The sequence below is a fragment of the Bacillus sp. Marseille-Q1617 genome, assembly GCF_903645295.1.
Taxonomy (GTDB): domain Bacteria; phylum Bacillota; class Bacilli; order Bacillales; family Bacillaceae_B; genus Rossellomorea.
In genome coordinates, this window is sequence record NZ_CAHJXM010000001.1 from 689,998 (window position 1) to 920,683 (window position 230,686).

The window sequence follows — 230,686 nt, forward strand, 5'->3', positions numbered from 1 at the left end:
GCCGCTTTCAGGAAAATGGATGCACGGTGCTGCCACGGCATGTTGGCCCATGATTCTTTTGCAGCCATTGCAGCCTCTACAGCATCACGCAGCTCTTTTTCACCAGCAAGCGAAAAGTTTGCAAGGACATGTTGATGATCATGCGGCATGACGACTTGCTTCACTGAATCCGTCTTAATGTTTTCCCCATTGATGATGACAGGGATATCGACTACTGTTTCCGATTGGCGCTTTAATTCTGCCTTTAATGTTTCTCTTTCTTTTGTACCTGGGGCATATGTATTGCCAGGCTCATTTTTAGGTGTTGGGATATTGAAAACTCCGTTACTCATTTTCTTCACGTTCCTTCCTTAAATTATTATCTGCAATGAACATTACTTGCTGAAGATTCCCTTCAATGCAAACGCGATGTTTGCAGGCCTTTCAGCCAGCCGTCTCATGAAGTACCCGTACCAATCTTCCCCGTAAGGCAGGTAAATACGGACTGTATACCCTTTTTTAACGAGATCGGACTGCAATTGATTCCTCATTCCATAAAGCATTTGAAACTCGAAGCGGTCGTTCGGGATATTGTGTTCTTTCACTAACCCGATGGTGTAATCGATCATCGCTTCATCATGGCTAGCCACGGCAGTATAATGACCGTTTAAAAGCTGCTTTTTGATGAGATGTTTCAGATTCTCATCCACTTTTTGCTTTTCAGGGAAAGCCACCTTACCTGATTCTTTATATGCACCCTTCACCAGCCTTAAATAGGGTGAGAACTGCTTGAGATCATCTACATCCTGATCTGACCGATACAGATAGGACTGGATGACCGTCCCCACATTTTCGTACTTCTGCCGAAGGGTTTTGTAAATATCGAGGATGGCAGGGCACCTGGATGAATCCTCCATATCGAGGGTGACCGTGATTCCATATTCTTTTGCCTTGGATAAAATCAACTCCATATGTTCGAGCACCAGGTCACGACTGATATCCAATCCAAGCGATGTCAGTTTTACAGACATTTCAGTGTCCAACTGATGGTAAGCAATTGCCTTTATACTCTCGATACACTCCCGGACATGTTCCCGTGCATCATCCACGGAATCAACAAATTCACCTAGGTGATCGACTGTAACCTGGAATCCTTCCTGGTTCAATTGAGTAATCAATGGAATGGCCTGCGAAAAGGTTTGGCCCCCAATGATCTTGTTGGCCCCAAATTTGGATCCCCATCGCTTGGCCATTCGGTCCAATGCCTTATTGTAAGACAGATACAAGAAAAAGCGCTTACTTATGGCTTCCAAAATCACCACACCTCCTTGTATTGACACTGTTTCCCCTCAGTGCAGGGTGATTAAACGAAATTCGTTAAACTATTTCCTCTGTTAAGAAAATTATAACGACAATGGCCGATACGAAACAACGTGCCCCAACCACAATAATGTTAGTGCTTATTTATGGTTTAGCCACAAAAGGGGGGATCGAAAGTAGAGAGTGGGGACTATTAGTAGGATGGGAACCTTCCCCAGTTAACCAGCGGTTCATAAACTGAAGTAAAAAAATCCCGGCTATCAAATAAAAGAGTTCAAACTCTGTTCCATGGACTGGAGTGTTCATGTGTTCTTTTTTGCGTGGTGTCCCTCTAAATTAGGCTTTTACATCAGTAACAATACCCACCAAAATGACATAAATTGTTTGGGAGTGTTCACATTTATAGTGAATGTACCTATTATAGGAATTTTTCTTAGTAGCTGTTTCTTGATTGAGAGTCAATGGCTAATTTATTTGGGAGGTAATGAAGATGATGAATAATTTTCACCATGAACTTCAAGGTCTGAATGTAGGTGATTTCCAGGCAACACAGCCTGTGTCCTGGGATCAACATATGTATGATCCAAATGACGAGCGGCTGTTCCTGGGATTTGGAGGCTGTTTTGGATTTGGATTCTCATGTTTCTTTAGCTGTTTTGGCTGCGGTGGATGTTTCCGTTGCGGTGGCTGCGGCAGATGTGGACGATGTGGCGGATGCGGCCGTTGCGGAGGCTGCGGCAGATGCGGACGCTGCGGGCGTTAATCCGCTTTTAGAATATATGTTTCAAAAGGACCCCTGTGATTCAGTGCAGGGGTCTTTATTTATACATATGGGACAAATTGAGATTCATAAGATGATAATGACGGTTACAAAACAATTAGGATTTAGCGGGGGAAGGAGGAGCGATATGGGGAAATTGGAGCCTTCTATGCGCTTAAAAGTAAAGAGGGATACGTTTTACCTCCCTGAACCAAACAGCGGTGTTTATTTCAGGAATAACCAGTGTTCTTTCCGGATGGAAGGAAGCGGGATCGATCAGTGGGTGGAGAAGCTGCTGCCGATGTTCAATGGGGAGTATTCGCTTGAGTATTTGACGAACGGACTGCCTGGTCCTTATAAAAGCAGGGTGATGGAAATCGCGGAGGTTTTGCACACAAATGGATTTGTTCGGGATGTAAGCAGGGACCTTCCGCACCAGCTGCCCCGGCATGCAGTGGAAAAATTCGCATCACAGATCGAATTTGTGGATAGTTTGGCAGATTCGGGGGCATCAAGGTTTGAAACCTACCGCCATTCAAATGTCCTGGCAGTGGGGTCTGGTCCTTTTCTGGCTTCATTGGTTTCATCGCTGATTGAATCTGGAATATCAAACCTGCAGGTGCTCGTGACCGATGAAGTGCCCACGAACAGAAGGCGGCTGCTGGAGCTTGTGGATCATGCCCGTCAAACAGATCCGGAGCTTGAGCTTCTCGAAGTCGGATTCAGTGAAGATGGATGGAGGGAGACCCTGAAGCCGTTCGATTCGGTTTTATATGTGACTCAAAACGAAAACCTTGAGAAATTGGAGCTCCTTCAAGACATTTGCAGGAAGGATAAGAAGTTGTTTGTTCCTGCAATTTGCCACAAGCAGAAAGGAATCGCAGGTCCGATCATCCATCCCGAATCAGAGGCTGGCTGGGAATCTGCATGGAGACGGATACACGCTGCGGCATTAAGAAAAGAAAATCAGGGTCCTGCCGAATCTGCGGTCCCTGGGGCGATGCTTGCGAACATGATCGTTTTTGAATTATTTAAAGAGATGACAGGAGTGTCGAAATCGAATCAGAGAAATAGAATCTTTCTGCTGGATACAGAAACACTTGAAGGAAGCTGGCATTCCTTTTTACCGCATCCACAGGAAATCGGAAATGCAGGAGCTGAAGCTGTTCAAAGTCTGGAAGCGAGGCTGGAGCAGGGCTCAGAAAGAATTGACAGGGAAAAAATGCTGTATTTCTTCAGTCTGTTGACGTCAAAAGAGACCGGGGTTTTTCATGTATGGGAGGAAGGAGATACAAAGCAGCTGCCACTTGCTCAATGCCGTGTGCACCCGGTTGATGTACTGTCTGAAGGTCCGGCAGAACTGCTGGATGAGGTGATCTGCAGCGGTTTGACCCATGAGGAGGCACGACGGGAAGCCGGGTTGCAAGGGGTAGAAGTGTATGCTTCCAGATTGGGCCGTTCGATGGTTCCTCATCGTAACGGTGAATATGTTGCGACCTGCGCAGGGGCGACATTTGCGGAATGTGTTGGACGCGGGCTTCAGAAGTGCTTGACGGATGAGCTGAGAAAAAGGGAATGTGTTCAACAGAGTACGATTTCACGTCTTGAATTAGCTGAGATTAAGGATGAGAGATGTCATTTTTATATTAAGGCACTGACCACCATGCAAGGGAAGCCTGAAATCGGGATCGGTGAGGATGTGGCCCGATTTCCTGTCGTCTATGTCCGAGGGAAAAATGGCTGGTATGGAAATGCAGGATTAACCCTTACCAATGCACTGAGAAACTCTCTGCAGCACGCTCTTTTTTATGCTCAGAACGGTACGGATGCTTTTGACGCAAAACCTGTTTCCGATGTGGTAGAGGAACAGAGTGCGGAGAGAATAGACATTGCCGCCGCTGAAGACGGGATCGTGGCTGAAACCGTGAAAGATGCAATTGAAACTTTGAAGAGGAATCAGAAGCAGTTAGCGGTTTATGAACTGGATATGGAACCCGTTTTCAAACAGGAGCTGGAAGGCGTGTTTGCTGTGCTGCTGCGAGAGGAGGAAATGCAATGAGTTCTTTCGTGGTGATTGTCGGGGATGGGATGCTTGCGGACCGGGTATGTGCGCAAATTTCAGCACGGTATCCCGTGTTCCGGCAGGGCAGTTTTGAAAAAAGACTCCCTGTACGTGCGGATTTGGTGCTTGCCTTGGATGATACGTGGAATCCGGCTGTTCATCAGCAGGCAGAAGAAGTGATGAGGGGAGCTCAGGTCCCGTGGCTGAGAGGCTTTGTTTCGTTTGGGGAGGGGGTCGTTGGACCACTTGTTCGGCCCTGCACACCGGGATGCTCCCAATGCGCCGATCTGCGGCGTCTCCTCGGAGGGAAGGAACGCCATGAGATGCGGGAGGTACAGGGGAAACTCGCTGAAGTCGGCGGACTAACGAGGGACCCATGGGCGTCGAATTCCGGATTGATGCACATGGCTCACATCATCGCGGCGGAAGCTCGCAGGTTCCTAGAGGGTGAAAAGCCGCATTCGGAAGGCCGGATATGTTTAACCGAACTGAAAACATTGAACAGCTCGTGGCATTCCTTCATTCCTGATTCTTTATGTGGTGTTTGCAGCAGGATTCCGGACGATTCGCCGGAATTAGCCCGGGTTTCCCTTCGGCCGAGCCGGAAAATCAGCAGGGGAAGTTTCCGCTGTACTTCCCTCGATGAACTGAAAAACGTGCTTGTAAAAGACTATCTGGATAATCGGACGGGACTTTTTAACTCGAAGATGTATGACCTGGTGACGCCGTTTGCGGATGCAAGTGTCAATATGCCGATGTTTTCCGGGGATGAAGGGACGGCAGGCCGGACTCAAGCTTACTCGGACAGCGAGCTCACTGCCATTCTTGAAGGATTGGAACGTCATTGCGGACTGCAGCCGCGCGGTAAACGGACAGTCGTACATGACAGCTATCGGAATGTGAAGGAACAAGCGCTCGACCCTTTGAAGGTCGGCGTGCATACTGATGAACAATATGCCATGCCAGGATTTCCATTTGCGAAGTTCGATCCGGAGAGGGCGATTGACTGGGTGTGGGGCTATTCACTCATCGAAGAGCGTCCGATACTTGTCCCTGAGCTTCTTAGTTACTACAGCCTGGGCTGCGGCTCAGCCGGTTTTGTGTATGAGACGTCCAATGGCTGTGCGCTTGGCGGAAGCCGTGAGGAAGCGATTTTTTACGGAATCATGGAGGTCGTCGAACGGGATTCATTCCTGTTGACCTGGTATGCAGAGCTCAACCTGCCGCGGCTTGATCCTTCTACAGCTGGTGACGAGGAGCTCCAGTTGATGATCGAGCGGATGCAGGCGGTCGCAGGGTATGATCTCTATTTGTATAACGCCACCATGGAGCACAGGATCCCGAGCGTCTTTGCAATCGCCAAAAACAGGAAGGATTCAGGCTTGAATCTGATCCTCGCGGCAGGTGCCCATCTGGATCCTGTAAAGGCGGCAAAAAGCGCGATCCAGGAACTCGCCGGGATGATGCTGAATCTTGATGAAAAACTGGAAAAGAACAGGGAGAAATTTGAAAAAATGCTTCACGATGATTCCCTCGTGACGCAGATGGATGATCATGGCATGCTGTATGGATTGCCGCAGGCGGAAGAACGGTTAGGGTTTTTACTGAATGACAGCAGGCCATTGAGAAGTTTCCAGGAAGAGTTCAAATGGACGTCTGATCATACCGATCTTACGGATGACCTGAAGGATATTTTGGAATCATTCCGAAGCGAGAACCTTGATGTCATTGTCGTTGACCAAACCGCTCCGGAACTTGAGAAGAACGGTCTGCACTGTGTGAAAGTCTTGATCCCCGGCATGCTTCCGATGACATTCGGGCAGCATCTTACCCGTCTGACAGGACTTGAGCGGGTCCTGAACGTCCCGGCGGAACTGGGATACGACGACCGGCCGTTGACATTTGAAGAACTTAATCAAAAACCGCATCCGTTTCCTTAGGATACCCAGGAGGTGAGGAGGATGACGCTGGAAGAATTCCTGCACAATCTGCAATTTAATATCGAGCGTGCCAATCAGCCGAACTGGGAAGCGGACTGGGAGGATGCGCCCCTTTCTTATAAGCTTTACCGGGGACTGCAGTCGATGCCATTGTCTCTAGAAGTACCGCTGTCACTCACCGGGAGCCAGTTGCCGGCCAAACCCGATGTAGAAAGGATCGGTCATTTTCTCTGGTATGTCTATGGCATCACAGGGGTAAGCCAGTCGGTGGATGGGGGTGATTCCGGGGAAGAGGAGTCTTACCCCATCCAATCTTACCGGCGGTTTGCACCATCCGGCGGGGCGCTGTATCCGAATGAACTCTATATCTATCTGAAGTTGGATGATCTGCCCCATGGAGTCTACCATTATGATGCCGCCCGTCATCGCCTCGACTTACTTCGGGAAGGGAATTTCGATTCGTACGTGGAACGGGCACTCGGCAATCGCTGTGACATCTCATCCTGTTTCGGCACAGTCTTTGTCTCCACACGATTCTGGAAAAACTTTTTCAAATACAATAACTTTTCCTACAGGCTGCAGGCACTGGATGCCGGCGTCCTGATGGGACAGCTGCTGGAAACCTCTAAAAGATTTGGGTTTCAGTCGGGGGTGTATGTTCAATTTCTGGATTCAGGGGTCAACCATTTGCTTGGACTGGATGAGGAAGAGGAGAATGTCTATAGCGTCATCCTGCTTTCGGCTGATGTTACGAATTGGGCTGGATCGGGGATGGGCCGGGAATTAACCGGTGAGGAATTATGCCGGGAGCTGCCCGCTATTTCGGTAGAAAACTATGAACGGTCTGACAGGATTAGGGAGTTTCCGATGTTACTAGAGGTGAATGAAGCTTCTAAGATAGATTGTATAGGTGATTTCCGGAGGCTTGGGAGACAACCGCGGGTTAGGGGCGGTGAAAAAGAAATCCTGCTCCCTGAGGTCGAGGCACTGGCGTTTGATTTTGCTTCCGCATGCAAAAATAGACATTCACCGGAAATGGATTTTGCCATGGATAAGGTCAGTCAGGAGGCGCTGGGGTCTTTATTGAAGGCTGCAACTCAGTCATACTCTTTTCGAAGTGACATAGACGATGTTTTTAGCGACAGAGAACCCCGTGTTTCAATTTGGGGCTGCTTTTATAACGTAGAAGGCATTCCGGATGGCGCATACGCATATGACAGCGGCCGCCATTCATTGCGGGAAGTCGGCACAGGGGATTATCGGCTTCAGCTGCAGTCAGGGCTGTCACTGGATAACGTAAACTTGCTTCAGGTGCCGATGTGCCTCCATATCATTGGGAATAAAGATTACGATAAAGACACCCTGGGATACAGGGGCTACAGGATCATGCAGATGGAAGCCGGCATGCTTGTACAGCGGCTGCTTTTGGCAGCTTCTGCTTATGGATTTGGCGGACACCCGCTTCTTGGATTTGATACGACGTTGACGGATGGGATTTATAATCTGGATTCAGAGGGGAAGACTACCTTGATCCAAGTCCCGGTCGGACCTTTTCGGGAGCGGGGATGGATGAGGGGAAGTTTGTTGAGTTAGGTTAGAGTATGGGTGGAGAGGTAGTGGCTTTTGGAGATGGGGTACCTGTCCCAAAGGGTTTCGGAGGTAGAGCGGGGGCGGGTCCCGTTCTACCTTTTTGTTTTACACTGGCAGAATCCTTACCGGCTGACGCTTAGGCAAATTATGTAGATGAGTAAAATGGGGACTACCACTGTCCAGAATTGGCTATTTCTGTAAAAGTCAGCATAAAGTGAAATAATTCAGCATAAATCTCTAAAAGTCAGCATAAACTCATTTTTTTCAGCATAAATCAAAATATTTCAGCATAAATCCTGAAAATTCAGCATAAATCGTAACAGAGCCAGTCAAAGGGGGATTTGAGGACCGATGAACCGGTTCTTATTGCTGCAAATCAAGCAATTCATCCACTTTAAACCTTTTTCAAGCAACATTTTAAAAATACATGCTACTTTCTAGATTTACGTGCAACATTTTGATTTTTCAAACCACTTTTCTCGATATTCATGCAACTTGTCGAAAAATCTTTAAAGAATAGCTTAGCCTAAGGAGGGATTCTCTTACATCGGGAGTAAGAGAACCGTCCCTGGTCACCTCGGTAGACCTGTAACAAGCAGTATAAAAAACGTCCATTTGGGAAGAACTGATAAGAAAATTCTCTTCATAAAGGTGAAAAATGGACAATTATACGAATGACAACACGGCTAGGAGGTACAGGGCTCACGTAAGCCTTCTTGGAACCACACAGATTCATCTTAGAAACCCCTACATCATTGCTTGGTGGAGTGCGGCATTCCCCGGCTTCGGCCACCTTCTGTTATCGAAATATCTCAGGGGATTTGTCTTATTCATTTGGGAGGTTCTCGTAAATTTACAAGCAAATGTGAATACTGCAATGATTTATTCTTTTCAAGGAGAAATTGAATTGGCGAAAGAAGTCCTGGATACACGCTGGCTGCTGATATACATACCAGTATATATATTCGCTATTTGGGATAGTTATCGTACTACAGTTGATCTGAATAAAATCTATGTGTTAGCTGATCGTGAAGAACATAAGATTAATTCTTTTAGTATAGGGGCACTTGAAATTAATTACTTGGATAAGAGAAATCCAGTCATGGCTGTCCTTTGGTCAGCATTTATACCAGGATTGGGACAGCTTTACATACACAGGATCGTTACGGCCTTTTTCGTCATTATTTGGACGGTGCTCTTCTTTTATTATTCTCATGGATTGGAAGCCATTTCGCTATTGTTTTTAGGGGAGATAAAGCTGGCAACAGCAGTAGTTAAATCTGATTGGTTATTATTTTTCCCTTCTCTGTATGGGTTTGCTGTTTTTGATTCATATAGTAATACCATTGAAAACAATAAATTATATGACAAAGTACAACGTAAATATTTTGTGGAGAGGTACCAATCTCCATCATTTAAGATTCGTAAGGGGCAGAAGGTGGAGTAGACCATGCAACTCTTCTCAACATTTGAACATACGGTTCATATAGAAATGGCTGTGGCGACGCTGGAGAAAAAGGGAATTGCTCAGCAAGATATATTTATCGTCCCTTTGGATAACATGACGGAGGAACGTAAGGTATTCGATGATATCCATCGCTCTGATGGAACTTCTTTAATTGATGTAGGAGCCGCACTTGCGACTGCATTTGCCGTCATCGGGGCAAGTATTGGATTTGAGTTGGAGTGGGGGCCGATCTATTGGGGACTGATTGGTGCAGCCTCCGGATTTTTGAGTGGCTTTGCTATTCGCCTCTTTACGGAAAAAGTGTTGAAAAAGAAAAGAAGATTGTTGAAAGGCTTTCATTCTGAAATCATCATGATCGTCGACTGTGAAGAGTCAAAGGGAGAGTTGGTAGAAAATATATTGTTCAAGCATTATGCGTTGGGAGTGGCAAAAGTGAAGTGATGACGTTAACCAGAGAATGGTAGGCACGGTTGACTTTACTATATACAGAACAAGAGACTCGTCAATTGACGAGTCTCTTTTGTATTATCGCTGTCAACAAAAGTGCCAATAAGCATGAAATTTTAGCTTTTGAAAAAATACCTTTTTAGCTATTTCCTTCTTTTTTTAATAGTACCTTTTCAAGCAGGAACTTAATAACCATTGCTTTGAGAATATAGATTGGTACGGAATAAGTGTATTTCCAATTGGTTAACTCATAAATTTTTATTTTCACGAAGAAAGGTTCGGCTATGTAGGAGTTGAAAAGAGCGACCACAATGTTTGCGATAATAAAGGGTTTCCACTTTGTGCTGGAGACCCCGGGGTGAGGTATGGTGCCTGCTTGTCCCCAAATATTACTTTCGATGGAACGGAAATGGTTCCCTGCTCTACCCTTCCGTTTTTTTTAAGATAACAAGAGTCCTCCCCCACGCTCCTCATACAAGAACTCACCCAAAATTAGATTGGAACCGTCCCTCAGTTTTCATGTGAGCCCAAAATAATAGTAATATTATACTCTTTTATATTGGTTTGCCAATTTTTGTTTTATTAGCTGTTTAGAGGGAAAACGCCGAATAGAATGCCAAAACACTTCAAGGAGAGTTTTGATTAGCCATCAGCAAGAACTCCAGTACGAAGGTAAGGTGGAAAGTTCGGATTCTGCATACGTAAGTCATATCCATAGAGGAATAACATCTGATGAAACGGAGGTTATAATATGAGTGAAAAAAAGGACAAGGACTCAGTTGAACAGCAAAAAAAGAAAGAGGAAGGCCAGGATATTGATCCCCAGCGTGATACGGACAAGCCTGCACACAGCAAGAATGAAAAGACCGACAAATAACTTTCCGGATTTGAACGATAGTACGAATCACTAAATCCCTCCTGATAGGTAACATCATCTGATCAGGAGGGATTTGTCTAACTCAGAGAATTCCCCAGGTTGTAAATCCTTGAAAAGGAGGAATGGACAATGGACAAGAAGATCCCTGTCACGTCAGTAAAATCAGGCCAACTGATTGAACCGGCACCCGGGATTCATCAATACACCAATCAGGTAGTCAATCTTTTTTTTATTGGTGATTACAACCGATGGGTGCTGATTGATGCGGGCATGCCAAAGTCCGCAGACGAGATCATGGAACAGGCAGAGAAGCTTTACGGAAAGGGTGCGCGACCGGAAGCCATCTACCTGACACACGGTCACTTTGACCATATCGGCAGCCTTGAAAAGCTGATCAGCGTTTGGGATGTGCCTGTCTATGCTCATAGGGAAGAGTTTCCGTATTTAACAGGTGAGCTTGATTATCCTACACCTGACCCGAAGGCAGGCAGAGGCATGGTTGTGAAGCTGTCTCCTATGCTTTTCCCACATGAGGGGATTGACATAACTGGGAAGATTCATTCCTATTCAGATGATCATCAACTGCCCCACCTGCCTGGATGGCAATGGATCCATACGCCGGGGCACACACCGGGACACGTCTCGTTTTATCATCACGACAGCAGGGTCCTTATCGCAGGCGATGCACTAATTACTGTAAAACAGGAATCAATAGCCCATGTACTCACTCAAAAAAAGGAACTTGACGGTCCACCGGATTATCTGACCCAAGATGAGGATTTAGCTGTCCAGTCTATGAAAATCATCTTGAACATGAAGCCGGATCTTCTTCTCAGCGGCCATGGCATGCCGATGACGGCGGATGAATTGAATAAGAGTATCGAGGGTTTGATTTAAGTTCGCGCGTCCTCAACAGTTGTTTTTTTATAAAAGGTGAAGCTCTTCTGAATCAGGGAGGGGCTTCACCTTTTTAGGCGACTCATACACCGTGCTTCTTGATTGAAGAGAAGAAATAGCATAATAATATCAGGCTTCAGGTCCACCTTCCCGCCAACTTATGATACTATCTCAATAAGAAGAACAGTGCAGGACAGGAGGCAACCATGCCAAAAACGAAATACATAGAAATCTATGAAGACCTAAAACATAAAATTGAACAGAATATGTATGAATATCAGCAGCTGCTGCCTTCGGAGAATACGCTGGTAAAGGAGTATGAGTGCTCGCGGAATACGGTGCGGCGCGCGATCGGGAATCTGGTGAGCGACGGGTATGTCCAGACGAAACACGGCCAGGGTGTGCGTGTCATTTATCAGGATTTCAAGCAGAATGAGTATATGTTCGGGGAGACGGAGTCGTTCAAGGAGTTTGCCCGGCGGAATCATAAAAAACATGAGACGAAGGTGATAGTGTTTGAGGAGCTGACGGTGGATGACGAGCTTCATGCGCTTACCCTGATTCCGGCCGGGGTTGAGGTGTATCATCTGAAGCGTGTCCGTTACCTTGAAGGAAATCCTGTCATCATGGACCACAACTATTTCAGGAAAGATGTGGTGAAGGGGCTGACGGTCGAGATCGCGGAGGATTCGATTTATGAGTATCTGGACCGGGAACTTGATCAGCGTGCGGTCACCGCCAAGCGGAAGATGGTGGTGGAACGTACGACGGAAGCTGATGAGACGTATTTGAATCTGGATGGTTTCAACAGCGTGGTGGTGGTGACGAGCCATATCTTCAATTCGGATGGTGTCATGTTCGAGCGTACCCAGTCGCGTCATACGCCTGGGAATTTTGTTTTCTTTGATCAGACACAGCGGAAGTAAGAAAAGCGAAGGCGCTTTAGCCCCAAATAGTAATTTCATCATTGAATTTGACTTGCCAATTTATTCATTGTAAAATATTCTTAATTTTCTATATGAAACAATTGGCTATGAAGAGAAGAGTAATTTTGATTCATTATTTTCAGAGAGCTCCGGCTGGTGAAAAGGAGTAATAATAATCTTAATGAAAAAAGACTTGGAGCTTCGTGCGGATTTAAGAATTTTCTTAATGATGCGGCGACGGGATCTCCCGTTATAGAGATAGGGTATAATCAAACATAAAATTGCCGTACCCGAAGAGGTTGATATGGTGACATATCAATAAACTGAGGTGGTACCACGGAGATATAACTCCCGTCCTCAAGATGAATAATCTTGGGGGTGGGAGTTTTTTTGTTGTTTAAAAGGAACAATCCAATGATTTATAAAAAACTAAAAGAATGGAGTGATATGTATGAGTAATGAACAAACAGAGGGCAGAATGGAGAAGTTAGAGACATTAAGATCTAATGGAATTTCAGTATACCCAGAAAGGTTTTCCACTAATTATGAACTTTTTGAAGCCTCTCAGCTTGAAGACGGTACTTCTGGTGTCCGAGTGGCGGGTAGGATCATGAGTATTAGAAACTTCAACAAATTAATTTTCATAACCATTTCAAACATTCAAGGCAGTTTACAACTACTTTTAAAAAGGGATGAGGTTGGTCAGCTGCTGTTTAAGCAATTTAATGATGTAGTAGATATAGGAGATTTTATTGGCGTGACAGGTCGAATGTATACTACCAGGACGCAAGAAAAAACATTACGAATCGAAAGCTATGTTTTTCTTGGGAAAGCATTGCGGAGCCTTCCAGAAAAATGGCACGGCTTAAGCAATATTGAACTTCGATATAGACAGCGTTACTTAGATTTAATGATGACAAAAGAGACACAAAATCGATTACTGTCCAGGAGCAAAATGGTCCGGGCGATTCGCAGGTTTTTTGAAGACCAAGAATTCCTGGAAGTAGAAACGCCAGTGTTGCAGCATACTTCATCAGGTGCCATTGCGAAACCTTTCAGGACCTATCATCATTCATTAGATACTGAATTAAACTTACGGATTGCTCCGGAAACTTATTTGAAAAGGTTAATCGTAGGTGGTTTTACGAAAGTATTTGAATTGGCAAAATGCTTTAGGAATGAAGGGATAAGCCCTCAACATCTTCAAGAATTTACAATGGTCGAAGGTTACGCAGCATACTGGAATTATGAAGATACAATGAAATTAATGCGCGAGATGGTATTGTTTATTTTAAGGGAAACTTTTCATACCACAACGATTACATTAAAAGGACAAACGATTGATTTTTCACTTGAATGGGAAGTGATCTCCTTCAGGGATATAATTCACAAAGAAACAGGAATAGATATAAACCTTTATCCTGATGTAAAAGATCTATACCAGGAAACGAAAAGAAGAAATATTGAACTGGATCATACTGAAATTAATTCTTTAGGGAGAGGTAACTTCATTGATTTACTGTATAAAAAAACGTGCCGGCCTCAACTTGTAAAACCAACATTTTTAATTCAGCACCCTATTGATTTATCCCCACTCGCCAGAGCGAATGATGAGGATCAAACTCTTACCGATCGTTTCCAATTAGTCGTAAATGGTGCCGAAATTATTAATGCTTATTCTGAACTTGTTGATCCGGTTGAACAAAGAAAAAGGCTGGAAGCTCAAGCCATTCTAAAAAGTAATGGGGATTCAGAAGCTATGGAGATGGATGAAGATTATTTAACAGCTATGGAATATGGGATGCCTCCTATTTCCGGATGGGGATTTGGAATTGAAAGGTTATTAATGGTACTAACGGACAGCGATACAATTAAAGAATGTACATTATTCCCTTTGACTAAAAAGTTATAACGGCACTGTATATAAGCGAATATGCCTCTGAATAATACTAGCTAATTGATCATACAATACTTCACTCCGTTAAAGGGGGATAGAATGGAATAAGACAAAGAAAACCCCAGAACCAAAAGATTCTGGGGTTTTCTTTGTCTAAATAACGTTCAAAATAGACCTTAACTATCCAGCCAGCTTCCCAGCCAAATGAATAAACACACTCGAGGTCCATGTGTGCGCAAGATCTCGTAATCCTTCGCCTGTCTCAGCATGGAAGTTCTCCGCAAATCCGCCATGCTTGCAAAGGTCAAGGAATTTCCAGGCTACCTCTTTCGCCAGTTCATGTTCCCCGCATTCTTCAAATGCTTCCACGAACAGAAGGGTGGTCGGGGCCCATATTGGACCGCGCCAGTAGGCATCCTCTTCATAGAGAGGACTGTCGATGGCTTCCGAAGCAATTCCCCATTTGGTAAGATAGCGGTCGCTCTTCAGTGTGTCGATCATTTTTCTGCGGGCGGCTTCCGGCAGTTTATCGGAAAGGATGATGGAAACCAGCGGCAGATATCCTTCGCTTTCAATCGCTTTGCCGTCCCTTGTGAAGCGGGCGACGGGCAGGTCGTCGACTAGGAAGTATTCGCAGAATTTCTCTGTGTATCTGTCCGTTTCTTTTTCCCAGTGAGCTTGGTCTTCTGACCGGCCCAGTTTTCCTGCTACGACTGCGAGCATGTCCATCGACTTGATCAGGAACGCTGTCAGGTCGGGTGAATCGATGATGTCGGCATCCCTGAACACGGTGCTGTTGTCCTGGCCGGAGTCATTGCCGTGATGGTATTCGCAGATGCCGTCGCGGTTGAAGTCTTTGTAGTGAAGATAGAATTCTACGTGTCTCTTAATCTGTGAAAAAATGGTCTCCAGCTGTTCGGTGGAGAGGGTCATCTTTTCCATCATCTTCAGGACGAACAAACCTTGCACCGGCGGCTTGGAGAAGTTCCATCGGATGGTCGAGTCGCTGACGGACCCCGGGATCTGGCCTTTGTCGTCCTGGTGGTCGAATAACAGCTGGATTTGATCCCAAGCGAGCTGATCGTCGACACCGGCAAGGGCCAGTCCGTTGAAGGCGTTGTCCCAGCTCCATACACCAGGGAAGTTGGCATTCGACATATACATCGCTTTTCGTTTTAACAGGCCTTGCTCATTGACGATGCAGGTCCAGTTCAGATACGCGGCTTCTCTCAGTGTTTGTTCATATCCCTCAGGGACAGCCGGCTGTTTTTCCAAGAATGATAGAAAATGATTCGTGCTTTTATCGAGTGCGGCCTCGAATGAGTATTCTCTTTCTTCAGGGAAACCGCCATTGGTCGGCACGTCTTCGATGACACATAGGAAGTCCCCAGCGCCTTCAAGTTGGGTAATATGAATAGAGGACAGATTATCCGCCTCGACCGTGCTCCCGGTTGTGTCCATGAAGACATTCTGCTGAAGGGAGACGTTGCCGTCCGGGGCAAAGATCATGTACTTGGTGAGATTCTTGTAGCTGTTGATCAGGCAGAATTCTTCACCCGGGTTTCCTAATAGATAGTTATATTCGAAGTTGAAGACGGGCTGGGTGTCGAGGATGAGCCCGACGTTGTCACCGCTCCCTTTTACAAAAATACGCTCGGAATCTTCGAAGCAGAGATGAAGTTCCCCGCCGTCGAATGAAAGGGAGATCCGGAATTCGTCTGCTTCATATGTGTATGGTACGGGGGTGCCGTTCACGGCCGGGATAATCTTTAGGGCATTTTGATGCTGCTTGGATTTCCCCCGAACCGAGTTCAGGTACAATCCGTTTTTCTCAGGCGTTTCGCTTTCCTGGAAGGTGAGGGCCATATAGGAACCGAAATGGCTCATCGGTGTAATTGTGATATCCATGTTGAACTCTCCTTTTTTTCAAAATTGTCTTGACAATAATTGATAACAATTTATACTGTACTATAACGAACTTGTTTAAACAAGTTGAAAATTTTATGAAAGCGATTAATCGAGGAGGTCAAGGTGATGGGCTTTAAGGAAAATGTTTCTGACATTATAAAGAATATAGGCGGCGCCGGGAACGTTAGCAGTGCTTCGCATTGTGTGACAAGGCTGCGCCTGGTGCTTGTGGATGAGAGTTTGGTAGATTTAGAGGCCCTTGAGGCAAATGAACTTGTGAAGGGGACGTTCTCAGCGAGCGGACAATTCCAGGTGATCATTGGTCCGGGCATGATTGAAAGGGTTTACAGCGAATTTGTCACGCAAACCGGTGCGGAGGCCGTGACGAAGGACGATATGAAGAAGGAAGTGGCCGAGAAGGGGAATGTCATCCAGAAAGGTGTCAGGGTGCTTGCGGATATCTTCATCCCGATCCTGCCGGCGATCGTTGCGGCCGGTCTATTGCTCGGGCTGAATAATATGCTCGCCAATCCAGGCATCTTCTATGATAAAAAATCACTGCTTGACGTTCACACTGGCTGGACAGGTTTTGCCGAATTTATCAATGTGATTGCGAATACAGCGTTTACATTCCTGCCGGTGCTCATCGCCTGGTCGGCTGCGAAGAAGTTCGGCGGAAGCCCGCTGCTTGGGATCGTACTTGGTTTGTTACTAGTTCACCCATCACTTATGTCCGCTTATGCGTATGCGGAGAATCCGGGGGACGTTGAATACTGGAGCCTGTTCGGATGGGATATTGCGAAGATCGGGTATCAGGGTCAGGTACTGCCGGTCATTTTTGCCACATGGATCTTGACCTGGTCTGAAAAGCAATTGAAGAGGGTCATCACGGATAATTTACAGATGATTTTTGTGGCACCGCTTGCATTGGTGTTCGCGGGGCTGTTGACGTTCGGAGTCATCGGACCGATCACGATGACAGGTTCGAACTGGATCACGGACGGCATCCTGTATCTCTTTGAAGTATCGCCTGTCATTGCCGGGGCCGTGTATGGATTCATCTCCGGTCCGCTTGTGATCACAGGGATGCATCACATCTTCTTGGGTGTCAACTTACAAATGGCCGGAACGCTTGGCTACGTTACACTATGGCCGATCGGGGAAACGGTCACACTTGCACAGGGTGCTGCAGCATTAACAATGTTCTTCATCATTAAGCAAAACAAGAAGCTGAAAGGTGTGTCCCTGACAGCAACCCTTTCAGCATGGCTCGGTGTAACGGAACCGGCCATCTACGGAATCAACCTCCGATTCCGCTACCCGTTCATCGCAGTGATGATCGGAAGCGCCGTTGGAAGTGCGTACCTGGCAGCCCAGGGAGTGAAAGCGACATCCGTCGGAGTGGGCGGCGTGCTATCGTTCCTGTCCGTTTATCCTGAACACTGGGCATTCTACTTTACCGGAATGGCCATCACGTTTGTCATCACGGTTGGATTGACGTTTGGGTTCTTTAAGAGTAATTTCTTTAAGGCAGGAATGACGGCTGATGGAAAAGCTGGTGCTAAGAGCAGTGCTGGTGTGAAAGGTGAGAAGTTGAAGGCTGAGAATGCATCGGTTTGATAGAAGGAGAACGGGGTGCCCGGATGGGTGCCCCGTTTTTTGTGCATTATTTTAAGGCCCGTCCCAGCGCGCGTTAATGCGTTAATGTATGTTGGGACGGGCTTTAAAGTTTTGCAGGGGCATAGGATTATGTTAGTTATGACACTTCTAGATATATTAGGGATTTTTCCTGCTCTCCCTCTCTTTCAGTCTTTTTACCCACCTGATTCTATGGTAACTTTAATAAAATAATAGTTTTATTTTTCAAACAATAAAATTACGCAGTTACCATGGAGGCGCTATGTTTTTCTCACTTCGCAACCGATTATTTATGATTTTCACTTTGCTGCTGACCTTTCCATTTCTAGTTCTATCAATCTTAATTCCCAACTGGTTTACGTCTATCATGGAAGAACGCACGACAAGTTCGACGATTGAAATGATGGAGCAGTATTCGTTGTATATTGATTCGATCACGTCACAGGCAGAGGATTTAGGAAAGCAAGTACTGGTGAACCCTACCACTCAGGAATGGATTAAGTCTGAGGAGAATGACAGGGAGGCAGGGAGTGCCGAACGTCTCCTGATGAAGAACCAGTTGAAGGCAGAATTATCTTCCATGATGATCAACAATTCCAAATCGATGTCTGTATCGGTTTTTCTCAACGATGGGACGGGGACTGCGGGAAATCTTCCTCCGCTAGAAAAAACGATATGGTTCGATGATTTCTATAAAAACGATCAGCGCTGGCTCCGGTCACATAATGATTTGATGGCTGATCACGTGAACAGTTACCTTCTTCCCCTCTTTGATATCAACACGCTTGATTTATCCGGGGTCATCAAAGTGAACTTTCCATCGTCCCTCCTTGAGAAAGCATTAAGCAAGATCAAGCTGGGGGAGAAAGGGAGAGTCTATCTCCTGGACAGGCACGGCAGAAATGTGCTGACCGGGAGTATTGATACACCTGAGAAGGTATTAAAAGAAAGTTTAAACACCATAAAGACAGAGCCCAAAAAGTCAGGATTAATAGAGGTCCCTTTCGAGAAGGAAGAGTATATGCTTTTCTATCAGAAGGCAAGGGTCGGGGAATGGATACTGGTCAGCGAAATTACCAAGTCCGAATTGTTCTCCCGGATCAATGAGCTTCAGAAGAACCTTCTTTTGACAAGCGGCTGGATATTCTTATTGACGATTATGGCGTCTTATCTGCTTTCTTCAACGATTGTAAAACCTTTAGGGAAATTGACCGGTGCCATGAAGCTGGTTGAAACGGGAGATTTTAAGAAAGCCAAGCAATTGATCCCTTTCATTAAGACAGCAAATGATGAAATTGGCTATGTGGTGGATGTGTTCGGCCAGACGACCAACCGTTTGGACACCCTGATTGAAACGGAATATGAAGCCAATATACGCAGGAGGGATGCGGAGTACAAAGCGCTGCTGCTGCAGATCAACCCTCATTTCCTCAATAATACCCTGGAGACCATCGGCGGGCTTGCAGCTCAAGGGAAGAACAAAGAGGTGATCGATGTGACGATTCATTTAGGGAGAATCATGAGATATTCCCTTAACACGGAATCGGATACGGTAACCCTCGGTGAAGAGATGACCTATATACGGAGGTTTTTGGAAATTCTGAAGCTGCGATATGAAGAGGCCCTTTCAGTTTCCATTGAGGAAGATCCAAAAGCTTCTGCGCTCCCAATCATAAAGTTTGTCATCCAGCCTCTCGTGGAGAATTCTGTGAAATACAGCTTCATAGAAAAGACGGAGGCAGTTCTTCGTATCTCGACCAAGAAAGTGGATGACTGGGTGGAGATAAAGATCGAGGACAATGGAATTGGAATTCCTGAGTCCATTGTGAAGGAATTGAAGCGAGACCTGGGCGGTCACGAATCGCGGGCTGTATGGGTAAGCAAAGGACGCAGCATCGGACTTAAAAATGTCCTGGGGCGTTTGAAGCTGTATTACGGAGAGAATTTTACCTATCACATTACATCTGAAGAGAATCAAGGCACAACCATTTCCTTGTGCATAAAAAGTGGAGAGGGGGATCATCATGCTGAAGGTGATTCTGGTCGATGATGAAATTCAAATTCGAAAAGGGCTGAAGTGGAAAGTGGATTGGGAAGAGGAGGGCTTTGTTATTGCCGGTGAAGCTGCGAATGGCAATGAAGCGCTGCAGGTCATTGAAGAGGTGAAGCCCGATCTGGTCCTGACCGATGTTAGAATGCCGGTAATGGACGGGATGCAGCTTGTGAAAGTGTTATCGGCTAAGTACACGGATATCAAGGTGATTGTCCTGTCTGGATACGCGGATTTCGAGTATGTACGTTCCTCTTTAGTCGGAGGAGTGAAGGATTATCTGCTTAAGCCTGTTGATCCCGTTGAACTGACGGCAGCACTTAGGAAAAGCAGTGGCGAAATTAAGGCGGAAAGGCAGAAAATGATGGAAACGGACAGAATGAACCAGGCTCATGCAGAAGAAATGAGGGAACAATACCTGCTTCATTTGGTGAAGGATGAATGGGCCGGGATGAATATTGCCAAAGAGAGACTCAGTCAGCTGCAGCTTGATATGCTGGCAGGTGAGAACGCTGACGTACAATTCATTACCGTAGAAATACGAAGCAGTGAACGAGAACAGGTCAGGGAGTTGTTTCTTCCATTCAAGATGCTTTGCAGGGAATTATCCTATGAGTATGAAGGAATCACGTCCTTCTACGACGCGAGCTACCCGACCATGATTCATTTCCTTTGCCATCATAACCCAGGAGAAAATCAAGTCCCTGGCTTTGTCCAGAAGCTTCAAAAGAGTGTCAGCGCCTATTTGAACCTGGAAACAGTCATCGGGCTGGGGAAAATGGTCAGGGGTTTATCACAATTAAAGACTGGTTACATTTCTGCGCTTCTCTCCTGGAGCCAAAGTTCAGCTGATGCCACATCCCAGCTAATAGATGGAACCATGAGTAAACAAACCATCGAATTCACCGAGGATGTAGAATGGAAGCTATCCAACAGTTTGGAGCAAGGGGAATTCACCTCCTTCAAAAACCATCTTTTGGCTGCCTTTGACAAATGCCACCGGCAATCGGTGATGTCTTATTCCTTTGCAGCAAGCCGTGTGCTCTTCATGCTGGGGGCAGCAGCAAGAAAGTATGATCTTTATTCGGATGATATGAAGAAAAAGATGTGGAATTGTCAACTTGGCATATGGGAGTTAACCTCCCGTGAACGGGTCAAGGGAGAATTGCTGGAGCTGGCTGGGGTCATTACGGAGAAGGTGACTGAAACCCGTCATTCCCCAAATGGAACGGCCATCGTGGAAAATGTAAGACAATATATGGACAGGCATTACGCAAATGAAATTTCATTAACGTCCCTAGCTGAACAATTTCATATCAACTCGGCCTATTTATCTGAGATGTTCAAAGAACTGGTCGGGCAGAATTTCAGTGATTACCTCGTGAATCTCAGGATGGACAAAGCACGTGCCTTGTTGAAGGATGAACAGCTGAAGATCATCGAAATCGCCCACCTTGTCGGGTATTCCAATTCAGGTTATTTCAGCACGGTGTTTAAGAGGCGCTTTGGGCAAAAGCCGCTTGATTACCGGAAATCCATGACTGCGGATGAGGGGGGAGTGCGATGAAGTATAAATTAACCCTCCTCTATGTAATAGCATCGTTACTCGTATTGACAGCAGGGATCTACAGTATCTTCTATTTCACTTCCTTCCAGGAAACCAGCAGGGAGAAGGCTGGCGGGGAAATGGATGAACAAGCAAAAATCCGCCTGACATTCTGGAGAAATAGTGGGACAAAACTTGAAAATCAGGCGTATGAAGAGCTGGTGGCTGACTTCAATGAAGAGCATCCCACAATCGAAGTGGAGATGGTCCCTGTACCTTACGGGGATTATGAGTTGAAGCTGAGAACTGAGATGGCAGCTGGAGACCCCCCTGATGTTTTGACAATCGATACGCCGACCCTCGCCCTTTATGCCAGTGCGGGCAGTCTTATGTCCCTCGACGATTATATGAGGGAAGAAGGCAACATAGAGGATCTGGCAGCCCCTACGCTAAAGGGGATCACATATGAGGACGAAATCTACTTATCTCCTATTGCAGAATCTAGTGTCGCCCTTTTTTACAATATTCATTTGTTTGAAAAAGCAGGGGTGCCCCTCCCTTCCAGAAATCCACATGATCCAATGACGTGGGACGAGGTTCTGGAAGCAGCTAAGAAAATTTCTGCTTTATCCCCTGAGATCACAGGAATCGACCCAGCTCAGGGATTCCCGGATGGGGAGTCGCCTTCTTACTTCAAGATGCCTATCCTTTGGCAATTTGGAGGAGGTGTATTAGATCAAAGCAATCAGACAGCGAGTGGGTATTTGAATTCTCCTGCGTCACTGCGAGCTCTACAGTTTTATCAGGATCTATACCAGAAATACCGGGTGGCCAAGGTCGAACTTCCCCAGGAAGCATTGGAGACCAATAAGCTCGGTATGACCGTCCTGGGTTCCTGGATGCTGGAGAGTCTCAGTACGATGAATCCTGATTTTCGGCTGGGTGAGGATTTCGGGATTACCGCCCTGCCAAAAGGGAGCCAGCAGGCGGTCCCAAACGGAGGATGGGCCCTCGGTATTTCCTCTGAAACCGACTATCCCGATGAAGCCTGGGAGTTCGTCCGATATATCACAAGCTTTGAAGGAGCAAAGAAATATGTAGAGATTACCGGGGATGTTCCAGCACGCTATTCTGTTGCAGAAGCCTTTCCCGAGTTCAGTGAGTATCCAAAAAATATTTTTGTGGAACAGGCACAAAAGTACTCCAGGAATAGACCGATTACCCCTGCTTATCCAGTCGTAAGTGATGCAGTCAAAACTCTTTTTGAAGACGTGGGAATTGGAGGAAAGGATGTTCGAACATCGGCGGAAGAGGCGGTTAAAAAGATTAATGATGAACTGAATGATCTGGAATAGGAACCTTTGGCAGATGCCAGAGGTTTTTTTGTGCGGTAAACTCCCAAAAAAATTAAACTGTCTTACCCAAAAAAAGTAAACGTTTTCATCCTGTTATTCTTGTAAAGTGAAATCAACAGACAGCCTCACCTTAGTGGACAGGGTAGTTCTTCTAAACAACTTGATTTTATAAAGGGGGTCAAAAGATTGCAAGAGCTTGCCAAAGCAGATACACAAGTCATATCTGAAACAAAGAAAAATACGAAACTCAAAACCAAGCTCCACTACATGAAGAAAAACTATATTCTCTATTTGTTTCTTGCACCGGCTATCATTCTTACAATCATCTTCAAGTATGTTCCTATGTACGGTGCATCTATTGCCTTTAAGGATTTCAGTCCCATCAGGGGCATCAATGGCAGTGAGTGGGTTGGACTCAAGCACTTTACCGACTTTTTATCGTCTCCAAATTTCATGGATATCCTGATCAATACTCTTAAATTGAGTTCCTTCGAGCTCCTGATCGGGTTTCCCATACCGATCATACTCGCACTCATGTTGAATCAGCTCCGAAAAGCAGGGGTGAAGAAGAATATTCAACTCATCCTTTATGCACCACACTTTATTTCAGTCGTCGTCATCTCAGGAATGATTTTTCTGTTTCTGTCACCTACGGGTCCTATTAACGCGATGTTGTCGGTTTTTACGGATAAACCAATTTCATTTATGTCGGATCCCGATGCTTTCAGAAGCATCTATATCTGGTCAGGGGTTTGGCAGGGCGCAGGATGGGCCTCCATCATTTATGTTGCGGCACTCGCCAATGTGGATCCCCAGCTTCATGATGCTGCAACCGTGGATGGTGCGTCACTTCTGCAGCGCATTTGGCATATCGACCTTCCGACGCTGAAGCCTGTGATGGCAGTATTATTCATCCTGGCTGCCGGGGGCATCATGGCCATTGGTTTTGAGAAAGCCTACCTGTTACAAACGTCTATGAACCTGCCAACCTCGGAAATTATTTCGACTTATGTATACAAGCGGGGATTACAGGCTGGAGACTATTCATTCGCTACGGCAGTGGGATTGTTCAATGCTGTCATCAATGTCATCTTGCTGGTTTTCGTCAACCGGGTGGTAAAGAAATTAAACGAAGGCGAAGGTCTTTTATAGAAAGGAGGAGACGAAGTGTATCAATACACCAGGTCAGATAAAATCATTCTATTCATCAACAAAATCCTGCTTGGGGGAATTGTCGTCATTGTTCTTTTTCCGTTGATCTATGTCCTTCTATCCTCGGTTCTTGAGCCGAATGTGCTGGTCAAAAAAGGTTTATTCATAAGCGGCTCGGATTGGACTTTTGAAGGGTATAAACGGATCTTTGAGGATGGGACCATTGTCAAAGGATTCATTAATTCTATTCTCTACTCTGTCGGGTTCACACTCGTCACCGTGCTTGTTTGCGTCTTTGCAGGGTATTCACTCTCCGCTGAAGGACTTGTAGGCCGGAAATTCATCATGGTGTTTTTTCTTATCACAATGTTTTTCAACGGGGGCTTAATCCCTACGTATATGGTAGTGAAGGACTTAGGCATGCTGAACACGATTTGGGCGATCATCATTCCTAATGCCATCAATGTGTGGTTCATCATCCTTGCGAGAACCTATTTCAAGTCGATTCCGAATGAGTTGAAGGAAGCTGCCAGGATTGACGGAGCATCGGAATTCAGGATATTCCTAAACATTGTGTTTCCTTTGTCAAAGCCGATTATCTTTGTCATCGCGCTGTATGCGTTCATCGGGCAGTGGAATTCATATTTCGATGCGATGATCTATCTTGAGGACCGGGACTTGTACCCGTTACAGCTCGTCATGCGCTCGATCCTCATCCAGAATGAGGTACAGCCGGGAATGATCGCGGATCAGCAGGCGGCCGCGGAACTTCAAAGAATATCAGAAATGATCAAGTATTCATCTATCGTCTTAGCTAGCCTGCCACTGATCATTATGTATCCATTCTTCCAGAAATACTTTGAAAAAGGTGTTATGGTGGGATCTTTAAAATAATCTACTTTAAAACAATGGGGGTTTGAAAATGGGTAAAAAGATCAATAAAATGTCGGCGCTTCTGATGTCAGGTATGCTGCTTGCAGCAGGCTGCAGCAACAATAGTGAAAGTGCTTCTTCTGAGAATTATGAATTAGAAAATGTGAAATTCCCTTTGGAAGAACAGGTGACTCTTAAGATGATGACATCTAGTTCACCGCTTGCTCCTGACGATCCAAATGAAAAGCTGATCTTCAAAAGACTCCAGGAAGAAACGGGTGTGAAAATCGACTGGACCAATTATACAGCAGGAGAAACCTTCAATGAAAAACGGAACCTGGCCGTCGCCAGCGGAGAACTTCCAGACGCAATCATGAATGCGGGCTACAGTGATTATGAGCTGTTAAAGCTTGCAAAGGATGGAGCGATTGTCCCTGTTGAGGATTTGATTGATGAGCATATGCCCAATCTGAAAAAAGTCTTGGAAGACGCGCCTGAATATCGTGCGATGATGACAGCTCCCGATGGACATATTTACTCCTTCCCTTGGATTGAAGAACTTGGTTCAGGAAAAGAGAGCATCCACTCCGTCGATGACTTCCCTTGGATAAATGTAGAGTGGCTAAATAAATTGGGCCTTGAAATGCCTAAAACAACAGATGATCTGAAAGAAGTCCTTAAGGCATTCAAGACACAGGATCCAAACGGAAACGGAGAGGCGGATGAAATCCCGATGTCCTTCATCATTAATCATGGAGGGGAAGATGTCTCCTTCTTGTTCGGATCATTCGGACTGGGGGAAAACTGGGATCACACCGTCGTTACAAATGATGGGGAGGTAAAACTGACGGCAGCCGATGAAGGGTATAAGGATGCCATCAATTATTTGAATGAGTTATACAAGGAAGATTTAATCGATGTAGAAGCCTTTGAACAAGATTGGAACACCTACCTGTCGAAAGGAAAAGAAGGACGTTACGGCTTGTACTTCACGTGGGATAAAGCAAACATCACGGGTATGAACGATAAATACGATCTGATGCCTGCGCTTGAGGGACCTGATGGAACGAAGAATGTAACAAGAACGAACGGAATGGGATTTGACCGGAACCGAATGGTCATCACGAGTGCTAACAAGAACCTTGAATTGACGGCGAAATGGATTGATCAATTTTATAGTCCGCTTCAATCGGTTCAAAATAACTGGGGAACCTACGGCGATGACAAGCAGCAAAATATCTTTGAGATGGATACTGCAAGCAATTCATTAAAGCACCTTCCATTAAAAGGAACGGCGCCTGTAGAGCTTAGGGAAAAAACATCGGTCGGCGGTCCGCTGGCAATCCTGGACGAATATTATGGAACCGTGACGACGAAACCGGATGATGCTGCCTGGAGACTGGGGCTTATGAAGGATGTCATGGTACCGGATATGAAGGCGGAAAACATCTACCCGCGAGTATTTTTCTCTCTTGAAGAATTAGATAAGCTTTCAAAGATCGAAACCGATTTGCTTGCTTATGTGAAGCGTAAAAAAGCAGAATGGATCACAAATGGGAAAGCAGATGAAGAATGGGCAGATTATTTAAAAGAACTTGATCGTCTCGGATTGCAGGAATGGCTGAAAATCAAACAGGATGGATATGATCGAAACCAATAACATATTCAGGCTGTACCTTGCTTAGGCAATCGTACAGCCTTTTGAATGAAAAGGAGGATTCATATGACAAACGATTATCAAGAAAAAACTACTTTATATTCAGAAACCCATCGTCCACAATTTCATTTTTCCCCAAAGGAAAAGTGGCTGAATGATCCCAATGGGATGGTCTATTTTGAAGGGGAATATCATCTCTTCTTTCAATATCATCCTCATGGGACTACGTGGGGTCCGATGCACTGGGGGCATGCGGTGAGTCGCGATCTGATTCATTGGGAGGAGCTGCCGGTCGCCCTGTATCCTGATGAGCATGGTGCTATTTTCTCCGGTAGTGCGGTGGTCGATTGGAAGAATACCTCAGGTTTCTTTGAAGAAGGGAACGGGGGGCTGGTAGCCATTTATACAAATGCGGACACCTATCCGGATTCCGATCGACCGAGACAGAGACAAAGCCTTGCGTTTAGCCGTGATAAGGGCAGGACGTGGGAAACATACAAAGGTAATCCTGTCCTCTCAGATGAAGACATTACCGATTACCGGGATCCAAAGGTATTCTGGCACGAAGAATCTGAACGTTGGGTAATGGTGCTGGCGACGGGTCAAACGATTACGATTTATACGTCCCCTAACTTGATTGACTGGGAGTTCGCGAGTGAATTTGGTCAGGGCGAAGGGGCCCATACAGGGGTATGGGAATGCCCCGACCTGTTTCCACTTATGGTCGACGGAAATCCCGATCATGTGAGATGGGTGATGCTGGTGAGTATCGGTGATAACCCTCATCATAAGGAAGGTTCAAGGACCCAGTACTTTGTTGGAGATTTTGACGGCAAGACGTTTATCAATAGCTATGATGGGGACACCATTTTCTGGCTTGATCACGGAAGGGACAATTATGCCGGAGTGAGCTGGTCCGATATCCCTGAAAAGGACGGCAGACGCATTTACCTTGGATGGATGAACAACTGGAGATATGCAAACCATGTCCCGACTGAGTCATGGAGAGGAGCCATGACGCTGCCTCGAGAGCTGAACTTGATCTCAACTGCAGAGGGTATTCAGCTTTTACAAAAACCTGTATCCGAGATAAATGAAATCAGAAAAGAACCGCAGATCTTCAAGGTAATTGGATTGACAGAAAAAGGGTACTCGATCGATGTAAATCATGAATTAGTGGAAGTGAATCTTTCTGTAACGTTTGAAGATGCACAAGAGTTCGAGCTGGTTATCAATCATTCAACAGATGAATTAACCAGTGTGAATTATAATCGATTCACCGGCATGTTATCGGTCGATCGGACTCAATCAGGGAAAAGCGGGTTTTCGGATTCCTTTTCTGGAATCTCCGAGGTCTCTGTGGATTTACTGGACGATACACTCATCCTTCAGCTATTCCTGGACGCTTCTTCCCTGGAGGTATTCGCACAAGGGGGCAGGAAGGCATTGACCAACTTGATTTTCCCGAAGCAAACAAAGTGCACCCTTTCCCTTTCTGCACTTGGGGGCGGGGCCATGGTTGAAGAGATCTCGATTACCAAACTATCCTCTATATGGGGAAAGGGAGTTTGATAACATGAATGAACCATCGATCCTGTGCATTGGTGAATTGCTCATCGATTTCTTTTGTACCGATATCGATACCGACCTGGTTCAGGGACAATCCTTTTCAAAGCAAGCAGGAGGGGCTCCAGCCAATGTGTGCGCCGCCATTTCCACACTTGGGGGGAGCGCCAGATTCCTGAGTAAGGTTGGAAATGATCCGTTCGGCCATTTCTTGATACAGACCATGAAAGATCTTGCCATCGATGAATCATCCATTCTTCTAGATGATGATCATCCTACGACATTGGCGTTTGTGTCATTGAAAGGGGATGGGGAAAGAGATTTTGTGTTTAATAGGGGGGCTGATGCCCAGCTGAGCCTCAAAGAGCTTCATGAAAGCGACTGGAGGGAATCTTCGATCATTCACTTCGGTTCCGCAACTGCCTTACTGGAAGATCCCTTCAAGTCGGCATACGTATCCTTCATTCAAACGGTCAAAGAAGCAGGCAAATTCATCTCCTTTGATCCGAACTTTCGAAAGGATCTGTGGAAAGGGAGAGAAGGGGACTTTGTGGCGCTGGCCGAACATTGCATAAGTCAAGCTGACTTCGTCAAAGTAAGCGAAGAGGAATGTAAGATTATATCTGGATTCACACAGCTATCAGATGGAGTTGAATGTCTTCATACGCTGGGAGCGAGTACCGTAGCCGTCACCTTGGGGAAAGATGGAACCCTGATTTCAAACGGAAAAGAGTCGTGTATTGTCCCAAGCATCCCCGTTCATTCCGTCGATTCGACAGGGGCAGGGGATGCATTTGTTGGAGCGGCTCTGTATCAATTCAATCACTCTCAGGATCCGAAAGTACTCGTGGAGAATTTCACTGAATTAAAGAGCATCATTTCCATCAGTAATCGCGTGGGGGCAGCTGTTTGTACAAAAATGGGGGCAATCAACGCAATCAGAGAAATAAAGTGATGGGATTCTTATAGGTTACTTTATGGAAGCTCATTGGAGAGCTTTTCTCTGCAATTGGTTTTAGGCCAGGATATTTCCTGGCCATATTTGTTCCTAATGATATGTTCTACCCCAACCAATGCCGTGGCTTATCCAAGTAATCCGGAAGTTTAGTATGAATATCGCCGATTGCTGAATTGACTTGTGATTGTGTCAGGAAGAGCGTATCTGTTAGGTCAGCACCGCGTAAATCGGCATCTCTAAGGTCGGCACCGATAAAGTCAGCCTTCTTTACATCACTATTTCTTAAGTTTGCACCAATCATTAATTTTCCGCGAAAATCTTCACCTTGAAGGTTTAATCCTTTTAGATTCGCTCCCAATAAGTCTCTATCTTTCTTGATTCTAATCCTCTTAACTTTATGATTCAGGTCGCTTCTATATAGTTTGCTAGTCTCTATTAATAGTGCATTGACTTTGCTTCTATGTGCAGGAACATCTATTTCTATCATTTCCTTTGGATTTTTTATGGTTAGCTCCATCGTTTCTTCGTAACTTATTTGAAGGCTGGATTGAATCGATTGAGTTTCTTTTAGATTTAAGGCTTGCTGGAGATACCAGAGCATTTCATGCAGCTGCTGGACAATAGGATAAACAGCAAGCATTTCTTCTGCTTGTTCAGCATCTTCACGCCAATCCCTTCCGTTATAAATAGACTGGGAAACATGCTGGCCAGCACCGAAACACTCATAAGATACACAACCACGGAAGCCTTTTTCCCTCAATTGGCCGTGTATAGCACACAAGTTGTCTGAACATAAATTTCTGCAAGGCTCTCCACCATCTTTGTTCAAAGGGAAATCAGCAGATTTTCCATAAGGTAACGCCACGCAGCATAACCCAAAGCAATTTTTACAATCCGACTTTAATTCATGTAACATCTTCAGCACTTCCTATATTTTATATATTGAAATTGTTAGTCATTCAGTAGTTTTTTTGAGTTTATATCCTTACACACTACGAATAAATTGAATATTATTATATTCCATATATTAACATAGGGCAGCGGGAAGAGGGGACAGGTGATGTGGCCCATTTTTAGAGGGGGGTTGCCGGTCACATTCTCCCGTTTAAAAAGCTTTAAAAAAAGAGTTGGTTTATCAGTTATCCGTCATACTGCTAAGCCGGCTCTTTTTGTATTACATAAAACATAACTGAAAAACATGTCGTAATTTGTATATTGAAAATAGTATGAAAATTTTAAATAAACTGTTTACATATAACGTCATATGACGTATTATAATTATCAATATGATGTCACATAACATCATAAAATCTCGGAGGTGCTTTTCATGACACATTCATTATCTCAATCAGCAATCAAAAACAATGGAAAGGAGGGAATGAAACAAGAGCATGTAAATCAAATTCAAAATGCCATTAACGCAATTGAGAAGAAAAATATTCAAAATGTATTTTTCGTAGCCTGCGGCGGATCCATGGCGTCCTTATCGTTTGGCGACTACTTCGTTACGAAAGATACTGGAAAACCAAGCTTCGTTTATACTTCTAACGAATTTGTCCATTCCGAACCTAAAGGGTTAAATGAAAACAGTCTGGTTATCTTGCGTTCTCACTCTGGAACAACACCGGAAACAGTTAAAGCAGCTACATATGCTAGAAATATAGGTGCCTTGACTGTTGCCATCTCGATGGATACAGAATCCCCGCTTTGCAAAGAAGCAGAATATGTCCTTCACTATAATTACAAAGATGGATCAGATGCCATTGATGGTGAAATCGGTATTTATTACACATTTATTTTCAAATTGTTAAAAACCCTTACAGGTGACGAAAAGTATGATAGAGGAATTGATCAGTTAAGCAATCTTGAAGGATTAATCGAAACGAATCAGGAGAAGCATAAAGATGCGGCTTTTGAATTCGGTAAGCGGAATAAGAGAGAGAAAACCATTTATACGATGGCAAGCGGCGCGTATATCCATCATGCATACTCGTTCACCAGCTGCCTGTTGATGGAAATGTTATGGATCAATTCAAATGCGATTCATTCAGGTGAATACTTCCACGGTCCGTTTGAAATCACGGATTATGATGTTCCATTCCTGCTGATTGTCGGTGAGGGTCCTAGTAAGCCTTTGGATCAGCGTGCGCTGGATTTCGTCACAAAATACAGTGAGAAAGTAGAAGTGGTAGACGTCAGCAAATTCGATTACAGCGGTGTGGATGATGATTTGAAAGAGTATTTTGGTCCAGCCTTGGCAGGTCCTGTCATGCGCCTGTATGCAGATGGTTTGGCAGAGCACACAGGTCACCCGCTGTCTGTTAGAAGATACATGTGGAAAATGGAGTATTAATTGTCATTCACTTGGTGTAAAATCTATTAAAAAAATAACGGTATGGATGAGGGGATATTAGTGAAAAAAATGTTGAGCTTTCTTCTAGCAGGCTTTACCGCTGCCAGTCTTCTGGCAGGGTGTAACTCATCTGACTCAAGTTCCGCATCTAAAGAAGGGGAAGTCGTTATTGATTTCTTTCACCGTTGGCCAAATGAGCCCAGAAAATCATTCTATGATGAGAAAATCAAAGAGTTTGAAGAATCGCATCCTGGTGTCACCATAAATGTCGATTCTGTTTTGAATGACTCTTATAAAGAAAAGGTAAGAGTTTTAGTATCAAACGATGGCCTGCCTGATATTTTCTCTTCATGGTCAGACTCCTTTGCTGAAAATCTGGTCAGCTCCGGCCGGATAAAAGAGCTGGATGACATCATTAGTGAAGACCAAGAATGGAGCGGAAATATTCTTGAATCCCAGTATCAAGGGTTTACCTTTGATGATAAAACATATGGAATTCCTTTCACAGTAGATGGAAAAGCCTTCTTCTATAACAAACAGATCTTTGAAAAACATAATATTGAGGTTCCAAAGACTTACGATGAGATGCTTAAAGCATTGGATCAATTAAAGTCAGCTGGCTATGAAACTCCTCTTGTCGAAGGGTTAACAAATGCCTGGGCAATTTCTCACTATATGGGTACGATCTTTGACCGCGTTGTGGATCCTGAAGTCCGCGAGGCAGACTATAAGCTGGAGAGTACTTCCCCTTTTACAGATGAAGGATATATTAAAGGGTTGGAGATGTTCCAAGAGCTGACGGGTTATATGGGAGAAGTCTCTACCGCCATTGATCACGAAGCAGCACGAAATATGTTTGCCGCTGGAGAAGTGCCTGTTCTTTATATGCAGTTTGCTGAAGTAGGGTTGGTTCAAGAGATTGGGGATGTAGAAATTGGTTTCTTCAACTTCCCTGAAGTAACGGATGGAGAAGGACGGGCGGATTCCCTGACCGGTGCTCCTGAAGGCTGGATGCTTAGCAAGGATGCTCCTGAAGAAGCGGTTGAATTCCTGAAATTCTTGACTTCCGAGGAAACAGCTCAGGAATTCACGAAAGCAGACGGCCAATTAAATGCCGTGAAAAATGGCGTCACTGAAGAAAACACGAGTCCTACCAGCTATGAAGCGTATCAAATTGTGTTAGATGCATCCAATACAGCACCATGGTTTGATAATGCGGTTGATATTACGATTGCAGATATCTTCATGCGTGGCGGTCAGGAACTGGCAACGAAACAAAAAACACCAGAAGATATTATGAAAGAGGTTCAAAAAGAAGCAGCGAAAATGAGTGAGTAAAAGGGAGGGCCCTGACATTCGGGTGTCGGGGCTTTCTCATTAACATGAAAGTGGGTGACACGCTTGAATTTTAAAAAAATGTCTTTAACGCCAATTTTGTTCCTTCTGCCAACCGTCCTATTTTTAGGTATTTTCATTTACATACCACTCATTCAAAACTTTTATAACAGCTTCTTTGATTTCAATGTGTTTTCAGATTCAAAAGAGTTTGTAGGTTTAAGCAATATAAAAGAATTATTTCGGGATGAAGTGATCGGGATAGCATTCTTAAATAACCTGAAATATGGAGCGATATCGGTGATCTTTCAGATATTCTTTGCCTTGATACTGGCTAGTATTCTAGAAGATAAGTTGTTTCGGAGAGTCGCTCCAGCACTGAGGGTCATTTATTTTATCCCTGTCATGATCTCCATTTCGGTCATCGCTCTGTTATTTGGCTTTGTATACAACCCGCAAATCGGTTTGTTAAACAGCTTTCTGGAGTTAATCGGACTCGGTGATCTTGCAAAACCCTGGCTTGGTAATTCGACGACTGCGATCTACAGTGTCATTGCCATGTCACAATGGCAGAGTATCGGCTTAATCACGATGCTGTTCATTGTCGCTATTCAAAAAATCCCTGCTGAATTGTATGAAGCCTCCCACATAGATGGTGCCGGGAAGATCCGTCAGTTCTTTCATATTACACTACCCCAAGTAAAGGAAACCATGTTTGTCAATCTGTTGATTACAGTCACTGGTTCCATCCTGGTCTTTAATGAACCCTATATTTTAACCAATGGCGGACCTGGCAACGGTTCGATGACACTAGCCGTCCATATGTATCAAAATGGATTTTTCAAGGACAATATGGGTTATGCTTCTTCAATCGCAACACTGATGTTTTTATTGTCAGCAATCTTTGCATTAGTCCAAATCAAAGTGTCTAAAACTGGAAAGGAGGATTGAAGAAGGTGAAACTGGAAAATCTTACAACCGAAAAAACACTTTTACCTGCTCCTCAAAGAAACTACATGCCGCTCAAAACGCGTATATCGAGAAATATCGTTTTTCTTGGATTATTGATTTTCGCCTTGATGATTCTATACCCGCTTTTTTGGATGTTTATCTCTTCTTTTAAAAGTTATCAGGAAATTTATTCAAACGTTTGGGCACTTCCGAGTGAATGGCATTTTGAAAATTATGCATTGGCCTGGGAAAAAGGGATTCAAAACTATTTCTTGAATAGTGCTTACGTTACTGGCTTTTCAATCCTCCTTACGGTGATGTCAGGGACGATGGCTGCCTTTGTCCTGGCCCGGCACCGTAATCGCTGGATTGATGCGGCTCTTCTATTCATCATTGGCGGTTTAATGATGAATCCAGAGGTTGCTCTCATTCCTTTGTTTGAAATTCTAACATTCTTTAACTTAATCGATACGAGATGGGCGTTAATCTTAACGTATGTGGCTTATAGACTTCCTCTTACGATTATCCTCATCCGCGCTTTCTTTATCACAGTACCAAAAGAGCTATCAGAATCTGCTTTAATCGATGGATGCAGTGAGTTTGGGATCTATTGGAGAATCTACTTGCCTATGTCCATCCCGATCGTCATTACTTCCGTTATTATCAACGCATTTTATGCATGGAATGAATTTCTGTTTGCGACGGTATTTATCAATTCCAGTGAATTGAAAACGATCCCATCCGGATTGATGGTCTTCAGAGATGCTTTGAGAACCGATTGGGGTGTCTTATTATCTGGAATGGTGATTGCATCAGTACCGATGGTGATTCTATTGATTGTTCTACAAAAATATTTAGTACGAGGCTTATCTGAAGGCTCGGTGAAAGGATAGAAACCTATGAACCTAATTACGATTGGTGACAATGTTGTAGACTGCTATTTGGATCGTAACGAATATTTTCCTGGGGGGAATTGTGTGAATGTGGCTGTAAATGCCAAACGCAATGGCGCAAGCACGGTTGCTTACATTGGTATCTTTGCTACGGATGGACCTGCTGACCATATAAAGGCGGCCCTGCAAGAAGAGGGAGTAGACTTCCGGTTCTCACGGGATGCTATCGGCATTACCGGCCAGCCGAAAGTGGCGCTTACAGAAGAGAACGACAGAGTATTTATTGGCGGTCCTAAAGACACTGTCCAACATCGCTTTAAAATCCAACTTATTCAGGAAGAAGTGGACTACCTTAAACAATTCGACCTATGTCATGTGAGCTGCTATTCCTCCATGGAAAGTGAGCTGGCTAAGATTGCGAAAGAAATTAAGGTTTCGTATGATTTTTCAAATCGGAAAGATCTGGAATACATCGCATCCATTGCTCCATATGTGTCCTATGCTTTCTTCTCGGCTGCAGAACTATCCCAAGCAGAACTGAATGAATTTGTTGAAAGCCTGGCCCCGTTTAACTTTGATATTATAGGGTTGACACGTGGAGGAGAGCCTGCTGTATTTGTTCATAACCAGACCATTTACAAACAAACATTACGAAGCATAGAAGTGGTCGATACGATGGGTGCAGGAGACAGTTTGATTGCCGGCTTTCTAACTGAATATGTGAAAAACAACGACATCGAAAAGGCAATTGAAAAAGGGACCTTCTCAGCAGAAAAGACATGTCAGGTGTACGGCGGATTCGGCTACCCTGCAAAGATGTAATTCATTTTATTTCAACAGAGGTTCATGTATAATTATTGTAAAATTGAGATATTGAGGCGTTGACAATGGAAAAAGATAATCTAAATCGAGATCAGCTTTATTTATATGAAGAAATCATGACTGGCCTTAAACAATATATTGATAACCATGGATTAAAAGAAGGGGATCGGATCCCTACTGAAAAAGAGCTGGGAGATTTGTTTAATGCCAGCCGGATATCCATCAGACGTGCCATCAAGGAATTAGTGGAGGAAGGCACGCTGAAAATTGTCAGAGGTAAAGGAACATTTGTAAGTGCTCCAAGAAAAGAAATTCATTTGTTGGATTTGCAAGGTTTTTCAGAAGGACTGACCACCGATAATGATATCATCACGAAAGATATCATTTCTATCCAGAGAGTGGAAAGTAATGAGGAATTAGACAGGATCTTCGAAAATCAATACGATGAATATATTGAACTGGTTAGAAAAGTTTATCGCAATGACCAGGAGTTAAGTCTGGACTTTGCGTATTTACCGACAGACCTTTATCCTGGCATCGAAGAAAAAATTACTCCTGAAAGTTCAACCTTCGCCATCATCCATGATGATTATGGAATAAAGTTTAAAAGAGTAAATAAGAACTTGGAGTTTGTTCATCCTGATGAAGAACTGCAAAGACACTTAAAGGTGAATAGCTTACAGTTGCTCGTGTCGGTTGATAAAGTGATCTTTGGTGAAAATGATGCCCCCGTCCATTACTCGAAATACTATTTAATTGCGGAACGGGTGAAATTGAGTTTGGAGCATATTATAGACCAAAATGAATGAAAGAGGGTGAAGGGAATGTATAAAGCAGTTATTTTTGATTTTGATGGATTGATCTTAGATACGGAAACCCTTCATGTGGAAATTTTTGAGGAAATGTTTAATGACCATGGTATCGAATTTCCTTTTGGAGATTGGATTGAACATATCGGAACAAAGAGCAACTTCACCATCTTTGATCTATTAGAAAGGGAGCTTGCCTCGGTGAAAGTAGACCGTGAGCTTTTAAAAGCCCAAAACCACAAGAAATTTTCAGAACGGGTACGCGTACTCGAGGCACGGCCGGGGGTTCTTGAATACTTGAAGGACGCGAAAGCCGAAGGACTAAGGATTGGACTGGCATCAAGCTCTAACAGAAAGTGGGTTTCGGAACATTTAACGAACCTTGATCTGATTGATTATTTTGAAACCATACGAACGGCAGACGATGTGGAATTCGTAAAGCCGGATCCTGCTTTATATCAGTTGGCTGCAGAAGACTTAGGTGTTACGCCGTCAGAGTGCATTGCCTTTGAAGATTCTGCAAATGGAGCATTGGCTGCTGTTGAGGCTGGTTTAACATGTATCATTGTCCCCAATCATACGACCCGGCATTTGAAGTTTCCAAATGTGAAACAAAGATTGAACTCCATGAGTGACGTATCTTTCTATCAACTGCTGGAAGAAATGAATATCCATTTTGGTAAGGAAAATAGGTAATTCATTTTGTACAATTATTCCCCGTAAACTTCATGAATTTCTACAATAAACTGTATGCGGTCTACATGTAAATCCCGGTACATGTAGACAAGTATCCCCTCTAAATAAAATAGGATTGCCACTTTATATACTTCTATTAATTTATTGTTCCTGCCCCCCTGCATGGTGGAGATTTAGTATGGAGGGAGGCAGGAACCGTTTTCTAAACCTTCATAAATGCTGTTATGTTTAGTCTTTCACAAACCAGGATAAACCCTCTATATGACTAACCATATAGGAGGCTTTTCAAAAATGGGAAGACTGAATCAGAAAATTACCGTGATCACAGGGGCGGCAACCGGAATCGGGGAAGCCACTGCCAATGTTTTTGCAGAAGAAGGGGCTGTCGTCATCTGCGCAGATGTGGATGAAGTGCAGGTGAGGAAGACGGCTGAACATATCAAGTCTGAGGGCGGAACGGCAGAAGCGTATCACCTCGATGTATCCAGCGAAGAGAGCGTGAAGAATTTTGCCGGGTATTTGAAGGACACGTACGGTAAAATCGATGTTCTGTTCAATAATGCAGGTGTGGATGAACAGGGAGGGAAGGTCCATGAATACCCTGTGGAGCTCTTTGATAAAATCATCGCGGTCGATCTGAGGGGGACTTTCCTCGTCAGTAAATATCTTATCCCATTGATGCTCGATAACGGGGGTTCCATCATCAATAACGCCTCGATGTCCGGCCATGCAGCCGACCTTGACCGCTCGGGTTATAATGCGGCAAAAGGCGGCATCATCAACTTTACGAAGGCGATGGCCATCGATTATGCACGCCACGGCATCCGGGTGAACTCCTTGTCTCCGGGTACGATTGAAACCCCGCTCATTGATAAACTCGTAGGCAGCAAACAGGACGAAATGGGCCAGAAATTCAGGGATGCCAACAGATGGATCACCCCGATGGGCCGCCTCGGCAGCCCGCGCGACATGGCAGCCGTCGCCCTGTTCCTGGCCTCGGATGACAGCGCGTATGTGACCGGTGAAGACATCAAGGCGGACGGCGGTATCATGGCATATACATGGCCTGGAAAAATGTTGATTGAAGAGGATGAGTGGAAGAAGGGGACGGAATAAATAAGGAAGTCATGGGATTGTCATTTGGATTCCGGTGCTTTTTTAATACAAGAAATATTCATATTCAAAATGAAGAAACTCGCCAATTTCTATGGCGGGTTTTTCTTATGGTAGGGATTTTCTCTACTCCTACGTTAATAAATACTTGTAACAAGGCGGAGAGGGAATAAGAAGAGATCCATAAGCATATGGCCAAACCGATGGTGTTTTTCCTGAATTTTTGGTAGAGCGGGGACGAGCCCCGTTCTACCTTTATATTTTACACAGGCAAAATCCTTACTGGACGCTTAGGGAAATTAAGTAAAATTGGCACCACCGCTGGTCTGGATTGGTTATTTTTGTAAAACTCAGCATAAAGTGAAATAATTCAGCATAAATCTCTAAAAGTCAGCATAAACTCATTTTTTTCAGCATAAATCAAAATATTTCAGCATAAATCCTGAAAAGTCAGCATAAATCGTAATAGAGCCAGTCAAAGAGGGGATTTGAGGACCGCTGAACCGGTTCTTATTGCTGCCAATCAAGCAATTCATTCCACTTTGAACCTTTTTCAAGCAACATTTTAAAAATACAAACCACTTTCTAGATTTACGTGCAACATTTTGATTTCAATCCACTTTTCTCGATATTCCTGCAACTTGTCGAAAAATCTTTAATTAATTGCTGGAGAATGGCGGATTCTCTTACTTCTGAAGCACCCTATGCTTTTCGCGAGACCATTGGGACAGGTGCGTTGGTTCATTTTTTTGGACCGTGGTACCTGTCCCTCTGGTTTGTTAATACGTTAACCAGGGGGGGATAAAAGCGACGCCAGATGCATATGTCCCAACCGATGGCACTTTTCCTTCGTTTCTTGTATGATTTTAATTGTATATGTAATTTGTAGTTTTAGAGAAACGAGTGGTCATCATGGAACAAATCAGAAGTTTAAAAGTCATCAATCCTGCTGCAGGTGCCATTGTCATGGCATTGGGGATTTTTTTATATTCGACAGTTGATGTCATCCCTTGGCTAGAGGAAATCGCCAATGTTCTGGTCATCCCGTACTTGCTCTTATCACTTATCATATTTCTGGCTATATTATTTCAGGTGTTTCAGCCGGGATTCATCACGCCTTTCATTCATAATCCCGTAAACTCTTTTGTCATGGGATCCTGGGTTGCCGGTTTTTCCATCGTATGTAATGTGATTCATAAATTTATACCTGGAACCGATACATTGATTTTTGGGATGGCAATTCTGAACTCGATTATTTTTGTCATTTTTCTAGGTTTTTATATTCGTAATTTCAAGGAACTGGTCAGCACACCGGCTAAATATACGATTCACGGAGTTGTGTTACTATCAACTGTTTCAACCCAGTCCATAGTGATTCTGTGGATTAAACTGGTCCCTTCGTTGTCGAACATCATTTTTATCATTGGTATCTCGCTTGGTCTTTGCTTTTACCTCTGCGGTGTCGCTTTAATAGCTAAAAGATATTTCTTTTCCAAAGACTGGTCGCTTTCCGAGGATTGGGCGAATACCAATTGCATCTTGCATGGCGCATTATCCATTTCCGGTTTAGCCCTGGTGTTATCACACTGGATCTCGCCTTCCGGGTTAACGCTTTACTGGCTTGCAGTATTTATTCTTTTAATCATAATAGAAACAATTGAAATCCTGAGAGCAGTGGTGAGGGTGAAGGGACTTGGTTGGAGAAAAGGGGTCTTTACCTATCAAATCAGTCAATGGTCAAGAAACTTTACGTTCGGTATGTTTTTCGCTTTTACGAATACGATGGCTGCGGATCCTATGTATGCAAATATAGACCTTCCATTTCAACGCCTTGTCCTGAGCAGCCTTCCTTGGATTATTCTTGTCCTGCTGATTGTGGAGATTTATTTGTGGATCGACTCTAAGGTAATGGGAAAGAGGATAGTGCGGGGACAATTCTATTTCTAATACTGGTTTTCGGATAAATAGTTTGATGCCTGACCCCCTTCATAGTTTATCCGGGGACCGGGCATTCTTTTGTCCTGATCCCCGGCACGGTGAAGCTTTGGTGTACCGGGGGTCAGGCAACATTTACATCTAGAATCTAGTATTGCTTTCTCTTTTTACTTTATTGGATTGCTCCATTAACAATAAGAACAGGCGACAGTTCACCACTTCCTCCTCCATAAAACTCGATTTGGTTCGTGGAAAAGCCTGGCGTGGTCACGGCTTTCAATCTGAATTGCGTTTTTCCATTTTTATTGATTTGCGCCAATGCGCTGGCAGGCAGCTCGAGATCGATATAACCGGAGGCAGGAGGAGACTGGATGCCTGTAACGTTACTCAAGCTGGCAAGCGCTGAGTAATCGCTTTGTTCAATCCCCGCGGTCCCGAAGGTTCCATTTTTTATATCTGCAGAAATTGATGATACCGTGCCCGTGAGTGACTTAATGTAAAGACGGACGGTGGCCGACTCAACAGTGGTTTGCGCCAGGCTGCTTGTATCGAAAGAAAGAATTCCTCTGAACGTGTCTGTGTTATACATTCCTTTATCCCCAACTTTGATGTCCCCGGTACCTTTGCCATCCGCCGTGAACTGGCCGGCGAATCCATCTTCCAAGGAGATGGAAGGGGTGGTGATGCCTTCACCTGGCGGGACCGATTCATCGATCACATAGATTTCTTGTTTGATGGATTCCGTGTTTCCTGAAGTGTCCCTGCTGAAGAAACGGAGGGTGGTATCCCCGTTGATTTGGATCGGACCTGTGTATAAAGCGGAGTGAGTGGTCGGGTCCGAGCCGTCTGTTGTGTAGTAGGTGGATGCCTCTTCATTTGCCTGCAGGGATACTTCTACCGGTTCGTTGTAGGTGCCTCCTTTTGGAGAGGCAGCGGTGACCGGTGCGGTGGTGTCGTTTTCACCGCCGTTATCATTGAAAGAATCAAAGAAATCAAACATCATCCGGCTCGCATCAGGACCTTGCGGATCGGTATAGCTGCCCTGTGAACTGCCGCCAGACCAGGCATGGCCCATGCCCTGTACCTTCACTTTCCTCATCCACACCTGTCCGTCCCCGCCTTCGAAAGCACTGACGCTGTAACTTCTGCCTCCAGAAACAGTGGAGTTCTCGGTCCGTTCAGGCTGGTCATCAATCCAGCCGTCAGCCGTCCCGTTATGAGCTAAATCATTGGTGACGGCCCACTGAGAAATGACCTGATCCCCGTTAACCGGATAGACCGTGTAATCGGAGGTTCCATGAAAGACCATGACGGGCATTACCTTAGCACGGCTTCCCATTGCCTGATAAGCCAGATTTCCTTGCTGTGCCGGGTTCGGTCCGCCGCTGGACATTGCTGTAAATGCACCTGTCATATTGGTCGCTGCCTTATACTCAAGGCCGGCCCCGACGCCAATCCCGGAAAAGATGTCAGGATAAGTGGCCCCCATGATCACACTCATGGCAGCCCCTGCTGACAGTCCAGCTGCGTAAACGTGATCACCCTGGATTGAATAGGAATTCTTAATGGTGTTCACCATACCGGCAATTACAGCCGGTTCCCCGCTTCCGCGTGACTGATGGGCAGGTTCAAACCAGTTCCAGCATTTATTTGAATTCGCGCTGCTCGTTTGCTCCGGATAGAGAACAAGGAACCCTTTTTCATCAGCAAGTGCATTCATCTTCGTACCGGTGGCAAATTGACCCGCATCCTGTGTGCAGCCATGGAGCATGACATACAAAGGGTAGCTGATGCTTGAATCGTACCCGTTTGGAACATAGAGCTTATATGGCTTGCCGCCATAAGAACCGTCCAGGAACTGACCTGCAGCCGAGGAGGAAACTGGAAACAGTGTTCCTGCAAAAATCAACATCAAAGCAACCGTCATCATCCACATCCGTTTACCTGTCATAAAATGAAATCAACCCCTTCCACTTGGTAACCAAATTGTATAAGGGGGGAGTTACAAACGAGTTACAATGCTTATCTATCAAGTAACTCTAAAAGTTGCATTTTGGGTTGTTTCACCAACCTTGTTATATTAAAAAATAAATATCTCTTTGGAGAAGAGCTGAGGAATATAAAGGAATATATATTTCTATTATTTTACAAATCTTGTGTTAAACTAATTAAAAATAGAATGTGCGAAAAGGGTTGAACTAAATGGAGTATAGAGGAGCAAGTGCATATGATCAGGAGGATTTCTTTTCAACTTATATGAAACGCAGGGATCGGAAGGACAGCCCCAATAACGCAATCGAGGGTCCGATCATCAAGGAGCTTCTTGGAGACGTTCATCACAAAGACATCCTGGACTTAGGCTGCGGGGACGCTTCGTTTGGTAAGGAATTATTGGACCGGGGTGCAGCCTCATATACCGGGTTAGAGGGTTCGAAACAAATGGCGGCAGCCGCCCAGCGGAATGTGGCTGATAAAAATGGGACGATCATCCGCGAGAGTATGGAATCATATCAATATCCAGCGGCAGCCTTTGATATCGTCACTTCCCGTTTTGCCATCCACTATGTATCTGATTTCCAATCTTTGTGTCAACACGTACATAAAGCGCTAAATGAGAATGGAAAGTTTATATTCAGTGTGCAGAATCCGCTCACCACTTCCTCGTTTGCAAGCAAGAAAACCGGGGACAGGCGCGGGGACTGGATCGTGGACGACTATTTTCTAGAAGGGGAAAGAAAGGAACCCTGGATCGATCAGGTGGTGGTGAAATATCACCGGACGATTGAGCAGTATTTTCGCACGCTTCCCACTTGCGGTTTTAAAGTGGAAGATCTGCGTGAAGGTACCCCAAAGCGCGTGCATTTCAGCAGTGACGAAGAGTTTGGGAGGAGACAGAGGATTCCGATTGTGCTTATTTTTTCCTGCAGGAAGTGAAAGGTTTGGGAATATAATTGAGTGATCCAGATGAGAGTGTATATGCCTTATTTCAAAGGGGCTGAAACCAATGTTTCTAAGAAAAAAGATAAAGTCAGAAAAGAGCCCAATTAAAAAATCAGTCTTCCTGACTACGGACCTGATTTTATGGATAATCATTCTTTCTAGCCTTTTCCTGATGGGAAATCTGCTTCTTAAGATAAGTACATATGGCGTGAAGATAGTAGTGAAGAGTACGGCCCTTACACTGAAAATGCTCACAAAACCGCTGTTTTCTCCATTTATATGGTCGTCGGATCCAGAAAGCAGTGTTCTTCATTTCGTGATGAACATGGGGATTTTTTTTGTGGTATTTACCTTTGGGTTCTGGGTGAGGCAGTATAAAAAAGTGATGGGCGTGATCTTATTGCTGGTCTTTTTCATCGCAACAGGTATTTGGTATTATGTTTATATTTTAAGTGAGGCAGTGATGTAAATCAGCATATCGTTTCTCGCTTAATGTAACGTGAAAACAAGGTAATTCCATTTAAAAGGAATGGTGAAGATGGTAGTTAAGATTAGTGAATTACCTGAAAAGCTGGCATTTACAATAGGGTTATCATTGATCCTAGTCAGTCCAATCGTCTTATTTGTCATACCATTTGGTAAATGGATGGGCATGATCGTGCAAGCGGTTATTTGGTTTATTGCTGTCTTATTTATTCTAAGTGCTGCTGATAAAAGACATTCAAGAACCGGGAAAGGTAAATGAGATACTAGTGCAGTGAGGAGGGGTCCGCATGATTCTACGAAAAATCCTGGCCACTCTGGTGTCCACCCTCATTTGTTCATTGATCTTAAGCCTGTTCGCAACGTTCGACGGGAACGATCCCGGGTCCAATTCAGGCAGCCAGCTGATCGGCTGGTCGGTGGTTTATTTTATGTATATCGGAGCGATCATCCTCCTATACGGAAATATCGTGTCAATAGCCGTTGAGTATCTTCAGAGGAAATGGTTTGAAGACCGGGACTGGCTGTACGTGCTGATCCTCGGGATGTTCGGTTTAGCAAACGGGCTGCTGTTCAATGAAATCCTGATGGCTGTCAGCGGTATGGTCGCGGCTGTGATGTATGGCGTGGTGGACAAATGGATCGCTGCGAAAATGAAGAGAAACCGGAGCATCAAGATGTTCGTGATTGCCCCGGCCTGTATGTATCTCCTTGCGTGGGGTCTGGGGCAGGCGCTTTCACCGCCTATGCCGCCTTTCACGAAAGAAGATGCGGTTGAGTTCGCCACATCCGGCAGGGGGACTTCCATCGAGCATTTCCCTGATGAAATCGGCACCTGGGCAGGCAGCGTCAACGGATATCGGGTGAAAAGGGAAACCCTTGTAAAAGAAACAAGAAGCGAAACATATATTGTCACGTTCAAAGAGGACTGGGATTCAGGAACGGATAAAGGTACTTATTCCATTTCGTATAAAGTGAAGCGGGGGAGTTCGACTTTAAGCGGGCAGACAGGGGAAATGCCGCCTTATTATCAAACTGTCATTATTCAGTAAGAATGTGAAACAGAGCCCTTCGATAAAAAAGTGGGCAGGCAGGATAACTCAACACTGGAACCAGCACATATGATAAAATCAGAATTGTATAAAAAATCCCCTAATAGGAGAGATAGGATGTCAAAACCTGTATTAAATCAAATCGGAACGACCTTTATTCCTGTTCGTGATATTGAAAAAGCGCGCGATTGGTATTGTGACATATTGGGACTACCATCAGATGGTGAGATTTTATTTGGGCATCTCTACATACTGCCTATGAACGGAACAGGTATCGTATTGGACAGCAAAATTTTTTCGGAAGAAACAGTATATAAAGTTCCGCCTTTTCACTTAAACACCCATAATATCGAACAAGCTTTTCAATACATGAAAAGTAAAAACGTAGAAATCACCACAAACATTGAAGATAATCATTGGTTTAATTTTAAAGACCTGGACGGTAATCATTTAATGATTTGTCAATGTTAATTGTTTTATAAAGGGTACTGTTGTTCACTGCTTGTAGTGGGGCGGATCATTCATCGACCGTCTAAAAAAACAAATTCTTCATATTTATTCCCATCCCTGCGCACGATATAAACAAAATGCAAAGGGTGGTGAAAGAATGTCTAAACAGAAGAATAAGGACCGTCAGAATAATAAAGCGATGCCGAAGACCGATGTGGAATTTGCACAAAATGGTCTTGAGAAGCTGGCACTGAAGACGGAGGAAAGAGAGAATAAGTAAGAGTGGTTGAGGGTTACTTCCAATAAGCAGTAAGAAGAGCGATGAGTTTAAAACGATAAACTGCATCGTTCTTTTTTTATTCCTGTAGGTATTTCGTAGGGTTTCGTTTTTTGTAAAAGGAGTTCCTGGTTCGGATGTAGAAAAAACTAGAAGGATAAGCCTATATGTATGGTTTTTTTAGAAAGCGTTTTCTTTTTGAAAGAAGAAACGTTTACCTTTTTGTTCTAAAACGAAACCGGTTCCGTAATTTAGGGGAATTTTACACTGGAATAAAAGTAGGTGATCACCCCGATTGGACCAATCTTTTTTTAAATTAAAACGAAAGCGGTTTCGTAATCTGAAAAACGGTGCTAAGAGGGACTCCAATCCTTCTTCACATATACAAACAAAGGGAGGAAACAAGGAATGCGAAACAAAGTGGTGATGGTGATGCTTGTGTTGGTGCTGGCGTTGTCGGTTGTACTGCCTGCCGGAGCGAAGGGGCCAGTCGGCGGTGCGGATGAGGCGATGTTGAAGCGCTGGGAGGAACGGGGGATCTTCAAGGGGAAAGGAAAACTGAAGAAAGATCCTCATGAGGCGTTGTCTAGGCTGGATTTTGCTGCACTTATTCATAGGTTGGTTGGTAGCGGTAAGGAAGGAATGCCTTCAAATAAGGAGAGTGTCTTGAAGTATGCCAAGGAGCTTGGATACTGGGATGAAGTGTTCGGTGAAGGGGCGGATGAAAATTCTGTTGTGAAGAAGGAAGAAGCCCATGAGGTTATGGAGTTTTTGCTTCCGGGAAGCGGTTCCGTACCTGGTGAGGAAGGCAGTCAGCCGCTGAAGTTGTTAGACGTGATCCAGCTGTTCAATGAAAAGGCAGATGGTTTTTATCATAAGGCTGGTGTGTATTCCGGAGAGACTATTAAAGGGAATGTGCTTGTGAATCATGGGAATGTGACCCTCACGGATGTGAAGATCAATGGTAATCTTTACATAACTGCGGGCGCTCAGACGGGGAATGTCCTGTTGAAAAATGTTCGTGTCGATGGGAAGGTTTATATGGATGAGAAGGTGCAGAACCAGGTGCGTTCGGAAGGGTCGAAGCTTGGACAGGTCACGGTGTACCAGCCAGGGGCAGTCGAGTCGGACTGGACGCTGGTGTGGTCTGACGAATTCATTTCAAATGAGATCGATCCTGAGAAGTGGACATATGATATCGGGAACTGGATCGTGGGTGAGGATGGGAGTCCAATTTCTCCAGGCTGGGGAAATAACGAGCTTGAATATTACACGGATTCCCCTGAGAATTCCTTCATCCGCGACGGAAATCTTGTAATCAAGGCAAAGAAGGAAAGAAGACCGATCACCGATGAGTTTGGATCGTATGATTATACTTCCGCCAAGCTGAAGACGAAGGGCTTGTTTTCAAAAAAATATGGGAAGTTCGAGGCGAGGATGAAGCTTCCGGAAGGAAAGGGATTCTGGCCGGCATTCTGGATGATGCCTGAAGATAGTGTGTATGGCAACTGGCCGACTTCCGGGGAGATCGACATCATGGAATCAGCCGGAGGTGATACGAGCAAGATCGGCGGCACGATCCATTATGGAGCGGAGTATCCGAATAACACATATACGGGTGCTGAGTATCATTTTCCAGAAGGAGAGGATGCGACCGGCTACCATACCTATGCGATTGAATGGGAGCCCGGTGAAATCCGCTGGTACGTAGACGGGCAGCTGTATCAGACGCTGAATGACTGGTTCAGCCAGGGAACGAATCAGGCTGATAAATATGCTTACCCGGCGCCATTCGATCAGGAGTTTTATCTGATCCTGAATCTGGCGGTCGGGGGCTGGTATGGCGGTGATCCTGACCGGACTACTCCTTTCCCGGGTGAGATGGAAGTGGATTATGTCCGGGTGTATGAGCTGACGGGCCGTGACTATATGGAGCCCGTGGAGCCTGAACAGGTGAAGGAAGAGCTTCCGGAAGGGGCAAAGTTCCCGCTTGAGGATGGCAATTATATTTATGATGCAGGTTATACGGAGCCGTTCACGGTGGTGGATGCTTCCGGCGAAACGCTGGACGGGACGTACTGGAATTTCGTGACGCTTCCGGACTTCGGGGGAAGCGGAACAATCACGAAGGAAGAGGCAGACGGCGTTTCTTTTGCCAAAACAGCGGTGACGAATCCTGGAAATGCGTTATGGGCGCTGCAATTAATTCAAAACGTGTCGATCGCGGAAGGCGGTATGTATAAGGTTAGCTTTGATGCGAAGTCGGATACGAACCGTGCGATGATGTCCAAGGTGTCGGGCGGTGCCGAAAGAGGTTACGCTAATTATTCTGGCGAGCAGACGATTCAGCTGACGAGTGACGTGCAGTCGTATGAGTATACGTTCACACACCGCCAGGATACGGATATCGCGGCAAGGCTCGAGTTCAACATGGGTGCGAACGGGAATGCGCCGGTGTGGATCGGGAATGTCCGCGTGGAGGGAGCGGAGCCGGTCGATTCCGGTCAAGCTTCGAAAACCCCGCTGCCGGACGGGAACCACGTTTATAACGGCACCTTTGATCAAGGCGATATGACGCGGATGAATTATTGGGATGTTGTAGTGAATGAGACTGCAGCGGCAACGGCCAATGTGTCAGAAGAAGCAAGGGAGCTGCATGTCGGGATTACGGACGGAGGTTCGGCTGCCGGTGATGTTCAGGTGAAGCAGACAGGCTTGCAACTTGATGCGGGTGCGGATTATGAGTTGACGTTCGATGCTCGTGCCTCTGCTGACCGGGCAATCGAGGTTGAGTTCGTGAGTGAGGACGGTACGGTGAGTTATATGGATTCGGTACCAGTTGAGTTGAATGGAGAAATGGAATCACATACGGTTGCGTTTACGATGCCGGAGGGACAGAGTGAGGAGTTTGGTCAGCTGGTGGTTAAGCTTGGCGGTGTGAGCGGGGATGTGTATATGGATAATGTGAAGCTGTTGAAGACGTCGATTGATGTGGAGTTGGAGCCTTTGCAGAATGGGGATTTTGTTGCCGGGCTGGATTCTTGGAGTCACTATATTCATTTTGATGCTGTGGCTGGAGTGACTGGTGAGAATGAGCAGATGAATGTTCGAATCGATAATGCCGGAAACGAAGCGTGGAGTGTGCTGGCGGAGCAGCCGGGTCTGGAACTCGGGCAGGGGCTGACGTATGAATTGTCGTTTGATGCACGTTCGACGGTTGCGCGTGATATGGAAGTGACTCTTGAGAATGTGGGTTACTATCGTTATTTCGCCGACCAGATTTTCATAGATGATCAAATGAAAAACTATACCTTTGAGTTTGTAATGGGTGCGAATGATACAGTGTCGCTGAAATTTTTAATGGGGAAATTTAAAGGGGCACATGAAATCACAATCGATAATGTGGTGCTCCGGGTGAAGGAATAAGATTTATGAGAGATAGGGACTGCCTGCTGCGGCAGTCCCTGTTTTTTTGTGATGGGCGGATTTAATCTGCATTCTGCCGCTTTTTCCTATTCAACCAATACATAAGGAAAAAACCGAGTGTGAGTCCAACACTATATGTGACGATATAAGACATATCAAATTTGCCGATCAGTGATAATACCAGGAAGATGATGGTGCCGACAAGGAAGGGAAAGTACCAGCGGTTCATTGAAAAACTTCCTTTCTAATAAAAGTAGATATATAGAACTATACCCAGTTTTTGGGTGTTCAACCTTTAAGTAACATTTTCGTTTTGGGCTGCTTAGGGAAAAGAGTATGGATAATTTTGATAAAGTCAGCATTAAACGAAAAAATTCAGCATAAATTCATATTTTTCAGCATAAATCCAAATTAGTCAGCATAAATAGCCAAAAGTCCGCATAAAAAATCCAGCCAGCCCCGTATGTTTAAACTTTTGTAACATGGAGGTGGTTTTTGTTTATATTTACCAAAAATATGAGAGAGGATTAGCAACAAGAGAATAATAGTCCTGAAAAATAACTAGATTAATCAATTCAATCAATTAAAATTAATTAAAATCGTAATCATAGGCCCTATTACCTCTTTTTCAGAATTTTACAAATAAATGACATTCTATTAATATATTTCCTTTATGATAAAGATGTCATTTATTGATGGATTTAATCAAAATATGGAAATGGCTATAGGAGGCTGAGTGATGAGAAAGTGCTTGAAAAGATTAGTGCCTGTTGTCCTGTCACTTGCAGTTGCCGGCAGTATGGTGTTGCCCAATGTTGCAGGGGCCCTGGGTGATTTCGATTTAGATTCCAGCGTTGTACATACACCGATTAATGAATACCGGGCCGATCTTGCACCGGGTGTTATGGAGAAGCATTACAGCTTTGAAGGGACGGATGGAAAGAAGATTGAAAGTTTTGTAGTGGAAGTAGACGTTCAGAATCCGAGTGTATCGATTGAAGCGGGAACCCCGAATGACGGCGAGGAGTATGGCCTGCAGCCTGTCAGACAGCAAGCAAGTGCCGCCGATGGAGAAAACCATAAGGTGGTGGCTGCTGTGAACGCCGATTTTTATAATATGGCGACAGGCGAACCCAATGGAATTGTATTTAAAGATGGAGTAGGGATAAAAGATCAACTACGGCAAGGGTGGGGTTTCTTTGGTATGAAGAAGTCCGGTGAAGCAGTCATTGGAAGTACAGCCGAGTATGATGTGGTCAAGGATCAGCTCCAAGAAGCCCTAGGTGGAAATGCGATTCTTGTAAAGGACAGTGAAGTCTATCAAACTCCTAAAACCGGAGCTGATAGAGAGCCTCGTACGGCTGTCGGGATCAAAGCGGATGGGACTGTATTCTTTACTGTGATTGACGGCAGGCAGGAACCTTATTCAAGCGGAATTTCCATGCCTGATTTAGCGCAATTGATGATTGATTTAGGAGCGGTGACGGCTCTTAACCTGGATGGCGGCGGTTCATCCACTTTTACCACGCGTACACTTGGAGGGGATGATCTCGAGATTGATAATATGCCTTCTGACCGCGGAGAGCGAAGTGTGGCCAACTCATGGCTTGTAGTCTCAGAAGAGCCTTCCGATCATACTTTTCACTCTGCGTACGTCTATCCTTATGATCAATCCTTCACTCCGGGATCTACGATTGATTTCGGTGCTAAAGGCAGAGATAAGGCCATGGCTTCAGCCCCTCTTCCAGAAGCTGACCTGACATGGGAATTATCCGATACGTCATTTGGTACTATAGATGAAAATGGATTGTTTCAATCCAATGGAAAAACAGGTCAATTTTACGTGCTGTTGAACCATCAGGGAGTAGAGGTTGGCAAAAGCATCATTGAAATTGCTGCTCCAGATCAAATTTCTTTCTCTTCACCTGAACTGACGGCAGCCAGAAACAGTGAAATCCCGTTAGGTTTTCAAACGAAATTTGAAAAACGGATTGTCGATTGGAAGCTCGGAGACGTTGAGTTTGATATACCGGAAGGATTAGGCACGATTGATGAGGAAGGTGTGCTCCACACGGGTGAGCAGAGTGTTAGCGGCACCATCACTGCCCGCCTGAAGGGTACAGATCTGGCGGCTCAGTTAAAAATCTCTGTAGGAATACTTCCCCAAGTGTTATTTGACTTCGAAGACGATTTGGGTACATGGAAGACGGCAACAGCGAATCGGGGAGAAAAAGGATTCCTGAGCCTGGCGGAATATCCAGAACCCGTTCGATTCGGGGATCAATCACTTAAGCTAGATTACGATTTCACCGATGCACAAACCGGGACGACCCTCGGAGTGTATGCGGGTCCCGGTGTGAATGCCGAGATTGAAGGGGATCCGCAAAGCATCGGCATGTGGGTATATGCAACCCCGGAAGCACAGGGGTACTGGCTCCGTATGTTAGTTGTGGATGGGAATAATAAGAATCAGTCCATTAACCTGACCGCTGAGAAGCCGGGTATTGACTGGGTTGGATGGAAATACATCGAAGCCGAAATCCCATCGTCCTTCACAGGACCATTCAAAATATCCGGGACACAGGCCTTCAGAATGATGTCCACGAAATCCGGCATCACTGGTCCTATGACAAAAGGGTCTCTTTATATTGATAATATACGTGCGGTGTACGGAGAAAAAGTTGATGACTTATATCCTCCTGTCATTGAATCCATTAATGTAGATGAGAAAGAATATACAACTAGTTCAGTGAATGTAAAGGCTGACGTTCATGAGTATGAAGACGATCCTTTCAAAACGGGTATTGACTGGGGAAAAATCAAATTGTATGTGGACGGCAAGGAATATTCCAAGCGTGAAGGACATTTCTCCTATGATATGGATGGCTCTGTCTCGCTGAGCGGATTAGAGTGGGCAGATGGGACACATCAAATTACGTTGATGGTGCCTGATAAATTTGGTAATCAGGCGGTTAAAACAGCATATTTTACAGTCAATACAGGGACTGCAAAGGTCGAAATCATTCAAGCTGAGGAGAATGCATATTTAGGTGATTCATTTGAACTGGCTGTGAAAGCGACAAATCCAGCTGAAATCTCTGAATCTGCCTTGTCATTGAAAGTGGATCGAAATTTTCCAGTGGAAGACCTCATCTTTTCACCGGGCTTCACTGACAGTACTTCGAGCTATGACGATGAAACGGGGATTCTTACGCTACATCTTGTGAACAATGACGAGACTGGCCAAACAGCTGAAGCAGCCATCATTCCAATAAGGGTGCCGGCATCTGTAAAAGAAGGCAGCAAAGTGAATGTGGAGTTGATCAATGGAGAAGTCACCTATGTTCAACCTCGAAAGGAAACATTCATCCCGACCTATTCGATGAAACCGCTGAAGGTGGCAGTAGAGGCTGCACTTAAAGTAGAAGCGGAACCACTGTTAATAGGAGAGCCTGCCCTTATCAAAGTAATGGATCAGGAAGGTAAGCCTGTCAGTGGAGCGGACGTTTTTGCCTTAATTGATGGAAATGAAGAACTTCTTGGGAAGACAAAAGAGGACGGTTCACTCCTCGTGGATTCGCTCACAAATGAGATTAAAAACATCAGCTTGTTTTCAGTGAAAGACGGAAGATATTCATTCAAGATGGATACGCAGACGTACCCGGCTTTAGTGGAGGAGGGTGAAATAAAAAATATTATTTCACCGACCACCGATGACCCTTATAAATCGAAAAGGTTTACCTGGATGTCCAGCCCGTTAGGAAAAGATGAGACTCCGATCATTCAGTATGCAAGAAAAAAGGATTATGATAAGAATGGTGATAAGAGCCTTATCAGCGCAGAGGGATCATGGAGCAATCAAGTCTTCTCCGGTGAATTGGATATTACCAAGAATGGCATCGCACGCGTGAATCAGGTCACAGTAAAGAAGTTGAAGCAGGACACGACTTACGTATACCGGGTTGGTAATGGCGAGTCGTGGAGCGATATGCAGGAATTCACTACGTTAAAACGACAAAACCAATTCGAGTTCGCGGTATTGGGTGACACTCAATCACCGTCCGACTTAAGCCTGTTTGATCAGATTCTTTCCGCTATCAACGGACAGAATCCGGCATTCATGATCCATGTCGGTGATCTCGTCGATGAATCTTCTAAATTCAATCAATGGGATGATGTATTGGCAGTGATGAGTCAATATGATAACATTCGCACGACTAATCTGGTAACAGCCCTAGGAAATCATGAATATATGGGAGACAGTGATGCCAGTACGGCAAAAGCCATTATGGGAGCACCCGGGAATGGTCCAGATGTGGATAAAGGCGGTACGTATTCCGTTGATTATCACAACATGCACATTAGTGTGCTGGGCTTTACAAGTGATGAAGATGTGCTTAATCAGCAATTGGAATGGCTGAAACAAGACATGGACAGTTCGGATAAACCATGGAAAATACTCGTGACCCATAAGCCTCCGTACTATACCAATCCGTTCGGCGGCAATGAAATCATGAAGGAAAAGCTGCCTCCGGTCGCAGATGAACTGGGAATCGATATCGTTTTCTCTGGTCACGATCATGCTTACGGCAGAACAATGAAACTGAAAGAAGGTACAGAACACGACAACGGCACAGTTTACGTAGTCGCAGGAACTACCGGTAAGAAGCACTACGATGCAGTGGCAGATGATAAATTTGAATACGTCAACATGGAGAACATTGCAGTCTATATGAGTGCTAAGGTGGATAAGGATACCATCACATTCATCACCAGAACATCAGACGGAGATGTGATTGATGAGTTCAGTGTGGTGAATGAAGAGTACGATTCGGAAGAACCTGAAAAAGAGTAGATCAAAAGGTGCGAAGTCCCTTGCAATTTAGAAAGGGCTTTGCACCTTTTTAATCTTGGAAATCTGGAGCAAATGTTGAATCGGGCAGACAGCTGAAGTCTTTTATTGCTGTAACAGAGAGAAAAAATATAAGAAGTACTTTGAAAGGAAAATCCTTGTATTTTATAGAATAGATGAAAAGATAGATATTGGTTTTCATAAGACGAGTTTCTTTTAAAGAAGGAGGTTATTCTATGCTATTTATGCTTATCGTTAAAGCCTCGAAAAATTCTGAAGCCGGAAATCTCCCGAGCCCTGAACTGATGGATGCCATGACGAAGTATAATGAAGAATTAATTGAAGCTGGCGTTCGGGTCATGGCTAAGGGACTTCATCCAAGTTCACATGGAATTCGCATTTCGTATCTAAATCCTGATGAAAAGCCGATAGTTACGGAAGGACCTTTTCCGGAATCGAACGACTTGACCGCCGGATTCATTCTGATTGATGTAAAGTCTAAGGAAGAAGCGCTCAAATGGGTGATGCGTATGCCGGACCCCCAGGGACATGGAGAGGGCCAGATTGAATTACGGCAGGTTTTTTAGTGTCTTGACTGAAGACAAGGGGGAAATAATATGGACAAAAAAATAACACTCATCCGTTCTAGTACATTAGCATCCGTCGATTATGCACACGCAAGCAGTATACCGGCGGGAATGGAGGTCCTATTTTTAGCAGGCGCCTGCCCTCTGGATAAGAAGCGGAAGGTTCCTCATCCAAGTACTTACGAGCAGCAGGCAAAATTGTGTGTGGAGAATTTAAAGGAAGTATTGAAAGAGGCTGATGCTTCTCTGACTGATATTGTGTATACGAGAGTTCTTGTGGCGTCCGGGAACCGTTCAGATTTAGTAGCCTCTTGGAGGGCGATACGGGAGGAGTTTGATGATCATGATGTCCCCAGTACCTTGTCCGGCGTCACAGTGTTGGGATATGAACATCAATTGGTGGAAATTGAAGCGGTGGCGGCTGTGGATAGGGGAACGGAGTAGATAGAAAGATAGATGTTTGGGCTGCATATTCGGCGAAGGGTATACCTTTAGGGACAGGCATTTGTACAAAATGACGGATTGGGTATTTTTATTAAAGTCAGCATAAAACGAATTAATTCAGCATAAATCAGAAAAAGTCAGCAAAAATGGTCTGAAAGTCCGCATAAAAGAAAAACAGCCAGGCCCCCTGCCTTGTAACAGGGGACCTGGCTTGGAAGGGTAGAGGTATTGAGCTGTAAAGAAAACTCGACAAGTGGCTCGATTATCTTACAAAGTGGCGCAATAATCAGGATTCCGGTGCAATTATCCGGAAAGCGGCTCAATTATTCTGTTTTCGGCGCAATTATCCAGAAACCGGCGCAATAAATATTCGTATATTAATATTCTAGGTTTTAAAACCGTTAGCGTTTCGTTTGATACGATTATTTTGATGAAATACGATTAAAATAAAGTAAATTTCTAAGGAAATCCTCATTTAACCGCAATAACAGCCACCGTCTGATACCCCCGCGAGACCGGCCCGCACACTAAGCTGACCTCTGAAAATTTCAATATCTCCATCACCGGCATCAGTTTCCTATGAATCATATGTTTAACCGAATCCCAGTCCTCCCCGTCTTTCCCATCGCAAAGTGTAATCATGACGGTGCCTCCAGGTGTCAGCACCCTGTGTATTTCCTCAAAAGATCTGAATAGATTCTCCCAAAAATAAACCGAATGGATGCTGAACACGGCTGAAAACTGTTCATCCGGAAAAGGCAGTTCTTCAACACTGCCGGGAACTAACTCCATCCGCTTCTGTTTAAGTGCTTTTCTGTTCCGGATTGCAGCAGAGTGGAGGAGAGTCTTGGATAAATCCAACCCGGTTACATGCTGACCGCCATTCATAGAGGAGATCTGTTTGAATGCAAACCCTGCTCCGCAGCCAACCTCAAGGATATGTTGATTCTTCTGAAGTTGAAGATTGTGAAGGGTCCATAGAGTTTCCAGTTTATGCTGCCTGATCATTTTCTCCCCAATCAGCCATCCGAGCACCCCTCTGGGCCGGCCATACTGGTTATCCATGATTTGCTGCAATGTCGTTTTCAGATCCATATAAAAGCACTCCTTTTGTTCATCGTGTATTTACACTATAATTTTCATATATCTATTAAACAATCGTATATAACTTATAGTTACTATTAAATATTTTTATAGTAAGGAGGGGTTAAAATGGAACTTAATCAGCTAAAAGCATTTGATCTTGTGGCAAGGCTGGGGTCATACAGCAAGGCCTCGAGATACCTGGATGTGTCTCAGCCGACAATCAGTCTACGGATAAAAGAGTTAGAGAAAGATGTGGGCGGATATCTTTTTGTTAGGTCAGGTAAACAGATGGTGATGACCGATTTAGGAAAAGGATTCCTTCCATATGCCAGGCAGGCGCTCGAAATTCTGACTAAAGGGAAAGAAAGGGCACTGGCGATAAAAGAAGGCACAAGAGGGGAAATCACGATTGCAACGCTCCCGACTTTTACAACCGGACCTTTCACCTCCATCGTTATGAACATGCAACATCGTTTTGCTGAGATCGATTTGACCATCCATACCGGTCATAACCAACAAATCATCGACATGCTATATGACGGGTTCGTCAAACTGGGGTTGATCACCTCCCCGTTTTTTAATAAGGATCTGAAGAAGCTTCATACGATAAAAGAACAACTGGTCTTCGTTGTCCATCCTGATCACCCGTTAAGTGGAATAAAGCATTATGGGGTAGAGGATATTTTTACAAGCAGCAAGCCATACATCATGACGGATTGGAGCGAGGAAAGTAAACATTGGCAGAGAACGAACATGTCCTTCGGAGCGGACTCCATCGAATTGCCACCGGCCACAGCCTTGGAATTCGTCCTTCAGGGGAGGGGAACAGCGCTCCTCATAGAGTCAATGGTGTCTGACCTCATTGAAAAAGGAAAATTGGTTCAGCTCAAACCAAATGATATGCCTGCTTTATATCGGGAAATCGCTTTGGTGAGTCTCGATCGTGAACAGTCAATGTCTCCAGCTGCAAGATTTTTCGTAAAAACAGTGAAGGGCGGGTCATGGGGACAGGTACGTTAACCCGTTTTTGCGTCTGCCTTCTTTTTTTGGAAAACGTTAATATTTTTATTGACATTTCATTCCAATCACATATAATTTAAGTAATTAAGTAAACACTTAATTAATAAAAAGGAGGGACGGACTTGTCGATCAACGAACTGTTTAAGGCCCTGTCAGATGAGAATAGAAGAAAGATCCTGGATTTGCTGCGGATGGGGGACTTGACGGCAGGGGAGATCGCGGAGCATTTTGACATCAGCAAACCGGGGATCTCGCAACATTTATCGGTACTGAAAAATGCCGGGTTGGTATTTGCCTTCAAGAAGGGACAATATGTGTATTATTCCCTGAATTCATCGGTTTTTCAGGATGTCATGAAATGGATTGTCCAATTTAACGCTAAGGGGGAAAACGAGTGAACAGTAAACTCTTTATTAGTTTCTTGACGATTTTAACGTTTGGGGTAAGTATATATCTTTATGTCACCAACTTCGGAATGATAAATTCTGAGTATGGATCGGGGGAGGTCATCCTGTTTGCAGTTCCGTGCACCATGATGTTAGTGGCCATCCAGCTCTTCACCATGCCGATCCTCATGAAACATGGAGACTTTTTTTCCAGGTTAAAAAAGGGGATCGACCACATCTTTGTATCCCTCTCTGTGATCTTATTCATTCTGCACATCGGGTTACTGCTCCTTGCATCCGGGACAGAGTTCAACATTTTAAGGCTGCTCCCGATTCTCGTCGGGACCGTCCTGATCACCACTGCCAACACACTTCCAAGATTCCAACTGACCACTACAGAACGTACTGCACCTTTAGAAAATTCAACCCATCAAATATGGAACGCTACACTAAGGCCATTCGCATACCCGCTGTTTTGGGGCGGCATCCTTATGTGCCTTTGTGTATTCCTTCAGGGAAAATTTATGCTGATCAGTTTCTTCTCCATCCTGGTCATTACGCTGTTGACGGCAGCTTCACGTGCATACAAAGCCTATCAGCTTCATTTATCGGAATAGTAAAGGGGGATTTTAATGAAAGAAGGAAGAACGTGTCAGGAGTGTCAGTCCCGTAGAAATGCCACAGGGGAATTTAAGGGGTACGGTGCACTGTTTGGAAAGAAATCCGTATTGAAAAACTCTCCAGTCGATGCTAGTTTTTGTTTGGATTGCGGAACGATTTTGCTTCTTAAGGTAAGGAATACCGAGAAGTTCCGTTAATGGGAAAGGCCCGTCCCAACGTACGTTAACGCGTCACCGCGGTCTGGGACGGGCTTCAAATTAGAAGTTAACAGTGTCTCCGTCTTCTGGAACGATTACTTTTGCGGAGATTCCTTTTTCATCAGCAAATTTCCTCAGCTCTTCTCTCGATAGGGTCCAATGGTTGACGGCTTCCATGTGGACGGCCATGATGGTGGCTTTGGGCGCTGCTTTGGCTGTTTCAAGTACATCATCTTTTCCCATGACGAGGGAGCCGCCTTCAAGAAATTGATTGTCACCGGCGTTGACGACGATGATATCAGGCTTGTGGGATTCGATTTCTTCGCGGACACCTTCATACCAGACCGTATCTCCTGCTACATATAGTGTCTTCTCATCTTTGTGTTTGAAGACGATGCCGCATACCGGACCGGCAAATTTGAGAATTTCGCCTCGTCCGTGCTCGCCTTTGGTTTTTGTTAGTTGGATCTCTTCGAAGAAAGATTGTTCCCCGAGAACTTCGACATGTTGAAAACCGTCGTTTTTTACGGAGATAGCGTCTTCTTCACTTTGAACAAACATCTTGATGTCCTTCGGAAGGACATCTTTGGCTGCCTCGTCATAGTGATCCGGGTGCAGATGCGTGACGACTACGGCATCTATATCTTGGATGATTTCCCCTATTGAAACCGGCAGACCGACCAAAGGGTTTTGCTGGTCCTGCCGCACTGAATTCGGGAATGGCGGGTAGCTGCCTTTTTCAGCCAGGAAGGGATCAATCAAGAATTTCTTTCCGGCATACTGAACCACCAAGGTTGCATTTCTGATCAGTTGAATTTTCATGGGTCATTCGCTCCTTTTCTTTATAAAATCCTGTGTACAAGGTATATTTTATATGAGGAGACTCATTCAATACATAACATAACGAAAGTGTTTTGCCCGTTTTACTTTATTAATGAAAGGAGTTGGGCGGATGATCGATCAAACGGATTTAAAAATTATTGAGGAACTGTCCAAGAACAGCCGGATCACGATGAAAGAATTGGGCGGGATGGTCCACTTGACCGCGCCTGCTGCCTCAGCCAGGGTGGCAAAATTAGAAGACAGCGGGATCATTGAGGGTTATACCATCAGCATCAATCAAATGAAGATGGGCTTTGCGGTCCATGCCATCCTCCATATCTACTTGAGGAGCGTAAACCACCAACCTTATTTGTCTTTCGTCAGGGCCAACACCGAACACGTCATACACAATTATAAAGTCAGCGGAGAGAGCTGCTACCTCCTCGAATGCAGATTCCAGTCCAACGAAGTATTGGATGAATTTTTAACAAAGCTGAGTGAGTTTGTGAGTTATAAATTGTCTATTGTGATTAATAGTTAGGCAGGTCGTGGGAAAGGTCCGGGGTCCCAGGCCTTTTTTGACTTTCTTCCTGATGTAAAGTAAACTTTACGTAAAGCAACCTTTACATAAAGAGGGTGAATGGATGAAAAATAAAATAAAAGAACTGCGGGCTGAGAGAAAAATGACCCAGGATCAGCTGGCGGCCCGACTGGATGTGTCGAGACAAACCATCATCTCACTGGAAAGAGAACGGTATAATCCATCCATCAATCTGGCCTTCAAGATTGCGCGTGTTTTTCAATGCAGCATCGAAGATATCTTTATTTATGAGGAGGATAATGAATGAAGAACAATAAATTGGTCTTTTTGATTCTTGGTGTCATCATGCTGTTCAATGCACTTTTTGTCAACTCTGCTTACATATCCGCCGGAAAGTTCCCGGAAGGTCTCATGACCGTTGCGATAACCATCATGAGCTTTTGTATGGCCTATTTAACAGATCATTTTGCCACAAAAGATGAACGCGCGCAGAAAATCAGGGAACGAGGCGTGTTCGTCAGTTACTTCTGGATGCTTGGTATTATCATCATCCTCTTGGCCCTGGTGAATCCTTATGTGGGACCTGTTCATCTTTCTGCATATCACTTATTGCTCCTGATCGCTTCACTCTATATTTCAGTCGTGTTTTTGAACATGGTTTATTATGCGAGGAAATATTGAGTGAAGGTGCCTCTTATGCAAGAAAGGATGAGGAAGTTTGTCTGAATCAAGAGACTGATGCGACTCCTGCTGTGGAGTCTTTGAGTACTTACATATTTTCGTAAAGGGTCTTACCGTAGAAGGGTAAGTCCTTTTTTATTGGAAAATTTTCCTTGAGTAAGTAGTGGGGTTTTGAAATAATTGGTATTATATGAAACTACTATTATCTATGCAGCGGTTAATAGGGGGGATTTGGTGTTTTGGATAAAATTCAGCATCATTGTCATGATTGTTTTTATACTTATATCAATCGTTAAATTGGTCTTAAGAAAATCATTTAGAATAGAGAAAGTTAAAAAAGACTGGTTTTCCTATAATTATATAAATGATCTGCATGGCAAAATTGATAAGTGGATAAGGATTACTACAACAATCACTCTGCTTGGTTTAAGTTGGTTTCTGTTGTTCTACAATGAAGATCTCATGTACTTCTACTTATTCGCAGTAGTCTTTTTTATGGTAGTGGATTATGGAGTAAGAGCATTTTTTGAATGGAAACAAAGTGATCATCCAAAACAAGCTATATTAACGTTGGCTGAGATGTTGATCATTGTAACAGCAATATTTGTGGTGTTTCAAATTGGGTTGCTGGGTACTTGAATAGGGGAATTCAAGAAGACAGGTACAGTGGCCCTATTTATTAATGAGCTGCGGCTATTAGGTTAAAAAAACGTATCGCCAAAATCTGTGACATCTATGAAAGCACATGAGCAAAGCGAGGGATTCCCTGGAAGGGAGTAAGGGGAAAGGGTGTTTTTGTGAAAAGATTTATACCTATATTCATTTTTATAAATGTTCTTGGTTTATTAGCCCTTGTATTCATACCTGATGTTATAGATAAATATCAATCCAGAAGTGCTGCTGAAGGTGTACTGGAAAATGTAATAAACCAAAACTATAATGAAGCTTTTGATCATGTATATTTTTTTGATAGGGCATCGGATTTAGAACCTGAAATATCATTTGAAAATGCCAAAAAGGAATGGACCGACCGGTTAACCGGTTTAAGGGAACGGGGTATTTACCTTGTGGATTATAAGCGGTTGCGAATTTATTTAGATGATCAATATCCAGAAGGAAAAGTTGACCTGGTTTTTATGGAAAACGGGGAGAAGAAAGTGAAAAAAGATGTTGGTTTGTGGTTTGCTTCAAGAGAAGACAAGTGGAAATTGGGGGATTTTTATTATCACCAAAACACTGTTAAAGAAGAGTGGGAAGATGCTTTAAGCGGGAATTTTAACTGAAAAGTGAGTTGAATATATGGTAGAAAGATATAAAACCAGAAAGGAATTAACTCAAATGAACTATCTATGGGCTGCTGTAAATTTATTGATTCCAGCTTTACTATTGTTACTGATTTTTGCTACTTGGATCGGGTACATAGCTGAAGATCTCAGGGACTACTATGACTATAAGTGGGCTGCCATTGGTCTCATAATTCTGGGTTATATGCTGAACTTTAAAAAACGAATGGCCGGGCTGATCATGGTTGCGGTTGGTGTAGTTGCTTGGTTCTTGATTTAGTGGTCTATGAAAAAATAAAGTGAGAAGTTCTTAAACTCCTAAAAAGAAAACCTCCTCAGCCTCGATATGATTCTTGACGGAAAGCCGTTTTTACATTCGAAATCAGGCTTTTTTGTTTGTGCATCATACTCCGCTGTCACCAGATAAATAAGAATAATTTTCCTCAAAACAATGCTGTTTGCCTCATACAATTCATGCCTTAATAGTCTGAAAGAATCCTTTCTTTGTTAATCTTATGAAATGCGACAAAAATGAACTAATTATGTCGAATGCTGTCTATGGAAGTATTTCCACTCTGCTATTTGAAAGGGGGTGAACTCATGCGCATCCGGCATTGTATATTGATGGGGGTATTGGGGGCGGCTATTTTCCTTCCAACTTATGCGTTTGCAGAGAAAAACGAGGGAGCAGGACAGACCGAAAATGCTCGCATCACTGAGGTACATACAAATACGGTTGGAAAAGCCGAAAAGATCGGATCCCCGGTAAAAGCCGCACCTGCAGCTCCTGAACTGAAACGGAAGGAGCAAAAAGAAGAGGTCCCGAAACCTGTAGAAAGCACGGACCGCAAGGCAGTCCCAGCTGAAAAAACCGTTCCTGATCCGCCTGGGAAAAATCGTCAGAGTGACAAATCTGCACATCCTCAAACTCATGGGAAAAATATTCACGCTTCAACACCTTCAGGGGATGTAGAAGAAAAACGGCGGGCAGATAAAGAAAAACAGCCAGCAGGTCTCCTCAAAAAGAAACGATCCGAAGTCTCTGAATCTACCGAGAAGAGAATCACTGATCCGATAAAATCCAAAAGGGAGAAAGAAATCGTCTCCCAAAAACAGCAGGTAAAGCCAAACGTAATATTGAATGAGGAACAAAACTCCCACTCACTCAAGGAAGAGCTCCAGGTTAAACGAAAACCAGTCAATGAGGCAGGGAAGAACGCCCCTTTTGAAAAGAGGGAAATCCCCGGTGAAGTCGAGGGGATGAACAGTGCTCCACAGCGGCTGCCATCTTCAGGAGGACCATCCCAGGAAACGTTCAGTCATGGAACAGGCATGGTAAGCTTCATTCACTATCCGGACGATTGGGAGATTGGGTTGAAGCTTCGCACCATCTACCATTCACGTGAAGATATATATTGTTATCAATGGATGAATGCTCCACCATCACCGCCGCCCAAGGCAGCTCCTTTTATCTACTAAAATATAAATCTAACTAAAATCACAAAGGTAAAAGGAGTAAATAAAACATGAAACATTATCTAAACACTAAGAAATTAGTAAAATCTATCGTTGTTCCTGCCGTATTGTCTTTCGGACTGATCACAGGGGGTAGTGTAACAGCTGCTTCGGGATTCGAGAAAGGTCAGACGGACAGTGCCGGCACCCTTAAAACTGTCAGTGTCAAAATGAATCAGTCAGACAAGAAAGCTGAAGCGGCAGACCGAGACGTTTCTGCTCAGTCCAAAGCAGAAGAAAAAGCTCAATCCCATACTAAAGAAAAAGAGGACGCTCAGCAGAAGGAAGAAAATAAGGGTCAATCACAGGCAGAATCCAAGGCAGCAGACCCGGTCAAACCTGCACAACCTGACACTCCTTCCAAGGCAGATGCAAACACAAGTGCTGAATTTAAGCAAAAGGCAGAAGACAGAAAACTTGAAGCCCAGTCTAATGCCAAAGATGGTAATAAACCTGAGCAGGCAGCACAGCCTTCAGGATCCGATGCAGAAGAAAAAGCGCAAAATCAGGGTAAGGGCGAAAAAGCGGTAATATCGCAGGCAAGCACACATGCAAGCGAAACAGCTTTGGAGAACGCGAACGAAAACGCAGCGATTTTCTCTCATACTGAAGTATTGGAAGAATACCTTTTCGGATCCGACTCTGCTACATCAGCGAATCCTGAAGGGACGGACTTTTACATCGGGAAACTGGGCTATGGCAGTCTGGATCAATTCGAAGAAAGTACAGGCAGCGGGATTTATTTCAGCAGCGACAGAGCGGAAGAGGCAAGCTATGTGTATGGGTACTGGTTCTTATCTGGCATGCAGATCGCGCCAGATGGAGTGTCACCGACTGAGTGGGGAGAAGAGCAGGCGAAACTGGCTCTTGAAACCTATGAAGAAATGAAACGTGTATATGGATCAAAAGTCAGACCGGTCATCTTTATCGATGTCGAACCTGCCCTTACCGGTATGGGGGAGTATGACTACATTAATAATCAATTGATTTACAGTGCGTTCATCAACTACCTCAATGAATATGGAGAAGGCGTCACACCGGGTACCTATTCTTCTACATGGAGCTGGGACGTGACGATGGGCAGCTATTCACCTGATACACCGGGTGCCTACTGGCTCGCTTATTACACTGGCGACCTTCCATCCGAGTCTGAATTGACAACAAGCAATCCCTATTGGATCACGTTCCCTGGAACAGACGAGCAGGCACAAATCTGGCAGTATTATGGCGGCTATGATGATTACAATGTAGCGACTATGCTTCCGTAAGTTTGCAGGACATACATGAAGGATGAATGATGAACTGCTCGGCATGTGCCGATTTTGTTCATTGGCCCCGCCTTTTTTAAAGAGCGGGGTTTCTTTTTTGGTTTATAAGGACAAGTGCTTGGGCTCACATTCTGAAAGAAGGATATGATTCTGGGATGGGGTTTTTTGTTAAACTCAGCATAAAATAATTCATTCAGCATATATCGGGAAAAGTCAGCATAAACTCATTTTTTTCAGCATAAATCGGAAAAAGTCAGCATATATCTCCAAAATGTCAGCATAAATTCATGAATCCAGCTTCTGGCGGGGCAAAGGACTCTCCGGGAAGGGTTTCAGATGCTCCCAAACGAACGATTCAAGCCACTTTGGACCATATTCAAGCCACTTTCCAAATTTACGTGCCACTTTTTTATTATTCAAGCCACTTGTCGAAAAATCTTTAAGCGTTTGCAAGCCAATCGGAAAGGGTCACGATTGAAGAATAAAAAAACCGGCACGCCCAATGCGTACCGGTTCTTCTCATGACAGTAACTTAAATCCCTGCCCAAACATCCTTACCGAACCGGCCATCCTGCTCTAGCTGATCGAGCCAGTTCTTCGATTCTTCATCAGAAGCACCGTGAACTTCCCGGTAGGCTTCACGCAGGGTGTCTTCGACTTCAGGAGCCATCCTGCTGCCGTCACCGCAAATATAGAGATGTGCGCCGCGGTCCAAGAGCTCTATCAGGTGGTTGGCGTCCTCATTCATCAGATGCTGTACATACGTTTTCGGCTGTCCTTCCATTCGTGAGAACGCAGTATGGAGTGTGACGATGCTACTCTGTTCATCCCGCTCGAGTTCATCGCGGTAGATGAAATCATGGTCACAATGACGGCATCCGAAATAAAGATGGGCCTCGGCAACCGGCATTCCTTGTTCTTTAAGAATGCGGCGAGCCTGCAGGAAGCCTCTGAACGGAGCCACGCCGGTACCCGGACCAACCATGATGATTGGTGTTTCAGGGTCAACCGGCAGCTCGAAATTCGACTGAGGCGTGCGAATGAAACAAGCGATGTTTTCACCCGGTTCAAGACCAGCAAGGTAATTAGAAGCGACACCTTCATATTCACCCATTCCGCTCCAGGCAGCGTCCCTGACAACACCGACCGTAATGCTCAGTTTTCCAGCATCGACAGAAGGGGAAGACGAGATGGAATAATATCTCGGTTTAAGAGCAGGGAGCAGTTCCATGAACCGTTCAAACGGAAGCTCGCATGCTTCGTATTTTTCCATAAAATCGAGCATGGAGACGCGTTTTTTTAATACCTGCTCCTGATAGACTCCTTCTTCAAGCAAGGCTTCAAGTTCTTTCTTATGAGGCGGACACACCGTATAGGCCGCCAGTTCCCTGATTTGGGCGCGGGTGGCCGCTTCCTGTAATTCCACGCAGTGAGAAAGGATATCCGATAAGGAAACCGGGCGGTCGAGCGGCAGATGTGCCGCGCTCCGTCCGCTTGCAGACAGAACTACCTGGTCATTTCCTTTCAGGCCGAAACGCTTCAATACGCGATTCACATTTTTCACACTGTTCTTCGGAAGTACCCCGAGGTGATCCCCTTCCTTATAGGTCAGCCCTGACGGCAGGGCAACCTCGATGTGACGGGTGCTTCTTCCGCTGTCAGATGACTGAAGCTCACGATTATCAAGGATATTTGTATTTACTGCTTCATAAGACAGCGCAAGCGGTGAACCGCCGATGCCGCTGACAAATTCCATACTGAGACTGTTTCGTTCCTTGCCGCCCTTATTTTCGACTTTCAGACCGAATGTCTCTACAGCATCAGCCCACATATTGTCTTTCCACTGTTCGAGCTGCTCCTCGAAGTCGCCGCTCGCATCACCTTCGCCGCGTCCCGAAAATCTTACGGCACCTTTTTCTGAAAGCTTTTCGTCAATCAGTCTTGGGACGTTCTGATATGTGCTGGCCCAATTGTGATCCCCGCAGCCGAATACGGCGTAATGGACGCCTTCGAGTTCGCCCGGCTTTACTTCTTCAAGCCATTGGACAAATTGTCCGGCATTGCTTGGCGGCTTACCGTTGTAGGAGGAAGTGACGATCAAAACGGCCCCCTCTGATGGAAGACTGCCTACGCGGTCGTTAAGAGGCGAGACCTCCGTGCGCACTCCGTGGAAGCTGGCCGTATCGGCAAGCTCCTTCGCCACACCTTCAGCCGTACCGGCATCAGAACCGTAAAGGACAAGAAGGGGACGGTCATTGAGCCCTGATACGACAGGTACCTCGTGAGCACCAGTTTCTTCTTTCTCCTGTGCTATTTCACTTGAACCTGAAGCATAAAGAGAGAAGTCGACAGCCATCTGCTCACGCTGTTTGACTTTTATTTTAAAATCACCCGGTTTCAGCGTCAGGGTTTGTTTGACATTGAGCTGGTAGTCCTTATCATCAATGAACTCGAAATGCTTCAGGAGCATGCCGAGGACGATGGTTGCTTCGTGTAGGGCGAACTGCATCCCTATGCACGCGCGCTGCCCGTTGCCGAACGGCTTGTATGCATGATGAGGTACTTTTTCCGGGTTCTCGAAGCGCTCAGGGCGGAATTCCTCCGCATCGGCTCCCCATGCGTCTTTATCACGGTGGAGCTCAGGAATCAGCACGGTGATCCGTTCCTCTTCTTTCTTGACCGGGTACTTGCCGGCAAGGACGGTATCCTCTTTGGCATAGAGGCTGAAGGCAGGGGCCGTCGGCCATAGCCGAAGTGATTCGTTCAGGATCATCTTTATATATTTCAGATCGTTGACCTGTTTATAGGTTGGTGCAGGTCCTGAGAATACTTGATCCACTTCCTCGTAGGCTTTTTTAAATTTATCAGGATTTTTCATCAGGAAGTAGAGGGCGAATGACAAGAGCCCGCTTGTTGTTTCATGACCGGCGATCAGGAAGGTGATGATCTGGTACCGGATATTCTCATCATCAAGCTTCTCTCCGGTTTCAGGATCCTTCACATTCAACATCCGGGATAATAAATCGTTCTCTTCCTGAGATCCATTTGCCTTCCGTTCAGCGATGATGTTGTCGACCATCGAGAACATCGTCTGTATATCATGCTTGTATTGACGCTTCGTCCGCACCATCAGCTTATCCTGTATGTCCAGTCTCTGCAACTGGTGCATCGCTTCATCCATTGCCCGGACCATACTTATGATGAACGGATGGGGGCTTTCACGGTAGAAACTGTTGAACCGGTAATTGAACCCGCACAGCCCGATCGTATCGAGTGTGAGGCGAGTCATATCTTCTGGAACATCGACTTCTTCATTCGGATTCAGCCGGGCCCACTTCTGAACAAGCTGGACGGCGATATCTACCATCATTCCGTGATAATCCTTCATCGCACGCTGGCTGAAGGTAGGCATGAGGATATTGTGTGCCTTGCTCCAATTTTCTTCATCGGTCCGGCTTGTGAACAGCCCGTCCCCGCCGAAGGCACGTACCTTTTCGAGTGCGCCCTCGATGCTTTTATCAAACCTTGCCTGATCACATACCTCTTTAACGAGCTCATGCCCCGACACGAGGATTGTCGAAGAAGAAGGTGTTTGAAGGCGGAAGATGGGTCCTTGTTCTTCTGCCAGTTTCATGAAGGACAAAGTCGGATTATCCTTGTCAATCAGCGGGAGATGTCCAAGTGGACCGTATGTCTTTGGCTGTGGGATCGCTTCATATTTTTCCATTGAAAACACCCTTTCAAATCATGTAGGTATACTAATGATCACTTTATAAAGTTTGCCCGCAGGCTGTGCTTGATCACTTCTTTCCATTGTGCTTCGTCGTTCGTAACCGGCGTGAAATTCGCCAAGATATGTGGGGCAGCCTGCTGATAGGAAACGGATGACAGAAGCATCACGATGAGCTCTTCTGGATCCTGGTCAGCAAGTACGCCCAATTCAATTCCTTTTATAATAAACGGATAACTTTGTTCATGAAACGGTGTAATCAACCTCTCAAATAAGTGGTCAAACCGTTCGCCTTTTTGAATGCTTTCGTTCATCACAAATAAACTGAACTCCGGATGCTCAAACGTCATATCGACCATCCTGTCGAAAAGATCACCCAGCATCTGCCGCATATCCGAATAATTCCGGACCTCTTCCAAATCGAAATCATTGAATTCGAGAACTTCTTCCGAGAGCTTCAGGATCACCGCTTTCCACAGGTCCATTTTAGAACCGAAATGATACTTGATCAGTGCCATATTCACATCCGCATCCGAAGCAATTTCCCGAAGGCTCGTTTCCTCGAACCCTTTGGTTGAAAACAACTTTGTGGCAGAACGCAAGAGTTCACCCTTGGCCACTTCTTTATTCAAACGGGGTCTTCCAGGCGCTTTTTTTTGCTGGTCAGATTGAGTCATAATAAGAGTTCCTTTCTTTAATTAATCAATTGATTAATTAATATGCGTATAGTATCGGACATCTGTCTCTTAAAGTCAAATGATAACAGAATGGAGTGTGGAAGACAGGTACATGGACCTTGTTTTGGAGCAGATTTATGTAAGGCGATAGGCGAAGGTGAACTTCCCGGTATGCAGTCTATTAAGTGAAGTTTTCATTCATGCAAAAAGGACATGACATATTCGGCATATGTCATGTCCTTGCGTCTATTTATCTATTAAACTTTGTCGTCCGATCTTAAGGATTCACAGTCGGGAATCCGAATCCTGAGGCATAGTCATCTCCCGCTGCTGCACCTGAGCCGCCGAGAATATCGTTGCCTGTCGCACGGTTTTGAATTTCTGCACGAAGCTGCGCTGCAGATAAACTAGGGTTTGCCGCCCAGATTTTTGCAGCAAGCCCTGATACGTGTGGAGTAGCCATCGACGTACCGCTGATAGTGTGGTACGTACCATCGTACCAAGTGGACTCGATTGCACGACCCGGTGCAGACACTTCCACGTCACGCACTCCGATTACGTAATCACCATCAGTATTCGGGTTTCCACGGGAAGAGAAGTCAGCTACGCGGTATGTCCCGTTTTCCTGAACATCTTCAAGTGCTGCCACTGCCACCGCATTTTCCACCGCACCCGGGTATCCGATCGTGTTGGCGCTAGGTCCTGAGTTACCAGCTGCTGCCACGACAAGTACACCTTTGTTATAGGCATAGTTGACAGCGTCTGTGATCAAAGAACTTTCTGAACTGGATCCTAGTGACATCGAAATCACCGTATTGACATTTAAACGGTCAGCTTCATCCGCAGCATAACGGATAGCGGCTGCAATGTCGTCAGAGTAACCGGATCCGCGGTCATTCAATACTTTGTAGGCCCACAATTTGGCATCCGGTGCTACACCATAGATTCCGTCCCCAGCACCGCCGTCAGCAAGGACTGTTCCTGCAACATGGGTCCCGTGGCCGTTTTTATCTTCACAGAAGTTTGTGACGAGGCTTGATTTTCGTTGGGTGAAATCGTTACATTGCTCAACGTTGTTTACAAGATCCGAGTGATTCCTGTTAGCTCCGGTATCAAGGACCGCCACTTTCACTCCGCTTCCGCCGGATGTTGCGCTGATATTGGCATCCTCATACATCGCTTCAATTCCCCAAGGGGTCTGATCACTTGGTGCGGCTGTTGCATTTGAACCAGGCTTAGCATTCAATGATACTTCATCAACAAGTTCGACAGATAGATTTTTATTCTTCTGCAAAGCTTTGTACTGCGCTTCCGTTACTTCCGTAGAAAAACTGTTCTGGTCGAAGTCCCAACGGACACCATAATTTTGCTTAGCATTGTTTTCTGCCTTGTCAGTGGTGGATGAAATAAGAACACGGACTTTTTCTGCATTCTCTGTGGCATCAACCGGACTCGTATAAGCCGGGCTGACCAGAAGTGCACTCATCACGACAGTTCCAAGAATCTTTCCTACTTTCATTTACAACATCCTCTCCTTTTTGTGTAACGAACCATTTAACGTCTCCCCTTGAAAAGCTCGCCTCCTTACTCATGCGTGTTGACAAGAATCATCTGGGTGCAAAGCTATGTAGTGATTCTTACTAAATGGATTGTAACAGAATTCGTTTATTTGCAGAATAGGTTAAATATTCAGTCTTATGGAAATAAATAGTCGATGCTTGAAGAGAATTCAATAATCATTGGCGCGTGAGGAAAATTTTCATAAAAGATAGGGATAAACCCTATTTTCCCTAGTGGTAAAGTCCTGGTTTTTCCCAACCTGTTTTTGAAACTTTTTCTGAGAGTGGGTGCAAGGACTGATTTTATTTTTAAAGCAGGTGATTATTAAAGGGTAATGGTATATGGGCGGTTGCTGGGAATAGTAAAGTATTGGATAATGATTGTTAGGGAAATAGTGGAAAGTGTAATTTGTAATAGAAGACTAAGTCTTACATTAGAACGTCTAAAAAAGTGATATTAAAAATATGATACTAGCATGAAATTGTTCGACGGCATGAGGATTAATTTGAGCTTGTTTCAATGAAGAATATATTAGAGAAAAGATGTAATGCTTTCATACCCAGAGTTAAGGTACGTGTATTTTTATCATAAAGGAGAATGACAATGGAAAACTTAATCCATATTGTTCGTCAACTGGATGAAGAGTTTAAGATTAATAGCTTTGGAAAGGATCCTGCTTTTAGCAGATTCATTCCTCAGGCTTATGAAGGTGAATTTGATTGGAGAGAGAAATTCGAGCCTGAGTTTAACGAACTATTCAATGGACTAATGATAAAGGGACATCCAGAGGTGAAAAGAGTATTTTTGGCCGTTTTCCCTACGGAGGAAGTTTTAGAGGAATTCATTCATAACGGGAAGTCTGGGGACCTGCTTTTCATGCATCATCCTTTATTGATGGAGTGCGGTGATCCAAATGGAAAGTGGGGCAGGGGATTCGTTCCGATCGAAGAAACGCTGTTGGATCAAGTGAGAAGTAAGGGACTTTCCATTTATACATGTCACGCTCCCATGGATTATCACGGGACTTTAGGGACAAGCCAGGCGATTGCAGAAGCACTGAATGTTGATATCACGGAGAGGTTCATACAAGACGAAAAAGATGGCTGCATTGGAATAATCGGAAATGTGCAAGCAGTAAACACGGAAGACTTAATAGAAAACCTCAAACGTATTTTCGACATACCTTATGTGGATTTTGAAGGACAGATAAAAGAAATTAAAAAAGTAGCAATTGTCGCTGGCTGCGGAGATAAAACCCATTGGATGCAACTGGCTGAAAAAAGAGGGGCAGACGCGTACATATCAGGTGAAATTCACTGTCATATCGATAATGATTATGGAAGAAAAAGATTTGCTGAAGTAATAGAGTACGCAAGTCAGACAAATATGTCTTTGATTGGTGTTTCACATTCTGCATCTGAATATTTAGTGAAGAAATCTTTGATAGCGCCATGGTTTGAGAAGAATTTTGACATTGGCACTATTCATCTGATTCCACAGAAAGATTGGTGGCTGTAATCAAAAAATTCCAAGCGGCGACATAAATCTCTAAGTAACATCATTATAGGTAGTGATAGTATACAAGCCTACAAGGTTACAGACTGAATAGCTATTTAATGACTGACTTGGTCATTTTAATTAGAGGAGAATCAATATGAAAGGACTTATCATCAAATCACCCTGGATCGATATGATTTTAGAAGGAAAGAAGACGGGGGAAATCAGGGGATCCAACACGAAAACACGCGGGACGATTGCGCTCATAAAGAGTGGTTCCGGCATGGTGTATGGAGAAATAAACCTCATTGATAGCAAAGAATTAAGTTTACCAGATTACCAGGAAAGCATAGGCTTCCACGGTGTGGAAAGTGAAACTGCTGCAGTTCTGCCTTATAGAAGAACCTACGCCTGGGTATTAGAAAAACCGCGAATCTATAAAGAGCCTGTTCCTTATAAGCATCCGATGGGCGCGGTTATTTGGGTAAGGCTCTCTGAATAGGAGGATCAATATGAATCAAAACACTCTTGTGCTACTTGGAAAAAGAGAATTGAAGTGGATTCAAAAAGAACTTCGGCCACTTGAAAACGATGAAGTCCTGGTGAAAACAATCGCAGGAGCCATCAGCATAGGAGCGGAACTGCCGCAGTATCTGGAAATGGATATAACGGAGAGGCAGCCGCGCTACCCCAAGGAAACCGGGTATGAAAACTACGGTGAAATCGTTGAGGTCGGTGAAGGGGTTGCCTCGCTGAAAAAAGGTGACAGAGTCATTGCGTCTTTCGGGCATAAAGACTACGGGATCATTGGGGAGCAAAAAGCCATACAGGTCCCAAAAGATATTCACTACGCAGATGCACTACTTACAATACTTTCATGTGATGCGGCAAAAGGTGTACTAAAACTGAATCCAGGCAAAGAAGATAAAGTATTGGTGACCGGCATGGGGACGATGGGGCTATTGACGCTTTATTTTCTCAGGGAGTATATGGATGTCCGTCACGTTGATGTTGTGGAACCTAATGCTTCAAGGGGAGGGCTTGCGCATCAATTAGGCGCAAGTTGTGTTTTTAAAGACACATCAGAATGTCCAAGAGATTTTTATCATTACGGACTGGAGTGTTCAGGAAACAATGCTGCCTTTCATTGTCTGCAATCTTCCCTTTTGCCGGAGGCTGAGTTGTGTATCCTGTCAGATGGAAATAAGGACGTCTTTAATCTGCAGCCGGAGTTTTATGAGAAGGAATTAAAGATCGTTGGCTCGAGTGATGGCTGGGATTATCGGAAGCATTCGCAATGGTATTTTGAAAATGTAAGGTGCAAAGGCTCGGTTCTGAATCGTTTGTTTGAATTGACAATTGGGAAGAAAGGTTTAGTCCGTTGTTTTGAGGATTTGGGGGAAGGTCGGGTGGACCCTTTGAAAGTCTTGGTCGAGTATGAATAAAGAAAGTGCAGCATGAACTAGTGTTTTATCAGGTTCAAGTGTAATGGAGTCAATGATCATATCAAGGCGACTCCTTAAAATGGGTGATGTTGTCGGTATACAACTGAATATCTCAATTTTATGATAAGGCTATTCCAGGTTGAATAGCCTTTTTTATAATAAATATGCTTTATATTGAGGGCTGCTCACCCTAATTTACACCAAAAGGGGTAATGTCCTTCAGCCTTCTTATATCTTGTTTAATAGGATCAAAGGGTAATTCTGAGACTAAAGTTGCAGCCGCCCTCATCTGAATGAACGATGAGTAACTCAGGAAATTTCTGTAAGATAAAGATACTCAAAACTTTTGGAGGGCGAATGATGAAAAAGTATATCTGTACGACTTGTGGAGTCCAATACGCTGAGAGTAACAGCACACCTGAGCATTGCGCAATTTGTGAAGAAGAAAGGCAGTATGTCAATCCTGATGGTCAGTCATGGACTACCCACGATGAATTGGTGTATTGCGGAAACTATAAAAATATCATTACTAAGGAAGAAGAAGGGCTGTACAGTATCACGACGACACCGAAAGTAGGAATCGGGCAGACGGCCTATTTAATCGTAAAAGAAGGTTTCAATATTCTTTGGGACTGTATCACGTTTTTAGATGACGAAACGATTGCATTCATCCGTTCATTGGGCGGAATCGATGCCATTGCCCTTTCTCATCCCCATTACTATTCAAGACAAGCGGATTGGGCCAAAGTGTTCGCTGCACCGATTTACATTCATCATGATGATCGCAAATGGATCATGGAACCCAGTGAGTATATTCGTTTGTGGGAAGATGAGGAAAAAGAGTTGATTGATGGCGTCAACCTGCATCGTCTTGGCGGCCATTTTAAAGGCGGTGCAGTGCTGCATTGGGGAAATGGGGATAGAGGGAAAGGAGTCCTTCTGACCGGGGATATCATTCAAGTTGTGGCCGATACCGAGTGGGTAAGCTTTATGTACAGCTACCCGAATTTGATTCCTCTGCCTGCAGGCAAAGTTGAGGAGATGGCGAAGAAAGCAGGGGAGCTTCTGTTTAATAGGTTATATAACGCTTTTCACAGAGTGGTAAAAGAGAACGCCTATCATGCAGTTCAACGATCGGCGGATCGTTATATAAAGGCGGTAAATGGTCAATTGTTCGATACGTGAAAATTAGTCTCCCAGCGCGTTTCTTTTTATCAACGATAAGTAAACATAATCGCTCACTATTTATTTTTTGTATTATCCGTAGTGATACCTATTGCATTAATATGGAGATTAAGGAGGCTTGTCCATACTGAAAAGCCTCAAACTATAAATCTTTCAATTGGGGGAACCACCATGAAAGCTGTTATACAAAATGAATTTGGGGAAGCCGATGTACTGCATTTTACAAAGGTTGATAGACCGGTTCTGGGGGAACGCGAAGTACTGATCAGAACTGCTTACACAAGCGTCAATTACGCGGATATCAAGAAACGGAGAGGAGCGAAAGGTAAGGGGTCATTCCCTATGATTCTCGGGTTGGATGTATCGGGGACGATTGAAGAAGTGGGCCCTGCCTCCTCGTTTTCGGTGGGAGAACGCGTCATGGCTTTTCCCATGAATGGCTCTTATTCTGAGTTTGTAAAAGCGAACGAATTATTGGTTTTCAAGATACCTGAAAATGTATCGTTTGAACAAGCTGCAGCGATGCCGACTGTTTCGATTTTGTCTTATCTTTTGATACATGAAATCGGAGAAGTTGGAGGGGGAGACATGGTTGTGGTACACAGTGCTGCCGGCGGTGTCGGTTCCATGCTTGTGCAATTAGTGAAATTGGCAGGGGCGGAAAAAGTGATTGCAACGGTCGGCGATCTTAAAAAAGAAGGCTATGTGAAGACTTTAGGAGCTGACGTTGTTTGTACATACGATACTTTTATAGAGACCGTTTTAGAGCATACAGATGGACGAGGGGCAGACGTGATTTTCGATTCGGTTGCGGGAGAAGTGACGAGCAAGAGTTTGGACTGTCTTGCACTCTATGGCACGCTTGTGCAATTTGGCAACAGCAGTGGTCAATCAGGTGTCGTTAAGACGAGCGACGTTCACAGCAGCTGCAGGAATGTAAAGGGGTTCAGCTTAGGGACCACCAGGATACATAAGCCGGAACGGTTGAGGCCCGTGGCTGAGAAAGTGTTGGAACTCTTTTCTGCAGGGAAAGTGACGCTTCCGATTGCACGGATATTTGACTTGAGCGAAGCCGCCCTTGCGCATAAATTGGTAGAGAGCCGGGAGTATGAGGGGAAGATTTTGTTGAAGATTTGAATATACAGTGTTAACGATACTTCGCCATATAACGGTGCAGCCGCTGTGTTACGGTAGTATAGAATAAAACATTGAAGGGAGGAGAGGGACAGAGGGACAGGTACCCTGACCAATAGAACCGCAGATCTGTTTGGTATTTTTTGTTAAATTCAGCATAAAACAAAATAAGTCAGCATATATGATTAAAATTCAGCATAAATCCAAGTTTGTCAGCATAAATGGAGAAAAGTCAGCATAAATCGAACGGGGCCTCTGTTCTAAGTGGAGAAACCTGGGGGAGGGAGCGGTTATGAAGCTCCCTGCCAAACGATTCATTCCACTTTGCACGCTTTTCATTCCGCTTTTCTAAAATACATGCCACATTCCCAATTTACGTGCCACTTTTTCATTATTCATTCCACTTTCACCGATATTCGTTCCACTTGTCAAATAATCGTTAACGAGAGCCAAGCGGATCAAAAGGATAGGGACTACATGCTCCTCCAGAGAGAATTGCGTCTTGCCCCTTCGGCCAGGGAGAATGTCACATTCTCCGGTTACCACCAAGTAAAATACAAACACCTACTCAACCAAAAAAAGCCCCGCACCCCCCAAAAAGGGAATCACGGGACTCCATCAAATCAAGAATCAAGCGGCTTCCGATCCATCCGTTCCATTCTTGTCCTCACCAGCTTTAGATCTAAAGCCGATAAAGAACAACACCGCCAAAATCACAATGACAGCTGCAAACAGAACACCAGCAGAATCAAATAGTTTAACTAGATTACCAAGCACGATTCCGACAACACCGAAGTCAGCATCCCCGAATGTTGTTCCCTGGAACCCAAGTGAGCCCAAGACTGGCAGCAGTAGAGCCGGCAGGAAGCTGATCATGACGCCGTTTGCCATCGAGCCGATGATTGCGCCTCTGCGGCCGCCGGTTGCGTTTCCGAAGACCCCTGCCGCTGCACCTGTGAAGAAGTGAGGGACGAGTCCTGGGACGATAACCTTCAAGCCAAGCAATGGCAGGAAGAGCATGCTGACAAGTCCTGCAATGAAACTGAACAGGAAGCCGATGATGACGGCATTTCCCGCGAATGGGAAGATGGCCGGGCAATCAAGGGCAGGTTTTGCTTTCGGGACGATTTTGTCCGCAATCCCTTTGAAGGCAGGGACGATTTCACCAAGGAGCATGCGCACACCGGCCAGGATGATGTAGACACCAGCAGCGAAAGTGATACCCTGCATGAAAGCAAACACTAGGAAGTTCTGTCCTTCGCTCAGTTCACTTTCAACGAATGCGGGACCCGCCGCACCTGCGACGATGAAGAACAGGATGACCATGGTCAAGGATACGGAAACGGATGTATCCCTGAGGAAACCGAGTGATTTCGGCACTTTGATTTCCTCTGTTGATTTGGAACCTTTACCTACGACTTTCCCGACTGCGGCAGAGGCCAGATATCCGACAGAACCGAAATGTCCGATGGCAAAGTCGTCGGAACCCGTGACTTTGCGTGTGAATGGCTGTAGCATCGCCGGTGAAAGGACCATCAATGAACCGAGGATGATTGAACCGAGGATGATCAACGGCACACCGGAGAATCCTCCTGTCGTCAGGATGACCGCGATCAGGCAGGCCATGAACATCGTATGGTGACCGGTTAAAAAGATATATTTAAAAGGACTAAAACGTGCAATCAGAATGTTCACGACCATACCGAACAGCATAATCATCGCTGTCTCCGTACCGAAGCTTTCCTGGGCAAGTGCTACGATCGCTTCGTTGTTGGGGATGACCCCGTCGACCGCGAAGGCTTCGTTGAACATGCTGCTGAATTGGCCAAGTGACTGGACAAGCACGTTTGCTCCCGCTCCAAGGATGACGAAGCCCATCACAGTTTTCAATGTTCCGGACACGACATCCCCGGAATTTTTCCGTTGTGCAAGGAGTCCGACGAGGGCAAAGAGCCCGACAAGGATTGCAGGTGTACCCAAGATGTCATTCATAATGATATCAACCATTTATATCGCTCCTTCGTTTGAAAATGTGACTAGATATTTTGTTCCAACGCAGACTTTAGTTCGTTTTTATCCATCAGGTTCTTCAGTTTCACGACATTTTTGCGGCCGTCTTCAAGGCTTCCGACAATATCTTCGGAGCCGATGAACAGGTCAGCCTGTTCCGTCTTCGCCGTTGTCAGATCCGTATGGGAAACCTCTGCTTCTTTGCCCATGTCCTTAAGGGCTGCTTTAATATTCATCTCCACGATCATGCTGCTTCCTAATCCATTTCCACATACCACTAATACTTTTTTCATGTTAAGTTCCTCCTCTAATTTACACTTCAATTGTTTGGTTTATTAAGTCGATTACGGTGTTTGCGTCTTCTGCTGAAATTAACTTGTCTACATTCGATTCATCCGATAAGAGTTCTGTGAGCTGAGCCAATGCTTTTAAGTGGGTTTGATTATCGATTGCCGCCAGCACAATGATCAGCTGGGCACGATGCTTTTCTTTTTCGGAAAAATAAACAGGTTCTTTGAGCCTCAGAAAACTCATCCCCAGCTCTTCAACCCCTGTTTCAGGCCGCGCGTGGGGGATGGCGATACCCGGGGCAATGACGATGTAAGGGCCTAATTCCTTTACGTTTTCGATCATTGCCTCCACGTATGATGATCTGATTGAATGCTGGTCGATCAGCGGCTGGGCTGCCACCTCGATGGCTTCTTCCCAACCCTTTACTCCGTCTTTCAGCTGTATTGTTTCTTCTGTCAGTAATTCATTGAGCATAGGTTTTCTTAGCTCCTTTATCTGGGGAGTTTTTTGTTCCAGGAAGCGGACCAGTTCATGCTTCAGCTCTTCTTCTTGATGGACGTCCGCATGGCGCTTGATGAGGTCCATGAGGTGATCGGTCATCGCTTTCCCTGGTGCATTCGGATCGAACAGCTCATTCATCCGCTGCATGACTCGTTCCTTTTCAATATTCGTCAGGATGGCGGGAACATGGATGACGGGAATGTCCTTTGTTTTTATATAATTGGTTGAAAAAATAACGTCCGCTGCATGATGCTTCGTCTGGTATTCCCTCATCGAAATGGTGGCGGTCACGTTCAGGCCTGCGATCAGATTCTCCAACTGGGTCCTGAGCATATTGGATGTCCCGATCCCGTTCTCACAAACGATGATGGCCCTGTACTTTGTCTCGACCGTCTTTTTTTCTTTTGACAGCCAGCCGCCGAAGTGAAGGGTGATATAGGCTGCTTCCTCTTCCGGGACTCTTTTGCCGAGATATAGTTCCAAATGTCTGATCACCCGCTTGGTCAAGTGAAAAATGTCTGGGTAGGTCTTCTGGATGCTGCCGGCCAGATCATTAACGATATGGAGCCCGTATTTTAGCCGGTAATAAGTCGGCTTGATATGGGAAATCAGGTTTTCTTCCAACCCGCGCCGGTCATCGAACACAACGCAGGAATACAGCTGGAAATCATCAATCATATTACGGACGACTTCCCGGAGTCCTGATAATTCCTGCTCGGTGTAGTGATCAAAATTATCATGCTGGACTTTCGAGCCGAGCAGATTCATTGTGATGAAGCAGATTTCATCTACAGGGAACGCAACCCCCTTGTACGATTCAAGTTTATGGGTGATAAGGGTGGCGGCCTTGAAGGCGTCCGTTTGCTTGAGCACCTCTTTTTCCTCCTGGGGCACCTGGATGAATTCATCAAGTTCGATCCGCTTCATGATCATGAGGATCTGCAGCGAGAGAATCTCGATCATTTCATCCGTCAGCGTTAATCCGAGATCACTTTCCGCTTCGAAAAGAATTTCCCTCACCACGCGTCTCTGATCGGTTTCACTCGACCAGGTGGCAGCTTCCGGATGAATCATCTTGTATACCTCATTCCGGACATTCTGCCAATCTTCATTCGAGAAGATGGTTGCGAGAATGGTGGAGAGCATCGTTCTCTTTGCCTCCTCGGAACCCCGCAGACGGTAACCGGAACCTTTCTGATAATACAGCTCCAACCCTGCGTCCTTGAACTCCTGCTTGATTTCCTTGATTTCCTTCGCAATCGTCCCGCGGCTCATGCTGGTCAAGTCCATGAAGCTTTTCATCGTTGCGTCCTGCTCTTCCAGTAAAATCTTCGCCTTGATCAGGACTTCGCGTTCCTGCTTCGACAACTGATACTGCCAATCTTCAAAACTCTCATCCTGCTTCAGCATCAGTTTCGATTTCGACTCAGGGGGCAGGAACAAACCCTGTCCATGCTTACTGTCAATAGGTTCTATCTTCTGAGTCCGAAGCCAGCTGTTGATCTGATCGAGATCATAATAGATGGTCCGCTGGGACAAATTCATCCTTTCGACCAAAACCTTCGTCGGAACGGGCTCAGCCGATTGTTGAATGATGGATAATAAGTGTGCACGTCTTTTATCCAATACCATGAGGATCCTCCTTGCTAGTTGTCTTCTGGTATCATTTTTGCATTTTTATATTCTTGAATTGTTTGATGATCATCTTATGAATCTAGTATATAGGCTATTTAAAAGGGATGAAAGGGGTTTCAGTGTGCAGAGTTTGTTTGTTTGTTTTTGCAAAATTGAACAGTTAGTTCGGTTTGGCCATAAAACAAGGCATAATGTTGATTAAATGATTGTGAAAGAGTCAGCATTTTGAAATAATTGGTATATAAAATCAACCAAGGGAGTAGAGATATGACCAGCGACTTTTATTGTGATGAAGTACTAAGCGGAAAAACCGAAGTAAATAGAGTAGTAGAGACAGACAATGTACTGGCCTATCATCATACCCGGCCATTTTATCCAGTACACATAGTAACCATCCCGAAGAGACATATTTCCTCTTTAATCACGCTGGAGGACTGTGATAACGAACTGCTGCTCGAACTGATGGGAGTGATCAGAAAGGTTGCGGCCTGGGTTACCGAGGAACACGGTGCATGCAGGGTGATTACCAATTTGGGGAACTATCAGGACTCCAAACACCTGCATTGGCATATTGTTTCCGGGAAGGCGGTAGGATGATGAAGATATTTAAGAGAAGGTAATGAAAAAGGGAATGGAGTTAACGGATCAATGATAATAAAAATGATACCAACCCACTGGAAAACAAGCAGACTTACCATCAAAGACATGACCAAAGATGAAATCCTGCGCGTCCAAGAACTATACGAACAAGGAAGCTACACCCACCAATGGGACGGCGGCAACCTGGATCACGAGTATGCTTCCCGCTGTTTTACCGATGGTGACTTGCCGCCTAACGGGACGAAAGCTCAATTTAATATTCAGGTGATCCGGCTGAAGGATAATGGGCACCTTGCGGGATTGCTGACCACCTATCACGGATACCCGTCACCTGAATCCTTTTACATCAACTATCTGTATATCGATAAGGAGTATCATAGACAAGGGCTGGGGCAAGAAGTCGTCCGTGAACTCATACGAATCGTGAAGCAGGCTGAATATCATGAGGTACGGGCTAATGTTGCAGTGAAAAATTGGCCAGCTCTCAGGTTTTGGACGGGGCAGGGACTTGATACCATACAGGGGATTTATGGAGATAAAGAATACGGGGTGGATCAGTACGCTGATATAGAGCTGGTAAAGTTTTTGTGAAAATTATGACCAAATAAAAGATGAAGGGACCAACAGTATAGTGATACATAGTAAAAATATAAATCCTTCTTTCCTGCCCGTATTAGATCACGTCAACAATACGTACAGGAGTGTGATCTGTTCAGGCGCATCTGCTTTTATCATTCATAAAGATTCCCTCGTTTTAGAACAGTATATTGGGGAACAATCCGCTGCAAAAAATGCTAGAAACGTGCAAGAGGATACACAGTTCCATGTAGCTTCAGTAAGGAAAAGTTATATCGGTTTTGCAGTGGCATGGGCATTGTATTATGGATACATAGACAGCATTGATGATTCGGTTAGAACCTATTTACCCGAACTTGATGAGACTCTTTGGAGAGATATCAACATCAGACATTTACTGACCCATACACATGGGTTGAAAGAACAGAGAGGTAAAACATATCAAGAGTTTGCTCCTGGCTCAAACTGGTCATATAAACAAATTGGCATCGAAGCGCTGACTAAAATAGTGAAAAGAACAACGACTAAATCAGTTTCTGAGATTATCCATGAATCGGTCTTCATCCCTTTGTGCTTTATCGAGTCCAATTGGTATTCAGAAAAAAGCAACAAGCTGGTTGATGTGATCTTGCGATATGAAGGGGATGAAGATTGGTATACAAGTGAAAGCACGGAAGGAGACAAAATGAACATGTATGTATCGGCCAGGGAACTGGCCTACTGGGGGTACTTACATTTAAAGAAAGGAAAAATAAATGACAAACAAATCGTGCCCAGAAAAATGATAGAAATGGCCACGGCTCTCCAAAGCCCGAGCAGCCTTCCGAAAGACCTGCCGCAAAATGGGTTCTTATGGTTCGTGAAAGGTTTACCTGCCCAAAAGACAGAAATCGGCCACCTTGTTCCGGAAGGTTCTTTTCAAATTCTCGGATTTACAAATGTCACTTTATTAGTCATTCCGGAAGAAGACCTGGTAGCAGTCCGGATGTTTAATAGTTTTGGTTCTCCGGAGGGGTATGATTACTTGGCGGATGTACGGTCGTTTGGTGATGAGGTGATGAGGTGTGTGACTGAAGCCAAGGTGAAGTCGAACGTTTAGTTATTCAGGAACAATCAAATTTACATCTGATTTTACGTATAGTTCAAATTTTTCTTGGAGGGGAAATATGAAAACCTGCATCTACATGGTAAGACACGGGGATTCACCGAAAGAAGGAAATGAAAGAACACGAATTTTATCCGATAAAGGATTACAGGACGCTCATCGAATTACCGAGATACTAAAAAGAGAAGGAATCAACACGGTTGTTTCAAGTCCATATATCCGTTCGGTGTTGACGGTTGAACCTTTGGCTAAAGAGTTGGGGCAGGATGTAATCGAGATTGAAAACCTGAAAGAGAAGATTACATCTGCTGAAGACATCCGGATATCAGATCAAGAGCTGATGCCTTTACTTACAAAATCTTTCTCGGAACCCCATTTTGCTTTAGAGGGGGCGGAATCCAATGCTGCATGCCAAAAGCGGGCCGTTGAAGCCTTAAAAAGTCTATTAACTACTTATTCAGGTCAAAAAATAGCAGTGGGTACTCATGGAATCGTTATGACTCTGATGATGAATTTTTATGATGAAAAGTATGACTTGGACTTTTTACACAGCACGTCTAAACCGGATATTTATAAAATGACGTTTGATGGAGAAGAATTAGTTGACGTTCAAAGATTATGGAAGGACGTTGAGGATGCTTCTAAAGCAGGATATGGAGGAGATCACCATGATCGTTAAAGAAAGAGAATACACTGTATCTGGTTTGCGTTACATAATAAGGTCCGCCACACTCAGGGACGCGAAGGCACTGTCTGAAGTAAGGCTCCAGATCGATGGAGAGACGGAAAACATGGATAGGGAAAAAGGGGAAGCCTTTATAGATGAAGAGGGATTTAAGGAAGTCCTAAAAGCAGATTCGGATTCTTCTGCCAATCTATTTCTTGTAGCAGAAGCAAACGGCAGGATTGCAGGGTTTTCAAGGTGTGAAGGGAACAACTTGAAAAGAACGTCTCACAGAGTGGAGTTCGGAGTTGGGGTATTAAAGGAATACTGGGGACATGGGATAGGAAAGAACCTCCTACAGGAGTCCATCCTCTGGGCTGACTCGAATCACATCAGAAAGATCTCGCTGAGTGTACTGGAGACAAATGAAAAAGCGATAAAACTTTATAAGAAACTTGGTTTTGAAGTGGAAGGTATTTTAAAAGATGACAAGCGGTTATCCGACGGAAACTACTATCATACCATTGTGATGGGAAGGATCCATCAGTAGACAAACCAATCGGGAGGTTCCAATGAAAATCTATCAATTTACCAAAGATGCAGGAAAGAAGATCACGCAATTTGATTCTGACTTTATCATGTCGCGCATTACAATTACCGAGAAACCAGCCCATATAGGATGCATGCATCTCGATGAAAATGGGGTGATTGGTTATCACCACGCAGTCGTGCCGCAGCTTCTGCTGATTGTTAACGGAGCAGGATTGGTTCGAGGGGAATCAGAAGAATTCATCAAGGTCCAGAGCGGGGATGCGGTGTACTGGGAAAAAGGCGAATGGCATGAAACAAAAACCGAAAATGGTCTGACTGCGATTGTGATAGAAAGTGAAAAGCTGGATACTTCGTTTTTGAAGGTTTTATAGAAAAACAGTTTCACAAAGGGAGGGAAAGAAGTGGAGAAACTTTTAGTGAAAACAGGGATTTATTCATTTATTATTTCGTTTTCCTTGTTTGTCGTCTTTTTAAAAAGAGAAAGAAACATTGGTTTTGAAGAGGAGACAATATATGAAATCACGCCATTTCCTGAGTTCTTCTTTCGAATCTTCAGGTATTCTGTCATCATTTCAATCATTGCGGCCGTTGTTGCCTTTTTATATGTATATTATCTAAAGGATGAAATTTCTGAAAATAAGGCCGAGGATTAAATCCAAAATCGTGATGCAATAAAAAAACACAGGGACGAATCTCCTGTGTTTTTTACATTATTGATAATTAACAACTGCAGGACTCGGGTCCATCTTCAATACGTCTTCGGGCGTCAGTACCGGCTGGTCTTTATCATAAAAGATCTTGAATCCGCCATACTGATTCGGTTCATCCCGTATGTACTTCTTGTACAGGGTCTGTTTGTCCGCAGCGGGTCCCCAGCCGTCAAAGTTGATGGCGACCTCGGTATTTTCTGTCGGTTGAATCGCGTCTTTATGCGTCAGTACGTGACCGGTGAACTGGTGGACGAGTACGAGTTTGTCGGGCAGGTTGTTCTTCTCGGTCAGCTCCGATACATACTCGACTGCCTCCTGGATTTCCCTTCCGTCCACCTGCCCGAGATCCTCGCCGGGTTTCTCGCCTTCAGCGACGTGGAATTCCGTATCGATCGCCAGGTGAACCTGCGGGTGCTTCAGCCATTTCTCGACCATTTTCACCTGATTCATGACGGTGTCGGTTCCGAGCTGGATATCTAGGATCACCAGTGCGTCATGCTTTTCGGCTAGCTTCACATACGTTTCGATATTCTCTTCAGACGTCATCCTGACATAATCTCCGGCTGGTCCCGGCTCATTTTGAGCCATGGTCGTGATCAGCTCAATCGTCGGAACCGCCGGGCGGTCGGGATCGGCGTCTGAGTAGGCCTGTGTCTGTTCCTTCAGTTTCTTCATGAATTCTTCAGGCTCCATTGTGCCCAGAATTCCCATGTTTTCGGACTGCGGCGTACCGTAGTAAGTGACGAGCCGATGATCCTTTAATGGTCCGTTTGAGGGATCTTTCACTCCGTTAGCCAGCGTTTCACCTACTGGTGTTTTCCGTTCGGATTTATCATCCTTCTCTTCCTCTTTTGTCAGTCGTTCCTTCAGTGGGACAGCCTCTTCAGACGGCTCCAGCGGTTTGAAAGGCTGTTTAGGTTCTTCTTTTTTCTTCTGTTCCGTTTCTTCATCCTGTTCTTTTTTCTTTTCCGTCTTTGATTTGTCCTCTTCTGAAGACGTTACTTCCTTCCCGGTCTTCTCTGAAGGAGAAGGATTTGTGCACGCCCCCAGTATCAGTAACGCAGACGCAAGGGCCAGCGATATTTTCTTCATTCCCACACACCCTTTCGCAATAGAAGAATATGGAGGACTTTAACACATTTTCCTTAACATGAAACCTATGTTAACAGATTGATAGGAACTTTTAATCTTACCGTTACTGCTACTCGTTGATACGTTCGGAAGTAGCGTAAAACTAGAAACGAGGATCTATACCATTCGTTAATACACGTAAAAAATGAAGATCTGGCAGCGACTTAGAAATCGGATGTGAACATTTTCAGGGCCAGGTCCAAGCCACGTTATAGTTTAGAATCATTCTCAAAAGATCATATATTTTGATTTAGGATCGTATTTTTCTGATTAGGATCATAAATTTTGAATCAGGATCGTATTTTCAAGAAATGGATCATAAATCTTTAAATAGGATCGTATATCACCCAAGCCCCTGGATCGGGGACATAAAAGCTACACTTTTTACGGGTAACTGCTGCAATTAAAGCAATAGAATCTAATTTTAATGACAAAACAAAGGGAAGCACCCAATTTTGGGTGCTTCCCTTTGTTTAACCGCTTCTTCCCTATACTTTTATTATACCAAATAAACCCAAAAATGTTCAGTCTATTTATTCGACTATTTATTCATTATAGTGAAAAAGAACAAAAGAGGAGGGTGTATGGATGATTTCTGGTTATGCCACGTTGAAGGGAACAAGTGAGTATCTGATTAAGTCCGGAATGCCTTATCGAAAATCGCCTGGGTTCTGCGCTCCGCCGATTGCGATGGGCACTCATCTTGGCGAGATGAATGAGGAAGACTCGGCACTTTACCGTGAAGGGATCGAGTACGGTCTGCTGAATGGATTGAACTTCATCGATACAGCCATCAATTACCGGGGGATGCGATCTGAACGGGATGTCGGCCATGTGTTAAAGTCGTTGATCCAAAGAGGCACTATCAAGAGGGAAGAGGTGATCGTCTCCACAAAAGCGGGCATCATACCCGGGGATATTGAAGCAAACCTGGTCCCGGCTGATTATCTGAAAAAAGTCCTGCTGGATGGCGGCATCATCAGAGAGTCTGACCTGAACATTGTCGACACCCACCGCCACGTACTGGAACCTGATTATTACCGGTTTGCCATTGAAAGAAGCAAGAAGCATCTTCATCTTGAAACCATTGATCTTTATTATATCCACAACCCTGAGATATCCTTGATGACACTGGGATCGGCACGTTTTTATCAGCAACTCGAATTGCTTTTTTCCTTCTTTGAAGAGCAAGTCCAGACAGGCAACCTCAACTATTACGGCTTTGCTACGTGGTCCGGACTCCTCAACGCTCCAAATGAAGACGGCTATATTTCAATCGAGGAAACCGTGAACACGGCAAAAAGAGTGGCAGGTGAGGCGCATCACTTCAAATTCATTCAGTTTCCTCTGAATAAACAGATGAATAAGGCCATTAAAAATCAGAACCAACGCGTACATGGAAAGTGGCTGACGATTATCGAAGCAGCACAAGAGCTCGGGATCCATTCAACCACCAGTGCCCCATTCAATTTGGGCAAAGTGTTCGACGATGGAAGTGACCCTCAATCCTCGTTAATTGACGTTGCTCGGACCAACGGCGTTTTCTCAACGATGGTGGGAATGAAGAAGGTTGAGCATATCAAAGAAAACATTGGGGTCTTCAAACATAACCCCGTTGTCAAAAGACGCTAATCATGCAAAAAAGCTCAGTTCAAAATACCTGAGCTTTTTGATTATTCTTGAGGTTTCAGATTAAACGTTTCCCTCTTTCCATCCCACTCTACAGTCACCGTGACCTCTGTATCTTCACTGATTTTACGTCCGGACGGGTCCGTTTTCTGGTTGTGTCTGATTGAGCCGTTCTCATCCAGCCTCAAATCAGAACCGCCAAACCCACCGACACTCTCGACGGAATAACCGACATCACCGATAGACTCAACATCTTCCCCTGTATATTTCAGTACAAAATCCTGCTTTTCAAAATCACTTGACTGATTCACTTTAAGCTCTCCCTGCCAATGATCGGAATCCCCGAAAAAACTGAAATCCTTGGCGCCGCAAGCCGTTAATAACAATAAAGCCGAGAACAGAAGCATGGTCACAATCTTTCTCCTCAAACGCATCCCCCTCTTTCTTTATAAAAAATAAAGGCTTACTGTACACTATGTCGTCATTGCTGGTAAAAGAAGGGTCATCTCTGCCGTTCAGCCGCCTCCAGAATCTCCTGATAAACCCCGTTCCACCCCTCATAGTAATGAGACACTTCCAGCGGAATAATAAACTTTCTCTCAGCAGACTCATACTGCCCCTCAAACTCATGCAATTGATCAATATCCATCCGGTAAAAAACTTGATACCCTACTTTAGGGTAGGGACCATCTTCATCCCAGACGGGGTTATCACTGTGGTCGACGGTGATATGACCTAAAAGGAAGAGGCTTCCAGACACATAGCCTTCTTCATAGGCTTCGCGTTTAATACACTCTTCAGGGGTTTCGCCTGCCTCGATGTGACCACCGGGAAAATCCCAGCCCCGGTGATTTAAATTGACCAACATCAGGCGGTCATTCTCAAAACAAAATCCATGAACGCTGGTGATCTGTTCTATGGGAGGGAGCTGCGAGCGTCCCGCCAACCGGCTTGGAGGGAATCAACGAATAAGTGATCTCCAAAGAAATTACCTCCCGTCCTTATCCTTGAAAAATATGTATCTAGCATTAATGAAAAACAATGTGCCAAAGAAAAACAATGCCACCGAGATTCAGCTTGAAATGGCTGAATACTCCCCTTTCAAGACAAATTCACTGATCAAATTTACAAAAACCATCAACGCCATCACGGCATACATTCCTTTTACATATTTCACTCTGTTCCCACCTTGTCGATAAACATTAAATTAAAAAATCGTATGAAACGACCAGACAACAAGAAAGATGCTGGCGATTCCCCAGGCAGTGGTCCCCATGATCCACCATATAATTGATTGCACCGTTTTTATCTTTCTTTTTATAAAAATAAGACCGGCAAATCCGATGAAAAAGAAACCAACTGTAAACCAAAGCAAGAAGTCCATTCGACATCCATCCTTTCTTCGGAGTCATGTATCATGCAGCAGATGCAGAAAACTGCCAGCACAGAGGGAGATTGTCCCTTGGTGATAAGTGATTGGAGAGATGAGATGAGGTCTGTTCGTTCTTGTTTTTTGAAATGAAGGAAGTAAAAGTTAGAGCAGAGGAGAGCGCTGAAGCGGAAATATGGAATGAATCGTCCAAAGAATCATTTCCTTTCACATATATATTCTACCATAAGATTCCATATTTTTTATTCTGTTCCCCTTACTAAATAAACAGTATGGTTCCTTTGATGGAATATAAAAACCGAACGCATGTGCTATAATGAGGATACACAACATAAAAAGTTGACGGGGACAGGGCTCATACTCCCAGGAGAAGGGAGGTGATTCGCTATATGATTGCTGTCGGAGAGGCGCTGCAAATCATGATAGGATTTGGAACACTGATCGTAGCCATAATCGCGGTTACACAAAAAAAGAAGTAACCATCGTCCCCAACGCTCATGAGGTTCATTGATGATTACTTCGATTCTGTTGACTCATTGTGAGCCGCTGCACGTCAGGTGCAGTTTATGTTGTGGAGGAGTCCTGATGGCAGTCAGGGCTCCTTTTTTTAGTTTACTTTACTATCTTTATTATATACATAATCCGGCGAGTGAGTAAAGAAACGAGTTTTAACGCAGGTGTTGGATTTATCGATGGGATGGCCAGGATCCCTGCATTTTTCTCAGCTGGATGATTTGCCCGGTATGATAAGCATCGTGCAGCATTATGTCCAGTAACTTTCTTTCAAGCCGTTCAATGTCGCTTTCAGACAGTGTACTTACGGCCTGCCTTAATAGTTGTTGTGCATTTTCGGCACGTTCCACGACCTTTATCCATTCTTGATCTTGCTCCTTTTGATCGGTGAGAGTAAATGTTTCATCACCATCCAAGTGATGGGCCCATTCGCGTCCTTCAAGCGTTGCAGCCATTCTTTCCTTGTAATACACGAGATGATTTACATTCTCCCAAATGCTTTTCGCTGCTTCTCCTGACGGTTTCCACATCGCCTGCCCCGCAGTCAGTCCTGTGACAGCTTCCTTCAACGGTGCATACCAGCTCTCTTTATCGTAAGTGGAATCCAGTCCATATAACAGAAAGTCCCTTTGTTTCAAACCCATCTCCTCCTTAATATGATACTCATAACTATTTCAAGATTTATGGAAGAAACCCTTTTCTTTTTTATTGAGGATGTGAGGATAGTTTGAAATAATTGGAATAAGAATGTTGTGATGGCCTGCCCCCGCATGCAGGGAGCAGGCACGAGTCCGAGCACACCGGGAAAAATAAGACAAGAAGGCTTTGTGCAGAAATGATGGCGGCTGATGAAATAAATCATAAACGGGGGATGTCCAGATGTTTGAAGCGTTTGATTTTGACGTGATTCTTCGCGAACGAAGCGATGTGGCCCCTTTGGTGGTCATGATGTGCGGTGTGGCTGGCTCAGGGAAGACCACGTTTTCAAAGCGGTTGGAGAAGGAAGGTTTTGTAAGACTCTCCATTGATGAAGAAATATGGGCGACCAGGGGCCGGTATGGGGTTGATTTCCCCATTGAGACAATCGAAGAATACAAGAAAGAGGCAGAAAGGACATTACGCACCCGTTTAATAGAGTTGATTCAAGAAAAACAACAGGTGGTCATCGACTTCAGTTTCTGGGACCGGGTAAGGCGGGAGAGATATAAGAAACGTATAGAGGATTGCGGCGGTAAATGGAAACTCATTTATTTGAAGGTGCATCCTGATGATTTACGTAAACGGCTTACTCTGCGTAATCAACGTTTTGACGCCAATTCGTTTCCGATTTCAGAAGAGTTATTGACTTCATATCTTGAAGGGTTTGAAATTCCCGAGGGAGAAGAGGAAATAGTTGTAGAGAATTAGAGAGGCTGGTCCCGGAAAAGCCCCATCGTTTAATTTTTATCAGATTAATAATGGGGACCCTGTGTTAAGGGACAGTCCCGAATTTTTAAAGGATTTTCAGACATATGATTCCTGGCAATAATGTCTAAACAATAAGGTTACAATTGGTTGGAGGAAGGTGCCAGCATGTATCAAACAAGATGGATTACTAAAGAAGAAACCGCTATAGTGGCAGACTTCTGGTTCAAGATGGCTTGTGAGATGGGAGAAATTGATGGAGTCCCGAAGCCGGATTTGGAGAGGCTGGAAGAAGTGAAAAGCCTGTTTTACAATGAATTTGAATCAGGCAGATTAATGTTCAGGGTTGCTGCAGACCGCAGTGGAAAGATTGTTGCTTGTGCAGGGGGGCTCGTCAGAAACGAATATTCATTTCCGCTGGCGAAAGAGCAGACTCTATTTGGCTGGGTGATTGCTGTATATACGGAAAAAGACCACCGTCGTAATGGCCTGGCTTACACGTTAGTGGAGGACATCTGCTTGTGGCTCAAACAAAAAGGGGCTGACCGCGCAAGGTTGTGGTCGAGTTCCGCTGGGAGAAGGGTGTATGAGAATATGGGTTTTGAAAAGATGATGGATATGGTAAAGCCGCTTACTTAGAACTAGTGGGTCTGAAATTTACCGTGGCAGGGGTCAGATACCGATTTAGATTTGTATTGAAATCTTAATTGTAATATAAGAGGTGAGTAACAATGGTTAATGTCATACCGAAATCATTTTTACAATTACATCATCATATCGAGTAACCTTGCTATCCGATTTTTAATGAATCGTTAATAGGAAGGTTATTTCTCATGAACCGCATTTGATTAAGTTATCACTTATATCAGGTGCGGTTTTTTATTTTACCAAAAAGGAGAGAAAAAGAGATGAAGAAGATGGATTATCAGAATGTGAAAGGGACACAGGATTACCTGCCGGGTGCGGAAGTGGTGAGGAGGAAGATCAGGCGCACACTAGAGGATGTGTTCATCCAATACGGATGCAAGCCGCTTGAGACGCCGATCTTGAATTACACGGAGCTGCTCGCTTCGAAGTACGGGGGTGGAGCCGAAATCTTGGAGGAAATGTACACACTGTCTGACAGAGGCGAAAGAGACCTGGCGCTCCGGTATGACCTGACGATCCCTTTTGCAAAAGTAGTGGCGATGAACCCCGGACTCAAGATGCCTTTTAAACGCTATGAAATCGGCAAGGTGTTCAGGGACGGCCCCATCAAGGCAGGGAGGTTCCGCGAATTTACCCAGTGTGACGTGGATATCGTCGGGGTGGACTCTCAGCTGGCGGAAGCAGAATTGATGACGATGGCATTGGATGCTTTCAGAAGGCTCAATTTGAACGTCGTGATTCAATATAATAACCGGAAGCTTTTGACGGGAATCCTTGAAGTGTTCGGTATACCGGCGTACAGGATCAATAAAGCTGTGTTGATCCTTGATAAGCTTGAAAAAGTCGGAGTCAAGGCTGTAGTTGCTGAATTAAGGGAGCTGGAGGTGCCAGAAACAGCACAGCGTTCCATCGAACGGTTCCTGACGGATGAAGCCAACAGAAGCCTCGATTATTTCGAGCCTTACGCGAGCCGGAATGAACTCGTGAAAAAGGGACTGGAGGAATTGCGGGAGATGATGAAAATCATCAATTATCTGGGCATTAACGGACAATGTATTTTCAATCCGTTCCTTGCCAGGGGACTGGAACTCTATACAGGAACCATTTATGAGTTGTTCCTGACCGACGGTTCGATCAAATCAAGTATCGGGAGCGGCGGGAGATATGACAATGCCATCGGAGGGCTCCTGGGGACGGATGAAACTTTTTCGACTGTCGGCATCTCTTTCGGACTGGACGTGATCTATGCAGCGGTCAGCGGAAACCAGACAGCCCCTGAATCAGAGCTGGATTACTATGTGATTCCAGTTGGTATGCAAAAGGAAGCCTTGCTCTTGGCGAATGATCTGAGAGCCGATGGTTACAAAGTGGAATGTGAAATGAGCAAAAAGAAGCTGGGGAAACTCCTCGATAGGGCAAATAAAGAAGGGATGAAGAACGTCATTATTATTGGAGAGGATGAGGTAAAAGAAAACCGGTATAAGGTGAAGGATATGGTGACGGGGGGAGAGAAGGTTTATTCATATAAATTTGAATGAAATTTTGGGACAGGGGACCTGTCCCCGTGGTTATAAAAGGATTAATAGTGAACATTGTCGAATGTTGTTAATAGCCATAAATTGGAGTGATCGACAAATGGAATTTATCATAGAGAATGAATATTTTAATAGAGCCATATCCGATGTTCATAGAGCAGTATCCATGAAAACACCTTTTCCTATTTTGACGGGGATTAAGATTACTGCTGATCAAGATTGCGTGACCCTTATAGGGAGCAATTCGGATCTTATTATTGAAAAAGTGATTCCTTTGAGTATAGATGGCGTCAAAGTATTGGATGTTATTCAACCTGGCAGTGTTGTACTGACGGCAAGGTATTTAAGTGAAATCGTGAAGAAATTACCGGGTGACATCCATGTGGAAGCGAATGAGAAACAAACCGTTACCCTGAGATCCGATGAAATAGTTACCAGCCTTAACGGTATTCATGCTGAAGAATATCCGAGTCTTCCGGAAATGGATGAATCCAATCAAATGAGAATCCCCGGTGTTGATTTAATCGAAATGATTAAGCAGACCGTGTTTGCCGTAGCAAAGAGTGAAACAAGACCAGTATTGACTGGAGTCAATCTGTCATTCGATAAAAACCATCTTACTTGTGCGGCAACGAACTCCCATCGTTTAGCATTAAAAGAGCTTACAATCGATTCAACCATTACCGGTTCATTCATTGTCCCCAGTGCCAGCCTGAATGAGTTTGTGAAACTGTTTCAGAATGAATCTGGATACATAGATCTATTCGCTACGGCCAGCTACATGGTCTTTAAATCCAGCAAAGCAACTCTTTTCACACGGTTGATTGAGGGGAACTATCCTAACGTATCAGTGCTGATACCCAAAGATTCGAAGACAATTGTCACGAGCGACACGAAGCGATTATTAAAAGGAATCGACCGGGCTTGTCTTTTTGCAAGTGAATGGAAAAATAACAATATATTCTTAGAAATAAAAGATGGCATGAAAATGAAGATTTCATCTAACTCTTCAGAAATAGGGAGAATCGAAGAAACTCAAATGATCAAGAGTATGGAGGGAGAGGGGGAATTAAGCATCTCCCTGGATGGAGATTTTCTGATGGATGCTTTAAAAGCGGTAAAGGAGGAAGAGATACGATTAAGTTTCGGAGGGTCCATGAAACCTGTGCTGATTGAACCTGTTGGAAATCCTTCTTATCTGCATCTCATTTCTCCGGTTCGGTCTTATTAAAGACTAGATTGATATGGTTATAACCCGGGGTTGGTGGATGGGCACCCTGGCAAATAGCGGGTCAAGGAACTGGTCCCTTGACCTGTTTAAGTTTTCCTGAAGGTCTATTGCTGGAAGGAAACATAACTCTATATGCTGGTTTTTCGGGAAATTTCAAGTTATCAGGTAATATTTGGTACAATCAATCATGAGGTGATGAAAATGGAACCCAAATGGCTCCAATGGGCAAAAGAGCTACAATCTCTCTCTCAGGCAGGACTGATGTATTCCAAGGATGTGTATGACTTGGAAAGATTTGAACGCATACGAGAGATCAGCACAGAAATTTTGTCACAGCAGACAGAAATGGATACGTCAGTGATAAAGGATTTGTTCGCCAACGAAACGGGATATGCCACGCCTAAAGTGGACATCCGGGCTGTTGTGTTCAAGGATGATAAATTATTGATGGTAAAAGAAACGATGGATGGTGACTGGTCGCTGCCAGGAGGCTGGGGGGATATTGGACTGACCCCAAGGGAAGTCGCGGTGAAGGAAGTAAAGGAAGAATCAGGGTTTGAAGTCAAGGCCGTGAAACTATTAGGTGTTTTAGATAAGAAATGCCATCCGCACCCGCCATCTCCGTATCATGTCTATAAAATGTTCATCCTGTGTGAAATCGTCGGCGGGCAGGCGGAGGAAGGGATTGAAACAAGCGGGGTTGAATTTTTTGGTGAAGATCGACTGCCGGCATTATCGGTCGAGAGGAATACGGAGTCGCAGATTCGGATGATGTTTAGGCATTTACATCATCCGGGGGAAGATGTGTACTTAGACTAGCGGGAGTTAATTTTATTCTCGGCTCATATATTAGGGATAACCATGGGGGGATTGCCTCCAGATCTTAAAAGGGGTTTTACATATGGATTACGTAAAAGATCTACGAAAAATAGTCGGCAGCAGGCCATTGATCCTGACCGGCTCCGTGGTCCTGATTCTTAATGAATCCAACGAATTGCTGCTGCAGCACAGGAAGGACGGCGGTTGGGGGCTCCCCGGCGGACTGATGGAACTGGGGGAAAGCCTGGAGGATACTGCGAGGAGAGAAGTAAAGGAAGAAACAGGACTGGAACTGGGGGAACTCAAATTATTGGGGATATTTTCAGGCCCGGACTATTATTTTAAAGTAGCGAATGGTGATGAGTTGTATTCGGTCACTGCTGTTTATGTGTCAACAGATGTTAGAGGGCATCTCGTTGTGGATGAGGAAGAATCATTAGATATCCAGTATTTTAGTTTAAATGAATTGCCGGAGGGGTTAACGGAGGAATATAGGAGTTATATTGTGCCTTTTATAAATCAATTGATGGCATGAAAGTTGTAGAAACGAAATCTTTAAGTGAGATATGGGACGGGGGCGTACGGGAATGAAACGTTTTACGATTGCACTCATTTCTTATCTAACGGCTGGAATTGGGTTTTATTTTACGTTTTTTGGAGGTTCCGGCATTTATGGGGTAATCATTCTAACGCTTGGTTTACTTGGGGCTTTATTTGATATTTTTTATAAAAAAAATGAAGGAACTGTTTTTTGAAGACTGAAGAGAAGTAGTAGGCACATTACAAAATGAAAGGCTGTGAAGCAAGTGGTGAAACAACTCATTACTTTAGGCGGCGGAGGGTTCTCCATGGAACCTGAGAATCCTTTGCTCGATCGGTATATTCTTAAGCAGTCGGGTAAGGCAAATCCGAAAATCTGCTTTATTCCTACGGCAAGTGGCGACTCGGATACATACACCTCGAGATTTTATGACTTCTTTGAAAAAGAAAATTGCCAGCCTTCCCACCTGTCCTTGTTCAAACCGCCGACAAGAGATATCGAGGGCTTTTTACTAGATAAAGATATTCTGTATGTTGGCGGCGGGAATACGAAGAATCTGCTGGTTTTATGGAAAGAGTGGGGTCTGGACCTTATTTTGAAAAAAGCTTGGGAGCAGGGAATCGTGCTTGCGGGAATCAGTGCAGGTTCCATTTGCTGGTTTGAAGAGGGAGTGACGGATTCATACGGTGACAGGCTGGAGCCTTTAAATTGTCTCGGTTTCTTAGGGGGCAGTAATTGCCCGCACTACGATGGGGAAGCCGAGAGGAGACCCTCCTATCATAGATTCATTGAATCCGGGGAAGTTCAATCCGGCATTGCGGCTGATGATGGGGCGGCTGTTCATTTCATTGACCGTGACATCCATAAGATTGTCAGTTCGAGACCGGATGCGAAGGCGTATAAGGTTTATTTTGAAGAAAAGGTTCATGAGGAAGAGCTTGAGACGACCTTCTTGGGGAGTAAATAAAAAGAAGCATGGGGACGATCCCCTGGTATGCTAATTTAAGAGAAAGCAGGACATATACATGCAGGAATTAACGTTAAAGAACGGAATGACATATAAAATAAGAGAGTTTGAAGAAGCAGATTTTGAGTGTGTGCATCAGTTAAACGCCGAAGAGGAATGGAATAATCTCGTTAAGAAAAAGGAAGATACGAAAAATGCATGGATGCATTCAACGATCAGATTCCTCGTGTTCGATGGTGACGCTCTCGCCGGATATGTAAGGGGATTCACAGATGAGAACGTGACGACGTACATTTGCGAACTGCTCATCAACAAGCGCTACCGCGGCCAGGGGATCGGGTCGGAGCTGATTAAATCTGTTCATCATCTCTATCCGAAAACCAGGGTGGAATTACTGGGGTCGCAAACGTCTAAATCTTTTTACGAAGCGAATGATTACAGGGCGTTCTATGGATTTAGAAAAACGATTGAGGAGTATTGACAGCGAAGGGACAGAAAAGATCGTTCTAAAAAAGGAGAGAATTCAATAGTATGAGCAGTGCCTTAATCATAATAGATGTACAGAAAGGGATGTTTCTGGAAGGGGCAGCCGTCTATAAAGGAGAGGAACTGATTTCCACTTTAAAAACCTTGATAGAAAAGGCTCGTTCCTCCAATACGCCTGTCTTTTACGTGCAACATAATGCTCCAGCAGGAAAACCGTTGGAATATGGAAAAGCAGGGTGGGAAATCCATGATGAAATCAAACCTCTGCCGGGTGACCCTATCCTCCAAAAAGACACTCCGGATTCATTCTTGAATACGAAGTTAGAAGAAGAACTGAGTAAAAAGGGGATAAGAACTATACATATTGCTGGGATTCAAACAGAAGCGTGTGTCGACACCACTTGCCGCAGTGCTTTTAGTAAGGGGTATAAAGTAACATTGATTTCAGATGCACACAGTACCTGGGATTCAGGTGATCTTACGGCACAACAAATCATCGGCCATCATAATGGAGTGCTGAGGTGGTTTGCTGATGTTTATTCGTCTGAAGAAATAGAGTTCGAGCAGCCGGCAACTTAGGGAGGGTTTTCCATGAAGGGTTGGATTTTCTTTATTCTTTGTTTGCCGACATTCCTTATCTCATTTGTGTATTCTTTTTTTATTGCAAGTAAAATCGCCTACTTGCCGCAATCATTATGTAAGCCTGAATTTATTTTTACACCACAGGATGTTCAGTATTGCAGTGATATTTATGCGATCGATGTCTTTTTAATCGCCTTGAAGACCAATCCGATTTCGTATCTATGTTTGTTTTCGGGGATGTATATCATCGGGTTTTTGGGTTATAAAATTGTTAATATCATCAAGAAGAAAAAGTAAAGAGATGGTTCTTTGTTCAGAAAGTAGGGTCAAGTTAATGGGGCACGCGACTTTGGGATTTTGAATACAGTGACCATCTCATGCTTACTAAGGAGATCAAAAATCTATGTTAAAAGTGTTAAGAATTACTTTTGCCTCCATCGCACTTATCATGGCAAGTTACAGCCTGGTGACAGACAACTTTTGGCTGCAGCCTTACACGTTATTCTTGTTGGGCGTGATGCTGCTGATAATGGGGCTGGAAGAATTTCAAAAAGGAAAGATCGTTTATGGATATCTAAGTATGGGGGTTAGTTTGTTTTTGATGGTGGTTTTATTTTTTTTCTGAATGGAGTCTTCTGAATTAGAGGAGGTTTGTTCCCTTGAGAAAAGTCCAAGTAAGTCCCTACAATGAACAATGGCCTTTTATGTTTGCTGAAGAAGTCAAAAGGATAGAAGAAATTCTTGGGAAGGACATCATACGTTCTCATCATATCGGAAGTACCTCAGTGCCGGGGCTCAAGGCCAAGCCCATTATCGATATCTTGATTGTCGTGAGAGACATTGCCCTTGTAGATACCTTCAATCAAGAAATGAGTACCATCGGATATTTGTCTAAAGGGGAAAGTGGGATACCAGGAAGAAGGTATTTCCAGAAAGGCGGGGATGACCGTACACATCATGTCCACGTGTATCAGAAAGGAAATGATGAGATTGACCGTCACTTGGCCTTTCGTGATTACTTAAGGGAACATCCCTATGCCAGGGAAGAGTATGGAAATCTTAAAGAACGTTTGGCTCTCGAATTTCCTTATGATGTGGCAGCGTATATAGATGGGAAGGATCGTTTTGTGAAAACATTGGAAGCTAAAGCAGTGGAGTGGTATAAACAAAGAGATGTAGAACGTTAAAACGAAATCCTGATTTTAATCCCGGATATCTTAAGGGTTAGAAGTAAAGGCTATACAACTGGACTTTATAAAAATAAGGCGGTGTCTAATTTGAAAGTTTCCTTAATTGCAGCAATGGATGAAAACAGAGTGATTGGAAAAGACAACGATATCCCGTGGAGAATTCCGAAGGACTGGGAGTATGTGAAAGAAGTGACTCAAGGGCATCCGATCATATTAGGCAGGAAAAACCTTGAATCGATTGGACGAGCCCTGCCTAACAGAAGAAATATCGTCTTGACCAGGGATGAAAACTACACATTTCAAGGCTGTGAAATGGCCCATTCAGCAGATGAAGTATTTGAGCTATGTAAGCATGAAAAAGAAATGTTTATTTTCGGTGGAGAACAGATTTACGAATTATTTCTCCCTTATGTAGAAAAAATGTACATTACCAAAATACATCATGCTTTTGAGGGGGATACGTTTTTCCCGGAAATTGATTACAGTGAATGGAATGAAGTGTCTGTTAAAAAAGGAATAACGGATGAGAAGAATCCTTATATTTATTATTTTCATGTGTATGAGAGAGAAAGAGAAACGTTGAGATAGTAGATGATGAAGCAAACAGGTATGAGGTATATTCACGTGCTTTCTAAGAATGTCAGATCATGAAACATAAGGACAGACTTGAAGTGATTGTTGAATGGTTGCAAAGAATAAATGTATCAAGTGCTGGGAGTAATCTATATGTCAGATAACACTAAAGAAGAAATTCTAACCGGAGGAAATGTCTCAGCCGTCTATCGATTGGAAGATACGGTCCTCAGGGAGCTAAAGCCGGAGAGCCCAAAAATTCATAAGCTGTTAAAGCATTTGGAAAGGAAAGGTTTCAGACATGCACCTCTGTTTTTAGGGATTGATGAAAAAGGCAGGGAGATTCTTTCTTTTATAGAGGGAGAAGCGGGCAATTACCCCCTGAAGGAATACATGTGGGCTGATGAAGCGCTAAGTGAGATCGCGACCATGCTCCGTCTTTATCATGACGCGGTCAGCGATTTTCCATTTGATGAAAGCTGGCAGCCGATCGATAACACCCCCGAGCCGTATGAGGTGCTGTGTCATAATGATTTTGCGATTTACAATATCATTTTTAATCATAAAAAACCGGTTGGGATCATCGATTTCGATGTGGCCGGTCCGGGCCCGAGGATGTATGATATTGCCTACACGCTTTACACATGTGTGCCGTTAAGCAGGCATTACCATTCTGAAGCGGGTGAGGAGGTCCTCTATCAATCTGACAAAGATGCCGATAGGATCAAACGAAGAGTGCAATTATTCTTTGAAGCCTATGGCCTGGATTTTGAAAAGGATTTCGTTGACATGGTGTTACTGCGGTTGGAAGGAATATGTAAAACGATCAAGCGAAAAGCCGCAGAAGGCGATGCCGCTTTTCAAAAGATGCTGGAAGATGGTCATGTCGAGCACTATGAAAAGGACATTGCGTTTGTTCGGGAGCATGGGGAAGAGTGGAGATCGTGAACGGTGCGATCTCTTAATCTCCTGATTCATGGGAAAGGGACAGAAATGTCCTTTTTTTCGTTGGAAATGGTGAAAAAATGACTGTATCTGGCCTTGGTGGTCATATTTGGGCCGGTTCCCCTGAGTTGAAGTCGTATGGAAGAGGGAAAAAAGCGGTTCAGAACCGAAATATTAATATACTAATTTTTATTGCACCGGTTTTCGAATAATTGCGCCGGTTTTTCATTAATTGCGCCACTTTCATAATAATTGCGCCACTTTCATGATAATTAAGCCGGTTGTCGAATTTTCTTTTCCCCTCACCACAAACTAGTAATTTAATCTATTCAAGAGAAAGGGTGAACATGATGGAGCAGTGGGACAGACGCATGATCACAACTTCACGCGGAGTGTTCAAAGTATTTATAAAAGGCATGGGTGAGCCTCTTTGTGTGACCCATCACTACTCGGAGTTCAACGAAACGGGTGACTATTTTGCCGAAACCTTTACGTCCGGCCACCAAGTCATTTTAGTGAATTTGAGGGAAGCCGGGGCATCCGAAAGAGCCGTTGAATCTTACCAGCTGAGTATGTTGGAAACGATTTTTGACCTGGAAGCCATTCGGGAGGGCCTTGGCTTTGAAAAATGGGGGTTTGCCGGCCATTCAACTGGCGGGATGCTGGGGATCATGTATGGAATCTATCACTCTGACAGTCTATCGTTCTCTGTCATCGTCGGAGCGGCGGGAAGGGAGTATATGACATTCTCGAGAGACTGTATCTATAATCCCGAACATCCCAAATTTCAAATCATGCAGGACTTTATGGAAACGTTGAAAAATCCGAACTTGAGTGAAACCGAAAGAAAGCATACAGCTGCCGAACGGGTAAAGCTATCCTTATTCCAACCGGAGAAATATGATCAATACTTTTCCCGCCCCATCCGCAAAAAAATGTCGGGTGCCAGGCTGAATTTTTTTAGCAGGGAACTGCATGTTTATGATGTAACAAAAAAACTTGGCTTAATCACCGCGCCAGTACTCGTCATTTGCGGCAGGCACGATGTTCAATGTCCTGTATCTTATTCCATTGAATTGGCGGAGTCTATCCCAAACGCGCAGCTCGAGATATTTGAACAGAGTAACCATTATCCGTTTTTGGAAGAGAAAGGTTTGTTTAGTGAAGTATTTGATCGTTTTGTAGAACAGGTCTCAGAGAAAGGACAGAATCCAAAGGGTGAAATGATGCCGGTAAAAGGACTCAATCATTTCTTATTCTCAGTATCTGATTTAGAAGAATCCATCTTGTTTTATCACCAAGTATTCGAAGCGAAACTGCTGGTAAAAGGACGCAGTACAGCATATTTTGATTTGAACGGAATGTGGCTGGCCCTCAATGAAGAAAAGGATATTCCGAGGAATGAAATCAGTCGGTCGTACACACATATTGCTTTTACGGTAGAAGAGACGGAATTTGATGACATACTACATAAGTTAAGGAAGCTGAAGGTAAATATCCTGCCCGGCCGTTTGAGGGACGAAAAGGATAAAAAGTCCGTTTACTTCACCGATCCGGATGGTCATAAATTTGAATTTCATACAGGATCATTGCAGGACAGGCTTGATTTTTATAAACAGGAAAAGCCGCATATGGAGTTTTATGATTGATTTAAAAGGTACCAACAAGAAGCGCTCCTGGCTACCGTTAATAACTACTCTGGCAGATTCCTTTGATACTTAATCAATAATATTGATGCTGGCTGCCAACCAAAAGTAATAAATTGGAACCTCCATGCTCCTTCATCCGTACTTGTAATATATCCACAGGAAAGAGGCGGGAGCGAGCATGCAGTTAAATTATGAGATTGTACCTGAACATCAGCCAGTTCCAAAAAGGCAGCACGGCACTAGAACAGTTTTGAATAGTTTGGGGATCGTGATATTCGGAGGGTTATTGTTACAAAGCTTCACCGTTCCATTCACGCTTGACGGCAGCGGCGGGCTTTCACAGATTGAAGAAATCATGATGAACACCGGGGAATTCTTGGAATTCTTCTTCTTTACGTTAGGGTGCGGGACGATGTATTACCTGCTTGTGAATCTTTACTTCACTGGGGAAAAGGGAAGACGGATATCCCTTTTTATTTTGGCATTACTTGGCATTTTCAGCGTATTGATGGTGGTTTATTTAGTGCAGTATCCTTTATCACATTGATGAATTGAACATAGGAACTCTTTGAATCCAGCGGAAGCAAAAAAACAGATAAGAGGTGTAACCATGACCTCACCGGGGAAAAGGGGGAAAAAAGATAGAGGAGGACATCCGGAATGACACAACAAAAATCGCACCAAGACATAGATGAGAGGTTAAAACGTCTGGAAGAAGACTATGTGAAAGCCGTCAAAGAGAATGACAGCACGAACATAGAGGATTTTATTGAACAATTTTTGTATGATTCGTGGGAGTATAATGACCGGAATATAGATAGGATCAAGAGCGTTCTGAGCCGTTACTCAAGTGGAAGGATTTCTCAGGGAACCTTTCATTCATCCTTTAATTATATGACCGAAGAGCTTCATGTGAAATTGAGGCAGCTGGATCAGGAGAAGGTTTATCCCGTCCTTCACTCCAAAGATGGAGCCTCTATGCTCGTCGCTTTCGTAGACGGCCTTGTGCTGCAATACTATATAGGAATATATGACGTTGACGGTTTAAGAGGGATGACTCCGTATATAAAACGTGTCATTTTGCAGATGTTGAAAACAGAAGTGTAAGGGGAATTAGAAGATAGGGTCTGCTCCCATATGTGCCGGGGAGTCAGACCCTTAATTTTATGGGAGGTAAGGTCCATCTCATTCCATCATTTGTTTTTTGCCAAGTGGCTGTGATCTGTTGCCAGAGGGGGCTGTTCCATCCACTCTTTTTCAATTAATAGATTCATTCCGTCTTCAGCCAATAGTCCAATTTCCGCAATCATTTTTGAGTAGTTCCCTGCTAAATCCCTGCGCTGGCTTATGGCCATGGCCTCTCCGTAATACCCAATAGCAGAAGAGAGAAGTGTTGTGATGTGAAACATCATAAGCTTATCGGAAAAAGGAGAAGTGATTGAATCCGTCACCTCGGACTCAAAGGTCCTGGGTATGTGTAAATTATCTTCAGTTAACATAGAAGTAAGTATTTTAAAGTGCTCGTTGCATAGCTTCCTGGATCTTTCCATGAAATCCCTGACTTTTTTAGATTTGGCCACTTGACTGAATCCTAATTCCAGGACAGTCTTTGCCATTGTTTTCTGTAAATTAAGATACGTGCCACTTACTTCTACTGCACTTATTGGTCTGCGTTTCCCTAACCAACCGGTTAAAAAGTTTTGTTTCTTTATAAACTCGACTTTCTGGTGATTGTTGAACGTAGGAGGTCTGTTAATAATGCCTTTCTCTGTCAGCACTTTAGTAGACCGATCATACAATTCCATTGTTTCAGAAATAACACCCATAAAATAGTTTCTCTGATCTTCGCGAATGACGTTGCCTATGGCACCTGCGTATCGAGTGAGCCCGTGGACAGCCATGATATGTAAGTAAACAATGATATAGGTATCTGTAAATAAGGGAGGTGCATCTACCGTAACATCTTCATCAGTAAATCCTTTTGGTACCGGATACCCGTCTGTTGTTAAAAATTCTTCCCCTTTTTGAAGGTGCCTTTCCGTCAGTTCAAAAGCATATTGAAGCACCTGTTTAATGTCCATATCCTGAACATGATGAAGGAAATACCGAAACATACAGTTTGCCATGCTATCATTCATATATTGTGTCCAAAGGTTAGCGAGCTCTGATGCACTTATCTTGGTTTGATGGTTTCTGGTCTCCACTTTCATCCCCCCTGTAATGTGTCTGGAATAGTTTGTCCCAATGGACTTTGTTTCATTATGAAAATGCGTGTAACCAACGATTAGGGCCTGCCCCCCGTTACGGAAAAACTTCACCGTGACGGGGGCAGGCCCATTTTTTTGTGCGGCTGTCCCTGATTCAAATAGCTGCTCCCTCTACATACCTTTTAAAGTTATCCAGTATCGCCTGCCATCCCTGCCTCTGCATATCAACCGGATTCTCGGAATCTGCATCGAAAATCTCCAAGATTTCGGTTTCGTTTCCTTGGCCATTAAACCTGATACTGACGGTCCGGCCATCTTCCATCGAATAGGCAATGACCTCATTTGCCTTGACCTCGTCATACGTTCCGCCAAAATCGAATCCGAAACTGCCGTCTTTCGCTTCCATCCTCGAAAGAAACTTCCCGCCGATTCGCAGATCATTTTCAGCAAAAGGGGTATGCCAGTCACCGGAAGCTGCATTCCATTTGATGATATGGTTTGGCTCTGTCCAGTATTCCCATACCTTTTCTACCGGTGCTTGAACGGTCGTTTGTACTGTGATTTTTTCATGCGTTCCCATTCTACTTAACTCCTTTCTCATAAGAAAATTGCTGTTGTTCAAATAGGTGCCTGACCTATCTCTATTCTACATGGTGCCGCAATATGGGACTACTGCTTTCTGGACTATTATGCCTGCTGTGCCTTACACGATTTTGAAAGAGTGGAGGATATTGCAAAAAGATGTCGAACAAAAATAGAGAGATGAAAAAAATTCTGGTTTTGTCTTAAAGGAGTTCTTATATGGTAGAAACCGTTCATCACCTAGTGCTTCATGTGGTGTTTATATTGTTTACGATCCTTCTATTTCAGATGTTTACGAGAGAAGCGGAATGGGACACGAAAGATTTTAACTGGAAATTTCTTTTGATGAATATTGTGATCATCGTATTTACCATGATATTTCCGATTGTCTACTCAAGCGGCTATGTATACGATTTCAAAGTGATCCCCATCATCATTGCATTTATCTATGGCGGGAGGAGAGTTGGATTTGCTGCGTTTTTTACGCTGCTTTTGATCGGTTCGGTCACCAACCATGTCCTTCTCAGTCTAATCGTAAATTATACAATCTATTGTCTGCTGCTCATCCCTGTTTCTAAATGGTATAGAAGGTTTAAGTGGAAGAACAAAGTTCTCCTGATTTCCCTTTTCTATCTTTTTGTCCCGGTTACAAGAGCCCTTTTTTTACTCTATAAAAATGAAGTGGACCAACTTCCTTTAGTGGTTAGTTCTACAATGGTCATATGGATTACCTTAGTACTGAGCATCTATCTGATTGAAAACAGACTGGAACAGATGAGGATCAAAAGAGAACTGATAAAAGCGGAAAAATTCAACGTCGTCAGTCAACTCGCGGCATCCGTCGCCCATGAAATCCGCAATCCGATGACCACTGTAAGAGGATTCATGCAGCTGCTCCAGGGAGATAGCCTATCGAAGGAACAGAACACCTTCATTAATATATCGATCCAGGAACTCGACCGGGCACAGGAAGTCATCAACCAATATCTTTCCCTCGCAAAGCCGCAAACCGGAGAATACGAGGTGTTCAGCCTGACCGAGGCCGTTCATGAATCCGCTGACGTGATGTCATCCTATGCGGTCATGAACAGCATAGAAATCAACAAAGACATTGAAGAGGATATGCTGATCAAAGGACTGAGTTTTGAAATCAAACAAGTATTGATCAATATTCTCAAAAATGGAATCGAAGCGATAAAAGAAAATGGCGAAATTACCGTTGCAGCAGCTGAAAGTAAAGTCGGACAATTCATCATCACCATCAAAGATAATGGAGCCGGCATGCCTAAAGAACAACTCGAAACACTGGGCAGACCTTATTATTCCACAAAAGAAAAAGGGACAGGCCTTGGATTGACGGTCTGCTATCAGATCGTCGAACGGATGAAGGGTGAGATCCTGGTGGAAAGTGAGTTGGGTGTGGGGACGACGTTTACTATTTTGCTGCCGAAGGATACATAGGAGAGTGGGTCATGGGGGCGGGTCCCGTGGCCCATTTTTTGTAGAGAATACGAGGTCTCGTGGAGAAGTTCAAATGGAACAACAATAATAATTTATAAAAAAATGAAACTGACAGCTGTTTGATTCGTCTTAGCATTAAAGGGGAACGGGGTGGAAAACGTGTGAGGAAGATTCGGGAAGAGGGCTATGGTGAAAATCGGGATGTATGGCTCGAAGCGATTATGGATGAGTATGGTGAGCGGATCACAAAGTTAGCTTATAACTATGTGAAAGATTGGAATGTGGCAGAAGATATTGTCCAGGATGTATTTATCACGTGCTACAAGAACTATCAAAAAATAGATGAGATCATTTCTTTCAAGGCATGGATTTATCGGCTGGTGATTAATCAATCAAAAGATGTTTTAAAGAGTTCGGCATTTCGGAAAGTAGTGCTGAATTCAAGCCTTTTTACTCGTTTCGCAGCAAAGGATTTGATGCCTGAAAAGAGTGTAGTGAAGCGAAATGAGGAAGAGTTTCTTTCCAAGTGTGTATTATCGCTCCCAGTAAAGTATCGGGAAGTGGTGACGCTTTATTATTATGAAGAATGCTCCATTGAAGAGATTAGCGGAATGGTAGGTTTGAACCCAAATACAATCAAAACGAGATTGAGTAGAGGCAGGGGCAAGCTGAAAAAAATGATGGAAAGGCGGGGGTATGATGGAGAGGAAGCTTAACCGGCTAAGGGAAGCAATGGATTCTACGACTCACAACGGTCTTCACTTTACAGACATCCAAAAAAATAAGATAAGAAATGCCGTTCATACTGACCGACCTGTAAAATCAAGCAGACCCAAACCCTTCGTTATAACCATCCTTACAGCGATATCCATTTGTTTAGCAGGGTTCTTCATTTCGACGGAGTTGTTGGTCGAGCATCATAATGAAAAGATCACCGGCACTCAAAGTACCCTTCAGATATGGAAAGAAGAACATGAGTATAAAGAGAATGGGAAAGTCATATTCAGCATTTTTCCCGATCCTGAATTGCATGCTGGAAAACCTTATGGTTATATCTTCCGGTTTAATGAGCCTTTTACCACATTTAAAGGAAGAGAGCTTTCCATTTCTGCTGTTCATAAAGAAACAGGTCAACGGATTCAGGCGTTATCTCCTCAGAATATTACAGAACCCTCACCAGGTTATTCAAGCTTACAGCGATTCTCTGTCAGCTTTCAAGTACCTTACAGCGGTTTATGGAGGTATGAAGTATATCTGGACGGAAAAGCGTATGGGGATGTAGTCGTAAATGTGGATGAAAAAGAAGAAAGCTCTGTGAAGTTCCCCAAAGATCTCCCGGACTATGTTCAAGAAAGTGATGTTGAAAAGATCGATTGGAATCGAAAAGCAGCTGCATTCGGCCGGAACTTCGTTGGAAATGAAAATCAAACGGGCATCATAGGTGCTGACATGCCCAGCCTGACCGGTCAAAAATGGATGTGGCATTTGTGGGGCACCGACGCTTCTGAGCTGACGGTCGTTGGATTTCACCGGGAGACCGGAACAGCCCATCCGGTTTTACATCATGGGAAAGGCTGGACCATTGATCTTGGTGGCGAGCATAATGGGGCCGATGTTCACACCCCGTCCGCTGTGACCATTCCCGAAAAGGGAGAATGGGCATTCCTGCTTTATGCGGACAGGGAATTTTTTGATGTGGTTGTTTTAGAGATTGATAAATGAGTTTAAACGTGTGTTGAGTTCTGTCTCCAGCTCCGTTAGTATGTATGCGTTTGGGGTCAGCTCCGATTATCCCTAAAGGAAAAACAGTAGAAGGAACTCAAAGTGGTTGAGGAGAATGTTAATGTATCCGATTAATAAAAGGGGATATGGATATGGAATGTAAAAAGGTCAACAAACATATTAGATTAGTAGGCATGAAAGGCAAAGGAACGTTTGATAGTTTTGGTACAGAGGTTCCGAAAGCAGCCCAGCAGTTTCTGGCCCGGGCTGATGAAATCAAACATCGTTCCGGGACTGAAGTAGCGATCTTTGAACCAAAAAAGGATGAAAATCATCTTGAAGGCAGCTATTATGTCGGGATGATCGTGGACCAGCCGCTGACAGACGTTCCGAGCGGCATGGAGTTTATCGAATTAAGCGGGGAGTATGTCATGACCAGGGGGAACATGGATCAGATTGGCAGCCTGCATCACAATTTAGTGAAATGGGCTGATGAAAATGGGTATACACATGAACTGGACAGTTACATTGTTGAGACTTATCATCCACTGGAGAACGGCGGGGAGGAAGTGGAGATTTACTTGCCGGTTCTTGCTTACACTTAAAAAAATTACGATGACTCAGTTGAGAAGACTGAGTTTTTCTTTTACAAAAATAATTGGTGAGATGTAAGTTGAATCTTATATCAATATGAATCATCTATTGGTAAAATTAGGTTTATAAAACTAGTAATCATAAACGGAAAGAGGGGCCGGACTCCTTTTTCAGCCGAATTGGATGTCTTTTAAAAAGGGACAAGGGACCTGTCCCCATGTCCCGCTGGAGGTGCCGCGATGCTTGATATTAAAACGGATGGCAGATTTAAAACGATCGAACCGATCAACAAGGGCTGGTCGAGTGATAAGAAGTATTATGTGGAGACGGTGACGGGCGGGAGGCTGCTGCTGCGGACTGCGGACCGTTCCCAGTATGAAATGAAGAAAAGTGAATTTGAAATGATGAAGCAGCTGGCGGAAAAGGGGATCCCGATGTCGAAGCCGCTTGAATTTGGATTATGCGGCGACGGGGAGAGTGTCTACACCCTCTTTACTTGGTGTGAAGGGGAAGATGCCGCCGATGTTTTGCCCAAGCTGAGCGACACGGAACAATATGAGCTGGGGCTGAAATCGGGACATTATCTCCGGGAAATCCACTCGATTCCTGCACCACCCGATGAAATGAATTGGGAAACGAAATTCAACAGGAAAGTGGACGGCAAAATCAAGCAGTACAGGGACTGCCCGATCAAAATCGAGGGCGGTGACCAGGTCATTGCATACATAGAGGCGAACCGGCATCTCCTTCGGGGACGGCCGCAATCGTTTCATCACGGCGATTATCACGTGGGGAATATGGTCATTTTCACAGAAAAGGAACTCTCCGTCATTGATTTCAACCGTCATGACTTCGGCGATCCGTGGGAAGAGTTCAACCGCATTGTGTGGAGTGCTTCTGCAAGTCCGCATTTCGCGACGGGACAGCTCAATGGCTACTTTGGCGGCCGGCCGCCCCAGGAGTTCTTCAAGCTCATGGCTTTTTACATAGGCAGCAATATGCTGTCGTCCATCCCTTGGGCGATTCATTTCGGGGAAGAAGAGGTTGCGGTCATGAAGGAGCAGGCAAAGGAAGTGATGGGCTGGTTCGACGGCATGAAAAACCCAGTGCCGACCTGGTATTTGGGGGATTTCTACATTCAATATATCAATGCGATTCCATACAAGTTAAAGACCCCTTTTGACTTCTCGTTCATCGAGCAGTATGGGGAGGTCTTCAAGGTCTATGACGATCAGGATTCGGGCAATATCTGCTTCGGGGTCAAGGAAGGCGATGACAGATATTTCATAAAGTACGCTGGTGCCCCGGCTGCGAGGTATGCGGGTAAACGGGAAAATGCCGTCGCCGGACTCAAAGCTGCTGTTCAGGTTTATCAGGATTTGGCGCACCCACATCTGACCAGGCTGATCCGAACGGAGGAAGTCGGAGGGGGATTCGCTGCCGTCTTTGAATGGACAGACGGGGAATGCATGGGGAGGATGTATCCCCTGTCCAGGGAGAAATTCATGGTGGTGCCTGACACTACAAGGCTCGAGTTGTTCAACGATATCCTCGATTTTCACATCCACGTGATTGACAAGGGTTACGTGGCCATCGATTTTTACGACGGCAGTATCCTGTATGATTTTCAAAAAGGAAAGACGTTCATTTGCGATATCGATCTTTATTCCAAGCGTCCATATATCAATGAAATGGGCAGGATGTGGGGATCGTCCCGCTTCATGTCCCCTGAGGAGTTCGAGCATGGAGCGGAAATCGACGAAATCACCAATGTCTACCTCATGGGAGCCACCGCCTTCGCCCTGTTCGGCGGCGAAACAGACCGTTCACTTGATAAGTGGCGGTTAAGTGAAGCGTCATACAGAGTCGCGCTTAAAGCGGTCAGTGATGATCGGGAGAAGCGTCAGCGGTCACTGGAGGAGTTTAAAAATGAGTGGGACTTGGGAAGATCTTTTGGAAAATAAGGAGAACATGCGGAAGCAAAAGGAGGACGTACATGATGGTATGGGCCATTATTATAGCCATTGCCTATTTACCGATTATTTATAGGATTCAGAAGCGCTTAGCTAATTTGGAAGATGAGGTTTCCAGGCTGAAAAGTGAGAGGGAAAATGAACCAAGGGGACAGGTACGCTGACCCGCATTTTAGAATGGGACGCGGCACCTGGCCTGTCCCCTCGTCCCACTTTTTAATCGAGGTGAATACAATGAAAGGCCCTATTCTAATTTTACTCGCAGCTATCCTCTGGGGGACCACCGGGACGACGCAGGCATTTGCCCCGGAATCGGCCCATCCAATTGCGATAGGTGCGGCGCGTTTGGCAGTCGGCGGTTTATTTTTATTATGTATTGTATTTGCAACCGGGAAAGTGAACGCTCAGAATTGGCCTGTAAAGCAGACTGCGGCGGCTGCTCTGAGCATGGCCTTCTATCAGCCTCTCTTTTTCTCGGCGGTCACCCTGACAGGGGTGGCGATCGGGACAGTTGTCGCGATAGGAAGTGCACCGATCCTATCGGGAGTGATCGAATGGTTATTTTTAAAAAAACGCCCCATCTTAATTTGGTGGTGCTCTACCTTTCTATCCATTTCAGGATGCCTGCTGCTGTTCATGAATAACGGGTCTGCATTTGTTAGTCCGGCCGGTATCATTCTCGCACTGGGAGCAGGGCTGGCGTTCGCAGTCTACACGCTGGTCAGCAGGGATTTAGTCGAAAATCACTCGGCACTATCGGTGGTTGCGGTCGTGTTCACTCTCAGTGCGGTCTGTTTATCCCCTATCCTATTTATCTATGATATGTCCTGGATGGCGAGTCTGAGAGGCGCGGGGGTAAGCCTTCAATTGGGGATCATGGCCACCGGGGTTGCTTATCTCCTTTTTGCCAAGGGGCTCCTCCAGGTATCCTCCTCGACAGCCGTCACCCTCGCGCTGGCAGAACCGATGACAGCCGCGCTGCTGGGCGTCTTTATCGTGGGAGAACAATTGAGTCTGCTCTCCTGGCTGGGAATTGTCATGCTGCTCCTTGGAATTGGTGCACTGGTGTGGTCAACCAGGCGGGACAAGGGGACAGGTACGCTGACCCATCCCGCCGCGACCAAATGAGAAGAACCACCATACCAATGGCGGTTCTTTTTTTATTTCTAAAAACTTCCCACCCTGTACATAGATTGTTAATAATTTCGTAATATTTTCCCTCTAAGATGAAATCAACAGTAATTGAACACGAATTAGAGGAGGAAATAAACATGTTGGAACCTAACAATCAGAATGAAGAAATGACACATATAGAAGAACATTCCGAAGCAGTGAATAACGAGGACAGGCAAAGAAGTGCGAAGCCAAAGAAACCATTCAAAGGCAAGGGCTTACTGTCCTCAGTTGGCGCGGGGATCATCGGGTCGGTCCTGACCCTGACCATCCTGCCGCAAACCGATTATTATGAGGACCTCGCAAAGCCAAAAGTTGAACAATCCTCAGGAGGAACCGGCCAGACGGAGGCAGCCGCTGATTCGGGTGTCACCCCTGCAACGGTTTCAACCGGGACCAGCGGGGATGTGGCAAGTATCGTAGAAGACGCTTCCCAGTCGATTGTCGGAGTCGTGAATTATCAGCAGCAGGGCAGCCGTCTAACTGGGGCTTCACAAGAAGCGCAGGCGGGGACAGGTTCAGGGGTCCTTTTTAAAAAAGAAGGGGACAGTGCTTATATCATCACCAACAACCATGTCATTGAAGGGGCTTCAAAGATCGAGGTTTCCCTCTATGACGGTGAAAAAATCGAAGCGGAATTGATCGGTGCCGATCCACTGACAGATCTTGCCGTGCTGAAGGTCGACGGAAAATATGCGGACAACCTGTTGGAAGTCGGCGATTCGAGTGCACTGCGTGCCGGTGAACAGGTGATCGCGATCGGGAATCCGCTCGGTCTTGATTTATCAAGAACCGTGACCCAAGGGATCGTAAGTGCGGTTGACCGCACCATTTCAGTCGAGACATCCGCGGGTGAATCCGAATTGAATGTCATCCAGACAGACGCCGCAATCAATCCGGGCAACAGCGGCGGGGCGCTCCTGAATTCAAAGGGTGAGCTGATCGGGATCAACAGCCTGAAGATCTCGAACTCAGGTGTAGAAGGGCTTGGCTTTGCCATCCCAAGTAAAGATTTCATGCCAATCGTGAGTGAAATCATCGAAACGGGTAAAGTGGAACGCCCGTATATCGGAATCGGGATGACCAACCTTGCCGACGTTCCACGCAGCTACTTGGGCGGGCTGCCTGATGAAGTGGAAGCAGGTGTCATCGTTGCCAGCATCGATAACACATCGGCTGCTGCCAAAGCCGGGCTCAAAGAAGGCGATGTCATCACCGAACTGAATGGCAGCCCGGTGGAAGATGGCGCCGATTTGAGAAGACAGCTGTACGCCGACTTGAAGGTTGGCGATGAAATCGATCTGACCGTTTTCCGGGGAGATGAAGAGAAGGCAATCAGTTTGACTTTAACCAGTAACGCGATGGTGAATTAGTGGATTGTTTTGAAGGGCGGTGCCTGGCTCAGATTGGGGTGATTGAGCAAGGCACAAAACAGATGATTTGAGCCAGGCACAAAACGGGGGATTTGAGCTAGGCACAGCCTGAACGAAGTGCACCTGGTACAGAATGCAGGAAATGTACCAGGAACAGAACGAGGCTGATGTACCAGGTACAAATAATACCGATTGTACCAGGTACAAACCAAATACATTGTACTTGGTACACACAAATTGAAAATAAAGCTAAAGGAGAGCGGATAAGTGACTAAAAAGAAGTCGATCACATTATGGAGTGTAATAGGAAGCATTGTCGCCATCGGAGCGCTGCTTGCGGCGTTTGGCTTTTCAAAAGAGGAAGTGGTGGCTAAGGTGGGCAGCCAGTCGATCAGTAAGGATGATTTGTATTCGGTGCTGGTGGATCAGTACGGGGAGGCTGCCCTGGAGACATTGATTGCCGAAAAGATAGTGGAGCTTGAGAGTGAAGAGAACGATATCACCATCAAAGACAGTAAAGTTGATGAGGAACTGCAGACGATCAAAGATTCCTATGGTGATGAAGAAGCGTTCGTTGAGGCATTGACATCCAGCGGGGCAAGTCTTGAAAGCGTCAAAAATAACATCGAAACCTTTTTATTGACGGAAAAGCTGCTCCAGGACCGAATCTCCATTACGGATGAGCAGGTCAAGGAATATTTTGAAACGAATAAAGACTCGTTTGCTCAAACCGAGCAAGTGGAAGCAAGCCATATTCTCGTGGAAGATGAGGAGACGGCAAAGGAAGTGAAGGGCAAGCTTGATGAAGGAGGGGATTTCGCCGAACTTGCGAAGGAATACTCCACCGATACGTCCAATGCCGAATCAGGCGGGGAGCTTGGCTTTTTTGCAAAAGGGGAGATGGTAGCTGAGTTCGAGGAGAAGGCGTTTTCCATGAAAGCAGGGGAAATCAGTGAGCCTGTGAAGACAGAATTCGGATACCATATCATCAAAGTAACAGACAAAAAAGAAGCGAAGGAAGCGGTACTTGACGATCATAAAGAGGAAATAAAGGATATTCTGTTCGAGCAGGCACTTCAAACCGAGTACGGGGTCTGGCTTGAGGAACAGAAGGCGGATTACGAAATCGACAATCGATTGAAAAGTTAATGGACCGGCAATTGTTTGTTCATAGTTTGGTCATAACTTCTGGAAATAATGACATGGCAGGCCGAATCCCAAACTGCGATGTCAGCTACATAAATGGATTCGTTTGCTGCAATACAAAAAAGGAGGAAATAAAATGAATCAGAAAAGAACGTTAACGTATTTACTGACAGGTGCCTTATCTGTCGGGATCCTCGGGGCCATTCCGGCCTTCGCCGCAGAGGAGGAAAACGCAAGTACAAACGACTCGGCGGTTGTTGAAAAAGGGACTGAGCCAGTGTTTGGCCACCGCGGCGGCGGACATGGAAAGTTTCACCTGAATGAGGAGCAATTGAAGGAGAAAGCCGAAGAACTTGGAATCGACAGCACCGATAAAGATGCACGGGAACTGGCACAGGAGATCAGGGATGCTGAACTCGAAAAAAGAGCGAAGGAATTAGGCATTGAAACGAAAGGAAAAGATCATCATGCCGTGATGGAAGAAATACGCGGGGCCGAGCTGTCAGAAAAAGCAAAGGAATTGGGGATATCAACAGACGGAAAAGACCAAGAGCAGCTGTCTCAAGAGATCAGGGAAACGCTGATTAAGCAGAAAGCGAAGGAACTTGGAGTGAAAACAGAGGGCAAGGAGTTAGAAGAACTTGCAGATGAAGTCAGGGAAACAGCACTGGCAAAACAAGCGAAAGACTTTGGAATTGAAACCGAAGGAAAAGATCAACATGAATTAAAGCGGGAAGTGTTCGAAGCTTCTATTCAGAAAGCTGCCAAAGAGCTGGGCATTGAAACAGAAGGCAAAACCACAAAAGAACTGATGGAAGAAATCATGACCGATCATGCCGATGAAGCAAAGGAACTGGATGTCTTCCCTTTCAATAAGGAAGAGGGCTTCTTCTTCCATAAAGGCGGTAAAGGCCATCACGGGGGAGGTCATGGAACAGGAGCTAAAGGATCTGCGCTCCATGCTGAACAAAGTGATGCCCAATCAGCTGAATCCGAAGGTGACACATTATAAGACAACCGTGACAGGAAAACCCCGCCCAGCTGCGGGGCTTTTTTTAGTAAGAGGAAAAAATAGAACCAATTGGTAAAAACGACTATAATTTAGGTAGAATGAAATAAAATCGATCGGAAAAAAAGCTTGTCATTTACATAGATCGAATTAGGTTTTGAGCGGTAAGCGAATCCATTATACATTCGGGAAAGGAAGATGAGGATGAACGTGCTTGTAGTCGAAGACAATGAAAGCGTCACGTCGATGCTGGAGATGTTTTTTATAAAAGAAGGCATTCACGGGGAATTTGTCCACGACGGGAATGAAGGATACAAGCGTTATCAGGATGGGGAGTGGGATGTCATCATCCTCGACTGGATGCTGCCGGGGATGGACGGCGTCACGATATGCAGGAAAATCAGGGATGAGGGGTCGCAGGTCCCTGTCATCATGTTGACGGCGAAGGACAGTGAATCCGATCAGGTGCTCGGCCTTGAACTTGGCGCCGATGATTATGTGACCAAGCCCTTTTCTCCGCTTGCTTTGATGGCAAGGATCCGGGCTGTTGCCCGCCGTTATCAGGGGGAGAAGAATAACGGTTCCCAGGATGTGGCGACCTCTGACTTCAAAATCAGCAAAGAAACCCGCGAAGTCTTGCTGAATGGCGTCCCCCTTACAAACCTGACGCCGAAGGAATTTGAATTGCTCTATTATCTGTCACGTCATCCGCGCCAGGTATTCTCAAGGGAGCAGCTGCTAGAACGGGTATGGGGATACGATTTTTATGGGGATGAACGGACGGTCGATGTCCATATCAAGCGTCTCCGAAATAAGATCGGGAGCAAGGATAAGCCGTATCTGCATACGGTCTGGGGCGTAGGCTATAAATTCGATGAGACGGCGGCCGGCGATGAAATTTAGATATCTTTATCAACTGCTTCTCAGCCATACCAGTGTGCTCATCATCGCCTTCTTCATCCTTGGCACACTGTTTTCCCACTATGTCGAAGATCTTGTTTATGAAAATAAGGTAGCGGAACTGAGTTCTTACGGGGAGAAAATATTAAAGGACCTCGAAAGGCCGAGTCCGAGAAGGCCGCTCTATTTGGAGGAATACAGCAATCTGCTTCAGGTGCGGAACATTGATCTGATCACGTTCAACCGTAAAGGGGAGGTATCCTATTCCAGGGGCGGCGTGTACCCGCAGATCGAGTTGTCCAAAGAGGAATGGAATAAGATAGAGCGCGGTGAAACCGTCCCGTTGAAAAAGGATTTCGGCCGCTTCAATCAGGCGGTGTCGCTTGTGATCATGCCCCGGGTCATTAATGATCAGCTGATAGGTGGACTCATCCTGATATCCCCGATCAGCGGCACGAGGGAAATGCTGACTGAAATCAATCAATATCTTTTATATATCGTGCTGCTGGCGCTGGCGATTTCAGTGTTGATCTCCCTGCTTTTATCAAAGCTCCATGTGAAAAGAATCCAGCGGATCAGGGAGGCGGCTTCACGTGTGTCATCCGGCAACTACGATGTTCATGTCCCGAGCTCCAACTTCGATGAAATCGGAGACCTTGCCGCTGACTTCAATGAGATGGTCACAAAATTGAAGCTCTCCAAAGAGGAAATCGATGCGCTCGAAAACCGGAGACGGCAGTTCATGGCGGATGTTTCACACGAACTGAGAACACCGCTGACCACGATCCGCGGCGTCATCGAGGGAATCAGGAACGACATGATTCCAGAGGAACAGAAAGAGAAAAGCTTCGGCCTCGTCAGCCAGGAAACGATGCGGCTGATCAGGCTCGTTAACGAAAACCTGGACTACGAGAAAATCCGCTCCAACCAGATCACGATCACGAAAGTCACCGTCCCGCTGCTGGATGTGTTCGAAGTCATCAAGGAGCAGCTCGATTTCCAGGCTGAAGAAAAAGGGAACGAACTCAACGTTCAGGCAGATTCTTCTGCAAAGGTACATGCCGACTATGACAGGCTCATCCAGATCCTCATCAACATTACGAAAAACAGCATCCAGTTCACGACCGGCGGAAGTATCACATTAAGCGGCTCTTCTTCCGGTGAAGAAACCGTCATCGAAATCGAAGACACAGGAATGGGCATGGACCCTGAAGAGATCAAGTCAATCTGGCGGAGGTTTTATAAAGCGGACCTGTCCCGGACGAATAACCCATACGGCGAGTTCGGCCTCGGGCTTTCGATTGTGAAGCAGCTGGTGCTGATGCATGATGGGTCGATTGATGTGTTTAGTGAGAAGGGGAAAGGGACGAGGTTTGTGATTCGGCTGCCGTTGTAGGCAGTAGTCATTCTAATGGGGCCTGACCCCCGGCATGGAGAAACGTTCCCGTGCCGGGGGGGCAGCCCTTTTTTTCTTCTAATGCCTCAATATTTTCTCAAGTTCAATTTCGTCCCTTAATGGTATCCCATCATTTCCGATCAACGGGATTTCCGGTTTGATCTCCCTGGCCCTTTCCACAGCGTTTCTATGAATCTTCACCAATTCAAAGCTTCTCTTTTGATAGAATTTCAATGCCAGTAGATTATCATTTGTGGTGATCAGTTTTACTCGATTGCATCCATTGTCTGTGGCTGCATGTTCCACTTCCTTGAGCAGGGTGGAGCCGATGCCTCTGCCTTCTTCTAAACTATCTAATGAAATGATCTCACAATCCTTGTTTTTTATGATGTAGGTGATTAATCCAACGATTTGCTCTTCCTCATTTAGTACCGCAAAACCATCCAACGTCGAGCAATCGAACACCCCGCTCGAAATCACCATCTGCGGGCTTCCCCAGTGGGTGGTAAAGAAGTCATTCAGTTTACATTTAGCTAAATGGTTTGTATTGATAATGTTCATTTGCAGACCTCACTTTAGTTGGTTTGGTATGAATTATTTTAACATAAATTTCCTTATGGTTTGGTGTGGTTTCTACTTGGAAGTTGTTGTGTAAAGGAGTTTGCTTCCTTAAAGATATAGGTGAAATGAATGTGTTTTTATGTATGGGCCATTTAATGATAAAAGGGATTGTGGAATTATTTGGTTTTTGAAATAATTATTATAAGAAATTAGTACAAATCGATATAGGGGTGAAAATACACTGGATAGATTATTTGGAGGATTAATTATATCCTTATCATTATTAACAACAGCCATCATATCAATCATTCTTTCAGAAGAAGGATTTATTATTTCTGTTATATGTATCTCCCTGGCAGCTTTTATTGGGGTGATTTTATTAACAAATCGGGAAGAAAAAATCAGCAGGCCGGCAGCGGATGAAGAAATCGAAAAGCAATTAGAGGAAGAGTTAAATTAAGGGAAGGGAAAGGCTGCTGAGTTACTAATCTAATTCATCAAAAGGGAGGTTGATTGAATAAAAACTACAAAGGAGGGAACGGCATAATAATGTTTAAGGATAGCATCAAGCTCCCCTTACTATATTTCTTGTCATCAACAATTTGGCAACTTATCGATAACCGGCAAATTCTTTGGAATGACAATATATTCATCTGTTTCATTATGTTCATATCAATAGTCTTCTATAATTGGGCGAACATACCTTATGATTGGAAAAAGGATAATGTAGAAAAATAGTTATCTATCTATTGTTTAAATAACGGACGACGGTTAAATGTAATAAGGATGTGATGACTTGCAAGGTTATAATGTGGTAATGGTTTATAACAAAGAAATGGACAAGTTGTTAATGTGTGAGAGGTTGAAAAATCCTTATAAGGGATTAAGTAATTTAGTAGGCGGGAAAATCGAAAATGGAGAGTCGGCTATTGATGCTGCTTATAGGGAACTTCTTGAAGAAACCAACATCTTTAAAGAAGATATCATTCTTCATCATTTAATGGATTTTACATACTATCTTCAAGATTGTTACGTTGAGGTATATGCAGGCAGATTAAAGCGGGAAGTATCGGTTTCGGGTGATGAAAATATCCTGTATTGGTCTGAGTTGGATCGTAACTTCTTTGATATGTCCTTATATGCCGGAGAAGGAAATATTGGTCATATGATTGAGCAAGTGAACAGTGTAAAGGATAGGTTATTTCTAAAAAATGCCACTGCTTGGGGAGAGCGTAATTGAAACCTGATTCTTTTAGTATTGCTATTAAAGAAATCGGCTGGAGTGGGAACCGATATCCTCTTTATGATGAATTCTGGCTCGATGACGCATCCCTGAAGAAACTTACCCGGAAGATGAAGATTCACATGAGCTGAGGAACCTATGAAGAAAAGATAATCGAAGGCCCGTCCCAACGTGCACTAACGCATTAACGCACGCCGGGACGGGCCTTCGAACTTGATCGAATCCCTACACTTCCGGCCGCACCCACAGTTTCGAAAAGTCTACATACCCGAAATGTTTAAACTCGATATTCATGATATCCGTAGAGAACGGGATGTACTTTTTCTCGTAATAAAGGGGGATCATGATCGATTCTTCGATGAGCCTTTTCTCGATTTTAATATTCAGCGCAGTCCATTCCTTGAATGGTGTATGAAGGTATTCCTGCAATTGACTCTTCCATTTTTCATCTTTTGCGAATAGATGAAAGAGAGGGGAAAAGCCGTTTTTCAAAAAGTGATAGAAGGAAAAGTCCTGGTTGGATTCAAAGATTTCCCCGTGGACGAAAAGGTCGACGTTCAGTGTCTCAGGCTGCTTGGTCAATGTGTCGGCAAAGGAAAACCACTGGAGCTCGACCGGGATTTTTTCTTTTTTAAGTATATCAACGAGCCACTGCGTCGTCTTGGCGGTGTGATTGGCACCCCGAATCACAATCGGTTCTATAAACGAGGGGCGTTCTGGCTCAAGGATCGTTATATGATGATCGTGACCTGCCAGGATGCTTTTGTCATTCGGTGTCATCCGCGGGTCGCAGTCCTTAAGCTTGTGACGGTTCTTTGCAATGACCCAATGAAGATATTCGCGGATCTCTTTCCTCTGAATCGCAGAGTCCCGGTACGGGCCGGCATTCATGATCACAACTCCGAACCCGGAGTCACTCTCCACTTCAACCGACAAAGAATCACTACGTTCGATGTGAGAATGATAGATTCCCTTAAAGTCCTGCGGTACCTGGACAAACTCGACGGCATCGAGGAGCGGCCTCTCTTGAAAGTGCTCCTTGAAGGCAGCGAGAGTCGTCTTTGAATCACTGTTTTCCTCGAGGAAAAAGCATCCGGTGCCAAGCACCCGATCCTTGTTTTCCTTGTAAATGCTGGCACACATCATACTGAGCATCGGCAGCATATAACTGCAGCCCCCGGGGTGGACGATGTCGATGATGAGGGGGGCTTTTACCTCGATGGTTTCAACGGGTGCCCATAAATCCTGGTAATGCGGATACGTCCGAAGTTTTTCGAGACAGTACACGACATCTTTTGCCGTCAACACGGAGCCGTCATGAAATGTGATATCCTTTTTTAAATAGATCCGCAGTTTAGTAGATGAAACATCCCAGCTGTGTGCGAGTTCCGGCACGATATTTCCGTCTTCTGTAAGGGAAACGAGCCGGTTAAATACGTTCGCCACCAAGTGGGCGCTGAGGACGTCCGCAGCCTCCAGCGGATGGATGGAGAAAAAGGGATATCGTTTCGGCACAATCAGCTTATCCTCCGATTCCTGTACAAACCCGAGCTTCGTTTGGAATTTGTTCATCAGCCTCATCTTGCTGTCCGTCGACCAGCTGTACATCAAATACTTGCTGATCCGTTCAACAGGTTCCTCATCGATGAGCTTCACGACCTCTTCTTCATACACTTCCTCGACATCCTTCTTCCATTGAAGCGTCGATACATTCCCGCGTCCGCGGCCGGGGGTAAAGGCAATCCAGCCTTCTTCATTCCATTTTTTCAAATAGCGGGTCGTCTGCTTATGGCTTAATTGAAGGGTTTCAGAGATTTCTTCCACCCGGATGCTGCCAGATGGATAGTACCTCCAAAGAGTGAGTAATTTATTCTCCATTGTGCCTTTCCTCCTAAAAGGGGACATTGTTTTGTAAAGTGTCTATTTTTAAAATAATCCGTCTAGTTTACTATACAGTAAATAGAGGAGGAGGAACAACATGAAGTGGAAGGAATTACCTCAAAATATAAAAGTACGGATGATCACATCATTCTTTAACCGCGCTGTTTCATCCGCCGTTATGCCGTTCATGGCGCTGTTCTTTGCACAGGAAATGAATAAGGTCTGGGCAGGTGTGTTCCTGATCAACACCGTGGTGATCGGTTTTTTCATCAACCTGGTGGGAGGATACATATCCGACCGCTTTCCGAGGAAGAAGGTACTGCTGACAACGTCTTGGCTGAACGCTTTATTTTTTCTCATCATGACCGTCAGCTTATTTCCTCAGGAAAAATGGATCCTGCTGTTCGCTGCAGCATATATCGGATTCATCATCACGAGCAGCCTCGGCCGTCCGGCGATGCATGCGATCATTATCGATTCGACGACGCCGGAGAATCGGAAAGCCGTCTACGCGCTGGATTACTGGCTCGTCAATCTGTCGATGGCGATTGGTGCGGCCCTCGGTGGACTCTTGTATCTGAACCATAAGACAGAACTCTTTATGATGCTGACCTTCACATCGACAATCATCCCGATCGCTTATGGCATCTGGCTGCAGGACAAGTTCAAGGACCAGCTGAAGAAACAGCACGACAATGTGTTCATCGACCTCGTCAACAATTACCGGATTGCTTTCCGTGATGCAGCTTTTGTAAAAGTGGTCGCGGGATCCACATTCATTTTTGCAGCGGAATTCTCCCTGAACAGCTATATCGGGATCCGGCTTGCGGAAACATTCAAGTCGGTGAACATCGGGAGCTTCGAAATCGCCGGGGTACGGATGCTGAGTATCCTGAATATTGAGAACATGCTTCTCGTCGTATGCTTCACATTCATCATCAACCGCTACACAGACCGACTGAATAAAAAGAACGCGCTCTTGATCGGACTCATCCTGTATGGCATCGGGTATGTGACCGTCACATCCGCCAACACATGGTACATCCTGATTGCGTTCAACCTGATTGCGACACTGGGGGAACTCGTCTACTCCCCGATCCGCAACGCCGAACAGGCCAATATGATCCCTGCAGATAAACGGGGATCCTACTCCGCCTTCTCGAATTTATCCTTCAGCGGAGCGGACCTCGTCGCACGATCTACCATCATCATCGGTGCCTTCCTGATGCCGACGATGATGAGCGTCTACATTGGTTTTATCGTCATGCTTGGCACGGTTCTTGTGTATACTGGTTTGTTTGCACGAAACTTTACAACGGGCAAGGTAGTGGACGGCATCAGTGCAAGTGGGGGGAAATGAACGGATAGGAGGGACAAGAGAAGCTGTGCCAGCGACAGACGCAGTTTTTAGCAGTACGGGGACGGTTCTCTTCCAAAGGAAGACAAAGAACCTCCCCAATGCTGCCGTTTTCATGCTTTCAAGGTCATTTAATAATGGTTGATCCATGCAGCAGTTCAGGCTTTGCGCCCAGAATCAACAAGAATAATTTTGAATCACTGATGTTGTGATGCTTTTTCATAAGTCTTTTCAATTGGGCGATATTTGGATCTTCCTTCAGTTTTCCAACTTCCAGTCTGTAGAGAGTAAGAATGGATCCCCGCACGAATTGTGGCTGGTAATCCGGCAGCTCTTTATCTCTCAATAAAGAACCCATATATCCGTATTTTAATTGCAGTTGTCTCGTAAGGCTTGTGACATGCACAACCTGTTCATGCAATTGGGGAAATTGCTGCTTTAACGATTCCACATCTTTTTTTGCCTCATACAGTTGGTTCATACTGGCCAACATACTGGTCATGATGCTTCTCCTCCCATATTCCAAGGTTTCTCAAGCTTGATGATTTCCGTCAGGGTCTTACTGTGTTTTCGGCGGATTCGCCTGTTTTCTGCGCGTTCTTTCCCTGATTCAAAGAGGAATTTCTCTTCTTCGGTTTCGGGCAGTATTTCCGGAACTTTGATCGGTTTCTTATTCTCATCCAGTGCAACAAAGGTGAGAAAAGCGGTGGCCGCCATTCTTCGTTCCCCGGTGATCATATCTTCGGCGATTACTTTACAGAAGATTTCCATCGATTTATGGCCGACGTATGATACAAACGATTCGACACATACGGAATCTGTCTGATGAATCGGATATAGGAAGTCAATGGAATCGGTGGATGCTGTCACGCATTCCTTCACCCGGGCATGGCGCCTTGCTGATAACGTAGCATTGTTATCCAGCTTCTTCATCAATACCCCCCCAAACAATGTATTGTAATTATTCAAATCATTGATCATGACCTGATCTGTATTAACGACCAGGCTTTCTCTGGGATGCTTCGTTTCTTGCATGAACATTCCATTCCTTTCTGTAATAAATGGTTTCTCAAACGTTTGATATACAAAGTGTAAGTGCGTATGTAAGATAAGTGAAATGAATGTTCTGTATCCTTTTCATAGAGAGTATCTATGGAACTGCTTTCATCCAAATGGAAACAGCATGTGATTTTACAAAATCAGCTGAAGAATATTTGAAAACTGGGACAAATGCAGCAAAAAAGCACCTCAATCAGAGATGCTTCCCATTAACCGTTCCTGTGTAAACTTGAGCCATTCCTTTGTGGCATATGATAAATACTGATTTTTTCTCCAGATGATTGCAAGGTCCCACTCGATGACAGGCTTGACCACCTTGATAGCGACCAGGTCTTCTTTTAACAACTTATAAACACTTGCAGGCAAAATTGAAACCCCCAGTTCAGCCTTGATCATCTTTCCAATAAAATCCCATTGCGAACTTTCGGAAACGACTTTCGGAATGAAACCGGCTTCCTTGCATGCCCCCCTGATTCGATCATGTAAAGCAAAGTCCTTATTAAATAGAATGAGCAGCTCATTCTCCAATTCTTTTAACTTGATCTGCTTACGTGCCGAAAATCTATGCGTTTTCGGCACCACTGCGAGGAGCTCTTCCTTCATGAACGAAAAATGATGAAAATTCTCCTCGGGCGTCGGCGGCACCGCGATCCCGACATCAAGATGATCACCCAAAATATCTTCTTCGATCCTTTTTGTCCCATTTTCAATCAGCTGGAATGTGATGTGCGGGTACAACTGATGAAATTCACCCAAGACACTGATGAATTGCCCGGCATCCATAATCGGAGGGAGCCCGATGCGGATATGTCCCCTCTGCAACCCAATCAGATCATCCAATTCCTGCTGCACATTCTCGAATGCTTTATCAATCGTTTGGGCCTGTTTGAGGATGGCATGGCCGGCATCTGTCAATACCAGCTGCCTCCTTGACCGATCAAATAATTCCACTCCAAGCTCATCCTCCAGGTTCCTGATCATCTTGCTAATCGTGGGCTGAGTGACAAATAAATGATCTGCAGCACGCGTGAAACTCTTGAATCTCACCACTTCTATAAAATATTTCAAGTGCCTGATATCCACATTCTCATCTCTTTCCTCATAACATTAGTATGTAGCCATATTAACATATTTGGACTGATGTGAAGGAGGATATCATCGTCCCACTGTCCATTCAAGTTTGGAACGGTTCTTGTATAAACTGGTTTGTTTGCACGAGAGTGGGCAGCGGGCAAGGTAGGGGGAGGCAACAGGGCAAATGGGGGAAATGAAAAAGGTGATTTCTGATTCGTAAGAGATCTCTCATTTTTTTAGTGCTGGAAAGAAGTAAGGGAACGAATATTCCGTAGACACCTTAAGCGTCCCACAGGTTAATACTCTGAAACTTCATGTCAAAACAATTATTCGGCTTCTTAATACACCACATCCACCATATATATTTAAAGGATTCTTAAAAAGAGGGGGAAGAGGATGAAGGATTTTAATGAAAGTGCCGTGTTTGAACATACATTTTGGCTGCAAATATTGGGGGATCACGCCAGATTCATCCGGGATTCGCTGTACCCATCCCAAACGAATCGAATCAAGGAAGCAAAGGAATTTGCAACGGTGTTTGATCAATACTTAGAGTCCGTGCGAAAAGGGAATGTCCGTGATTATAAGAAGTTTTCTGCTGAAGTGGAAGCTGTTGTAAGGAAGATGCGTGGTTTTAAACTGGCGATTATCAAGGACCAGCTGCATGGAAAAGTGGGAATCCATTTACCCCCGACCTTCATCAATCATATGGTGAATGAACTTGATGAGTACCTGAATGTCATCAGTTATTTAGGTAAAGGCGAGGTGCCTCCTATTTTTCATGAGCTGCATCATCATCTGATCTGGCTGCTTGATGCCGGCGGCCATGCAGGTGCCATTCATGATGAACTGGATGCCGTAGAGAAGAGGCTGCGAAAGAAAAGCCGGGAATTCACGAAACACTTTGAGCAGTTTTACTTGAAAGCCGTGGAATTGACCGGGTACCTTCGGACAAATCTGAGTGAGTTCCCGGCCCTTCACCGTTTCAATCGTGATGTCGAAGTGGAAATGAGCTTGTTCCGGACCTTTCTTAAAGAACTCGAGGAAATGGAGCTTTCGGAAGAAGTCCTGGGGACCTTTTCAGGTTTGATGGCCGACCACATGGCAAGGGAAGAATGCTATTATTTAATTAAACTGGCAGAATCCACGCAGGTGGAGTATCCGGATTGTGACCCCGGGAAGCCACGGACCAAGGACCCTTTTTAATTGGGACGAGGGGACAGGTACCTTGACCCGCTCTCCTATATCAACCAGTCACATGATTTTACCGCGTCTTCAACATGGGCCATGGAACCTGTCCCCATGGCTCAAAAAGAACACCTGATAATAAATGGTATTGACTTTCCTATCTGTAAATATTAAAATTACAGTATACATGGAATTCCTTTTATTCTTCCCAATGAAAAAAGCGAATCCTTTTTTAACAGCTAAACTGTAAAAATAATTGTTACACTTAGATGAGTTCAGCATAACATGAATGATATATAATGGCGAAAGCCTTAAAGGAGTGATTTTAATGGTTACACTATACCTTACACCGAGCTGTACTTCTTGCCGAAAAGCAAGGGCATGGCTTGAAGAACACGGGATTGAATATACCGAACGGAACATCTTGACGGAGCCCCTGACGGTGGATGAGATCAAAGCCATTCTGCGCCTGACAGAGGAAGGGACAGAAGAAATCATCTCCAAAAATTCCAAAACGTATAAAGATTTGGACGTGGATCTTGATTCACTGCCGCTCAAGCAGCTGTATCAACTTATCATAGACAATCCGAAAATGGTGAAGAGACCGATCATGCTGGACGAAAAACGGATCCAGGTCGGCTATAACGATGAAGAGATCCGCAGTTTCCTGCCTCGCAAGCTTCGGACGTTTTCTTATCAGGAGCTGCTGAAAGAAGCAAAATAGGCCGGACTGGAAAACTTGACTGGCCTATCTGTAGCATTTACCATTACCGTGCAGATAGAAAGTAGGAGGCAGTCCATGAATAGTGATTTTACTTTAGCCATTCACAGTTTAACGTATCTTGCCCTGCAGCTGGACCGGATGTCCAAAAGCGACGCCATTGCAGAGAGTGCAGGGGTGCATGCCGTCCGTATCCGGAAAGTCCTGAGTCTGCTGAAAAAGCATGGAATCATCAAATCGAAGGAAGGGAACGGCGGCGGATTCATCCTAGCCAGGGATTTGAGTGAAGTAAATCTTTTTGATATCTACATGCTTACATCGGAAGGGGCACTGCAGCCGAAATGTCCTGAATCGAATGAAGCATGTATGGTGGGGGCGAATATGAGGAATGTACTGTTCAATATCTTCCTCGGTGCGGAAGAGCATCTTGGCGACTATTTAAAGCAGTACACCATCAAAGATATCGTTGATCTGATTTCAAAAGACAAATGACATGGGAAGACTGCGGTCTTCCATCTGACTTAAATGTAATAAAAAATATTTCAGTTGAAAAGTGGGTGTAAATGATGAACAAACTTCTGACAACAGGCGACTGGGTAAAAGGGACATCACATGACGGCGAATTGATCATCGGATATATCGAGAATCTCGATCATCAAACAGCCACCGTGAAAGCTAAAGTCATCACAAGCGATAACAGGGAAATTGAAGGCAGCACGATCCCTTTATTAGCAAAAGATGTGAAGAAGCTGCCCGATGCCAGAATAGCAAATAAGGGACAAATTCAATACCTGATCGACTTGGCCCTGTCTACAGGGGATGAAGAATGGTTCCTGGAGTTGACGTCGAAGCTGAATTCGATGAGGGAGCTAGTGAAGGTTGAAGAATGAAACTAATATAGGTGCCTGATGCTTGATACGTTAGAGATTTAACGGATTGAGCGTCAGGCACGTTTTTCAATTTGAAAATGGTTTTGACAAATTAAAAGGTGGTTTGATAGATGCGGTGCCGGTAACTGATTTAAAGATTATTCGACAAGTTGCTTGTATTTTTGAAAAGTGGAACGTATTTCTGAAATCTTGCTTGTATTTTCAAAAAGTGGTATGAAAATCGCTCAATATGGAACGTAAGGGTCATGCCCGAGACTTTCTGCCGCCTTACTAACCTTCTCTAAGCCCAATATAGGTGCTGTGGCAGCTCTCGGCACAGGGTTTGACGAAAAATATGAATATTTTTCAAATGTCTTATATGAAAACATCCATATAAAGAACAAGTTCCATCCCCATCCACAGTGCTTACTTCTTGCACCAATCGAAGAACAGTGAGAGTTAAAAGGCCAGCCTCCTTATATGATAGGGGCTGGCCTATTTCTGTTATTAAACTACTAACATTTTATGGTATTATAAGATGTATATGGAAAATAATTCGTGAAGCAACCGGCTTCATTAATGCTGATTTAAAAGAATAGTATAAAAGGGGAGTTGGAAAATGGAGCAAACAGTAAAGAAAAAAGACAGTCTGACGGCATTAAGTGCTTTTGCGGGCGGAGCGGCCGGCTGGACAGCCAACACGTCATTGAATATGCTGACGGATACAGATATGACAGGCTTTTATGTGGTTTCGATTTCTCTAGGCGTGATTGTAGGTTTACTTTGGGACATCGCTCATAAAATAAACGAGATTAATAGAGATTAGGTTTTCTTTGCTGCCTTCGTATTAGCCCCGGGTTTTTTGCGCGCCAGCTCTCCACTAGAGTTTAGATGAAACGGGGGAAACTTTATGCAAAAAGAAAACTGGCAAGGCTTAATGATCATCGGCTGGGTGGCAGCCGCAGCAGGCGGCATGATGCTGTTTTTGAGCGGGAAATTTGGTTTAGCTGCAGGGGAGAGGTGGCTCGCGGATCGAGGAGGTGCGGATACCGGCCTCTATCATCTGGTCATCGAGGGGTACATCCATGCATTCCTGGCCGCCGGCAGTATCTTTTTATCATTCGGACTTATCCTGATCGTCCTTACTTATTATAAGATTCGAATGTTTAAAAGTGAGGAAGGCGGGAGTGGGGGATGACAGTGGCAATTGGTTTAATAATCATTGGAGGGATGATTTTCTTACTCGGATATATAACCCCTGTAAGCGGCTTATATATCCTTCCGATTTCCCTATTCATGCTCGTGTATGGGATTGGACGATTGATTAAAAATAAGTCAAAAAATAATGGGACCAGCACGCCTGATCGTTAAAGCTTTTTCCGCCGGTGCCTGGTCCCATATTCTTTTACACAAGGATATGTGGAGGATGAACGGGTATAGTAGAATACACCTCAATACTTCCTTTCGAAAGGTGATGCTCCTATGTATATCTATACAATCGGTCACTCGATCCACTCCGAGGAACATTTCCTGAGGATGCTGGAAACGGCCGGGATCAGATTCGTAGCGGATATCCGCGCCTTTCCAGCCAGCCGCAAGCATCCCCAATTCAAGAAGGAAAACATGGAGAAGTGGCTGGTGAATGCTGGTATCTCGTACCGTCATTTTCCGCAGCTTGGCGGCAGGAGACGGATATCTGGTCATACCGGTGAAGACCTGAATGCCGGGTGGAACAACCAATCCTTTCACAATTATGCGGATTATACTTTGACTGATGAGTTCAAGGAAGGCCTTCAGGAGCTGAAGGAGGAGGCATTGGGGACCAGCCTGGTCTATATGTGCTCGGAACGCCATCCTGCCAGATGCCACCGCCTGCTCATCAGTAACCTGCTGAAAGCAAATGGGTGGGAGGTCCGCCACATCATCGATGATTCAAATGGCGAGCCCCAACTGATCTCTCATGAACTCGGCAAATGGGGGGCGATGCCGATCATCGAAGAAGACGGCACGGTAGTGTACCCAGAGCTGGGTGAGTAGACCATTTTCACGGAAACGAAAAAAATAATGGGACCAGCCCTCCGGCAAGGGAAAGCTTTTCCCGCCGGGGACTGGTCCCGTTTTCGTTCTTTTTAAAAGCACGATTCTATGTATCTCAAATAGCTACCAGCGATACCCCGACTAACAGGATGACCAGCAGAACCGATAATACGACCACTCTTCTATTTACCATGTTGTAACCTCCCAAGTTGAATGAAGTCATCCTCATCTTAACATAGTTTCTTCTTCCACCAGAGTCAGACGTCGGGCGGGGTCTTCCATCAAGCCCCGCTTACGTGTCTCCCGGGTCAACCTTCTTTGGCTTGACCTTTTCTTCTTTTCACCAAATAATAAGCCGTGATCCACGCGGTCACGGGGATGGCGAGGGCGACGCCGATTCCTGCTGACCCGATGAAAATCATCTCGGAGCTGAAAACTTTCGAATTGACGATTTCGCCAAGGGAATATGACAAATCCTTGAACCAGATCAATAGTGCCATATAGCCTCCGAAAAACGCAAAGAACAGAGTGTTGGTGCTCGTCCCGAGGATGTCCCTGCCGATGCTCAGTCCGCTCGTGAATAAATCCTTCCGGCTGATGCCGGGATTATGATAATGGATTTCCCTCATCGGGGATGAGATCGAGATGGATAGATCGATGATCGCTCCGATAGTGCTCATGATGATCATCGCAGCCCCGATTTTGACAAAATCGACACCGACGAACAGGGAGAAGGCCCCGATTTCTTCAATTTCCTCCTCACTGAAGCCCTGTATCATGGCCGCGTCTGTCAGCGTCAAGATGAAGAAGAGAAGGGCCCCGGTGGTGACGATCGTTGCGATGAAAGCCGTCACCGTCTTGACGTTGACCCCGCTGATGATGAACAGCGAGATGCAGCTGATCAGAACGCAGGCAGCGAGCGCCAGGGTAACCGGATTCATATTGGGGTCGTTCATCATGATGATGGATGAGGAGGACCCCGAAGTTGAGGAACAGAGCTGCAAAGGAACTTACTCCTTTTTTTCCTCCAATCAGGACCATCAGAATGAAAAGGATGGCTGCCAGCCACCATTGTACAGTCATAACGCCGCCTTCTTTCGTTTCACAAAAAAGATGGAAGTGAAGATTGCAATCGGGATCGTCAGCACGATACCGATTCCCCCTGACAATGCCCTCGCCATTTCGAGTGAAAGGTTCATGGTAAGGGTGAACCCGAGCGGCGAAGCATTTTTGAAAAATAATATGAGCATCGGGATCGCCCCGCTGATATAGACGAAAAACAGGATATTGGTCATCGTGCCCATGATATCCCGTCCGATTTCAAACCCAGACTTCGTCAACGCCTTGACCTGGATGGCTGGATTCTTTTCATAGAGCCCGAAGATGGATGACGACAGGGTGATGGCTACATCCATGACCGCACCGAGGCAGCCTACCAATATCCCTGCCAGGAAAACCGCCTCATAGGGCCGGGTTAAAAATTGCATTTCCTCATAGCGGAGTCCATTGCCTGAGTTAAGCCTCACGACAACATAACTGATCAGGAGTGTAAGGAACGTTGTGATAAGGGTGGACACCACCGCCGCATAGGTTTTCTCATTGAAGCCATTTACGAATAACAGTGAGATGCCGGTGAATACAATGACGCCTAAGCTGCAAACGACCAGCAGGCTGATACCCTCGGTTTTAATGTAGGCATCCAGGGCGAACGACAGGATCACCGCGTTCACTCCAAGGGTGATCAGTGAGAACAGGCCCTGTTTCTTTCCAACAATCAGTAACAGAAGGATGAAGACCCACGCGATGATCATGAGGTACTTATCCCGTTTGACATCTTCGATCGCACCGGTCAGCGCATTGGGATTCTCTTGCTTCTTGTCGATCGAGACGAATAATTCGTTCCCGGGTTTATACGGCTGATCGTAGGCGCCTGATGATGAATATTCATTTGTTAATAGAATCGTCTTCCCTTTGTGTTCACCGTTTTTCACTATTGCCGAGATCTGCTGAGTATGACGCCGGTCTTTATTTCCGTTCATATCCTCCATCTCAGTCGTTTGTTCGACTTTTGCATTCTTCACTTCCGCAATGGGACGGTCATAAAACGCCTGATTATGATGGACGAAATAGAGCGAGCCGGCAAACAGGAAGCTGGTAAGGAAAAGGATGAATAAATGTATGTAAGACATGCTTTTAATTTTATTTACAAGTACATGCAACAAGTGTACCTCCGATGATTCAATTTGATTTATGGTTCTGCTTACTGGCACATTTTATTATTTCATAACCGGTTGGTAAATCAAAGCTAAGTTTAAAAGCCGGGGCTTTTAGATGAGGGCTTTTGCAGCAGGGGACATTGACAGTTTTTCCTTTTTAAAGATGGTGATTATGGTAAAATAAGGATATATAACTGTTCTGGTCTTGTAACAGAGAGGGGGAAGGGCTCCATGAAACCCATCTACATCATTTTTATAACGATTGGATTACTGCTGATTCTATTCGGCAGGACATTCGGTGTCATGTTCATCACCGCAAATCTCGTTGTCGTCCTTATCATTTCGTTTCTTTTTAAAAAATACAGGGGAACTCCCCTCCGTTATGCGGCCAGGTTAATCATGATCCTTTATGGAGTGTTCCTGCTGTCCTTTGTCGCGGTGGAAGCGTACCTTCTATTCGAGTCGAAGAAATCGAAGGATATCCATGCAGAAGAGATTGATGCGGTAATCATCCTCGGTGCCGGGCTGAAAGGCGAGGTTCCATCAAAGACCCTGGTTTCAAGGTTGGAAGCGGGCAAAGAATTTCTGTTGGAAAACAAAGAACTGCCAGTGGTCGTCTCAGGCGGCCAGGGGGAAGGGGAGTCGATCCCGGAAGCTGAAGCAATGGGACGATATCTGATGGCACAAGGGGTTTCCAATGATCGCATCATCTATGAGGATACATCCACCACCACGTATGAAAACCTGCGAAACTCAAGGGAAGTCCTGGAGGAAGCGGGAATAATGGATCCGGAGGTGCTCATCGTCACCAGTGACTACCACTTGATGAGGGCGAAGATGATTGCCGGAGAACTTGGGATTGAAAGCCAAGGGCTGGCCGGGGATTCCCCTTTCTTTGTGAAAGTGAATTACTTCATAAGGGAGTACTTTGCCATCGGGAAGGTACTTTTGGAGAAGCAGGTTTTCTAGTTTCAGAGAAATTGAGGAGTTTTGAAACACTAAATAGGTCACTGGATAAGGGGTGTTAGGTTATTGGAGGAATATATAAGAAACAATCAAGAAATGATCATCATCATCTATTGCTTCATCATATTATGGCTGAATCTCGGCTACTTAAGGGAGTACAGCAAAATTAAAAGGGGTCTGGATGAGATCTCTTCTGTTGATGAACTCGAAATCAATCCATATTCCATGTCCCTGGATTTCATTGTATTGATCTTTAATTTTTTCCGCAGATGGCTGATTTATATCCTGGCCGTGATGATGACAGGTAATGTATTTGTCATCATTATTTCCGTTGTTTTATTTATTGTGAGTTTATATGATTGCCTGTTTAATTACACATTGGAACGGTTGAGAAAATCGAATCTATTGATGTATCTGGCAGTCGCGGATACTTTTTATATTTCTGTATTTGTTGTGTATCTTTTTTTGAATTAGCATGCTCACATCCCATGCTCATTCAGGAGCTTGAAGCTGCGTTCTATGAAACTTTCAACCTCATCTTTTCGTATATAGTGAAGACAGGTATCCACAACGAGAATACAAGTAGATGATTCTTCAAGGTAAAGGGAGGGCTGAACAAATGAACATAGTAAAGAAGGTCATCATTTTACTCTTCCTTTTCTTCTCGATTGGACAGTCTGCTTATGCGAAAACCTATCAGATTGAGGAAGTACAGATCCGGGCCTGGATTCAGCCTGATGGAAATGTGCTGGTTAATGAAAAGTTCACCTATACATTCGAGGGTGAATATAAGAGTCTCAGGAGATCCATCCATGGGGAAAACCATGAGGGGGTAGAGTGGTTTGAAGCCTATGAACTGCTGAATGAAGAGGGGGAAATTGGATTTCTGGAGGAGGGAGACCTGCGTTCGCTGCCGGTGAAACAGGAAGGGAATACATATCGCTCGCCGTTTAATGTGGAGAACTCCACCAAATCCGTTATATATGCATATGAGTTAACGAATGCTGTTAAGTCCTACGATACTTATAGTGATGTAACGATACCCTTTTTCGGGACAGGCGACAACCATGATGTGGATTTACATAATGTGACCATCGACTTTGTGTTTCCGGAAGAAATCGATCCGGATGATTACTCTGCATTCTTTCATGCTCGCGAAGGGACGGTTGAAGAAAAAGGCTCATCGCTCATCCGTTTTACTTCTCCGGTCTCAAAGATGTATTCGTTGACAGAAACACGCCTGCTCTTTCCATCCTCTATCATGAAGGAACAAGAGAAATCAGTGGCACCAAAACCCTTGCATAAGGTGATAGCCGAGGAAGAAACGCGGCTGGAAGAAGCTGCTCTCAAAGAAACTCAGATGGAGAGTTACAACAAGGTGCTCATTGGAATGGCTGTGCTTTTAGGGTTGATTACTTTGATTGTGATCTTCGGATATTCCATTGGGAGGATTAGGGGAAGAAATCGTATTTCAGATGTTTTGGTTGCCGATCCCCTGCTTTTGTACATGATTCATACCCGAGGGAAATTTACTCATATGGCTTTTATGGCAGGCTTGTATTCGCTGGTTGAAAGTGGGAAGGCGACGGTCCGAAAAGAGAAAACGACCAGCCGTTTCCTAAGTGACCCGAAAGCGCCGGACGAAACCTTGTTTGTTCATTTGACCGCCGAGGAAGAAAAGCTCTCTGAAATGGAGAAGAAATTTGTTTCCAGATTTTTTAAGAGAAAAGGCAGGAATGGATCAGCGTCCTTGGCTCTGACTGATTTGGCAGGGGCAACAAAGGGGGAGAAAGATAACAGACGTCATTTGAAAAGTTATCATGAAAAGGTTAAGACGTTAAAGACGAATGAGAAGGAATGGTTTGATGAAGTGTTAAAGGAAGCAAGAGCAGCGAAGCTTTTGCATGGAAGTTGGTTTCATATGCTGGCAAAAATGCTGCCCATTTTGACCCTTACTGCCATTTCATTGGCCTTTTATTTCGATCAGCAATCGTCTCTTGCGATCTCCCTATATGCAGGTGGAGGGCTTGCCTTTCTGGTTTTTGCATGGGTGAAGCTGAAAAAAAGGAATTGGTCATTCATCGCCTTTTATTTCCTTTCGATATTTGCAGCAGCCCAGGTGTATCATGAAACAACGCTGCTTCTTCTGCTGGCTAGCATCACGCTATCCGCGCTTCTATTACTACTGGTGCCGCGCTATGTATTGCCGGGTCGTGCCCTTGGATTGAAAGAAGGCATCCGTCGATTTAAGAAACAGGTGAGGAAAGACAGGAATCCCGATGTCGGCGAACGAGATTTAGATAAGTGGATGATCCGGTCGATGATGTTTCACAGCAGACGCCGAGTCAAAACGATTTGGCAAAATGAACGAACAGAAGGTGCCCTGCTGTCTACAGCCCCTCTTACTGCTTTAGTATTATCAAATCAGAATCCTCATGAGTTTTTGACGAATTCATGGAAATGGAGTGTACCTCCTGCCATTCCTTCATCTGGTTCTTATGATGGAGGATATTATGGTGGAGGCGGAGGTGGCGGTGACGGCGGCGGGGGTGCCGGAGCGGATTGACGAAGGCCAGAGTTTGGCAGCCTGGTTAATAAGGGGGAGACGATTATGAAACTAGTATTACTATTCGGTCCGCAAGCCGTTGGAAAGATGACCGTCGGACAGGAATTGGAAAAAACGACGGGTTTGAAGTTATTTCATAACCATATGACAATCGAATTGCTTCAGCCATTCTTTGGTTTTACAGAAGAAATGTGGAGATTATCGAACTTGATGAGAGAAGAAATCTTTGAAGCATTTGCCAAAAGTGATCAAGAAGGTATGGTCTTCACCTTCATGTGGGCTTTTAACGAGCAAGAAGATTGGGACTGGGTTGAGAAAGTCGCGGCCATCTTTGAATCCAAGGGGGCAGCTGTTTATTTTGTAGAGCTGGAAACCGACCTGGAGGTGCGATTAGAACGAAATAAAACACCCAATCGCTTGAAACACAAACCTTCAAAGAGAAACATCGAAGACTCTGAAAAACGATTGTTGGCTTCGTTGGACAGACTTAGATTGAATTCGAACGAAGGGGAAATAGATAAAGAGAATTATCTGAAGATAAATAATACCTATTTGAGTCCTGAAGAGGCTGCAGGACAGATTATTGAAAAGTTTCAGTTGTAATTTTGGAATAGATGAGGTCTTTGAAAGAATCGAAATAATTGGTGACAGGGGATAATTGTTCCCTGTCACCATTATTACTTTATAGTTCCGAGGCCCCTTTTTTAGTAATATCCCTGTGAAATAGATAATAAAAGAACACGATCGATTCTATCTTTTTATTTCCGATAAAAGGGGCCTGTGCTCCCAATCATTTCGATAATACATTCTTCAATTTCGATAATAAATCTTTTGTTTTCGATAATAAATGTTTAAAACTCGATAATAAACCAGATAGGTGACCTGAGAGAAGAGGCTATGTCCGTGGATTAAGTAGAATAAACGTTGGAATTCACCTTTTTCTGACCAGCCGTCCTGAGCAAGATGAGAAAAACGTAGAAATTCACCCTGTTTTTTACGTTTCATTGAGTTTTTTATTCATTTTTCATTTATGTGTAAAAAGAACAAGCAATGATGCTCAAATAATTCCCTGACCCCCGCTCCGTTAATCCCTAACGTACCGGGGGTCTTATTGTTCCCGTCCACACGATTTTTCATATTATGCCGCACTATTGCAGATAGTATAAATAATACAATCTGCAGGAGGTTTAGCTGGTGGATATGGCAAAGGATCATACAGAGCTTACGGCAGCGGAGATTTCGAATCTATGGACTTCATATTTAAATGATTCCATGGCGGTTTGCGGCATCCGTTATTATTTACGGCATATTGATGATGATGACATTAAACGCGTGTTGGAATACGCACTCAGTATTTCTGAAGAACACGTCAGGAGAGTCACGAAGTTATTAAAAGCAGAAGACTACACCATTCCGTTTGGGTTTACGGAAGAGGATGTAAATCTGGAAGCTCCGCGACTGTTCACGGACACCTTTTATTTACTCTACATATTGAATATGGGGAAATTCGGGCTGAGTTCCTATTCCTTGGCTTTATCGCTTTCGGTGAGGGAGGATATCGTCGAGTATTATACCGATTGTTTAGAAGAAACGACGAAATTGCATAACGACAGTAAAGAAGTGGCGATCCGTAAGGGGATGATGATACCGCCTCCCGTCATTCCAAAACCGGCTGGGGTTGACCACGTGGAAAGACAGAGCTTCCTGAGAGGTTATTTTGGCCATCGCAGGCCGTTGCTCGGGGTGGAAATTGCCAATCTTCATTATAATTCTGAAAGGAATGCTTTGGGACAGGCGGTCATCATCGGCTTCAGCCAGGTCGCAAAAAACAAGGAAGTCCGAAGTTATTTCGAGCGCGGCAGGGATTTATCCAAAAAACATTATCAGGTATTCAATTCTTTACTGGAAGAAGAATTTTTATCTGGAACCCTCAGCCTTGCCCCTGAAGTCACTGACTCAAAGATATCCCCTTTTTCAGATAAATTGATGATGTACCATATTGCAGCTTTGTCGGCGTCGGGGATCGGGCAATATGGAATTTCGATGTCCTCAAGCCCTAGGCATGATTTGGGTGTCTTGTATTCACGGCTTACCGCGGAAATTCTTCATTACTCAGAGGACGGAGCGAACATCATGATTGATCACGGCTGGATGGAACAGCCGCCGAAAGCATCGGATCGAGAAAACCTGGCCCGGAAAAAGACGAAGTAAAATGGATCGATTATTCTGGAGTATCGCATTTCCCGGTTTTGGACAGTTCATGAACGGAAAAGTCCTGAAAGGGATCGTATTCGTGTTATTGGAAGTGATCATCAATATTCAAGCCCATTTCAATTCGATCATTATCCTCAGCTTTCATGGTGAAATTGAAAAAGCAATCCAGCTGGCAGACTATCAGTGGTTGATGTTTTATCCTTGTTTGTATTTCTACGCCATGTGGGATGCCTGGAGAGAATCTGGTGAGAAAATAGGAAAGGGTTCATTTTATCCATTTGTGTTTGCTGGGTATTTTGTAACTTTAGGGTGTATCTACTCTTCTTCTTTCCGTTTGTTCGGAGTGCTGTTGGGACCGGTTTGGCTTCCAATCTTATCTGTCATCCCAGGAATCTTCATAGGCAAAATCCTTCAGAAGGTCACAAAAAGAAAGCAAGATATGATGGAAGGCTGATCCCCGCTGCCGCTGTTTAAGGCGGGAGGGAATCAGTCTTTTTTTATTGCCTGTATTTGAAAAAGAATCCGGCTTTCCCCTGACGTAAATGTTACAGCATCAAGGGCTGCTGCACTTTTTCCAAACAAGCAAACTCTCCGCCCTGTCCACACCACCCCCGGCTCATCTGAATACAATGCTAGTAATTCAATGAACGGGGGTTGATCAAATGGTTGATAGAGAGCTGCCGGTAATTTTGGGCGGACCGATATTACGGCGGGTTGATGATAGACAGGCTTTCATTTGGATCGCGTTAAGTAAGCCTTATGGGATTCAGGCTGAAGTGTGCAAGATAACAAGGAATGGTCCTCCTGCCGGCTTTGATTACACGGATATCAAATGTTCAACAGAAGCCCGGACAATCAAGGCCGGAAAGCATATATATATCAGCTTGATAAAAGTGTCTCCTGGATCGGGCACATTCCCTGTCGATACGCTGCTCGGATATAACTTGACATTCAGCAGCAAAAAGGGAGAAACGCTTGATCTCGGGGATTTTGGATTGCTGACCTCCAGTAATCCTGACTCCATCGTTTACGGATACCTGGCCCTTCCGACATTTACGATCAATGGAGGAACGAAGAACAAGATTCTATACGGTTCATGCCGAAAGCTGCACGGGAAAGGGAAGGATGTGTTCCTGAAAGCCGATCAGGCGATTGCTGCCGATCCTGCAGGCGGCGAAAGGCCTTCCTCCCTCTTTTTAATGGGAGACCAGATTTACGCGGATGATGTGGCGGACTCTCTCATTCTGCCGATCATAGGGCTTGGGAAAGAGTTGTCAGGGTTTGACGAAGAACTGGGGTCCGTGGAGCCGGGGTTGACCCATCCATCTTTTCAAAAAGGACTCAAGCAGATTAATGGAAGGCAGTATATCAGTGAGCGATTCTGCAAGTTCACTTCAAGAAAAGCCTCCAACCACCTCTTCACAATGGGGGAATATATGGCGATGTATTTGATGTCCTGTAGCCCGGAGCTTTGGAGGATGCCTCTTGCGTATAGAATGTTCCAGCCTTTTCATGAATTGGCCGAAGAAGATCAGGTGTATTTTGCTTTTAAAAACAAACATTCGATCGAATTCAAGACGGAGTACAGAAAGATTGAAGAACGCTATCAGGAACAGTGGCTGGAAGTATCCAGCACGGTCGCAGCGATTAGCGCTGTCAGAAGAGTGCTGGCGAATACGCCTACGTATATGATATTCGATGATCACGATATCACGGATGACTGGAATCTATCGGAAGAGTGGAAAGAAAATGTTCAGGGTGCGCCGCTCGGAAGACATGTGATCAGCAACGGTCTTGCTTCGTATTGGTTATTCCAGGGGTGGGGGAATGATCCTGACTCCTTCGATCATTTTGGAAAAACGATGCAAGCCTATTTTGATTCCTTTGAACCGGGCTCTTCCGTACACATTAAATGGATGAACAGCCTTTGGGACTACGATTCCTGGTACTTCATTGCCCCGACATACCCGGCAGCCGTCTTTCTTGATATCAGAACCCAGCGCGGATATGATAACGTACCGAAGCCAGTTAAATTATTCAGTAGAATAGAAGAAGTCCCGAAGAGTCCCAACTTGATAAAGGAATCGGCGTGGGATAAGGTCATAGCCAGCTTTCATGCGACGGGCTGGACTGGGGACGAGCCATTGATCATGGTATCACCGACCCCGCTATACGGCATCGGTCTGATTGAAACCTTCCTTCAAAAGTACATGCTTCCCCTTCACACCCTAGGTATTCCTGTGCAAAGCAGCTTTGACTTGGAAGCCTGGAAATACAATGGAAGAGGGTTCAATGAATTCATCCAAAGGGTGGCGGGCTTGAAACCGAGTGACTTCATCATCCTGTCAGGGGACCTGCATTCTGCTTCAGCCGTCAAATCCGACATCACCTTTCACGATGGAAAAAGCAGCTTGACGATTCATCAATTGACGAGCAGTCCGATGAAGAACGTGAGCTATACAGGAATCTGGGGCTCGCTGATGAAATTCCTGATGTGGGTGAATGCCAGAAAACGAACGAACAAACCTATTTACCGCGACTGTGATCAAGACTGCAACCTGTTCATCGGGAAGCACAAAAAAGGGATGGACCCTGATCATAAATGGTCTGAGAGTATACAATATCAGCCCTTGAATGATGGTTCCCTGATAGAGACAGGAAATAATATGGGAGTGTTTACGTATGATACGGGTGAGATAGGAAATCTGTTGAAATTGTCGTAGTTAATATGGTGCCTGCCCCAAATGTATTAAAGGTCCAGCGGGGCGGGCACCTTTTTTGTTGTGACTAAACGGTAAAGTGGAAGATTAATTGGCAAAACTCGATGATTATGACGTGAAACTCGATGATTTTTGAGCAAAACTAAAAGATTATGAGTGGTTTCTCGATGATTTTCGGTCAAAAGTGAAAGATTCCTTGAGTAGAACCAGGCCGGCAGCAAAGTCTTCCACAGAATCGGGCACCGGGGTTAACTGAGCTGAAAAAATGAGAAATGATTCAATCAAACTATTATATAATTAATAATAGATAAACTAAGGGAAGGTGAAAGGACATGATTACATTAACTCCGATAGGGACCGCTTTTAATGAACGGCATGAAATTGAGGATGATTACTGGGGAAAAGTAGTTTCAAAGATTATTTTACATGATTCTCTTCCGGAAGAGTCGCTCAATGAAATCGAATCATTTCCCCATTTGGAGATTATCTTTTATTTCCATAAGGTTGAAAAAACAAAAATCATTACAGGTGCACGACATCTCCGCAATGATGAGAGCCTTCCCAAAGTCGGGATTTTTAGTCAGCGTGGGAAAAATAGACCCAATCAATTAGGGTTAACCACTGTAAGGGTGATCAGAAGGGACGGGAGGCATTTATATGTAGCCGGCCTGGATTGTATCAATGAAACCCCCATTTTGGACATAAAGCCAGTAATGAAAGAGTTTCTTCCAAAAGAGCCGATTATCCAACCGAATTGGACACATGATATTATGAAGAATTATTGGGATTAATAGGGGGATAGGATGAATATATTTTTTCTGATTCTGATTTTCTTGCCATTCGTATCATCCATTCTTGGCGTGCTTGGATTCTATATCTTTAAGAACATTTACACCACACCAGCTTTGGTTTTTATTTCGGGTATGATTGCAATGTATCTGCTATTCAACGAGACCTTCTTGATGTGGGTGTTTGTATATACGCTGGTCGCCTTACTATCAGGGTGGATTATAAAAGGCTTAAGGACTAAAATGCAAAATCGGGCATAGAAAAAGCCCCCATTCAGCATACGATGAATGGAGGCTGCTTTTTATTTCGCCGACACCGAAGCCCTCAAATACTTCTTCAAATCAAGAATGGCTTGCAGATGCATGCCCTCGTGGAAAATCGTACGGGTAAGCACCTGTTCGATCGTATGCATGCCCATTTCGGTTGGAGGGTACTCAAACTCCAATTTATCGCCGTACATTTCTTTGATGAAAGCGGGCTGTTCTTTAAGAAGATCCTTCAATTCCTGCAAAGGAGGTGTTTCTTCGGTGAAGTCGGCAGGGGATGTCCCGAAGCCAAACCAGGAATTGTAGTTCTCAGGTACGTGGGTTTTATCCTTCGTGACTGCGGCAATCCAGAGGAATTGATCTAAATAGATATGCCCCAGATTCCAGCGGATATTGTTTTTGAATCCATCCGGGATCCTTTCCGCTTCCTCCTCCGAAACATCTTCCAAAATCCCCACCACATATTGTCGGTACGTTTCCAATTGCGTGAATAATACTTCATGACGCTTTTTCATTTGTTTTCCCCCTTTATGTCCATTCAACATATATGATTTCGACATGGATAAGGAGATTCCTTTAATCGGGATCATTCATGTTACCGATCAACTGTCCGTTCCAGCTGGTTACTTTTAGGCGGCCTGATTAAGATGGTATTAGGACAAGAAGCCACAAATATATATTTAAAGGAGTATGAAATAGCGGAGGTGTTACGTTGGCGAATCCTATTGTAGCCAGGTCATTAGATGAAATCGCCTTTTGGTCCAGGATAATGAAAGAGCATGCCCTGTTTTTAAGTTTGGGATTTACCTATGAACAGAAACAATTGATAGAGGAAGCACAACAGTTTATCACTTTATTTGAAAGGATAGAGGAAAAATTATCTAGATTTTCGGTGAACTCAGATCTACGTCAGGTTCAAGCTTTCAATGCCGAGGTTTACCAAGCTGCAGTGTCAATATGGACTTACAAGCGGAAAGTCTTGGGGTTGACTCTGCGGTGTGAAATCCGTACAAACAATTTCCCGTTATTAGTCGATCATATTAGTCGGGAAGCAGCCTACTTTGCAAATCGGTTGAAAGAACTCAATGATGGAAAATTAGCCCCCGAACCAGATGCTGTCATCGAAGAGAATGTATTCTTCCTAAAGATCATGGCAGATCATGCGAAGTTCATCGGCCATCTTTTAGATCCGTCGGAAAGAAAATTGGTCGAACAGGCGAGAGAGTTCAGCCATGATTTTGACCAATTAGTGTTCCAGGCCGTCGATTTAAGTTCTATGCGCCCACAATCAGAGACAAAACCGATACTTAGTCAATTCTTAGATCAGAATAAGGTGTCAGTCGCTTCGTTAAGGGATTTCAAGAAAACAGCAAGGGAGTTAATAGAAGCTTGCCGCATCAAAAGTAACATCCATCCACTGTTAGCAGATCATACTTTCAGGGAAGCAGAAAGATTCTTGGAAATTATTGATTTATTTGAAGCAAGCTTGACATAGTCGTTGTAAGCACGGGGACGGTTCCCGTGTTTTTTTGTTGAGTGTACGGGTCAACCGGGGAACACGGATGATACTCGCTTTACTCTCAAAGTTAATAAAAGAAGATGTAGTATAAAAATGGGAGATTCATTTTTTTGTGTGTTATTATTAGGAAAAAGTGCGGTAGATGTGCCGGCTTGCATAAAGGCTGGACGATCAAACAAGGTGAAATACGGGAGCACTTCACTTAGTTGGGCGTGTTTCCGAAGCCTCAATCTAGCACACTCATTTTACATTTCTAGGTAAATGACGTACATCAAGAAAAAACATAAGAGGTGCATAAAGAATGAGCTGGAAAGTAAAAAGTTTTAATGAATTATCAACAACCGAGCTGTACATGATCTTAAAAGAAAGAACGCAGGTATTCGTTGTGGAACAACATTGTCCTTACCTTGAGGTTGATGGGAAGGACCTCCATTCTTACCATCTTTACAAAGAGGAAAACGGTGAAGTGACCGCCTATTCAAGGATCTTGCCTTCTGGCATTTCGTATGAAGAAGCATCCATCGGCAGGGTCTTTGTGAAACGTGAGCACAGGGGCAGGGGACTCGCAGGTGAACTCTTACAAAAAGGATTGGCTTTCATCCATGACGAACTAAAAGAAAAGACGGTTAAAATCCAAGCGCAGGAATATTTAAGGGAATTCTACGGGTCCTTTGGGTTCGAGGCGGTTACAGATACATATTTGGATGATGGCATCCCCCACATTGATATGATCTTGGAAGAGTAGGCTGCTCCCCGACGCCGTATTTTCTTGTTGTCATTCCAAAAAACGATAGAAAAGCTAGCTCTTTTTTGAAATAATTGGTAGTGATTATAATTAATCTGCCACCAGGCCGATTTTCTGAGGTACCGTATGTTACCCTTTATCATCTACACATCCCTATTTATCGCTTTCTACTTTGTCGTTGAAAGGGTCGTCAGGAAAAGGTGGAACATCCAAAATAACAACAAATCCGGTATCGAAGGTGTCAACACCATCCACACCTGGGGACTGCGTATAGGCTGGGCTATATTTTTTGTAACTGTTGTGTTCATAGGATCGGGACTGCTTTCTGCTATCGTCATCCTTATGCTTTGGGGCTTCGATGCGTATATGCAGTGGAAGTATAATAAGGCTGCGAGAGAATACTTGATCACGCTTCTGGGACTTGGATTCTTCACGATTTTCATCGTGGTTGGTTATTCTTTTGATTTATTGATTTAAAAGAGGGAGAGGGCAGGGATTCGTCTGCCTTCTGTCTCTGTTTTTTGTTTTTACTTTGAGCATGGCCATTACTATGGAGACAGGTACAATTCTAAAAAAGACTTTTTCACAAAAAATAATTCATCCTTGCAAACGATTACAAACCTATGATATTTTATGTGTAACCGGTTACACATGTGGGAGTGAAAAAAATGGTAACGATTAAAGATGTTGCACGTGAAGCAGGAGTGTCTGTCGCGACGGTTTCGCGCGTGCTGAACGATACCGGCTATGTCGGTGCCGATACGAGAAAGAAAGTGATGGATGCGATCGCTGATTTGAATTACAGCCCGAATGAAGTGGCGCGCTCCCTTTATAAACGGGAATCAAGGCTGATCGGTCTGCTTCTGCCGGATATTACAAATCCTTTTTTCCCGCAGCTGGCAAGGGGAGTGGAGGATGAACTGAGCAGATCAGGCTTCCGGCTGCTCCTTGGGAACAGTGACGAGAATGTCCAGAAGGAACTGGATTATATCCAAACGTTCGTGCAGAACAATGTGGTGGGGATCATATCGGCTACCAATCACGTTGACTATCAAATTTACAATGAAATGAAACTCCCTCTTGTGCTATTGGATCGTACAACGGAAGACTACCCGGCCGTTTATGCGGATGGCAGGGAAGGGGGGCGCCTGGCAGCGAGGACGCTCATCGAAAAGGGTGCGAAAAGGATCACGCTCGTAAAAGGGCCTTCTCATGTCAAGCCTGCGCAGGATCGGTACAAAGGGGCGATCGAGGAATTGAGTCAGGCAGATGTTGATTTTTCTGTCTTGTCCACTACATCCTATGCGTTCGAGGAAGCGCAAGGATGGGTGGAAGAATTATTCGGGAAATTCTCCGATACCGACGGCGTGATCGCGAGTAATGATATTTTCGGGATCGCGATCATCCATGAAGCGTTGAAGCTTGGAAAAAGGATCCCGGAGGACCTGCAAATCATAGGATATGATGATATCCCCCAAAGCAGATTGTCTTACCCGACCCTATCAACCATCAGACAGCCGGCTTACGAAATGGGGCGCGAAGCAGCCCGGCTGCTCATCAACATCATCAAAAAAGAAAAAGGCATTGAAAGAACGATTGAGATGCCTGTTGAACTCATAGAAAGAAATACAACACGAAAGGAATGAAGATCATGAAGAAACCAAAGATTGCGGTCATCGGCAGTTCATCGATGGACCTCGTTGTCACATCCATTAGACGTCCGCTCGCTGGTGAGACCGTTCTGGGGGAATCCTTTGAAACGGTTCCCGGCGGTAAAGGCGCGAATCAGGCGGTGGCAGCGGCCCGCCTTGGTGCAGAAGTCCATATGATCGGGTGCGTCGGGGATGACGCCTATGGAAAGGAGATCCTCGATAATCTAAAAGCCAACGGTGTCCATACAGGTTATGTGAAACCGGTTACACACCAGAAGAGCGGTACGGCTCACATTATTTTAGCGGAAGGGGATAACAGCATCGTCGTCGTCAAAGGGGCGAACGGTTTTGTCACTCCGGACTATGTGAAGGAATCCCTGTCTCTTTTAAAAGAATGCGATCTGGTCATGGTCCAGCAGGAAGTGCCGGAAGAAACGGTTCTTGAAACGGCACGACTATGTGATGAACTCGGGATCCCGCTTCTATTGAATCCTGCCCCTGCCAGGGAAGTCCCGGATGAGGTAGTTGAGAAAGCTGCTTATCTGACTCCGAATGAACATGAAGCAGCCCTTTTGTTCAATGGGCTGGAGCTCTCAAAAGCGCTCGCCAAATACCCGAACAAACTATTCATCACCGAAGGAGCGGCAGGTGTCCGCTACCATGATGGCAGCGGAGAACACCTAGTGCCGTCTTTCCCTGTAAAAGTGGTGGATACCACAGGTGCGGGTGATACGTTCAATGCGGCATTTGGAACGGCGATTGCAGAAGGATACGATCTGAAAGAAAGCCTGCGTTTTGCCAATCGTGCCGCTTCGTTATCGGTCACCGGATTCGGTGCGCAGGGCGGCATGCCGACAAGGGACGAAGTGGAAAGGGGGCTTGCGGAATGAAACGAAACGGAATGCTGAACAGTCATATATCGAAAGTGCTCGCGGATCTCGGCCATACGGATACGATCGTGGTCGCAGATGCAGGGCTCCCGGTTCCGGCCGGGGTGATGAAGATCGATCTATCCTTGAAGGAAGGGGTTCCTGCATTTCTTGATGTGGTGAAGGTGCTTAAGGAAGAAATGGTCGTTGAAAACGTGACGGCTGCAGAGGAAATTGGGCAGAACCAAACCGTGCATGAGGAACTGAAGAATTCTTTTAACCATATAGATTACATTTCGCATGAATCATTGAAAGATCGATTGAAGGATGCGAAAGCGGTGATTCGCACGGGGGAATTCACTCCTTATGCGAACTGTATCCTTCACGCAGGCGTTACTTTTTAAAAAAGGGGTGACAAAACATGCAGATTAAAATGGAAAATATCCACAAGGCATTTGGGAAGAACAAGGTGCTTGAAGGAGTCGGCATTGAGATCAAGGACGGGGAAGTCCACGCCTTGATGGGTGAAAATGGAGCGGGTAAATCGACGCTCATGAATATCCTGACGGGACTTCATAAAAAAGATCAAGGAACCATTGGGATCGACGGCAGGGATAAAACATTCAAGAGTCCGAAAGAAGCTGAAGAGTTCGGCATCGCGTTTATCCACCAGGAGCTGAATATCTGGCCGGAACTGACCGTGCTTGAGAATTTATTCATCAATAAGGAACCGGTTACACATTTCGGTCTCATTCAAACGAAAAAAATGAAAGCGATTGCGAGAGAGCAGTTCGAGAAGCTGTCCATCTCCATTCCGTTGAATAAAGATGCGGGGCAGTGTTCAGTCGGGGAGCAGCAGATGATCGAGATTGCCAAAGCCTTGATGACGAATGCAAAGGTCATCATCATGGACGAGCCGACCGCTGCTTTGACGGACAGAGAGATCGAGAAGCTCTTTGATGTGATCCGTTCATTGAAGAAATCGGGCGTCTCCATTGTCTACATTTCTCACCGGATGGAGGAGATTTTCACGATTTGCGATACGATCACCGTGATGCGTGATGGAAGGACGGTCGACACGACGCCGATTCCGGAGACGAACTTTGATGAGGTTGTCCGGAAGATGGTAGGGCGTGCACTTACCGACCGCTTTCCTTCGAGGGAAGCGAAGCCAGGCGACTCGATGCTCGAAGTGAGGAACCTTACGAGAAAAGGAGTTTTCGAGAATGTAAGTTTCAATGTCCGGTCTGGGGAGATTGTAGGTGTATCGGGACTGATGGGCGCAGGTCGCACTGAAATCATGCGGACCATATTCGGTCTTGACGGAAAGTATGACGGGGACATTTTTGTGAATGGAAAGAACGTGAAGGTAAAGAATCCGAACCAGGCCGTGGAGCTGGGACTCGGTTTTATCACAGAAGACCGGAAAGAAGAAGGGCTTGTGCTCGAATTCCCGATAAAAGACAATATCGTCCTTCCGAGTTTATTCAGTTTTACAGAAAAAGGGATGATTCAGTCGAAGCAGGAGCAGGAGTTCGTAGACATGCTCATCAAACGCCTGACCATCAAGACGGAATCTTCCCAAACCGCAGCAAAGAACCTATCCGGAGGGAATCAGCAAAAAGTCGTCATCGCGAAATGGATCGGGATCGGTCCGAAAGTTCTCATTCTCGATGAACCGACCCGGGGTGTGGATGTCGGGGCGAAACGTGAAATCTATCAATTGATGAATGAGCTGACGGACCGCGGGGTGGCCATCATCATGGTATCTTCCGAGCTGCCTGAAGTCTTGGGGATGAGCGACAGGATCCTCGTCGTCCATGAAGGAACGATTGCAGGGGAATTATCGAGGGAAGAAGCCGATCAAGAGAAAATAATGACGCTGGCAACAGGAGGTCGAATCAATGAATAATGCACTCAAGAGTACAAATCATGTAGGAAGTCTGATGCAGAAACTGGGACCATTCATGGGGCTGCTTGTCCTGTTTGTGACGGTATCCGCCCTGAATCCAAGTTTCCTTGAACCGTTGAACTTATTGAATCTATTAAGACAGGTTGCCATTAACGCACTGATCGCTTATGGCATGACGTTTGTTATTTTGACCGGCGGGATCGATTTATCCGTCGGATCCATCCTTGCACTATCCAGTGCCTTGATGGCAGGAATGATGGTGTCTGGCATCGATCCGATCCTCGCGATCCTGATCGGATGTCTATTAGGGGCCGTGATGGGTGCGATCAATGGACTGCTCATCACGAAAGGAAAAATGGCGCCATTCATCGCAACGCTTGCGACGATGACGATGTTCCGCGGCCTGACCCTCGTGTACACGGATGGGAATCCGATCACGGGACTTGGCGACAGCTATGCGTTCCAGCTGTTCGGGAGAGGGTATTTCCTTGGAATTCCTGTTCCTGCAGTCACGATGTTCCTTACATTCGCCGTCCTTTGGGTGATTCTGCACAAAACACCGTTCGGCCGTAAAACCTATGCAATCGGCGGAAATGAAAAAGCAGCACTGATTTCCGGTATTAAAGTATCTCGTGTGAAAGTGATGGTGTACTCGTTAGCAGGTCTGCTTTCAGCCCTAGCAGGAGCGATCCTTACATCCCGCTTGAATTCTGCGCAGCCGACGGCGGGTACGTCATATGAACTTGATGCAATTGCGGCCGTTGTCCTTGGCGGGACAAGCCTTTCCGGAGGACGCGGTCTGATTGTCGGTACACTGATCGGTGCCTTGATCATCGGAACGCTGAACAATGGGTTGAATTTACTGGGCGTCTCATCCTTCTTCCAAATGGTCGTCAAGGGTGTCGTCATCATCATCGCGGTTCTGATCGATCGAAAGAAAGCAGCATAGGAGGATGATCATGAGAAAATTACTACTATTAATGATGAGCTTGTCTCTCGTATTCCTAGGCGCCTGCTCGCTTCAGCCGCCGGAATGGGCGAAACCGGACGGAAAGAAGAAGGATCCGGAAGACATTAAAATCGGTTTATCCGTTTCAACGCTGAATAACCCGTTCTTCGTTTCGATTAAAAATGGGGTTGAAAAGGAAGCGGAAGCACAGGGGATGGACGTCATAGTCGTCGATGCCCAGAACGATGCAGCCAAACAAATCAATGATGTAGAAGATTTGATCCAGCAGGGAGTCGATGTCCTGCTCATCAACCCGACCGACTCTTCCGCGGTATCAACCGCAGTCCAATCGGCCAATAGCATCGGTATCCCAGTCGTGACCCTTGATCGTTCCGCTGAAAAAGGTGAGGTGGAGACACTGGTCACATCCGATAATGAAAAAGGCGGCGAAATGGCGGGTGAGTATATCGTCGAACAGCTTGGAGAAGGAGCCAAAGTGGCTGAACTTGAAGGGGTGCCGGGGGCTTCGGCTACGCGCGAGCGAGGCAAGGGATTCCACAACATCGCCGATGAGCAGCTTGATGTCGTGGCAAAACAGACCGCGAACTTTGACCGTACGGAAGGATTGAACACGATGGAAAACATCCTTCAGGGAAATCCGGATGTCAAAGCGGTGTTTGCCCATAATGATGAAATGGCGCTAGGTGCGTACCAGGCCATTCAAAGTTCGGGCCGAGATGTCTTAGTCGTCGGTTTTGATGGAAATGACGATGCACTGAACAGCATCAAGAAAGGCAATCTATCCGCAACCGTCGCCCAGCAGCCGGATGAAATCGGCAAGCTTGCCACCCAGGCAGGAGCGGATGTGCTGCAGGGGAAAAAGGTTGAGGAATTGATTCCGGTTCCGTTGAAGCTTGTGACGGAAGAGACGGGTGTAGAAGGTGAAGAGTGATCTTCAGCAGGTGATCCGCGATAGGTTGAGTCGTCGATAAAGAAAATCCGACAAGCGGCTCGTATGTCGGGGAAAGTGGCTTGAATAATTGAGATTTAGCCTGTGAATCTATTGACCCGGATTGAATCTATCAAATACACTCTCTCATTTTGTAATGAAGCAAAGGGATCGGACCCCTTTGCTTTTTTTTGTTATTAAGATTCTTATTTGTCCTTTTCCTGACTTAAAAATCAATGATAAGCTCAGTTTTCACGTCCGGTTTTTCACTGTCCTGGAACGCCCCTTCTTAATTCCTCCTGCATAAAAAAACTCAGAGCCATCGCCCTGAGATGATAGTAGACTTAGCCTAACCAGCACTCTCTATTAAAAATACACCCTGATCCTGACCAAATCCTGAATGCTTCCATCCTTTGCACTCCGGCTGTACACCCACAGTTCTCCTGAATCAGAGGTTGGCTGGCGGTCGAATGGCAAGGCCGTGCTGAAGAAACCATATGCCGGTGCGCCTGCATTTGCAGTGGCAAAGCGTTCATTTGAAACCACTACGCCGTTCTGATCCCTTAGCTGATAGTTGACTGTAGCTTCAAACACCCTGGCATAGCCCTCCACCAGCTGACCGTTGTTGATGGCAGTACCCGGCAATGGTCGGGTCACGAAGATATTCCTTGAAGTGGGAATCGGAATGATTAAGTGATAATCCGGCCAGATGACCTCCCTTTGGAAACCGGGGCGCCCTGCATTGGCAGTTTCAATGTCAGATACTGAAATACCAAATCGCCTTGAAATGGAATACAGTGTGTCGCCGCTGACAACCTTGTATGAGAAGGCAGGGACAAGCAAGCGCTGGTCTACGAAAATTAAACCAGGGTTCTCAATATTGTTGATTCCAGCCAGAAGATCTACATGTGTATCGAATGTTTGGGCAATGGCTGTCAGGGTGTCTCCTGCTGTGACAATGTAACTCATTAGGGGAGACGGGGCTGACGTAGGGACGACCAGTACATCACCTGGGAAAATCAATCCTCTATCGGTGACAGGTGGAAACAAATAGTTCGCCCTTTCAATGGCAGTGACTGTACTTCCGAATTGCGCAGCAATCGAATAGAGGGTGTTCCCCGGCCTCACCGTGTAAACGAATCCTTTCGTATGAATCGTTGGTATAGTAAACACCTCCTTTCTTTTCCATATATCCTATGAAAAGAAGGTATGATAGAGAACGGCAGATTCATTACATAGAGAATATTTACTAGAGTTAAAATCAAATCCTATGATTTTTACAATGCTCCCGTTGTTAGTGCTTGCCCCCGGTACTAACGGGGATTGGGCGTCTCCATCCGTCATGCTTTGTCCACACCGCTCCGTACTGGAAAAATTCCACATACCCGCAATGAAAAAGTATATTTCTTCCCTCCCAAGACAAAGCTGATACCATTGACGACCTGAAGGGGGACCAATATGTTCTTTAAGAAAAATGAAAAGAGTCCCGGAGTACAAAATTTGAAGTCCAACGAGAGCGAAATCCAGATGGCTGAATCCTCTGAGAAATTCATAAAAACGATCAAAAACAGATTAAACAATAGCTCAGATGTGGTGGTCATCAAGGTGAGTCCGGATCTCACCATTATCTATATAGAAGCGTTAATTGAAACAACAATGCTCAATCGCGATATTATCGGCCAGCTCAATGAAGTGTCTGTTGACCCTTCGACAGTGGAGAGTCAAATGAACACAGGGGATGTTAAGCAAATCACTTCATTGAAGGAAGCTGTTTTTTCCCTTCTTGGCGGAGCTGTCCTGATTCATGTTGAAGGATTCACTCCTGTGGTATCCGTTATGATCCCCACCACGGACCGGCGTTCTTTAGCAAAGCCAGAGAACGAATCCATCGTAATCGGTCCCCAGCTCGGTTTTAATGAAAGTATGACGACGAATATTTCGCTGGTCCGGCGATATTTAGTGAATCCAGATTTGACTACTGTGTCCATGACCCGCGGGGAACAGACAAGGACCGCAATCTCTATCCTGTATATAAATGGAATCGCATCAGATGAGATGGTGGAAACGGTCAAACAGCGCATATCCAATATTTCAGTAGACGGTATCATGGACAGTTCGGTCCTCATGCAGCTGATTGAAGATAATTCGATGAGTATCTTTCCGTTGATGGTGTTAACAGAGCGGCCTGATCGTGCCTGTTCGTGGCTGCTTAATGGAAAAATCATTATCATTGTTGATGGGAGCTCCCTGGTTATCGGGTGTCCTCAAAGCTTCATTGAGTATTTTCAAAGCATGGAGGATCAAAACGTTAAGTGGCAAGTCGCCTCTTTTTTTAGACTCTTACGCATAATCGCGATGCTGCTGTCTGTATTTTTTACAGCAATCTATGTGGCCTCTTTGACCTATCATTATGAAATCATTCCTCAGCCGCTGCTCATTCCCTTGAGTGAGTCACGTTCGAGGGTCCCCTTCCCGCCGATCATCGAGGCGCTTCTTCTGGAATTCATCATTGAATTACTGAGGGAAGCTGGGGCCAGGCTCCCGACCAAAGTAGGTCAGACGATGGGTATCGTAGGAGGGATTGTCATCGGAACGGCTGCGGTGGAAGCTGGATTCACCAGTAATATCCTCATTATCATCGTAGCTCTTGGAGCACTTGCCTCATTCACCACACCTAACTTCATGATGGGGAATGTCATTCGGATCCTGCGGTTTCCGATTATTATTTTAGCAGGGTTCTGGGGCTTTTATGGCACGATGTTTGCCTTTTGCTTCTTGCTCATCCACCTCTTGAGGCAATCTAGTCTTGGAAGTCCATTTTTGGCTCCGTTTTATCCGCTTCGGTTTAGGGATTGGGGGAATAGCGTGATTCGGCTGCCCCTCAACCTTACGTCAAAACGTCCGTATCAGACGAGACCGCTTAATTCTAACAAGTATGATTCAAAGAAGTGATTCAAGACAATGGAGAGGAGGGATCGAATGAAGGTATCCATATACCCTGAACAGCACCATCTGGTCAATGCCTTTCTTGTCATGTTCATTATCCATTCTGCCCAGTTGGGAGTCGGTGTCCAAGGGTTTCAGAGAATCATCTATATGGAAGCCAAACATGACGCGTGGATGTCGGTCATTCTCTCCGGGGTCCTTACAAGTATCATCGGGTTTATCATGGTGAAGACTCTTCAAGCCTATGAAAGTGCGGATCTATATGGAATTCAGCGGGACGTCTATGGAAAATGGATCGGGACTTTTCTCAATCTCGTGTATGTTTCCTATTGCCTGGGTGCTTTTCTTGTCATCATCCGAAATTATATTGAAGTCCTTCAAGCATGGGTCTTCCCTGAGGTCCCAACCTGGTTCCTTGCCCTTACCCTTATACTCTTGGTTTTATATGGGGCATTGGGGGGATTCCGGATCATCGTCGGAGTCAGCTTCTTCAGTGTGTTCTTGGCGCTTTGGTTATTGGGGCTTTTGGGCTATCCGCTCCAATATATCAATTGGCAGAATATTATCCCGATGTTCGAATCGAATACGCTGGAAATATTAAAAGGTACATATGCCATGACGTTCACTGTCATCGGGTTTGAACTGATTTATTCTTACTATCCTTATATAAAAGAGAAACAAAAAACAACTCTGTATATGCAGATTGGATTAGTGTATACGACCTTCCTCTATTTAGCCGTCATGCTGGTCTCGCTTGGCTACTTCAGCGGGGGTCTGCTGGAGCGGACAATCTGGGCCACACTGTCATTATTTAAAATCGTCCGGCTGCCCTTCATCGAACGGTTTGAATATGTGGCCATCACGTTTTGGATGCTTATTATCCTTCCCAATCTCATGCTGTATATATGGTCCGCGTCAAGGGGGATGACACGTATCTTCAAACGGAAAGAAAAAATGTTCATTTGGATTTTTTCCATTATCCTGTTTGCCGCTATCCAGTTTTTCGTGACAAGAGAGCAGATCAACGCCCTCAGTGATCTTTTTGGAAAAGCTTCTTTTTATGTTGTCTATTGTTATCCCATTGTCCTTTATATGTTTGTATTGATAAAGAAAAAAGTAGTGAGGAAGGGGAACGCAACATGAAAAACATGACTCGATTGTTCTTGGTGCTTTTTGCACTTTCATTTCTTAGTTCCTGCGCAGATCCGAGTACACTTGAGAAAATCGGGATGATCACAACGGTAGGCTATGACACATCGGATGGAGAAGAGATTCAAACAACCATCCTGATTCTTGAAACGGACCCGCAATCCGTGGACAGTACGAATGTCCTTTCCACCAATGCACTGACAAGCAAAGGCGCAAGAATAAAGGGAAGCCTAAAATCACAGAAAAAATTAGAGTCAGGTCAATTGAGGGTAGCCCTTTATGGTAAGGAAGTGGCTGAAAAAGGGTTCATCAACTTGGCGGATACCCTAAGCAGGGATCATGCGATCAGTGATTTAACCTATTTGGCTGTGGTGGATGGTAAGGCGAGTGAGATCCTGGAGAAAAAATATGAACAATTTTCTGATGCCGGGCAATATGTGTATAAAGAGATTGAACAGAACATCAAAGGGGAAACGATTCCCTCACCGACTCTGCACGAAATGCTCCATGATTATTATTCCGTTGGCATTGACCCGCTGCTGCCGCTCCTCAAAGTGGAGGACGAAATGATCACGATCACGGGGATGGCCATTCTGAAGGACGACAAAATGGTGGGAAGGATTTCGCCGATAGAAGCCTTCTATGTCAAATTGGTCAACGATCAATACGATGCCGGGAATTTCGAATTGACGCTTAAGAACGGAAATGACCCGGAATTAATGGAAGGACAGGATTCTTCCAAAAAGATTGCAGTCGCATTGGATACCATTAAAAGTAAAAGCAAGATTGGCCTCCTAGATGAGCAGACGTTGGAATTTGATCTGGACATATCGATGAACGCACGATTACAGGAAATCAACCAGAAGATTGATTTAAAGAATCCTAAGAACCTTGAAATCCTCGACGAAAAAATAAGTCAAGAAATGAAAAAGGAAATCAAAGAATTGATTAAATATGGGAAGTCTGTCGATTCTGATTTCATTGGGTTTGGAGAAGTGTACCGCAGTGCGGTCCCCCATTCAAAATTAACGAAGAAGAAATGGCATTCCATGTATAAAGATGTAAAAGTAAACGTGAACATCGATTTTCAAATTGTTAGAACGGGAGTGGTGGAGTGAGGTGGGGGTGCTGAAGAAAAACTCATTACATGAAACCAGTCCCTTCTGTCTTCACTTTTCAGCCATAATTAACAGAAATCCCCTAACCAAGAAAGCGCATATCCCTGTTATAGTTATAATACAATGAATGTTGGGTAGGTATAGAATAAGAACAACGATTCTACAGCAATCTTAGGGGAAATGAATCATGACACTAAAGAAGATGAAAAGTATCCTGTTTATGCTGCTTGGACTGATCTCCTTGGCATTCGGGCTCGCCGGCACAGTGCTGCCTGTCCTGCCGGGCGGTCCGTTTTACTTATTTGCCGCATATTGCTTTGCAAAAAGTTCCAAGCGGATAGAAGACTGGTTTAAAAGCTTAACCATATATGAAAAGTATGTAGTAGGCTTCCTTCAAAAGAAGGGGATGACCCTGAGAGAAAAAATCCGGATAAACGTGACGGCTGATTTCTTTATCCTGATTTCCGTCGTACTCGTGGACATCCTATTCGTCAGAATCCTATTGATAGGGCTCGCCTTGTACAAGCATTATTATTTTATTAAAAAAATCAAGACCCTCCCTCTGGAATCTGAGGAAGAAGGGTTGAAAGAAAAAGTGAATTAACGGTGCGGGGCCTGCCCCCTGATGCGTTGAAGTTTCAGCGTATCGGGGGGCAGGCCCTTTTTGTAAGAAAAAACGTCCCTCACTGATGAATGAAAACGGGTGTCCCAATCGGAATGGTCCGCGACAGTTCCTCCACATCCCTGTTATACATCCGGATGCAGCCTTTTGAAACGGCCTTGCCAATCGAGCTCGGATCATTTGTCCCGTGAATGCCATAGCCCTCTTTCGATAAGCTCATCCACATCGTGCCATATGGTCCCCCGGGGTTTGGAGCTTTATTGATGATGATGTAGTTGCCCACTGGGGTTTCCGATACGATTCTGCCGACAGCAATCGGATATTGCTTTTGCAGGGTGCCGTTCCTAAGCAGTTTTAACGTGCGGTTGTTAACCGACACATCGATTTGATAGGGGAGGGAATCAGGCGAAGGGAACCCCGGTATCACGATGGGCTGGCCGGGGTAAATGACATTTGGATTGATGGATGGGTTGGCCCGGATGATGGTTTGAAGCGGTACGCGGTAATCACGTGAAATCTGAGTGAGTGTCTCACCGGGTTTTACAATATGATTCAACTTAAACACCACCTCCTGAATACTGCATCTTATAGTGTATGGTTGAGGTGGGATAGTAAGTGCGAATAAATCTTTTAAAAATTGTGTTGCATTACTTCACTCTTCTTTTATAAAATTCTTATAATACACTATCAGAATAAATAATAGGATCGGATCTAAAACTGCAGAGTGCCCCAAGGTCCACCACCCATTATGAAAATACCCCCATGGTTCAGGAAGTAAGGCAATGACCTCATATAGTAATAAAGCAATTGTCCAACAAACGATAAAGCGTATGCGTCTCCATCTCGATCCATCAAAAGGGTACCAATTAATAAACATCATGTTGACTGGCGGGAGCAGAATGGAATGAGCCGGTAATGAAGCCCAATCAACCTCTTTAGTAAAATACCAGTACCCCTGATATTTCATATCCACATAAAGATCAAAAGATATCTGAAGGGCAATCGTGAAAGCAAATACATGGGCGATTTGCTTGGCTGTTAATGTTTTATTCGTTTTAAAGGCAACGAAGTTAAAAAGAATGACGGCAATGATCAGTCCAAACATAATAAAAGTCCTTTTCGCATTAATATGTCGTAAGCGTACCTTACTATTCTCTCCAATGAGTTGGAAAATATTTGCCAGTGGAAATGACCTGTTGACATGCCAGTAAAAAATAGACGATAAGGAGTAAATACCTTGAACATCCAACAAGTATATGAGTATGACATTGATACTGAATTGAGAACTGAGTTACAGCAGTTATTAATCGAATGTTTTGAAGAGGTTTATCCACGGAACAGAATTTACTACAAGCAATTACCGCATTTCCGTTTTATCGCCTATGATGATCAGGATCGGCTTATTGGTCATGCAGGCCTGGATTACCGGGTAATGAATGTTAACGGGCAGCCTGCAGCAGTTCTTGGACTGATCGATGTGTGCGTGGCAAAAGCCTTTCGCTCAAAGGGAGTAGGTTCCATGCTGCTCTCTGAAATCGATGCGTTTTGTAAAAATAGGGCTGTCGATTTTCTCCTGTTGTTTGCAGATAGGAAAGACATGTACTTGAAAGCCGGTTTCAGATCAGCCGATAGTAAGTGTAAGTGGCTTCAAATAAATGATGTCGATCAAACTACATATGGAATAGGTCATGAAAAGATCGATGAGCTGATGGTAAAAGAAGTGGGCGATAGAAAGTGGGAAGATGGCGAGGTCGATTTATTGGGTTATCTGTACTGAATCCTTATCGGGAGCTGTGGAAAAAAATGTTTCCCGGTCAAACCCCAGGTGCAAAAATCATTTCAGGTAGAGGAAAGGGGAAAAAATGATTCACTTTTTAGGAACACCTCTTATCGAAACGGAACGATTACATTTAAGAAAGATGGCACTTACCGATGCCGGCAGTATCTTTGACCATTGGCTTTCAGACGAGCGGGTATCTGACAATCGGGTCAGTCCCGCACACAGGGATGTCTCCCAGACGATCGAGCGGGTGGAAAAGATCGTCCATCAATATGGCAGCAGGGAATTTTGTTATTGGGGAATCGAGCTGAAATCCAGCGGCGAACTGATCGGTGAAATCGATTTATATGATTTTGACAAAGCCACCGGAAATGGTGAGGTCAGTTATTCAATTGGATACGACTGGTGGAACCGGGGATACGGAACGGAAGCGTTAAAAGCCGTGGTGGAATTTGGTTTCAGGCATATGAATCTTCACAAGATATCCGCCGCCCACAACACCGATAATCCAGCTTCAGGGAAAATCATGCGTAAAGCGGGAATGGAACAGGAAGGTGTGATCAGGCACATGATCCGGAATGCTAAGAATCAGTATAAGGACTGTGCTGTTTACGGACTCCTGCAGGAGGATTTTCTTGGAAAGGATGAGGGCAGGGAAACCAGCATTCTTACTTTAGGATCCGTATAGAGTCGGATGGCAGTAAGAACTATAAGACAGAAAAAGGACGATGCCCCTTTGCAAATGCGAGGGGGCTCGTCCTTTTTGTTTTAATAAAGCCAGTATCCAAGAGATTAGATTGGCACCATATGATAGAATGTGATTATTTCTTACCCATGTCCTTTAGTTCCTGAGTCAGCCTGAGGAATTCTTTCTTATCTCCATCACGCAATGATTGGTCAATTTTCTGTTCTATTTGCTCTTTACGGAATGTAAGCAAAGCCTTATCCAAAATCATTTCTGCCACTAAAGAATCCATGCTGATCAATTCAGGCTGCGGTGCATTTAGCAAATACTTTTTCATGAGAAATCAACTCCTTGACCTTTTTTCTATTATACTAACCATTTTCTTAATTTTCAAACACTTTAAGAAAATAATTTATCCAGTACCGAAACAATGCCCGTTTCCAATACATTTGAAACATCACTTTTCTATATGCATTTATCATAATAAGAAGTTGAACGCCCGTCCCTCGCTCCATTAATGCGTTAATGCAGCGAGGGACGGGCTTTGTTTGTAATGAAGGAATTTATCCCCTTTTTATGGAATTAGTAAGGGTTGAGGATGATGACAAACAGGGGTGAAACAGTGAAAGTAAGATTATCGGAATATCGGGAAGAATGGAAATCCATGTTTGAAGAGGAAGCGGCGTTTCTAAAGAGTGTATTCGGGGATGAGATCGTTTCCTTCGAGCATTTCGGCAGCACGGCGGTTCCGGGGATGAAGGCGAAGCCTGTAATCGATATGATGTGCATCGTAAAGGAGCTTGCCGTTGTCGATTCATACAATGAACAGATGGAGGCACTCGGCTACGATGCCGCGGGTGAATGGGGGATCGGGGGCAGGAGGCTGTTCCGAAAAGGCGGGGAGAATCGGACGCATCATATTCATCTCTATCAGTCCGGCAATCCGCAGATCGAACGGCATTTGGTCTTCCGGGATTATCTCGTGACACATCCGGATGAGGCCGCACGATACAGCCGGTTTAAGGAAGAGCTTGCTGAGAAACATGAGTCCACAGTGGATTACAGTCCTGCAAAGAAGGCGTTTGTTTCCGAGATGGAGAGAAAGGCGCTGGAGTGGAAGCGGAATAGATAAGAGCGATTTATAAAAATAGGGGAGGAATTTAATATGTTTATTGTGAATGTCGAAGCAGCCATCCACCGCGATGATAAGTGGCTGTTAATTAGAAGAAGTGAAAAAGAGGATCATGCACCGGGCATGCTTTCGCTTGTCGGGGGCAAATGTGATGCGGAAGGGGTCTCGAATGATATCCTGGAACGGACCCTGATAAGGGAAGTGGATGAGGAAGTGGGAATTAAGGTTGGCGGTCTTACCTATGTGAATAGCTGTTCTTTTGTCACGGATACAGGAATTGATGTCATCGATATCGTCTTCCTATGCAAGGTGGAAGACGGAGAGCCTTATGCGAAAAGTCCGGATGAGGTGGGGGAAGTGTTGTGGATGTCGACCTCTGAGATTCTGGCGGAGGAGGAGATTCCGGAATATTTAAAAGCGAATGTGCAGCTTGCTGAAAAACGTCTGCAGGAAGGCTTTTTTGTGAAGTAGGAACATACTTTTATAAAGGAAGTGTTCATGGATGACGTCATGAACACTTCTGTCTGTTACCATGATTGTCACGCCGCATGGTTAGCGTTACGCCGATCACGGTGGCGGGATGCAAGATTACATCCTTTTATTAGCATAAAGTATGAAACGCGTTTCAGAGCAAATGATTTTTCTAGCTATGTTAGGGGGATTTACATGATGTATTTCTTTATTTTCACCGGAGTCATCGTCCTTTATTTCGGTATCAGGGTGTGGATCGGATCGAGGAAGATGGAGTTTTATGGAGACAGCATCAAGAATAATTCCCGTGATGCAAGGGAAAAAGCGTATGAAAAATCCGCACAGCATGCCCAGCAGTTGAGAAATAACAGCAACCAGAATGGAAGCGGTGGAGGGCCCATGGGGTGAGTCGGGATCGCTCCTCTTTTTCAGGCCTGTGAACATTAACTATATTCGTCATGGGATAGTGAGATGAAAAAATGGATTGGGATCGTCAGTGGCCTGCTGCTGTTCATTGTGTTGCACAGCACGCCGCATCTGGCATTACGGACGAAAGTGTTCTTTATGGGATATCCTGCGGATGCCTTTACCACAGGAATCGTGAATTATGAATACGAGAAAGAAGTGAATGGAGGTGCTTCTTCCTCTTTGAATGGTAAAACCTATACTCTTACAGAACCACCGGTTGAAAAAGCGACTCAGGGCGAGCTGAGGAACTACCTTGTGAAAAAGGTCGGTTTTCTTTATTTTGCTGAGTATTTTGGAGAGGGGTGAGGTGCTTATGACATATCATGCTAGATGTTCGGATGGGAGGGGACAAAGCGTGGAGCTGGTATTAAAACAAGATATCTGTGATGAAGACCTCGAGGGAATGAAGGAAGTCTATCAATCTGCCGGCTGGCTGAAACATTCCACTGATGTCATCAGGCAAGTTTTTGATGCAAGTAATGTGAAAGTGATTGTTCAATCGGGGGATCGAATCATCGGGTTTGGCAGAGCCATGTCCGATGGGGTTTTCAACGCAGCCATTTACGACATTGTCGTTCATGAGGAATGGCAGAATAGAGGTATCGCCAGAAGGATTCTCGGCCATCTATTAGACAGGCTGAAAGGCGTGTCCTGTGTTCACCTGATTTCGACCACCGGGAATGAGGAGTTTTACATGAAGTGCGGATTCAGGAAAGTGAAGACGGGTATGGCGAGATACGTTCGTGCTGAACAGCGCGATGAATATCTTGAGTGATGTAGTTGGGAGCTTATTGATGGTTGATAGGCTCTTTTTTATGAGCGACATCAGTAATCCCCTTCAAAAAAAGCCTGCACCCAGGAACTGGATGCAGACATGATCAATACAAATTAAAAATATAAGGGCCGATAAACGTGATATAAAACATCATATACATGCCCATGTAATAAAACGCCCCGCTCATGGAACCCCAGTCCGGATCCCTTCCGAATTTCCAGATGATCAGTGTGAGAATACTCAGGAATATGTTCACTGCATAGGCGCTTCCAGGGAATATGAGATAACCTGGAGCCATCAAATGAAAATAAGCATTCATCGCATCCTGCGTGTAGGAAATCGGCATGACCATAAAGATGATGATGGCAAGGTATTCAACCCAGCTGATTCCGTCTTTTTCAAATGCATTTGGTCTAAAGATGTACATGAGTATCAGTAAAAAGAGTGATGGCAGTACCCAGTAGAATGAGGTCATGATGGTCACCAGGCTGCTGAACATCATCAGCACGCCGTTGTTGATCGCTTCCTTTACAGAACTCTTTGACCAATTGGTGCTGGCCGCGATGACCTCGGGATTTCGGGAGTTTCCTGTCAGTTTGTAGGCATCTCCATCGTAATTCATCCATATCATCGCTTCATCTGAAATCTTCATCGGCGGGTACGATACATGTTTTGTCGTACTGACCGGTGCTGCGCTGAAGCTTGTAGCTTTCTCGAACGGCGCTGCATACAAGCTGATCGAGTTGTCGTCCCCTATACGGGTTCCTTCTGATGTCAGCACAATCATTTCTTTCCCGTCTAAGGTCATAAATTGAACGCCGGCGGGGCTCATCAGCTTCTGTCCGGTTTGGGAATGAACGAACTCCACTTTCTTTCCATTAAGCATGGAACTTCCTATGTCCTCCAAGGGTGCTTGTAGTGTAAATACATTGTAAGCAAGAGTACCCTGCGTCCTTGATTTTTCATTATAAAAAACAAGCAGGTTTCTATCCTTCACCTTGAATGTCAGCCCGTCAATTTTCTTATTAGGTGAGTTATTGACAGTCAGGAAAGGTTCACTGATTTGTCTCTTATCGTTCATATAGTATAAATGGTCATGGGTATCGTCTTTCTCCACCTGAATGATGGCACTCCCATCGTCGGCCACATGCATTTCAGATATCACATCCGGGAAGGTATGCAGTTCAGAAGAGACGTTCTGATTGATGTCATACTGACTTAATGTACCGTCGTTCCAAAAGTAGATGTCATTTTTTCCTATCCCCAGGCCAGTAATCCCTTCTTCCAGCAGTTGATCGTTTTGCTCGATCGTCGCTACGAGATTTCCATCTTTATAATAGATGAATTGCTCCCCATCGGACCAAAAAGGAAAACCCCTTGTAATCTTGGTTTTCGCGGTTTCTTTGCCTGCGATGGTTAATTCATCGTTCATCTTGATCGATTGAACCTGCCCGTTCGCTGCGATATGGATCTGATCTTTTGAATCCACAAAGACTTGCGGCTTTTCTTCAAATGCAGCTTGGAGCGGGATAGATCTGCTCCAACCAGGGTGCGGCAGCTCTTTTACAAGCAGCAGTTGGTGTATAAATAATGCTCCGATAAAGATCAATGTGATCCCGATCGGTATACCAAAGGCCTTCCATTTCTCTCTCATAAAAATCCCCCAATGTTATCTTTGTATAATTTCGAATTTTACCACAATAACTTGTAATAAACACCATTTTTAACAAAAACATGGAGAACATATGTGGCAGACAGAAATTTCATAGGAAAAAAGATAGGGTTTCTTCAATATCTTTACAAAACAATAATCTCCTATTAAAAATCACTCAAAAATCGTGTGCTACCTTGAAGGTGACAAAAGCACAGGGAGGTTTTCCATGTCTGTAAAGAAATTGATGCTGGCAGCGATCGTGGTAGGGATTTACTTCATTGGGTCATCATTTGCTTCATCTTCCACCGACCCTGGAGAGTATATTTCTGTGCAACTTCTGGGAGTCAATGATTTTCATGGACAGCTGGAAACGGTTCGAACAAGGGGTGGAAAGCAGGTCGGCGGCGCTGAGTATTTGGCTGCCTATTTAAAAAAGTACCGTGAAGAAAACGAAAATACCTTATTGGTCCATGCCGGTGACATGGTCGGTGCAAGCTCACCCGTGTCATCGCTGATGCAGGATGAACCTGCAGTCGAGTGGATGAACAGGGTCGGGTTCGACATCGGGACATTGGGAAATCATGAGTTCGATGAAGGAACGGAGGAGATGTTCAGGCTCCTAGACGGCGGCAAGCATGAGAAAACTGCCCAATTTGAAGGTACGGCTTTTCCATACACAGCTGCCAATGTGATTGATAAAAAGACAGGGAAATCCATTTTACCTCCCTATTTGATCAAAGAAGTCGATGGCATTCCCATCGGGTTTATCGGGGTTGTCACAACCGAAACGAGGGATATCGTGCTTCCAAGCGGGATTGAAGGCGTGGAATTCACGGATGAAGTGACTGCCATCAATCGAAGCGTAAAAGAATTGAAGGCAAAAGGGGTTCAGTCCATCGTCGTCCTCGGGCATGTTTCCTCCTCTTCGAACACAGACGGATCAAATCCTGCTCAGGACGTCGCAGAATTTGCCCCCCGCATCGAGATGAAGTCGATATCATCTTTGGCGGCCATAATCACGGCTTTGCCAACACATCAGTGGACGGGAAAATGATCATTCAATCTTATTCGTACGGAACCGCCTTTTCAGACGTCGATCTCTTCATCGATCGGGAGACGAAGGAAATCGTCAACAAACAAGCTGACATCATCTCTACTTATCATGATGGAATCGAGCCCGATAGACAGATCAAAGTGATGGTCGATGCTTACTCCGCAGACAAAAAAATGATGCTGGGCCAAGAGATGGGGCAGGCAGAAGCTCCCATCACGAAGGAAAAGACCGATAGCGGAGAGCGCGCAATCGGGAATCTCATCGCTGATTCACACCGGCAGAACATGGGCACAGACATCGCCTTCATGAATCAGGGGGCAATCCGCGCGAACCTGGATGAAGGCGAACTTACCTGGGGAGAACTGTACACCATGCTTCCGTTCGGCACCAACCTGGTCAAAGTATCCCTGACAGGAGCCGAGCTGAAAGAAGCACTCGAACAGCAATGGACAGGGAATTTCCAAACGGTCATGCAGACATCCGGACTGCACTACACCTGGGATAAAGACGCTCCTGCAGGCCAAAAAGTCGTAGAAATGACCGATGCAAAAGGGACCGCCATACAGCCGGAGCAGACATACACCGTTGCCCTGACCAATTACCTTGCAACCGGTGGAGACGGGTTTACAGCTTTTAAAAAAGGAACGGACCCGGTAGAAGGCCCGCCGACATTGGATTCATTCATTACCTATATCATTGAATCGGGCGGAAGCGTAGGGCCGCCTGGAATGGGAAGAATCAAGGTGCAGTAAAGGTTTCTTGTATAAAAGCAAACTGGGATAGAAGAAAGGTGTCCAATCTGATTTGGCATCTTTTTTGTGTTAATGATCTAAACGCGGCTAAGAGGATGTCAATATTCAAAAAAATTGATAAGTATTTGAGTATATATGGTAAAATTATCTAGAATTATCTTGAAAGATAGGAATTGAGGAGAACCCATACTTCATTGAGCCTTTCAGGCACTCAAAACCTCTTAAAACCCTTATCCACCTGCTGGATTAATACACTGATCCAAATAAAAGGAGTTGTCATGATGGGTCTCACAAATGGAGAGTTTACCGTTCAATTAAATGGAATCAATCATTGGGTGAAAATCGAAGGCAGTGAAAACGAGACGACTCCAATCGTCATCATTCATGGAGGGCCGGGTGGAAATCATTATGTATTCGAAAGAACAGCTGGACATTCATTATCCAAGACAAGGACAATTGTGTACTATGAACAGCGTGGGTGCGGCAGAACTGAAATGCCTGAATCGGAAAATGATTATACAATAAAGTTGCTCATTCAAGACTTTGTAGAATTGAAAAAATGGTTAGGAGCAGAAAAAGTTGATCTTCTCGGATATTCATTCGGGGGAGAGTTAGCACTTGAAATAGCGTATGCCCTCCCTGATGAAATCAATCAGTTGATCCTATCGGCGCCGAGTTTAATAGACACAGATATTCAGAAAATGATTCAAATAACAGGTTTTCTGACAGTAGCGGATAAACATCTTTATCGTCAAATTTCAAAGCTTCAACAAGAAGGATTATCGATTGATGCCCTGTATAATAGGGTATGGTGTCTGGTCGATTCCAGTACTGTGGATCTACTATTGTTTGAGAACCAGGAGGCTGCGAGGAAAAACAGGGTGATGTGGCAAGAGAGTGAATTGACGAACACAGGTTTAATGATGAAATCCCTTCAAAATAACCCCTCCAAGATTCCATTAATCTTCCGGCTGGAGGAAATACATCATCGCACATTAATCATTACAGGTGTATTTGATCGGAACACGGGGCTGCCCATTTCAAAGATCATCCATAAAAACTTAAGAAATAGCAGTCTGGTATTATTCGAGAAGAGTGCTCACTTTCCTGACCTGGAGGAAAAAGAAGGTTTTGTTAAGAGAATAAATGAATTTTTGAGAGCAAAACTAACTTAAAAAAAGGAGAATTGGAGAATGTTTAGCTTACTTAATGTTGGAAGTCTCGTACTTGGACTAATTGCTTGGATACTCCCCCTTGTGAATCTGACGAGAGATAAAAAACTAAAAAATAATTGGGTGGTCTTATCCATTATTAGCATTGGTGCCTGCAGCACGTCACTGTTTTTTCAAATTCTATATACCTTCCACAAGGTAACGGTAGAGGATTGGGCCGCCTTATTGGATACGATGTTCGCCGTAGCTTTTGCTTCAGCAGCCCTTCTCGTCGTTACCATTCTATTAAATATGATTACATTATTTGTTTATCGAAACAGAGCGGCCAGTTGAAGAACCATGAAAATTTATCAGCTCGGAAAGGAGACTGAACATTGCCCGAAGGACTGCTTCACCACGTAGAAATCTATGTATCCGACATAAAAAAGTCAACAGAATTCTGGGGCTGGTTCTTAAAAGAATTGGGCTACCATTCCTATCAAAAGTGGGATAAAGGGGAAAGCTGGAAGCTAGGGGACACGTACCTCGTGTTTGTCCAGACGGAAGAAAGGTATTTGGATGAACCTTATCACAGATGCAGGACCGGTTTGAACCACTTGGCTTTTCATGCTGCTTCCCGTGCGCGGGTGGATGAGATGACCGAAAAGTTAAAGGAGAAGGGAATAACCATCCTTTACGAACATCTGCATCCACTTGCAGGCGGTGAAGATTATTATGCTGTGTTCTTTGAAGATCCGGATCGAATAAAAGTAGAATTTGTTGCACCACCTTTATAAATCCAAAAAAGACACACGTGAAGGCCCGTCCCAGACTGCTTTAAATCTTTAAGCAGTCTGGGACGGGCCTTCGGTATTATTGTATAAATTTTCAAACAATTTATTGACCCCTTTCAAAAGCCGGGTTTATACTGTAACTAATTGACGCAGCCCTTGTTTTAAATGGGGAAAGTGAGAAAGAAGAGTGGGATGAAATGGATTATGATGTAATCGTTGTTGGTGCCGGAATTGCAGGACTTACTGCAACTGCAGAAATAGCTAATGCAGGCAAAAAAGTACTCCTGCTCGATCAAGAACCGGAAGCTTCACTTGGAGGACAGGCCTGGTGGTCATTCGGAGGATTATTTCTGGTGGATTCACTTGAACAGAGAAGGCTCGGAATAAGAGATTCAAAGGAGCTGGCCTGGCAGGATTGGCTCGGGACAGCCGGCTTCGACAGAGGTTCAGATGAAGATTATTGGGCACGGAAATGGGCTGAAGCCTACGTGGACTTTGCAGCTGGTGAGAAGCGTGCCTGGCTGCATGCGATGGGCATCCGGTTCTTTCCGGTTGTCGGATGGGCGGAAAGGGGAGGCCATCTGGCGGACGGCCACGGCAATTCGGTGCCAAGGTTCCATATTGTATGGGGAACGGGGCCTGGCATTGTCGAACCTTTTGAAAGGAAAATCCGGGAGCATATGAAGAAAGGGCTGGTCACCTATTTTCCGCGGTATCGGGTGGACCAGTTGATCAGCCAAAACGGAGCTGTTACCGGAGTGGCAGGAGCGGTTCTTGCCCCGAGTACGGCACAAAGGGGGGAAGACAGTAATCGGGACGTGATCGGAAGCTTCAAGTATTCTGCTCAAGCGGTACTGGTGTCGAGCGGCGGCATTGGGGCGAACCACGATCTGATCAGGAAAAATTGGCCGAGCAGGCTGGGGCTGCCGCCAGAGAATATGATCTCAGGCGTCCCGGCTCACGTAGACGGGCGAATGCTTGCCATTACGGAAGATGCAGGCGGCAGGATTGTAAACCGGGACCGGATGTGGCATTACACGGAAGGCATACATAATTGGAACCCTGTGTGGAGCAACCACGGCATCAGGATCCTGCCAGGTCCTTCTTCCATATGGCTTGACGCGAAAGGGAAGAGGTTCCAATCCCCGAACTTTCCTGGATTTGATACATTAGGAACACTTGAGGCCATTCAGAAATCCGGCTATGACTATTCATGGTTTATCCTGACCCAGAAAATCATTGAAAAGGAATTCGCCCTTTCAGGTTCCGAGCAAAACCCCGACCTCACCGGGAAAAGCATCCGCAAAGTCCTTGGCCGGGCTCTCCCGGGAGCATCCGGACCTGTGCAGGCCTTTATGGATAAAGGGGAAGACTTCATCATTTCGGATGGGTTGGAAGACCTGGTTAATAGAATGAACAAATTAACGGGAGATAACCTGTTGGATTTTTCAGAGGTTAAGAGGCAAATAGAAGCAAGGGACCGTGAAATAGACAACAAGTTTACGAAGGACCTTCAAATCACCGCCATGCGTGGTGCACGCCATTACATTGGAGACAAATTGATTCGGGTCGCTCCGCCACATAAGATCCTTGATCCGAAAAACGGGCCGCTCATTGCCGTCCGTCTAAATATTGTCAGCCGCAAAACACTGGGCGGACTGCAGACGGATCTAAGCGGGAGGGTCCTCGATTCAGCAGGTGAAGCAATACCGGGTCTTTATGCTGCAGGTGAAGCATCAGGATTTGGCGGAGGCGGTCTGCATGGGTACCGGGCACTGGAAGGAACCTTTGTGGGCGGATGCCTGTTCAGCGGCAGGGTGGCTGGCAGGGCGATAAGTAAGGAGGTTAAGTGAATCGTTTGACAGGGGGCCTTTTTCTTCTCCTTTAATTAAAGCCAGTAATCACACGTTGATTAGCCAACTTAAATTAATGTTGGCTTTTTTCTTTTGAAATGAGAATAAATTGAAACTGTAAATTCTAGTCACTCCTTTACAATTAGCACCAAAGAAATTTACACTTTTTTACCACTCCTTATAAGAGGCACAACAATCCGGAATTATAATGAAGGTGACTATTTAAAGGGGTGATATCAATGGATCGAATGTTTACAGGACTTCATAAAATGGATCAGCAGCTCTTTTACAAGATAAACGGAAGTAAATTGTACCGTTCCTTCTTTGGGATGATCACTCACTTGGGAGGTGCCAGAATCTCCGTCCTTTCCATTCTCGCATTGGCTCTTCTCGGCAGTTTCTATCCTTCCATCAGACCTGCCGTCATTCAAGCATTCCTCGTTTTGAGTGTCAGTCACTTCGTCATGCATTTCATCAAACGGTCAGTGAAAAGGATCCGGCCATATCTTTCGCTGCCTGATGTGATGCTTCACGGTCATCCATTTGAGGATCACTCATTTCCTTCAGGTCACTCTACGGCCATTTTTTCCATAACGATTCCGTTTATGCTCCATTTTCCCGGGGCCATTGTGATGTTGTTTCCCATCAGTGTACTGGTTGCTTATTCGAGGGTCGTGCTTGGCGTGCACTATCCTTCCGATGTGATGGCGGGGGCACTCCTGGCTTTGGGTATAACGTTTTTGGTTTCCTTTATGTAATAGGTGTCAATAGAGAAAAAGCGGAATCAAGATAAGGGAGGGTCCAAAATGAGAATCGCTTTGTTTTCCGATACGTACCACCCTCAGGTAAATGGGGTCGCAAAGACCTTGAAAAGGCTGACGGACTATTTTGAAAAGAGAGGCATCGAATATAAGGTATTCGTGCCTGAAACCGAGGAGGGGAAAGGACAGTATCCCAACGTCCATTCGTTCACAAGTTTCCCTTTTCTCTTTTATCCGGAGTGCAGGACGGCCATTGCCAATCCCCATGCGATTGAAAGGCAGCTGAAAGAATTCTCTCCCGACCTTATCCATGTGACCACACCGTTGACGATGGGGCTGATCGGTGTCCGTTGTGCTAAGAAAATGAATATCCCACTTGTCGCCTCCTATCATACACATTTTGATTTTTACCTGGATTATTACAGGATGACCTGGTTGTCCCCGCTTCTTTGGAAGTATATGAAGTGGTTTCATTCCACCGCCCGCAGAATTTTCGTTCCTTCTATCGATACAAAAAAACACCTTGAATCAAAAGGGTTCCAGCACCTGTCCATATGGAGCAGGGGAGTGGACTGTGAGACTTTTTCTCCAAGTAAACGAACGAAGGAACTCAATGAAAAATTCACCTTGTTATACGTAGGAAGACTGGCGCCTGAAAAGGACCTGGAGACATTAACGAAAATCATCAAGTTCCTGCCTTTTGCTGTCAAAAATGCAGTCCAATGGGTCATTGTCGGTGACGGCCCCTTGAAAAAAGAAATGGAGAGGGAGTTGAAAGCAGAAGACGTGACGTTTACCGGTTATCTGAACGGAGAGGCACTGGCAGAAGTCTATGCTTCCTCCGATCTCTTCGTCTTCCCGTCCGCATCCGAAACATTCGGCAACGTCGTATTAGAGGCATTTGCTTCTGGACTTCCGGCCGTCGTCGCAGACAAAGGCGGAGTGACCGCCATAGTGGAAGATGGGAAAGACGGATGGATAGCGAAAGCCCATCAATACGAATCCTTCTTAGAAGCGATTGAAGTAATTACAGGAAATGGAGAGTTGCATAAATTCATGAGCCGGCAAGCCAGATGGAAAGCAGAACAACTCTCCTGGGACACCATTTTCAAGAAACTCGAGTTTGAATACAGGGAAGTGCAATCCCTTACGATTGAAGAAGTTGAAGAGAAGAGAGTATCATCATTGTAATGGATAAAGGCCCGTCCCTCGATGCGTTAATGTGGTAAAGAATAAAGAAGGTTTAATATATTTTACTTGTACCTGATGACGAGAGTGTTCATTAGGTTATTTTTATGCAAATAGGAATATTTTTCATGTTATTCTATATGAACCAGGTACTTATAAAAGAAATCTAAGAATTTAAAGGATTTAATCATTACATATAGAAATTTTTTATCAGGGGAGGGGAAAGAGTGACAATACACTATCGCTTCTATCAAGATGAACAGGATATGGACTTACAATATGATTTTTGGAAACAAGCTACTGCAAGCCTGCCTTATGCTTGGAAAAGCACAAGATCACCTACTCTATTCAAGGAAGGGGACCATTTTCATCCCAAATCAAGATGCTTCGCTTTTGATGGGGAGGAACTGGTAGGATACATGAGTTTTACTGGCTCAAGTAAGTTTGTCTCACTCGGGTATCCATGGGTGAAAGAATGCTGGAAAATGATCCAGGACGATTTATTTCATCGCGTTTTTGATTTTGCCTCCAGTGAGGAATTTGGTGCGGAAATGTTCGCTCAACGTTTCAGAGAACAATGGACAGATCAAATCGGTTATTTTCAATCAAAAGGATTTGAAGTTACCAGTGCATCACCTATTTTAGGGGCAGCCCTTTCTAAAGAACAGACTTTATTTTCCCCACGAACGAATTGGTCATGGCGGATCGAAGAAGGATTTAATTTTGAGAAATGGAGAACGGTAACAGAAAATGATGGACAGGCATCCCAGCAACAGCTTGAGATGATGAAAGAATATTATGGATCCGTGGACTTTGATTTTTCTTTTGTAATGGAAAGCGAGGGACAGCCAGCTGCAGTGGTTGGGGTGACAATCAGACCGGATACGGCGTATGCCGAGGCTTTGGCTGTTTCCATTTCTGAAGAATTTAAAGAGGATTTTGACACGATCTTCCGGCTCGTCATAAAGGAAACCTATTTGCGTGGGGGAAGGATGATCTCTGTGTATGAAAGTTATGTTCCTTCTATAAATATATCTAATTTAGGCTTGGACATCGTGACAAAGGATATAATGATGGTGAAGGAACTTCAAGAGCAGGTTCACGAGTTGCAGGGGAGCTGATTCCGGTTAGAGATATTTTGGCGTTGGGAGGGTTCTGCGGTATAGGTCTTGAAGTAAATAAATAGGGTGTTATACATAAAGCAATAAGTATGGAGGGAACTGGCATGACAAATCAAATCAGCGATAAAAAAGAGCTGTCACAGGAACAAAAGGAAGAATTACTCAAAGTACTAAAAGGTCGTTTTGAGAAAAACATGAATCGCCATGAAAATCTTGAATGGGAAGAAGTCCAGGCTAAGCTGGAGACTGATGATGAAAAACTATGGTCACTCAATGAAATGGAAAGAACCGGCGGTGAACCGGATGTGATCGGGTTTGATAAAAAGAAGGATGCATACATGTTTTGTGATTGTTCACTGGAAAGCCCCAAAGGCCGCAGAAGTGTCTGTTACGACCGTGAAGCACTGGAATCAAGAAAAAAACATAAGCCTGAAAACAACGCCATCGATATGGCAGCTTCCATGGGCATTGAACTGTTGACGGAAGAGCAATATAGAGCTCTGCAAAAACTTGAACATTTCGATAAGAAAACGTCGAGCTGGGTACAGACACCCGCTGATATCAGGGAACTTGGAGGAGCCCTTTTCTGTGATTTCCGTTTCGGCCACGTCTTCGTGTATCACAATGGAGCAGAATCCTATTATGCTGCGAGAGGGTTCCGCGGTTCGCTGATGGTTTGAGGACACCTCTGGTGTGTCATAAAAAAAGGCAAGCATATTCACTGCTTGCCTTTTTCCATTAGAAGGGGACATTTCAGTTTTGCTTTTTTTCCCGGGCTAACTTTACTTTATCCATCGTTCCCGGCGGCTGTTCCAGCCATTCATTTTTAATCATTAAATAAGCAATATCTTTGGCATACTGTGCAACCTCAAGAGATAATCTTTCGTATTTCAAGATTAAGTCACTTCGTTGACTTGCAGCAGCAGCTGTTGCATAGTTACCGGTACCCGCGGCAGTTAAAAAGCCTTGATGAAATATGATTAACTTATCAGAAAAAACCTCTGCTGTTGAGTTTGTAATTGAAACATCTGAAGATACAGGTGGTTGAGTATTATTCTCAAGTAATGTGGTGGAAAAGATTTTAACGTGTTTTTCAGATATATCCTTTCCCTGGAGCATAAGTTTAATGACTTCTTTCCTAGGTGAAGATTGTGCAAAAGCGATCGATAATTTAGCACCAATTAAATTGGTTTGGATATTCATATATAAATGAGAAAGTTCTACCGTATTCAATGGTCGTTTATTCGTAAATGGATTAAGGCCGCTTAAATATTTTTTGCTGTCTACAAAATCCTTTTGCTGAGGATAATCAATATAAGGAGCCCGAATATATAAACCTTTCTCAAGGAGAGCCTCCGAGCTTTCATCGTATAAATCAGCAGTCATATGAAGGCCATTTTTGAAAAGATGTCTAATATCCTTTCTTGCACTCATGGATAAAAATCCACTGTAACCCAGCATCCCGGCTTTAGACATATGATTTATATATGTAATCATAAATGAATCTGTAAATAACCGAGAAGCCTTCAGGTTGACATCACCATCTGAAAAACCACTTGGAACAGGAATCTTTTCTTGCTGAAAAACCTCTGTTATTTCTACGAGAAGTTTCTCTGAAATGTTATGGGTCTTTTCAATCATTGACCTTGCATCTGTATCTTCCACTGTGTTTAGAAAATAGTTTAAAAACTGAATGGACATACTATTATTTAAATAAGCTGTCCATAGAGAAGCAATTTCTGAAGAAGTAATTTGAATCCTCTTTCCATCCATTCGCTTTGAATTCCTTCCCTTATTTAGAATTGGGTTAACCTTATTATTTTCAAAGCGGGAAATAGTATTCAAAATGGAGTTATTTATCTGTGGCCAGAGCTAAATACCTCAATCTAAAATAAGTTCACTTTCTATAGTCGAGTTCCCATCATAAGCAATTTGTTCAACTGCAATTTTATAAATGCTTGCATTGAATACAGAGTGGAGGCTTACCGCATCTTCAAGTGCTTCGTGGAAAGCTGTCTCAGTACTAAGCTTTCCCACTGTCAGATGGGGCATATAACTTAAATCCCTTACTAAGTACTTCTCTAAAATACCGCTGTACAGCCGGTCCCGCAGCTCGATGATAGAATCATTCCCTTTCTTCACATTCAAAAATAAATAATGGTCAGGTGCCCCCGTTACATTTTGCAGCCTGAATTCAAAAGGTTTGATGCCAACTAAGCAGCTGTTGATATGTTCGATCAATTGATGCTGTGTGAGGTTGCTTTTAAATGGATGCACCAGCGTGATATGCGGCGGGATAAAGGAATGCAGGGGATCATATTTCTCTCTCAACACTTCAATTTCTTCAACGTTATGAAATTCGGGGAAAATACAAATCGATCGATTCTTCATGTACATCACCTTCGATAGAATATCGTGGCCCGTCCCCCGCCGCGTTAATACGTTAACGCAGTCTGGGACGGGCCTTCAAATTAGTCCGCTTTACTCATGGTTTCATAATACTGATACAGTGCCTGCGTCCCTTTGTTCTCTCCGCCTGATTGACTCAGCTGCTCATATAATTCTTTCGCAAGCTTCAGTCCTGGAACAGGGATGCCCATGTTTTCTGCTGATTCGATGGCGATTTTCATATCCTTGATAAAATGTTTCACATAAAACCCTGGTTCAAAATTGCCGTCGATCATGCGTGTGCCGAGGTTTGACAGGGACCAGCTTCCGGCTGCTCCGGCCTCGATGCTTTTCAGCACGGTTTTCGGATCCAGTCCTGCTTTTTCAGCATAAAAGATCGCCTCACAGACGCCGAGCATCCCGGAAGCAATCGCGATCTGGTTGCACATTTTCGTATGCTGACCGGCACCGGCGCTGCCTTGCAGTACAATATTTTTCCCCATTGCTTCAAGAGCAGGAAGGATTTCGTCGAAGTTCTCTTTTTCTCCGCCGACCATGATGGTTAGGGCAGCGTTCCTTGCGCCTACATCGCCGCCGGATACCGGTGCGTCGAATGCATGGATTCCCGATTCCTTTGCTTTCTCAGAAATCCTGACAGCCAGTTCAGGGGAAGAGGTGGTCATGTCAACTACATACGAACCCGGCTTCGCGTTCGCCAAAATGCCCGCCTCTCCGAAATAAACTTCTTCCACGTCAGTCGGATAGCCTACAATCGTGATGATGATGTCAGATTCCTTGGCCAGCGCTGCAACACTATCCTGCCAGCGAGCCCCTTCTTCAAGGAGATCGGCAGCCTTTTCTTTTGTACGTGTATACACGTTCAGTCCGAATCCCGCTTTCATGAGATTACGAACCATGCTTTTTCCCATTACGCCTGTCCCGATGAATCCAATTGTCTGCTTCTGCATTTCCACGCCCACTTTCTAAATTGGAATATATCAAACTATTAGTAAAAGTATACCAATACCTGTTCAATAGGAACAGAATAAGAGGGGATAAATCTTGCCAATTCTAAGATCAGAGGCCCGTCCCTCGCTGCGGTGCCGCTTTAATGTACCGAGGGACGGGCCTTCGGATTTATGCCTGTTAATGCAACCGGTTTCATAGTATACTACCTTTATTGAAGAATGATTGAGGATCAACTAGAATCAACAACGTAAAGGAGCGATTTTATGTCTAAGCAATGGTGGAAAGAAGCGGTTGTCTATCAGATTTATCCACGCAGCTTCAAGGATTCGAACGGAGACGGGATTGGCGATATCAACGGGATCATCTCAAAGCTCGATTATCTGAAGGAGCTCGGAATCGATGTGATTTGGCTGTCACCGGTCTATCAATCTCCAAATGACGATAACGGCTATGATATCAGTGACTACCGGGGCATCATGGATGAATTCGGGACGATGGCAGACTGGGAGTGTCTCCTTGATGAGATGCACAACCGGGGCTTGAAGCTGATCATGGATCTCGTCGTGAACCACAGCTCGGATGAGCATGCGTGGTTCGTCGAGTCCAGGAAATCGAAGGACAACCCGTACCGGGATTACTATATCTGGAGAGACGGGAAAGACGGCGGCGAGCCGAATAACTGGGAATCGTGCTTCAGCGGGTCTGCCTGGAAGTACGATGAGGCAACGGCCCAGTACTTCCTTCACCTGTTCAGCCAGAAGCAGCCTGACTTGAACTGGGAAAACCCGAAGCTTCGTGAAGAAGTGTACGACATGATGAGATTTTGGCTTGATAAAGGGATCGACGGTTTCCGCATGGATGTTATCAATTTTATCTCCAAAGTGGACGGGCTGCCTGATGCCGAGAAGCCTGAAGGCCGCAAGTATGCCCCGGGTGGAGACTATTACATGAACGGTCCCAAAATTCATGACTATCTTCAGGAGATGCATGATAAGGCACTTTCCGGCTACGAGGTCATGACGGTCGGCGAAATGCCGGGGGTGAACGTGGAAGAAGCGAAGCTCTATACAGCCGAGGACCGCAAAGAAGTGAACATGGTCTTCCAGTTCGAACATGTTGACCTCGATTCCGGACCAGGAGGCAAATGGGATCTGCGTCCAATGAAAATGAGCGCGCTTCGCGACAGTTTTACGAAATGGCAAAAGGGACTAGAGCACGAGGGCTGGAACAGTCTCTACCTTAACAATCACGACCAGCCGCGCATGGTTTCGCGTTTCGGAAACGACAAAGAGTATCGGGTCGAATCCGCGAAAATGCTCGCAACGTTCCTTCATACGCTAAAAGGGACTCCGTACATTTATCAGGGTGAAGAACTTGGAATGACGAACGTGAGATTTGATTCCATCGATGACTATCAAGACATCGAAACACTGAATATGTACCGCGAGAAAGTGATAGAAAATGGTGAAAACCATGATAAAGTAATGCAATCCATCTATGTGAAGGGCCGGGACAATGCCCGCACGCCGATCCAGTGGGATGACACGGAGCACAGCGGCTTCACGACTGGAGAGCCTTGGCTGAAAGTGAATCCAAACTATAAAGAAATCAACGCGGAACAAGCCGTGGCAGACCCTGATTCGGTCTTCCATTATTACCGCAAGCTGATCGGACTCCGCAAAGAAAACCCGATCATGGTCTACGGCTCCTATGACCTCATCATGCCGGACCATCACCAGATCTATGCGTACAGCAGGCAATATGAAGGACAGACGATGATCGTCATGCTGAACTTCTCAGGAGAAACACCTGTATTCGAACTGCCGGCTGAGTTTGATAGCAAGGGTGAATTGTTGATCAGCAATTACCAAGTTGATGCTGGCGAAGACATTCGGGAAGTGGAACTGCGTCCTTATGAGGCGCGGGTTTACTTGATGAAATAAGTAGTTAAGGAAAAGTACCTCTTGTGGGGTGCTTTTTCTTTTTTGAAAATATTAAAAGGAACTTAAACATTCAAGTTCCTTCTAGTGTGTCCATTATTTACGGTTCTTTTGGTTTCCATCCGTTTGTACAGACGATATTTCAATTTTATCGCTCATCTGCTTTTCAGCAAGCTTCTTCGCTGCTTCATGCTGCTGTTGTTGAGTAGGCTTTGACATGTTCCATTCCTCCCGTTTCATTCGTTAATTTTCTATCTTAGTTTTGATTTAATGCTGAATCTTATTCGTTTTTCGGCACATTTTATCGAGTAACGCCAGGCAAAAGTCTATATTCAAATAGCCCCTATGTAACAAACAGCATCCGATATTCTGTCATAAACACAGGACTATCGTGGGGTTTTGTCGTTTTAAATCGAATTCTGCTGGATATCAAGGTATAATTAGTACGGATGATAGATTCATACATAAGGGAGGAACACATGATGGGATGGGTAATCGCCATTTTGTTTGGTACAGCCGTCGTGCTGCTCATTTTATCGTTTATTAAAACGACACAATCTAAATCACAGCTCGAACAGCAAATGGAGAATGTTTCGATTTCAGTACGAAATGAAGTCCACGAACTCGAACAACAGATACGGAACATGCAATTAGATGCAGAAATTACAGCACAGCAGTCAGGGGCAATGGAAGCTTCCTCTGAAGAGCGCCTCTTGCTTCGTGACATGCTTGATATGCATAAACGCGGATATTCAATTGAAAGCATTGCATCACAAAAAAAGCTTCCTTCAACCGAGGTGGAGCGCATGCTTACTCCTTACATGACAAGAAAGGCTGAAAGGGGCATGGTTGCACAATGACACCGAATTCCCTGCGCAGTTTTGCATTAGGCCTTTTACTTGCAGCGACTGTCACCGGCGCCTTCTATTTCTTCGGTCCTTCTAAAGCCGAGAGTACGGAGAAATCGGCCAAAACGATTAAAACCGAGAAACTTACAGAAGATGAAATGGTTGAACAGCTGACATCCAAAGGCTTTGTTGTACATACAAAAGACGAATGGAACAAACAGGTCGCAGCCGTAAATGAAAGTAAGGAAGAAAACTCCGAAGAGAAATCAGAAAAGAAAAATGAAGCCGGAGTTGTCTACCGCACCATCCTGAACGTTTCGATGGGGATGACGAGCATCGATATCGGGAATGCCTTGGAAGAAGCAAAGATCATCGATGACGGCATGAAATTCTACAAAGAAGTGGAAAATCGCGGTCTGGAAAATGAATTAAGACCAGGTACATTCCAGATTGAAAGTGGAATGAGCATGGATGAAATCATTTCAATCATTTTTAAATAGTTTGTATGAAGTCTCCTTTTTAGAAGGAGACTTTTTATTTTACAAAAAATTGAAACTTTACCATTTTGAATCCGTAAATAGTAGTAAGAGGTGATTCAAATGTCAGGAATTTTCTTTATCATTTTAGTACCCTTTCTCATTACGTTCATCGCGATCCTCGTGACCAACTCATCTAAAGAGACGTATACCGGCGGAGGAGGTCAAACGACTTATTACGGAGGCGACACCGGAAGCTCGGATCACTGCAGTGGAGTTGATGGGGGCTTCAGCGCTGGGGACGGCGGCTGCGGAGGGGGAGGCGAGTGAGCCTCTTTTTCTAGATAAGGGAGATGATTAGTTGAAACAATCACTTTTTTTATTCGTCACGGCCATGACCGTCATCTTTGGGGGCGGCTTCCTGATCCGGCTTGTAAGGGACGGGGATTTCTACATAGACCAGTTTGCAGGAGGAATGATCGGGATTGTTTTACTGATCGTGGGAGTGGCTGTGAAATATCGCAGAAGTTGATCGATTGAAAGCATAGGCTCAAAAAGGACACGGGGGACCGTGTCTATTTTTTATATAAAAAACCACCTAAAAGCAATTTCATTTGGAGGGAATTGTCTTTTTTAGTGACAAAATGGAATTTTATCATATAATGGTAATATATAGTGCATTACATGAGTAATGTACTAATGTGGTTAGTGAAAAAGGTGGTGGGATATTGGTGTTAAATCCTGATAGTATGAAGCCGATTTATGTGCAGGTCGCGGAGTGGATCGAAACGGAAATTCTCGGGGGGAACATTGAGTGCGACCAAAAGGTTTATTCACAGTATCAATTGGCAGAGATGTTTAACATCAATCCGGCAACGGCCGCGAAGGGAATCAATTTGCTTGCGGATGAACAGATCTTATATAAAAAGCGGGGACTCGGTATGTTTGTGGCGCCGGAGGCAAGAAACATCATTCTTAAAAATAGAAAGAATACGAAGCTTAACGGGTTGGTGGCCGACCTTGCAAAAGAAGCCGTTCAATTGAACGTCGACGAGGAGGAACTGATCGCCATGATCAGGGAAATGCACCGGAAGGAAAAGGGGGAAACGTCATGAACGTTGTGGTGTGTAAGGGTTTATCAAAGCAATATGGCAGTCATAAGGCACTGAACGATTTGAGTTTTACATTACCGGAAAATAAGATCACGGGATTGATTGGAAGGAACGGAGCGGGAAAAACGACACTGTTAAAAATCATCGCGGGTTTTCTTCATCATGGTTCAGGGGACATACGTGTGTTTTCGGAAAGTCCCTTTAATAATTTGAAAGTATCCGCCAACACCATCTTTATCGATAATGAATTGAGTTTTTCCAGCGGGTTGACGCTGTTTGAATTGCTTGAAACAGCGGGAAGCTTTTATCCGAATTGGGACAGCGAACTTGCTCACCGCCTCTTTTCATACTTTTCATTCAATCCTAATCATTATCATGGCAATCTTTCCAAGGGAATGAGGAGTACGTTCAATATGATCATCGGCCTTGCCGCCCGCTGCCCGCTTACGATTTTCGATGAGCCTACGAGCGGGATGGACGCAGCCACTCGGAAAGATTTTTACCGGGCGCTTCTAAAAGAATATATCGCTCACCCGAGAACGATCATTCTGTCCAGCCATCTGCTGGGGGAAGTGGAAGATCTCTTGGAAGATGTGTTGCTGATCAAAGCGGGACAGAAGTGTCTTCATATGGGGATTGAAAAGCTGAAGGAATATGCCATCGGTGTCCGGGGGAAGACGGGATCTGTTACGAAATGGCTGGGAGATATCGACCCCATTCATGTGCAGGATATGGGGGCAGGGATGACCTATGCCGTCATAAAAAATGACCGTTTCTGTGAAGAACTCGAGGATGCCAAAGCTTCAGGACTTGAGTTGACGCCTGTATCGGCTGAAGATATATGCAGTTACTTGACCAGTCAATCAAAAGGGGGGATCGACGATGTATTTAGCAGAAGTTAAAGCTTGGGATGTCGTGAAAAAACAATACCGCTACAAACTGAAATCCTATTTTGGCGTATTTACTTCTCTGGTTGTCATCCAGCTTCTCGCCGTTTTCTTCTCGTTTAACGGGACCGGGATGAGCGGCGGATCATCGGGGACCCTTGATTATGAAGTTCATTATTTTACAAGTGATATCATCCAGGTTTTCATGATGCTCTGGGCATTCATTTCGGCAATCATCATTACGACGAAAGCTTACCGATACGATGATTATGCTTTTGTGACGAACCGGAGGATCAGTCATTACTCCAATATGCTGTTTCTCTTTTCGGCAAGTGTATTTGCGGGTGTCACGGTGTATCTGTCCACCCATCTGTTCAAATGGATCACCTACATGGTGAAAGATCAATCTACAATCATGGTTGATTCTTTGACAGGGATGGGATTAGTGACCGGTACAGCAGCATCGATCCTGTACATTTTTCTCTTTGCAAGCGCAGGTTATTTTGTAGGGATGTTGGTCCAATTTAACAAGATTTTCTCCCTCCTTTTGCCGGTTATGTTTGTTGGAGCGTTGATCCTTGACGGGTTGACCGGGAATCCGACTTTACTTGTGAACGCAGGAACATTCTTTGGGTCGGAAACCTCCTTCATTATCTTTCTTATTAAAATCCTGGGAGTGTCGTTCCTTTTACTTCTGGGAAGCATGGGAGTTTCAAACCGAATGGAGGTAAGAAAATGAGTATGTTGTTGATGTTTTTGCCTATCTTTATCATTCTCGCTCTTGTAGCGGGAGTAGGGACATTCATGGTCAAGGCGAGCCGCAGAAAAAGGGTCGGCTCAAAGAAGACCAGGTGGGTGATCGGCGGCTACACACTCGTCCTGCTTGTGGCTGCCATTGTTTCATCCAGTGTGCTTCCTGATAATGGGGAAGGGCTTAAAACAGTTTCAGCTGTAGAAATGAAAAGGATTGAGAGTGAGCAAATGAGAGTGTTGGATGCCGCTCATTCAGGAACACTTGAAAGTGTTGGTATTGATGGTGTCTATACAGAGAAAAAAAGCTGGTCATTTCCGTATGACCAGCCAAAGTTGGACATTACCCATTTAGATGAAGAGGCGTCCACCGTGATGGTCTTTGTGGAAAAGAAGGTAAGTGATGATGGTGTCATCGAAGCCGTACACTTCACAGGGAACATATTCATCGATGGGATGGATATGACCGACAAAAAATCATCCCCGATATTGGAGTTGAGCGGGAAGATTCTTTCTATCAAAGCTCCCGAAATGGTTTACGTGAATATGACCAAGTTTTCGTCAGGCTTTCCTTTTCAACAATTTTCCGGAGAGAAAAACTGGTATTTCGGAGAACGTCCGAGCATGGGATTCGGCCAGGATTTCATCCTGCTGAAAGTGCCTAACGACGTGGAAATCGACGGCCACACCAACTATGTCAGAGCTGAATAGTCAATGGAATCCCAAAAACGAGAGACGCAGCTAAAGGCTTAAAATAGAGCGTCCAGCTGCTATGAAACATGCCGTACTAAAACGAAGGCCCGTCCCAGACTGCATTAACGCTTTAAAGCAGTCTGGGACGGGCCTTTATTTTGGAAGGAACTATTCTTGCAGGAACAGGGCCGCATAGACGTATTGTTTGGCGGCTGATTGATAGTAAGCGGCCTGGGCGCTTAAGGAAGAGACAATAAGCACGTTCATCACCGAGATCACTTGACCTTCATTCAAATGTTTGAACATTGGCAGGATATTCCGGCATTCAGCATGGATGAATTGTTCGATCCATTCGTTCATGGGCCCGTCACCGTCGACATGAGGAACCGGACGGTGATGGAGTTTTTCAAAGACGGATGCATAGGCTGAATAAAGGTCGATGGGATGGATGATGTCATCTGACCGGTCTTCAGGATTATTGAAGATAAGCGTCAGGATCTTCCGGATGGACTCAAAGTCAAGTGATGACTTTAAATCCTCGACAATCAAGAGCATGGTTGCCTGGTCTACATTGTATTTCTTCCCGATTTGGGGTCTTCCCACCAGTTCCTTGATATCCCGTTTCACCCAGTTCTGAACCGCACTCGGCGAGAGATGGGTATATTCGATCTGATTGCCGAGGGACACGATTTCATTGATTGAGAATCCGATTTCACTTTTTGTATGTTTGATGATCTTCTCGAAGATGGAAGGGACGCCTGATGAAAGCAGATTGACTATATCCTCTTGATTCTTAAAGGACCAGGCATTCTTCAATATCTGGATAGGGGTGTTGACGTGCTGGCCGTTCAATGAATGCAGCAAATCAGCCATTTCCTTTCGTGACAAAGTAAACCGTTCCACAATCCAACCCCCTTCGTTCTGTATATTCTTCCTTAATAGTAAGACTTCACCTCAGCCCCGTCAATTCCACCCCCAGTAAAAATACATTGAAGTCTACCAGGAAAAGTTTTATAATAGGTTCAAATACAAGTTCATATGAACTCAAAAATTAGGAGTGAACAGATAGATGGGTAAACGTATTTTTTATTTCCTTTTGACCAACATCCTGGTCCTGCTCACCATCTCCATCATTTTTTCGGTGACTGGAGCCGGAAATTATATTAATGAGGCGGGTGGGATAGATTTCGGGGCACTGTTGATCTTCAGTGCCATCATCGGTTTCTCCGGATCTTTCATTTCACTGGCGTTGTCGCGCTGGATGGCCAAAAAAATGATGAATGTCCGTGTGCTTGATCCGAACGGACCGCTGTCCTCAGCAGAACAGGGGATTGTCGAGAAAGTCCACCGTCTATCAAGAGCTGCCGGACTTATGCATATGCCGGAGGTTGGAATCTATGACTCGCCGGAAGTGAATGCTTTCGCAACAGGACCATCGAAGAAGCGTTCCCTCGTTGCCGTATCAACCGGACTCCTCCGCGAGATGGACGACGATGCCGTGGAAGGTGTCATCGCCCATGAGGTTGCCCACGTGGCGAACGGCGACATGGTGACCATGACGCTTCTGCAGGGTGTTGTCAATACATTCGTTGTGTTCCTTTCACGTATTGCCGCGTGGATTGCCTCACGTTTTGTAAAAGAAGAAATGGCACCGATCGTTCATTTCATTGCCGTTATCCTTTTCCAAATCGTCTTCTCTATCCTTGGAAGCTTGGTGGTATTCGCGTACTCCCGTCACAGGGAGTTCCATGCAGACCGCGGCGGAGCGGATCTTGCCGGGAAGGATAAAATGGTCCATGCCCTGCGTATGCTGAAAGACTATTCAGCGCGTATGAGAGGCGAGGATGATACAGCCATCTCCACGTTGAAAATCAACGGCCGCAGAAAATCAGCCATGTTCTCGACTCACCCGGACCTTGATGACCGCATAAACAGACTACAAGCTAAATAATGAAAAGCCCGTCCCTCACTGCGTGAACACGTTAAAGCAGTCTGGGACGGGCATTTCATTTTGCCGGACAAATAAGTATTACAATGTCATTGTGTATTTCTTTAATTCCTCTGTGTCATTGGGCAGGATCACATACCCTTCATGCTTCATCCCGAGCTTTTCAAGAAGTTTGGAAGATGAGTGGTTATCCTTTGTCGTAATCGCCACAATCCGCTTTAATCCGTGCTCCTTCGCAAACTCCAGTGTGCCGCTTGCTGCCTCATATGCATATCCCTGTGATTGATGATCAGAGAGGAACGCAAAACCGATGTCTACATCTTCAAGCCCTTCCCGTTTGATCAATCCGCACAACCCGATCGGAGTATGATTTTCCTTCAATTCGGTCAAGAATAGGCCGAATCCTTCCTTCTCATACATAGCACGCGGGCCTTTTAGAATATAGGTCACTGCATCTTCGAGAGAATGGATCCCTTTGTCACCTATATACTTCATCCATCCAGGCTCATTCAGCAATGCATAAATGAACCCGGCATCCTCTTCCTCCGCCCAGCGGAGAGTGAGCCGGTCTGTTTCAATAACTTTCATAGAGCCACCTCGTTTGCTTTTTCTATCGATATAGTAAATCATTTCTAGCATTAAAGACAGTCCTTTGCAGCGTAAAATTGCGTGAACCATTCTTTCTCGAAGTATAACACTCCCCAGGCAGTGGAGACTATAACGTGAGATCACTTATGTTAGTATGGGGATAGATTAGATAACATAATGGCATTTGATTTGGCCTTACGATAAAAGTCAAAAGTAAAGAAGGGGATATGATGATGCAGGAAAAAAATCAAACGGAAGCCGGCTGGAATTTTGACAATAGCTATGCGGAACTTCCGCAGTCATTTTTTAAAAAACAGATGCCGTCTCCCGTGCGTTCTCCGGAGCTGGTCATCCTTAACGGTTCGCTGGTTGATTCATTGGGACTCGACGCAAAAATCCTTCAAACCGGATCCGGGGTGGAGGTCTTCGCAGGCAACGAGCCTCCGGAGGGTGCCGAGCCTTTGGCACAAGCATATGCAGGTCATCAATTTGGGCATTTCACCATGCTCGGCGACGGACGGGCGATCCTGCTTGGTGAGCAGATCACACCTTCAGGCGAAAGGGTCGATATCCAATTGAAGGGATCTGGACGGACGCCTTATTCACGTGGAGGCGATGGCCGCGCCGGGCTAGGGCCGATGCTCCGCGAGTATATCATCAGTGAAGCGATGCATGCCCTTGGGATCCCGACGACGAGAAGTCTGGCGGTCGTGACGACAGGGGAGTCGATCATCCGTGAAACCGAGCAGACGGGAGCCATCCTATCGCGGGTGGCGGCAAGCCACCTGCGCGTGGGTACGTTTCAATATGCTTCAAAATTCAGCTCTCTTGATGATCTCCGTGCCTTGGCTGATTATGCAATCGAGCGCCATTATCCGGAAGCGGCCCGAACAGAGAACCGCTACCTCGCATTTTTGCAGGGAGTGATCAAGCGGCAGGCTGCACTCATTGCCAAATGGCAGCATGCCGGATTCATCCACGGTGTGATGAACACCGACAATATGACAATCAGCGGGGAAACGATTGACTACGGTCCATGTGCGTTCATGGACACATTTGACCCGGCGACGGTATTCAGTTCCATTGACCGGCAGGGACGATATGCGTATGGAAATCAGCCGCCGATCGCCGGCTGGAACTTGGCCCGATTCGCAGAAACACTGCTCCCGCTGCTGCATGATGAGGATGAGAAATCCCTTCAACTCGCCCAGGATGCCATTTCGGAGTTTCCTAAGTTGTATCATTCCAACTGGCTGAAAGGCATGCGGGCAAAACTTGGAATTTTCAATGAAGAGGAAGAAGATAAGGCTTTAATAGAAGAACTTCTTGGCATGATGCATGAACATGAGGCCGACTATACCAACACATTCCGCTCCTTGACTTTTAACCAGCAGGAAGATTCAGCTTTATTTGCCTCAGAAGAATTTGCTCAGTGGAAAAATCGCTGGGAGGAAAGGCTTGATCGACAGCAAAATTCCAACAAAGATGTCCAGGAATTGATGAAGAACAGCAACCCGGCAGTCATCCCCCGCAACCACCGGGTAGAAGAAGCACTGGAAGCGGCGGTGGAAAGGGGAGATCTCACGGTTATGGAGGGCTTGCTTAAGGTTCTCTCCAATCCCTATGAGCATTCTCCAGAGCAGGAAAAATACTGCGCACCGGCTCCGCCTTCAGAACGGCCATACCGAACGTTCTGCGGCACATGATAATGATAAAGGCCCGTCCCACTAGCGTTGCACGAAAGTAATTAAATTGAATATATTCAATTATTTTACATCTATTTTGAGTTTCTAAATTAAAAAAGGGAAGTAAGGTGTTAACTCAACCTTGTTCCCTTTTTTTTACATATGTATAATGTGCCATTGTTATTTCTTCTTCGTTTTCTTTTCTTTCACCATCACAATCCCAGTATCACCAAAAAACAGATTCTTTTTCCCCAGAGGTTTTTGCACTTTCTGCCTTCCTTTGGATGGTTTCTTCCTTCGGTTTAACTCATTCAAGATTCTGTCTGCCGGTTGGAATAAATAAATCTGTAAGACTCGAAAGAAGTTCCATGCCGTCTTCGTTGAGTTCAGTTGAAGCTTGATTAACAGTGATAGCCCGTATGCGATTAGTGCTAGAAACATGTGATTCCAGATACCTTGCGGTTTGGTACTCCATATCTTTTTCATCTTGAGATGACCCTTTATCCATTTGAAGAAGAGTTCAATCAACCATCGGTTTTTGTAGATTTCGAGGATTTCCACATCCGTTAAATCAAAGCGAGTGGTCAAAATCCGATATACTTGATTCTTTTCATCGACAAACTCAATGTAGCGAACGGGTTCATTTGAAATACCAAAATTAACGGTCTCGTCTTTTAGAACAGACGAGTGAGTTGGTTCTCGTTCTTCCAATGTGTAAAGAACTAAGTTCTTTCCAATACGGGCAACAAAATCAATTTCTTTGTCCAACCAGTCCATCAAGTTTTTCTTCGATCCATACCCTCTATCCATGACATAGGTAGCGTTAGCCTCTTCAATGATGACATCTGAGCTTTCAAAGTCTGTCACATTACCCGTTGAAGGGACGATTTTATCTGGAAACACTGTATTTTTGGAAGTGACAACCAATCGTGTATGCATTTTAACAGCATTATGGCCCTTTGAAATAAAGGCCCAGTCACACATGTTTTCAGGTAACCGAAATTCTGTAGAATCCACGATGTTCAAACGTCCAATCGCATTCGAAATACCGTTTTGCTTCCGAGTGTAGTGACGAACTTTAGCCATTACTTTGATAAAAACACTTTGTACTACCTCGGTAGAAAGATCGTTGATCCGCCGGCTTATTTGAGAGCCACTAATCCCGTTGACATTCAATAGTTTCATTAGATCGGTATACGCTCGGATCTTTTCTTCAATATGAGAATACGAACTCATCTGATCCAGGTGCGCAGCCACACCTATCCTTAATAGGGCTTTTGTAGTCAGCTTCTTTCCATAATCAAGAAGAGGACATTGTAAATCTTCCGTAGGAAGTTGGGATAAACATTGACAAATTAACATTCTTTGACCTATACTTTTACTCATTGCGTGAGCTCCTTTTGTAGAAGATTAGGGAACGTTTAGGTCACTATCTTCTACATTAGGGCTTTTTTTGTTTTTGTAAAGAAATTTTACCATTTTGCGTTATTTTACATATTTTTGAAGTCGTGCAACGCTAGTGGGCCCGTCCCTCGACACGTTAACGCGTTACCAGTTCGAGGGACGGGTCTTTCATTATGTTTCATATTTCAAGTGAAGGGAAGAAAGAGACTAGAAGCAAGTTGACAGGAGGAGTATGAAATGGCTAAGACGATTTTTATCACAGGTGCAGGGAGCGGACTTGGAAGAGGCGCAGCGCTCGGATTGGCAAAGGAAGGACACCGGGTGATCGCGACGACGGAACTCACTTCACAGAAGACAGATCTCATGCGGGAAGCGGAAGATAAAGGGCTGGAGATGGAAGTATTCAAGCTCGACATCACCAATCCGCGCGATCAGGAACAAATCGCAAAATATGATTTCGATGTGTTTGTGGCGAATGCGGCGATCAATGAAGGCGGACCTTTGGCGGAAGTGCCGATGGACCGGTTCCGCGCCCTTTTTGAGGTGAATGTATTCGGGACGCTGGAAACTGCACAGATAGCGGCAAAGAAACTGGTTGAGAAGGGAAGCGGGAAAATCATCTTCATGAGCTCGATGGCGGGGATTTCAGCGACGCCTTATGTCGGCCCGTATACAGCAACAAAGCATGCAGTCGAAGGGATCGCCCAAACGATGAAGTCAGAACTTGAAGAATTCGGGGTGAAAGTGGCAACCATCAACCCGGGAGCCTTTGAGACAGGCTTCAACAAACGAAGCGGAGAGGAAATCTGGAAGTGGTTCGATGATGAAAAGAATTTCACCCGCAGAGAAGACATCGAAAAGCAGCAGGAAGGGCTGAAAGATCAGTTCGATCCTGAGGATATGATTAAAAAGATGATTGAAATCATTCCGGCAGAGAACCATAAATTCCGGACCGTTTATCCTGAAGAAACGGAGAAACAGCTGAAGGAAACACAGAAGGAACGCTGGGAGATGAAGATTTAACCTGATAACGTGATAGACCACATTAAATAGGCTGGGACAGGGGTTTTGTCCCAGCCTATTTTTTAGTCGGTTAACTATTTAAATACGAACATTAAATTATTTTATTTTAAATTAATTCGTGTTTGGGGTTGTTTGCCTCATTTTTCTCTGTTAGACTTGCTTAGTAACTAATTACATATAAATACTCGTATAAATTCAGTGATATGGTCTGAGAGTCTCTACCTGGTTCCCATTGGAAGAACCAGACTACGGGTTGAAGTATCGTTCGGTTATTCGTTTTTTCGAATCGTCGCGAATAGAGATATGCTGTGTGTATGTCCCATGGAAGATACTTTGACTTCACAGGTCTGGAAGGTAGAAATCACTCCTTTTCCAGGCCTTTTCTATTGTCTTTTACGGGTATTACATTCATCAGGAGGGATCAACATGGTAAAAAAACTATCGACATTCATCATCCTGGCTGTTCTGGCAATCGGGGGACTGACAGGATGCAGCACCTCACAAGAGCAAGGGACAGCCGCAGCAAAAGCAAAACAGCCGATCATCGTACAGGGGCCGATGCCGATCGAGGCTGAAAAACTGGCGGAACAATTGGATAAAGTAAAAGAAGAGAAATCAGGCTCTTTTGTCTTTTATAAAGGGAAGCTGGATGGTTATCCGGTGATCATTGCAAAAACAGGGAAAGGCATGGAAAATACGGCAGCTGCAACGGCAGTCGCCATTGAAAAATACAACCCGGCTGCAATCATCAATCAAGGAACGTCAGGCGGGCATGATCCCGACTTACATGTATTTGATATTGTGTTGGGGAAGAGAACGGTGAATGTGGGCTCATTAAAGACAGGCTCTTTAGATGAGAATGAAGGAATCGAACCTAAGAACTGGATCCCAATGGACCTTCTGGCATCTGAAGGAAGTGCCGGTGAAGATCCGGATGCCGAAAACATCCGCTACTTCGAAGGCGATGAAGAACTGCTTGCAGCTGCCAATGCAGTGAAAGATGAATACGAGAAAGGGAAAGTCGTGGAAGGAACGATCGGTTCTGCCGACGTGTGGAATAATGAAGTCGACCGGATCAACTGGTTCCATGAAAAGTACGGCACCTCCGTCGAAGAAATGGAAGGTGCTGCGGGGGCCCAGATTGCCGCAGCTTATGATGTCCCTTACCTTGGAATAAGAGTGTTATCCAACAATAAAGTGAACGGCGGAAAGTATAATCCCGAAACAGCAGAAGCCAACCAGGCCTATGTCTTGGAAGTCCTGAAAGAATACATTAAAAATCAATAAAATGGTGGTCATACACACGGCCCGCCCCTTGCAGATTTAAAGCAGCAAGGGGTGGGCCGTTTTCATATCGAGAGTTTTCGTGTTTAGGAAAGGAAACGATTAGGGAAAGATACATCTATGTGAATCTCCGTGAATTTGGAAGGAAGTCATGAAAGTGAAGAACGATGAAAGGCAAGGAGGAAAAGCAATGAGAGCGATTGTTATCGATCAATATGGTGATAAGGAAGTACTGAATGAAAGGGAGGTGGAGCAGCCGGATATTGGAGACGATCAAGTACTTCTATCCAACCGCGCCACTTCAATCAACCCAATCGATTGGAAGGTACGTCAAGGGTATCTGAAGGAGATGCTCCCGTTTGAATTCCCAATCATTTTAGGCTGGGATTGTGCTGGCGTCGTAGCCAGGAAAGGGAAGAATGTAGAAGGTTTTGAAATCGGAGACAGAGTATTTGCCAGACCCGAGACGACAAACCAAGGGACATATGCCGAGTATGTTGTCGTGGATGAGAACCTGCTCGCCCCTATGCCTGACACGATGAGTTTTGAAGAAGCAGCAGCGATCCCGCTTGCCGGATTGACGGCCTGGCAGTGCCTGGTTGATTTTTCAAGCATAAAAGAGGGGGAGAAGGTCCTCATCCATGCGGGTTCCGGAGGTGTCGGGAATTTTGCCATCCAGATCGCCAAAAGCTTCGGTGCATACGTTGCCACGACGGCGAGCGGCAAGAATGAAGAGTTTGTGAAGTCACTGGGTGCAGACCAGTTCATCAATTACAAAGAAGAAGATTTCAGCGAGGTTCTTAATGACTTTGATATCGTCCTTGATACAATGGGCGGAGAGATCCAGTCGGGCAGCTATAAAGTATTGAAAAAAGGCGGGAAGCTCGTTTCCATCGCCCAGCCTCCCAGTGAGGATGAAGCAAAGGAGTACGGCGTCGAAGCCGGTTTCCTGTGGCTCGAGCCGAAAGGCGAGCAATTGAAGCAGCTTGCAGACCTCTATGAAAAAGGGGAGCTGAAGCCAATCATAGGTGAAACCTTCCCTTTCAATGAACAAGGGTTGAAAGATGCACACGCATTGAGTGAAACCCATCATGCAAAAGGGAAAATTGTCATTAAAGTGATGGAAGGTTAATCTAATATTCAGAAAAGGCTTCGGGGTTCAAATAGAACCCCGAAGCTTTTTTTGTGAGCAAATAGACACAATGTAAATACTTTTACAATTTTTATAATTTAAGAGAAAAAATGTATATATTTAGGATTAAAGTACTATTATAATGTTTGTGGAGAATTAAAATTACCTGGGATTTGGGGGAAGGAAATGAATTTACTTAAATTCATCGTAAACAGAAAGATTTTAGTCGGGCTAATGGTTTTATTAGTATTGGTGATTGGAGGATACTCTGTCTTCAAGCTGGATAAAGAATTGCTGCCGCCCATTCAATTTGATGCAGCTTATGTTGATATCAATGCTGGAGATATGTCTGCCATTGAAGTAGAAAGAACGATTACAAATCCACTAGAACAACAGATTAATGGAATAGAAGGGGTAGAAAAGACAGAGTCAACCACTTACATAGGCAGAAGTTCCATTATGGTGACGTTTGAACGTGGAAAAGGAGATGAACTGTCCAAAGAAGTTGAAGCTTTGGCGAATGCTGCAGCAGCGGATAACACCGCAATCAAAGAAGTGGTGGCGGGGCAGGCTGGTTTGAGCCAAAGTTACGAGTTTTTTATGGATGTGTCAGGGGAGGATATGGGGGAAATCACTGCTTTCTCCCGAGACATTTTAGAGCCGAGGCTGGAAGCACTGCCAGAGGTGAGTGACGTTTTACTATCAGGTATAGAGGAGAAAGAGGTGGCGATTGAATTCAATCGCGATAAAGTATCGGAGCTTGGCATCGATATTTCACAAACTGCTGCTGTGATCAGCGGTGCGGGCGGGGAAGAAACCCTCGGGGAGTTGAGTGGAGAAGCAGATTCACCAACAATACGCTGGAGCACCAAGCTCGAAAATACGGAGGATGTTAAAAACATACTAATCCCAACCTCAACAGGTTTCGTACGTTTGGAAGAGGTTGCGAGTGTTTCGGTTCAGCCGTTAGACACCAGTTCGATCGTTTGGAAAAATGGCACAAAGGACTTTATTTTTATCCAGGTCGGCCGCGTATCGGAAGTGACCCAAATTGAGATGGCAGAAGCAGTGCGGAAAGAAATCCAGGCAATCAGGGACGAGGGGCTCGTAGATGGATTCACTGTGAATGAAGTCGTCTCCCAGGCAGACTATGTAAAGGAATCCCTTGATGGGGTCACCGGGAATATCGTGATCGGGGGCATCATCGCCGTCGTCATCCTGTTCCTGTTTCTTCGTAATCTGCGGGCTACGTTCATCATCGGACTTTCGATTCCGACATCCGTGTTTTTAACATTTGCAACCATGTTCCTGTTTGACTACAGTTTCAATATGTTGACGCTGGTCGGTTTAGGATTGGGAATCGGAATGATGGTGGATTCCTCCATTGTCATCCTTGAATCAATCTATAAAAAGAAAGAGCAGGGAATGGAGAAATTCGAAGCGGTCATTGCAGGAACGAAAGAAGTCGCATCAGCCGTGTTTGCTTCCATGCTCACAACCATTGTCGTTTTTTTACCTATTGGTTTAGTTGGCGGGGAGATGGGTCAATTCATGATCCTGCTGTCAGCGGTCGTCGCAATCACACTCATCAGTTCAGTGGTTGTAGCGTTTACGCTCATCCCGTCCCTTTCCGAAAACTTCTTGAAATTGCGTGAAAAAACGAAGGCACGGAAGGAAGGACGGATCACCGGTCTCTACAGCAGAATGGTTTCCTGGACGGTAAAGAAAAAACGAACCAGTTTTGCTGTCATCGGGCTATTCTTTATGATGTTCGCTGCGTCATTATTTTTAATTACCAAAGTGCCGATGACTATCATGCCGGATATGTTCAACCGCTACGCTGAGCTCATGGTGAAGGTCGAAACAGGGTTATCACTGCAGGAAAAAGAGGATGTAGTGGGTGAAATGACGGATGCCCTTGCCGGGATTCCGGATGTGGAAACAAGCTATGTCCTCGATAATGGCAGTATGCTTTACACGATCATCAACATGACGAAAGGGGACGACATCACAGAGGAACAAGAGAAGGTGAATGAACAAATCTTCAGTTCTCTCCGTGACCTTGAAGAATCGACCCCGATCGAAAATGTGGCTTCTGCGATGAACGGAGGCGGAGGATACCCAGTCCAGGTGAATATTTCAGGTGACGACTTTGAAGGTCTGAGAGAAACGGCGGACAATTTTACAAAAGAGCTTGAGGAAATAGAGGGTATTACAGGAGTGACCACTTCGATCGATCGCACCTCTCTTGAACAAGTGGTTGATGTAAAAGAGGATGAAATTGAAGCTGCCGGCTTAACTCAGTCACAGATCAAACAATTCATCCAGCAAGCATTCCTGGAAGTGCCTGTTGGGGAAATGAGCATTGACAATGATGCTTTTCCGCTGCTGGTAAAATGGAATGAGAAGACGGATATGAATTCGGAACTATTGAATCTGATTGTATCCACTCCGAAGGGAGAAGAGAAGCTTTCGAGTTTCATTGAATTAAGAAGTGTCGATACACCTAACGAAATTTCTCATGCAGACGGGGATCGTTTCATTTCCGTTTTTGCCGATATTAAAGATAAAGATTTAGGTGCCATCAATCGGGAAGTCCAAAAAATGATAAAAGAGTTTAGAGCTCCGGCAGGATACACGGTTGCCGTTGCAGGTGATCTGGAACAACAGCAGGAGCTGATTCAAGAAATGATCTTGGTGCTGGCCATCGCCATTTTCCTTGTGTACTTCGTGATGGCTGTCCAGTTCAATAACCTGTCCCAGCCGATCGTCGTCATGTCGGTCATCCCGATGACCATCACCGGTGTCATCCTGGGTCTATTCATCACCCAGCGTGAACTGAGTGTCATGTCGGGAATGGGGATCGTCATGCTGATCGGGATCGTCCTCAATAATGCGATTCTCCTGATTGACCGGACGAACCAGCTGAGAAAAGAGGGACTTACCGTTGAGGAAGCACTTGTAAGAGCAGGAAAAGACCGGGTACGTCCTATCTTTATGACAACACTGACGACAGCCGGCGGAATGCTTCCATTGGCATTAGCCTCGGGCACTTCAGGGAATTATCAGGCGCCAATGGCCACCGTCATCATTTCTGGCTTGCTCTTTGCCACCTTGATCACCCTGGTGCTGATCCCTTCCGTCTACAAACTGTTCGCTTCCTTGGGAGCTGGATTCAAAAGGGCAGGAAGAAGAAAGAAGAAATACCAAACCAGCACAGCAGAAAAATTGGAAACGCTGAATTAACGTGTGTAGGACTGTTCCTCAGGTACGCTGTGGAACAGTCCTTATTTTATCTGATGGAATGATTCGTTCATGAGGGGAAAAATGTAGATAGGAAATGAGGAAGTTTAGATGAAGGTACAATTATAGTGCTCGTGATATCTTGGCCAAGGGATCACGAGCACTGTTAAGGTATTGATTGATCCAAATACGTTGTCATACCAGTCTCCTTAGAATGTTATTTCATTGGTGGGTGATGCTCTCAATAGTTATTACGGATTAACTTAAAACAAATGGCTGTGAAATCTGGCGCGGCGGTCCAGGATCTCATCGCTGATGCGCTTTGCTTCCGAGTCGGTGCTGTTTAAGAAAAACAATTTGATGACGGCTAACATAAGAATACCTCCTTTATGATTTGAGATTAAAACAAACGGTTTTTGAATTCGGCACGGCGGTCCAGGATCTCATTACGGATGCGCTTTGCTTCCGGGTCGGTGCTGTTTAAGAAAAACAATTTGATGACGGCTAACATAAGAATACCTCCTTTGTGATTTGAGATTAAAACAATCGGTTTTTGAATTCGGCGCGGCGGTCGAGAATCATATCACTGATACGTTTTGCTTCCGGGTCAGAGCTGTTTAAGAAAAACAATTTGATGATGGCTAACATAAGAATTCCTCCTTTGTGATTTGAGATTAAAACAATCGGTTTTTGAATTCGGCGCGGCGGTCGAGAATCGTATCACTGATACGTTTTGCTTCCGGGTCAGAGCTGTTTAAGAAAAACAATTTGATGATGGCTAACATAGGAATTCCTCCTTTATGATTTGAGATTAAAACAAGCGGCTTTTGAATTCGGCGCGGCGGTCAAGGATCAGATCGTGAATCCTTTTTGTTTCATGATCAGAAGTAAAAATGTAACTCAGCAGCACAACTAGCATGATGATTCTCCTTTCTTCAAGTGAGTTTTTGGTGTTTTTTAAATCTTATGCCGGTGGCTCAATAAAAGTGACACCTGTGTCGTTATTATAAACGACATTAGTGTCTTTTAGAACCCTTTTTTTGATTTTTTTTAAAATAAAGGCAAATACCCACTTGGAAGCAGGTTGATTTGCCCTGCGAAGGATAGGTTCGTTACTTGATCAGAACCGGCTGCCAGAACCTTTAGGGAAGGTCCCGTCCCTAAATCGTTGGTTTGGAAGATGCGCGTTTCAACCCGAAGCAGTCACTGCTCCCGCCAGGAAGTCAGGTGTTCCATCCCTGCAGCCAAGCCTAATTTTTAGATTTTTATAAAAAACAACTTGTAAAGAGACACGAGTGTCGATATAATTAGAGTAAGAAAACGACACAGTTGTCTAATTTGTAAAAAGGGGGGTAATAATATGAAGTCAACATCATTAGGAAAGAATAAACACTTCATTACGTTGATGACGGCCCAGGCCATATCGAGTTTGGGGGACTGGCTGAGTATTGTGGCGATCATTACGCTGGTTGGGTTAAAATGGGAAGCGACGCCGATGCAGATGTCGTTCATCATCCTCAGCCTGGCATTGCCGATGGCTCTATTGGGACCGGTTTCCGGGACGTTTGCTGACAGGATGGAACGGAAGACCCTGATGATTGTATCCGATGTGCTCCGAGGGGGACTCATTCTTCTGTTGACGCTTGCTTCAAATGTATGGATGGTGTACGTTTGCCTTTTCCTCATCGGGATCTTCTCTTCCGTGTTTGTTCCGGCGAAGAATGGAAAATTGAAGGAATTGGTTCCGGATGAGGAAATCAAGGGGGCGATGTCCCTTACCTCCATGATTGATTCAAGCACGAAAGTCATCGGTCCGCTGGTAAGCGGAATCCTTGTGACAGCGGTGGGGACCTATAATGTCTTCTATATAGATTCAGCGACGTTTTTCATTTCAGCACTGCTGATTTTATTTTTACCAAAAGCAGTGAAGACGATTGAACCCTCAGTTGAAAATGAAAATAAAGAAAAAGGGACTTCATTCAAAGAGGAATTAAAAGTCGGATTTCAGTTCCTCAAGAAAAGCCCCTTTTTGATGTATGGATTGTTCCTGATGGGTATCAGTCTGCTGATCCTTCAATTATCCGACTCCCAAATCATCATGCTGCTTCGGCAGCTGACGGACGCGTCCCCGGATTTATTTGGTTATACCGTGACGGGATCTGGCGTCGGGATGCTGATCACCGGGATAGTTCTGTCGAAAAAGACGGATTATAACGCGTTCATCTATATGTGCATCGGAGTGCTCGGGATCGGTCTCGGATTTGGAGTGATGGGGATTATGACTTACTATGATGTGGGTCTTTCATTGGTTTGGTTCCCTGCACTCGGATTGTTCGCCGGCGGTACCGCAGCCCTCGTGTTCATACCATTCCAGGCTGCGGTTCAGGAAAAAACGCCTGTGAACATGACGGGACGGGTGTTCGGAGTCATCAACAGCACGACGACGACAGCCACGATCATCGGGCCATTGGCCGGGGGGGCACTTGCCACTTTGATCGGCATCATCCCTTCCTTTATCGTGACGGGTTCGTTATTGATTGTGCTTTTCATTATATCGATTGCCATTCGAAAAAAAGTAGCAGAGGAGGAGCATCATGTCACCGAAAGTCAGCCAGGAACACAAGGAGCAGCGACGTAATCAATTATTGCAGGCTGCAGAGGAAGTCTTCATTGAACAGGGATATGAAAATACCACGATGAAACACGTGATGGATAAAGCCGGGGTGAGCAGAGGCGGCTTGTATCAGTATTTCGATAATAAGGAAGATCTCTTTGAAGCGCTGATCGGGGAACAACAGAAGGAAATCATGGATGATTCCCTGCAGGCGATGATTGAGCAGCAGGGTTCCTGTTGGGAAGCGCTGTTAATGACCTTTTTAGGAGAAGAAAAAAGAGCGACCGATGATATGGATCCGCTGGCACCTTCAAAGCTTGAGTACTTCATAACAGGAAGAAACGAAAAGAGAAGACGGGAGCATGCCAAAAAAAGGTATCATCATGCCTATGGATTCACCGAGAAAATCATCAAAGCAGGCATAGAGGCAGGGGAATTTGCACCCCGGTTTGATCCGGAAGTCATTGCCAGGTACATCATCTCTTATGTTGACGGCTTGGCTGTGGATCATGCGATCGTGGGTTCCGAAAGCATAAAATTGAAAGAACAAACCGAATTACTGATCGAATACCTCAGATGGGGTTTGAATGTGAAGGAGTGATCTTATCAAGGAGAGTTCTTCACCACGCTAAAGGCCCGTCCCTCGCTGCGCTGACGCATCAGCGCGACGGGGGATGGGCCCTGTTTTTTCATTGGTTCTTATGGTATGATGTTGAACTTAAAGACATGCAGCAGATGAGGAGGAGGGAACGCATGAGCAAACCGAAGAAAAAAAGCGGAACGGGTCAAGGGACCGGCAAGAAAGGCTGGAATCGCTGGCAGGCCGGTGCCAATAAGGCAAAGAGCAACAAGCCTTATAAGAGTAAAGGTGTGAAGCACGGGAATAAATCCGCCTCAGATAAATAAATGCGTCACAAAAAGCCGGCTGCAGCCAGCGGTTTTCAAAAGGATTTGCTTTTAGCTTCATTACCTGTTAAGGTTAGGAAGAATTATTTTTGTTCGGTCTGTAAGGAATGAAAGTATTTAAACTTTTCGCCTTTGATATCTAACTTGAGCAACAATAGTAATAACATGTGGGCTTGAATCCACGCAGGAGGAAATAATTATGCAACAAGGTACAGTAAAATGGTTTAACGCAGAAAAAGGTTTCGGATTCATCGAAATCGAAGGTGGAGAAGATGTATTCGTACATTTCTCAGCTATCCAAGGCGAAGGATTTAAATCTTTAGACGAAGGTCAAAAAGTAACGTTTGACACTGAACAAGGTCAACGCGGACTTCAAGCGGCTAACGTAAACAAAGCGTAACAGCTTTAAACGAAGGACTCTCTTTGCGGGGTCCTTTTTTTAATTACAAGAAAGTATAAATTTAATTCGAGAATTGTCCAGCGCCAGCGCCCAGCCCCTCGAGACGTTTCGGTCCGCCCGATGAAGTCAAGGAGCGACTTCACCGGTCGCCCCTCCAACGCTTGTCGGGGCTGAACAAGGCGCTTGCGCTTTTCTTATTGACATTTTACGAAAAAAATTAAAGTGAAGGTGTTGTTATATGAATACAAAACGATTTTCCGATTTCGGGCTCAGCGTGGAAATTACCAGGGCCCTGACGGAATTAGGGTATGAAACTCCGACTGAAGTGCAGTCCAAGGTACTGCCAATTGCGTTGGAAAAGAAAGATCTTGTCGTGAAATCGCAAACCGGAAGCGGAAAGACGGCATCATTCGGGATACCGCTTTGTGAAATGGTGGAGTGGGAAGAGAACAAGCCCCAGGCACTGGTCCTTACGCCTACCCGGGAGCTTGCGGTCCAGGTGAAAGAAGACATCACCAACATAGGAAGATTTAAGCGGATTAAAGCCGCTGCCGTATATGGGAAATCCCCTTTTTACCGTCAAAAGCTTGAACTGAACCAAAAAACGCATGTGGTCGCAGGTACACCCGGCCGTGTCCTTGATCATATCGAAAAAGGGACATTCCCGCTGGACAAGCTGAACTATCTTGTCATCGATGAAGCGGACGAGATGCTCAATATGGGCTTTATCGAACAAGTTGAAGCGATCATAAAGGAACTCCCTGCCGACAGAGTGACATTGACATTCTCAGCCACACTGCCTGAGGACGTCGAATCGCTCTGCCACAACTATATGAAAGACCCCGTGAATATCGAGGTGAAAGCGAAGGGCATCACGACTGATAAAATTGACCACTCTGTCATACAAGTGGAGGAGAAAGATAAGTTTTCACTGCTGACGGATGTGACGACCGTTGAAAATCCGGATAGCTGCATCATTTTTTGCCGGACCAAAGAGAATGTGGATAAGGTCTGTGACGAGTTATTTGATAAAGGATATCCTGTCGATAAGATTCACGGAGGCATGAATCAGGAAGCCCGTTTTGAGGTGATGGATGAGTTTAAACGGGGAGAATTCCGTTATCTGGCCGCAACAGATGTGGCTGCGAGAGGGATTGATGTCGAGCGGATATCACACGTCATCAATTATGATCTTCCGCTTGAAAAAGAAAGCTACGTCCATCGAACCGGAAGAACAGGACGGGCAGGGAACTCTGGAAAAGCGATCACGTTCATCACTCCATATGAAAAGAAATTCCTGGAGGAAATCGAAGCGTATATTGGCTTTACAATCGCTGAAGTTCACCAGCCTTCAAAAGAAGAGGTCGTGATGGCGGCAAGTGCTTTTGAGGAAAAATTGAATCGGATTCCCGACATCAAATCGGATAAAAGCGAACGATTAAACAAAGAAATCATGAAGCTTTATTTCAATGGCGGAAAGAAAAAGAAGCTCAGGGCAGTGGATTTTGTCGGAACCATCGCCAAAATCGAAGGCGTGAACGCAGACGACATCGGCATCATCACCATTCAGGAAAATCTGACCTATGTCGATATCCTTAACGGAAAAGGTCCGCTCGTCCTCCAAGCCATGAAAACCACCAACGTTAAAGGGAAGAAACTAAAAGTCCACGAGGCAAGAAACTAAACAAGGCCCGTCCCGCTGCACAATGACGCGTTAACGCGCCGCGGGACGGGGCTTCTTATTTTTGGCATTCAGGACAGTAGTAAAGTCTCCTGGAAGCAGCTTGTGTTTTTTCGATTTCGGTGCCGCAAATGAAACAGTGTGCACCTTCACGGTTGAAAACCCAGTGACGATAGCCTGAGCGCTTGACTCCTTTAGCCTTCAGTTTCCCTGCAAGCTCAAGATCATTTGTGATTCCTCCTGTCCGGTAAGATTGTTCCATCAATCGGATGATGGCTTCAGCAGCTTTTACAAGTTGTTCTTCACTGCAGTCAATTGGACGGAGAGAGGGATGGATGCCTGCAGAAAATAGAATTTCAGATCTCAAATAATTCCCGATTCCTGCCACGAATGCCTGGTCTAACAGAAGGATCGCCCATCTTCTTCTGAAAAACTTCCTATCTTTTATCCGTTGCAGCAGATCCCGGGGAGTAACCTTTTCACTCAAAATATCAGGGCCGACCTTCGCGATGAAAAGATGAGCGCTGACCTCCTCGTCTCGAAGCACTTCAATATCGGATGAACTGTACAGAAGTGCCGACTTCTTCTCATTATGTAACGCCAATCGCAGCTGTCGATTCGTCTTTGGGTAGTTATACACATTCCTCACATACCATTTTCCGTAAAGCTGGTTATGTGAATAGATGGTGTAGCCATTATCGAAACGAATTAACATGGCTTTCCCTTTGGTGTCTACCCTCGTCACAACAGCACCCTGCAAGATTTCCTCGTAACCCTGCAGTTCGGGAAAAGCAAAATAAACATCCGCCACCTGTTTGTGCTGAAGGGCACGTTCAATTTGATCGGCCGCCCTCCTGATTTCTGGACCTTCAGGCATGAATTCTCCTCCTTTTTAGTATAGATGTTCCCTTATTAAACCCAATGTAATCCCTCAACGCCCGTCCCTCTATGAAGTAACGCATTAACGCACCGAGGGACGGGCCTTTAAGACGTTAAGACGGTAGTTTACACTAGTGGTACAATAGAGAAATACAGCTTTGGAGGAAATAAACCATCACACGGAGATGAAACGATGAAAACAATAGCAATCGAACCAAGTTCGTATCTATATACTTTTACCTGGGAACCAAATGAGGAAGGCTTATGTGCATTGGAGAGGCGGGCTTTATTTGGTGTGGACTCCCAATCCGATATTCTTGAAAGCTCTTTTGAAATCGATCCGAGCAGAAGCCCATTCATAAGAGAAAGGCTCGGCGTCATCTGCGAGGGTGGGAGTTTAGAAGAGCTCATAGAAGAAGTAAAGAAATTGGAGTCATTCGATGGCTTCAAAATCGTGTTTGTACAAAATCCCGATCATGAAAAAGTCGGTTTTAAAAAGCTGCGCAGCATCGAGAAGGAAGTCGGCCTTCATATGAAAGGCGAAGCGGAACTGGTCGACCCATCCATCTGGCTCGGCATCCTGAACACGGGTGAGAAATGGGTACTCGGGGAATATTCGAAGAACGAAGCGATCTGGTTAAAGCATCAGTGGAAGCCTCATAGTTACTCAACAGCCCTCGGCACACGCGTTGCAAGGGCAGTCGTGAACATTGCTGCCCCGAATCCGGAAGGCATGAAGCTGATTGATCCATGCTGCGGCATCGGAACGGTACTTGTCGAGGCATTATCGATGGGAATCGATATAGTGGGAAGCGACCGGAATCCGCTTATTTTATCAGGTGTACGGGAAAACATGGCCCATTTTGGCTTAAAAGGCGAAGTGACGTTGAAGGACATACGAGATGTCACAGCCCGTTATGATGCGGCCATCATCGATCTTCCTTATAACCTGTGTTCGGTCATCACCCCGGAAGAGCAGCTTGAAATGCTTCAAAGTGCAAGGGCGTTTGCCTCAAAAGTCGTGATTGTCACGGTCGAGGATGTCGATCCAGTCATCCTTGAAGCCGGCTTCGAAATCACGGACCGATGCGTCGTCACGAAAGGGAATTTTGTCCGGGAAGTCATTGTTTGCGAGTGATTTTTTCCGAAAGAAACATCCCTGAAAAAGGCTGCACTGATAGAAATTACAAATAGGTTCAAAGTTGAAGTTTCAGAGTAATAAATGCTATATTGATGCGAATAACATAGTAATCAATGAACCAGGTATTACTCACACGAAGGGAGAATGACATGACTACTCATTGGGAAACTGCAATTCATTCCCTATCCCAAATAATCGTTACTTCCAACCCCAATAATGAACCTGTCACCATCACGGGCGGCCATGATCGTCTTCGCTGTATCGGTGTGGGGACGGATGCGGCCGTTTTTCAGCACCTTGATGTCCCGCAATATGCCTTTAAGCTATACGCAGAAGAGAAAGCTCCTAAGATAAATATAGAAGAAAAGGTATACAGCATGATCGGTGATTCACCTTTTTTCTCTACCTGTTATGCTGCTTATGACACGTTCCTTGTATTGAGTTATGAAGAAGGGATCACGCTCTTTGACTGCATCCTTCAAGGCATCCGCATCCCTCCTCAGGTTGTGAGTGACGTTGAGGAAGCAAGGGAATATGTACGGGAAAAGGGCTTGAATCCCCGGGATATTCATCTGAAAAATATTCTGATGAAGGATGGACGTGCAAAGATCATCGATGTCTCTGAATATGTACTTCCCGGAAATGATTTTCGCTGGGAGCATTTAAAAAGGGGATATGAAGAATATTACCATTTGATTGAAGGTAAGGCAGTTCCATTCTGGCTTGTCGAAACCGTCCGGAAGTGGTACAACCAGTGGAATTCTTCCTATGATGAATTCATGAAGATCATCTTGAAGTTTACGTCGTTTAAAAAAGATTGAATGAGACCTGACTCTTGTAGAAATAGAGTCAGGTTTTTTTATTAAAACAACAATAAGCTTAAAGAAAGTCAAAAAAATGAACATTTTTCTGCCCTGTTCCGGGTACGCTAAAGCATGATTAAACCGGGGTTCAGGCGCTTTTTTATGAAAGAATAACCCTCCGATATGACAAATGTCATATCCAAGCTATGACACCTACTACTAAAAATAAATTTCTTCTTCCTATATAGTTGTTTTTACAACCCAAAGAAAAGGGGATTTTAATAAATGTCAAAACTTAAAACTCTGAAAAAACAAGTAGCACCCTTTGAAAAAGGGACAACAAAAGAAAGTATATGGCAGCTGGTTAACACGCTGGTGCCGTTTATCACGTTATGGGTTCTTGCCTATCAAAGTCTTTCTGTGTCTTATTGGTTGGCGTTGGTGCCAATGGTGATCGCAGCGGGATTCTTAACAAGGATCTTCATCATTTTCCATGATTGCACGCACTATAACTTCTTTAAAAGCCGCCGTACGAACCGAATTGTGGGGACCGCGCTCGGTGTCATCACGGTGTTTCCGTTCGATCAATGGGGACATGAGCATACCGTTCACCATGCAACAAGCGGTAACTTGGATAAACGCGGTACCGGGGATATCTGGACGCTGACGGTGGATGAATACAAAGCAGCGCCTCTGAAATTGCGCCTTGCTTATCGTTTCTACCGCAATCCGATCGTCATGTTTGTATTAGGACCGATCTGGGTCTTCCTTATTAAAAATAGATTCAACCGTAAAGGTGCAAGGAAGAAAGAACGTATGAATACGTATCTGGTAAACGTCCTGATCGCTGCTGTGGCTGTTCTTCTCGGTGTGACAGTAGGATGGCAGCAATTCCTGATCGTACAGGGATCGATCTTCATGATCTCGGGTGCGGCGGGCATTTGGCTGTTCTACGTCCAGCACACATTTGAAGACTCTTATTTTGAAGAAGACAAAGAGTGGGAATATGTATTGGCCGCGGTAGAAGGAAGCTCCTACTATAAGCTTCCGAAAGTGCTTCAATTCCTTACCGGGAATATCGGCTATCATCATATTCACCATTTAAGTCCGAGAGTGCCGAACTACCGGCTTGAAGAGACTCACAACAGCATCCCTGATTTGCAGCATGTGCCGACGATCACGCTCGCTACAAGCTTGACCTCCCTTCGTTTCCGCCTGTGGGACGAAGATCGAAAGAACTTTGTAAGCTTTAAAGACGTCAAATCTTTACCGAAAACAAAGATCTCAACTGAAGCGAAGCCTGAACTCTAGGGTTACAATGACTCCCCTCTTAAAGGGGAGTCATCTTTGTAAACGCCGCTAAAGAAGGAGAGACATACATGATTCGAATTGTCATTGCAGAGGATCAAGAGCTGCTGCTGGGAGCGATTGGATCCCTTCTCGATTTAGAAGAAGATATGGAAGTATTGGGTCTTGCGAATAATGGGGAAGAGGCTGTCAGACTTGTGCATCAAATGAAGCCCGATGTCTGTATCATGGATATGGAAATGCCCCAGAAGACCGGTATAGAAGCAGCGGAAGAATTGAAGCTCCTTGAATGCAAAGTAATCATCTTGACCACATTCGCAAGGAACGGATGCTATAAGCGTGTCATCGAAGCCGGAATCAGGGGATATCTGCTGAAGGACAGTCCGAGCGAAGAGCTTGCCGGCTCGATCCGAAGCATCGTGAACGGAAATCGCATTTACACCCCGGAACTGATGGATCAAGCAGCCGGGCCAGATGCCCCGGCTCCAGTGACACCAATCAAATCAGTCAAAACCTACTTCTCGACCTTAAAAGACAAAATTAAACTGCCAGCCGGATAAACAAGGCCCGTCCCGCACCGCTTTAACGCAGTGCGGGACGGGCCTTTATTCATTTCTGCCTCCTGGCAAGACCTCTTTCGAATGCAGCAAGGTGATTCACTGATGCATTGCGCAGGTTCGTAAACACGAATCGGGCATCAGCCGGCAGATCATAGGTTAAAAATCTGTCATACATCGCGATATTTTCAATTTCCCCCTCTACTCCCTGGGCAAAAGCTGCTTTACCAGAAGCCGGGGTTTGAACGAAAGATTGTGAACTATCCGGGGGCAAAGGAAGTCCGTACAAATTAAATAACTGAACCAGTGCCGCAATATGCCTTAGTTCCGCTTCTTTGATTCTTTCAAATGTACGGATTGAACCGAATGTCCCAAGAATCGCATTGTATCTTGATTGAGCCAAATATTCATCTTGTATGGCATAGATCAGCATTTCAGGCAATGTCAGAGAAGGAGCATTGAGGGCCCCTTTTGCTCCATAACTTTCTGCGCCCTGTCTTCCAAACCAGAATTGGTTGGGCAAATAAAACATATCCATCATCAAACAGCCTCCTGGGTTATCTGTAACACCATATCGTATGTGTAACTGAATGGAAGCTGTGCATGTATCGTCAGGAAAAAATGAATCGACTAGTGACGTGAAATTAATTAGTGTTGCACAAACAATAGTGTATGACATATAGTATACGTATAGTGTATGACATACAGTGTCGTATGAGACGAGGTGGATAAATGAATAATTTACTGCAATCATTACTGACAGAATTAAGAAGAGGAAATCTTACATTAGCAGTACTAAGCCAATTGCGTACCCCCCAGTACGGCTATTCGCTTGTTCATCGTCTGGAGAAGTCAGGAATCACGATTGAGCAAAGTACGCTATATCCGCTCCTTCGCAGGCTTGAAAAACAGGAGCTTGTGACGAGCAGTTGGGATACATCGGAGACAAGGCCGCGGAAATATTACGTACTCAGTGATTATGGGATCGAAGTGTTTCAGAAGTTGAAAGAAGAGTGGATCAAGAACTCGCAAGAACTGCATCAATTATTGGAAGGGGAAGAAAACGATGAATCTGATTGATGTGTATATCGGGGAAGTGACACGCAGACTGCCTGAAAAGAATCGTGAGGATATCGCACTTGAACTGAGGTCGGCAATCGGGGATATGCTGCCGGAGGATTATACAGAAGAAGACGTGAAAGGTGTCCTGTCGGAAATGGGGAATCCTGCCGTCCTGGCAAGTAACTACAGTGAAAGACCAATGCATCTCATCGGGCCGCGTTACTATGATATGTATATTTCATTGATTAAAATGATCCTGCCGATCGCTGCCGCCATTTCAGTCATCTCCCTTGTTGCTGAATATTTCTTCTCACCAACAGAAGGAAGGGCGGTCCTCGATATCGTTCTTACCATCCTGGGAGAAGGAATATGGAGGGTCATCGAAGTGGGGATGCAAGTGTTTTTCTGGATCACATTGATCTTTGCAATCATCGAACGAACGGATAAAGTAAAGGATTCCGCGCCGCTTACATTTGACCTGAAAAAATGGAAGCCGGATGATTTGAAAAAGATCATGTATATCCCTAAAAAAAGAGGCATCTCTAAATATGAGGTATTCGGTAGTCTCTTATGGACCGCAATCTGGGCAACGGTATATTTCAATGCCAACAAGCTTCTGGGCATTTATGAGAACAACGGGGACGGATTGGTCTTTGTCACTCCTTCCATGAATCAGGAAGTATTACATTCATTTTGGCCGGCTGTAATCGCAGTCATTGGACTGGAAATCTCGCTCGCGCTTTTTAAATTCTTCAAGAAGCAATGGACGAAGAAAGTCGCCATATTCAATACCATTTATGAAATCATCGCAACGGCGGTATTCATTATCATCGTATCAAACCAGAATGTCTTTCAACCGGAATTCGTTACCTACATGGCTGACTTATTCAATGTAAGTGCCGAACAATTCGTGAATCGCATCGTGTGGGGATCGAGCACCATCTTCATTACCTTTGCTGTCTGGAACATGATTGACGGATTCAGCAAAAGCCGTGTACGTTAAGCCTGCAAAATGCGGCATGAACTGTCGGATACTCCTATAAAAACCCTGCTATTCTATGAATGTAAAGGAGGTCATTCACTTGGATTCACTTCAGAAAATGAATGACGCTTTGACCTATGTTGAAGCGAATTTGGCGGATGAAATTGACTTGAAGGAAGTCGCGAGGCGCGCGGTTTGTTCCGAATACCATTTTCAACGGATGTTTTCTTATTTGTCCGGCATCAGCCTGTCGGAATACATCCGGCGAAGAAGATTGACTCTTGCTGCTCAAGAGCTGAGAGATCAGAATATAAAAGTGATCGATGCAGCGGTTAAATTCGGATACCGTTCACCTGACTCATTTACGAGAGCATTCAGGGAAATTCATGGGTGTACCCCGACAGAAGCAAGGGAAAACGGCAGTTCCCTTAAAGCCTTTCCAAAAATGACCTTCCAATTAACCATAGATGGAGGGAATGAAATGAATTACCGTATCGTAGAAATGGAAGCCTTTTGTATTGCAGGTATAAAGAAAAGGGTTCCGATCATATTCCATGGGGTCAACCCCGAGATTGCTTCCATGTGGAAAAGCTTGAATGAAGAAATGATCAACGAGATGAAGAGCCTTTCCAATATCGAGCCTTCCGGATTGATCAGCGCTTCTGCCAACTTCTCGGAAGGCAGGATGGAGGAGAAAGGGGAACTCGATCATTACATCGGGGCAGCCACCACAAAAGAATGCCCCGCGCACTTTGAAAAGCTGGAGGTGCCCGCTTTGACTTGGGCAGTATTTGAAGCAGTCGGTCCATTCCCGGATACACTTCAAAACGTGTGGGGGCGGATTTATTCTGAATGGTTCCCGTCTTCGAATTATGAACAGGCGGAGGGCCCTGAGGTCCTTTGGAATGAACATAAGGATGTCAGTTCTCCTGATTTTAGAAGTGAGATCTGGATACCAGTCAGGAAAAAATGAAGCATGAAAAGAGAGCAGGGATTCTTCCCCTGCTCTCTTTTCTATGCATTTAATGGCTTTAATTTATAATGATCCAGTATTTCATTTACAGTTTGAAAGTCGTAAATCTGTTTATTCAGGCAAAATTGGATAATCAAATCAAATGTCTCACTCTCTGACAAGGAATATCCTGCTGTGCTTAACAAATCTTCTGCGTCGTCCGTGTCGAGCTCAAGGGCGAAGGCAAGGGAAATCAGGGTGGATTTTTTAGGGTGATAGTCAGGGTTTGAGCGGATCTTTGAAAAATGCCTGCGGTCAAGTCCCGCCTTCTTGTAGATCGCAGAATCGCTTACCCCTTTTTCTTCAATGAATTGAAATAGTACCTGATTTAAAGTTGGTTTGCGGTTGAGGTTGATAAAATCATCCAATTCATTTGGGAGCAGTTCCTCCTCATAAATGTTCCGGGGAGCTTCAAGGCAGAAATCCTTGGTGCTGTTAGTAAAATGAAAGGATATGTATTCCTCTATTTCGTCTAATAAATCTTTTGGAAGCAAAGGACAGACCCCCTTCTAAAATGTCGCTTTCCAGGCGACCAAATAATGGATAAATTCCAATATGATTATACCATGAACCAACAGGGAGGATGATGAAGATGAATAAGAATTTGACTGAAATTATTTTCTTGCTGGACAGAAGCGGATCCATGGGAGGACTGGAAAGCGATACGATTGGCGGCTTCAACGGATTTATTGACAGGCAGTGTAAACAAAAAGGTGAAACACGCCTTACAGCCGTACTTTTCGATGATCAAACAGAGGTCTTGTGGAACGGTATTGATGCCAGCCATGCTAGATTGACAGATGAAGAGTACTATGTGAGAGGATGCACGGCATTACTTGATGCAGTAGGAAAAACGATTTCGGAAGCAGGGAGAAGACTGTCCCAAACAAAAGAAGAGGAGAAGCCCGGCAAGGTGATTTTTGCCATCACCACAGACGGGATGGAAAATGCCAGCCGGGAGTATACGTATGAAAAAGTGAGGACGATGATCGAACACCAGAAGAGCAATTACAGCTGGGAATTCATCTTCATGGGTGCTAACATAGATGCAGCAGAAGAAGCGGAATCCCTTGGTATCCAGAAAGAAGATTCTTTCTCATTCGAAGCCTCGAATGAAGGTGTCGTAAAGATGTATGATATGGTTTGTGATGCGGTCTCCGAGAGACGGATAGACTAAGGGGACAACGGTTCATGAACCCAGATGAAATCAACAGCGGTATTTAACAGAGCAAAATTTTAAAAAACCCTTTACCTTCACGCAACGTCAAGGTGTACAGTTAAATTGTCAGGAGGTGAGATCTATGGAATATACCGTGAAAAAGCTAGGGCAATTAGCAGCCGTAAGCCCCCGTACCCTCCGCTATTACGATGAAATCGGAATCCTGAAGCCGGCCAGGATCAACTCATCCGGATACCGGATCTATGGGGAGAAGGAAATTGATAAGCTGCAGCAAATTCTATTTTACAAAGAACTGGGTGTGAGTCTTGAACAAATAAAGGATATTCTGGACGATCCCACTTTTGACTTAGCAAGCGCATTGGCTGAACACCGGGAACAATTACTGGAAAAAAGAAAACAGCTCGATCTTCTGATTGCCAATGTCGATAAAACCATTGCCGTGAAGGAAGGGAGAATGACGATGTCTGATAAAGAAAAGTTTGAAGGATTCAAGAAAGACATGATTGATGAAAATGAACGGAAATTTGGAAAAGAAATAAGAGAGAAGTATGGCGACGATACGGTAAATCAATCGAACGCGAAACTTCAAAATATGTCCCAGGAAGATTATGAGCGTGCGAACAGGCTCGCTGAAGATATCCACGAAACGTTAGCGGAGGCCTTCAAGACCGGGGATCCATCAAGCGAGACCGCCCAGAAAGCGGCCGAACTGCACAAACAATGGATTTCTATGTACTGGCCGCAATACAGCAAGGAAGCACATGCGGGCCTCGGAGATATGTATGTAGCGGATGAGCGCTTCAGAGCCTACTATGATAAAGAGCAGGACGGTGTTGCGGAATTCCTCAGAGACGCGATTTATGTTTATACAGGAATGAAAAAATAGAGGCATACGGGGACGATGCGGGGCCTCCTTGTATTGATCCTTACAAAAAAACGGGTGTATAAAATCGAGGCAGATATCCAAAGGCTGAGCAGACAGTAAAGGAATGCACACAAGCTCCTTACTGTCTGCTTTTTTTAAAAAAACTGGGACCTACCCCTCCGATGTCCATTCAGTGAATGGCAGGAAACTTGATCTTCACCGTGAACGACTCATCTTTATGGATAAAATCCAAATAACCCCCATATTTCTTTACAATGTCATTAATCATTTTAGTCCCGAGCCCCTCGTGGCCACCCGCTTTTGTAGTATGACCATAGCTATCGTAAAGTTTATCGAGGATGTGAGAGGGGATCTCTAACGAGTCATTCTCGCAATTCAACACATACAATCCGCTTCTTTTATAGAATTGTAGAGTGATCTCTGGATGCTTGCCTTTCTTCTGCTGGAATTCCTCACAGGCGTCCAGGCTGTTTGACAAGACATTCCCGAGAAGGGTCACGATATCTTTGTCGGATAAAGGCAGGGTGGAAAAAGGCATATCAAGATCATAAATCATCTCGATCTCTGCATCCTTGCCCCGCCTGTACATGTCATGAAGGATGCCTGCCACGCTGCCTCTTTCGCCCCTTATGGACAGGTTCGTTTCTTCGTATCCATCCACCAAATCATCCAGATAGGCTTTCGCTTCCTTCACCTCAGAGTGTTCCAGCATGAAATGAATGGCTGAAATATGTTTGAGGAAATCATGCCGTTCGCTGCGGACCACTCTGAAGGTATCATTCAGCTGGTTTCGTTCTTCTTCGAACTGATTGACGGCCTGAGTCAGCAAGGAAATCTTCTTCGATCCTGCTATTCTCATAGATTCAAACCCTATAAAAATCGTAAAAAGGGCCCCATGTATCCAGGCGCGTTCCGTGCCAAGATATAAAGCTAAGATTACACCCTGCCATATAAATATGCTGTAGTGCCACCGCGCACTCAGCACCGATAAAGGTACCTGAATGTTTCGGTAGAGAAGAAGGGTGACGGACAAGGTGACAAGAATGCTAATCACATAGTGAAGCTCGACCTTGAACCCCCTTAATAAAAAATGTAAATGAATAAAGCTGAATATCGCGAAATAAGCCCAAAACCAAAGATTCTGCTGCTTCAATTCCCTTCCACCTTTTAAAAGTAATGTTGTTGCAGGAAGTCGACTTTTTCTTTCGTGATCATTGCCTGTGCCTCGATGCCTTCAAACCTGATGACATAAGAGTTCTTGGCATAAAGGGAAAAGTTTTTTACATAGTGGATATTGATGATGAATGAGCGGTGGGAGCGGATGAAATCCCGTTCTCTCAGCTCGCCTTCGAGCTCATTGAGTGTTAAGTATGTCTTGATTTCCCCGTCTTTTGTATGTATGGTTGTCGACCTGCCCGACCGTTCGATAAAGACGATATCTTTCTTTTGGACGATATGGATGTCGTTTTTCTGTTTGAGATACAGCCTTCCCATCATTTCAGCTGATTTCGTTTTTTCTTTCAATCGTTCAATCGAACCGATCAGCCGGTCCTTTGTATAAGGCTTCATGATATAATCGTGAACATTTAGCTCGAACGCATGCACCGCGTATCCGCTGTTGGCGGTCACGAAGATGACGGAAATATTCAATGCATGGGAATGGATGATATCAGCCAGTTCATATCCGGAAAGGTTAGGCATCTCGATATCCGCAATCAGCACGTCCACCGTTTCCTTTTTGATCTGATCATAGGCTTCTTCCGCAGATGTCGTCGAAAATATGATGTCAACTCCGGGCAACCCTGTCACAATCCCATTCAATTTGTCTAAATCAATCAGCCGGTCATCAACCAATCCAATCTTCATCTCATTCAGCCTTTCATGTGGGAAAAGATAAAATATTCCAATTAATGATACATTCATCTTACCATGTTTTTTAAATGATTTGACCTTTTCACGACATCAAATGGAATTTTCACGACAAAAGTGCAGATTCTTTAGAGGATTGTTTGTAAGATAATGACAAGAACACAAAACACGAGGTGGATGGAATGATTGAAATTCAAGAAGTGACAAAGCAGTTTAAAGACAAAAAAAATTACGTTACTGCATTAAAACACGTTTCGTTTTCAGTGAAGGAAGGGGAGGTTGTCGGTCTGCTCGGGGAAAATGGCGCAGGGAAAACCACACTGCTCAGGACGATTGCGACTCTACTGACACCGACTGAAGGAACAGTGACGGTTTCAGGATATGACACCGTCAAGAGTCCGAATGAGATCAAGAGGCAGATCGGTGTCCTGTTCGGTGGAGAAACCGGCCTATATGAACGGTTGACAGCCCGTGAGAACCTTGAATACTTCGCGGGCTTATATGGAATGGGCAAACACGAGACGAAGGTCCGGATCGATGAGCTTGCGCGAATGTTCGGGATGAGGGATTATCTTGACCGGAAAGTGGGCGGCTTCTCAAAAGGGATGAGGCAAAAAGTCGCCATCTCAAGAACTCTGATCCACGATCCGGATATCATCCTGTTCGATGAACCGACCACAGGACTTGATATCACCTCTTCCAACGTGTTCAGGCAGCTTGTTCATCAGCTGAAGAGGGAAGGGAAGACGATTATCTTCTCGAGTCATATCATGGAGGAAGTATCGATGCTTTGCAGCAAGGTGGCGATGATTCACAAAGGGGAGCTCATCTATGAAGGGGAAATCGAAGAGCTCTATAAAAATGAAAAAAGCCGTGATTTAAACTATATCTTTATGAGTAAGCTTGTCAGGGGGAATGAGCACTATGCTTCGTAGAATCTTTTTGAAGGAAATGAAAGACAGTTTTAGGGACAGAAGGACGTTATTTTTAATCGTTCTTCTTCCAATCTTGATGATGAGCGGGTTGACTTTTTTCTATGAAAATATGCTTAAAGATGACAAGGGAGATTCGTATACCCTGGCCGTGAATCAGGATGCAGATGAAGAAATCCTTGCAAGATTTTCTTCCTATGAAAATGTAAAAATCGAAAAGTCGTCCGATCCTGAAAAGATGGTCAGTGACGGCGATGCTCTTGCCGGCCTGATGGTGGCATATGATTTCATGGAAACTGTAGAGCAGGGGGAACAAGCAGAGGTAACTGTAGTAGGAGACTCTTTCAGTCAGAAAGCCTCTAGTCTGATTGCCATTGTCACCAATGAATTCACCACTCTTGAAAAAGAAATTACGGCACAGCGCCTGGAAGCTCAGGGAACGGAATTGTCTGTAATCCAGCCGTTTACAGTGAAACAGGAAGAGCTTTCCGAAGACCTCAGTGTCAACATGCTCGCTTTACTGGTTCCACTGATTCTTGCCATCGCGATCGGAATCGGGGCAAGTCCAGCCGCAGCTGAATTGTTTGCTGGGGAAAAAGAAAAGAAAACGATGGAAGCCCTGCTTATGACACCAGTCAATCGTTCTACACTCATATTGGCAAAGTGGCTCGCCATCTCCACTTTGAGTACAATCATGGGCTTCATCACGTTATTGGTCATGATGATTGAAATCACCTTCTTCACAGAAAAGTTAAAGGAAGCCATTTCCTTCGGGGAAAATCTCTATTTGATTGCCGGAATCTCGTTACTCGTCATTTTGGTCTATGCCGTCTTCAATTCTTCCATTTTAATGATCACCAGCATCATGGGGAAAACGGTGAAGGAAGCGCAAAGCTATTACACTCCCGTTTCAATGCTTTCGATGTTCCCGGCGATGATCATCGGCAGCCTTGGAGTGAATGAACTCGAAGTCCATCACTTCGCCATCCCAATTTTGAATCTGTTCAGCCAGATGAAAGAGCTGCTGTTTGGAATCGTCGATTATCAGCATTTGGCGATCACGATTTCCAGCAACTTGCTGGTGATGATTGTCGTCTTCATCATCGGACGCATTCTGTTCATGAAGGATAAATGGGTTCTAAACTAAGTCTGGCAGGGGAGCGATATCCATAGCTCCCCTGGTGGAAAAGGAGGATGGTCAATATGAAAAGAGGGAATAAGATCGCCCTAATTACGTCCTTATTCGTTCTTGTAGGCTTACCGGTTATTTTTACGGCAGTGTCCTTGATTACCGGTAACTGGAAGTATCTGTTATACAGTCTGCCAGGCTCGTTTACTGCAGGTTTCACAAGTCTTATCGTGACACTGAAGCATATCAAGGATGATCGTAAAGCGGCAGAGAGATAACTTTACTTCTCAAAACAGAACCATTGAAAAGAATTTAAAAGAGAAATAACAACACGAAAAAAGTTGTACTCATCCACTCCTCATTTGTTATATAATCTTATAGAATTGAACTGTAAAAAATATACAAAGTAGAATGAAGAGGAGAAACCAAATGAAGTCATCACCAGTATTGGGGAAAGAACGGATGATTAGCCTTGACATCATCCGCGGTTTTGCTTTATTCGGGATATTCCTGGTGAATATGCCGACGTTCCATTCGCCTGATTTTATGAAATCGATGTACGGAATTCCTATGGATTACAGTGGAGTGGACCACTGGATCGATGTGTTTTTTGCATTGTTTGTGGATATGAAATTTTTCACGATTTTCTCTTTCTTGTTCGGCCTTGGGTTTTATATTTTCATGAGCCGTGCTGAGGAAAAAGGCTTGCGTATGAACAGGCTTTATCTGAGAAGGATCTTTGCCTTGCTGCTTTTCGGGGCGGCGCACCTGATCGGCCTATGGTTCGGGGATATTCTCCATACGTATGCCATCGCAGGTTTATTGCTTCTTTTCTTCTATAAAAGAAAGATCAAGACGATGGTCATCTGGGCGTTCAGTTTATTGTTTGCCATCAATGCATTATTCGCGTTGATGTTTTTGATTCCATCAAGTTTTCTTGAAGCTGCAGAAACAGAAGCGATTGCAGGTGCTGCTTACGGCAGCATGGAAGAGTATTTGCATGTTTACGAACATGGCAGCTACCTCGAGTGGGTATCCTACCGCCTAGGAACCGAAGTACCGGCGATGCTGGCAAACTTGATCCCGGCTATGTTCCCTGTACTTGCCATGTTCCTATTTGGACTCGCTGCAGGAAAAGCCGGCATCTTCCAGGACGTAGAAAAGCACCTGACTTTCATTAAGAAAATACGCACATGGTCTTTCGTGAGCAGTATACCCCTTGTGGTGATCCTTGCAATGTATATGACGAAGGTCTGGGATCTAGGGGTGAAACAGGAAATTGCCGTGCAGGTTTTTACAAGCTTGAGCGGGTTGACCCTTTGCTTCTTTTACATTTCATCCCTCACGCTTTTATTAAGGAAAGAAAAGTGGCAGCAAAAGCTTCGTCCGCTTGGGTACACAGGTCAGATGGCGCTTACCAATTACCTGATGCAGACGATCATTTCTGTCGGAATTTTTGTAGGGTTGGGCTTTTACGGAGATGTAAGTCTTTGGTTAGGAACCGTCATCTGCCTCGCCATTTTCTCACTTCAACTGGCATTCAGCACCTGGTGGCTGAAAAAATTTCGGTTCGGACCATTTGAATGGCTGTGGAGATCATTTACTTACCTCAAACTTCAACCAATGACCAAAAAAGAAAGCACGGTAGACCCCTCTAAGGAAAAAGCTGTTTAAAAAAGGCATTTGATGAGGAACCACTTCTATATAGAAGTGGTTCCTTTCTTGAAAAAACGAATTTCCGTAAAATTAAATTTGCTTTTAGCATCAATACCTGTTATTCTAAGGAAGAATTATTTTTGTTCGGTCTGTAAGGAATGAAAGTATTTAAACTTTTCGCCTTTGATATCTAATTGAGCAATAATAGTAATAAAAGTGGACTCGAATCCACGCAGGAGGAAACAATTATGCAAGAAGGTACAGTAAAATGGTTTAACGCAGAAAAAGGTTTCGGTTTCATCGAAATCGAAGGTGGAGAAGATGTATTCGTACATTTCTCAGCTATCCAAGGCGAAGGATTTAAATCTTTAGACGAAGGTCAAAAAGTTACATTTGACACTGAGCAAGGTCAACGTGGACTTCAAGCGACTAACGTCGTTAAAGCATAATTGCTTTAATAAAAAAGGACTCTCATCCGAGGGTCCTTTTTGTTTTGGCAAAAATATACCGGCAGCTTGAACATATACAACGCCCGAACTGCCGGCAATTCCTTCCATTAATTTGAGGCATACTTGACGATGCCATGTACATACACAAAGGTATCATTGTGCACACATTCTCTGATCTTGATTTTCCCCTCTTTCTCCAATTCCCTTGCCATTTGCTCGATGTTTTCTCCATCCGCCTTTGAATTCGCAGGAATTTCTAAAGAAAAGAAATTTCCACGGCTGGCATGGTTACATTCCTTCAGTAATCGATTTTTATCCATTGGGCCATCCCCTTTCCTTCTTTATTCGACATAAACGACACGTTCCCCTTTAAATACCAATTTCAGGACGGAATTTTACAATCGTTCCTGTTACAACAAGGGTAAATTAGCATTACCTGGAAAACGGGACTTTCGAACGTTTGCTTTTCCCAGTCACACCTGTTATTCTAAGTAAGAATTATTTTTGTTCGGTCTGTAAGGAATGAAAGTATTTAAACTTTTCGCCTTTGATATCTAACTTGAGCAACAATAGTAATAAAATGTGGACTAAGACTCCACGCAGGAGGAAATAATTATGCAACAAGGTACAGTAAAATGGTTTAACGCAGAAAAAGGTTTCGGTTTCATCGAAATCGAAGGTGGAGAAGATGTATTCGTACATTTCTCAGCTATCCAAGGCGAAGGATTTAAATCTTTAGACGAAGGCCAAAAAGTTACATTTGACACTGAGCAAGGTCAACGTGGACTTCAAGCGACTAACGTCGTTAAAGCATAATAGCTTTTGCTGTAAAAGAGCCCTCCTGATGGAGGGCTCTTTTTTATGGGCTTATATCTTTCATTGTAAAAGGATGAGCGAACGTATGATTTTTTGTCGCTTTATTCAAACGAATTCCATTCTTTATAAAACTTTTCAGGCTTATTCTGTTGTCAGGTGACAGACAGAAAGCGAGGGGTATAATAGACATAGGCGAACCTTGAGACAATTTAATCGTGAGAAGACTTACATAATGCACTAACGCAAGGAGGATGAAAAAGTGAACGTCTTAATCGTCGATGATGATCCACATATTCTGCATTTGCTGCAAGTCCACCTTTCAGAGGAGTCCTATATCGTTCATCCTGCTAAAAATGGCATGGAGGCGCTTGATGTCCTGAAAAAAACAGCTTGTGACATTGCGGTCGTGGATGTGATGATGCCTTATATGGACGGATTTAACCTAACGAGGGAAATCAGGGAGAAGTATGATATCCCCATCATCCTGTTAACGGCAAAAGGGGAAATCGAGGACAAAGAACGGGGATACCTTTCAGGAACCGATGATTATCTCGTAAAACCATTCGAGCCTAAAGAGCTGCTGTTCCGCTTAAAAGCCCTGACCCGCAGGTATGATAAACAAGAAGACAAAGACAAGATCAGGATCGGTGGGATAACGGCGGACAAGAAAAAATATGAAGTCAAGATGGAGGGCAGGACGTTTCTTTTTCCATTAAAAGAGTTTGAGCTTCTATATTTGTTCATGTCCCGTCCAAACCAGGTGATGTCACGTGATACGCTGATTGAAAGAATTTGGGGAAGCGAATATGAAGGAGATGAGCGGACGGTGGATGTCCATGTGAAACGCTTGAGGGAACGTCTTTCCGGACATACAGATGATTTCCGTATCAAGACGGTGCGGGGAGTGGGTTATCTTCTGGAGACGAACCGATGAAGTCATTGTATGTAAAATTCACTGTCTATACAATCGGAATCATGCTTCTCAGCGGAATCATTGCGTTCATCCTATCAAATCTCTATTATCAGCAATATTTGAAACCACAGAACGATCAGAAAAATACACGGATCGGTCAAGAAATGGCCGGGTTTATCGAGGATCATCCCGAAATGGGGATGCATGAATATTTAGAACATGTCTCCTCTGCCGGTTATCAATTTTATCTGGTGGATGGTGAGTCGGAAGAAGGTACATTCTTTGGGGCTCCTTTCCGTGACAAAGGGCTTGACAGGTCTGCTCTTGATACTGTAATGAAAGGGGAGGTTTATCACGGAATACAGGATTTTCCCAGTAAAACGTTTGTGACGGGTTTTTTTGCGAATGAATTATCCAATACAATAGGGGTGCCAGTCAATCATGATGGGAAAAGATATGCACTTTTCATTCGTCCCGACATAAAACTGCTGTTTAATGAGATGCATCTGTTGTTCGGCTGGCTGCTGGCATTGACCCTGTTCTTTAGCATTGTACTGATTATCATCGGGACCCGTTATCTGATCAGGCCCATTTCAAAACTTACGAAGGCGACTCATTCACTTGCACAGGGGGATTACAACGTGGAAGTGGACCGCTCGCGGCGGGACGAACTCGGTCAGCTTGCAGACAGCTTCCAGCGCATGTCCAAACAGTTGGAACAACTCGATGAGATAAGGAAGGAATTCATCTCGAACATCTCCCATGATATCCAGTCTCCTTTATCGAATATAAAAGGATATTCGAACCTGTTGAAAAGTGAAGATCTTTCTTCGGACGAAAAAGCTCAGTATATTTCCATCATGAATGGAGAAATAGACAGGCTGTCAAATTTAACGAAGCAATTGCTTCTCCTTGCATCCCTTGATCGAAATGATGACGTGTTGAAGGTGGATACATTCAATGTCTCGGAACAGCTCAAAGCGATCATCGGGCAATATCAATGGAAAATCAGCCAAAAAGGGATCATGCTGACCTATTCTCTGTCCGATCATGAAATAAAAGGCGATAGGGTGCTTCTCAATACTGTCTGGGATAACCTGTTATCGAATGCGATTAAATATAACCGTCCCCATGGAACGATTGATGTCACCGTGGAAAAGCATGGAGGCATGGTTTCAGTCGTCTTCAGGGATACCGGTATCGGAATATCGGAGAAGGAAAGCGACCGCGTTTTTGACCGGTTTTATCGAGCGGATACTTCAAGGACCAGGACGATTGAAGGGACAGGCCTTGGTTTATCGATCGTTTCCACCATCGTGAATCTACATGGGGGGAGGGTCCAGCTTGATAGCAAGCCCGGAAAAGGGACCGAATTTACGGTGGAGCTGCCTGTGAAGTAAAAGAGGGTGTCAGTCATGAAAAATATGACTGGCCTTCTTTATTTGTTCATCTTCCGTTCATATTCAGGGAGTATTCTGGATTTGTACTAATGTTAAAGGAAGGTGAACAGAGAATGTTTTCACTGTCATTAAAGGAAATTCGTTTTTACAAAATGAGGTATCTGCTGATTGGGTTCATCCTGTTTTTTGTCGCTTCTCTCGTATTTATCATAAGCGGACTTGCGAATGGGCTGTCGACAGACAACGCTTCATCTATCCAGAATATGAAGGCTCATGCTTACTATATCGATGAGGATGCAGAAGCACGGATTGACCAGTCACGGCTGGAAATCCCGCATGAAACGGCATCTCCAGGGCTCGAACCCCTGGTCTTGCAGATGCGTTCACTCTTAAAGGAAGACAGTGACAAGAATGTGGATGTCACCCTCATGGCGGTCAAGTCCGATGGCTTTTTGATGCCTGAAGTGACGGAAGGAAAGTGGCCGCTAAAGTCCACAAATTCCCACGTCATTGCAGATATCTCGCTTCAAAAAGAGGGGATTGAAATCGGTGACACGCTCTATGACGAGCAATTTGATAAAAGATTTACCGTTTCCGGATTCACTGATCAACAGACATTCAGCCATACGCCTGCTGTGTTCATGGATATTGTTTGGTGGAATGAAATGGTACCGGAGAATCAAAAGAATACAGTGAATGCTCTTGTGTTGGAAAAAGAAAATCATGAACTTCAGAAAGACGTGAGATCAAATGTTGCAGGCGGAACTTGGACTTCAAAGGACGAAGTAATCGCAGGCATCCCAGGCTATCAAGCTGAGCAAAGCTCACTATATATGATGCTGGTCTTCCTTGTCGTGATTGCTGTCTTTGTACTGGCCGCTTTCTTCTTTATCATGACGATTCAGAAAATGAACGAATTCGGGGTATTGAAGGCAATCGGGGCAAAGAACGGTTTCCTGATCGGTACCACTCTTTTACAGGTGCTGATACTATCCCTCATCAGTATCGGGGCATCAATCGGGTTCACTGCTTTAATGCCAAATTGGCTTCCCGGGGACATCCCGTTTGTATTCGATTTACGTCTTATTTTGACATTTTCAGGGGTATTGCTGATTGTCTCGCTGGCAGGTGCCTTACTATCTGCAGCTAACATCGTGAAAGCGGACCCGCTGACTGCCATGGGGAGGGCTGAATAATGAAAACATATCCACTGGAACTGAGAGAAATCCGCAAAACCTTCAAGGACGGAGAAAAGAAAATCGATGTCCTTCACTCACTATCGTTTAAAGCAGAGAGAGGGAAGCTGACCGCCATACTCGGGCCGTCTGGATCAGGGAAAAGCACGTTTCTTTCCATTGCGGGTGCACTATCATCCCCTGATGAAGGGGAAATGCTTGTCAACGGTCAGAATATCGTGCACCTTTCGGATAAACAAAAGACAAATGTAAGGCTCCATTCGATCGGCTATATTTTTCAATCATCCTATCTTATTCCTTATCTCAAAGTGAGAGAGCAGCTCAAATTGCCCGCTGAACTGGCAGGTAAGTGGAACAGGGAAACGCAATTGCGGGCGGCAGATCTTTTAAAGTCTGTCGGACTCGAGCATCGTGCTGACCATTATTCCTATCAGCTGTCGGGAGGGGAGAAACAGAGGGTGGCGATTGCGCGGGCTTTCATGAATGATGCGGGCCTCATCTTGGCGGATGAACCTACAGCGAGCCTCGATTCCGGCAGGAGTATCGAAATCATCCGTCTCATCTCAAAAGTGGTGAAAGAAAAGCAGAAAGCGGCTGTGATGGTCACACACGATGAGAGCATCTTACATTTATGTGATGATATATATGAGATGAAAGACGGTAAGCTAGAAAAAAGAAAATAGGAAAGGTAAAAAGCTGTGCAGGCTCCCTGCGCAGCTTTTTTCTCTGGAAATATGCATTTTCCATGCAGTTTATAACACACGGCCAGTGGTACAGACTAATAAAAGCAGAATGGGCAGATGCCCTTTTTTAAAAAATGAAATTAAATGATTGACTAAAATCGATTACAGTTGTAAACTCTAAATATAAGTTGATTACAAATGTAAACGAAAGAGAGGTGACATCCTTTGCCCAATGAGGAAAAACCTGAAATCACGGATTCCGAATGGGAGGTCATGCGGGTCGTCTGGGCGCTTGAAGAAGTGACCAGCAAGGAAATAAGCAAAGTCCTTGAAAACAAAAGAGATTGGAAGCCCGCGACGACCAAGACATTTATTGGGAGACTCGTCAAAAAAGGCATGCTTCAAACGAAAAAATCCGGCAACCGGTTCATCTACACCGCCGCTGTCAGCGAAGAGGAAAGTTTAAAAACGTTAAAGGCAGGATTATTTCATCACATATGCAGCCGTGCAGTCGGCAAGACGATTGCCGACCTCATCGGAGAAGCTACCCTAAGTCATGACGACATCGCCATGCTCGAGGAAGTGTTACAAAACAAGAAAAAAAACGCTGTCGAGGAGGTCGCATGCAACTGCGTCCCCGGCCAGTGCACATGCAAAAAAGATCACGGCATGAACTGCCAGCATTGATTATGGTTTCCTTCGACCGAAGAGGCTTACGGGACGGCAGCGGTAAGCGAAGACTTCCACGGAAATCAACAGCGGTGGTCAACATTCAAACAAACTTAAGGAGTGTTCAAAAATGGAAAAAACATTATTGAAAGTATCAGGAATGACATGCGGAAACTGCGTCAAGAAAGTAGAAACGACACTTAATGAACTGGATGGAGTGGAAAAAGCAAAAGTCGATCTTGAGAATGCATCCGCTAAAGTGAAGTATGACGAAACGAAACAATCTCCTGAAAGCTTAAGCAAAGCGGTCTCTGAAGCAGGTTACGAATCAGAACCGATCAAATAAAAAGGTGGTCTCACACGATGACAGAAAAAACGTTAAGCATCGAAGGGATGACATGTGCGTCGTGTTCGCAGGCAGTGGAAAAAGCGACGGGTAAACTGTCAGGGGTACAGGAAGCCAGTGTAAATCTGGCCACAGAAAAACTGCGTATTACATTTAATGAAAATGAAATCACACTGGATGAGATAAAGAACGCTGTGGATGATGCAGGGTATAAGGCGGTCACGGAAATGGAAAAGAAAACCTTCACCGTGTCCGGCATGACCTGCGCCTCATGTGTGCAGTCGGTTGAAAAGGCGACCGGGAAACTCCACGGGGTGAAAGAATCAAGCGTCAATATGGCAACGGAGAAAATGGTCGTTGAATATGATCCGTCCATGCTCACAGTGTCCGACATCAAAAGAGCGGTATCCGATGCCGGGTATGAAGCCGAGGAAGATGTCGATGCAGGTGATGCGGTCGATGAAGACAGAGAAAAGAAAGAAAAGCATATCAAGCATATGTGGAGACGTTTCTGGGTTTCAGCCCTCTTCACGGTTCCGCTCCTGCTCGTTTCAATGGGGCATATGTTCGGCATGCCGCTGCCTGAAGCAATCGATCCGATGATGAACCCGACAGGATTTGCGCTTGTGCAGCTCATCCTCACAATTCCTGTAATGGTGATGGGGAAGCCATTTTTCACCGTTGGATTTAAGACGCTTATCAAGCGCCATCCCAATATGGATTCCCTGGTGGCACTGGGAACGAGTGCAGCATTTGTGTACAGTGTCATTGCCTCCATATTCATCGTACTGGGGAATGAAAGCTACGCGCAGGATCTTTATTATGAGTCGGCAGCGGTCATCCTGACACTCATTACACTGGGTAAATATTTCGAAGCCCTTTCAAAAGGGAAAACCTCGGAAGCGATCAAGAAGCTGATGGGGCTGGCCCCTAAAACAGCGATCGTCGTCAGGGACGGAAAAGAAACCGAGATTTCGATTGAGGAAGTGGAAGCCGGTGACATCATCATTGTCAAACCCGGTGAAAAGCTGCCGGTCGATGGCGTCGTAGTGGAAGGGAAGACTTCCGTGGACGAATCGATGCTGACAGGTGAAAGCATCCCGGTTGAAAAAGAAGCAGGAGCTTCTGTCATCGGAGCCAGCATCAATAAAAATGGAACGATCCGCTACGAAGCGACAAAGGTAGGGAGAGATACCGCCTTGTCCCAGATCATAAAGCTGGTGGAGGACGCACAGGGTTCCAAAGCGCCGATTGCAAAAATGGCAGACGTCATTTCCGGTTATTTCGTACCAATCGTGATCGTGCTGGCAATCCTCTCAGGTCTCGCCTGGTACTTCGGCGGTGAATCAGGTCTCTTCGCATTCACCATCGCCATCTCGATTTTGGTTATTGCATGCCCTTGCGCCCTCGGGCTTGCAACCCCGACCGCCATCATGGTCGGTACCGGAAAAGGTGCTGAAAACGGCGTACTGATCAAAAGCGGCGGAGCACTCGAAACGACGCATAAAATCGATACGATCGTATTTGATAAAACAGGAACGATCACGGAAGGGAAGCCTGTCGTCACAGATATCGTGACGTCTGGCGGAACCTCTGAAGAAGAACTTCTGATCCTTGCCGCTTCCGCAGAAAAAGGATCTGAGCATCCGCTGGGTGAAGCGATTGTCAGGGCCGCAGAGGAAAAGGGGCTTTCCCTTCTTAAAACAGAATTTTTTGACGCCATAACAGGTCAGGGACTTGAAGTAACGGTCGATGGCAAAGATCTTCTGCTTGGAAACCGCAAGCTTATGGATGAAAACGATGTTGAGTTAGGGGACTTGCAGGAAACTTCGGACCGCCTGGCATCAGAGGGTAAAACGCCAATGTATATCGCAGTAGAAGAAGAAATTGCTGGAATCATCGCGGTTGCAGACACGGTCAAGGAAACAAGTTACAAAGCCATCAAAAAGCTTCACAAAATGGGCATCGAGGTTGCCATGATCACCGGTGACAATAAACGGACCGCTGAAGCCATTGCGGAGCAGGTTGGAATCGACAGCGTATTGAGTGAAGTGCTGCCTGAAGACAAAGCAAATGAAGTCAAAAAGCTTCAGGAAGAGGGAAAAAAAGTCGCCATGGTCGGTGACGGCATCAACGACGCACCTGCCCTTGCACAGGCAGATATCGGAATTGCCATCGGATCAGGGACGGACGTTGCCATGGAATCAGCCGATATCGTCCTTATGAGAAGCGACCTGATGGACGTACCGACAGCTGTCGAGCTCAGCAAAGCCACAATCCGGAATATCAAACAGAATCTCTTCTGGGCTTTTGCCTACAACATCCTGGGAATCCCGGTTGCAATGGGCGTACTCTATCTATTCGGAGGACCGCTGTTGAATCCGATGATCGCAGGGGCTGCCATGAGCTTCAGTTCCGTATCGGTATTGCTCAATGCCCTTCGCCTGAAAGGATTCAAGCCATCCGGGATATAAGGAGTGATACAGACGATGAATAAGGAATTGATCTTGGAACTTTATACACGCCCAACATGCTCTGACTGCCAGGCAGCCAAAGAATACTTGGCAGAGCACGACATCGATTACGTGCATAAAAATGTCGGTGAGGATGCCATGTTGGAGAAGGAATTAATCGATATAGCGGGTTCCCGCATCGTACCCTCCTTTGTTTTTTACAAAAAAGGACTATTGGGTAAGAAGAAATTCGTGAAGAACCTGATCGGCTTTGAGAATAATCGAGAAGAAATTGAAAAATTATTGGGCTGAACATTCTAAAGGGGGAAGACCTTCAACATTGGTTGAGGGTCTTTTTGTTTTGTGAGATTCCTCTAACGGGAATGTCATTGGTATTTTCCAAATACCGTAATCTAAAACTCCCCATTTGTGGACATGATATATACATCTCGGTATCAAAGATGATTCTATGGTTTTAATGTTTGTGACGATACTAGTCTTGATCGTTCTCGTGTTGAAAGTGAAAAAAAGATTATCGCCTGTACAGATGTATGTAACATCTATCTTTTCCGTCTACTTGGCGCTTTTTGCAGATTCAGTTTTAGGCGGGATGTATGAATTATATTCTTACTTTAAACCTGGTGTACAAGGAATCGATTTTGTAGGAGCAATTGTGATCTATCCTGCTATCAACATCCTGTTTTTATCAAAGTTCCCCGTTGGAAAAAGTTTTAGATCTAAAACTTTCTACCTAATAGGGTGGAGTCTGTTCGCCATTGGTTATGAATACATCGCTTCTGAGTACTCTTCTTTTTTTAATTACAGTGGATGGCAGCTGATTTATTCAGTTCCGATCTATCCAGCTTTGTACTTGATATTAGTGTGGAATCTTCGTTTGGTTGAAAAACTAGAAATGAAGGATGAACGGTTGTTTCATCTGAAACCGATTGAGTGGTATGGGAGTATCGTGTTTATTCTTTACCTTAACCTGGCTGCAGATGCCATACTGAAAGGGAGTTACGAGCTTTATTATTATGTGGTGAATGATGTTCATCCTGTCGATTTCGTCTTTCGCATGCTTGTGCTTCTGGTACCACTCCTTTTTTATCTAAGCACACAATCCAAACAATTCTCCTTGTGGAAGTTTATACTATGGATTGTTATTTACGTGGTTATTTATGAGATAGCTGATCAGCTTGGTTACTTTCATGAAAAACAATGGAATAGTTATTTAACCATCTTAAAAACGGCTGCGACACTGATACTGGTTCAAATGAATCTGAGGTATCTGCAGTCGTTGGCAGGAAGAGAAGAAGAGCTTCGATGAGTAATGGGTTCTGTTTTGGAGTACAAAATTGCAATCTACACCGCAAAATGTGGATGTATTTACATCTAATCTTACCCGGCAAAGTGAACAAAAGCAGAACCCTTCGAGCCAGATGAAAGAATCAGTATCATTGGATAATTAAATAAGGGGAGAAATTTCCCTTAATGACGAAATCGAACTGAAAATAATTAAAATAAAGGGAAGTTTTACTTCTATTTACTTGAAAAACATTAAAATTGGGGATCTGTGCCAAGATTAAAAGAAAATTTTCCCCTTATTTACCCTTATCCAAGCAAGCTTCAGCAGATTAGCGGGAAAATTTCCCCCTATTTATATCTTTAGTTACTTTACAAAGGCTAAGGTATCCTATGCATCCAATATTCCCAACCTGTTCTTTAGTTTAATAAGGATTTACAAGGACTTTTTGAAACTTTTCACGCCCCGGCATCGTATATAAGGTATCAAACAAACGAGGGGGATCACATGAAAAAACTACTTGGACTTGGATCGGCGGTACTTCTGACAATCGGATTGACGGCATGCGGAACGACAACGAGCGGAACAGATGTGGAAGAAATCATCAATTCTTCTATTTCTGCCTCAGAAAAGATGGAAAGCTTTCACGTGAAGATGGAGATGGATCAGGATATCATCCCGGCTGCCGAGGATGCGGGGGAAGTGAACCAGTCGTCGACGATTGAGATGGATTACGTTATGGAACCGCTTGGTATGTATCAGACGACAGAAATGACGATGATGGGAATGCCAATCGAAGCGGAAACCTATTTTACAGAAGAGGGACTTTACACGAAGGATTCAATGAGTAACAAGTGGCAGTCAGCACCGAAGGAACTGTCGGATTCCGTTGTGGAAATGAGTAAGAATCAAGCGGATGCAACGGAGCAGCTTAAGCAATTAAAGGAATATATCAAAGATGTAAAGGTGGAAGAAAAAGAGGGTCACTACCTGATCTCTTTCTCAGCTTCGGGTAAGGAATATCAAAGTTTAGTAGAAGAGACGGTAGAATCCACGATGCCTGAAGGAATCATGCCGAAAGAACTTCTGGAAGGCTTGAAAGTGAACAAATTGAGTTACACCTATGAAATCGACAAGAAGACATACTACCCGGTGAATTTTACAGTTGATATGGATTTCGATATGGAGATTGAAGGCGAGAAGGTACAATCGATCCAGAAGATGAAGGGCACCTATTCGAAAATCAATGAGATTGATGAAATCAAGATACCTGCGGACGTGAAAGAGAGTGCTGTTGAGATTGATGAGTCTGCATTGCAAAGCGAACAATGACTGAATGGCGTGTGGTAAATCCACACGCTATTTTTATTGAAAAATATATTTCGGAATCGAGAGTTCTACATTGTTTATTTCCAATTAAGCTAGTACGATAGTCTTATGAAAAGGATCTTTTAGAATAATAGATGATGATGGGATTGGATGCTTGAATTAATCTTTTACACGATGATTAACCTGCGAAAAGAGGATGAGGATGAATACACTTTTAAGAAATGAAAAATCAGGAAGTACACAGGGATTTAAACCGGAGCAGGTAATGACCGCAATCGAACGGTCACTTGCGATGATCCAATTCGACCCGAAAGGAAACGTTTTATGGGTGAATGAGAATTTTGCCCATACGGTTGGATATAGAGTGCATGAGATGCCCGGGATGATGCACAGGCAATTTTGCACACCCGAGTTTGCGGAAAGCAGTGAGTATCAACAGCTTTGGAGAAACTTGCGGAACGGAAAAAGCTTTCAGGAAAAGATTCAGCGTGTGACAAAACATGGGAAGCTCATCTGGCTCGAAGCTACATATACACCGGTTTATGACGATGGGGGCAAGGTCGTCGGCGTGGTGAAAGTTGCAACCGACATAACTGATCGTGAAAATGCTGCCTTCAAGGTCGCTTCTGATTTGCAGCAAATGTCTGAGGACCTTAGTGAAAAAGCGGAAGCGGGCATCGCGAGAAGTGAAGAAGCAACCCTCGCAATCGGCAGGCTCGTGGAGGAGTCCAAAGAAAATCTAGACATCATGGAATCTCTTAAATCCCAGGCAAAATCGATTGAAAGCATTGTGAAAACAATCCGCGAGATTGCTACGCAAACGAATCTCCTGGCATTGAACGCAGCCATCGAAGCGGCCCGTGCAGGTGAGCATGGGAGAGGGTTCAACGTAGTTGCCGGTGAAGTAAGGAAGCTCGCCACCCGTGTGCAGGAATCCATCGGGGAGGTCAATGCCCGTATCGATGGGATTACGGGTGAAATCAATAAAGTCAGTGAAGGAACGATTCGCTCCCAGACAGGGATCTCCAACAACCTCATCCTCCATGAACAGGCCGTTGCGGCATTCAAAGAAATCGGAAGTGCAGCCCGCCAGCTCGATCGGCAGGCAAAGGATTTTAAAACGATCTTATAATTACTCAGAAGGCCCGTCCCTTATCGCATTAAAGCGATGAGGGACGGGCCTTCGATGGTTTCATCCGTTAACCTTGACTGATTTTCGTTCGATGAGTTCGGTTGTCAGCTTGTAGTTCGAATCGACTTTTTCCTTTGACAGCACCTGGAAAATCAGGTGGACTGCAAGGGCACCGGCTTCATACTTTGGCTGGCGCATGGTGGTAAGCGGCGGAGAGACGTATTCTGAGAGCTGGATATCATCGAATCCGATGATGGAAATATCATCTGGGACCGAGAGTTTCTTTTCATTCAGCGCTTGAAGACCGCCGATGGCCATTTCATCGTTTGCGTAGAAGATGGCTTGCGGAACATCCTTTTGGGCGATGAGCATCTTGGTTGCCTGGTAGCCGCCTTCCCTTGTGAAGCCGCCAGATACTTTCCATTTTGAACGGTATTCGATCCCGTGCTTTTCAAGTGCCGATTGATAGCCTTTGAATCGCAGTTCGTTGTCATGGGAGTTGTAGGGTCCGCTGACGTAGGCGATATCACGGCTGCCTTTTTCGATCAGGTGCTCGGTCGCCATGAATGCACCGTGCTCGTTATCGACTTCTATCTGTACGACATGATCGCTTTGGACGCTGCGGTCGAGGACGACAATCGGGAAGCCTTCCCGGGCTGAATCAAGGATCGTTTTGTCATCGATATTATGGGCAAGGATGATGACGCCGTCCACACGCTTTTCCCGCAGGAATTTAACCGCGGTGGATTGAGCCCCGCCAATTGAACTGCAGGCGATGAGGTCATATCCGTTCGTTGATGCGACATCCTGGACTCCTTTGATCAGTTCCGAATAATAAGGGCCGGAAAGGTCGCTCAGGATCAGTGCGATTGTATTCGTGCTCGTCCGTTTGAGATCGGAAGCGAGTCCATTTTTTTGGTAATTCAGTTCTTTTGCTGCGGCTATTACTTTCTGCCGGGTTTCCTCGCTGACCTTGGTACTGTTGTTGAGCGCGTAGGAAGCGGTGGAGACCGCGACCCCGGAAAGCTTGGCCACGTCTTTTATGGTTGCCATGTGTTCACTTCCTTTTAACATAAGGCTTGTCGTTTTCCTTGTTTGTATATGTCTCATTATACAATTGATGGTATGAATTGTAAGCGGTTTAGTTTTGTATGAGATAAACAATGGTTTCATACGGGCGCATTTTTTTCAGTTCCGAAGGCCGTCCGGCTGCTTCCGTATAATTGTTTATCACGATTTCGCATTTGCTGCCGTCGAAACCTGAAGGCAGTGCAAGCTCCGGTTCGTTTCCGTAAAAGTTCGCGACGACCACCAGTGTCTCGTTTCCGAGTGTTCTTTTATATGCGAAAATCTCAGGATGATCTTTCAAGATCAGCTCATACTTACCGTAGATGATGATGTCGTGTTCTTTTCTTAATGAGATCAGCTTCTTATAGTAATGGAAGATAGAGCCTTCATCTTTCAACGCATCCTCAGCGTTGATATCCTTATGGTTTGCATTTACTTCAAGCCACGGTGTCCCGGTTGTAAAGCCGCCGTGCAGGCCGCGGTTCCACTGGAACGGGGTGCGGGCATTGTCACGTCCTTTTACATGGATGGATTTCATGACGTCTTCTTGCGGGATGCCTTGCGAGATCTTTTCATTATAAAAATTGATCGTTTCGATATCGCGATAGTCCCGGATATCATCGAAAACAATGTTGGTCATCCCGATTTCTTCGCCTTGATAGATATAAGGGGTTCCCTGCATCATGTGAAGAAGGGTCGCAAGCATCTTGGCCGACTCTACACGGTATGTGCTCTCATTGCCCCATCTGGACACGATCCTCGGCTGATCGTGATTATTCCAATACAAACTGTTCCAGCCTTGGCCATATAGCTCTGTCTGCCATTTGCCCAGTGTTTCTTTTAAGTCTTGCAGTTCGAGAGGCTTTAACGCCCATTTTCCTTTTCCTTCCACTTCGTCAAGTGACATATGCTGAAAGGTGAAGACCATATCGAGCTCGCCCCGTCCTTCACCCGTATACAGCTTTGCTGTCTCAGGTGTGGCAGAAGGCGTTTCCCCGACGGTTACGGTCGGATAGTTTGAGAGGACCTCCCGATTCATTTCCTGAAGATAGTCGTGAAGCTTTGGCCCGTCTGTCAGGACCTTGTCATCAATCTCTTTTCCAATCAGATCGATGACGTCCATCCGGAAGCCGCTCACGCCTTTATCCAGCCAGAAATTCATCATCTTATAGAGGTGATCCCGGACTTCCCTGTTATGAAGGTTCAGGTCAGGCTGTTTTTTACTGAAGAGATGGAAGTAGTACTCACCGGTCGCCCCATCAAGTTCCCAGGCCGGTCCGCTGAAAACGGACGTGATATCGCTCGGCGGGCCGTCGCTGCCTTCTCTCCAGATATAATAATCACGATACGGATTGTCCCTCGATTTCCGGGATTCGATGAACCATGGATGCTCATCCGATGTGTGGTTGATGACGAGATCCATTATGATATGAATGTCCCGTTTATGCGCCTCTGCGATCAATTTATCCATATCATCCATCGTACCGAAATCACTCATGATTTCATAATAATCGCTGATATCATAGCCGTTGTCATCATTCGGTGATTGATAGACAGGGCTGAGCCAGAGGATGTCGATTCCGAGAAAAGCGAGATAATCAAGTTTATCAATGATACCTGGGATGTCGCCAATCCCGTCTCCGTTATGATCATTAAAACTGCGCGGGTATATTTGATACACCGTTGATTGATGCCACCATTTTTTGTTCATGTTACCTCCTAGTGTGCTTTGGCTTTTCATTTCTTGATGGGGGAGGGGAGTGGTGGCAGTGGTGCCAGGCACACAGCAACCCAATTGTGCCTGGCACAAAATTGCCTGAGTGTTCCTGGCACAATCCAGTTCCTCGGGGCCAGGAACAAACCGCCACAAACGAACCAGTCCCAAAGACACCAAATGGTGCCTGCCTCATCTCAAAAGATGTAAGCGGACACCATTTTGACCCTTATTTAATCCCCGACATCGTAAATCCTTCCACGATATATTTCTGGAAGAAGGAGAAGATGATGATGATCGGTACGACCATGAACGCAGCTCCGGCCATCTGCAGGCCAAAGTTATTCGCATACTGCCCTTGGAGAAGTGATAGTCCTACAGACAATGTATAAAGACTTTCATCATTCGCAATGATCAACGGCCATAAGAAGCTGTTCCAGGCACCGATGAAGGTAAGGATACCCTGGACGGCGAAAATCGGTTTCGCAATCGGTACGATCAAGCGGAAGAAGATATAGAATTCCCCGGCGCCGTCAAGACGTGCAGCCTCGATCAGGTCGGTCGGGATCGTCGTCATGAATTGTCTGAACAGGAAGATACTGAAGGCAGCTGCAAGTCCAGGCAGGACGATCCCTGTCATCGTATTTGTCAGTCCCATTTCATTTAAAATCAAGTAAACGGGAATCATGGTTACTTGTGCAGGGATCATCATTGTCGCAAGCACGATGTAAAAGATCTTTTCTCTTCCTTTAAATTGATACTTTGCAAATCCGTAGCCAGCCATGGCATTGAAGAACAGGCCTACAAAGGAGAAGAGGACAATGATCAAGGTGTTTCGTAAATAGACCCCGAAGTTCATGCTTTCAAACAAATTGGCGTAATTTTCGAGAGTCGGATTCTCAGGAATCAGCGTTGGCGGTATTTGAAGCACTTCGCTTTCAGGCTTGAATGAGCTTGAGATCATCCAGATGAAAGGAACGGATACAATGATACCGCCGAGAATCAGTAAGATGATGACAAAGAGCCGTTCCATTTTAAATGTTTTCATAATTTCAACCCCCGATACTGATAAATTTTAAAGTTTAGTATTCTGTATCAGATTTTCTAATCTTAAATTGAACCAATGTAATGATGATGATAAACACGAACAGAATGAATGAACCTGCCGCTGCGTAACCGAATTCACTGAACTGGAAACCTTTTTGGTAGATGAATAATGCCATAGAAATCGTTCCATCCAGCGGGCCGCCGTTTGTCATGACGAACGGTTCCTCGAAAAATTGCAGCCAGCCGATCAGTGTCGTGACGGTCACGAAGAAGGTAGCATAGCGCAACAATGGGATCGTGACATTCCACAGGACCTGCCAGCGGTTGGCCCCGTCCATTTCAGCCGCTTCATAATACGATTTCGGAATGCCCTGAAGTGCAGCGAGAAAGATGATCATGTTGATCCCGATCCCTTTCCATACAGCTAAAACAATCAACGATAACTTGGCGATCGTTGGCTCTCCTAACCAAGGAATCTTCTCGACATCCAGTAATGATAGTAAGTAATTGAATAATCCATATTCCGTGTTATAAAGAAATCCCCAGATAACGGCCACAGCGATGATGTTCGTGATGGAAGGCATGTAATACACACCTCTGAATACTGTGAACAGTTTGCTTGTCCCGTAATTGAGAAGGAGCGCAATCCCTAAAGAGAAA

The 230,686-nt window shown here is 44.8% G+C and carries 240 protein-coding genes, 1 pseudogene, 1 riboswitch and 1 other annotated feature (2 of these 243 running past the window's edge); of the genes and pseudogenes, 190 read left to right on the plus strand and 51 right to left on the minus strand.

The annotated features are described in order from the left end of the window. Together pruA and HWX64_RS03415 are read right to left on the minus strand one after the other, a co-directional pair. Nucleotides 1-332 carry the 5' end (the start) of an L-glutamate gamma-semialdehyde dehydrogenase gene (pruA, locus tag HWX64_RS03410; RefSeq protein WP_175987272.1) on the minus strand. 1,300 nt of this gene lie to the left of the window's left edge, so 332 of the gene's 1,632 nt are visible here — the first part of the coding sequence; it begins with the start codon at nt 330-332; the stop codon falls past the left edge of the window. Between the two features lie 42 nt (nt 333-374). Next, nucleotides 375-1,292 carry a proline dehydrogenase gene (locus HWX64_RS03415; RefSeq protein WP_303049456.1) on the minus strand — a complete coding sequence of 306 codons (918 nt, stop codon included), beginning with the start codon at nt 1,290-1,292 and terminating at the stop codon, nt 375-377. A gap of 500 nt (nt 1,293-1,792) precedes the next feature. Here HWX64_RS03415 and HWX64_RS03420 point away from each other — a divergent pair, with 500 nt between their 5' ends. The 10 genes from HWX64_RS03420 (at nt 1,793) to lysS (ending at nt 14,178) form a co-directional block, all read left to right on the plus strand. Beyond that, entirely contained in the window at nt 1,793-2,062 is a 270-nt protein-coding gene (locus HWX64_RS03420) for a heterocycloanthracin/sonorensin family bacteriocin (protein WP_175989621.1), read from the plus strand. Between the two features lie 145 nt (nt 2,063-2,207). Continuing rightward, nucleotides 2,208-4,118 (plus strand): putative thiazole-containing bacteriocin maturation protein, encoded by a 1,911-nt coding sequence (locus tag HWX64_RS03425; RefSeq protein WP_175987274.1) that lies wholly within the window; start codon nt 2,208-2,210, stop codon nt 4,116-4,118. Further along, on the plus strand, nt 4,115-6,061 hold the full coding sequence (locus HWX64_RS03430; protein WP_175987276.1) for a TOMM precursor leader peptide-binding protein: 1,947 nt from the start codon (nt 4,115-4,117) through the stop codon (nt 6,059-6,061). The genes HWX64_RS03425 and HWX64_RS03430 overlap by 4 nt, the downstream gene beginning before the upstream one ends. 21 nt (nt 6,062-6,082) lie before the next feature. Further along, a complete protein-coding gene (locus HWX64_RS03435) occupies nt 6,083-7,654 on the plus strand; it encodes a SagB family peptide dehydrogenase (RefSeq protein WP_175987277.1) in 1,572 nt (523 codons plus the stop codon). A 655-nt stretch (nt 7,655-8,309) separates the two neighbouring features. After that, a complete protein-coding gene (locus tag HWX64_RS03440) occupies nt 8,310-9,098 on the plus strand; it encodes a hypothetical protein (protein WP_175987279.1) in 789 nt (262 codons plus the stop codon). 3 nt (nt 9,099-9,101) lie between these two features. Next, nucleotides 9,102-9,560: a hypothetical protein gene (locus tag HWX64_RS03445; protein ID WP_175987281.1), complete on the plus strand. Its 459-nt coding sequence runs from the start codon at nt 9,102-9,104 to the stop codon at nt 9,558-9,560. 757 nt (nt 9,561-10,317) lie between these two features. Then, nucleotides 10,318-10,443, plus strand: coding sequence for a 3-methyladenine DNA glycosylase (locus HWX64_RS03450; RefSeq protein WP_175987283.1), 126 nt, complete (start codon nt 10,318-10,320; stop codon nt 10,441-10,443). Nucleotides 10,444-10,572: 129 nt separating this feature from the next. Further along, nucleotides 10,573-11,340, plus strand: coding sequence for an MBL fold metallo-hydrolase (locus tag HWX64_RS03455; RefSeq protein WP_175987285.1), 768 nt, complete (start codon nt 10,573-10,575; stop codon nt 11,338-11,340). A gap of 206 nt (nt 11,341-11,546) precedes the next feature. Continuing rightward, nucleotides 11,547-12,266, plus strand: a complete 720-nt coding sequence (locus HWX64_RS03460) for a UTRA domain-containing protein (protein WP_175987287.1) — start codon at nt 11,547-11,549, stop codon at nt 12,264-12,266. A 98-nt stretch (nt 12,267-12,364) separates the two neighbouring features. Continuing rightward, nucleotides 12,365-12,628 (plus strand) — a binding site (T-box leader). Between the two features lie 89 nt (nt 12,629-12,717). After that, nucleotides 12,718-14,178 carry a lysine--tRNA ligase gene (gene lysS, locus HWX64_RS03465; protein ID WP_175987289.1) on the plus strand — a complete coding sequence of 487 codons (1,461 nt, stop codon included), beginning with the start codon at nt 12,718-12,720 and terminating at the stop codon, nt 14,176-14,178. Between the two features lie 165 nt (nt 14,179-14,343). On the opposite strand, the gene HWX64_RS03470 is transcribed toward lysS, so the two are convergent. Continuing rightward, entirely contained in the window at nt 14,344-16,071 is a 1,728-nt protein-coding gene (locus HWX64_RS03470) for an amylo-alpha-1,6-glucosidase (RefSeq protein ID WP_175987291.1), read from the minus strand. A 126-nt stretch (nt 16,072-16,197) separates the two neighbouring features. On the opposite strand from HWX64_RS03470, the gene HWX64_RS03475 reads away from it, so the two are divergent. The 9 genes from HWX64_RS03475 (at nt 16,198) to HWX64_RS03515 (ending at nt 28,863) form a co-directional block, all read left to right on the plus strand. Then, the gene (locus HWX64_RS03475; protein ID WP_175987293.1) at nt 16,198-17,691 is read left to right on the plus strand and encodes a PTS transporter subunit EIIC; all 1,494 of its coding nucleotides are present in this window, start codon (nt 16,198-16,200) and stop codon (nt 17,689-17,691) included. Between the two features lie 280 nt (nt 17,692-17,971). Continuing rightward, nucleotides 17,972-19,759, plus strand: coding sequence for a sensor histidine kinase (locus HWX64_RS03480; RefSeq protein ID WP_175987295.1), 1,788 nt, complete (start codon nt 17,972-17,974; stop codon nt 19,757-19,759). Further along, the gene (locus HWX64_RS03485) at nt 19,734-21,326 is read left to right on the plus strand and encodes a response regulator (RefSeq protein WP_254871030.1); all 1,593 of its coding nucleotides are present in this window, start codon (nt 19,734-19,736) and stop codon (nt 21,324-21,326) included. Before HWX64_RS03480 ends, HWX64_RS03485 begins: the two co-directional genes overlap by 26 nt. Beyond that, nucleotides 21,323-22,660, plus strand: a complete 1,338-nt coding sequence (locus HWX64_RS03490; protein ID WP_175987297.1) for a sugar ABC transporter substrate-binding protein — start codon at nt 21,323-21,325, stop codon at nt 22,658-22,660. Before HWX64_RS03485 ends, HWX64_RS03490 begins: the two co-directional genes overlap by 4 nt. Before the next feature lie 267 nt (nt 22,661-22,927). Further along, nucleotides 22,928-23,812, plus strand: coding sequence for a sugar ABC transporter permease (locus tag HWX64_RS03495; protein ID WP_175989623.1), 885 nt, complete (start codon nt 22,928-22,930; stop codon nt 23,810-23,812). Nucleotides 23,813-23,827: 15 nt separating this feature from the next. Then, nucleotides 23,828-24,706 (plus strand): carbohydrate ABC transporter permease, encoded by an 879-nt coding sequence (locus HWX64_RS03500; protein ID WP_175987299.1) that lies wholly within the window; start codon nt 23,828-23,830, stop codon nt 24,704-24,706. Between the two features lie 28 nt (nt 24,707-24,734). Further along, complete coding sequence (locus HWX64_RS03505) at nt 24,735-26,345, plus strand: ABC transporter substrate-binding protein (protein ID WP_175987301.1); 1,611 nt, start codon at nt 24,735-24,737, stop codon at nt 26,343-26,345. Between the two features lie 63 nt (nt 26,346-26,408). Continuing rightward, nucleotides 26,409-27,914 (plus strand): glycoside hydrolase family 32 protein, encoded by a 1,506-nt coding sequence (locus tag HWX64_RS03510; protein WP_175987303.1) that lies wholly within the window; start codon nt 26,409-26,411, stop codon nt 27,912-27,914. Between the two features lie 4 nt (nt 27,915-27,918). Further along, nucleotides 27,919-28,863 carry a carbohydrate kinase gene (locus HWX64_RS03515; protein WP_175987305.1) on the plus strand — a complete coding sequence of 315 codons (945 nt, stop codon included), beginning with the start codon at nt 27,919-27,921 and terminating at the stop codon, nt 28,861-28,863. 106 nt (nt 28,864-28,969) lie between these two features. Here the strand turns inward: HWX64_RS03515 and HWX64_RS03520 are convergent, their stop codons facing one another. Continuing rightward, complete coding sequence (locus tag HWX64_RS03520) at nt 28,970-29,782, minus strand: pentapeptide repeat-containing protein (protein WP_175987307.1); 813 nt, start codon at nt 29,780-29,782, stop codon at nt 28,970-28,972. 411 nt (nt 29,783-30,193) lie between these two features. Between HWX64_RS03520 and HWX64_RS03525 the strand changes: the two genes are divergently transcribed. The 9 genes from HWX64_RS03525 to HWX64_RS03565 all read left to right on the plus strand — a co-directional run bounded on the left by HWX64_RS03525 (nt 30,194) and on the right by HWX64_RS03565 (nt 39,785). Next, entirely contained in the window at nt 30,194-31,219 is a 1,026-nt protein-coding gene (locus tag HWX64_RS03525) for an SIS domain-containing protein (protein WP_254871031.1), read from the plus strand. A 69-nt stretch (nt 31,220-31,288) separates the two neighbouring features. Beyond that, a complete protein-coding gene (locus HWX64_RS03530) occupies nt 31,289-32,557 on the plus strand; it encodes an ABC transporter substrate-binding protein (protein WP_254871110.1) in 1,269 nt (422 codons plus the stop codon). Between the two features lie 78 nt (nt 32,558-32,635). Further along, on the plus strand, nt 32,636-33,505 hold the full coding sequence (locus HWX64_RS03535) for a carbohydrate ABC transporter permease (protein ID WP_175989625.1): 870 nt from the start codon (nt 32,636-32,638) through the stop codon (nt 33,503-33,505). 5 nt (nt 33,506-33,510) lie between these two features. Further along, entirely contained in the window at nt 33,511-34,398 is an 888-nt protein-coding gene (locus tag HWX64_RS03540; protein WP_254871032.1) for a carbohydrate ABC transporter permease, read from the plus strand. Nucleotides 34,399-34,404: 6 nt separating this feature from the next. Next, nucleotides 34,405-35,220: a PfkB family carbohydrate kinase gene (locus HWX64_RS03545; protein ID WP_175987311.1), complete on the plus strand. Its 816-nt coding sequence runs from the start codon at nt 34,405-34,407 to the stop codon at nt 35,218-35,220. Nucleotides 35,221-35,285: 65 nt separating this feature from the next. Continuing rightward, nucleotides 35,286-36,029 carry a GntR family transcriptional regulator gene (locus HWX64_RS03550; protein ID WP_175987313.1) on the plus strand — a complete coding sequence of 248 codons (744 nt, stop codon included), beginning with the start codon at nt 35,286-35,288 and terminating at the stop codon, nt 36,027-36,029. A gap of 15 nt (nt 36,030-36,044) precedes the next feature. Further along, nucleotides 36,045-36,725, plus strand: coding sequence for an HAD family phosphatase (locus HWX64_RS03555; RefSeq protein ID WP_175987314.1), 681 nt, complete (start codon nt 36,045-36,047; stop codon nt 36,723-36,725). 291 nt (nt 36,726-37,016) lie between these two features. Next, on the plus strand, nt 37,017-37,841 hold the full coding sequence (locus HWX64_RS03560) for an SDR family oxidoreductase (RefSeq protein ID WP_175987317.1): 825 nt from the start codon (nt 37,017-37,019) through the stop codon (nt 37,839-37,841). Between the two features lie 909 nt (nt 37,842-38,750). Further along, entirely contained in the window at nt 38,751-39,785 is a 1,035-nt protein-coding gene (locus HWX64_RS03565; RefSeq protein WP_175987319.1) for a hypothetical protein, read from the plus strand. 160 nt (nt 39,786-39,945) lie between these two features. Here the strand turns inward: HWX64_RS03565 and HWX64_RS03570 are convergent, their stop codons facing one another. Beyond that, nucleotides 39,946-41,724, minus strand: coding sequence for a PHB depolymerase family esterase (locus tag HWX64_RS03570; protein ID WP_254871033.1), 1,779 nt, complete (start codon nt 41,722-41,724; stop codon nt 39,946-39,948). A 251-nt stretch (nt 41,725-41,975) separates the two neighbouring features. On the opposite strand from HWX64_RS03570, the gene HWX64_RS03575 reads away from it, so the two are divergent. The 7 genes from HWX64_RS03575 to HWX64_RS03600 all read left to right on the plus strand — a co-directional run bounded on the left by HWX64_RS03575 (nt 41,976) and on the right by HWX64_RS03600 (nt 48,401). Beyond that, nucleotides 41,976-42,707 (plus strand): bifunctional 2-polyprenyl-6-hydroxyphenol methylase/3-demethylubiquinol 3-O-methyltransferase UbiG, encoded by a 732-nt coding sequence (locus HWX64_RS03575; RefSeq protein ID WP_175987321.1) that lies wholly within the window; start codon nt 41,976-41,978, stop codon nt 42,705-42,707. 70 nt (nt 42,708-42,777) lie between these two features. Next, a complete protein-coding gene (locus HWX64_RS03580) occupies nt 42,778-43,182 on the plus strand; it encodes a hypothetical protein (protein WP_175987323.1) in 405 nt (134 codons plus the stop codon). Between the two features lie 69 nt (nt 43,183-43,251). After that, nucleotides 43,252-43,458, plus strand: a complete 207-nt coding sequence (locus HWX64_RS03585; protein WP_175987325.1) for a hypothetical protein — start codon at nt 43,252-43,254, stop codon at nt 43,456-43,458. A 28-nt stretch (nt 43,459-43,486) separates the two neighbouring features. After that, nucleotides 43,487-44,248, plus strand: a complete 762-nt coding sequence (locus tag HWX64_RS03590; RefSeq protein ID WP_175987326.1) for a hypothetical protein — start codon at nt 43,487-43,489, stop codon at nt 44,246-44,248. Nucleotides 44,249-44,365: 117 nt separating this feature from the next. Further along, nucleotides 44,366-44,719 carry a VOC family protein gene (locus HWX64_RS03595; RefSeq protein WP_175987328.1) on the plus strand — a complete coding sequence of 118 codons (354 nt, stop codon included), beginning with the start codon at nt 44,366-44,368 and terminating at the stop codon, nt 44,717-44,719. A gap of 136 nt (nt 44,720-44,855) precedes the next feature. Further along, a complete protein-coding gene (locus HWX64_RS22060; RefSeq protein WP_303049457.1) occupies nt 44,856-44,978 on the plus strand; it encodes a hypothetical protein in 123 nt (40 codons plus the stop codon). A 405-nt stretch (nt 44,979-45,383) separates the two neighbouring features. Then, nucleotides 45,384-48,401 (plus strand): carbohydrate binding domain-containing protein, encoded by a 3,018-nt coding sequence (locus tag HWX64_RS03600; protein WP_175987330.1) that lies wholly within the window; start codon nt 45,384-45,386, stop codon nt 48,399-48,401. Between the two features lie 61 nt (nt 48,402-48,462). Here HWX64_RS03600 and HWX64_RS03605 read toward each other — a convergent pair whose 3' ends face one another. Further along, a complete protein-coding gene (locus HWX64_RS03605; protein ID WP_175987333.1) occupies nt 48,463-48,630 on the minus strand; it encodes a hypothetical protein in 168 nt (55 codons plus the stop codon). Between the two features lie 510 nt (nt 48,631-49,140). On the opposite strand from HWX64_RS03605, the gene HWX64_RS03610 reads away from it, so the two are divergent. The 3 genes from HWX64_RS03610 (at nt 49,141) to HWX64_RS03620 (ending at nt 54,284) form a co-directional block, all read left to right on the plus strand. Beyond that, entirely contained in the window at nt 49,141-53,256 is a 4,116-nt protein-coding gene (locus HWX64_RS03610) for a phosphodiester glycosidase family protein (protein WP_175987335.1), read from the plus strand. A 233-nt stretch (nt 53,257-53,489) separates the two neighbouring features. Continuing rightward, nucleotides 53,490-53,840: a YciI family protein gene (locus HWX64_RS03615; protein WP_175987337.1), complete on the plus strand. Its 351-nt coding sequence runs from the start codon at nt 53,490-53,492 to the stop codon at nt 53,838-53,840. A gap of 30 nt (nt 53,841-53,870) precedes the next feature. Next, nucleotides 53,871-54,284 (plus strand): RidA family protein, encoded by a 414-nt coding sequence (locus HWX64_RS03620; protein WP_175987339.1) that lies wholly within the window; start codon nt 53,871-53,873, stop codon nt 54,282-54,284. Between the two features lie 471 nt (nt 54,285-54,755). Here HWX64_RS03620 and HWX64_RS03625 read toward each other — a convergent pair whose 3' ends face one another. Beyond that, nucleotides 54,756-55,379 carry a class I SAM-dependent methyltransferase gene (locus HWX64_RS03625; protein ID WP_175987341.1) on the minus strand — a complete coding sequence of 208 codons (624 nt, stop codon included), beginning with the start codon at nt 55,377-55,379 and terminating at the stop codon, nt 54,756-54,758. Nucleotides 55,380-55,496: 117 nt separating this feature from the next. Between HWX64_RS03625 and HWX64_RS03630 the strand changes: the two genes are divergently transcribed. From HWX64_RS03630 to HWX64_RS03645, 4 genes are all read left to right on the plus strand, one after another. Continuing rightward, nucleotides 55,497-56,390 (plus strand): LysR family transcriptional regulator, encoded by an 894-nt coding sequence (locus tag HWX64_RS03630; protein ID WP_175987343.1) that lies wholly within the window; start codon nt 55,497-55,499, stop codon nt 56,388-56,390. A 128-nt stretch (nt 56,391-56,518) separates the two neighbouring features. Further along, on the plus strand, nt 56,519-56,788 hold the full coding sequence (locus HWX64_RS03635; protein WP_175989628.1) for an autorepressor SdpR family transcription factor: 270 nt from the start codon (nt 56,519-56,521) through the stop codon (nt 56,786-56,788). Then, complete coding sequence (locus HWX64_RS03640; protein ID WP_175987345.1) at nt 56,785-57,393, plus strand: hypothetical protein; 609 nt, start codon at nt 56,785-56,787, stop codon at nt 57,391-57,393. The genes HWX64_RS03635 and HWX64_RS03640 overlap by 4 nt, the downstream gene beginning before the upstream one ends. A 15-nt stretch (nt 57,394-57,408) precedes the next feature. Continuing rightward, nucleotides 57,409-57,594, plus strand: coding sequence for a hypothetical protein (locus HWX64_RS03645; protein ID WP_175987347.1), 186 nt, complete (start codon nt 57,409-57,411; stop codon nt 57,592-57,594). A gap of 60 nt (nt 57,595-57,654) precedes the next feature. Here HWX64_RS03645 and HWX64_RS03650 read toward each other — a convergent pair whose 3' ends face one another. Then, nucleotides 57,655-58,416, minus strand: a complete 762-nt coding sequence (locus HWX64_RS03650; RefSeq protein ID WP_175987349.1) for an MBL fold metallo-hydrolase — start codon at nt 58,414-58,416, stop codon at nt 57,655-57,657. Nucleotides 58,417-58,546: 130 nt separating this feature from the next. Between HWX64_RS03650 and HWX64_RS03655 the strand changes: the two genes are divergently transcribed. From HWX64_RS03655 to HWX64_RS03690, 8 genes are all read left to right on the plus strand, one after another. Then, nucleotides 58,547-58,957, plus strand: a complete 411-nt coding sequence (locus tag HWX64_RS03655) for an Lrp/AsnC family transcriptional regulator (RefSeq protein WP_175987351.1) — start codon at nt 58,547-58,549, stop codon at nt 58,955-58,957. Between the two features lie 103 nt (nt 58,958-59,060). Next, the gene (locus HWX64_RS03660; RefSeq protein WP_175987353.1) at nt 59,061-59,264 is read left to right on the plus strand and encodes a helix-turn-helix transcriptional regulator; all 204 of its coding nucleotides are present in this window, start codon (nt 59,061-59,063) and stop codon (nt 59,262-59,264) included. Further along, the gene (locus HWX64_RS03665; RefSeq protein ID WP_175987356.1) at nt 59,261-59,638 is read left to right on the plus strand and encodes a hypothetical protein; all 378 of its coding nucleotides are present in this window, start codon (nt 59,261-59,263) and stop codon (nt 59,636-59,638) included. The genes HWX64_RS03660 and HWX64_RS03665 overlap by 4 nt, the downstream gene beginning before the upstream one ends. Nucleotides 59,639-59,872: 234 nt before the next feature. Continuing rightward, complete coding sequence (locus tag HWX64_RS03670) at nt 59,873-60,277, plus strand: DUF4181 domain-containing protein (RefSeq protein ID WP_175987358.1); 405 nt, start codon at nt 59,873-59,875, stop codon at nt 60,275-60,277. 158 nt (nt 60,278-60,435) lie between these two features. Then, the gene (locus HWX64_RS03675; RefSeq protein WP_175987360.1) at nt 60,436-60,921 is read left to right on the plus strand and encodes a hypothetical protein; all 486 of its coding nucleotides are present in this window, start codon (nt 60,436-60,438) and stop codon (nt 60,919-60,921) included. 55 nt (nt 60,922-60,976) lie between these two features. Further along, complete coding sequence (locus HWX64_RS03680) at nt 60,977-61,201, plus strand: hypothetical protein (protein WP_175987362.1); 225 nt, start codon at nt 60,977-60,979, stop codon at nt 61,199-61,201. A 320-nt stretch (nt 61,202-61,521) separates the two neighbouring features. Next, complete coding sequence (locus tag HWX64_RS03685; RefSeq protein WP_175987364.1) at nt 61,522-62,400, plus strand: hypothetical protein; 879 nt, start codon at nt 61,522-61,524, stop codon at nt 62,398-62,400. Nucleotides 62,401-62,447: 47 nt separating this feature from the next. Further along, on the plus strand, nt 62,448-63,704 hold the full coding sequence (locus HWX64_RS03690) for a hypothetical protein (protein WP_175987366.1): 1,257 nt from the start codon (nt 62,448-62,450) through the stop codon (nt 63,702-63,704). 532 nt (nt 63,705-64,236) lie between these two features. Here the strand turns inward: HWX64_RS03690 and HWX64_RS03695 are convergent. From HWX64_RS03695 to HWX64_RS03705, 3 genes are all read right to left on the minus strand, one after another. Then, the gene (locus HWX64_RS03695; protein WP_175987368.1) at nt 64,237-67,431 is read right to left on the minus strand and encodes a bifunctional cytochrome P450/NADPH--P450 reductase; all 3,195 of its coding nucleotides are present in this window, start codon (nt 67,429-67,431) and stop codon (nt 64,237-64,239) included. Between the two features lie 38 nt (nt 67,432-67,469). Next, nucleotides 67,470-68,111 (minus strand): TetR/AcrR family transcriptional regulator, encoded by a 642-nt coding sequence (locus tag HWX64_RS03700; RefSeq protein WP_175987370.1) that lies wholly within the window; start codon nt 68,109-68,111, stop codon nt 67,470-67,472. A gap of 277 nt (nt 68,112-68,388) precedes the next feature. Further along, nucleotides 68,389-69,630 carry a S8 family serine peptidase gene (locus tag HWX64_RS03705; RefSeq protein WP_175987372.1) on the minus strand — a complete coding sequence of 414 codons (1,242 nt, stop codon included), beginning with the start codon at nt 69,628-69,630 and terminating at the stop codon, nt 68,389-68,391. 644 nt (nt 69,631-70,274) lie between these two features. On the opposite strand from HWX64_RS03705, the gene HWX64_RS03710 reads away from it, so the two are divergent. The 5 genes from HWX64_RS03710 to HWX64_RS03730 all read left to right on the plus strand — a co-directional run bounded on the left by HWX64_RS03710 (nt 70,275) and on the right by HWX64_RS03730 (nt 74,935). Beyond that, the gene (locus HWX64_RS03710) at nt 70,275-71,189 is read left to right on the plus strand and encodes a Nif3-like dinuclear metal center hexameric protein (protein ID WP_175987374.1); all 915 of its coding nucleotides are present in this window, start codon (nt 70,275-70,277) and stop codon (nt 71,187-71,189) included. A gap of 136 nt (nt 71,190-71,325) precedes the next feature. Beyond that, a complete protein-coding gene (locus HWX64_RS03715) occupies nt 71,326-71,670 on the plus strand; it encodes an ASCH domain-containing protein (protein ID WP_175987377.1) in 345 nt (114 codons plus the stop codon). 10 nt (nt 71,671-71,680) lie between these two features. Next, nucleotides 71,681-72,613 (plus strand): zinc-binding alcohol dehydrogenase, encoded by a 933-nt coding sequence (locus HWX64_RS03720; RefSeq protein WP_175987379.1) that lies wholly within the window; start codon nt 71,681-71,683, stop codon nt 72,611-72,613. Between the two features lie 357 nt (nt 72,614-72,970). Beyond that, nucleotides 72,971-73,798 (plus strand): MBL fold metallo-hydrolase, encoded by an 828-nt coding sequence (locus HWX64_RS03725; RefSeq protein WP_175987381.1) that lies wholly within the window; start codon nt 72,971-72,973, stop codon nt 73,796-73,798. Between the two features lie 171 nt (nt 73,799-73,969). Further along, nucleotides 73,970-74,935 carry a zinc-binding dehydrogenase gene (locus tag HWX64_RS03730; protein WP_175987383.1) on the plus strand — a complete coding sequence of 322 codons (966 nt, stop codon included), beginning with the start codon at nt 73,970-73,972 and terminating at the stop codon, nt 74,933-74,935. A gap of 627 nt (nt 74,936-75,562) precedes the next feature. Here HWX64_RS03730 and HWX64_RS03735 read toward each other — a convergent pair. The 3 genes from HWX64_RS03735 to HWX64_RS03745 are packed head-to-tail and all read right to left on the minus strand — an operon-like array spanning nt 75,563 to nt 79,366. Then, nucleotides 75,563-76,939, minus strand: coding sequence for a PTS ascorbate transporter subunit IIC (locus HWX64_RS03735; protein WP_175987384.1), 1,377 nt, complete (start codon nt 76,937-76,939; stop codon nt 75,563-75,565). Nucleotides 76,940-76,968: 29 nt separating this feature from the next. Next, nucleotides 76,969-77,235 carry a PTS sugar transporter subunit IIB gene (locus HWX64_RS03740; protein ID WP_032088202.1) on the minus strand — a complete coding sequence of 89 codons (267 nt, stop codon included), beginning with the start codon at nt 77,233-77,235 and terminating at the stop codon, nt 76,969-76,971. 19 nt (nt 77,236-77,254) lie between these two features. After that, nucleotides 77,255-79,366, minus strand: a complete 2,112-nt coding sequence (locus tag HWX64_RS03745; protein ID WP_175987386.1) for a BglG family transcription antiterminator — start codon at nt 79,364-79,366, stop codon at nt 77,255-77,257. A 270-nt stretch (nt 79,367-79,636) separates the two neighbouring features. Between HWX64_RS03745 and HWX64_RS03750 the strand changes: the two genes are divergently transcribed. The 7 genes from HWX64_RS03750 to HWX64_RS03780 all read left to right on the plus strand — a co-directional run bounded on the left by HWX64_RS03750 (nt 79,637) and on the right by HWX64_RS03780 (nt 83,519). Further along, nucleotides 79,637-79,966, plus strand: coding sequence for an HIT family protein (locus HWX64_RS03750; protein ID WP_175987388.1), 330 nt, complete (start codon nt 79,637-79,639; stop codon nt 79,964-79,966). 51 nt (nt 79,967-80,017) lie between these two features. Then, the gene (locus HWX64_RS03755; protein WP_175987390.1) at nt 80,018-80,560 is read left to right on the plus strand and encodes an N-acetyltransferase; all 543 of its coding nucleotides are present in this window, start codon (nt 80,018-80,020) and stop codon (nt 80,558-80,560) included. 40 nt (nt 80,561-80,600) lie between these two features. Then, nucleotides 80,601-81,644 (plus strand): serine hydrolase, encoded by a 1,044-nt coding sequence (locus tag HWX64_RS03760; RefSeq protein ID WP_175987392.1) that lies wholly within the window; start codon nt 80,601-80,603, stop codon nt 81,642-81,644. Between the two features lie 67 nt (nt 81,645-81,711). Next, entirely contained in the window at nt 81,712-82,329 is a 618-nt protein-coding gene (locus HWX64_RS03765) for a histidine phosphatase family protein (RefSeq protein ID WP_175987394.1), read from the plus strand. Beyond that, nucleotides 82,319-82,864 carry a GNAT family N-acetyltransferase gene (locus HWX64_RS03770; RefSeq protein WP_175987396.1) on the plus strand — a complete coding sequence of 182 codons (546 nt, stop codon included), beginning with the start codon at nt 82,319-82,321 and terminating at the stop codon, nt 82,862-82,864. Before HWX64_RS03765 ends, HWX64_RS03770 begins: the two co-directional genes overlap by 11 nt. 22 nt (nt 82,865-82,886) lie before the next feature. Further along, nucleotides 82,887-83,237, plus strand: a complete 351-nt coding sequence (locus HWX64_RS03775; RefSeq protein WP_175987398.1) for a cupin — start codon at nt 82,887-82,889, stop codon at nt 83,235-83,237. Nucleotides 83,238-83,267: 30 nt separating this feature from the next. Further along, nucleotides 83,268-83,519, plus strand: coding sequence for a hypothetical protein (locus HWX64_RS03780; protein WP_175987400.1), 252 nt, complete (start codon nt 83,268-83,270; stop codon nt 83,517-83,519). A gap of 57 nt (nt 83,520-83,576) precedes the next feature. Here the strand turns inward: HWX64_RS03780 and HWX64_RS03785 are convergent, their stop codons facing one another. Then, nucleotides 83,577-84,668 (minus strand): hypothetical protein, encoded by a 1,092-nt coding sequence (locus tag HWX64_RS03785; RefSeq protein ID WP_175987402.1) that lies wholly within the window; start codon nt 84,666-84,668, stop codon nt 83,577-83,579. A 627-nt stretch (nt 84,669-85,295) separates the two neighbouring features. Here HWX64_RS03785 and HWX64_RS03790 point away from each other — a divergent pair. Further along, entirely contained in the window at nt 85,296-86,339 is a 1,044-nt protein-coding gene (locus HWX64_RS03790; protein WP_175987404.1) for an aldo/keto reductase, read from the plus strand. A 41-nt stretch (nt 86,340-86,380) separates the two neighbouring features. Here the strand turns inward: HWX64_RS03790 and HWX64_RS03795 are convergent, their stop codons facing one another. From HWX64_RS03795 to HWX64_RS03805, 3 genes are all read right to left on the minus strand, one after another. Further along, complete coding sequence (locus tag HWX64_RS03795) at nt 86,381-86,764, minus strand: hypothetical protein (RefSeq protein ID WP_175987406.1); 384 nt, start codon at nt 86,762-86,764, stop codon at nt 86,381-86,383. Between the two features lie 74 nt (nt 86,765-86,838). Further along, nucleotides 86,839-87,255 (minus strand): NUDIX hydrolase, encoded by a 417-nt coding sequence (locus HWX64_RS03800; RefSeq protein WP_254871111.1) that lies wholly within the window; start codon nt 87,253-87,255, stop codon nt 86,839-86,841. 288 nt (nt 87,256-87,543) lie between these two features. Further along, the gene (locus tag HWX64_RS03805) at nt 87,544-87,720 is read right to left on the minus strand and encodes a hypothetical protein (RefSeq protein ID WP_175987410.1); all 177 of its coding nucleotides are present in this window, start codon (nt 87,718-87,720) and stop codon (nt 87,544-87,546) included. A 383-nt stretch (nt 87,721-88,103) separates the two neighbouring features. On the opposite strand from HWX64_RS03805, the gene HWX64_RS03810 reads away from it, so the two are divergent. Next, nucleotides 88,104-88,205, plus strand: coding sequence for a putative holin-like toxin (locus HWX64_RS03810; RefSeq protein ID WP_175987412.1), 102 nt, complete (start codon nt 88,104-88,106; stop codon nt 88,203-88,205). A 207-nt stretch (nt 88,206-88,412) separates the two neighbouring features. On the opposite strand, the gene HWX64_RS03815 is transcribed toward HWX64_RS03810, so the two are convergent. Beyond that, a complete protein-coding gene (locus HWX64_RS03815; RefSeq protein ID WP_175987415.1) occupies nt 88,413-88,877 on the minus strand; it encodes a DinB family protein in 465 nt (154 codons plus the stop codon). Between the two features lie 241 nt (nt 88,878-89,118). On the opposite strand from HWX64_RS03815, the gene HWX64_RS03820 reads away from it, so the two are divergent. The 18 genes from HWX64_RS03820 to HWX64_RS03910 all read left to right on the plus strand — a co-directional run bounded on the left by HWX64_RS03820 (nt 89,119) and on the right by HWX64_RS03910 (nt 101,916). Further along, the gene (locus HWX64_RS03820) at nt 89,119-89,646 is read left to right on the plus strand and encodes an ATP-binding protein (RefSeq protein ID WP_175987417.1); all 528 of its coding nucleotides are present in this window, start codon (nt 89,119-89,121) and stop codon (nt 89,644-89,646) included. A 165-nt stretch (nt 89,647-89,811) separates the two neighbouring features. Further along, on the plus strand, nt 89,812-90,282 hold the full coding sequence (locus HWX64_RS03825) for a GNAT family N-acetyltransferase (RefSeq protein ID WP_175987419.1): 471 nt from the start codon (nt 89,812-89,814) through the stop codon (nt 90,280-90,282). A 269-nt stretch (nt 90,283-90,551) separates the two neighbouring features. Then, a complete protein-coding gene (locus HWX64_RS03830; protein ID WP_175987421.1) occupies nt 90,552-91,829 on the plus strand; it encodes a histidine--tRNA ligase in 1,278 nt (425 codons plus the stop codon). Between the two features lie 97 nt (nt 91,830-91,926). Beyond that, entirely contained in the window at nt 91,927-93,057 is a 1,131-nt protein-coding gene (gene dnaN / locus HWX64_RS03835; protein ID WP_175987423.1) for a DNA polymerase III subunit beta, read from the plus strand. 201 nt (nt 93,058-93,258) lie between these two features. Next, nucleotides 93,259-93,876 (plus strand): NUDIX hydrolase, encoded by a 618-nt coding sequence (locus tag HWX64_RS03840; RefSeq protein ID WP_175987425.1) that lies wholly within the window; start codon nt 93,259-93,261, stop codon nt 93,874-93,876. 82 nt (nt 93,877-93,958) lie between these two features. Next, the gene (locus HWX64_RS03845; RefSeq protein WP_175987427.1) at nt 93,959-94,411 is read left to right on the plus strand and encodes an NUDIX hydrolase; all 453 of its coding nucleotides are present in this window, start codon (nt 93,959-93,961) and stop codon (nt 94,409-94,411) included. A gap of 52 nt (nt 94,412-94,463) precedes the next feature. Beyond that, on the plus strand, nt 94,464-94,631 hold the full coding sequence (locus HWX64_RS03850) for a hypothetical protein (protein ID WP_175987429.1): 168 nt from the start codon (nt 94,464-94,466) through the stop codon (nt 94,629-94,631). A 54-nt stretch (nt 94,632-94,685) separates the two neighbouring features. Next, nucleotides 94,686-95,384 carry a Type 1 glutamine amidotransferase-like domain-containing protein gene (locus tag HWX64_RS03855; protein ID WP_175989629.1) on the plus strand — a complete coding sequence of 233 codons (699 nt, stop codon included), beginning with the start codon at nt 94,686-94,688 and terminating at the stop codon, nt 95,382-95,384. A gap of 58 nt (nt 95,385-95,442) precedes the next feature. Beyond that, on the plus strand, nt 95,443-95,865 hold the full coding sequence (locus HWX64_RS03860; protein WP_175987431.1) for a GNAT family N-acetyltransferase: 423 nt from the start codon (nt 95,443-95,445) through the stop codon (nt 95,863-95,865). A 50-nt stretch (nt 95,866-95,915) separates the two neighbouring features. Further along, complete coding sequence (locus HWX64_RS03865; RefSeq protein ID WP_175987433.1) at nt 95,916-96,449, plus strand: cysteine hydrolase family protein; 534 nt, start codon at nt 95,916-95,918, stop codon at nt 96,447-96,449. 12 nt (nt 96,450-96,461) lie between these two features. Next, entirely contained in the window at nt 96,462-96,749 is a 288-nt protein-coding gene (locus HWX64_RS03870) for a DUF4306 domain-containing protein (RefSeq protein WP_175987435.1), read from the plus strand. Nucleotides 96,750-96,855: 106 nt separating this feature from the next. Further along, the gene (locus tag HWX64_RS03875; RefSeq protein ID WP_175987437.1) at nt 96,856-97,077 is read left to right on the plus strand and encodes a DUF3953 domain-containing protein; all 222 of its coding nucleotides are present in this window, start codon (nt 96,856-96,858) and stop codon (nt 97,075-97,077) included. A gap of 34 nt (nt 97,078-97,111) precedes the next feature. Next, entirely contained in the window at nt 97,112-97,639 is a 528-nt protein-coding gene (locus tag HWX64_RS03880; RefSeq protein ID WP_175987439.1) for a GrpB family protein, read from the plus strand. 90 nt (nt 97,640-97,729) lie between these two features. After that, a complete protein-coding gene (dfr, locus tag HWX64_RS03885; protein WP_175987441.1) occupies nt 97,730-98,230 on the plus strand; it encodes a DfrD/DfrG/DfrK family trimethoprim-resistant dihydrofolate reductase in 501 nt (166 codons plus the stop codon). Between the two features lie 138 nt (nt 98,231-98,368). Further along, on the plus strand, nt 98,369-99,163 hold the full coding sequence (locus HWX64_RS03890) for a phosphotransferase (protein ID WP_175987443.1): 795 nt from the start codon (nt 98,369-98,371) through the stop codon (nt 99,161-99,163). 344 nt (nt 99,164-99,507) lie between these two features. Further along, nucleotides 99,508-100,809 (plus strand): FosM family fosfomycin resistance protein, encoded by a 1,302-nt coding sequence (gene fosM / locus HWX64_RS21780; protein WP_217703486.1) that lies wholly within the window; start codon nt 99,508-99,510, stop codon nt 100,807-100,809. 178 nt (nt 100,810-100,987) lie between these two features. Continuing rightward, the gene (locus tag HWX64_RS03905; RefSeq protein WP_175987445.1) at nt 100,988-101,356 is read left to right on the plus strand and encodes a hypothetical protein; all 369 of its coding nucleotides are present in this window, start codon (nt 100,988-100,990) and stop codon (nt 101,354-101,356) included. Between the two features lie 113 nt (nt 101,357-101,469). After that, the gene (locus HWX64_RS03910; protein ID WP_175987447.1) at nt 101,470-101,916 is read left to right on the plus strand and encodes a hypothetical protein; all 447 of its coding nucleotides are present in this window, start codon (nt 101,470-101,472) and stop codon (nt 101,914-101,916) included. 86 nt (nt 101,917-102,002) lie between these two features. Here the strand turns inward: HWX64_RS03910 and HWX64_RS03915 are convergent, their stop codons facing one another. Together HWX64_RS03915 and HWX64_RS03920 are read right to left on the minus strand one after the other, a co-directional pair. Beyond that, a complete protein-coding gene (locus HWX64_RS03915) occupies nt 102,003-103,019 on the minus strand; it encodes a DUF3231 family protein (protein WP_175987449.1) in 1,017 nt (338 codons plus the stop codon). Nucleotides 103,020-103,170: 151 nt separating this feature from the next. Further along, a complete protein-coding gene (locus tag HWX64_RS03920) occupies nt 103,171-103,596 on the minus strand; it encodes an SRPBCC family protein (protein WP_175987451.1) in 426 nt (141 codons plus the stop codon). A 221-nt stretch (nt 103,597-103,817) separates the two neighbouring features. On the opposite strand from HWX64_RS03920, the gene HWX64_RS03925 reads away from it, so the two are divergent. From HWX64_RS03925 to HWX64_RS03980, 12 genes are all read left to right on the plus strand, one after another. Next, the gene (locus HWX64_RS03925; RefSeq protein WP_175987453.1) at nt 103,818-105,059 is read left to right on the plus strand and encodes an ATP-binding protein; all 1,242 of its coding nucleotides are present in this window, start codon (nt 103,818-103,820) and stop codon (nt 105,057-105,059) included. Between the two features lie 161 nt (nt 105,060-105,220). Next, a complete protein-coding gene (locus HWX64_RS03930) occupies nt 105,221-105,775 on the plus strand; it encodes a sigma-70 family RNA polymerase sigma factor (protein WP_175987455.1) in 555 nt (184 codons plus the stop codon). Beyond that, nucleotides 105,759-106,781, plus strand: coding sequence for a hypothetical protein (locus HWX64_RS03935; RefSeq protein WP_175987457.1), 1,023 nt, complete (start codon nt 105,759-105,761; stop codon nt 106,779-106,781). The genes HWX64_RS03930 and HWX64_RS03935 overlap by 17 nt, the downstream gene beginning before the upstream one ends. A gap of 152 nt (nt 106,782-106,933) precedes the next feature. Then, nucleotides 106,934-107,386, plus strand: a complete 453-nt coding sequence (locus HWX64_RS03940) for a GyrI-like domain-containing protein (RefSeq protein WP_175987458.1) — start codon at nt 106,934-106,936, stop codon at nt 107,384-107,386. Nucleotides 107,387-107,614: 228 nt separating this feature from the next. Continuing rightward, nucleotides 107,615-109,339 (plus strand): phosphotransferase family protein, encoded by a 1,725-nt coding sequence (locus HWX64_RS22170; RefSeq protein ID WP_175987460.1) that lies wholly within the window; start codon nt 107,615-107,617, stop codon nt 109,337-109,339. Between the two features lie 32 nt (nt 109,340-109,371). Continuing rightward, on the plus strand, nt 109,372-109,512 hold the full coding sequence (locus tag HWX64_RS03950) for a hypothetical protein (protein WP_175986302.1): 141 nt from the start codon (nt 109,372-109,374) through the stop codon (nt 109,510-109,512). Nucleotides 109,513-109,582: 70 nt separating this feature from the next. Further along, nucleotides 109,583-110,476 carry an EamA family transporter gene (locus HWX64_RS03955; RefSeq protein WP_175987462.1) on the plus strand — a complete coding sequence of 298 codons (894 nt, stop codon included), beginning with the start codon at nt 109,583-109,585 and terminating at the stop codon, nt 110,474-110,476. A gap of 143 nt (nt 110,477-110,619) precedes the next feature. Then, nucleotides 110,620-111,894 (plus strand): S1C family serine protease, encoded by a 1,275-nt coding sequence (locus HWX64_RS03960; protein ID WP_175987464.1) that lies wholly within the window; start codon nt 110,620-110,622, stop codon nt 111,892-111,894. A 267-nt stretch (nt 111,895-112,161) separates the two neighbouring features. Beyond that, nucleotides 112,162-113,043 carry a peptidylprolyl isomerase gene (locus HWX64_RS03965; protein ID WP_254871034.1) on the plus strand — a complete coding sequence of 294 codons (882 nt, stop codon included), beginning with the start codon at nt 112,162-112,164 and terminating at the stop codon, nt 113,041-113,043. A 133-nt stretch (nt 113,044-113,176) separates the two neighbouring features. Further along, nucleotides 113,177-114,052: a hypothetical protein gene (locus HWX64_RS03970; protein ID WP_175987466.1), complete on the plus strand. Its 876-nt coding sequence runs from the start codon at nt 113,177-113,179 to the stop codon at nt 114,050-114,052. A 201-nt stretch (nt 114,053-114,253) separates the two neighbouring features. After that, nucleotides 114,254-114,952, plus strand: coding sequence for a response regulator transcription factor (locus tag HWX64_RS03975; RefSeq protein WP_175987468.1), 699 nt, complete (start codon nt 114,254-114,256; stop codon nt 114,950-114,952). After that, nucleotides 114,942-116,345: a cell wall metabolism sensor histidine kinase WalK gene (locus HWX64_RS03980; RefSeq protein WP_175987470.1), complete on the plus strand. Its 1,404-nt coding sequence runs from the start codon at nt 114,942-114,944 to the stop codon at nt 116,343-116,345. The genes HWX64_RS03975 and HWX64_RS03980 overlap by 11 nt, the downstream gene beginning before the upstream one ends. 78 nt (nt 116,346-116,423) lie before the next feature. Here HWX64_RS03980 and HWX64_RS03985 read toward each other — a convergent pair whose 3' ends face one another. Beyond that, on the minus strand, nt 116,424-116,906 hold the full coding sequence (locus tag HWX64_RS03985; RefSeq protein WP_175987472.1) for a GNAT family N-acetyltransferase: 483 nt from the start codon (nt 116,904-116,906) through the stop codon (nt 116,424-116,426). A 796-nt stretch (nt 116,907-117,702) separates the two neighbouring features. Between HWX64_RS03985 and HWX64_RS03990 the strand changes: the two genes are divergently transcribed. Both HWX64_RS03990 and HWX64_RS03995 read left to right on the plus strand, forming a co-directional pair. Next, complete coding sequence (locus tag HWX64_RS03990; protein WP_175987474.1) at nt 117,703-118,146, plus strand: NUDIX hydrolase; 444 nt, start codon at nt 117,703-117,705, stop codon at nt 118,144-118,146. Beyond that, nucleotides 118,143-118,280, plus strand: coding sequence for a hypothetical protein (locus tag HWX64_RS03995; RefSeq protein WP_175987476.1), 138 nt, complete (start codon nt 118,143-118,145; stop codon nt 118,278-118,280). The genes HWX64_RS03990 and HWX64_RS03995 overlap by 4 nt, the downstream gene beginning before the upstream one ends. 94 nt (nt 118,281-118,374) lie before the next feature. Here the strand turns inward: HWX64_RS03995 and HWX64_RS04000 are convergent, their stop codons facing one another. Continuing rightward, entirely contained in the window at nt 118,375-120,027 is a 1,653-nt protein-coding gene (locus tag HWX64_RS04000; protein ID WP_175987477.1) for an ABC transporter substrate-binding protein, read from the minus strand. 100 nt (nt 120,028-120,127) lie between these two features. Here HWX64_RS04000 and HWX64_RS04005 point away from each other — a divergent pair, with 100 nt between their 5' ends. Beyond that, nucleotides 120,128-121,390 carry an MFS transporter gene (locus HWX64_RS04005; RefSeq protein WP_175987479.1) on the plus strand — a complete coding sequence of 421 codons (1,263 nt, stop codon included), beginning with the start codon at nt 120,128-120,130 and terminating at the stop codon, nt 121,388-121,390. Nucleotides 121,391-121,514: 124 nt separating this feature from the next. Here HWX64_RS04005 and HWX64_RS04010 read toward each other — a convergent pair whose 3' ends face one another. From HWX64_RS04010 to HWX64_RS04020, 3 genes are all read right to left on the minus strand, one after another. Continuing rightward, on the minus strand, nt 121,515-121,889 hold the full coding sequence (locus HWX64_RS04010; RefSeq protein WP_175987481.1) for a hypothetical protein: 375 nt from the start codon (nt 121,887-121,889) through the stop codon (nt 121,515-121,517). Then, nucleotides 121,886-122,422 carry an acyl-CoA thioesterase gene (locus HWX64_RS04015; RefSeq protein WP_175989632.1) on the minus strand — a complete coding sequence of 179 codons (537 nt, stop codon included), beginning with the start codon at nt 122,420-122,422 and terminating at the stop codon, nt 121,886-121,888. The genes HWX64_RS04010 and HWX64_RS04015 overlap by 4 nt, the downstream gene beginning before the upstream one ends. A 213-nt stretch (nt 122,423-122,635) precedes the next feature. Next, nucleotides 122,636-123,529 carry a cidABC operon transcriptional activator CidR gene (locus tag HWX64_RS04020; RefSeq protein WP_175987483.1) on the minus strand — a complete coding sequence of 298 codons (894 nt, stop codon included), beginning with the start codon at nt 123,527-123,529 and terminating at the stop codon, nt 122,636-122,638. A 387-nt stretch (nt 123,530-123,916) separates the two neighbouring features. Between HWX64_RS04020 and HWX64_RS04025 the strand changes: the two genes are divergently transcribed. From HWX64_RS04025 to HWX64_RS04060, 8 genes are all read left to right on the plus strand, one after another. Further along, nucleotides 123,917-124,726, plus strand: coding sequence for a DUF2935 domain-containing protein (locus HWX64_RS04025; RefSeq protein WP_175987484.1), 810 nt, complete (start codon nt 123,917-123,919; stop codon nt 124,724-124,726). Between the two features lie 310 nt (nt 124,727-125,036). Continuing rightward, a complete protein-coding gene (gene spxA, locus HWX64_RS04030; RefSeq protein ID WP_175987486.1) occupies nt 125,037-125,432 on the plus strand; it encodes a transcriptional regulator SpxA in 396 nt (131 codons plus the stop codon). Between the two features lie 75 nt (nt 125,433-125,507). Further along, the gene (locus tag HWX64_RS04035; protein ID WP_175987489.1) at nt 125,508-125,921 is read left to right on the plus strand and encodes an Rrf2 family transcriptional regulator; all 414 of its coding nucleotides are present in this window, start codon (nt 125,508-125,510) and stop codon (nt 125,919-125,921) included. 71 nt (nt 125,922-125,992) lie between these two features. Continuing rightward, nucleotides 125,993-126,319: an IDEAL domain-containing protein gene (locus HWX64_RS04040; RefSeq protein WP_175987490.1), complete on the plus strand. Its 327-nt coding sequence runs from the start codon at nt 125,993-125,995 to the stop codon at nt 126,317-126,319. Between the two features lie 598 nt (nt 126,320-126,917). After that, the gene (locus HWX64_RS04045) at nt 126,918-127,124 is read left to right on the plus strand and encodes a hypothetical protein (protein ID WP_175987492.1); all 207 of its coding nucleotides are present in this window, start codon (nt 126,918-126,920) and stop codon (nt 127,122-127,124) included. An 84-nt stretch (nt 127,125-127,208) separates the two neighbouring features. After that, nucleotides 127,209-127,496, plus strand: a complete 288-nt coding sequence (locus HWX64_RS04050; protein WP_175987493.1) for a hypothetical protein — start codon at nt 127,209-127,211, stop codon at nt 127,494-127,496. A gap of 2 nt (nt 127,497-127,498) precedes the next feature. After that, on the plus strand, nt 127,499-127,669 hold the full coding sequence (locus tag HWX64_RS04055) for a hypothetical protein (protein WP_175987495.1): 171 nt from the start codon (nt 127,499-127,501) through the stop codon (nt 127,667-127,669). A 111-nt stretch (nt 127,670-127,780) separates the two neighbouring features. Further along, complete coding sequence (locus HWX64_RS04060) at nt 127,781-128,335, plus strand: DUF488 family protein (RefSeq protein WP_175987497.1); 555 nt, start codon at nt 127,781-127,783, stop codon at nt 128,333-128,335. A gap of 308 nt (nt 128,336-128,643) precedes the next feature. Here HWX64_RS04060 and HWX64_RS04065 read toward each other — a convergent pair. Continuing rightward, nucleotides 128,644-129,418: pseudogene (locus tag HWX64_RS04065) on the minus strand (YibE/F family protein). After that, a complete protein-coding gene (locus HWX64_RS04070) occupies nt 129,415-130,554 on the minus strand; it encodes a YibE/F family protein (RefSeq protein ID WP_175987499.1) in 1,140 nt (379 codons plus the stop codon). The pseudogene HWX64_RS04065 and the gene HWX64_RS04070 overlap by 4 nt, the downstream one beginning before the upstream one ends. A 228-nt stretch (nt 130,555-130,782) precedes the next feature. Between HWX64_RS04070 and HWX64_RS04075 the strand changes: the two genes are divergently transcribed. From HWX64_RS04075 to HWX64_RS04115, 9 genes are all read left to right on the plus strand, one after another. Further along, on the plus strand, nt 130,783-131,520 hold the full coding sequence (locus tag HWX64_RS04075) for a YdcF family protein (RefSeq protein ID WP_175987501.1): 738 nt from the start codon (nt 130,783-130,785) through the stop codon (nt 131,518-131,520). 63 nt (nt 131,521-131,583) lie between these two features. After that, complete coding sequence (locus HWX64_RS04080; RefSeq protein WP_175987503.1) at nt 131,584-131,991, plus strand: hypothetical protein; 408 nt, start codon at nt 131,584-131,586, stop codon at nt 131,989-131,991. A 145-nt stretch (nt 131,992-132,136) separates the two neighbouring features. Beyond that, nucleotides 132,137-134,083: a DUF2207 domain-containing protein gene (locus HWX64_RS04085; protein WP_175987505.1), complete on the plus strand. Its 1,947-nt coding sequence runs from the start codon at nt 132,137-132,139 to the stop codon at nt 134,081-134,083. Nucleotides 134,084-134,128: 45 nt separating this feature from the next. Further along, nucleotides 134,129-134,686 (plus strand): AAA family ATPase, encoded by a 558-nt coding sequence (locus tag HWX64_RS04090; RefSeq protein WP_175987507.1) that lies wholly within the window; start codon nt 134,129-134,131, stop codon nt 134,684-134,686. A 597-nt stretch (nt 134,687-135,283) separates the two neighbouring features. After that, nucleotides 135,284-136,294, plus strand: coding sequence for a DUF3231 family protein (locus HWX64_RS04095; protein ID WP_175989633.1), 1,011 nt, complete (start codon nt 135,284-135,286; stop codon nt 136,292-136,294). Between the two features lies 1 nt (nt 136,295). Continuing rightward, the gene (locus tag HWX64_RS04100) at nt 136,296-136,751 is read left to right on the plus strand and encodes a hypothetical protein (protein ID WP_175987509.1); all 456 of its coding nucleotides are present in this window, start codon (nt 136,296-136,298) and stop codon (nt 136,749-136,751) included. 208 nt (nt 136,752-136,959) lie between these two features. After that, nucleotides 136,960-139,020, plus strand: coding sequence for a hypothetical protein (locus HWX64_RS04105; RefSeq protein ID WP_175987511.1), 2,061 nt, complete (start codon nt 136,960-136,962; stop codon nt 139,018-139,020). Between the two features lie 329 nt (nt 139,021-139,349). Beyond that, nucleotides 139,350-139,808 carry an SAM-dependent methyltransferase gene (locus tag HWX64_RS04110; RefSeq protein WP_175987513.1) on the plus strand — a complete coding sequence of 153 codons (459 nt, stop codon included), beginning with the start codon at nt 139,350-139,352 and terminating at the stop codon, nt 139,806-139,808. Nucleotides 139,809-139,820: 12 nt separating this feature from the next. Continuing rightward, on the plus strand, nt 139,821-140,066 hold the full coding sequence (locus HWX64_RS04115; RefSeq protein ID WP_175987515.1) for a DUF2651 family protein: 246 nt from the start codon (nt 139,821-139,823) through the stop codon (nt 140,064-140,066). 41 nt (nt 140,067-140,107) lie between these two features. Here the strand turns inward: HWX64_RS04115 and HWX64_RS04120 are convergent, their stop codons facing one another. Next, a complete protein-coding gene (locus tag HWX64_RS04120; protein ID WP_175987517.1) occupies nt 140,108-140,587 on the minus strand; it encodes a DinB family protein in 480 nt (159 codons plus the stop codon). 197 nt (nt 140,588-140,784) lie between these two features. Between HWX64_RS04120 and HWX64_RS04125 the strand changes: the two genes are divergently transcribed. From HWX64_RS04125 to rbsB, 9 genes are all read left to right on the plus strand, one after another. Beyond that, nucleotides 140,785-141,567, plus strand: coding sequence for a DUF2935 domain-containing protein (locus HWX64_RS04125; RefSeq protein ID WP_175987519.1), 783 nt, complete (start codon nt 140,785-140,787; stop codon nt 141,565-141,567). A 325-nt stretch (nt 141,568-141,892) separates the two neighbouring features. Further along, a complete protein-coding gene (locus tag HWX64_RS04130; protein ID WP_175987521.1) occupies nt 141,893-142,336 on the plus strand; it encodes a GNAT family N-acetyltransferase in 444 nt (147 codons plus the stop codon). 126 nt (nt 142,337-142,462) lie between these two features. Then, nucleotides 142,463-142,813: a DUF4181 domain-containing protein gene (locus HWX64_RS04135; RefSeq protein ID WP_175987523.1), complete on the plus strand. Its 351-nt coding sequence runs from the start codon at nt 142,463-142,465 to the stop codon at nt 142,811-142,813. Between the two features lie 191 nt (nt 142,814-143,004). Then, nucleotides 143,005-143,982, plus strand: coding sequence for a LacI family DNA-binding transcriptional regulator (locus tag HWX64_RS04140; RefSeq protein ID WP_175987525.1), 978 nt, complete (start codon nt 143,005-143,007; stop codon nt 143,980-143,982). Between the two features lie 5 nt (nt 143,983-143,987). Beyond that, complete coding sequence (rbsK, locus tag HWX64_RS04145) at nt 143,988-144,878, plus strand: ribokinase (RefSeq protein ID WP_175987527.1); 891 nt, start codon at nt 143,988-143,990, stop codon at nt 144,876-144,878. After that, nucleotides 144,875-145,261, plus strand: a complete 387-nt coding sequence (gene rbsD, locus HWX64_RS04150; RefSeq protein WP_175987529.1) for a D-ribose pyranase — start codon at nt 144,875-144,877, stop codon at nt 145,259-145,261. Before rbsK ends, rbsD begins: the two co-directional genes overlap by 4 nt. Nucleotides 145,262-145,278: 17 nt before the next feature. Then, the gene (locus HWX64_RS04155) at nt 145,279-146,769 is read left to right on the plus strand and encodes a sugar ABC transporter ATP-binding protein (RefSeq protein WP_175987531.1); all 1,491 of its coding nucleotides are present in this window, start codon (nt 145,279-145,281) and stop codon (nt 146,767-146,769) included. Then, nucleotides 146,762-147,718 (plus strand): ribose ABC transporter permease RbsC, encoded by a 957-nt coding sequence (gene rbsC / locus HWX64_RS04160; protein ID WP_175987533.1) that lies wholly within the window; start codon nt 146,762-146,764, stop codon nt 147,716-147,718. Before HWX64_RS04155 ends, rbsC begins: the two co-directional genes overlap by 8 nt. A gap of 10 nt (nt 147,719-147,728) precedes the next feature. Beyond that, a complete protein-coding gene (gene rbsB, locus HWX64_RS04165) occupies nt 147,729-148,670 on the plus strand; it encodes a ribose ABC transporter substrate-binding protein RbsB (protein WP_175987535.1) in 942 nt (313 codons plus the stop codon). A 363-nt stretch (nt 148,671-149,033) separates the two neighbouring features. Here the strand turns inward: rbsB and HWX64_RS04170 are convergent, their stop codons facing one another. Next, complete coding sequence (locus tag HWX64_RS04170; protein WP_368495563.1) at nt 149,034-149,840, minus strand: LysM peptidoglycan-binding domain-containing protein; 807 nt, start codon at nt 149,838-149,840, stop codon at nt 149,034-149,036. Between the two features lie 285 nt (nt 149,841-150,125). Here HWX64_RS04170 and HWX64_RS04175 point away from each other — a divergent pair, with 285 nt between their 5' ends. The 4 genes from HWX64_RS04175 (at nt 150,126) to HWX64_RS04190 (ending at nt 154,484) form a co-directional block, all read left to right on the plus strand. Beyond that, the gene (locus HWX64_RS04175; RefSeq protein WP_175987536.1) at nt 150,126-151,619 is read left to right on the plus strand and encodes a spore germination protein; all 1,494 of its coding nucleotides are present in this window, start codon (nt 150,126-150,128) and stop codon (nt 151,617-151,619) included. A 27-nt stretch (nt 151,620-151,646) separates the two neighbouring features. Then, nucleotides 151,647-152,756 carry a GerAB/ArcD/ProY family transporter gene (locus HWX64_RS04180; protein ID WP_175987538.1) on the plus strand — a complete coding sequence of 370 codons (1,110 nt, stop codon included), beginning with the start codon at nt 151,647-151,649 and terminating at the stop codon, nt 152,754-152,756. Next, complete coding sequence (locus tag HWX64_RS04185; protein ID WP_175987540.1) at nt 152,753-153,880, plus strand: Ger(x)C family spore germination protein; 1,128 nt, start codon at nt 152,753-152,755, stop codon at nt 153,878-153,880. The genes HWX64_RS04180 and HWX64_RS04185 overlap by 4 nt, the downstream gene beginning before the upstream one ends. A 187-nt stretch (nt 153,881-154,067) precedes the next feature. Further along, on the plus strand, nt 154,068-154,484 hold the full coding sequence (locus tag HWX64_RS04190; RefSeq protein WP_175987542.1) for a YbaN family protein: 417 nt from the start codon (nt 154,068-154,070) through the stop codon (nt 154,482-154,484). Nucleotides 154,485-154,563: 79 nt separating this feature from the next. Here the strand turns inward: HWX64_RS04190 and HWX64_RS04195 are convergent, their stop codons facing one another. Further along, the gene (locus HWX64_RS04195; RefSeq protein ID WP_175987545.1) at nt 154,564-155,058 is read right to left on the minus strand and encodes a L,D-transpeptidase family protein; all 495 of its coding nucleotides are present in this window, start codon (nt 155,056-155,058) and stop codon (nt 154,564-154,566) included. A gap of 96 nt (nt 155,059-155,154) precedes the next feature. Continuing rightward, nucleotides 155,155-155,607 (minus strand): CBO0543 family protein, encoded by a 453-nt coding sequence (locus HWX64_RS04200; RefSeq protein WP_175987547.1) that lies wholly within the window; start codon nt 155,605-155,607, stop codon nt 155,155-155,157. A gap of 132 nt (nt 155,608-155,739) precedes the next feature. Here HWX64_RS04200 and HWX64_RS04205 point away from each other — a divergent pair, with 132 nt between their 5' ends. Continuing rightward, nucleotides 155,740-156,279 (plus strand): GNAT family N-acetyltransferase, encoded by a 540-nt coding sequence (locus tag HWX64_RS04205; RefSeq protein ID WP_175987549.1) that lies wholly within the window; start codon nt 155,740-155,742, stop codon nt 156,277-156,279. A gap of 85 nt (nt 156,280-156,364) precedes the next feature. Continuing rightward, the gene (locus HWX64_RS04210; protein ID WP_175987550.1) at nt 156,365-156,970 is read left to right on the plus strand and encodes a GNAT family N-acetyltransferase; all 606 of its coding nucleotides are present in this window, start codon (nt 156,365-156,367) and stop codon (nt 156,968-156,970) included. Between the two features lie 133 nt (nt 156,971-157,103). Here the strand turns inward: HWX64_RS04210 and HWX64_RS04215 are convergent, their stop codons facing one another. Beyond that, a complete protein-coding gene (locus tag HWX64_RS04215; RefSeq protein WP_175987552.1) occupies nt 157,104-157,304 on the minus strand; it encodes an IDEAL domain-containing protein in 201 nt (66 codons plus the stop codon). A gap of 285 nt (nt 157,305-157,589) precedes the next feature. On the opposite strand from HWX64_RS04215, the gene HWX64_RS04220 reads away from it, so the two are divergent. From HWX64_RS04220 to HWX64_RS04240, 5 genes are all read left to right on the plus strand, one after another. After that, entirely contained in the window at nt 157,590-158,099 is a 510-nt protein-coding gene (locus tag HWX64_RS04220) for a GrpB family protein (protein WP_175987554.1), read from the plus strand. A gap of 33 nt (nt 158,100-158,132) precedes the next feature. Then, a complete protein-coding gene (locus HWX64_RS04225; RefSeq protein ID WP_175987556.1) occupies nt 158,133-158,570 on the plus strand; it encodes an NUDIX hydrolase in 438 nt (145 codons plus the stop codon). Between the two features lie 195 nt (nt 158,571-158,765). Continuing rightward, entirely contained in the window at nt 158,766-158,978 is a 213-nt protein-coding gene (locus HWX64_RS04230; RefSeq protein ID WP_175987558.1) for a hypothetical protein, read from the plus strand. A gap of 63 nt (nt 158,979-159,041) precedes the next feature. Beyond that, a complete protein-coding gene (locus HWX64_RS04235) occupies nt 159,042-159,344 on the plus strand; it encodes a hypothetical protein (RefSeq protein ID WP_175987560.1) in 303 nt (100 codons plus the stop codon). 97 nt (nt 159,345-159,441) lie between these two features. Then, complete coding sequence (locus HWX64_RS04240; protein ID WP_175989635.1) at nt 159,442-159,813, plus strand: GNAT family N-acetyltransferase; 372 nt, start codon at nt 159,442-159,444, stop codon at nt 159,811-159,813. Between the two features lie 103 nt (nt 159,814-159,916). Here HWX64_RS04240 and HWX64_RS04245 read toward each other — a convergent pair whose 3' ends face one another. Then, the gene (locus tag HWX64_RS04245) at nt 159,917-161,467 is read right to left on the minus strand and encodes a hypothetical protein (RefSeq protein ID WP_175987562.1); all 1,551 of its coding nucleotides are present in this window, start codon (nt 161,465-161,467) and stop codon (nt 159,917-159,919) included. A gap of 226 nt (nt 161,468-161,693) precedes the next feature. Between HWX64_RS04245 and HWX64_RS04250 the strand changes: the two genes are divergently transcribed. The 10 genes from HWX64_RS04250 to HWX64_RS04295 all read left to right on the plus strand — a co-directional run bounded on the left by HWX64_RS04250 (nt 161,694) and on the right by HWX64_RS04295 (nt 170,821). After that, the gene (locus HWX64_RS04250) at nt 161,694-162,521 is read left to right on the plus strand and encodes a metallophosphoesterase (protein WP_175987563.1); all 828 of its coding nucleotides are present in this window, start codon (nt 161,694-161,696) and stop codon (nt 162,519-162,521) included. Continuing rightward, nucleotides 162,518-163,273: a bifunctional UDP-sugar hydrolase/5'-nucleotidase gene (locus tag HWX64_RS04255; protein ID WP_175987565.1), complete on the plus strand. Its 756-nt coding sequence runs from the start codon at nt 162,518-162,520 to the stop codon at nt 163,271-163,273. Before HWX64_RS04250 ends, HWX64_RS04255 begins: the two co-directional genes overlap by 4 nt. A 278-nt stretch (nt 163,274-163,551) precedes the next feature. After that, nucleotides 163,552-164,448, plus strand: coding sequence for an alpha/beta fold hydrolase (locus HWX64_RS04260; RefSeq protein WP_175987567.1), 897 nt, complete (start codon nt 163,552-163,554; stop codon nt 164,446-164,448). Between the two features lie 18 nt (nt 164,449-164,466). Further along, entirely contained in the window at nt 164,467-164,778 is a 312-nt protein-coding gene (locus tag HWX64_RS04265) for a hypothetical protein (protein ID WP_175987569.1), read from the plus strand. Between the two features lie 41 nt (nt 164,779-164,819). Further along, on the plus strand, nt 164,820-165,221 hold the full coding sequence (locus HWX64_RS04270) for a VOC family protein (RefSeq protein WP_175987571.1): 402 nt from the start codon (nt 164,820-164,822) through the stop codon (nt 165,219-165,221). A gap of 194 nt (nt 165,222-165,415) precedes the next feature. Beyond that, nucleotides 165,416-167,071 carry an FAD-binding dehydrogenase gene (locus tag HWX64_RS04275; protein WP_175987573.1) on the plus strand — a complete coding sequence of 552 codons (1,656 nt, stop codon included), beginning with the start codon at nt 165,416-165,418 and terminating at the stop codon, nt 167,069-167,071. Nucleotides 167,072-167,310: 239 nt separating this feature from the next. Next, nucleotides 167,311-167,829 (plus strand): phosphatase PAP2 family protein, encoded by a 519-nt coding sequence (locus tag HWX64_RS04280; protein WP_175987574.1) that lies wholly within the window; start codon nt 167,311-167,313, stop codon nt 167,827-167,829. Between the two features lie 48 nt (nt 167,830-167,877). After that, entirely contained in the window at nt 167,878-169,023 is a 1,146-nt protein-coding gene (locus HWX64_RS04285; protein ID WP_175987576.1) for a glycosyltransferase family 1 protein, read from the plus strand. Between the two features lie 224 nt (nt 169,024-169,247). Next, entirely contained in the window at nt 169,248-170,141 is an 894-nt protein-coding gene (locus HWX64_RS04290) for a hypothetical protein (RefSeq protein WP_175987578.1), read from the plus strand. 104 nt (nt 170,142-170,245) lie between these two features. Next, nucleotides 170,246-170,821 (plus strand): DUF4256 domain-containing protein, encoded by a 576-nt coding sequence (locus HWX64_RS04295; protein ID WP_175987580.1) that lies wholly within the window; start codon nt 170,246-170,248, stop codon nt 170,819-170,821. A 73-nt stretch (nt 170,822-170,894) separates the two neighbouring features. Here the strand turns inward: HWX64_RS04295 and HWX64_RS04300 are convergent, their stop codons facing one another. The 3 genes from HWX64_RS04300 to HWX64_RS04310 form a co-directional block, all read right to left on the minus strand. Beyond that, entirely contained in the window at nt 170,895-171,914 is a 1,020-nt protein-coding gene (locus HWX64_RS04300) for a DUF3231 family protein (RefSeq protein WP_175987582.1), read from the minus strand. Between the two features lie 108 nt (nt 171,915-172,022). Further along, the gene (locus HWX64_RS04305; protein ID WP_175987584.1) at nt 172,023-172,532 is read right to left on the minus strand and encodes a 2'-5' RNA ligase family protein; all 510 of its coding nucleotides are present in this window, start codon (nt 172,530-172,532) and stop codon (nt 172,023-172,025) included. Nucleotides 172,533-172,612: 80 nt separating this feature from the next. Beyond that, on the minus strand, nt 172,613-173,497 hold the full coding sequence (locus HWX64_RS04310) for an NAD(P)-dependent oxidoreductase (RefSeq protein ID WP_175987585.1): 885 nt from the start codon (nt 173,495-173,497) through the stop codon (nt 172,613-172,615). 264 nt (nt 173,498-173,761) lie between these two features. Here HWX64_RS04310 and HWX64_RS04315 point away from each other — a divergent pair, with 264 nt between their 5' ends. Continuing rightward, nucleotides 173,762-175,441, plus strand: a complete 1,680-nt coding sequence (locus HWX64_RS04315; RefSeq protein ID WP_175987587.1) for an alpha-glucosidase — start codon at nt 173,762-173,764, stop codon at nt 175,439-175,441. Between the two features lie 93 nt (nt 175,442-175,534). Here HWX64_RS04315 and HWX64_RS22065 read toward each other — a convergent pair whose 3' ends face one another. Beyond that, nucleotides 175,535-175,657, minus strand: coding sequence for a hypothetical protein (locus HWX64_RS22065; protein ID WP_303049458.1), 123 nt, complete (start codon nt 175,655-175,657; stop codon nt 175,535-175,537). 260 nt (nt 175,658-175,917) lie between these two features. Here HWX64_RS22065 and HWX64_RS04320 point away from each other — a divergent pair, with 260 nt between their 5' ends. The 8 genes from HWX64_RS04320 to HWX64_RS04355 all read left to right on the plus strand — a co-directional run bounded on the left by HWX64_RS04320 (nt 175,918) and on the right by HWX64_RS04355 (nt 180,222). Beyond that, nucleotides 175,918-176,298 (plus strand): hypothetical protein, encoded by a 381-nt coding sequence (locus HWX64_RS04320; RefSeq protein ID WP_254871035.1) that lies wholly within the window; start codon nt 175,918-175,920, stop codon nt 176,296-176,298. Next, nucleotides 176,295-176,786: a hypothetical protein gene (locus HWX64_RS04325; RefSeq protein WP_175987589.1), complete on the plus strand. Its 492-nt coding sequence runs from the start codon at nt 176,295-176,297 to the stop codon at nt 176,784-176,786. The genes HWX64_RS04320 and HWX64_RS04325 overlap by 4 nt, the downstream gene beginning before the upstream one ends. A 99-nt stretch (nt 176,787-176,885) precedes the next feature. Next, nucleotides 176,886-177,092 (plus strand): hypothetical protein, encoded by a 207-nt coding sequence (locus HWX64_RS04330; protein ID WP_175987591.1) that lies wholly within the window; start codon nt 176,886-176,888, stop codon nt 177,090-177,092. 31 nt (nt 177,093-177,123) lie between these two features. Then, nucleotides 177,124-177,294: a hypothetical protein gene (locus HWX64_RS04335; protein ID WP_175986304.1), complete on the plus strand. Its 171-nt coding sequence runs from the start codon at nt 177,124-177,126 to the stop codon at nt 177,292-177,294. 196 nt (nt 177,295-177,490) lie between these two features. Beyond that, nucleotides 177,491-177,877 (plus strand): GntR family transcriptional regulator, encoded by a 387-nt coding sequence (locus HWX64_RS04340; RefSeq protein WP_175987593.1) that lies wholly within the window; start codon nt 177,491-177,493, stop codon nt 177,875-177,877. Then, on the plus strand, nt 177,874-178,776 hold the full coding sequence (locus tag HWX64_RS04345) for an ABC transporter ATP-binding protein (RefSeq protein ID WP_175987595.1): 903 nt from the start codon (nt 177,874-177,876) through the stop codon (nt 178,774-178,776). Before HWX64_RS04340 ends, HWX64_RS04345 begins: the two co-directional genes overlap by 4 nt. Beyond that, complete coding sequence (locus HWX64_RS04350) at nt 178,757-179,500, plus strand: hypothetical protein (RefSeq protein ID WP_175987597.1); 744 nt, start codon at nt 178,757-178,759, stop codon at nt 179,498-179,500. The genes HWX64_RS04345 and HWX64_RS04350 overlap by 20 nt, the downstream gene beginning before the upstream one ends. Then, nucleotides 179,497-180,222, plus strand: coding sequence for a hypothetical protein (locus tag HWX64_RS04355; protein ID WP_175987599.1), 726 nt, complete (start codon nt 179,497-179,499; stop codon nt 180,220-180,222). The genes HWX64_RS04350 and HWX64_RS04355 overlap by 4 nt, the downstream gene beginning before the upstream one ends. Before the next feature lie 150 nt (nt 180,223-180,372). Here the strand turns inward: HWX64_RS04355 and HWX64_RS04360 are convergent, their stop codons facing one another. Continuing rightward, complete coding sequence (locus HWX64_RS04360) at nt 180,373-181,107, minus strand: DUF1836 domain-containing protein (RefSeq protein WP_254871036.1); 735 nt, start codon at nt 181,105-181,107, stop codon at nt 180,373-180,375. 166 nt (nt 181,108-181,273) lie between these two features. On the opposite strand from HWX64_RS04360, the gene htpX reads away from it, so the two are divergent. After that, nucleotides 181,274-182,155, plus strand: a complete 882-nt coding sequence (gene htpX / locus HWX64_RS04365; protein ID WP_175987601.1) for a protease HtpX — start codon at nt 181,274-181,276, stop codon at nt 182,153-182,155. Nucleotides 182,156-182,233: 78 nt separating this feature from the next. On the opposite strand, the gene HWX64_RS04370 is transcribed toward htpX, so the two are convergent. Next, complete coding sequence (locus HWX64_RS04370) at nt 182,234-182,740, minus strand: GNAT family N-acetyltransferase (RefSeq protein ID WP_175987603.1); 507 nt, start codon at nt 182,738-182,740, stop codon at nt 182,234-182,236. Nucleotides 182,741-182,970: 230 nt separating this feature from the next. Here HWX64_RS04370 and HWX64_RS04375 point away from each other — a divergent pair, with 230 nt between their 5' ends. Beyond that, nucleotides 182,971-184,446, plus strand: a complete 1,476-nt coding sequence (locus HWX64_RS04375; protein ID WP_175987605.1) for a YdiU family protein — start codon at nt 182,971-182,973, stop codon at nt 184,444-184,446. A 159-nt stretch (nt 184,447-184,605) separates the two neighbouring features. Here HWX64_RS04375 and HWX64_RS04380 read toward each other — a convergent pair whose 3' ends face one another. Beyond that, nucleotides 184,606-185,811, minus strand: coding sequence for an IS4 family transposase (locus tag HWX64_RS04380; RefSeq protein WP_175987607.1), 1,206 nt, complete (start codon nt 185,809-185,811; stop codon nt 184,606-184,608). A 255-nt stretch (nt 185,812-186,066) separates the two neighbouring features. Here HWX64_RS04380 and HWX64_RS04385 point away from each other — a divergent pair, with 255 nt between their 5' ends. The 9 genes from HWX64_RS04385 to HWX64_RS04425 all read left to right on the plus strand — a co-directional run bounded on the left by HWX64_RS04385 (nt 186,067) and on the right by HWX64_RS04425 (nt 198,115). Then, nucleotides 186,067-186,852 carry an SDR family oxidoreductase gene (locus HWX64_RS04385; protein WP_175987608.1) on the plus strand — a complete coding sequence of 262 codons (786 nt, stop codon included), beginning with the start codon at nt 186,067-186,069 and terminating at the stop codon, nt 186,850-186,852. A gap of 165 nt (nt 186,853-187,017) precedes the next feature. After that, nucleotides 187,018-187,121: riboswitch (purine riboswitch) on the plus strand. Between the two features lie 157 nt (nt 187,122-187,278). Further along, entirely contained in the window at nt 187,279-188,139 is an 861-nt protein-coding gene (locus HWX64_RS04390) for a 5'-methylthioadenosine/S-adenosylhomocysteine nucleosidase (protein ID WP_175987610.1), read from the plus strand. A 187-nt stretch (nt 188,140-188,326) separates the two neighbouring features. Beyond that, complete coding sequence (locus HWX64_RS04395; protein WP_175987612.1) at nt 188,327-189,268, plus strand: NADP-dependent oxidoreductase; 942 nt, start codon at nt 188,327-188,329, stop codon at nt 189,266-189,268. Nucleotides 189,269-189,454: 186 nt separating this feature from the next. Further along, nucleotides 189,455-192,514 (plus strand): efflux RND transporter permease subunit, encoded by a 3,060-nt coding sequence (locus HWX64_RS04400; RefSeq protein ID WP_175987614.1) that lies wholly within the window; start codon nt 189,455-189,457, stop codon nt 192,512-192,514. Between the two features lie 1,357 nt (nt 192,515-193,871). After that, nucleotides 193,872-195,149 (plus strand): MFS transporter, encoded by a 1,278-nt coding sequence (locus HWX64_RS04405; RefSeq protein WP_175987616.1) that lies wholly within the window; start codon nt 193,872-193,874, stop codon nt 195,147-195,149. Next, on the plus strand, nt 195,106-195,726 hold the full coding sequence (locus HWX64_RS04410; RefSeq protein WP_175987618.1) for a TetR/AcrR family transcriptional regulator: 621 nt from the start codon (nt 195,106-195,108) through the stop codon (nt 195,724-195,726). The genes HWX64_RS04405 and HWX64_RS04410 overlap by 44 nt, the downstream gene beginning before the upstream one ends. A 152-nt stretch (nt 195,727-195,878) precedes the next feature. Next, on the plus strand, nt 195,879-196,031 hold the full coding sequence (locus HWX64_RS04415; RefSeq protein ID WP_175987620.1) for a DUF3934 family protein: 153 nt from the start codon (nt 195,879-195,881) through the stop codon (nt 196,029-196,031). A gap of 199 nt (nt 196,032-196,230) precedes the next feature. Next, nucleotides 196,231-196,431 carry a cold-shock protein gene (locus tag HWX64_RS04420; protein ID WP_032086164.1) on the plus strand — a complete coding sequence of 67 codons (201 nt, stop codon included), beginning with the start codon at nt 196,231-196,233 and terminating at the stop codon, nt 196,429-196,431. Between the two features lie 238 nt (nt 196,432-196,669). Next, the gene (locus HWX64_RS04425) at nt 196,670-198,115 is read left to right on the plus strand and encodes a DEAD/DEAH box helicase (protein WP_175987622.1); all 1,446 of its coding nucleotides are present in this window, start codon (nt 196,670-196,672) and stop codon (nt 198,113-198,115) included. Nucleotides 198,116-198,170: 55 nt separating this feature from the next. On the opposite strand, the gene nei is transcribed toward HWX64_RS04425, so the two are convergent. Next, on the minus strand, nt 198,171-198,989 hold the full coding sequence (gene nei, locus HWX64_RS04430; protein WP_175987624.1) for an endonuclease VIII: 819 nt from the start codon (nt 198,987-198,989) through the stop codon (nt 198,171-198,173). Nucleotides 198,990-199,184: 195 nt separating this feature from the next. Here nei and HWX64_RS04435 point away from each other — a divergent pair, with 195 nt between their 5' ends. The 4 genes from HWX64_RS04435 to HWX64_RS04450 all read left to right on the plus strand — a co-directional run bounded on the left by HWX64_RS04435 (nt 199,185) and on the right by HWX64_RS04450 (nt 202,803). After that, entirely contained in the window at nt 199,185-200,129 is a 945-nt protein-coding gene (locus HWX64_RS04435) for a TRM11 family methyltransferase (RefSeq protein ID WP_175987627.1), read from the plus strand. 152 nt (nt 200,130-200,281) lie between these two features. Beyond that, nucleotides 200,282-200,953, plus strand: a complete 672-nt coding sequence (locus HWX64_RS04440) for a serine/threonine protein kinase (protein ID WP_175987628.1) — start codon at nt 200,282-200,284, stop codon at nt 200,951-200,953. Between the two features lie 267 nt (nt 200,954-201,220). Then, complete coding sequence (locus HWX64_RS04445; RefSeq protein ID WP_175987630.1) at nt 201,221-202,246, plus strand: fatty acid desaturase; 1,026 nt, start codon at nt 201,221-201,223, stop codon at nt 202,244-202,246. Between the two features lie 68 nt (nt 202,247-202,314). Beyond that, nucleotides 202,315-202,803, plus strand: coding sequence for a response regulator transcription factor (locus tag HWX64_RS04450; RefSeq protein WP_175987632.1), 489 nt, complete (start codon nt 202,315-202,317; stop codon nt 202,801-202,803). 49 nt (nt 202,804-202,852) lie between these two features. Here the strand turns inward: HWX64_RS04450 and HWX64_RS04455 are convergent, their stop codons facing one another. After that, nucleotides 202,853-203,341 carry a hypothetical protein gene (locus HWX64_RS04455; protein ID WP_368495564.1) on the minus strand — a complete coding sequence of 163 codons (489 nt, stop codon included), beginning with the start codon at nt 203,339-203,341 and terminating at the stop codon, nt 202,853-202,855. A 191-nt stretch (nt 203,342-203,532) separates the two neighbouring features. Between HWX64_RS04455 and HWX64_RS04460 the strand changes: the two genes are divergently transcribed. The 3 genes from HWX64_RS04460 to HWX64_RS04470 all read left to right on the plus strand — a co-directional run bounded on the left by HWX64_RS04460 (nt 203,533) and on the right by HWX64_RS04470 (nt 205,817). Continuing rightward, nucleotides 203,533-203,880, plus strand: coding sequence for a PadR family transcriptional regulator (locus HWX64_RS04460; RefSeq protein WP_175987634.1), 348 nt, complete (start codon nt 203,533-203,535; stop codon nt 203,878-203,880). Beyond that, nucleotides 203,867-204,865, plus strand: a complete 999-nt coding sequence (locus tag HWX64_RS04465; protein ID WP_175987636.1) for a hypothetical protein — start codon at nt 203,867-203,869, stop codon at nt 204,863-204,865. Before HWX64_RS04460 ends, HWX64_RS04465 begins: the two co-directional genes overlap by 14 nt. Nucleotides 204,866-204,944: 79 nt before the next feature. Next, the gene (locus HWX64_RS04470; protein WP_175987637.1) at nt 204,945-205,817 is read left to right on the plus strand and encodes an AraC family transcriptional regulator; all 873 of its coding nucleotides are present in this window, start codon (nt 204,945-204,947) and stop codon (nt 205,815-205,817) included. A gap of 41 nt (nt 205,818-205,858) precedes the next feature. Here the strand turns inward: HWX64_RS04470 and HWX64_RS04475 are convergent, their stop codons facing one another. Next, nucleotides 205,859-206,350, minus strand: coding sequence for a hypothetical protein (locus tag HWX64_RS04475; RefSeq protein WP_175987640.1), 492 nt, complete (start codon nt 206,348-206,350; stop codon nt 205,859-205,861). A gap of 98 nt (nt 206,351-206,448) precedes the next feature. Between HWX64_RS04475 and HWX64_RS04480 the strand changes: the two genes are divergently transcribed. After that, complete coding sequence (locus HWX64_RS04480; protein WP_175987641.1) at nt 206,449-207,033, plus strand: vWA domain-containing protein; 585 nt, start codon at nt 206,449-206,451, stop codon at nt 207,031-207,033. Between the two features lie 124 nt (nt 207,034-207,157). Beyond that, a complete protein-coding gene (locus tag HWX64_RS04485) occupies nt 207,158-207,922 on the plus strand; it encodes a MerR family transcriptional regulator (protein ID WP_175987643.1) in 765 nt (254 codons plus the stop codon). Nucleotides 207,923-208,091: 169 nt separating this feature from the next. Here the strand turns inward: HWX64_RS04485 and HWX64_RS04490 are convergent, their stop codons facing one another. Continuing rightward, the gene (locus HWX64_RS04490) at nt 208,092-209,075 is read right to left on the minus strand and encodes a sensor histidine kinase (protein ID WP_254871037.1); all 984 of its coding nucleotides are present in this window, start codon (nt 209,073-209,075) and stop codon (nt 208,092-208,094) included. 14 nt (nt 209,076-209,089) lie between these two features. Continuing rightward, the gene (locus HWX64_RS04495) at nt 209,090-209,788 is read right to left on the minus strand and encodes a LytTR family DNA-binding domain-containing protein (protein ID WP_175987646.1); all 699 of its coding nucleotides are present in this window, start codon (nt 209,786-209,788) and stop codon (nt 209,090-209,092) included. 185 nt (nt 209,789-209,973) lie between these two features. On the opposite strand from HWX64_RS04495, the gene HWX64_RS04500 reads away from it, so the two are divergent. From HWX64_RS04500 to HWX64_RS04520, 5 genes are all read left to right on the plus strand, one after another. Continuing rightward, complete coding sequence (locus tag HWX64_RS04500; RefSeq protein WP_175987648.1) at nt 209,974-210,726, plus strand: ATP-binding cassette domain-containing protein; 753 nt, start codon at nt 209,974-209,976, stop codon at nt 210,724-210,726. Then, nucleotides 210,716-211,870: an ABC transporter permease gene (locus HWX64_RS04505; RefSeq protein WP_175987650.1), complete on the plus strand. Its 1,155-nt coding sequence runs from the start codon at nt 210,716-210,718 to the stop codon at nt 211,868-211,870. The genes HWX64_RS04500 and HWX64_RS04505 overlap by 11 nt, the downstream gene beginning before the upstream one ends. A 56-nt stretch (nt 211,871-211,926) precedes the next feature. Further along, a complete protein-coding gene (locus HWX64_RS04510) occupies nt 211,927-212,130 on the plus strand; it encodes a hypothetical protein (RefSeq protein ID WP_175987652.1) in 204 nt (67 codons plus the stop codon). 151 nt (nt 212,131-212,281) lie between these two features. After that, complete coding sequence (locus HWX64_RS04515) at nt 212,282-213,526, plus strand: DUF418 domain-containing protein (RefSeq protein WP_175987654.1); 1,245 nt, start codon at nt 212,282-212,284, stop codon at nt 213,524-213,526. Between the two features lie 230 nt (nt 213,527-213,756). Next, the gene (locus HWX64_RS04520) at nt 213,757-213,957 is read left to right on the plus strand and encodes a cold-shock protein (RefSeq protein WP_034762315.1); all 201 of its coding nucleotides are present in this window, start codon (nt 213,757-213,759) and stop codon (nt 213,955-213,957) included. Between the two features lie 107 nt (nt 213,958-214,064). Here the strand turns inward: HWX64_RS04520 and HWX64_RS04525 are convergent, their stop codons facing one another. After that, on the minus strand, nt 214,065-214,277 hold the full coding sequence (locus HWX64_RS04525; RefSeq protein ID WP_175987656.1) for a hypothetical protein: 213 nt from the start codon (nt 214,275-214,277) through the stop codon (nt 214,065-214,067). Nucleotides 214,278-214,572: 295 nt separating this feature from the next. On the opposite strand from HWX64_RS04525, the gene HWX64_RS04530 reads away from it, so the two are divergent. The 12 genes from HWX64_RS04530 (at nt 214,573) to HWX64_RS22070 (ending at nt 226,197) form a co-directional block, all read left to right on the plus strand. Continuing rightward, nucleotides 214,573-214,773, plus strand: a complete 201-nt coding sequence (locus HWX64_RS04530) for a cold-shock protein (protein WP_032086162.1) — start codon at nt 214,573-214,575, stop codon at nt 214,771-214,773. 259 nt (nt 214,774-215,032) lie between these two features. After that, nucleotides 215,033-215,707, plus strand: coding sequence for a response regulator transcription factor (locus tag HWX64_RS04535; RefSeq protein ID WP_175987658.1), 675 nt, complete (start codon nt 215,033-215,035; stop codon nt 215,705-215,707). Continuing rightward, nucleotides 215,704-217,086 (plus strand): cell wall metabolism sensor histidine kinase WalK, encoded by a 1,383-nt coding sequence (locus HWX64_RS04540; RefSeq protein WP_175987660.1) that lies wholly within the window; start codon nt 215,704-215,706, stop codon nt 217,084-217,086. The genes HWX64_RS04535 and HWX64_RS04540 overlap by 4 nt, the downstream gene beginning before the upstream one ends. A 113-nt stretch (nt 217,087-217,199) precedes the next feature. Continuing rightward, complete coding sequence (locus HWX64_RS04545; RefSeq protein ID WP_175987662.1) at nt 217,200-218,282, plus strand: ABC transporter permease; 1,083 nt, start codon at nt 217,200-217,202, stop codon at nt 218,280-218,282. Beyond that, entirely contained in the window at nt 218,282-218,965 is a 684-nt protein-coding gene (locus tag HWX64_RS04550; RefSeq protein ID WP_175987664.1) for an ABC transporter ATP-binding protein, read from the plus strand. Before HWX64_RS04545 ends, HWX64_RS04550 begins: the two co-directional genes overlap by 1 nt. Nucleotides 218,966-219,190: 225 nt before the next feature. Continuing rightward, nucleotides 219,191-219,652 carry a CopY/TcrY family copper transport repressor gene (locus tag HWX64_RS04555; protein WP_175987666.1) on the plus strand — a complete coding sequence of 154 codons (462 nt, stop codon included), beginning with the start codon at nt 219,191-219,193 and terminating at the stop codon, nt 219,650-219,652. Between the two features lie 112 nt (nt 219,653-219,764). Then, on the plus strand, nt 219,765-219,980 hold the full coding sequence (locus HWX64_RS04560; RefSeq protein WP_175987668.1) for a heavy-metal-associated domain-containing protein: 216 nt from the start codon (nt 219,765-219,767) through the stop codon (nt 219,978-219,980). A 17-nt stretch (nt 219,981-219,997) separates the two neighbouring features. Next, a complete protein-coding gene (locus HWX64_RS04565) occupies nt 219,998-222,454 on the plus strand; it encodes a heavy metal translocating P-type ATPase (protein WP_175987670.1) in 2,457 nt (818 codons plus the stop codon). A 15-nt stretch (nt 222,455-222,469) separates the two neighbouring features. Then, complete coding sequence (locus HWX64_RS04570; protein ID WP_175987672.1) at nt 222,470-222,745, plus strand: glutaredoxin family protein; 276 nt, start codon at nt 222,470-222,472, stop codon at nt 222,743-222,745. A 157-nt stretch (nt 222,746-222,902) separates the two neighbouring features. After that, nucleotides 222,903-223,760, plus strand: coding sequence for a CBO0543 family protein (locus tag HWX64_RS04575; protein WP_175987674.1), 858 nt, complete (start codon nt 222,903-222,905; stop codon nt 223,758-223,760). 483 nt (nt 223,761-224,243) lie between these two features. Next, entirely contained in the window at nt 224,244-225,068 is an 825-nt protein-coding gene (locus HWX64_RS04580) for a DUF6612 family protein (protein ID WP_175987676.1), read from the plus strand. Nucleotides 225,069-225,267: 199 nt separating this feature from the next. Next, nucleotides 225,268-226,197, plus strand: coding sequence for a methyl-accepting chemotaxis protein (locus HWX64_RS22070; RefSeq protein ID WP_175987678.1), 930 nt, complete (start codon nt 225,268-225,270; stop codon nt 226,195-226,197). A gap of 60 nt (nt 226,198-226,257) precedes the next feature. Here the strand turns inward: HWX64_RS22070 and HWX64_RS04590 are convergent, their stop codons facing one another. The 4 genes from HWX64_RS04590 to HWX64_RS04605 all read right to left on the minus strand — a co-directional run. Then, nucleotides 226,258-227,250 (minus strand): LacI family DNA-binding transcriptional regulator, encoded by a 993-nt coding sequence (locus tag HWX64_RS04590; RefSeq protein ID WP_175987680.1) that lies wholly within the window; start codon nt 227,248-227,250, stop codon nt 226,258-226,260. Nucleotides 227,251-227,338: 88 nt separating this feature from the next. Beyond that, complete coding sequence (locus tag HWX64_RS04595; protein WP_175987682.1) at nt 227,339-228,976, minus strand: alpha-glucosidase; 1,638 nt, start codon at nt 228,974-228,976, stop codon at nt 227,339-227,341. A gap of 232 nt (nt 228,977-229,208) precedes the next feature. After that, nucleotides 229,209-230,027 (minus strand): carbohydrate ABC transporter permease, encoded by an 819-nt coding sequence (locus HWX64_RS04600; RefSeq protein ID WP_032086182.1) that lies wholly within the window; start codon nt 230,025-230,027, stop codon nt 229,209-229,211. 34 nt (nt 230,028-230,061) lie between these two features. Then, on the minus strand, nt 230,062-230,686 hold the 3' portion of the coding sequence (locus HWX64_RS04605) for a carbohydrate ABC transporter permease (RefSeq protein ID WP_175987683.1). 275 nt of this gene lie beyond the right edge of the window; only the last 625 of its 900 coding nucleotides appear in the window; its start codon lies beyond the right edge, outside the window; its stop codon occupies nt 230,062-230,064.

Coding starts and splice junctions, on each gene's coding strand:
- HWX64_RS04230 (WP_175987558.1), top strand. CDS start 158,766: ATGATGTATTTCTTTATTTTCACCGGAGTCATCGTCCTTTATTTCGGT.
- HWX64_RS03865 (WP_175987433.1), top strand. CDS start 95,916: ATGAGCAGTGCCTTAATCATAATAGATGTACAGAAAGGGATGTTTCTG.
- HWX64_RS03460 (WP_175987287.1), top strand. CDS start 11,547: ATGCCAAAAACGAAATACATAGAAATCTATGAAGACCTAAAACATAAA.
- HWX64_RS03830 (WP_175987421.1), top strand. CDS start 90,552: ATGAAGAAGATGGATTATCAGAATGTGAAAGGGACACAGGATTACCTG.
- HWX64_RS03610 (WP_175987335.1), top strand. CDS start 49,141: ATGAGAAAGTGCTTGAAAAGATTAGTGCCTGTTGTCCTGTCACTTGCA.
- HWX64_RS04140 (WP_175987525.1), top strand. CDS start 143,005: ATGGTAACGATTAAAGATGTTGCACGTGAAGCAGGAGTGTCTGTCGCG.
- HWX64_RS03595 (WP_175987328.1), top strand. CDS start 44,366: ATGTCAAAACCTGTATTAAATCAAATCGGAACGACCTTTATTCCTGTT.
- HWX64_RS04450 (WP_175987632.1), top strand. CDS start 202,315: ATGATTCGAATTGTCATTGCAGAGGATCAAGAGCTGCTGCTGGGAGCG.
- HWX64_RS04560 (WP_175987668.1), top strand. CDS start 219,765: ATGGAAAAAACATTATTGAAAGTATCAGGAATGACATGCGGAAACTGC.
- HWX64_RS03910 (WP_175987447.1), top strand. CDS start 101,470: ATGACACAACAAAAATCGCACCAAGACATAGATGAGAGGTTAAAACGT.
- HWX64_RS04330 (WP_175987591.1), top strand. CDS start 176,886: ATGTCAGGAATTTTCTTTATCATTTTAGTACCCTTTCTCATTACGTTC.
- HWX64_RS03975 (WP_175987468.1), top strand. CDS start 114,254: ATGAACGTGCTTGTAGTCGAAGACAATGAAAGCGTCACGTCGATGCTG.
- HWX64_RS04390 (WP_175987610.1), top strand. CDS start 187,279: ATGGTAAAAAAACTATCGACATTCATCATCCTGGCTGTTCTGGCAATC.
- HWX64_RS03690 (WP_175987366.1), top strand. CDS start 62,448: ATGAAACATTATCTAAACACTAAGAAATTAGTAAAATCTATCGTTGTT.
- HWX64_RS04005 (WP_175987479.1), top strand. CDS start 120,128: ATGAAGTGGAAGGAATTACCTCAAAATATAAAAGTACGGATGATCACA.
- HWX64_RS03605 (WP_175987333.1), bottom strand. CDS start 48,630: ATGAACCGCTGGTACTTTCCCTTCCTTGTCGGCACCATCATCTTCCTG.
- HWX64_RS03685 (WP_175987364.1), top strand. CDS start 61,522: ATGCGCATCCGGCATTGTATATTGATGGGGGTATTGGGGGCGGCTATT.
- HWX64_RS03645 (WP_175987347.1), top strand. CDS start 57,409: ATGAAAGAAGGAAGAACGTGTCAGGAGTGTCAGTCCCGTAGAAATGCC.
- dnaN (WP_175987423.1), top strand. CDS start 91,927: ATGGAATTTATCATAGAGAATGAATATTTTAATAGAGCCATATCCGAT.
- HWX64_RS04040 (WP_175987490.1), top strand. CDS start 125,993: ATGATGAACAAACTTCTGACAACAGGCGACTGGGTAAAAGGGACATCA.
- HWX64_RS03470 (WP_175987291.1), bottom strand. CDS start 16,071: ATGGATATCACAATTACACCGATGAGCCATTTCGGTTCCTATATGGCC.
- HWX64_RS03615 (WP_175987337.1), top strand. CDS start 53,490: ATGCTATTTATGCTTATCGTTAAAGCCTCGAAAAATTCTGAAGCCGGA.
- HWX64_RS04325 (WP_175987589.1), top strand. CDS start 176,295: ATGACACCGAATTCCCTGCGCAGTTTTGCATTAGGCCTTTTACTTGCA.
- HWX64_RS04240 (WP_175989635.1), top strand. CDS start 159,442: ATGAAGGAAGTCTATCAATCTGCCGGCTGGCTGAAACATTCCACTGAT.
- HWX64_RS03455 (WP_175987285.1), top strand. CDS start 10,573: ATGGACAAGAAGATCCCTGTCACGTCAGTAAAATCAGGCCAACTGATT.
- HWX64_RS03925 (WP_175987453.1), top strand. CDS start 103,818: ATGGTAGAAACCGTTCATCACCTAGTGCTTCATGTGGTGTTTATATTG.
- HWX64_RS03940 (WP_175987458.1), top strand. CDS start 106,934: ATGGAATGTAAAAAGGTCAACAAACATATTAGATTAGTAGGCATGAAA.
- HWX64_RS03805 (WP_175987410.1), bottom strand. CDS start 87,720: ATGGACTTCTTGCTTTGGTTTACAGTTGGTTTCTTTTTCATCGGATTT.
- HWX64_RS03700 (WP_175987370.1), bottom strand. CDS start 68,111: ATGACTCAATCTGACCAGCAAAAAAAAGCGCCTGGAAGACCCCGTTTG.
- HWX64_RS04580 (WP_175987676.1), top strand. CDS start 224,244: ATGAAAAAACTACTTGGACTTGGATCGGCGGTACTTCTGACAATCGGA.
- HWX64_RS03710 (WP_175987374.1), top strand. CDS start 70,275: ATGGAAAACTTAATCCATATTGTTCGTCAACTGGATGAAGAGTTTAAG.
- HWX64_RS04405 (WP_175987616.1), top strand. CDS start 193,872: ATGAAGTCAACATCATTAGGAAAGAATAAACACTTCATTACGTTGATG.
- HWX64_RS04285 (WP_175987576.1), top strand. CDS start 167,878: ATGAGAATCGCTTTGTTTTCCGATACGTACCACCCTCAGGTAAATGGG.
- HWX64_RS04000 (WP_175987477.1), bottom strand. CDS start 120,027: ATGGAGAATAAATTACTCACTCTTTGGAGGTACTATCCATCTGGCAGC.
- HWX64_RS03765 (WP_175987394.1), top strand. CDS start 81,712: ATGAAAACCTGCATCTACATGGTAAGACACGGGGATTCACCGAAAGAA.
- HWX64_RS03775 (WP_175987398.1), top strand. CDS start 82,887: ATGAAAATCTATCAATTTACCAAAGATGCAGGAAAGAAGATCACGCAA.
- HWX64_RS04600 (WP_032086182.1), bottom strand. CDS start 230,027: ATGAAAACATTTAAAATGGAACGGCTCTTTGTCATCATCTTACTGATT.
- HWX64_RS03515 (WP_175987305.1), top strand. CDS start 27,919: ATGAATGAACCATCGATCCTGTGCATTGGTGAATTGCTCATCGATTTC.
- HWX64_RS03915 (WP_175987449.1), bottom strand. CDS start 103,019: ATGAAAGTGGAGACCAGAAACCATCAAACCAAGATAAGTGCATCAGAG.
- HWX64_RS04225 (WP_175987556.1), top strand. CDS start 158,133: ATGTTTATTGTGAATGTCGAAGCAGCCATCCACCGCGATGATAAGTGG.
- HWX64_RS03485 (WP_254871030.1), top strand. CDS start 19,734: ATGCTGAAGGTGATTCTGGTCGATGATGAAATTCAAATTCGAAAAGGG.
- HWX64_RS04355 (WP_175987599.1), top strand. CDS start 179,497: ATGAGTATGTTGTTGATGTTTTTGCCTATCTTTATCATTCTCGCTCTT.
- HWX64_RS03445 (WP_175987281.1), top strand. CDS start 9,102: ATGCAACTCTTCTCAACATTTGAACATACGGTTCATATAGAAATGGCT.
- HWX64_RS22170 (WP_175987460.1), top strand. CDS start 107,615: ATGCTTGATATTAAAACGGATGGCAGATTTAAAACGATCGAACCGATC.
- HWX64_RS04455 (WP_368495564.1), bottom strand. CDS start 203,341: ATGATGGATATGTTTTATTTGCCCAACCAATTCTGGTTTGGAAGACAG.
- HWX64_RS04190 (WP_175987542.1), top strand. CDS start 154,068: ATGACACTAAAGAAGATGAAAAGTATCCTGTTTATGCTGCTTGGACTG.
- nei (WP_175987624.1), bottom strand. CDS start 198,989: ATGCCTGAAGGTCCAGAAATCAGGAGGGCGGCCGATCAAATTGAACGT.
- HWX64_RS03580 (WP_175987323.1), top strand. CDS start 42,778: ATGTTTCTAAGAAAAAAGATAAAGTCAGAAAAGAGCCCAATTAAAAAA.
- HWX64_RS03560 (WP_175987317.1), top strand. CDS start 37,017: ATGGGAAGACTGAATCAGAAAATTACCGTGATCACAGGGGCGGCAACC.
- HWX64_RS04050 (WP_175987493.1), top strand. CDS start 127,209: ATGCAAAAAGAAAACTGGCAAGGCTTAATGATCATCGGCTGGGTGGCA.
- HWX64_RS04045 (WP_175987492.1), top strand. CDS start 126,918: ATGGAGCAAACAGTAAAGAAAAAAGACAGTCTGACGGCATTAAGTGCT.
- HWX64_RS03840 (WP_175987425.1), top strand. CDS start 93,259: ATGGAACCCAAATGGCTCCAATGGGCAAAAGAGCTACAATCTCTCTCT.
- HWX64_RS04095 (WP_175989633.1), top strand. CDS start 135,284: ATGGCAAAGGATCATACAGAGCTTACGGCAGCGGAGATTTCGAATCTA.
- HWX64_RS03920 (WP_175987451.1), bottom strand. CDS start 103,596: ATGGGAACGCATGAAAAAATCACAGTACAAACGACCGTTCAAGCACCG.
- HWX64_RS04320 (WP_254871035.1), top strand. CDS start 175,918: ATGATGGGATGGGTAATCGCCATTTTGTTTGGTACAGCCGTCGTGCTG.
- HWX64_RS04500 (WP_175987648.1), top strand. CDS start 209,974: ATGATTGAAATTCAAGAAGTGACAAAGCAGTTTAAAGACAAAAAAAAT.
- HWX64_RS03630 (WP_175987343.1), top strand. CDS start 55,497: ATGGAACTTAATCAGCTAAAAGCATTTGATCTTGTGGCAAGGCTGGGG.
- HWX64_RS03495 (WP_175989623.1), top strand. CDS start 22,928: ATGAAGAAAAACTATATTCTCTATTTGTTTCTTGCACCGGCTATCATT.
- HWX64_RS03575 (WP_175987321.1), top strand. CDS start 41,976: ATGGAGTATAGAGGAGCAAGTGCATATGATCAGGAGGATTTCTTTTCA.
- HWX64_RS03730 (WP_175987383.1), top strand. CDS start 73,970: ATGAAAGCTGTTATACAAAATGAATTTGGGGAAGCCGATGTACTGCAT.
- HWX64_RS22065 (WP_303049458.1), bottom strand. CDS start 175,657: ATGTCAAAGCCTACTCAACAACAGCAGCATGAAGCAGCGAAGAAGCTT.
- HWX64_RS03875 (WP_175987437.1), top strand. CDS start 96,856: ATGTTAAAAGTGTTAAGAATTACTTTTGCCTCCATCGCACTTATCATG.
- HWX64_RS03740 (WP_032088202.1), bottom strand. CDS start 77,235: ATGAAAAAAGTATTAGTGGTATGTGGAAATGGATTAGGAAGCAGCATG.
- HWX64_RS03420 (WP_175989621.1), top strand. CDS start 1,793: ATGAATAATTTTCACCATGAACTTCAAGGTCTGAATGTAGGTGATTTC.
- HWX64_RS04100 (WP_175987509.1), top strand. CDS start 136,296: ATGGATCGATTATTCTGGAGTATCGCATTTCCCGGTTTTGGACAGTTC.
- HWX64_RS04440 (WP_175987628.1), top strand. CDS start 200,282: ATGACTACTCATTGGGAAACTGCAATTCATTCCCTATCCCAAATAATC.
- HWX64_RS03425 (WP_175987274.1), top strand. CDS start 2,208: ATGGGGAAATTGGAGCCTTCTATGCGCTTAAAAGTAAAGAGGGATACG.
- HWX64_RS04120 (WP_175987517.1), bottom strand. CDS start 140,587: ATGAAAAAGCGTCATGAAGTATTATTCACGCAATTGGAAACGTACCGA.
- HWX64_RS04445 (WP_175987630.1), top strand. CDS start 201,221: ATGTCAAAACTTAAAACTCTGAAAAAACAAGTAGCACCCTTTGAAAAA.
- HWX64_RS03825 (WP_175987419.1), top strand. CDS start 89,812: ATGTATCAAACAAGATGGATTACTAAAGAAGAAACCGCTATAGTGGCA.
- HWX64_RS03550 (WP_175987313.1), top strand. CDS start 35,286: ATGGAAAAAGATAATCTAAATCGAGATCAGCTTTATTTATATGAAGAA.
- HWX64_RS04565 (WP_175987670.1), top strand. CDS start 219,998: ATGACAGAAAAAACGTTAAGCATCGAAGGGATGACATGTGCGTCGTGT.
- HWX64_RS03430 (WP_175987276.1), top strand. CDS start 4,115: ATGAGTTCTTTCGTGGTGATTGTCGGGGATGGGATGCTTGCGGACCGG.
- HWX64_RS03530 (WP_254871110.1), top strand. CDS start 31,289: ATGTTGAGCTTTCTTCTAGCAGGCTTTACCGCTGCCAGTCTTCTGGCA.
- HWX64_RS03735 (WP_175987384.1), bottom strand. CDS start 76,939: ATGGTTGATATCATTATGAATGACATCTTGGGTACACCTGCAATCCTT.
- spxA (WP_175987486.1), top strand. CDS start 125,037: ATGGTTACACTATACCTTACACCGAGCTGTACTTCTTGCCGAAAAGCA.
- HWX64_RS04510 (WP_175987652.1), top strand. CDS start 211,927: ATGAAAAGAGGGAATAAGATCGCCCTAATTACGTCCTTATTCGTTCTT.
- HWX64_RS03960 (WP_175987464.1), top strand. CDS start 110,620: ATGTTGGAACCTAACAATCAGAATGAAGAAATGACACATATAGAAGAA.
- HWX64_RS04155 (WP_175987531.1), top strand. CDS start 145,279: ATGCAGATTAAAATGGAAAATATCCACAAGGCATTTGGGAAGAACAAG.
- fosM (WP_217703486.1), top strand. CDS start 99,508: ATGATGGAGCAGTGGGACAGACGCATGATCACAACTTCACGCGGAGTG.
- HWX64_RS03985 (WP_175987472.1), bottom strand. CDS start 116,906: ATGAACATTATCAATACAAACCATTTAGCTAAATGTAAACTGAATGAC.
- HWX64_RS04075 (WP_175987501.1), top strand. CDS start 130,783: ATGAAACCCATCTACATCATTTTTATAACGATTGGATTACTGCTGATT.
- HWX64_RS03510 (WP_175987303.1), top strand. CDS start 26,409: ATGACAAACGATTATCAAGAAAAAACTACTTTATATTCAGAAACCCAT.
- HWX64_RS04315 (WP_175987587.1), top strand. CDS start 173,762: ATGTCTAAGCAATGGTGGAAAGAAGCGGTTGTCTATCAGATTTATCCA.
- HWX64_RS03820 (WP_175987417.1), top strand. CDS start 89,119: ATGTTTGAAGCGTTTGATTTTGACGTGATTCTTCGCGAACGAAGCGAT.
- HWX64_RS04465 (WP_175987636.1), top strand. CDS start 203,867: ATGAATCTGATTGATGTGTATATCGGGGAAGTGACACGCAGACTGCCT.
- HWX64_RS04060 (WP_175987497.1), top strand. CDS start 127,781: ATGTATATCTATACAATCGGTCACTCGATCCACTCCGAGGAACATTTC.
- HWX64_RS03480 (WP_175987295.1), top strand. CDS start 17,972: ATGTTTTTCTCACTTCGCAACCGATTATTTATGATTTTCACTTTGCTG.
- HWX64_RS03660 (WP_175987353.1), top strand. CDS start 59,061: ATGAAAAATAAAATAAAAGAACTGCGGGCTGAGAGAAAAATGACCCAG.
- HWX64_RS03935 (WP_175987457.1), top strand. CDS start 105,759: ATGGAGAGGAAGCTTAACCGGCTAAGGGAAGCAATGGATTCTACGACT.
- HWX64_RS04370 (WP_175987603.1), bottom strand. CDS start 182,740: ATGAAAGTTATTGAAACAGACCGGCTCACTCTCCGCTGGGCGGAGGAA.
- HWX64_RS03505 (WP_175987301.1), top strand. CDS start 24,735: ATGGGTAAAAAGATCAATAAAATGTCGGCGCTTCTGATGTCAGGTATG.
- HWX64_RS03955 (WP_175987462.1), top strand. CDS start 109,583: ATGAAAGGCCCTATTCTAATTTTACTCGCAGCTATCCTCTGGGGGACC.
- HWX64_RS03785 (WP_175987402.1), bottom strand. CDS start 84,668: ATGAAGAAAATATCGCTGGCCCTTGCGTCTGCGTTACTGATACTGGGG.
- HWX64_RS04210 (WP_175987550.1), top strand. CDS start 156,365: ATGATTCACTTTTTAGGAACACCTCTTATCGAAACGGAACGATTACAT.
- HWX64_RS04255 (WP_175987565.1), top strand. CDS start 162,518: ATGATCATTCAATCTTATTCGTACGGAACCGCCTTTTCAGACGTCGAT.
- HWX64_RS03590 (WP_175987326.1), top strand. CDS start 43,487: ATGATTCTACGAAAAATCCTGGCCACTCTGGTGTCCACCCTCATTTGT.
- rbsK (WP_175987527.1), top strand. CDS start 143,988: ATGAAGAAACCAAAGATTGCGGTCATCGGCAGTTCATCGATGGACCTC.
- HWX64_RS04525 (WP_175987656.1), bottom strand. CDS start 214,277: ATGGATAAAAATCGATTACTGAAGGAATGTAACCATGCCAGCCGTGGA.
- HWX64_RS03950 (WP_175986302.1), top strand. CDS start 109,372: ATGATGGTATGGGCCATTATTATAGCCATTGCCTATTTACCGATTATT.
- rbsC (WP_175987533.1), top strand. CDS start 146,762: ATGAATAATGCACTCAAGAGTACAAATCATGTAGGAAGTCTGATGCAG.
- HWX64_RS03535 (WP_175989625.1), top strand. CDS start 32,636: ATGTCTTTAACGCCAATTTTGTTCCTTCTGCCAACCGTCCTATTTTTA.
- HWX64_RS04400 (WP_175987614.1), top strand. CDS start 189,455: ATGAATTTACTTAAATTCATCGTAAACAGAAAGATTTTAGTCGGGCTA.
- HWX64_RS04395 (WP_175987612.1), top strand. CDS start 188,327: ATGAGAGCGATTGTTATCGATCAATATGGTGATAAGGAAGTACTGAAT.
- HWX64_RS04385 (WP_175987608.1), top strand. CDS start 186,067: ATGGCTAAGACGATTTTTATCACAGGTGCAGGGAGCGGACTTGGAAGA.
- HWX64_RS03475 (WP_175987293.1), top strand. CDS start 16,198: ATGGGCTTTAAGGAAAATGTTTCTGACATTATAAAGAATATAGGCGGC.
- HWX64_RS04200 (WP_175987547.1), bottom strand. CDS start 155,607: ATGTTTGGACTGATCATTGCCGTCATTCTTTTTAACTTCGTTGCCTTT.
- HWX64_RS22070 (WP_175987678.1), top strand. CDS start 225,268: ATGAATACACTTTTAAGAAATGAAAAATCAGGAAGTACACAGGGATTT.
- HWX64_RS04495 (WP_175987646.1), bottom strand. CDS start 209,788: ATGAAGATTGGATTGGTTGATGACCGGCTGATTGATTTAGACAAATTG.
- HWX64_RS03705 (WP_175987372.1), bottom strand. CDS start 69,630: ATGAAAGTAGGAAAGATTCTTGGAACTGTCGTGATGAGTGCACTTCTG.
- HWX64_RS04250 (WP_175987563.1), top strand. CDS start 161,694: ATGTCTGTAAAGAAATTGATGCTGGCAGCGATCGTGGTAGGGATTTAC.
- HWX64_RS03890 (WP_175987443.1), top strand. CDS start 98,369: ATGTCAGATAACACTAAAGAAGAAATTCTAACCGGAGGAAATGTCTCA.
- HWX64_RS04415 (WP_175987620.1), top strand. CDS start 195,879: ATGAGCAAACCGAAGAAAAAAAGCGGAACGGGTCAAGGGACCGGCAAG.
- HWX64_RS04265 (WP_175987569.1), top strand. CDS start 164,467: ATGTTTAGCTTACTTAATGTTGGAAGTCTCGTACTTGGACTAATTGCT.
- HWX64_RS03435 (WP_175987277.1), top strand. CDS start 6,083: ATGACGCTGGAAGAATTCCTGCACAATCTGCAATTTAATATCGAGCGT.
- HWX64_RS03555 (WP_175987314.1), top strand. CDS start 36,045: ATGTATAAAGCAGTTATTTTTGATTTTGATGGATTGATCTTAGATACG.
- HWX64_RS04380 (WP_175987607.1), bottom strand. CDS start 185,811: ATGAGTAAAAGTATAGGTCAAAGAATGTTAATTTGTCAATGTTTATCC.
- HWX64_RS04570 (WP_175987672.1), top strand. CDS start 222,470: ATGAATAAGGAATTGATCTTGGAACTTTATACACGCCCAACATGCTCT.
- HWX64_RS04345 (WP_175987595.1), top strand. CDS start 177,874: ATGAACGTTGTGGTGTGTAAGGGTTTATCAAAGCAATATGGCAGTCAT.
- HWX64_RS03620 (WP_175987339.1), top strand. CDS start 53,871: ATGGACAAAAAAATAACACTCATCCGTTCTAGTACATTAGCATCCGTC.
- HWX64_RS04550 (WP_175987664.1), top strand. CDS start 218,282: ATGAAAACATATCCACTGGAACTGAGAGAAATCCGCAAAACCTTCAAG.
- HWX64_RS04015 (WP_175989632.1), bottom strand. CDS start 122,422: ATGCAAGAAACGAAGCATCCCAGAGAAAGCCTGGTCGTTAATACAGAT.
- HWX64_RS04545 (WP_175987662.1), top strand. CDS start 217,200: ATGTTTTCACTGTCATTAAAGGAAATTCGTTTTTACAAAATGAGGTAT.
- HWX64_RS04085 (WP_175987505.1), top strand. CDS start 132,137: ATGAACATAGTAAAGAAGGTCATCATTTTACTCTTCCTTTTCTTCTCG.
- HWX64_RS04175 (WP_175987536.1), top strand. CDS start 150,126: ATGTTCTTTAAGAAAAATGAAAAGAGTCCCGGAGTACAAAATTTGAAG.
- rbsD (WP_175987529.1), top strand. CDS start 144,875: ATGAAACGAAACGGAATGCTGAACAGTCATATATCGAAAGTGCTCGCG.
- HWX64_RS03570 (WP_254871033.1), bottom strand. CDS start 41,724: ATGACAGGTAAACGGATGTGGATGATGACGGTTGCTTTGATGTTGATT.
- HWX64_RS03715 (WP_175987377.1), top strand. CDS start 71,326: ATGAAAGGACTTATCATCAAATCACCCTGGATCGATATGATTTTAGAA.
- HWX64_RS04245 (WP_175987562.1), bottom strand. CDS start 161,467: ATGAGAGAGAAATGGAAGGCCTTTGGTATACCGATCGGGATCACATTG.
- HWX64_RS04110 (WP_175987513.1), top strand. CDS start 139,350: ATGATTACATTAACTCCGATAGGGACCGCTTTTAATGAACGGCATGAA.
- HWX64_RS03665 (WP_175987356.1), top strand. CDS start 59,261: ATGAAGAACAATAAATTGGTCTTTTTGATTCTTGGTGTCATCATGCTG.
- HWX64_RS03655 (WP_175987351.1), top strand. CDS start 58,547: ATGATCGATCAAACGGATTTAAAAATTATTGAGGAACTGTCCAAGAAC.
- HWX64_RS04460 (WP_175987634.1), top strand. CDS start 203,533: ATGAATAATTTACTGCAATCATTACTGACAGAATTAAGAAGAGGAAAT.
- HWX64_RS03585 (WP_175987325.1), top strand. CDS start 43,252: ATGGTAGTTAAGATTAGTGAATTACCTGAAAAGCTGGCATTTACAATA.
- HWX64_RS04010 (WP_175987481.1), bottom strand. CDS start 121,889: ATGACCAGTATGTTGGCCAGTATGAACCAACTGTATGAGGCAAAAAAA.
- HWX64_RS04520 (WP_034762315.1), top strand. CDS start 213,757: ATGCAAGAAGGTACAGTAAAATGGTTTAACGCAGAAAAAGGTTTCGGT.
- HWX64_RS04505 (WP_175987650.1), top strand. CDS start 210,716: ATGCTTCGTAGAATCTTTTTGAAGGAAATGAAAGACAGTTTTAGGGAC.
- HWX64_RS04595 (WP_175987682.1), bottom strand. CDS start 228,976: ATGAACAAAAAATGGTGGCATCAATCAACGGTGTATCAAATATACCCG.
- HWX64_RS03845 (WP_175987427.1), top strand. CDS start 93,959: ATGGATTACGTAAAAGATCTACGAAAAATAGTCGGCAGCAGGCCATTG.
- HWX64_RS03440 (WP_175987279.1), top strand. CDS start 8,310: ATGGACAATTATACGAATGACAACACGGCTAGGAGGTACAGGGCTCAC.
- HWX64_RS04485 (WP_175987643.1), top strand. CDS start 207,158: ATGGAATATACCGTGAAAAAGCTAGGGCAATTAGCAGCCGTAAGCCCC.
- HWX64_RS04295 (WP_175987580.1), top strand. CDS start 170,246: ATGACAAATCAAATCAGCGATAAAAAAGAGCTGTCACAGGAACAAAAG.
- HWX64_RS04425 (WP_175987622.1), top strand. CDS start 196,670: ATGAATACAAAACGATTTTCCGATTTCGGGCTCAGCGTGGAAATTACC.
- HWX64_RS04215 (WP_175987552.1), bottom strand. CDS start 157,304: ATGAAAAAGTATTTGCTAAATGCACCGCAGCCTGAATTGATCAGCATG.
- HWX64_RS04310 (WP_175987585.1), bottom strand. CDS start 173,497: ATGCAGAAGCAGACAATTGGATTCATCGGGACAGGCGTAATGGGAAAA.
- HWX64_RS03770 (WP_175987396.1), top strand. CDS start 82,319: ATGATCGTTAAAGAAAGAGAATACACTGTATCTGGTTTGCGTTACATA.
- HWX64_RS03695 (WP_175987368.1), bottom strand. CDS start 67,431: ATGGAAAAATATGAAGCGATCCCACAGCCAAAGACATACGGTCCACTT.
- HWX64_RS04275 (WP_175987573.1), top strand. CDS start 165,416: ATGGATTATGATGTAATCGTTGTTGGTGCCGGAATTGCAGGACTTACT.
- HWX64_RS04025 (WP_175987484.1), top strand. CDS start 123,917: ATGAAGGATTTTAATGAAAGTGCCGTGTTTGAACATACATTTTGGCTG.
- HWX64_RS04480 (WP_175987641.1), top strand. CDS start 206,449: ATGAATAAGAATTTGACTGAAATTATTTTCTTGCTGGACAGAAGCGGA.
- HWX64_RS04515 (WP_175987654.1), top strand. CDS start 212,282: ATGAAGTCATCACCAGTATTGGGGAAAGAACGGATGATTAGCCTTGAC.
- HWX64_RS03545 (WP_175987311.1), top strand. CDS start 34,405: ATGAACCTAATTACGATTGGTGACAATGTTGTAGACTGCTATTTGGAT.
- HWX64_RS03970 (WP_175987466.1), top strand. CDS start 113,177: ATGAATCAGAAAAGAACGTTAACGTATTTACTGACAGGTGCCTTATCT.
- HWX64_RS04235 (WP_175987560.1), top strand. CDS start 159,042: ATGAAAAAATGGATTGGGATCGTCAGTGGCCTGCTGCTGTTCATTGTG.
- HWX64_RS03625 (WP_175987341.1), bottom strand. CDS start 55,379: ATGGATCTGAAAACGACATTGCAGCAAATCATGGATAACCAGTATGGC.
- HWX64_RS04350 (WP_175987597.1), top strand. CDS start 178,757: ATGTATTTAGCAGAAGTTAAAGCTTGGGATGTCGTGAAAAAACAATAC.
- HWX64_RS03680 (WP_175987362.1), top strand. CDS start 60,977: ATGAACTATCTATGGGCTGCTGTAAATTTATTGATTCCAGCTTTACTA.
- HWX64_RS03745 (WP_175987386.1), bottom strand. CDS start 79,366: ATGGTATTGGATAAAAGACGTGCACACTTATTATCCATCATTCAACAA.
- HWX64_RS03520 (WP_175987307.1), bottom strand. CDS start 29,782: ATGTTACATGAATTAAAGTCGGATTGTAAAAATTGCTTTGGGTTATGC.
- HWX64_RS03790 (WP_175987404.1), top strand. CDS start 85,296: ATGATTTCTGGTTATGCCACGTTGAAGGGAACAAGTGAGTATCTGATT.
- HWX64_RS04260 (WP_175987567.1), top strand. CDS start 163,552: ATGATGGGTCTCACAAATGGAGAGTTTACCGTTCAATTAAATGGAATC.
- HWX64_RS04090 (WP_175987507.1), top strand. CDS start 134,129: ATGAAACTAGTATTACTATTCGGTCCGCAAGCCGTTGGAAAGATGACC.
- HWX64_RS04305 (WP_175987584.1), bottom strand. CDS start 172,532: ATGAAGAATCGATCGATTTGTATTTTCCCCGAATTTCATAACGTTGAA.
- HWX64_RS04590 (WP_175987680.1), bottom strand. CDS start 227,250: ATGGCAACCATAAAAGACGTGGCCAAGCTTTCCGGGGTCGCGGTCTCC.
- HWX64_RS04105 (WP_175987511.1), top strand. CDS start 136,960: ATGGTTGATAGAGAGCTGCCGGTAATTTTGGGCGGACCGATATTACGG.
- HWX64_RS03450 (WP_175987283.1), top strand. CDS start 10,318: ATGAGTGAAAAAAAGGACAAGGACTCAGTTGAACAGCAAAAAAAGAAA.
- HWX64_RS04530 (WP_032086162.1), top strand. CDS start 214,573: ATGCAACAAGGTACAGTAAAATGGTTTAACGCAGAAAAAGGTTTCGGT.
- HWX64_RS04185 (WP_175987540.1), top strand. CDS start 152,753: ATGAAAAACATGACTCGATTGTTCTTGGTGCTTTTTGCACTTTCATTT.
- rbsB (WP_175987535.1), top strand. CDS start 147,729: ATGAGAAAATTACTACTATTAATGATGAGCTTGTCTCTCGTATTCCTA.
- HWX64_RS04420 (WP_032086164.1), top strand. CDS start 196,231: ATGCAACAAGGTACAGTAAAATGGTTTAACGCAGAAAAAGGTTTCGGA.
- HWX64_RS03750 (WP_175987388.1), top strand. CDS start 79,637: ATGACCAGCGACTTTTATTGTGATGAAGTACTAAGCGGAAAAACCGAA.
- HWX64_RS03650 (WP_175987349.1), bottom strand. CDS start 58,416: ATGAAAATTCAACTGATCAGAAATGCAACCTTGGTGGTTCAGTATGCC.
- HWX64_RS03565 (WP_175987319.1), top strand. CDS start 38,751: ATGGAACAAATCAGAAGTTTAAAAGTCATCAATCCTGCTGCAGGTGCC.
- HWX64_RS04410 (WP_175987618.1), top strand. CDS start 195,106: ATGTCACCGAAAGTCAGCCAGGAACACAAGGAGCAGCGACGTAATCAA.
- htpX (WP_175987601.1), top strand. CDS start 181,274: ATGGGTAAACGTATTTTTTATTTCCTTTTGACCAACATCCTGGTCCTG.
- HWX64_RS03850 (WP_175987429.1), top strand. CDS start 94,464: ATGAAACGTTTTACGATTGCACTCATTTCTTATCTAACGGCTGGAATT.
- HWX64_RS04180 (WP_175987538.1), top strand. CDS start 151,647: ATGAAGGTATCCATATACCCTGAACAGCACCATCTGGTCAATGCCTTT.
- HWX64_RS04135 (WP_175987523.1), top strand. CDS start 142,463: ATGTTACCCTTTATCATCTACACATCCCTATTTATCGCTTTCTACTTT.
- HWX64_RS03860 (WP_175987431.1), top strand. CDS start 95,443: ATGCAGGAATTAACGTTAAAGAACGGAATGACATATAAAATAAGAGAG.
- HWX64_RS04035 (WP_175987489.1), top strand. CDS start 125,508: ATGAATAGTGATTTTACTTTAGCCATTCACAGTTTAACGTATCTTGCC.
- HWX64_RS03725 (WP_175987381.1), top strand. CDS start 72,971: ATGATGAAAAAGTATATCTGTACGACTTGTGGAGTCCAATACGCTGAG.
- HWX64_RS03720 (WP_175987379.1), top strand. CDS start 71,681: ATGAATCAAAACACTCTTGTGCTACTTGGAAAAAGAGAATTGAAGTGG.
- HWX64_RS03755 (WP_175987390.1), top strand. CDS start 80,018: ATGATAATAAAAATGATACCAACCCACTGGAAAACAAGCAGACTTACC.
- HWX64_RS04375 (WP_175987605.1), top strand. CDS start 182,971: ATGATGCAGGAAAAAAATCAAACGGAAGCCGGCTGGAATTTTGACAAT.
- HWX64_RS03490 (WP_175987297.1), top strand. CDS start 21,323: ATGAAGTATAAATTAACCCTCCTCTATGTAATAGCATCGTTACTCGTA.
- HWX64_RS22060 (WP_303049457.1), top strand. CDS start 44,856: ATGTCTAAACAGAAGAATAAGGACCGTCAGAATAATAAAGCGATGCCG.
- HWX64_RS03525 (WP_254871031.1), top strand. CDS start 30,194: ATGACACATTCATTATCTCAATCAGCAATCAAAAACAATGGAAAGGAG.
- HWX64_RS04435 (WP_175987627.1), top strand. CDS start 199,185: ATGAAAACAATAGCAATCGAACCAAGTTCGTATCTATATACTTTTACC.
- HWX64_RS03905 (WP_175987445.1), top strand. CDS start 100,988: ATGCAGTTAAATTATGAGATTGTACCTGAACATCAGCCAGTTCCAAAA.
- HWX64_RS03600 (WP_175987330.1), top strand. CDS start 45,384: ATGCGAAACAAAGTGGTGATGGTGATGCTTGTGTTGGTGCTGGCGTTG.
- HWX64_RS03980 (WP_175987470.1), top strand. CDS start 114,942: ATGAAATTTAGATATCTTTATCAACTGCTTCTCAGCCATACCAGTGTG.
- HWX64_RS04115 (WP_175987515.1), top strand. CDS start 139,821: ATGAATATATTTTTTCTGATTCTGATTTTCTTGCCATTCGTATCATCC.
- HWX64_RS04575 (WP_175987674.1), top strand. CDS start 222,903: ATGGTTTTAATGTTTGTGACGATACTAGTCTTGATCGTTCTCGTGTTG.
- HWX64_RS04280 (WP_175987574.1), top strand. CDS start 167,311: ATGGATCGAATGTTTACAGGACTTCATAAAATGGATCAGCAGCTCTTT.
- HWX64_RS04540 (WP_175987660.1), top strand. CDS start 215,704: ATGAAGTCATTGTATGTAAAATTCACTGTCTATACAATCGGAATCATG.
- HWX64_RS04300 (WP_175987582.1), bottom strand. CDS start 171,914: ATGGATGGAAAGAGGATTCAAATTACTTCTTCAGAAATTGCTTCTCTA.
- HWX64_RS04130 (WP_175987521.1), top strand. CDS start 141,893: ATGAGCTGGAAAGTAAAAAGTTTTAATGAATTATCAACAACCGAGCTG.
- lysS (WP_175987289.1), top strand. CDS start 12,718: ATGAGTAATGAACAAACAGAGGGCAGAATGGAGAAGTTAGAGACATTA.
- HWX64_RS03870 (WP_175987435.1), top strand. CDS start 96,462: ATGAAGGGTTGGATTTTCTTTATTCTTTGTTTGCCGACATTCCTTATC.